The sequence below is a fragment of the Pseudomonas hamedanensis genome (assembly GCF_014268595.2).
Classification (GTDB): Bacteria; Pseudomonadota; Gammaproteobacteria; order Pseudomonadales; family Pseudomonadaceae; genus Aquipseudomonas; species Aquipseudomonas hamedanensis.
In genome coordinates this window covers 539233-769918 of sequence record NZ_CP077091.1, presented here as the reverse complement: position 1 = coordinate 769918, position 230686 = coordinate 539233, and the positions used below count along the sequence as shown (strand labels likewise).

The window sequence follows — 230686 nt, the reverse complement described above, 5'->3', positions numbered from 1 at the left end:
AGCCGTGCTGGCGAAGATGCTGCTGACCAAACCGAAGGTGCTGATTCTCGACGAGCCGACCCGTGGCGTCGACGTCGGCGCCAAGTACGAAATCTACAAGCTCATGGGCGCGCTGGCTGCCGAAGGGGTGGCGATCATCATGGTGTCGTCGGAACTGGCCGAAGTGCTCGGGGTGTCCGACCGCGTGCTGGTGATCGGCGATGGCCGCCTGCGCGGCGACTTCATCAACCAGCAATTGACCCAGGAACAGGTGCTCGCCGCCGCGCTCAGCCAACCCGATGGGCATCACCATAATGATCGGAAGTCCGCGTAGATGAATCAGGTCAAACAACTGTTCACCCGCTACAAAATGCTCGCGCTGGTCATCGCCGTGGCGCTGATCTGGCTGTTCTTCAGTTGGCAGACCGAGGGTGGTTTCCTCACCCCGCGCAACCTCTCCAACCTGCTGCGGCAAATGTCGATCACCGGGATTCTCGCCTGCGGCATGGTGCTGGTGATCATCAGCGGCGAGATCGATTTGTCGGTCGGCTCGCTGCTGGGTTTGCTCGGCGGGCTGGCGGCGATTCTGGACGTTGTCTACCACATTCCGTTGCTGGCCAACCTCAGTCTGGTCGCGCTGTGTGGCTTGATGATCGGCCTGGCCAACGGCTACATGACCGCCTATCTGCGCATCCCTTCGTTCATCGTCGGCCTGGGTGGCATGCTGGCGTTTCGCGGCATCTTGCTGGGGATTACCGGCGGCACGACCATCGCCCCGGTGTCGCCGGAACTGGTGTATGTCGGCCAGGGTTATCTGCCGCACGCGGTGGGCAGCGGATTGGGCATTGTGCTGTTCGCACTGACGCTGTTCCTGACCTGGAAGCAACGCCGCAACCGCGCGCTGCATGGATTGGCCGCGCATTCACGGGTGCGGGATGGACTGCGGGTGGTGCTGATCGGCGCGGTAATCACCGGGTTCGTCGTGACCCTCAACAGCTACGACGGGATTCCGGTGCCGGTGTTGCTGCTGTTGGTGCTGCTCGGTGTGTTCAGCTACGTCACCAGCCAGACCGTGTTCGGCCGTCGGGTGTATTCGGTGGGTAGCAATATGGAGGCGACGCGCCTGTCGGGCATCAATGTGCAGGCAGTGAAATTATGGATTTTCGGCATCATGGGGGTGATGTGTGCGTTGGCCGGGATGGTCAATACCGCGCGCCTTGCGGCGGGCTCGCCGTCGGCGGGCAGCATGGGCGAACTCGACGCCATTGCCGCGTGCTTTATCGGCGGCACCTCGATGCGCGGCGGATCGGGCACGGTGTACGGCGCCCTGCTCGGGGCACTGGTGATCACTAGCCTCGACAACGGTATGTCGATGCTCGATGTCGACAGTTACTGGCAGATGATCGTCAAGGGCAGCATCCTGGTGCTCGCCGTGTGGGTGGATGTCAGCACCCGCACCGCCCGCCGCTGAGCGTTGCCGCGCCGCCCGCTAGCGTGACTGCGCGCGCTGGCGGCAGGCCTCGCCGAAGGCATGGAAAATCACCCGGTAATCGGCATTGTCCATCACGTGCCATTCCGGGTGCCATTGCACCGCCAGGGCGAAGCCCTTGCTGCCGTCCACCGACAGCGCTTCAATCAAGCCGTCCTCGGCGATCGCCTCGATACGCAGGCCTTCGGCGACTTGCCCGATGCCTTGTCCGTGCACTGAATTGACTTTGATCACCCCGTTCAGGCCCAGCCGCGACAGCACACCGCCCGGCTGCACGGTCACGTCGTGAGTGCGAGCGTATTGTTCCTCGATTGATTCGTCGCTGGGCGGTTCGTGTTCCGGCCCCGGTTCGTCGAGTTGCTGATCAAGCGTTCCGCCGAACGCCACGTTCAGTTCCTGCAACCCCCGGCACAGGCCGAGCACCGGCAAACCGGCGTCAACGGCGGCGCGCCATAACGGCAGCGCCAATTGATCGCGCGCCGGATCGTGCTCGGTACCCGGCGGGTTCGGGCGGCCACCATAGTGATGCGGTTCGATGTTCGACGGCGCGCCGGTGAACAGCAGACCGTCGAGGCTGGCGATGATCTGCGCCGGGTCGAGCAAGTCAGGAAACATCGGCAGAATCAGCGGCAACCCCTTCGCCGCCGTGGCCACCGCCTGCGAATTCTTGTCGTCATTCATTTGCACGGCGTGCGGACCGATCTGCGAGGAACAGGCCGTGACCCCGATGATGGGCAGACGAGACATATGAACACCCCCGTTGTGCTGTTATCAGTGCTTTGTCCCTATGTGGATTGCGCTGCGAGCCGGTGCGTTCATTTAGTTTCGACCGCAGCCGATCCCACCTGCGGGAACGGGCTCGCTCGCGAAAGCGCCGGGTCAGTCAACACTTCACCAACTGCCAGATCGCCTTCGCGAGCAAGCCCGCTCCCACATGGATTTTCGCCGCACACACAACCTGCTGACACCACAAAAACACCTGTAGGAGTGAGCCTGCTCGCGAAAGCGCCGGGTCAGTCAGCACTTCTCCAACTGACAGATCGCCTTCGCGAGCAAGCCCGCTCCTACATGGATTGCCGCTGCACACACAACCTCCTGACACCACAAATACACCTGTAGGAGTGAGCCTGCTCGCGAAAGCGCCGGGTCAGTCAACACTTCACCCACTGACAGATTGCCTTCGCGAGCAAGCCCGCTCCCACATGGATTGCCGCCGTACACGCAACCTGCTGACACCACAAAAACACCTGTAGGAGTGAGCCTGCTCGCGAAAGCGCCGGGTCAGTCAGCACTTCACCAACTGCCAGATTACCTTCGCGAGCAAGCCCGCTCCCACATGGATTGCCGCCGCACACACAACCTGCACCACAAAAACACCTGTGGGAGTGAGCCTGCTCGCGAAAGCGCCGGGTCAGTCAACACTTCACCCACTGACAGATCGCCTTCGCGAGCAAGCCCGCTTCCCACATGGATTCCTGCTACACACACAACCTGCTGACACCACAAAAACACCTGTGGGAGCGGGCTTGCTCGCGAAAGCGCCGGGTCAGTCAACACTGCTCCAACTGACAGAACGCCTTCGCGAGCAAGCCCGCACCCACATGGATTGCCGCCGTACACACACCCTGCTGACACCACAAAAACACCTGTGGGAGCGGGCTTGCTCGCGAAAGCGCCGGGTCAGTCGCCACTTCTCCAACTGACAGATCGCCTTCGCGAGCAAGCTCGCTCCCACATGGATTTTCGCCGCACACACAACCTGCTGACACCACAAAAGCACCTGTAGGAGTGAGCCTGCTCGCGAAAGCGCCGGGTCTGTCAGCACTTCTCCAACTGCCAGATTGCATTCGCGAGCAAGCCCGCTCCCACATGGACTCCCGCCGCACACACAACCTCCTGACACTATAAAAAACTGTAGGAGTGAGCTTGCTCGCGAAAGCGCCGGGTCAGTCAACACTTCTCCAACTGAAAGATTGCCTTCGCGAGCAAGCTCGCTCCCACATGGTTTTTCGCTGTTCACAGGATCTGCTGACTCTCACGGAGTTTCTGGATCCAGCCACTGGCAAACGACCTCTCATCCCGTCGCGCACGAATACAGTTGAACCTCAAACGGCGGCGTTTTTTCTATCGCTAACACACCGATGGAGATTGCAACATGACTGACCATCCGCTGATAGCGACTCACTCCCGAAACGACAGCCAGCAGCGCGGGGCGATGACCGGCGCCGAGCGTGCGTTGTCGCTGACGGCCGGGGCCGCGTTGTTGACGCATGGCTGGCGCAAGGGTGGCCTGGCCGGTGCTCTGGAGATCGTGGCCGGGGCGTATGGCGTGTGGCGCGGCGTTGCCGGCCATTGCCGCTTGAAACAGGCGCTGACGCCCACGCCGTTCGAGCAGCAGTTCAGCCGCGAGCGCCACTGGCCGATCAGCGAAGCCGTCACCCGCAGCGTGACCATCATGCGACCGCTGGACGAAGTCTGGGACTTTATCGCCCGTGTCGACAATATCGGCCCGCTGCTGCGCTGGGTCGACAGCGTCGAGCAACTGACGCCCGACACCACGCGCTGGACGGTCCGCGCGCCCGCCGGGCGACGCCTGCACTGGACGCTGGTCCGTCAGCCTGCCGAAAACGAAAACTCACTGCATTGGCAGACCTCGGCCGAGTCGCGCTGGCAGCACGATATCTCGGTATCGCTCACGCCTGCGCCGGCCGGTCGCGGCACCGAAGTCAAAGCCGTGATCGCCTGCAAACCGGCGATGGGCAAACTCGGCTACGGTCTCGCCCGGGCCATCAGCCTGTTCAGCGACAAGGCCTTGCTCAACGGCCTGCAAGCGATAAAACAGCAAATGGAAACCGGCGAAGTCAGCAACAACCGACTGCGCCCCGAAGGCGACGATGATTTCTTTTATGTCCACGGCGAAAGCACGGACACCGCCGGCCAGCAATCGGTCAAGACCGGCGTGGTGATTGAAGGAGGGATTCACTGATGCGCGCACTTACCTGGCAAGCCCCCAACCGTTTGCAAGTCGACAACGTGGCCGATCCGGCGATCCTCAACCCGCGCGATGCAATCATCCGCGTGACACTGTCGTCGGTGTGCGGTTCCGATCTGCACTTGCTCGGCGGTTACGTTCCGGCGATGAAGCCGGGCGATATCATCGGTCATGAGTTCATGGGCGAGATCGTCGAAGTCGGGCCCGGCGTCAACGGCCTGCGCAAGGGTGACAAGGTCATCACCATTTCGATCATCGGCTGCGGGCATTGCGAACACTGCCAGCGCAGCGATTTTTCCTGCTGCGACAACTCCAATCCCAACCCCTCGGCCACCGACCTCGCCTACGGCCAACCGTGCTGCGGCATCATCGGCTACAGCCATGCCTTCGGCGGTTATCCGGGCAGCCATGCCACCTACGTGCGCGTGCCGTACGCCGACACCAACCTGTTCAAAGTGCCTGAAGGCGTACGCGACGAACAGGCGCTGTTCGTTTCCGACGCCGCGCCAACCGGCTATTTCGCCGCCGACAACGCCGGGATCCAGCCGGGCGACACGGTGGCGGTGTGGGGCTGCGGCGGGGTCGGGCTGATGGCGATCTGCAGCGCCTATCTGCTCGGTGCAGAACGGGTGATTGCGATCGATCGCTACCCGGACCGCCTGCGTCTGGCTGAAGAACGCGGCAAGGCGATCACCATCAACTACGAACGCACCAACGTCCACGAAGCCCTGTTGGAACTGACCGGCGGACGCGGGCCGGATCGTTGCATCGATTGCGTCGGCATGGAGGCCCACGGCACCGAGATCGATTACGCCTACGACAAAACCAAGCAGATGCTGCGCCTGCACACCGAGCGCGGCACGGTGCTGCGTCAGGCCATTCGCGCCTGTCGCAAGGGCGGCACGGTGTCGGTGGTCGGTGTGTACGGCGGCCTGCTCGACAAATTCCCGATGGGCGCGATTGTCAACAAGGCCCTGACGCTCAAGTCCGGGCAGCAGCCAGGGCAACGCTACGCGCCGACCTTGTTCGAACACATCCAGAAAGGCGAACTCGACCCCTCGTGGTTGCTTACCCACCCCATGAGCCTGGAGGATGGCGCGCAGGGCTATCAAATGTTCAAGGACAAGACCGACCAGTGCCTGCGGGCCGTATTCAAACCGTGATGAGTACAGCGCCACTGACGCCGGCAGGCGTTGCCGGCAGCAGTGGCGTTGCCAACCTAGTCGTCCGCGTGATTATGCGCATCGGCGCACGGCAACCGGCCTGACTCGCCACCGGCAATTCGCTCCGCCTGGTCGGTACCGCGCTTGAGCGCGTCTTCAACGGTCCATTCGATGCCCGGCAGTTTTTTGATTCGCTCGTGGGCGCATTCACCGGTCGCGGTGTAGACGCTGATGAACATTTCAATGTCGCCATCGTCCGCCTCCCGTGTCCGCACTTCGATGTGACAGCCGTTTTCGACTTCTTGCGTATGGCACTTTTCGTCCTTTTCCGTCGCCTTCCATTTCCTGTAGGTTTCGCCGCGTATGAACATGTCGTACTCCTGAAGTGAATCCGCTCTCTTCAAAGACCCACCCTCTCGCTGGATGATTCCCGGTTTGCCGAGAGGCATTTTCAGCATAACTCGCTAGTTCCTCTCCGCCGTTTCGCTAGTTCAACCGTTCGTCAGTTTGCGAAACATTTTGTCAAACCAATGCCTGAGCGCTTATTCAAAAATTTCGAGGCCCAGGCGAGCTCAACTACTACTCGTTAGTCAGCCCCACGGTAATAAACCGGTACAGAAACAGTGTTTTCTGTCCACGGGAAACTGTTGCCGAAAGAATAGAGCGGGCCCACTTCGCTTCGTTTACCAAACAAGCGAAGCGCTATTACCCAAGTAATAAACGCGCGTCGCCGTTACGACGTTAAAAGGATCGATACTTAGAACAGGAGCCTATATGAAGCGAACAATCAGCTATTGCCTGGTCTATCTCGCTACCAGCGTTCTGCTCGCCGGTTGCAATCTGATCGTGTTCAATCCCAAGGGCCAGGTTGCCCGGGACGAGCGCGACCTCATCATTCTCGCAACGGGCCTCATGCTGCTGGTAGTGATACCGGTGATTGTCATGATGTTCGTGTTTGCCTACCGTTACCGCGCCACCAACAAGAAGGCCAAGTACTCGCCGCGCTGGGCCAGCTCGCACAAGATCGAGGCAGTGGTCTGGGGCGTGCCGTTCCTGATCATTTGCGTGCTGGGCTGGGTGACGTGGGAAACCACCCACTCGCTGGACCCTTATCGACCGCTGGATTCGGACACGCCACCGCTCAACGTGCAGGTCGTGGCGACTGACTGGAAATGGTTGTTCATCTACCCCGACCTGGGCATCGCTTCGGTCAATGAACTGGCGCTGCCGGTCAATACACCGGTGAGTTTTACCGTGACGTCAGATGCGGCGATGACTTCGTTTTTCATCCCGGCGCTGGGTGGCCAGATCTATGCGATGGCGGGCATGCAGACCAAGTTGCATTTGATTGCCAACGAAACCGGCCAGTTTCGCGGAATTGCCGCCAACTATAACGGCCATGGTTTTTCCGACATGCACTTCAGTACGTTGTCGCTCACTGGCGCGGATTACGAAGCGTGGGTCAACAAAGTCAAAAGCGCGCCACAAAAACTTGATCACGCCAGTTATGCGCAGTTGGCCAAACCTTCCGTCGCCCACCGGATTACTTATTACTCGGCCGTTCAGGAGCGGCTGTTTCTGGACATCGTCGACAAGTATGAAGGCATGAACAAGGCACCCCGTGCCAAAGACACTCAGGTGCAACGTAACAGCGATGACACGCGCGCCGATCAACAACCGAGTCTGCTGGCCGAGGAGCGTTAATAATGTTCGGGAAACTTTCGTGGGACGCCGTTCCATTGCACGAGCCGATTGTCATGTACACCCTGGCCATCGTTGGCCTGATGGGTTTTGCCCTGATCGGCACCGTCACCTGGAAGCGCAAGTGGGGTTACCTCTGGCGTGAGTGGTTCACCTCTGTCGACCACAAAAAGATCGGCTGCATGTACATCATCGTCGCGCTGGTCATGCTGCTGCGTGGCTTCTCCGACGCGATCATGATGCGCACTCAGCAAGCGATGGCCTCCAGTGGCGGGCCGGGGTATCTGCCACCGGAACACTACGACCAGATCTTCACCGCCCACGGCGTGATCATGATTTTCTTCATGGCCATGCCGTTTGTGGTCGGCCTGATGAACATCGTCGTGCCCTTGCAGATTGGTGCGCGCGATGTGGCTTACCCGTTTCTCAACGCACTGAGTTTCTGGCTGTTCGTGGTCGGCGCGGCGTTGGTGAACATCTCCCTGGGCGTCGGCGAATTTGCCCGCACCGGCTGGGTCGCCTACCCGCCCTTGTCCGAACTGGGCTATAGCCCCGGGGTCGGCGTCGACTACTACATCTGGTCATTACAGATATCCGGGATCGGCACGCTACTGACCGGGGTCAATTTCTTTGTGACCATCCTGAAGATGCGCACCGAGGGCATGACCCTGTTCAAAATGCCGGTGTTCACCTGGAACGCGTTGTGCACCTCGGTGCTGATTCTTGCGGCGTTCCCGATCCTCACCGCAACGCTGCTGATGCTCACGCTCGACCGTTATCTGGGCATGCACTTCTTCACCAACGAGGCCGGCGGCAACCCGATGATGTACGTCAACCTCATCTGGGCCTGGGGCCATCCGGAGGTATACATCCTGATCCTGCCGGCGTTCGGGGTCTTTTCCGAGATCGCCGCGACCTTCAGCAGCAAGCGCCTGTTCGGTTACGTTTCACTGGTGTGGGCGACGATCGCGATCACGATTCTCTCGTTCGTCGTCTGGCTGCACCACTTCTTCACCATGGGCGCCGGGGCCAACGTCAACGCGTTCTTCGGGATCATGACGATGATCATCGCGGTGCCGACCGGGGTGAAAATCTTCACTTGGCTGTTCACCATGTACCGTGGCCGGGTGCGTTTTGAAACGCCGATGTTGTGGACGCTGGGGTTTATCGTCACGTTCAGCATCGGCGGCATGACCGGTGTGCTGCTGGCCGTGCCCGGTGCCGACTTCCTGCTGCATAACAGCCTGTTCCTGATCGCCCACTTCCATAACGTCATCATCGGTGGCGCGGTGTTTGGCTACATGGCCGGGCTGACGTACTGGTTCCCCAAAGCCTTCGGCTTCCGTCTCAACGACAAGCTCGGGCGCATCGCGTTCTGGTGCTGGCTGATCGGCTTTTACTTCGCTTTCATGCCCTCCTACGTTCTCGGTTTCATGGGCATGACCCGGCGCCTCAATCACTTCGACAATCCCGACTGGCAGCCTTGGCTGCTCCTGGAATTGCTGGGGGTGGGCATCATTCTCTGCGGCGTCACCGCGCAAGCGCTGCAACTGTTCGTCAGCATTCGCAACCGCGCCAAATACCGCGACCTCACCGGCGATCCGTGGGACGGGCGCACGCTGGAATGGGCCACGGCCTCGCCGCCGCCGTTCTACAACTTCGCCGAGCAACCGAAAGTCAGTGACCTCGACGCCTACTGGGGCATGAAGGAGCGCGGCGTCAGTACGCTCAATCACACTGACTACCGCGCCATACATATGCCGCGCAACACCTCGGCCGGTCTGGTGATCAGCGTGTTCGCGCTGATCTGCAGCTTCGCCCTGGTGTGGCACATCTGGTGGCTGGCGATCTTCGGGCTGGTCGCTTCGGTGGCGGCGATGATCGTGCGCAGCTACGACGAAGACATTGACTATTTCGTGCCGGCTGAAGAAGTCGCGCGGATTGAAAAAGCGCGTCTCAAAGACTTGGCGGAGGCCTGATCATGTCCAATATCGTGCTGGATAAAGACATCGCCCATAGCCATGAGCAGGGCCACGAAGATGCGGGTTCGATGCGCGTGTTCGGTTTCTGGATCTACCTGATGACCGACTGCATCCTGTTCGCCACGCTGTTCGCCGGCTATGCGGTGTTGCGCGACAGTGTGGCGGGCGGTCCCTCGACGGTGGACATTTTCGAGCTGCCGTATGTGCTGGTCGAAACCGCGCTGCTGCTGTTGAGCAGCATCACCTACGGCTACGCAATGCTGGCGATGAACCGCAATCACACCGGCCATGTGCTGCGCTGGCTGGGGGTTACGTTCGTTCTGGGTTGCGGCTTTATCGCGATGGAAATCAACGAATTCCATCACCTGATCGCCGAAGGCTACGGGCCGGACCGCAGCGGTTTCCTCACCGCGTTCTTCACTCTGGTCGGCACCCACGGGGCCCACGTGCTTAGCGGGCTGGTATGGATGGCGGTGCTAATGGCGCAGATCCGCAGCCGCGGCCTGACCAATACCAACACCACGCGCCTGAGTTGCCTGAGCCTGTTCTGGCACTTCCTCGACGTGGTGTGGATCTGCGTATTTACCGTGGTTTATCTGCTGGGGGTGGTCTGACATGTATAACCAAAGTCCGATTCATAGCAGTGCCGGCACCAGCCATGGCACCGCCCGTTCGTACCTGATCGGGTTCATCATTTCGGTAGTCCTGACCGCGATCCCGTTTGCGCTGGTGATGTATCCCACGCTGCCGCGACACCTCACCGCGTGGGTGGTCGTCGCGCTGGGTGTGGTGCAGATTTTCGTCCATCTGAAATATTTCCTGCACCTGGACACCGCCGCAGAGCAGCGCTGGAACCTGATCGCGCTGATCTTTTCAGTTGTCATCATTGTGCTGCTCGTGGGGCTCTCGTTATGGATCATGGACAGCATTCATCACAACATGCTGGCGCACTGAAGCAATGGCTGCTGCCGCTCAACGTCGGTATCGAACTGACCAAGCCCGGGATCATCTTCGGCAATCTTGCGTCGGTGTTCGGCGCGTATTGCCTGGCCGGCGCCGGGCAGCCGATTGCGCCAGGGCATCTGCTCGCGACGTTACTGGGAACGGCGCTGGTCATCGGTTGTGGCTGCGTCATCAACAATTGCGTCGACCGCGACATCGACCGGCGCATGGTACGCACCTGCCACCGTGCGCTGGCAATTCGCGCCGTCTCGGTCCCGACCGCGCTGTGCTATGCCCTGGCGCTCGGCATGATCGGTTTTGGCCTGTTGTGGACACGCACCAATGCCGTCGCGTGCGCAGCGGCGGCGGTCGGTCTGCTGATTTACGCGGGGGTTTACACGTGCCTGATGAAGCGCCGCTCGCACTGGGGCACGCTGGTCGGCAGTCTGTCCGGTGCGATGCCGCCGGTGATCGGTTATTGCGCCGTGACGGCACGCCTGGATGCGACGGCGTGGATGCTGATCGTGGTGTTCTGTTGCTGGCAAATGCCGCACTCTCACGCCATCACGTTGATGCGCCGCGACGATTTCAAGGCCGCCGGATTACCGACCTTGACGCTCGCCGAGGCGCGCAAGCAGATCCTCGGTTACATGATTGCGTTCCTTGCCGCCAGCCTCTTGCTGGGCCTGATCAGCCGACTCGGCGTGGCGTATTTTTTGCTCGTGGCGAGCCTCGGCGGCTACTGGCTCTGGCTCGCGCTGCACAGCCCCCCGGCAACCGAGCAAAAAGCCTGGGCGCGGAAGATTTTCGCAGTGTCGATCATGGTGGTGCTCGGGCTTAACCTCGCCATGACGCTGGGGTGACGCGCGGTCAGCGCATGCAACGATTCCATCCGCAGGAGAACTGAAATGGACGAAGAAACCCTCAGAAAAACCGCCTACCGCATCTGGGAAGAACAAGGCCGTCCCCACGGTCAGGATTTCGAGCACTGGTTCCAGGCACAAGCGGAACTGGATGCGTTTGATTCGGACGGCTTGCCAGGCTCTATCGCCAGCAGCGTAGCGCCGCCTGCGCCACAGAAAAAATCCAGAGACGCGCCTGCGTCAGCGGAGAAAAAGCCTCGCACCAAAACGTCTTCGGCGAAGAAATGACCCCGTTGCGCACGACCGGGCGGCGAACGGATGAAACGCGGCATTAATCTGGTTGCGGCCGCGTTCGCCCTCACCGCCCTGTCGTATGGCCTGGCGCGCTTTGCCTACGGACTGCTGCTGCCACGAATTCGTGCGGATCTGGGACTCAGCGTATCGGCCGCTGGATGGATCGGCGGCAGTGCCTTCGCCGCTTACTGTGTCGGCATCGTCGCGACGTTTTTGGGCAACAGCCGACTGAGCGCGCGTGCGCTGGCGGTGATTGCCGGCGCCATGGCGTCGCTGGGGATGGCCGTGATGGTCCAGGCCTCGAACGGTTGGATGCTGGGCTGTGGCGTCGCGCTCGCCGGCTTGAGCACCGGCCTGACGTCACCACCGCTGGCCAGCGCCGTCGCTGCGCAGTTCGCCGACGATCAGCGTCCTCGGGCCAATGGTGTTATCAACGCCGGAACGGCGGCCGGCATCGTATTCTCCGGCGTGGCGGCGATGTTGGCCGCCGGGCAATGGCGTGAACTGTATGCGCTGTTCGCGATGATCGGCGTCGCGATAACGCTCTGGCTGTGGTTCGCCGTAGCGCCAGACGCTGCGAGTGACGCTGCACCGAGCGTCTCTTGGTCCATGCTGGCACGGCCCGGTTTGCTTGCCCTCAGTGGCAGCGCTTTTCTGATGGGGCTGGCGAGCACGGCGGTCTGGACATTCGGCGCCGACATTCTGCGTCGTCAATCCGGCTTCACCGAAGCGGCGATTGCCTGGGCCTGGATAGTGCTCGGCGTGGCCGGTCTCGGTGGCGGCTTCACGGGCGTGCTGACCCGTCGATTCGGCATCGCCAGGATCCATGGACTCGCCCTGCTCGGCATTGCCCTTGGCACGCTTGCCCTGGCGGCGGCCGCAGTCGCGCCGCTGTACGGCTTCGCAGCCCTGTGCCTGTTCGGCGCGGCTTACATTGTTTCGTCTGGTGCCTACCTGATTCAGGGCATCGGTCTATTCCCGGATCGCCCGGACCTAGGCCTCGGTATTCCCTTCCTCGTTCTGGCGCTCGGCCAGACCGCCGGCACACCGCTTTTTGGCACCCTGCTGGAGGCGACCGGGGTTTTCACTGCTTTGATGGCGTGTGCAGTGGCCGCTTGCTGCGCCATTTTTTTGCGGCCGAATCAATCACGGCTCGACAGAGCCGACAGGTGACTTCCAATGAAGTGAGGGCTCGACAATGACTGTGGACATCAGCAATTTCACCATCACCACCCCCCTGCCCATTTCGCCGACCAACCCGATTGCGCTGGAACTGATCGGTTCGCGAGCACTGCTCGAGTGCCCTGAAGTCATCGCAATGCTGCCGGACGGCTCGTTGCAGATGACGGCGCCCACCCTGGGTGCCTCCAGCAAGAGCACCAAGCGCACCCGCTGTGAATGGAAAGAGCCGGGGTACTGGCTGTTGTCCAGCGCGCCTGACCACTGGTGCCGTCAGCAAATGCGCCTGGTCAAAGTCAACGCCTTGCAGAAAGTGGTCATCGGCCAGATACACGTGAAGGGTTCCCAACAGCCTCCGGTCAAGGTGTTCTGGAACAAGGGCAAGATAACCCTGGGATTCCGCGCGAGCTTTCTGCAAGCGGATCCGGTCAACACGACGGTGCTGGAAAATGTGCCGCTCGGCGCATTGTTCCAACTCAACATCCACGCCAACGCAAACGGTGCCGTGTCTGTGTCGGCCAGTTGCAACGGGGTTAAGTCCACCTCCGCCATCCTGCGCTTCGACGACACCTGGAGCACCCAGACCCTGGCTTTCCACGGCGGGGTGTACAACCAGATCGATTACTCCGCCACCACCGACCCGAACGACGGCTCGGTGTGCATTATCACCGACCTGTCTATCACCCACGCCTGACAGGGGCCGCTAGCTATCGTTACGCTCGATCATTTCGAGGTTAGATAGCTAGCGCATCAACTTGTAGATCAGCAAAAAGAAGGTACGCAGGCATAGAAAACCGATGGCCCGGTTTTCTTGTACAAGCCTGTCTCGCTGTCCTTCCTAAGGCATTAATTCCTTGGTAGGCACACCCGCTGAAGGTGAATCACGAGGTTGGATATTGCGTAGGCGTGATCGCCGACGCCGGTGACAGGAGAATCGCCCACGCCTTGGGCAAACGGTGAAGGCGACACATTTTGTTTCATTCAAAACTTGGTTGGATCCAACATTCCGATCAACGGATAAGTCCTTGTTTCTCTTTTTTAATCAATAAGATATTTGATCCGCCTGAAGACCTTTGGTTTATCGCCAGATATCAGACGCCCCCAACTGACGTGCGTTATCTATGGTTCTGGACATACCCGTGGACGTCCACCCATGCACTCTCAGGGAGAAGTAATGGACAACATCGTCATCGCCGACAAATCCAGTTCTCAGCTCACTGCCCAAAACTGGGGCAATGTTCAGCTCAATCAGCCTTCAGTTGTACAAATGCCCGTCAGCCCCGACCAGTTGGCTTCAACCAGCCGGAGCGGTCAGGATTTGATCGTCAATCTGAAAAGCGGCGAGCAGATCAGAATCTCCAATTTTTTCGTCGCCAGCCCTGACGGTGTTGCCAACGACATCGTCTTTCAAGGCGAAGACGCGACGCTCTGGCAGGCGCGCTACAACGCCGAGCCGTTCAATGGCTTTACCTTCGACGAAATCGGTTCGCTGGACGAACTGATCGCCGGCGTCGGCGTGGTCGAAGGCGCGACGCCCGCCTGGGCGATCGCCGGGCTTGGCCTGCTGGGTGCGGGCGGCGCCGCGGCGGCCGCGGGTGGAGGTGGTGGAGGTGGTGGTGGCGGCGCAAGCAGCGGTGATGCGACGCCTCCCGCGCCTGCGACCGGGTTGACCTTATCGGCCGATGGCCGAGTGCTGAGTGGTTTTGGCGAAGCCGGCAGTCTGGTGCAGATACGTGACGCGGCGGGCAATATTCTAGGCACGGGAACCGTAGGCGCCGATGGGCGCTTCCAGGTCGAACTGGGTACGCCGCAGACCAATGGCCAGCCGCTCGACGTCACGCTCACCGACGCTGCGGGCAATGTTTCCACACCCGGCTCCGTCACTGCGCCGGATGCCACCGCGCCCACGCCGCCCGCCAATCTGAGCGTAAGCGCCGATGGCACGCAACTGGGCGGGACCGCGGAAGCCGGCGCCACCATCGAGGTGCGTGCCGCCGATGGCACCCTGCTCGGCAGCGCCGTCGTGGCGGCGGATGGCACTTTCAATGTCACACTCAGCCCGGCGCAGACCGGCGGACAGCCACTGATCGTCAGTGCCACCGATGCGGCCGGCAATACATCCTCTGGTGCCACGGTCAGCGCACCGGAAATCGTCGAACCGCAAACCCCGGCCAATCTCGGTTTGAGCAGTGACGGCAGCCAACTGACCGGCACCGCCAGAGCGGGAACAACCATTGAAGTTCGCTCGGCCAACGGCGAGCTACTCGGGCGCGCGGTGGTGGGCGCCGACGGCACCTTCGTCCTGACGCTCATTCGTGCGCAGGCCAACGGCGAAGTCCTCAGTGTCCTGGCAATCAACAGCGTTGGCGCGCAATCGCCAGCGGTCACGCTCAATGCGCCGGACATCACCGGCCCAGGCGCCGCGACTGATCTGGCGATCAGCAGCGATGGTGTTTCGATCACAGGTCGTGGCGAACCGGGCAGCACCGTCAGCGTCACCAATGCTCAAGGGACGGTGCTCGGCACAGCGCTCGTCGCAGCTGATGGCTCGTTCACGGTGCAACTCAACGTTGCGCAGATCAACGGGGAAACACTCAACGTGCAGCTCACTGACGCGGCGGCCAATCCGTCGCCGGTGGTGACCCTCATAACGGTTGACCTCGACGGCCTGACTCAGCCAAGCGACCTCGTCCTGAGCGTCGATGGCGCTCAAATGAGGGGGCGCGGACAGGCCGGATCAACCGTTACGGTACGCGATGCCAACGGCAACGTACTCGGCTCGGCCGTGGTCGCAGCAGACGGCACGTTCGTCGTGCAGCTGAGCAGCCCGCAGAACAATGGCGAAACGCTGCTGGTCAGTGCCAGCGACAGTGCCGGCAACACCTCTGCCCCGTTGACTTATGTGACGCCTGATACCCAAGGTCCTGCGCCGCTCACGGGCCTCACACTCGATGCCCAGGGCCAGACGCTGACCGGCAAGGGCGAAGTGGGCGCCTCGATTACCGTCCGTGACCCGGACGGGAATATTATCGGCACTGGCACGGTGGGCGCCGATGGCAACTTCACCGTCAACCTCGCGACGGCGCAGACCGATGCGCAACAACTGCAAGTGATCCAGACCGACGCTGAGGGCAACCCGTCGGCGCCAGTCAATGTAATCGCACCGGACTTGACGATACCGGTTGCAGTCTCTGATGTGTCCATTTCGGCGAACGGCGCAATCGTCACCGGTGCGGGCCAGATCGGCGCGACCGTTACCGTGACCGACGCAGCTGGCGTCGTGTTGGGAACGGCCATCGTCGGCAGCAACGGCCGCTTCGAAATCAATCTGTCGTCGCCACAGACCAACGGCCAGAATCTGAGCGTCGTGCAGACAGACGGCTCGCCCTCCGCTGCTCCGGCGGTGCCGGTCCAGGCACCTGATATTCAGGCCCCCGCCGCCCCTGCGGATCTGGCGCTGGATGCGGCCGGTACAACACTCACCGGCCGCGGTGAGCCTGGCGCCACCGTGTCGGTCAAGGATCTGGCCGGCAATACGTTGGGCACCGCGATCGTCGACGGCAGCGGTGCATTTTCGGTAACGCTGAACAGCCCGCAGACTGATGGTCAAGCGCTGCAAGTGAGCCAATCGGATGGCGTGAACGTCTCGCCCGAGACACCGCTGACCGCGGCGGACACCACGGCGCCGCTGGCACCTGACAACGTCGTGCTTGGCAGCAATGGCGTGACATTGACCGGGACCGGGCAAGCTGGGAGCACGGTCACGGTCAGCGCGCCGGACGGCACAGTGCTGGGTACCACGGTCGTTGCGAACGACGGCAGCTTCACCGTCAACCTGAGTCCGGCACAACTTGACGGCCAGGTATTGAGTGTCATCCAGACCGATGCGAGCGCCCTGCCCTCACCGGTCACCCCGGTCACCGCGCCGGACATCACCGCCCCACCCGCGCCGACCGGTCTGATCATCGATCCGGCAGGCGCGACAGTGAGCGGCACGACGCAGCCTGGTAACACGGTGCAGGTGCTGGATGCCAACGGCAACGTCATTGGTAGCGCGACCGCTGACGGCAGTGGCGCCTTCACGGTCAATCTCGATACCGCGCAGAACAACGGCGAAGCCTTGCAGGTGGTAGCCTCCGACGGTACTAACAGCTCGCTGTCGGGCAATGTCACCGCACCGGACAGCACGCCGCCTGCGCCGGTCAGCGATCTGGCGATCAACCCGGCGGGTGATCAGGTGTCGGGGCTTGCCGAGCCCGGCACGGTCGTCACCGTCAGCATTGCCGGCGGCAGCGTGCTGGGCACCGCCACCGCTGGGGCAGACGGCCGCTTCGTGGTCCCGCTCGACCCTGCGGCAGGCACGGGCAGTAGCCTCGAAGTGATCAGCACTGACGGCGGTGGCAACGACTCGTCGGCGGTGCCGCTCGCAGGCCCTGATGGCTCGCAGGTCGCGACCCCAAGCGAACTGGCATTGAGCGCCGACGGTTTCACCCTGACGGGCGCGGGCACGCCTGGCAGCACGGTGACCGTGACCAACAGCAATGGCGATGTGCTCGGATCGGGGCTGATCAACAGCTTCGGTCGGTTCACACTGGTGCTGAATGCCAAACAGATCAACGCGCAAGTGCTGCAAGTCACCGCGACCAGCCCTGACGGTGACGTGTCGGTGCCAGGCACCGTTACGGCGGGCGATGGCACGGCGCCGGACGCTGTGTCGAATCTGCTGCTCAATGCCAATGGCAGCGCACTCACCGGCCGAGGCGAAGCCGGTGCTACGGTGACCGTGACCGACAGCAATGGCGCCGTGCTGGGCACGGCACTGGTTGCCAGCAACGGTACGTTCAGCCTGACGCTGACGCCGGCGCAGCTCAATGGCCAGACGCTCACCGCGACGCAAAGCGATGCCGCCGGCAACCCGTCGCCGCCCGCCAGCATTATCGCCCCGGATCTGCAGCCACCTGCCGCCGCGACCGGTGTCAGCATCAATGACGTCGGCACCGTGGTCAAAGGCCAGGGCGAAGCCGGCAGCACCGTGACGATTCGTGACGCCGCCGGCAATGTCCTGGCGACCGGTCTGGTCGATCAAAGCGGCAACTTCCAGGTCACCCTGCCCAACGCGCAGAACTCGGGTGAAACCTTGCAGGTCACGCTGACGGACGCGAACGGCAATACATCGACCTCAACCGGCGTCGCCACTGTCGACGGCACCGCGCCCGCCGCCGTGCAAAACCCGCTGATCAGCGCCGATGGCAGCACCCTCAGCGGGACCGGGGAAGCCGGTGCGACCGTGAACGTCAGTAACGCAAGCGGGGTCTTGCTGGGCAGCGCCGTCGTTGCCGCAGACGGTTCGTTCAGCGTGACGCTGGCGCCCGCGCCGACCAATGGCGAGGCCTTGGCGATCAGCCAGACCGACCCGACCGGCAACGTTTCGCCGTCGACCAGTGTCAACGCGCCCGACATCAGCCCACCGGCCGCCCTGACGCAAGTCGCGGTGAATGCCGATGGCGTGACGGTCACCGGTCACGGCGAACCCGGCGCCACGGTGTCGGTACGCAGCGCCGACGGCACATTGCTGGGCACGGCGCAGGTCGGCAACGGTGGCACGTTCAGCGTCACCTTGAACACGCCACAGCTCAATGCCGAAGTGCTGACGGTCACTCAGGAAGATCCGCCGGGCAACGTTTCCACTGCCATCGAAGTGGTGTCGGTGGACTTGACGGCGCCGGCCATTCCGAGCGCATTGACCCTGAACGCAGCCGGCGTGCAACTGGCCGGTAACGCCGAGGCTGGCAGCACGGTGACCGTGCGCGACAGCCAAGGCAATATCCTCGGCACCACGACCGCGGCCGCCAATGGCACGTTCCAAGTGACCCTCAATAGCCCGCAAGCCAACGGCCAGGTGCTGAACGTGACGGCCCGTGACGCGGCGGGCAATCCATCCGCCCCGGCACTGATCAATGCCGCCGACACCACGGCGCCCCTGGCGGCCAACAATCTGGCGGTCAGCGCCAACGGCGCGACGTTGACGGGTACCGGCGAAGCCGGCGCCACCGTTGAAGTTCGCAACGCCGGCGCAACCCTGTTGGGAAGCGCCACCGTCGGCAACAACGGCAGCTTCAGCCTGACGCTGTCCCCCGCCGCTGTGGCCGGTTCGACCCTTTCGGTCCTGCAGATCGATGCCACGGGCAACACCGGGCCGGCGACACCGGTAACCGCCCCGGGCAACCTGGCGGAAAGTGCGCCGACCAATCTGGCGCTCAGCGCCGACGGCTTGACCCTGACCGGCACCGCCACGGCTGGCAGTACCGTAAGCATTCGCAATGCCTCGGGGACATTGCTCGGCAGCGCGCTGGTGGCGGCCAACGGCACCTTCAGTGTCACGCTCAATGCCGCGCAGCTGAACGGCGAGCAACTGTCTGCCGTGGCGACGTCGAGCACGGGCATCAACTCGTCCCCGACCGACTACACCGCTGCTGACATCGCAGCACCGGCGCCGCTCAGTGAACTGAGTCTGGCACCCAATGGCACCGCCCTGACCGGACGCGGTGAGGCCGGCGCCACCGTGACCGTGCTCGGCACTGGTGGCGCTATTCTCGGCAGCGCAGTGGTGGCCGCCAACGGCACCTTCAGCGTCACCCTCAGCCCGGCGCAAACCTCGGGCCAGACGCTGAGCCTGAGTCAGGCCGACGCCGCCGGCAATGAATCCAACAGCGTCAGCCTGATCGCGCCCGACCTGATTGCCCCCAACCCACCGGCAGCGCTGGCGGTCAGCAATGACGGCAGCGTGTTGTCCGGTACCGGTGAGGCCGGCACCACGATCAACGTGTACAACGCCGCCGGTACACTGGTCGGCACCGGCACCGTGAGCATCGATGGCACGTTTGCGATCACCCTGACCACACCGCAAGCCAACGGCCAGGCCCTGACCGTATCGCTGACCGACGCGGCGGGCAACACCTCGGCAGCCACACCGTTCACGTCGGTCGACAGCACACCGCCAACGGCGGTTTCACAACTGAGCATCGGCGGCGACGGTGCAACCGTGACCGGTCGCGGCGAACCCGGCGCCCAGGTCAGGGTCATCGACAGTGACGGCAACGTGCTCGGCACTGCTGTCGTCAGCCCGACCGGTACGTTCACGCTGGCATTGACGCCAGCGCTGAGCAACGCCGAAGTCATCACTGTTGTCCAGGCTGACGCCGCGGGCAATGACTCCCCGGCGGTGAGCCTGACCACGCCGGACTTCACCCCGCCCGACCCGCTGGCCAATGTCGAGATCAACAGCGCGGGCGCGCTGGTCACAGGGACCGGCGAACCTGGCGCGACCGTGACGGTGCAAGATGCCAATGGCGTCTTGCTCGGCACCAGCGTGGTCCTTGCCGACGGCTCCTTCAGCGTCACCCTGAGCCCGCCGCAGATCAATGAACAAGTCCTCAGCGTTCAGCAGGCCGACCCACCCGGTAACGTCAGTGCGCCGGTAACGGTCACCGCACCGGATTTGACTCCTCCGGCGACCCCGGTTGATCTGCAGGTCAATGCCGACGGCAACTCGCTCACCGGCAGCGGCGAAGTCGGTGCCAGCGTCCGTGTCACCTTGGCCGACGGCACGGAACTGGGCACCGGCACGGTGGGCAGCGACGGTCGCTTCCAGATCACTCTGACGCCGGCACAGACCAACGGCCAGGCGGTTTTCGTGGTCCTCGCCGATGCCGCGGGCAATGCCTCGCCTGCCGGCACGCTGGCAGCGCCTGACAGCACGCCGCCTGCTGCGTTGACCGAGGTCGATATCGACGCCAGCGGCAGCCTCATCACCGGGTCCGGTGTGGCCGGTTCGCAGGTGGTGGTGACCAACGCCGTTGGCACCATCATCGGTACTGGCACCGTCGCGGCCGATGGCAATTTCAGCGTGACCCTCGATCAGCCGTTGCTCAACGGTGAAGCCTTGTCGGTGATCCAGCGCGATGCCGCGGGCAACCCTTCGCCCGTCACGCCTGTCACCGCGCCGGATATCACGCCGCCCGCCGCTCCCGCCGGCCTCGACCTCAGTCCCGATGGGCTGACGCTGACCGGCACCGGTGAAGCCGGCGCCACCGTGCGCGTGACCAGCGCCGCCGGCACCTTGCTCGGCTCTGCGACAGTGGCCGCCAATGGCACGTTCAGCGTGACCCTCAATCCGGCGCAGGTGAACGGTGAGGTGTTGAGCGTCAATCAGACCGACCTGGCCTCAAACACTTCGCCAGCCGCGCCCGTGCAAGCGGGCGACAGCACCGATCCGCTGGAAGTCGCCGACCTCAACGTCAGCCAGGACGGCCTGACCGTGACCGGTACCGGCGAGCCCGGCGCGATCGTCACCGTGCGTGACGGCGCGGTCGTGCTCGGCACGGCAACAGTCGGCGCAGACGGCAGTTTCAGCGTCACGCTCGCGGCTGCGCAACTCGATGGCCGGACACTGTCGGTAATCCAGGCGGACGCGCAAAACAACCTGTCCGAGCCAGCATTGGTCGACTCACCGGACGCCACCGCACCGGTCGCGCCAACGGTCACCTCGTTGACCGGCGCGGGCACCTTGCTCGCGGGAACTGCCGAAGCGGGCAGCACCGTAACGGTGTTGTCGTCCACCGGCACCGTGCTGGGCACGACGGTGGCCTTGGGCAATGGCACCTACACGGTCACACTCAATCCGGCCCAGGCCAACGGTGAGTTGTTGTCCGTCATCGCGACGGATGAGGCGCTTAACGCATCGCCAACGCTGCTCTACCCCGTGGATGACATTACTGCACCGGATGCCGTCACCGGCCTCACCATCAGCGGCGACTTGAGCCAACTCGCCGGTCGCGGCGAAGCCGGCGCCAGCGTCGAGGTCACCGACGCGCTCGGCAATGTCGTCGGCAGCGGCACCGTCGCGGCCAACGGTACATTCCTGATCGATCTCGATCCGGGCATCACTGCCGGCCAAGTGCTGACGGTGAACCAGACGGACGTCGCCACCAACGTGTCCGAGGACACCCTCCTTACCGTTCCGTTGGTTCCGGTACCGAATGCGCCGGATAACCTGGCCCTCTCGGCCGATGGCGTGACGCTTTCCGGCACGGCGGCGATCGGCACGACGATCAACGTTTACGGAGCTGACAACAGCCTGATAGGTACGGGGATCACCGGCCCGGATGGCACGTTCAGCGTCGTGCTGACGCCTGCGCAAACCAACGGCGAAAGTCTCGAAGTCACCGCCAACACCCCGCTGGGCGGCGCCTCGCTGCCAAGCGAAATTACCGCGGCCGACACCTCGGCACCGGCGCCGCTCAGCGATCTGGCAGTCAATGCCAGCGGCACGCTGGTCACCGGGCGCGGCGAAGTCGGCGCGTCGGTCATCATTACCGGCGCTGGCGGCGTGGTCTTGGGCAACGCGGTGGTTGGCGCCAATGGCACCTTCAGCGCACAACTCAATGCGCCACAGGTCAACGGTCAGGTACTCGATGCTGTACAGACCGATGCGGCCAACAACACCTCTTCCGGTCTTGCCGTAACGGCGCCAGACATCACCGCCCCGGCGGCACCGACGGCACTGGTGCTGAGCGGCGCCGGCCTTGTACTGGGCGGGCTCGGTGAAGCCGGGGCCACCGTCACCGTACGCGGTGCCGGTGGTGCGTTGCTGGGCACCGCGACGGTGGCTGGCAACGGCACGTTCTCGGTGACCTTGTCGTCCGCACAGCTCAATGGCCAGCAACTGAGCGTCACGCAAAGTGACGCGGCGGGAAATGTTTCACCACCCACTAACCTCAGCGTCGCCGATACCACGTTGCCGGCGCCGCTGAGCAACGTGACCCTGAACGGTACCGGGCTGGCAGTCAGCGGTACGGGTGAAGCCGGCGCCACGGTCAGCGTGACCAATGCGGCCGGCACCGTGTTGGGCACCGCCGTGGTCAATGCCGGCGGCACCTTCACCGTGCAACTGTCCAGCGCCCAGCTCAACGGCCAGCAGCTCAACGTGCAACAGGCAGACCCGGCGGGCAATCTCTCGCCGGTATTCAACCTGACGGCGAGCGATGTGCAGGCGCCGGTCGCGGCCAGCGGCCTGGCGCTTGCCGCGAACGGTCTGACCTTGAGCGGTACCGGTGAAGCCGGTGCAACGGTCAATGTCTATGGCCCGGGTGGCGCATTGATCGGCACCACTACGGTAGGCAGTGGCGGCACGTTCAGCTTCAACCTCAACAGCGCGCAACTGGATGGACAGTTGTTGACCGTGCGCCTGGTCGATCCGGCTGGCAACCTGTCGCCCAACGCCAGCCTGACGGCGCCGGACGTCACCGCGCCCGGCATCCCGACCGGCGTCACTGTCAATGGCAGCGGCACTTTGCTCACTGGCATCGGTGTGCCCGGCTCGACGATCAGCGTGCGCGGCGCTGGCGGTGTGGTGCTGGGCACCGCCACCGTCGCCGCCAACGGCAGTTTCTCCGTGGTGCTCGCCTCGGCACAAATCAACAGCCAGGTTCTCAGCGTGACCCAGGCGGATCCGAGCGGTAACGTTTCGGCGCCGGCCACCGCGACGGCGCCAGACCTGACTCCGCCCGCGGCCGCTACGGCGCTGCTGGTCGGCGCCGACGGTCTGACCGTCACGGGCACCGGTGAGGCCGGAGCGACGGTCACCATCAAGTCGGCCACCGGCACGGTCCTGGGCACCGGCACGGTGAGTAACCTCGGGGTATTTACCATCGCCCTGAACAGCGCGCAGATCAACGGCGAGAAACTCACCGTTAACCTGAGCGACGCTCGCGGCAACGTCTCGGTGGCCGCCAACGTCACGGCGCCGGACATCGACGTCAACGCGCCGGTGGTGGCCAGCGACAACCTCGCCGTTGGCACCGTCACCCTCACGCCGGCCACTGCGACGCAGACGTTCAATGACTCGTTCACCACGCTGCTGTCGGGTTTCTCGAAAACCTTTACGTTCACGGTGTCCAGCGGCACGCGCCTTGACCCCACCCTGACGCTGACCACCAGCAGCCTGATTTCGCTGATCGATGGCGTGGTCTATACGCTGCAAGTGAAAAACGCCAGCGGCGTCTGGGTCACACTCGACGCCAACGGCAGCGCTGGCCTGCTCGACCTGATTGCCCTGGCCGGCCAGGGCGTGCGGGTCGACATCGCTAACCTGTTGGCGGGCGACTACCGACTGACGGTGTCGAGCACCGGCATCGGCGTGCTGACCACGGTCAATACGCAACTGCAACTGGACGTCAGCAGCCTGACCCAGTTCAACGGCATTGCCGGGCCAGCCGTGACCGGCAACGTCATCACCAACGTCGGCGTCGATGGCACGGCGGACCAGACCGGCCCGGACAACGGCGCGCAACTGCAGATCTTCAAAAACGGCGCCTACGTCAGTGCCGGCGCCGGCACCACGGTGCAAGGGCTGTACGGCACGCTGACCATCGATGCCAGCGGCAACTACAGTTACACGCCCAACGGCAGCGTCAGCAGTGTCGGCAAGGTCGATGTGTTCAGCTATCAACTGGTGCACCCGAACGGCTTGAGCGACACCGCCAATCTGTACGTGCGTATCGACAGCCCACAAGCCACCGAAGTGTGGAATGACGCCAACCTCGGCAGCCCCGCGCTGGTGCTTGACGCCACCGCGGATGTCGCTGCAACCGACGTCACTCTGGTCAACCGTGAAGTCACCACCAACTCCAACCTCGGTACGTTCAACGTGCTGCTGGGCGGCGGCAGCGGTAACTACAACACCGTGGTGGCGGCGGACACGGTCAGCGATCTCACCGTGGTGGTCAATTCGAGCAACCTGCTGGCGCTGTTGGGTTCGATGACGGTGGGCCTGTACAAACTCAACACCGCCACTAACCAGTACGTGCTGGTCAAGAGCTACGGCGGCAATGCGCTGCTCAATCTGGGCGGCGGCAACTACGGGATCAAGTTCGACGACCAGACCGCTGGCAGTTATCAGGTGCGGGTAGCGGTGGGCGGCCTCGGCCTGCTCACCAGCGTCAACACCAGCCTGATCAACGTGGCGACCTACACCAATCAATTTGTGGTGGGCAGCTACACGCCCGTGTCGGGCAACCTGCTCACCGACACCGCGGGCGGCGGCGCCGATGTGTTGGGCTCGGTCTACACCTTGCTCAGCGTGCTGGTCGCCGGCAGTTACGTGGCGCCCGGTTACAACGGCGTCTCGCTGGTCGGCAACTACGGCACCTTGCTGGTCCAGGCTAACGGCAACTACACCTACACGCTCAAGGCCGGGCTGACCGATGCGGTCATTGGTCAGGAAGACACCTTCACCTACCAACTGACCCACCCCAACGGCAGCGTCGATACCGCCACCCTGACCATCGACCTGAACAGGGCCGGTGCTTTCGCTACCACCGCGTTCTCGGCACTGGCCAGCGATGACCTCGGTCTGGCGCACGCCACTGGCAGTGAGCTGATCCAGGGCACCGACGGCAACGACACCCTCGACGGTTCGCACGGTGGCGCCATCTCGCTGCAAGGCGGCGCCGGCGACGACACGCTGATCATCGCCGACCAACAGTTCACGTCGGTCGATGGCGGCAGCGGCACCGACACCCTGCTCTGGGCTGGCGGCGACGTGGCGATCAACCTCGGCGATTTGCAGAGCAAGATCCACAACGTTGAAATCCTCGACCTCAACCATTCCAGCGCGGTTGCGCTGACGTTGAACCTCAGCGATCTGCTGGCGATCACATCTGCTGACAACAACACGCTGCTAATCAAGGGTGACGAAAAGGACAGCGTACACATGACCGATGGCTGGACCGCAGAGGGTACGCAGCAGGCCGACGGCATCGACTATGTCCAATACACGGCACAGGAGGATCCGAGCCACCACCTATGGGTGCAGAACGGCATTCAAGTCGTCTGAAAACGCAACATTGGCAATGTCCGTCTCTCAACAGTAAGGGAAGTCTGTGGAGTCAGTTTTTCGCAAGCAATGGCCGGTGGTCGTGTTGACCATCGGCCTCTACCCCGCTTTCACCGTCGGCGTTCGCGCCGACGACAACCTCGACAGCAGCTTGCGCAGCATCAGCCCGTCGCAACTGCAACAACCAGCAGGCAACGACAGTCGTCAGCGCCCTGCCCCTGCTTCCAGGGCGTCCGCCGATGAGCAGGCGCTGGGACTGGAACAAGCGGTCAGGCTGGCCGTGGACTGGCACCCGCGTATCGGCGAGGCCATCGGCACCCTGTTCCAGCAAGGCGAAGGCGTGAATGTCGCCGAATCCGGTTATTACCCACAGGTCACCGGCGGCATCAAAGGTGGTTACACCAGCGGTTACGGCAGCGATGCCGGCAGCCAGTCGGTGAATATTTCCCTCAAGCAGATGCTGTATGACTTCGGCAAGGTGTCCAGCTCGGTCGACGCTGCCCGCGCCCGGGTGGCGCGCAGTCAGGCCGGGATTCTGCTGGCGATCGACGACATTGCCCGCGACACCGCCAAGGCCTACATCGAAGTGCAGCGTTATCAGCGTCTGCTCGACGTTGCCCGCGAGCAGATTCAGGGCATCGGCGGCATTGTCGACCTCGCCAGACAGCGTAACGACATGGGCGCCAGCACCCGTTCCGATGTGGTCCAGGCGCAGTCCCGGGCCGAAGGCGCGACGGCCACGTTGCAGGAGTTCAAAGCGCAATATGCGCGCTGGCAAGCAACCCTGACCAGCCTGCTCGGACGGCGCACGCCGCCGGCAGTGAGCGACGCCGCCGCGTCGACGCTGAGTCAGGCCTGCGATGCTTCGCAAATTTCCGATGCCCTGCCCGCCGTCCTGCAAGCCGCCGCACAACGCACCCAGGCCCAGGCCGAACTGGCGCAGGCAAAAGCCGAAGCCTACCCGACCCTGTCGTTGCAACCCTCGGTCAACCAATACCTGGATGACAATTACGACGACCAGAACTCGCGAGCCGATCGCACTCAGGTCGGGATCTTTCTCAACCTCGAAGTGCCGATTTATCAGGGCGGCGCCATCAGTGCCCGCAGCCGCGCCGCCGGCCATGCGCTGACCGCCGCGGATTCGGCGGAAGATTTCGCCCGACTGCAAGCGCGTCAGGGTCTGGCGGAAGCCCAGGCGCAGACGTCGGGCCTGAACCGCCGGCTGCGCTCGCTGGAATTTCGTCAGACCAGCATCACCGAGGCGCGCATGTTGTATGGCCGCCAATACCTGGAACTGGGCACGCGCCCGCTGCTGGATTTGCTTAACGCCGAGCAGGAAATCCACCAGTCGCGCTTCGATCTGGTCAACACCCAGGCCGATCTGCAACGCCTGCAGATCGACTGCTTCTATAACAGCGGTGCGATTCGCCGGGTCTTCGGCATCGACCACAGCGCCATCCAGAATGTCGAGATACTGCCATGACCGATGCCAGCATCACTGTTCCTGAACCCGCCGCTGCCGAGGCACGAGAAGATTATTCGCCGTGGCTGGAAGCGGTGCTCAAAGTTGCTCGGCACTATCGGCTCGACGTCTCGCCGGAAAGCGTGCGTCTGGCTTCGGTGCACAGCGAAGGCCGCGTCGAAGAAGTGGTCCGACATATGGCGCGTCAGGCCGGTTTGAGCGTGAAATTCGCGGTATTCGACAACAAGAGCCTGAGCCGCTGGCGCACGCCGCTGGTGGTGCAACTGCGCGACGGTCAGGTCGGTGTGCTCGAAAGCATCGGCGAAACCGGCGAGCTGGGGATTTGCTTCAGTGGCGATCAGGGCTTGCAGAGCCGCATGGACACGGCAGCGCTCGCTGAGCAGGCATTGCGCACGGTGATTTTGCGACCGACGCAACCGGTGGCCGACGTGCGCACCAATGACTACATCAAACCCTACGACGAACACTGGTTCCGCCGCATCGTCCTCAGCGACCTGCGGCCCTACAGCCAAGTGATGATCGCCTCGCTGGTGGCGAACCTGCTGGGCATGGCCGGGGTACTGTTTTCAATGCAGGTGTACGACCGGGTGATTCCGGCCGAATCGCTGCCAACTTTGTACGTGTTATTCGGCGGGGTGATGCTCGCCCTGCTGTTCGATTTCGTCATGCGCATTCTGCGTCTGCGCATCACCGATGTGCTGGGCAAGCGCGCCGACCTGCGCGTCTCCGATCTGGTGTTCGGCCACGCCTTGCGCCTGCGCAACTCCGCCCGGCCAAAATCCACCGGCTCGTTCATTTCGCAACTGCGCGAACTGGAGCAGATCCGCGACCTGATCACCTCCAGCACCGCAACGGCGCTGGCCGACATGCCGTTCTTTCTGTTGTTCCTGCTGGTGTTTTATTTGATCGGCGGGCCGCTGGTGCTGATTCCGCTGGTGGCACTGGTGTTCATGTTGTTGCCGGGCATCGTCGCGCAACCGCGGCTGGCCCGACTGGCCAATGCCTCGATGCGCGAAGCGGCGCTGCGCAACGCCATGCTTGTGGAAAGCATCCAGGGCCTCGACGACATCAAGGCGCTGCAAGCCGAGCAGCGTTTCCAGCAACAGTGGAACCAATACAACGCGGCCTCGGCGGACAGCAGCCTGCGTTTGCGCACCTTGACCAACAGCCTGGTGGCCTGGACGCAGAACGTGCAAGGCGGGGTGTTTGCGGTGGTGATCGTGTTCGGCGCGCCGATGGTGATTGCCGGCGATCTGACCACCGGCAGCCTGGTCGCGGCGTCGATTCTGTCGTCGCGGATGATGGGGCCGATGGCGCAACTGACCCACGTCCTCACCCGCTGGCAGCAAGCCAAGGTCGCGCTGGAGGGCTTGAACCGGATCATGCAAATGCCGGTGGATCATCCCGAAGGCAGTCAGCGCGTACACCTGCCGGCGATTCGCGGTGACTACCGCTTGCGTCAGGCCAGTTTTCGCTACAGCGAGGAATCGACGCCAGCGCTGAACGCCATCGACCTGAGCATTCGGCCCGGCGAGCGCATCGCCCTGCTCGGCCGCAACGGCGCCGGCAAGTCGACGTTACTGCAGGCGCTGGGCGGCGCAATGGATTTGAGCAGCGGTGAAACCACGCTGGATGGCATCGCCCTCGCGCATCTCGATCCGGCCGACCTGCGCCGCGATGTCGGCCTGCTGTCGCAACAGGCGCGACTGTTTCACGGCACCCTGCGCGACAACATCACCCTTGGCGCCGGTCAGGCCAGCGATCAGGAGATCATCGCCGCGCTGAGCGTAACCGGCGCCCTCGACTTCGTTCGCCAGTTGCCCAAAGGCATGGACCATCTGGTGCTTGAGGGTGGCCTGGGCCTGTCTGGCGGTCAGCGTCAGAGCCTGTTGCTGTCGCGGTTGTTGATCCGTCAGCCACAAGTGTTGTTGCTGGACGAACCGACGGCCGCGCTCGACGACGTGACCGAGCGTCTGCTGCTGGAAAAACTCGCGACCTGGACCCAGGGCCGGACACTGGTGGTCGCCACGCACCGGGTCAGTGTGCTGCAACTGGTCGAGCGGATCATCGTCCTCGACAACGGGCGCATCGTCATTGACGACCATCGCGACGCAGCACTCGCGCGGTTGCGTGCACCGGGCAAGGGAGTAGCGGTATGAAATCGACCATGACCGACGTACCGGACCCGATGTCCTACCTTGACGGCCGCGATGAGCGTGCGATTGCCGGTGGCGCAAAGGTGATTTGGGGGTGTGCGCTGATGCTCGCCTGTTTCATTGCCTGGGCGGCGTGGTTTGAGATCGTCGAGGTCTCGACCGGCACCGGCAAAGTGGTGCCGAGCTCGCGCGAACAGGTGATTCAGTCGATGGAGGGCGGCATCCTTGAGCAGCTCAACGTCAGCGAAGGCGCTTTGGTCGAGCGCGGCCAGATCCTCGCCCAGCTCGACCCGGTGAAGAACCAGTCCAACGTCGGCGAAAGCGCGGCCAAGTACCGCGCGGCACTGGCGAGCGTCAATCGCTTGCAAGCCGAGGTCAGTGAAAAGCCGCTGGCGTTCGATCCATCGTTGCAAGCGTTCCCCGAGCTGATCCGCGCCGAAACCGAGCTCTACCAGACCCGTCGCAAAGGCCTGGCGGAAACCCTCGACGGTATTCAAAGCTCATTGAAATTGGTGCGCAGCGAACTGGCAATCACCGAGAATCTGGCGAAGATCGGCGCCTCAAGTCGGGTCGAAGTGTTGCGCCTGACCCGCCAGCGTTCTGAGCTGGAACTGAAGGCCACCGAAGCGCGTTCCGATTACATGGTCCGCGCCCGTGAAGATCTGGCCAAAGCCAACGCCGAAGCGCAGATGCTCGAAGCGGTGATCCGTGGTCGCACCGATTCGCTGTCGCGCCTGACCCTGCGCTCGCCGGTGCGTGGCATCGTCAAGGACATCGAGGTCAGCACGATTGGCGGCGTGATCGCGCCCAATGGTCAAGTCATGCAGATCGTGCCGCTCGATGAACAACTGCTGATCGAGACGCGCATCTCGCCACGTGACATCGCCTTTATTCACCCCGGACAGGCGGCGAAAGTCAAAATCACCGCCTATGACTATTCGATCTACGGCAGCCTCGACGGCGAAGTAGTGACGATCTCGCCGGACACCCTCCAGGACGAAGCCAAACCGGAAATCTTCTACTACCGCGTGTTCATCCGCACCGCGTCGGACGAACTGCGCAACAAGGCCGGCAAACGCTTCGCCATCGTGCCCGGGATGATCGCCACGGTTGACATTCGCACCGGCGAAAAAACCGTACTCGACTACCTGATCAAACCGCTCAACCGCGCGCGCGAAGCGTTGCGCGAACGCTGATCAGCGGCTGGCGAACTTGGTGGCCGGCGGCACCGTCGGGGTGATGCTGGCCAAGTAGCGCGACCATTCGCGATTGATCTCCGCGTAGGGCAGAAAAATGCTTACGCGCGGCTGATCCAGCAAATCCTGGCGCTTAAGCCGGCTGACATCGTCACGGGTCAGAAACGCGACGTTGATGCCTACGACTTTGCCATCAGCGGAAAACACCGGGCCGCCAGACATGCCTTTCGCCAACGCGCCATTGTGGGTGCCGTAAAGCACGTTGCCCTCTTTGACGTCGAGGCGAACCATGGCCGGCAAAGCCTGGCCGCTGCCCTTGACCGACATGTACAACGAATTGAACCCCACCGAGGTCAGCTCTTCGCCAGGCTTGTAACCGCGCCATGCCGGCACACTGCTGGCCTTGTGGCGGAAGAACTGCACGTCCGCCTGCCCCTTGAACACCGCGCCCGACAAATAAGGAATGTGCTTCACCGTGACGGCAAAATCTTCATTCCATTGCACAGCCGAACCCATCAGCACGTAAGGCAAAGGCGCGCCGGAGTGAACGACAAAGGCTTGGTCTAAAACAGGATCCTGAACGAAAGCGACTGGCATTCCATTGCACCCGCTGAGCAGCAACGACGCTGCAACAACTGACTTGAGGGGGCGCATGTCTGGTACATCGTAAAGTGGGGAAAGGAGCTGCAATATGTCATTGCGCCATCACCTAAAGCAATAGACTAAGCCTACCGCTTGTCGACAGACGATAAAGTGAGCTAATTGGATCCAGAACACTGGACAGGTGATTGGTGGCCGTAAAGCGATGAACACTCAGCCCAGAAACGAAAAAAGGGTTTGCATCGGCTTTCGCCTGCAAACCCTTGTTTCAAAGATGGTGCCCGAAGCCGGAATCGAACCGGCACGCCCTTACGAGCGGGGGATTTTAAGTCCCATGCGTCTACCAGTTTCGCCATTCGGGCGGTAGCGCGGTACTGCTTTGCTTCACGGTCGGTAGCGATCCTGACAGGATCCTGCCGGACAGCAGTGCGGGAAATATATACATCACTCCCCGGTGAAGCAAGTTCGCAATGGCTGTATTTCAAGACAAGGTCTTGCAACGCACCGCAAATAAAAAAGCTCCGTAAATCATGGATCTACGGAGCTTGTTTAAAGTGGAGGCCGAGGTCGGAATCGAACCGGCGTAGGTGGATTTGCAATCCACTGCATAACCATTTTGCTACTCGGCCTCAAAGCATCTGCTGTCAGTAGCGCAACAACAGACACGTACAAATTGGAGCGGGAAACGAGACTCGAACTCGCGACCCCGACCTTGGCAAGGTCGTGCTCTACCAACTGAGCTATTCCCGCTTGGTGTGGCGCATTCTATAGAATTAAGAAGCCCCGTCAACCCCTTGATTCGAAAAAGTTTTATTTCTTTTCAACATCAGTCTTCAGATGCGGCCAGGCCGCGCGAAGGTATTGCACCATCGACCACAAGGTCAGGCCGGCGGACACCATCAACAGTGCGTAACCCAGAATAACCCAGAAGCTGAAATCCTTCGGATTGGCCAGCAGGATCACCAGCGCGAGCATCTGCGCGGCAGTTTTCCACTTGCCCAGGTTCGAGACGGCTACATGTGCACGGGCGCCGAGTTCGGCCATCCATTCACGCAGTGCCGACACCACAATCTCGCGACCGATGATGACTGCCGCTGGCAATGTGAGCCACAGATTGCCGTGCTCCTGCACCAGCAACACCAGTGCAACGGCGACCATCAATTTGTCGGCGACCGGATCGAGAAACGCACCAAACGGTGTGCTTTGCTCAAGACGACGGGCCAGATAACCGTCCAGCCAGTCGGTTGCCGCCGCGAAGGCAAACACCGAAGCGGAGGCCATGTAACTCCATTGGTACGGCAGGTAAAACAGCAAAATGAAGATCGGGATAAGCAGGACGCGTAGAACGGTAATCAGATTAGGGATATTCATCGGCACAACTGGCTACGAGGTGAAGGGGCATTCTACTCGCTATGCAGGTTCGCATAAATCGACTCTGCGAGCTTTTTACTGATCCCCGGGGCTTTGGCGATCTCTTCGATGCTTGCACGAGACAGCTCCTGCAATCCACCAAAATGTTTCAACAGGTCACGGCGGCGGGTTGGACCGACCCCCGCCACCCCTTCCAGCGTTGACGTGCGGCGGGTCTTGCCGCGGCGGGCGCGGTGCCCGGTAATAGCGAAGCGGTGGGCCTCGTCACGGATCTGCTGGATCAGGTGCAGGGCCGGTGAGTCGCCGCGCAGGGTGAACTCGTGCGCTGCATCATTCAGATACAACGTTTCGAAGCCGGCCTTGCGCGTTGCGCCCTTGGCCACGCCCAACAGGATCAGATCCGGCACGGCCAGTTCGTTGAGCACGTCACGGGCCATTGACAACTGGCCCTTGCCACCATCGACCAGCAGGATGTCGGGCAACTTGCCCTCGCCGTCCTTTAGCTTGCTGAAGCGCCGAGTCAGCGCCTGGTGCATGGCCGCATAATCGTCACCCGCCGTTACACCTTCGATGTTATAGCGGCGGTAATCCGACTTGATCGCGCCTTCAGGCCCGAACACCACGCAGGACGCGACGGTGGCCTCGCCGCTGGAGTGACTGATGTCATAGCATTCCAGGCGTTGCGGCGGCTCGTCCAGATTGAGTACCTCGGCCAGCGCTTCGAAACGTGCGGCGGTGTGCTGTCGGTTCGCCAGGCGCGCGCCCAGCGCCTGTTCAGCGTTGGTCACGGCCAATTGCTGCCAGCGCGCCCGCGTGCCACGCACCCGGTGACTGATGGCCAGCTCGCGCCCCCGCAACTCGTGGATCGCTTCGATCAGCGTCGGGAAATCTTCGTGCACCACATTGACAATCAATTCGCTCGGCAGATCGCGCTCGGGACTGCTGATGTAGTACTGGCCGAGGAAGGCTGCCATCACTTCAGAGACGTCTTCTTCAATCCCGACCTGCGGGAAGAAGTTCTTGCTGCCCAGCACCCGGCCACCGCGCACGCTGATCAAATGCACACAGGCGCCGCCCGGGTTGACGAACGCTGCGATGACATCGATCTCGCCCGTGCCGCCCTCCATGCTTTGTTGATCCTGTACGCGCCGCAGCAACGCGATCTGGTCGCGCAGTTCGGCTGCCCGCTCAAATTCGAGATTGACCGCAGCCTCCTCCATCGCGGTAGACAGCTCATTGGTCAGCGCATGGCTGCGTCCTTCAAGGAACATCACCGAGTGGCGCACGTCTTCGGCATAAACTTCAGGTTCGACCAGCCCCACACAAGGCGCCTTGCAGCGCTTGATCTGAAACTGCAGGCACGGGCGAGTACGGTTTTTGTAATAACTGTCTTCGCATTGGCGCACGAAAAAGGTTTTTTGCAAGAGGCTGAGACTTTCGCGAATGGCGCCGGCGCTGGGATAAGGCCCGAAGTACTTGCCCTTGGCTTTTTTGGCCCCGCGATGAATGCTCAGCCGCGGAAACTGGCCGTCGGACAGAAACACGTAGGGGTAGGACTTATCGTCGCGCAACAGAATGTTGTACGGCGGTCGCCATTCCTTGATCAGCGTCTGCTCAAGCAGCAGCGCTTCAGTCTCGTTGGCGGTGATGGTCGTTTCGACCTGGGCGATACGGCCGACCAGCGCGGCAGTTTTCGGCGCCAGCCCGGTCTTGCGGAAATAACTGGCCAGCCGCTTCTTGAGGTTTTTCGCCTTGCCCACGTACAGCAGGCGCGCCTCGCTGTCGAACATGCGGTAAACGCCAGGGCGTCCGCTGACGGTCGATAGAAAAGCGCCGGAATCGAATGCTTCAGTCATGGTCAGGCGCTGGCATCCACCATGCCGTGACGAACCGCGAGGAGTGTCAACTCGACGTCGCTGCTGATCGAGAGCTTCTCGAAAATACGATAACGGTAGGTGTTCACGGTTTTTGGCGACAGACACAACTTGTCGGAGATGATCTGCACCTTTTGGCAACCGACGATCATCAGCGCGATCTGAATCTCACGCTCGGACAAGGCGTCGAACGGTGAATCATTGGTCGGCTGAAAGGATTTGATCGCCAACTGCTGGGCGATCTGCGGGCTGATGTAGCGCTGGCCGGCGAAGACCAGGCGAATAGCCTGCACCATTTCCGGCAAACCTGCCCCTTTGGTCAGATAGCCAGCGGCCCCGGCCTGGAGCAATCGCGTGGGAAACGGGTCTTCTTCGCACACCGTCACGGCAACCACTTTGATATCCGGATGGCTGCGCAATAGCTTACGCGTGGCTTCCAGTCCGCCGATGCCGGGCATCTTGACGTCCATCAGCACCACGTCAGGCTTTAATTCTCGCGCCTTGATCAGGGACTCTTCACCTGATTCAGCCTGACCCACCACCTGCAGGCCATCGATATCGGCCAGCATTCGTGTAATGCCTGTACGAACGAGATCATGGTCATCGACCACTAGCACCCTAATCAAGCAGACACCTCGCGATATGGTCTTATTGGGTTGCCGGACACCTTAGCAAAAAGTGCCTGACAGACCTAGCATCAAGCTGCATTTAAAAAGTTTCAATTCATCATCCGGAGCTTGCCCGGCGCGGGTTTCAGCGCACAGGTGTACTTAAATCCAGCTGCATCCTCAGAAAACACTCGTCCCTGCCCTGCACCCGCAGTCCCTTGCGCCAATACAACCGTTGCGCCGGATTAGTCTCGAACACGGTGAGACGCACGGCCGGGCGTCTTGCCTGACGTGCCATGTCGATAACCTGATCAATCGCCCAGGAACCGGCACCGCGCCCTTGATAATCCTCGGCAATCTGCAACTCGCGAATGTACAGCGCCCGCGCATCCTGGCTGAGGCTGAAAAAACCGATCGGCATACCCGCCAAGAGGATCAGCCAGTTTTCGCGACCGCTCCACCCGGCATCGAACGCCGCGTCCTGCCACAACAAATCGTAGTCAATGTAATAGCGCAGCATGTTCGCGCACGTCAGGTCGCGCGCAAAACCAAGGTCATCTTCAGTGGCGCGACGTATCTGGAAGCTCATTCACCCCTCCTGCCTGGATAAACGCGGAGTGTGTCACAACCTTTGCGCGCTCGAGTGATAGGCGTTTTACTCGGCGGGCGATAGCATTTTCTGATTGCTGATGCGTACAGGCCTCTAGTAAGCTCGGCGCATTCATTGGAGACAGACCATGTTCAACGCCCCTTCACAGCTATCGATCGCCAGCGCACCGCGCTCGGTTGCGGCTGTCCGGGTGAATGACGCCTGCGCTCCCGTGAGCTTTTATTTTGGGTATTGGTTTAGCCACTGGCGCGCCTGATACCCACACGGCGCCCAAGACAACGGGTCGCCAACCAGAGATTTTCTCAACCCCCGGTCGGCCTCCCGACCGGGGGTTTTGTTTTTTTCAGAACCCGTTTTTCAGCAGCACACCAGACACCTTGAGGATCAAACCATGAACTACGCCACTTATTACCGTTACGACAGCTTTAGCGCCTGGCGATTTACCAGCCTCCGCTCGGGACAGCCTGCCGCCTCCGATCGGTCACCCACAGGTGGCAAACACGCAGTCGTGGCCAGTACGGCCAATTGTCGAACACCCCAGTAGGGTCGAGTGCGCGGGAAGCCCCCGCCACTGGCCCAGGAAGACCGAATATGAACTCGTCCGTTTCCGCTTTGCCGCTGTCCTCCCTCAATTGCGCCAACGAAGCACTGACCGTGCGGCTGCCCAGCTCGTTGCAACTCAAGCAGCAATTGCCGTTGAGCACCGCCTTGAGCCAGCAAGTCACTGCTCATCGCCAGGCCGTTCGCGCGATCCTCAACGGCGAAGATCAGCGCCTGTTGGTTGTCGTAGGCCCCTGCTCCATCCACGATCCTCAGTCCGCGCTTGAATACGCCAGCCAGCTCGCCGGCCTCGCCAATGACGTCAGCAGCGAAATGCTGTTGGTGATGCGTGCCTACATTGAAAAGCCACGCACGACCGTCGGCTGGAAGGGCCTGGCCTACGATCCGCATCTGGACGGCAGTGACGACATGGCCGCTGGCTTGAACCTGTCGCGCGAACTGATGCTGGAAATGATCCGTCTCGGCTTGCCGATCGCCACGGAACTGTTGCAACCAATGGCCGCCCACTACTTCGACGACCTGCTGAGCTGGGTTGCGATTGGCGCGCGCACGACCGAATCGCAGATACACCGAGAAATGGCCAGCGGCCTGAACCTGCCGGTGGGTTTCAAAAACGGTACCGATGGCGGCGCAGCGGTAGCCGTCGATGCAATGCGTTCTGCCGCCCATGCGCATCGGCACTTCGGCGTCGACAGCCAGGGCCACCCGGCGATTATTCAAACCCCCGGCAACCCCGACACGCATCTGGTCTTGCGCGGAGGCCATCACGGCCCCAACTACGATGAAACGAGCGTCGCCAGCATCAACGCCGAGCTGAAACGCGTGAAGATCCCCAGCCGAATGATGGTCGATTGCAGCCATGCCAACAGCGGCAAGGACCCGTTACGTCAACCGGCGGTATTCAACGATGTGCTTGAACAGCGGCTGCGCGGCGATCATTCGCTTATCGGCATGATGCTCGAATCTCATCTGTTCGAAGGTTGCCAGCCACTGAGCGCATCGCTGCGCTACGGGGTTTCGATTACCGATGGCTGCCTTGGCTTCGAGGCAACCGAGCGCTTGTTGCTTGATGCCGCCCGGCGCCTCGCTTCGCACCGCTGACGCAGCAGTCCTATCGCCCGCCGCTTTCAAATGAAACCGGCGGGCGTTGCGCCCAGGCTACGCCTCTACCCTCAGGTGTCTCACCGCCGAGCGCTGACTGACATCATCCAGACGCTCGACTGTGTAGGCAATCCGCACGGTGGTCCCCTGGTGCTCGCGCCAGAACCGGTGGGGCACGATGAATATCAGCGGCTGACCGGCCGAATCCCGGGTAATTTCCCGATCATCGCGATGATTGAAGAGATCGCCGTCGCACTTGAGATAAACCAGCTCATCTTCCTGCGCTTGCGCATTGGCGATTTCGACAGTAATGCCATCCGTCGAATCCGCTACCGAGAGCACATCGTCGACGGCTTCAAGCACCTCCGGAGCCTCCAGCTCGCCGCGCAAAAGCGGACCGATGAAGACACTGGCAGGGTCTGACAATCGAACCGCGCCGCACGCTGATTCGACACGATAATCCACGCTGACGTGATCGCCACGGTGCGCCTCGATGTACCGAGCCGGAATCCAGAACGACAACATGTCGCCGACAGCAAATGCCTCCACGGACAGCGCATCGGTGAACGCTTCTGATGACTGGGTGCCACGCCACGCCATCAGTACCCGGTCGCCCGCGGACATTCGCGCATAAGGTTGCAATGTGACCAGCACACCCTCCTCGACGCGTGAGGGATCCAGCGTTCCGCCCACCATGTTTTCAATATGCGGTGCCAACAGCCGCGTCCGGACGTCGCCGACAGACAATTGCAGGCGCCCGGATTCAAGCGGTGCTGGCAGGTCGGCGCTCAGCAGTGTCCAGAAAACCTGCAGCGACCCGCCATCGAGCGCGGCCACGTGCATGCCCTTGATAACGAACACGAGGTCCTGGCCCACCAAGGCTTCGCTGACAAACCGGACCCTCTCGTGCTGGTAGGCAAAGCCTTCGATGTCCAGGCCCTCCCAATAAAGACGCACCTGATCTCCACAAGCCATGCCGGCATAGGCGGCGACACGGACCACGACCCTGGCCAAGGCGGGATCGAGCACATCGCCTTGCAGTCCGGCAATCACCGGTGCCGGCAACGCCTCCGGCGCTGGGCGGACATTGTTCGAGTGGCATGTGTAATAGCAAAAGCCAACTTCGTGATGAGTCATTCTCGGCTCCATTCCCTGGATAACGTAGCGCCCTCATGGGCGATATCGACACTATGCATTGAACGCTTTGCACGTGGTTTTTAATGTCAGCGCGATACGTCGCGAGTCCAGCGCAAAGGCTACGAGCCGAGTAGGCAAGCAAGCCAAAATGGGTCTCATTGAGGTTTAAGACGTCCAGATATTCCGACTTGGATTTCATGGAGATCCGAAACGTCTTACGTGCCCTAGTCCAGTTTCAACATAAACATGAAGCCTCTTCGTACTTCTTCAATCCAAAGGGTGTTTTAGAGTGGCCAGCAGATTTCCCCGATGAACCACTTCGAAAAAGGTAAGAACATGCAACGGAATGCTCCGACTCGTTACCCCATCCTGCTGGTACACGGTCTGTTCGGGTTCGAACGGATAGGCCATTTCGAGCTGTTTCATGACGTCAAGGACGCCTTGAAAGCAGTCGGCAACCGAGTGTTTGTTCCGCACCTGTCCGCCACCCACAACAACGAAACGCGAGGCGAACAGCTGCTGACTCAGATCGCCTGTGTGCTGCGAGGCACAGGCGCAGAAAAAGTCAATCTCATTGGGCACAGTCAGGGCGCGTTGGCGGCTCGCTACGCTGCGGCGGTTACCCCAGACAGCGTCGCATCAGTGACGTCGGTGAGCGGCCCGAACCACGGCTCGGAGCTGGCGGATTTTCTGCGCAAGGCGCTGATTCCCGGCAAATTGCCGGAAGCGGTGGCCCAGAATGTGGCGACACAGTTCGCCGACTTCCTGTCGCTGCTCAGTGGGACCACGGCGTTGCCGCAGAGCGCGGTGGCGGCACTCAATGCGCTGACCACGGAAGGTGTCGGCGCATTTAATGACAAATACCCGCAAGGATTGCCCGACACGTGGGGAGGACATGGCCCGGCCAAGGTCAACGGTGTGCACTATTACTCCTGGAGCGGCGTGCTACCCAGCCAGCAGATGCCGACACTGGATCCGGTTCAAGGCATGTGCCAGGTACTGGCGCACTACTTCACCACCGAGCCGCAACAGAATGACGGCTTCGTCGGTCGCTTCAGCTCTCATCTGGGACAGGTGATTCGTTCCGACTATTCACTGGATCACTTGGCCAGCCTGCGTCGTCCCGACACCGCCACGGGCTCCTCGCCCGACCCGATCGAGCTGTACGTCGAGCATGCCGAGCGCTTGCGGACTGCCGGCCTGTGAACGAGACGCGGACGGAACTTTGCCAAGAATTCGTCCCCTGATTGCGGTAGGCTCCGCACTTTACTGATAAATGATTGGAGAGTTTTCCCATGGCTAAAGCCACTGCCCGCCACATCCTGGTTTCCAGCGAAGACAAGTGCAACGAACTCAAGGCCCAGATTGAAGGCGGTGCCGACTTCGCCGAAGTCGCCAAAACCAACTCCAGCTGCCCGTCCAGCCGTCAGGGCGGCGACCTGGGTTCGTTCGGTCCTGGCCAGATGGTCAAGGAGTTCGACACCGTGGTGTTCAGCGCACCGATCAATGTCGTACAAGGCCCGGTGAAAACCCAGTTCGGTTATCACCTGCTGGAAGTGACCAGCCGTCAGGACTGATGTTGAACTGATTGCGCGCAACGGCCCGCCCCTTGGTGGGCCGTTGTGTTTCAGTTACACATGCGACTGGCGACTGGCGCGCCTCTCGCGTACAACTTGCGCTTATCGATTTCCCGGTTCCAAGGCTGACGATGCGACTGGTTTTCCCGACATTGATGCTCACCGCCCTCGCACTCTTTTCGAGTGTCGCCAGCGTGAACGCTGCCCCACAACACGCGTTGACCGTATACGGCGAGCCCGCCAAATATCCTGCCGGGTTCAGCCACTTCGACTACACCAATCCGCAAGCGCCGAAAGGCGGCACGATGCGCCGCTCGGCACTGGAGATCGGCCACTTCGACCATCTGCTGCCCTATATAGACAAAGGCATCGGCGTTACCCAGATCGACGGTCTGCTGTATTCGCCACTCGCCCAGCGCTCGCTGGACGAGCCGTACACCGTCTACGGTCTGGTGGCGCAGAAGATGGAGCGTTCAGACGATGGCCTGTCGCTGCGCTTCTTCATCAACCCCAAGGCGCGTTTTGCCGACGGCAAGCCGATCACCGCCGAGGACGTGCGCTATACCTATGACCTGCTGATTACCCAGGGCAGCTTGCGTTATCGCACCCAGTTTGCCGACGTCAATGGCGTCGAAATCGAGGCGCCGCTGATTGTGCGCTTCGACTTCAAAAGCAACGAAAACCGCACCCTGCCGCTCGATATAGCAACCCTGCCGGTACTCCCGGAGCATTGGTGGAAGCACCGCGACTTCGCCGGCGGCGGAGGTTATGAACCCCCGTTGGGCAGCGGGCCATATCGGGTGGGCAAAGTCGATTCCGGGCGCAGTATCACCTTCGAGCGCAACCCCGACTGGTGGGGCAAAGACCTGCCGGTCAGTCGCGGTTTGTACAACTTCGACCACTTCAGCATCGAGTACTTCGGCGATACCGACGTCGCCCGCCAGGTTTTGCGTGGTGGCGCGTACGACTACAACCGCGAATTCTCCGCCACCGGTTACTCGATCGGCTATGACAGCCCGGCCTTGAGTGACGGTCGCTTGCAAAAGGCGCATCTGGCCACCGAGGCACCACAGTCGGCGCAGGGTTTTGTGTTCAATCTGCAAAAACCGATGTTCCAGGATCGCCGCGTGCGTCAGGCGCTGGCAATGCTGTGGGATTTCGAATGGAGCAACCGGCAGATGATGCGCAATCTGTACATTCGCCAGCAGAGCTATTTTTCCAACACCGCCCTCGCCGCCCGGGAACTGCCCGACGCAGCGGAACTGAAAATCCTCGAACCGCTGCGCGGCCAGGTGCCTGACGAAGTCTTCAGCAAGGTCTTCGAAGCCGCGAAGACCGATGGCAGCGGCATCATCCGTGACAAACAACTGCAAGCCCTCGAGCTGCTTGAGCAGGCCGGCTGGAAGCCCGACGGCGATCAACTGGTCAATGCCGACGGCGAGCCGCTGAGCTTCACTTTTCTGGTCAGCCAGAACGGCATGGACCGCCTGTTGCTACCCTACAAGCGCACGCTGAAACAGATCGGAATTGACCTCAACATCCGCCGGATCGACTCCTCGCAATACGTCAACCGACTGATGAGCCGCGATTACGACATGATCGTCACGGGCTATCCCGTGTCGACGTCACCGGGCGGCGAGTTGCTCAACTACTTCGGCTCGGTGTCGGCGAACGATCCGGGGGCCAACAACTACATGGTGCTGAAAAACCCCGCCGTCGATACCCTGATCAACGGCCTGATACGCGCATCGACCCAATCCGGCATGCTTCACTATGCCCATGCGCTGGACCGGGTCCTGCAGTGGAATTACTACTGGATTCCCAACTACTACCCGCCCGGTTCCTCGACGGTCTGGTGGAACCGCTTCGGCATCCCGTCGGTTCAGGCCAGCAATGACGAAGCCATCGAGAGCTGGTGGGAAATCAGCACCACAGCGCTGACTAACCAGCAGATGACCGCCGAGAAAATCGCTCGCGGCAGACCCGGAGGGCCGCGCTGATGTGGGCTTACATTCTGCGGCGTCTGCTGCTGATCATCCCGACACTGGTGATCATCCTGCTGGTCAATTTTGTGATTATTCAAGCCGCGCCCGGCGGCCCGGTCGAGCAGGCCATCGCCCACCTGCAAGGCATCGGCGGGGCCGGGACCAGTGTCGGCGGTGGCGCGAGCGAAACCCTCAGCGGCACGTCCCGCGCCAGTCGAGGCCTGGACCCGCAACTGATCAAGGACATTGAAAAACAGTACGGCTTCGATAAACCGGCCCACGAACGCCTGTGGCTGATGCTGAAAAACTATGCGCAACTGGACTTCGGCAAAAGCTTCTTTCGTGGTGCCACGGTGACCGATCTGATCCTGGAAAAGATGCCGGTGACGATTTCCCTCGGCCTTTGGGCGACCCTGATCACCTATCTGGTGTCGATTCCGCTGGGCATCCGCAAGGCCGTGCACCATGGCAGTCATTTCGATATCTGGAGCAGCACGGCGATCATCATCGGTTATGCGATGCCGGCTTTCCTGTTTGCGATGTTCCTGATTGTGGTGTTCGCCGGTGGCACCTCGCTGAACTGGTTTCCGGTGCGCGGCCTGGTCTCGGACAACTTCGAGTCACTGTCGACGCTGGGCAAGATCGCCGACTACTTCTGGCATCTGGTGTTGCCAGTGACGGCGTTGGTGATCGGCGGATTTGCCACGCTGACGATCCTGACGAAGAACTCGTTTCTGAATGAAATCACTCGCCAGTATGTGGTGACCGCAAGAGCCAAAGGCCTGAGCGAGCGTCGCGTTCTGTACGGGCATGTGTTTCGCAATGCAATGCTGCTGGTGATATCAGGCCTGCCCCAGGCTTTTATCAGCGTGTTCTTTGCCGGCTCATTGCTGATCGAAGTGATTTTCTCCCTCGACGGTCTCGGACGCATGAGCTACGAAGCGGCGGTGTCGCGCGATTATCCCGTGGTGTTCGGCTCACTGTTCATCTTCACCTTGTTCGGCCTTTTGATAAAACTGATCGGCGACCTCTGCTACACACTGGTGGACCCGCGTATCGACTTCGCTGCGAGGAACGCCTGATGTTCAAGCTTTCCCCGCTGGGCCGTCGACGCTTTGAGCGTTTCAAGAAAAACCGCCGCGGATGGTGGTCGCTGTGGCTGTTTATCGGACTGTTTGTCATGACGCTGGGCGGTGAGTTGATCGCCAACGACAAGCCGCTGATGGTCAGCTATCAGGGCCAGTGGTATTTCCCGGTGTTCAAACGCCACACCGAGCAGGCGTTCGGCGGGCAACTGCCGTTCCAGGCCGATTACCGCAGCGACTATGTGCAGAACCTGATCCGCAAGGACGGTGGCTGGCTGCTGTTTCCACCGATTCCGTTCAGTGACGACACCCCCAATTACGACTTGAACAAACCGGCGCCGAGTCCTCCGACATCGGTCAACTGGCTGGGGACCGACGACCAGGCGCGCGACGTGTTGGCACGGGTGATCTTCGGCGCGCGGGTTTCGATCCTGTTTGCCTTGTTGCTGACGTTGGTCAGCGCGCTGATCGGTATCGGCGCCGGGGCGCTGCAAGGCTATTACGGCGGTTGGGTCGACCTGCTCGGCCAGCGTGTGCTTGAGGTCTGGTCGGGACTGCCGGTGCTGTATCTGCTGATCATCCTCTCGGGTTTTGTCGAACCCAATTTCTGGTGGCTGCTCGGGATCATGGCGCTGTTTTCATGGTTGGCCCTGGTGGATGTGGTGCGCGCCGAATTCCTGCGCGGGCGCAACCTGGAATATGTCAAAGCGGCGCGCGCATTAGGCCTGACGGACCGCAAGGTCATTTTTCGGCACATCCTGCCCAATGCCATGAACGCGACGCTGAGCTATCTGCCGTTCATTCTGACCGGGGCGATCTCGACCCTGACTGCACTGGACTTCCTCGGCTTCGGCATGCCCGCCGGCAGCGCCTCGCTGGGTGAACTCATCGCCCAAGGCAAACAGAATCTGCAAGCGCCATGGCTCGGGCTGACTGCGTTTTTCACCCTGGCACTGATTCTTTCCCTGTTGGTTTTCATCGGCGAAGCGTTACGTGACGCTTTCGACCCTCGATCCTGAAGCGTGGCCATGACCGATAACCTGATTGAAATTCGTCATCTCACCGTCGCCTTCCATGGCCAGCCAGTGGTGCGTGACCTGTGCCTGGATATTCGTCCCGGCGAATGCCTGGCCCTGGTTGGCGAGTCGGGCTCGGGCAAATCGGTGACCGCGCACTCAATCCTGCAACTGCTTCCCGAAGCCGAGGCGCACTCCACTGGCAGCATTCGCTATCGCGATCAGGAGCTGCTTGGGGCCGACTCCAAAGTGTTGCGGGAACTGCGCGGCAATCGCATCGCGATGATTTTTCAGGAGCCGATGACCTCGCTCAATCCACTGCACACCATTGAAAAGCAGATCGGCGAAACCCTGCTGCTTCATCGTGGCCTCGGTGGCAAGCAAGCGCAGCAACGCATCCTGGAACTGCTCGGGCTGGTCGGCATTCAGAAACCTGCCGAGCGGCTCAAGGCTTACCCGCATCAACTCTCCGGCGGCCAACGCCAACGGGTGATGATCGCGATGGCCCTGGCTTGCGAACCGGAGCTGCTGATTGCCGACGAACCGACCACGGCACTGGATGTCACCGTGCAGCGCAAAATCCTGCTGCTGCTCAAATCGCTACAGAAACGGTTGGGCATGTCGCTGCTGCTGATCAGTCACGACCTTAATCTGGTACGCAGCATCGCCCAGCGGGTCTGCGTGATGAAAGCCGGCGAGATTGTCGAGCAGGCGCCGTGCGAAACCCTGTTCACTGAACCCAAACACCCCTACAGCTGCGTGCTGCTCAACGCCGAACCCGAGGGCGAGGCATTGCCTCGGGACGAACGCGAAAACGTGCTGGAAGTCGACGACCTCAAGGTCGAGTTTGTCGTCGGAGGCGGGCTGTTTCAGCGCAAGCAATACCTGCGCGCCGTGGACGGCATCAGCCTGAGCATCCAGCGCGGCAAGACCTTGGGCATTGTCGGCGAGTCCGGCTCCGGCAAGTCCACGCTGGGTCAGGCGATCCTGCGCCTGCTCGACTCCGAGGGCAGCATTCGCTTTCAGGGTGAAGCGCTCGACGGCCTCAATCAGAAACAACTGCGCCCGTGGCGCCGGCAGATGCAAGTGGTGTTTCAGGATCCGTTCGGCAGCCTCAGCCCGCGCATGTCGGTGGCGCAAATCATCAGCGAAGGCCTGGAAGTGCACTGCGCATCGAGCGCCGATGAATGCGACGCGCAAGTGATCCGCGTGCTTGAGGAGGTCGGACTTGATCCACAAAGTCGCCATCGCTATCCCCATGAGTTCTCGGGCGGGCAACGTCAGCGTATCGCCATTGCACGGGCACTGGTGCTCAAACCGGCGCTGATCCTGCTCGACGAACCTACCTCGGCGCTCGATCGCACCGTGCAGAAACAGGTGGTCGCCCTGCTCTGCCAGCTTCAGGAAAAACATGGCCTGACCTATTTGTTCATCAGTCATGATCTGGCAGTGGTGCGCGCGCTGGCGCACGACATGATCGTGATCAAGGACGGCCAGGTGGTCGAGCGCGGCGCCAGTCATGACGTGTTCGACAACCCGCAGCACCCGTATACCAAAGAGCTGTTGGCGGCGGCGCATCCGGGGTAGGCATAATCGGCGCTCGGCTTGAAACCGCGTCGCGGCCTTTGCGAGCAGGCTCGCTCCCACAGGGTAATTGGGGCAGCGAGCCTGCTCGCGAAAGGCCGGCGCTGGCAACACACAATCAGGATCAGCCTTCATGAACACCACCGAAAGCCTCAAGGACTATCAACGGGTGCGCACCCTGGCGATCCGCTCACTGTTCGAAATCATCGAGCAGTCGAGCGAAGGCACGGTGATTGTCGACCGCGACGCCAATATCGTCTGGATGAACGAGCGCTACGCCCGGCGGTTCGGCCTCGATTCGGCGGCAGGCGCGATCGGCAAAGCCTGTGAAAGCGTGATTCCTGGCAGTCTGTTGCGTGAAGTGGTGCGCACCGGGCGCCCGATTTTGCTGGACATGCAGGACACGCCGAAGGAACCGTTGGTAGTGATGCGCTTGCCGATTCACGACGACGCCGGCACGGTGATAGGCGCGATCGGTTTCGCGCTGTTCGACGAGCTGCGCACCCTGTCGCCAATGCTCAAGCGCTACCTGAGCATGCAGGAAGAACTCGCCTCGACCCGCTCCCTGCTGCGCGCTCGCCAGACCAAATACAACTTCGCCCATTTCATCGGCACCAGCGCGGCCAGCCTCGAAGTCAAACGCCGGGCGCGGCGCAGTGCCAGTGCCGACTCGCCGGTGCTGTTGCTGGGGGAAACCGGAACCGGCAAGGAACTGCTCGCGCAGGCGATCCACAGCGCTTCGCCCCGCGCCCACAAAGCCTTCGTCAGCATCAACAGTGCGGCCATTCCCGAGGCGTTGCTGGAAGCCGAATTTTTCGGCACGGCACCCGGTGCTTTCACTGGCGCCGACCGCAAGGGCCGCACCGGCAAACTGCAGATCGCTCAGGGCGGGACGTTGTTTCTCGACGAGATCGGCGACATGCCGCTACCGCTGCAAAGCAAATTGCTACGCGTATTGCAGGAGAAAGAGTTCGAACCGGTCGGTTCCAATGAGGTGATCCAGAGCGACGTTCGGGTGATCGCGGCTACTTCGACGGACCTACAGGCGGCGATCAAGCGCGGCGAATTTCGCGCCGATTTGTACTATCGCCTCAATGTCCTGCCAATTCACGTACCGCCGCTGCGCGAGCGCCTTGATGATTTGCCGGCGCTCAGCGAAGCGATCCTTGAAGAACTGCGCAGACAGCATGAATTGCACCGTGATGCGCTGGCGTTGCTCGGGGAGCATGCCTGGCCGGGGAACATCCGCGAATTGCGTAATGTGCTGGAACGGGCGGCACTGCTCAGTGATGACCTGATCCTGACGGAAAGTGATCTGCGCGCGGCCATTGGCACTTTAACGCCGGTCGAGCGTAGCGCTGCGCCGCCGGTGCCAGCGCTGACCGGGGAAACATTTGCTCAGGCGCGGGCACGATTCGAGCGGCAACTGATTGAGTCGACCGTGGCGCAATGCGCGGGGAAAGTCCCGGAGGCTGCGGTTCGGCTGGGACTTGGACGCTCGACGCTGTACAAAAAAATGGTGGCGCTGGGGCTGGCTTAGTCTCCATATCGAGATATTACATCTCCTTATGAAGACAAGAGCAAAAGCTTCGCGAGCAAGCCCGCTCCCCAGGGGAAATGCACTCCAAATGTGGGAGCGGGCTTGCTCGCGAAGGCGCCGTTCCAGACAGCACAAGTCTCAAGGAAGAGACAAAAAGCAAAAATCCAGCTTCACAAAACAAACAACGCCTTTATATTCAATAACTTAGCGATATGGCACAGTTCTCGCTAAGCCCTCTCCACACCCGTTCCACCCACAAAAATAACAATTCTGGAGAGACACACCATGAGTGTGATCATTGCCTTGGCAGCCCTGGCGCTGCTGATGCTGGCCGCCTACCGTGGCTACAGCGTTATCCTCTTCGCCCCGATTGCCGCCCTCGGCGCGGTCCTGCTCACCGACCCGTCCGCCGTGGCGCCCGCCTTCACCGGGGTGTTCATGGAAAAAATGGTCGGCTTCATCAAGCTGTACTTTCCGGTGTTCCTGCTCGGTGCGGTGTTCGGCAAGCTGATCGAACTGTCTGGCTTCTCGCGCTCGATCGTCGCCGCCGCCATTCGCGTGCTCGGCACCAGCCAAGCGATGCTGGTGATTGTGCTGGTCTGCGCCGTGCTCACCTACGGTGGCGTCTCGCTGTTTGTGGTGGTGTTTGCGGTGTACCCGTTTGCCGCCGAGATGTTCCGCCAGAGCAATATCCCCAAGCGCCTGATCCCGGCGACCATCGCCCTCGGCGCATTTTCCTTCACCATGGACGCCTTGCCCGGTACGCCGCAGATCCAGAACATCATCCCCAGCACGTTCTTCAACACCACCGCCTGGGCGGCACCGTGGCTGGGCGTGATCGGCACGATTTTCGTGTTCTGCGCCGGCATGCTGTTTCTTCAACGTCAGCGCAACAAGGCGCAACGTGCGGGCGAAGGTTACGGCACCGAGCTGCGCAACGAACCGGAAACCGCTGAAGACCTGCAACTGCCAAATCCGTGGGTCGCCCTCTCGCCGTTGCTGGCGGTGGGCATCATGAATCTGCTGTTCACCCAGTGGATTCCGCAGTGGTACGGCAAGACCCACAGCCTCGCGCTGCCGGGCATGAGCGCACCGGTGACCACGGAAATCGCCAAGCTCACCGCCATCTGGGCCGTGCAGGCCGCATTGCTGGTCGGCATCCTCATGGTGCTCGCGTTCGGCTTCAAGGCGATTCGCGCCAAACTCGCCGAGGGCAGCAAAAGTGCGGTCAGCGGCGCATTGCTGGCGGCGATGAACACCGCGTCCGAATACGGTTTCGGCGCGGTGATCGCCTCGCTTCCAGGCTTTCTGGTGTTGGCCGACTGGCTCAAGCAAATTCCCGATCCGCTGGTCAACGAGGCGATTACTGTGACGCTGCTGGCCGGCATCACCGGCTCGGCGTCGGGCGGCATGAGCATTGCGCTGGCAGCGATGTCCGAGCAGTTCATCAGCGCGGCCCACGCAGCCAATATTCCGCTGGAAGTGTTGCACCGCGTGGCCGCGATGGCCAGTGGCGGCATGGACACCCTGCCGCACAACGGCGCGGTGATTACCCTGCTGGCGGTGACCGGCCTGACACACCGCGAAGCCTATAAAGACATTTTCTGTATTACGCTGATCAAGACCCTCGCGGTTTTCGTTGTGATCGGCACCTTCTACGCCACTGGCATTGTGTGAGGTATTCATGACCCTTCTTTCGGGCAAGACCGCATTGGTTACCGGATCCACCAGCGGCATCGGCCTGGGCATCGCCCTGAGCCTGGCCAAGGCTGGCGCCAACCTGATCCTCAATGGTTTTGGCGATGCGTCGAAGGTGATCGCCGAGGTCGGCCAGTACGGCGGCAAGGTCGGTCATCATCCGGCCGATGTGAGTGATCCGGCGCAGATCGCCGACATGGTTGCCTACGCTGAACGCGAATTTGGCGGCGTCGATATTCTGGTCAACAACGCCGGCATTCAACATGTCGCGCCGGTGGAAGAGTTCCCGGTCGAGCGCTGGGATTCGATCATCGCGATCAACCTGTCTTCGGTGTTTCACAGCACCCGGCTGAGCCTGCCGGGGATGCGTGCGAAAGGCTGGGGCCGGGTCATCAACATCGCCTCCGTGCACGGTCAGGTCGGTTCGACCGGCAAAGCCGCCTACGTGGCCGCCAAACACGGAGTAATCGGCCTGACCAAAGTGGTTGGCCTGGAAACGGCGACCAGCAATGTCACCTGCAATGCCATTTGCCCGGGCTGGGTGCTGACGCCGCTGGTGCAAAAACAGATCGATGATCGCGCGGCCAAAGGGGTCGATCCGCAGCAGGCGCAGCATGATCTGCTGGCCGAGAAGCAGCCGTCGCTGGAGTTCGTCACGCCTGATCATCTGGGCGAGCTGGTGTTGTTCCTGTGCAGCGAGGCTGGCAGCCAGGTGCGCGGGGCGGCGTGGAATATTGACGGTGGGTGGCTCGCGCAGTAACCGCGCCCCCCCTGTAGGAGTGAGCCTGTTCCGGGCGGCGTTCCGACGATAGCGATTTACCAGTCAACGCATCAGTGACGGTCAGTGCGCTATCGTCGGAACGCCGCCCGGAACAGGCTCACTTCCACAAAGAGCAATGCGTAATCTGATAAAAAGAGGCAACCCATGTCCGACATCCTCTGGCAACCCGACGCCAACCGTATCGCCCGCTCGCGCATGGATGCCTTCCGGCGCGAGATCAATCAGCGTCATTCGTTGCACCTTGCCGACTACCCTGCCCTACACCAGTGGAGCATCGAGCAGCGCGAAGCGTTCTGGCAGGCGATCGTCGATTTCTTTTCTATCCGCTTTCATACGCAAGCCGACGCCGTGCTGCGCGAAGGCGCCCAGATGCCCAGCGCCGAATGGTTTCCCGGCGCAACACTGAATTTTGCCGAGCATTTGCTGCGTCGTCGCGACGATGCCGTCGCCGTGGTCGCGATCGCGGAAAACGGTCAACGCGAACAGTTGACGTGGGATGAACTGGCCCGCCAGGTCGGCGGTTTCCAGGCCAGTCTGCAAGCGGCCGGCGTCGGTCTCGGCGACCGGGTGGCGGCGTGCATGCCCAACACTTGGCAGACGCTGGTGGCAATGCTGGCGACCACCAGCCTCGGCGCGATCTGGTCGTGTTCGTCGCCGGACTTCGGTACCCAAGGGGTAATTGATCGCTTCGGCCAGATCGAGCCCAAGGTGCTGATCACCTGCGCAGGGGTTCGCTACGCCGGCAAGGACATCGACCAGACGAGCAAGCTCAATGAAATCCTCGCGCGACTGCCGTCGCTGCAACAATTGATCGTCGTGCCTTATGCGCGGCCGCAGGCCCGCAGCGACGACTATCGCACGTCGGCCAACGTCACGTTGTGGGACGATTTTTATCAGCCCGGCGCAATCCCCCACTTCGTCCCGGTGCCGTTCGCGCATCCGCTTTACGTGCTGTACTCCAGCGGCACCACGGGCGTGCCCAAATGCATCGTCCACAGTACCGGCGGCGTGTTGTTGCAGCACGTCAAGGAACACGGTTTGCACGTCGATCTCAGTGCCGGTGACCGCTTGTTCTACTACACCACCTGCGGCTGGATGATGTGGAACTGGCTGGTCTCGGCCCTCGCGGTCGGCAGCGCCGTGGTGCTGTATGACGGTTCGCCGTTTCACCCAGGGCCGGAACGTTTGCTTGAACTGCTCGAAGATGAGCGCATCAGCGTATTCGGCACCAGTCCGAAATACCTCGCGACGCTGGAAAGCAGCGGCGTCAAACCGCGACAAAGCCATGACCTGAGCAGCCTGAAAACCCTGCTCTGCACCGGCTCGGCGTTGTCGCCACAGAGCTATGACTTCGTCTATCGCGACGTCAAGGCCGACGTCTGCCTGGCCTCGATGTCCGGCGGTACCGACATCGTTTCCTGCTTCGTCAATGGCAACCCGCTGTCGCCGGTAAGGCGCGGCGCGATCATGGGCAAAAGCCTGGGAATGGCGGTTGAAGTATGGAACGACGCCGGTCAGCCGGTGATCGGCGAAAAAGGCGAGCTGGTGTGTACCCGGCATTTCCCGGCGATGCCGATCGGCCTGTGGAATGATGCTGATGGAGAAAAACTGCGCAAATCCTATTTCAGTCTGTTTCCCGGTATCTGGGCGCAAGGCGATTACGCCGAGCAATTGTCCGACGGCGCGATGATGATTCACGGCCGCTCCGACGCGGTGCTCAATCCCGGTGGCGTGCGCATCGGCACGGCGGAGATCTATCGACAGGTGGAAAAAATCAGCGAGGTGCTGGACTGTGTGGCTATCGGTCAGCAATGGCAGGATGACGTTCGGGTGGTGTTGTTTGTGCGCCTCAAGGACGGTGTGGCACTGGATGAAACGCTGCAACAGCGGATCTGCCAGATGATTCGCGCCAACACCACCCCAAGGCATGTGCCGGCGAAAATCGTCGAGGTCACGGATATACCGCGCACCCTCAGCGGCAAAATCGTCGAGCTGGCCGTGAGGAATATAGTGCATGGGGAGCCGGTAAAAAATACCGACGCCCTGGCCAATCCCGAAGCGCTCGAGCAGTTTCAGGATCGGCCGGAGTTGGCGGTTTGACCGGTCAAGGGGCAGGCGTCAACTCAACACCGGAGTCATCACACCGGTTTGTTCAGCGTGATGAGCACTGGCTCGACAATGGCCTTGCCACCACTGGCACCCAGGGCACTGGTAATGACTGCCATGTTGCGGTCAAAGCCGGCTTTGTCAGTGCAAAGCTGGCTCAGCAACGAGGTCGCCACCGCCAGGGAATCGGCATTGGCAAACGCTTTGGACGGCGCGTGACAGACCGTGCTGTCCTGCGCGACCGGCAGGCAGCCCGCGGCAATATTGAGCAGCGCAGCGACATCCAGCCGCTGCCCGGTTTCAGCATCGCTCAGCGCATCGGTGGCATAGCCGATATCATCGGTTTGCGCGCTGGCATGAAACAGCTCATGGATCAGGTCATCGGCGACCACGTCATGGTTGAAGCCCAGGCTGACAAAGTGTCTGTTAAGGTTTTTTGTATAGACTTCGACGAAGGCTATATCAGCCCCTTCGCTGGCCCGCGCGCTTTTCCAGCGCGCATAACCGTCCACGTCAAATGCTGCGATCGTGCTGTTTTCCTTGAGGGTATCGAGCACAATGTTACTCGAGGAAAAACCTGCGAAATCGAAACGGATCAAGCGTAGGTAGTTCACCAGTCGATCAATGGCGACCGATGAGGTATCGCCGAACAACGTTTTCATCAACAGATCGCAATCGCGCTTGATGTCATGCCGAGCGATGGCCTCGATCGCGTTATCGATTTTCACTCGGGCACGAGGCAGACTCTGCTCGATGAACTTGCGCGTATAGCTCTCTGGCAAGGTCTTTGGCATGTTAGGCAAACGCAGCGGAGCGTTATAGGAAAAGCCATCCAGCGGTTTGCCCCACGGGTTGCCACGACGATTCAAGGCGTACCATTTGTTGTCTCGGCGAGCGGCCAGCACAGCAACGGCGTCGCTCGCCGAGCCGCGTGGGCGCCAGCTACCGAGCCCCACTTGCGCGCCGCCGACGCTATCGATCAAATCATAGGACTGCCGGCGCCCACTGAGCGTGTGCATTTGTCTCTTCGCCTTGGCGATAATGTCGTGGGTGTTTTTATTGAACCGCAGCAGGCCCTTGTGCGCCAGTTTTGCGCCGGATTGTAGACCCGAAGGTACGCCGTCGAGCGGATTGAACAAAGAAATTGCCGACGTAAAGGCCAGTTTGGTGAATCGCGCAGCTTTCGATGTCGTGGATATGGCCTTGGCCGAAATACTCAACGCCTTCGAACTGGCCCCAGCCACCGTTCCTACCAGCCCGATACCATCCATCAGACAGCCGTAGATCCCATCGACCACCTTGTCATGCTCACCGGACGCAATGTCCTCGATGCACTTTTTGAACGGCACCACCAAGTCGATGAAATAGGTGAGCAATCGCTCGCCTTCCTCCTGAGACTCCTCAAGCGGCGTCGGGATACGGACCAGCTCACGCAGCTCCTGAGCATTGAGAAACGGTCGATAACTGACAATGAAATCGGCGATTCGGGCAACCTCCGGAGCGTTGAACCGTGCATAAAACCCTTGCTTGAGCGCCATCGCAGCAGCGGGCTCTTCCAGTGCGCCAAAATAGTCGATGATCGCCATACTGCTGGAAACCGCAGAATCCTGAGCAACCGCATGAGTATGGCACTTCACATTCAGTGGCAGCTCTTTCGGATAAGTCACTTCAAATTGAGTGGTCAGACTGGCAGCACGGCTCATTCTCGAACGTTGTTCGAGTTTGCGCTCGCGGATGATCAACTCACCCAAGGCATCGTTCTTGCGCAACTCCCCCCGGGATGTGAACAGCTCATAACAGATAAAGGCATTGTTGTGAGACGTACACATCACCAAGCCAAACCGCCCGGTGGCAGCATCCCGGCTCTGTTGTGTTTCCTTGGGCAATTGAGTAGTGACCGGGCCGCCAATGCGATGCGTGGTGGTGTAAATCGCCGACTCACGCACGGTGAAAAAGTCGATCCGGCCATTTATGAAGGCTTGTAAATCCGCTGAGGGCATTTGGGCCAGCGCGAGTTTCACCGTCGACGACATGGCACTGTTGAGATCCTTGAAATGCACCGCCAACTGCCGATCCATTTCGTCGTCACAGGATTTGAGTTTCAGTAGCGCTGGATAACGTGTGTAAAGGCTGATGCCCGACGGGTTGTAATTGATGGCCGGACTGGGTATGCCGTTGGTGACCAGGCGAACCGTGCGCCTGTCCCACTTGCCGGTGACGAGGTCACCTGATTGATGCAGGTCCACCATGGACATGACCTGCTGCCCGCCGATCTCGGACAATGCTTTTTCGTCCAGCGTATCGCAGCCTGGCGCGGCGACTTTCAACGCTGCGCGGGCGATGCCTGCACGGCTGGGCAGCGCGGTCGAAAAGGCCCGGGCGATCTGGGTGAATTTTTCGGTGTGCTGTTCGAAGACCTCAATTGCCCGTCGTGTGGTCGATTCCTCTGCCTGATCAAGCTCACCCGGGGTGACGACCTGATTAAGCAGCGCCCAATCGACAATCGGGTCAATCATTGCCAGATCGCGCAAATGCTTTTGCGTGTCACTGATCGGCTGCAGATCGGCATAAGCCATTATTTGCGAGTAGGTCAAGACGCGCGCTGCGCCGGTTTTCACCGCCTCGACCAGCACCACGGCGCGACAGAAGTTGATCCATGCGATCGATCCCATGAGAACGGACGCCGGGATGTCCCTGACGATAAACTCTGGCGCCGTGCGCGCCAGCAACAGGTGGGTGGCCAAAGGAACTAAACGGGCATCCACCTTCAGTCGGGTTCGTAGAAACGTCGTCAGGTCTTCGAGTACAACCGAAGGATGCCGGTCAACATAAGTGGCTGCATACAACTCGAACCCAGCGATCTTCCTGCGTTGACAAAAATTGTCGATGGCCGGATCCAGATCGAGCAACATTGCCGTCAACAATAGCTGTGGAAGAACCTGTTCGCCAATAGGTTCGCCCGCTTGAGCACCGAGCCAACCCAGTTCTTTCAAATACTTTTCAGCCAGTATGCAGGCAACCGGGTAGTTGACATATTCGTTGATTCGCTGGGCTGCGTTCTCATGCGATACCGGCGCATTACCCGTAACGTTATACAGCGCCGTCAGGAGACTTTTCCCCGGAAGAAGTTTGGCGGTCGCTTGGCCAATGGCTGAAAACTGTTCCTCGGACAGCGTGGCCAGCTTTTGACCGCTCGCTGCAAAATGTTCCCAATAATTGGCCGGTTCCTTGACCGCAGGATCAAACTTTAGCAACTCGAGCAAGTTGCTGATTTTTGCTTGTGTGTCAGGGATATCTATCTCGTGAAACTTGAACCACTGATCCATCGTAATGTCCAGATCAGCCCATATATACCCGCGCGCCGCCTCGGCGAAATCAGCGATCAGCTTCAGATCATCCAGCGTCGAGCGACTGTATTTAAAATGACCCGCAGCGACTAGATCAACCCAGCCGGCGGTGCCATACACTTCCATCTTGCCGTCAGCGGACACCCGCACAAGGCCGTTATGCTGACTGGCGCGCTCCTGGGAAAGTGCGCTGTTGACCGGACTGCTTTCAAGTAATTGATTGAGCAGGTGCAGGCCGGGGTTATAAATTTCGTACAGCGACGAACCTTCCTGCAACTCCAGTTCGTGGGCATACCAGTTGACGACTTCATCAGCAGAATACTGACTCACAGCCTGCTCCAACTGCGCAATCATCAGCTGCCGCTCAGCGGCATCGGCTGCAGTTCTTAGTTTAAAACTGGCAACTACGACATGGTCCGACCAGATCACTTTATTTTCTTTCTGCAAAACTCATTAAACAACCTCATCAATCGGTTACGCTGACCATTCAGCTTGATGACGTTGTACGACCGCAATACTTTATACTCCACACTTAAAATATTAAATGCTATTACTACCAGCAAACTAATGATTGATTTTCAATCCATCAAACCCCACTCCCCCACCTTCGGCTCATCGGGGTTTTTTATTTCCGTGGCGAACTTTATGCGCAACTTTAGATTATTCACCGAGTCGGCATGTTTCAACGCTTCCTCTTCACTGATGTCACCCTGCGACACCAAGGCGAACAAAGCGCCATCAAAGGTTTGCATACCAAGCTCCGCGGACTTTTCCATCATCGATTTGAGCTCTCCGAACTCACCTCGTCGAACCAGATCGGCGATGGTCGGCGTACCCAGCAGCACCTCGACCGCAGCCCTTCGCTGACCATTAACGGTGCGCACCAATCGCTGCGAAATAAAGGCTTTCAGATTGTTACCCAGCGCATGCAACAGCTGCGGACGACGCTCTTCGGGGAACAGATTGATGATCCGGTCCAGCGCCTGATTGGCGTTGTTGGCGTGCAGCGTCGATAACACCAGGTGGCCGGTTTCCGCGAAGGCCAAGGCATGTTCCATGGTTTCGCGGTCACGGATCTCGCCGATCAGGACTACGTCCGGCGCTTGGCGCAGGGTGTTTTTCAACGCGGCGTGAAAACTGCGAGTATCGACGCCGACCTCACGCTGATTGACGATCGAGAGTTGATGCCGATGGATGTACTCGATCGGATCTTCAATCGTCACAATGTGCCCGGCGCTGTGACGGTTACGGTGATCGATCAATGCCGCCAGCGAGGTCGATTTGCCCGAATCGGTGGCGCCGACGAACAGGATCAGGCCCTGCTTGAGCATGACGGTTTCACGCAGTACCGGGGGCAACTTGAGGTCTTCGAAACGTGGAATATCAAGCTTCACGTTGCGAATCACGATGGATACGTCGTTGCGTTGCTTGAACACGTTGACTCGAAAGCGGCCAATACCGGCCAGCGAAATGGCCAGGTTCATTTCCAGCTCACGGTCGAACACCTGGCGCTGCTCGGCGTCCATCAGGGCGTTGGCAATGGCGGCCACTTCACCGGGTTTGAACGGCTGCTCGCTCAACGCTGTCAATACGCCTTGAAACCGCGCACTGGGTGGCGCTCCCGTGGACAGGAACAGGTCCGAGCCATGCTGGTTGGCCAGCCGTGTTAACAGCACATCGATTTCCATGGTCAAATTCACCCACCGGCTTGAATATTCAGACATGGCCCGCTGCTGTGGCGCAGCGGTACATTGAGCGTCTACCCTCTCGAAGAATAGTAGACGCCGCCTCACCGAACGACGCTCAGGATCGACGCAATGAACGCTGTACCCGGCAACGACGACGCCCAGACTCTGATCGCGCGCACCGACTGGAGCAACACCGCACTGGGTGCCGCCAGCCAATGGCCGCAAAGCCTGCGCACCGCGGTGGACATCGTGATTCACTCGCCAATGCCGATGCTGTTGTTGTGGGGGCCGCAACTCACGCAGATCTACAACGACGGCTTCGCCATGCTGGCCGGCAGCAAGCACCCGCATGCTTTCGGACAACCGGCACACCAGATGTGGCCGGAACTCAGAGCCTTTACCGACCCGGTCTACAGCGCCGTCCTGCAAGGTCAGGTGCGTACCTACAGCGAACGCCGCTTCACCCTGCAGCGCGATGGCCAAGAATCCGACGTCTGGCTGGATCTGACCTACAGCCCGATCCGGGATGAAACCGCGCAAGTGGCGGGCATCCTCGTCACCACCATTGAAACCAATGAACGCCGACGCATTGCCCTGGAGTTGCAGCAGCGCTCCGAAGAAAGCCTCAAGGCTCAGCACGAGTCCGAAGAGCGCCTGCAACTGGCGCTGGCCGCCACCGACGCAGTCGGCACCTGGGACTGGAACATTGCTGAAGACCGGTTTATCGCCGACGCGCATTTCGCCCAGTTGCACGGTGTCGATCCGGCCCTGGCCAGCCAGTTGCCGATCAGCGATTACCTGCAAGGCGTCCATCCGGAAGACCGGGCGATGGTCGCGCGCGGCATCAAGCACTGCATCACCCACGGCACCGAATACGCCGAGGAGTATCGCCTGCTGCAACCTGATGGCGAGTTGCGCTGGGCGTTTGCCCGCGGCCGCTGCTACAAGGATCAGCATGGCCGGCCGACCCGTTTTCTCGGCGCGGCGCTGGACCTGACCGAGCGCAAACACACCGAGCAGGCCTTGCGCCAGAGCCAGACCGAGCTGCAACTGATCATCAACGCCATGCCGATCCTGATCAGTTACGTCGACCGCGAAGAACGTTTTCGCCTCAACAATGCCGCCTATCTGGACTGGTACGGTTTTACACCGCAAGAACTCTATGGCCGTACGATCCGCGAGGTGATCGGCGAAGAGGCCTACTTTCTGCGCGCGCCGTACATCGCCGAGGCCCTCGCCGGCCGGTCCTGTTCATTCAGCCTCTACACAACGCACCGTGACGGCAGCAACCGCCATGCCCTGATGAACTACCTGCCGCGCCATGGCGCCGATGGTGCGGTCAATGGGTTCTACATCTTTGTGATCGATGAAACCGAACGCAAGAAAACCGAAGAAGCCCTGCGCAACCTCAACGAAACCCTGGAAGAGCGCGTCAGCGCCCGCACCGAACAATTGGCCCAGGCCAACCAGCGTCTGCAGAACGAGATGTTCGAGCGTGAGCGCGCCGAGGACGCCTTGCGCCACGCGCAAAAAATGGAAGCGGTAGGCCAGCTCACCGGCGGCATCGCCCATGACTTCAACAACATGCTCACGGGAATCATCGGCAGCCTCGACCTGATGCAGCGCTACATTGCCGACGGTCGCGCCAATGAGATCGGACGGTTCACCGAAGCCGCCGTGTCCTCCGCCAACCGTGCCGCCGCCCTGACCCATCGTCTGCTGGCCTTTTCCCGTCGCCAGTCGCTGGATCGCAAGACCCTGGACGTCAACGAACTGATTCACTCGCTGGAAGATCTTATCCGCCGGACCAAGGGCGATCCGATCGAGCTTAAATTGCGCCTGGCCGACAGTGTATGGCCGGTCAGCACCGACGTCAGTCAACTGGAAAACGCTCTGCTGAATCTGGTGATCAACGCGCGGGATGCGATGCCCAACGGGGGCGAGCTGCTGATCGAGACCGCCAACGTCTACCTCGATGGCAACGACATCACCACGCTCGAGCCGGTCAAGGCCGGCGACTATCTGATGCTGGCGGTCAGCGACAACGGCACCGGGATGACCCCCTCCGTGCGCGCCAAGGCCTTCGACCCGTTCTTCACCACCAAGCCCATCGGCCAGGGCACCGGACTCGGGCTGTCGATGATCTACGGTTTTGCCCAGCAATCGGGCGGCCATGTCAGCCTCGACAGCTTGCCCGACCAAGGCACCTGTGTGCGCCTGTACTTGCCGCGCCTGTATCTGCAAATGCCGGAGCAGGCGCCGGTCGAGACGATCAGTGCGCCCTGCACGGCAACGTCCGGGGAAACCGTCGTGGTGGTCGAAGACGATCCGGCCGTGCGCATGTTGGTCCTGGATTTGCTCAAGCAACTGGGTTACCGGGCGTACGAAGCGGTCGACGCCACCGCTGCGCTGGCGCTGCTGGACACCGTTGCCGAAGTGGATCTGCTGGTCACCGATGTAGGTTTGCCGGGCATGAACGGCCGACAGCTGGCGGAAATCGCGCGGCAGCAGCGCCCTGGTCTGAAAGTATTGTTCATGACCGGTTATGCGCAGATCGCCGCGGAACGCCAGGGCTTTCTCGAAGAGGGCATGGACATGGTCGCCAAACCCTTTGCGCTGGAACGCCTGGCGAGCAAGATCCGCACGATGATCAACCCGACGGCGTGACTTGAGGCATAATTCCGCGCCCCGCCGACACCCCGTTATCAGGTACTGCCACGATGAAAGCTCAAGCCCGCCACATTCTGGTGAAAACCGCCGAAGAGGCCGAACAACTCAAGCAACGCATTGCCAAGGGCGAAGCGTTCGACGTGCTGGCGAAGAAGTTTTCCACCTGCCCGTCCGGCAAACGCGGCGGCGATCTGGGCGAGGTACGCCCGGGACAGATGGTGGGCGCGATCGACGCGGTGATCTTCAAAAAACCGCTGCGCACGGTGCATGGACCGATCAAGAGCAAGTTTGGTTATCACCTGGTGCAGGTGTTTTACCGCGATTGACTGGTTGGCTTTCGGGCCTCTTCGCGAGCAGGCTCGCTCCCACAATGGGTTTTGTGGGTTGCCTGGAGTCTGAGTAGACCCGAAATCTTGTGGGTTGCCGCTAATCTGAGTACCACCGGAAATCTTGTGGGAGTGGGCTTGCTCACGAAGGCGTCAGGTCAGGCAATTATCTGAATCTGACACTCCGCTTTCGCGAGCAAGCCCGCTCCCACAAGGGGGTATGTGGGTTGCTGGAATTCGTGTAGCACCGGAAATCCTGTGGGTTGCCTGGAATCTGAGTAGCACCCGGAACCCTGTGGGAGTGGGCTTGCCCGCGAACCGATTGCGCAGCAAGCGGCCATGCACTGTTTACTGGGGAATCAGCGCGCCAGGTACTTGAATCACCCGACTGGCCAGTTCATGTCCTGCTTGCGCCGCCTCCGCCGGGCTGCCGCCGAGCAAACGACTGGCCAGATACGCCGCACTGAACGAATCCCCCGCTGCCGTGGTGTCGACCACTTTGGCAACTTTTTGCGCCGGCACTTCAAACGCTTCGCCCTCACATTGAATCAAGCACGCCTCGGCGCCACGCTTGAGGACCACCTCCGGTGTGCCGATCTGCGCGTAAGCCTCGAACAGCGCCGCGCAATCGCTGAACCCGAACAGCTCCTGCTCGTCGTCCACGGTCAACAACGCAAGATCGATATGAGGCAAGACGCTGCGATAGGCCGCGCGCGCTTCTTCAGGCGAGGCCCACAAACGTGGCCGATAGTTGTTGTCGAAGACGATCCGCGCATCGCGCTGCCGGGCTTCGATCAGCACCTGGATCAGCCGCTCCCGGCCCTGGGCGCCAAGCACGGCCAAGGTAATGCCGCTGAAATACAGCACGTCGTAATCCGGCAACGCGGCCAGAATCGGTTCGGCGGCAGGCGTGGTGAAGCAATCGCGTACCGCCGCTTCATTGCGCCAATAGAGGAAGCGGCGCTCGCCGCTGGCGTCAGTCTGGATGCAGTACAGGCCGGGCAAACGACCCGGCAGGCGCTGCACTTGTTGGAGGCCGATGCCTTCCTCGACCCACTGCCGGCACATGGCGTCGCTGAAGCTGTCGTCGCCCAGCGCAGTCACGTAGTCGACCTGCGCCTTGTCGCCCATGGCGCGGGACAGGTAGACCGCCGTGTTCAAGGTGTCGCCACCGAAGCTTTGCTGCAGGCTGCCGTCGGCGCGCTGCTGCAACTCGATCATGCATTCGCCGATCAGGGCGATGCGTGGGGTGTTCGGGCCCAGGGGGCTTAAGGTGTTCATTCTTGGTGGTGTCTCTGTTGATTCAATGGTGTCAGGGCGGACGCCTTCGCGAGCAGGCTCGCTCCTACATTTGAAATGCGTTTTCTGTGGGAGCGAGCCTGCTCGCGAATAGCCGCCGCGACGCAATCTCAGGCTTTAGAAACAAGTCTCCATGCGCTCGACCACCGACAACTGCTCATCCACCAACAACCCCACCCGCCATTTGTCGAAGGTCAGGCACGGATGGGACGTCCCGAAGGAGATGATGTCACCCACGCGCAATTCCACCCCCGGCGCGATCGTCATGAACGCGTGCTGGTCCATCACTGCCGTGACCTTGCACGCACCGATGTCATCGCCCATTGCAGGTACAACACCCGCCTTGTAGCGCAGCAACGGCACCGGCAAACCGGCATCGAATGCCACGTCACGCTTGCCCAGGGCAATCACCGCAAAGCCCGGCTCCGGCAACGATTGCACGTGAGCCCAGACCTCCAGCGCCGGGCGCAAACCCTCGTGCAGATCGCTACGCCGATCCAGCACGCAGCACTGCGCTTCTTTGTAGATGCCGTGGTCGTGTGCCACGTAACTGCCCGGGCGCAACACGCTGAGGAAGCGTCCGGCGGCGTTTTGCTCCTCGAAGGACTCAGCGATCAAGTCGTACCACGCCGAGCCCGACGCGGTGATGATCGGTTTGGCGATGGCGAAAGCGCCGCTGTCCTGCAACTGCACGGCAAGACGCACCAGCGAGGCGGCAAACGCTCGGATCCCGCTGACCGCCTGATCGCCATGGATCACCCCTTCGTAACCTTCAATGCCAGTCAGGGCCAGCGCCGGTTGCACGTCGATGGCTTTTGCCAGCTCAATGACTTCCTGCTCGCTGCGGCAACCGCAACGCCCGCCGACCACGCCGTACTCGATCATCACGTTGAGCCTGACCCCACGCGTAGCGAAATAAGCGCCAAGGTCGGCGACGTTGTCCGGGTGATCGACCATGCAATAAAAATCGAAATCCGCATCGGCCAGCAGGTCGGCAATCAACGCCATGTTTGGTGTGCCGACCAGCTGATTGGCCATCAACACGCGACGCACGCCGTGGGCGTAAGCGGCGCGGGTCTGCGTGGCGCTGGCGAGGGTAATGCCCCACGCGCCGGCGTCGAGCTGACGCTTGAACAGCGCCGGCGTCATGCTGGTTTTGCCGTGGGGCGCCAGTTGCGCGCCGCTGTCACTGACAAACGTCTGCATCCAGCGAATATTGTGTTCCAGCGCATCGCGGTGCAGCACCAGCGCGGGCAAGCTGACGTCACGCGTCAACTGGGCGCCGATGGCCGCGTCACCTTTTTCTACTGCAGAGTTGATGGCAGTGGTCATGGTCGAATCCTCACAGTCGCGGCCGCAGGCAGCCGCGGTTATTCGTTGATACGCCGGGCGAGGCTATTGGCGCTGTCGATCAGCACCCGGCGATAGTCGTTGTAATTGTTCTTCGCATCGGCCCGCGGGGCGACGATGCACAGGGTACAAATGGCCACGCCCTGCGCATCTTTGACGGGCGCGGCGAAGCAATGGGTGAAGGTGTCGGCAACACTGTCGAAGGAGAAAAAGCCATCGCTGCCGGCCTGACGGATCTCCGCCAGAAAACGTTCCAGCGGCAAGCGCTCGCCGTCGGGCAGGATGTAATCGTCCTCATCGATCAGGTCGATGATCTGCTGATCGCTCAAATGCGCCAGCAGCAAACGGCCCGACGCCGTCCACGGAATCGGCGCGTTTTCGCCAATGTCGGAAGAGATGCGAAAATGCCGCTCGCCCTCCTTCATCAACGCCACCGTGTATTTGCGACCGTTGAGCAGGCACATCTGCGCGGTTTCGCGGGTCTGGCTGACGATCTCCTGCAAGGCATGATCGGCCTCACGGCTAAGGTCGAAATGACGCAAATGCGCCTGCCCCAGGAAGTACAACTGCCGGCCCAGATAGACATGGCCGTCCTTGCCCACCGGCTCGAGAATCCGCCGCTCCAGCAACGAGGCGACCAGTTCGTAGACCGTGGATTTCGGGCTGCCGATGCCGTTGGCGATGTCGTTGGGGCGCAAGGGCTGGCCGATTTCCTTGAGAAAATCGAGGATATCGAACGCCCGGTCCAGACCGCGTGCCCGGCGCTTGATGGTGTCTTCGGTCATTTCTTCAGTTCCCAATAAAAGTGCCGGGAGTTTACCGAGAGTCCCGTGTCGACAGTTAGACCGCCATCGCGAGCAGGCTCACTCCTACAGTTGAAATGCGTTCTCCTGTAGGAGTGAGCCTGCTCGCGATAGCGTCACCTCCGTTCACATCTTCTTTTTGTAGGCAATGCAGTCGATCTCAACCTTGCAATCGACCATCATGCTCGCCTGCACACAGGCCCGCGCCGGGGCGTGTTCGGGTTTGAAATACTCGGCGAACACCTTGTTGAAGCTGGAAAAATCCCGTGGATCGTCCAGCCAAACTCCGGCACGCACGACGTCTTCAAGGCCATAACCGGCCTCTTCGAGAATCGCGATCAGGTTCTTCATGGTCTGGTGGGTCTGCTCGACGATACCGCCAACGATGATCTCGCCATCCACTGCGGGCACCTGACCGGACACGTGCAGCCAGCCATCCGCTTCAACAGCGCGGGCAAATGGACGAGGCTGGCCGCCGGCGGCAGTGCTGCCGGTGCCGTAACGCGTAATGCTCATGGGTATTTCTCCTGATTGCAAAAGTGCAGATTCAAAACCGCGTGCTTTTGAGAAACTCAGCCAGACGCGGCGATTGCGGGCGTTCGAACAGTTCCTTGGGAGGCCCCTGCTCTTCGATTCGCCCCTGATTCATGAAAACGATCTTGTCCGAGACCTCGAACGCAAAACGCATCTCGTGGGTCACCAGCAACATGGTCATGCCGTCTTCAGCCAGACCCTTGATGACGTTGAGTACTTCGCCGACCAGTTCCGGGTCGAGGGCTGAGGTGACTTCGTCGAACAGCATCAGGCTCGGGTTCATCGCGATCGCCCGGGCAATCGCCACGCGCTGTTGCTGACCGCCGGACAACTGACCGGGAAAGTGATTGCGCCGTTCCAGCAGGCCGACGCGCTCCAGCCATTTTTCGGCGAGCACTACGGCCTCGTCCTTGTGCATTTTCTTCACCTTGAGCAAGCCCAGGGTGACGTTCTGCAATGCGGTCAGGTGCGGAAACAGGTTGAATTGCTGGAACGCCATGCCGGTCATCGCACGATGGCGAGCGATGACTTTTTCGCCATGGCGCACGCGTTTGCCGTTGATTTCGTCATAGCCGATGGACTCGCCGTCGAGCAGGATCTGCCCGCCCTGGAATTCTTCGAGCATGTTCACGCAGCGCAGCAGCGTGGTCTTGCCCGAACCGCTGGAGCCGATCAGCGTGACGACGTTGCCGCGCTGCATACTCAGGTCGACGCCCTTGAGCACTTCCACCGCGCCGTACTGTTTGTGCAGGCCGCGGATATCCAGCAACGCCTGATGCTGTGGGGAAACTTGAGCTTGAGTCATGGCAGGGCCACCCGCTTTTCAATGTGCCGGCCGAGTAATTCGATGCCGTAGTTGATGACGAAGAACAGAAATCCGGCGAACAGGTAGAACTCCAGGGTCATGAAGTTCCGTGCGATGACCTGTTGGCTGCTGAGCAACAACTCAGCGACACCGATCACCGAGAGCAAGGTCGAGGCCTTGACGATTTCGGTGGATGAGTTGACCCAGGTCGGCAGGATTTGCCGCAATGCCTGGGGCAACAGAACGTAGCCGAGGGACTGGTAGAAGGTCAGACCGATGGCCTGGCTCGCTTCCATCTGCCCGCGCGGCAAGGCTTGCAACGCGCCACGAACAATTTCCGCGACGTGCGAACCGCAGAACAGCGTCAAGCCCAGCGCACCGGCCTGAAATGCGCCGATCTGCCAGCCCAGCGCCGGGGCCATATAGAAGCAAGCCAGCACCAGCACAAACACCGGTGTGCCGCGAATCAGATCAACGTAAACGCGAAACGGCGCGCGCATCCAGAACTTGCCGTAAGTCAGCACCAGGCCGGCGACCACACCGAGCATCGTGCCGAGCACGATGGCCAGCGCCGAGACCTGCACACTGGTCAAAAAGCCCTGCCACAGCGGCTCGCGCGCCACCCATAATTCATGCAACCAACTGGGAGATTCGTACATCGCAGCCTCCTATCGGCGGATCGCCAGACGCTGCTCGAGAAAACGCAGCGCCATGGCAATGAGGTAACAGGCCGCGACATACAACGCCGTGGTCACCAGCCAGGTTTCGATCACCCGGTAGCTCTCGACGTTGATCTTGCGCGCGTAATAGGTCAGCTCCGGCACCGCAATCGCGGCGGCCAGCGAGGTGTCCTTGAACAGCGAGATGAAGTTGTTCGACAGCGCCGGCAGAACATTGCGCAACATCACCGGCACGGTGATGTAGGCCTTGACCTGCCATTCACCGAGTCCGATGGCCAGCCCCGCTTCGCGCTGTCCCTTGGGAATGCTCAGCAAGCCGCCACGGAACACTTCGGTCAGGTACGCCCCGGCGTATAACGACAGCGTGATGATGAACGAAGGAATCTTGTCCAGCCGGATGCCCAGACCTGGCAAGGCGAAGTAGATCAACAGAATCAACACCAGAATCGGTGTGTTACGAATCACCGTGACGTACACCGAGGCCAGCACCCGCAAGGCGCGATGCTTCGACAGCAAGGCAAACGCCATCAGCAGGCCGATCACGCAACCGATGGCGATCGACAACAGTGCCAGTTGCAGGCCCAGACCGAGCCCCGCCAGCAAGGTGTCGAAATCGCGCCACACGGCGGCAAAGTTCAACTGATAATTCATGGTCAGCAGTACCTTGAGCAGGGCGATGTGACTCGCCCCACTCTCACGGGATCATTTGAATTCGACAGGGAAACCGATGGCAGGCGACGGCAGATCGACGCCAAACCATTGCTTGAAGGACGCCGCGTAAGCCGGGAACTCAACGCCGGTCATGGCCTCATGCAGCGCGGTGTTGACGAAGTTCAGCCAATCCTGATCGCCTCGTTTGACGGCGCAGGCGTAGGTCTGCGGACTCCACGCGTAAGTCGGGCTACGGTAGCGGCCAGGGTTCTGCACCATCAGGTATTTGACCGACGACTGATCGGTGGCGGCGGCATCGGCGCGCCCAGAGTTCACGGCCTGGTACATCAGATCGACGCTGTCGTACTGATCGACCTTGGCTTTGGGCAGTGCCTGGTGCACCAGTTCTTCGGCGTATACGTTCTGCAGCACCGCAACGGTAACGTCATCGCCCGCCGCTTGCAGGTCTTCGATTTCCTTGTACTTGCTGTTGTTCGGCAACAGCAGACCAACACCTTCGCGGTAGTACGGCAGCGTGAAGGCGACTTGCTGTGCGCGGCTGGCAGTGACGGTGATGAACTGGCAACTCATGTCGACCTTGTCGGTCAGCAGATTGGGAATGCGTGCATCGGACGACTGCACCACGAACTCGACTTTGCTCGGGTCGTTGAACAACCCTTTTGCCACCATCCTGGCGATGTCGATATCAAAACCCTGCAACTTGCCGTCCGTGCCCTGAAAGTGCCACGGCGCATTGGTGCTGCCAGTGCCGACAATCAATTTGCCACGGGCCAGAACACTGTCGAGCTTGCTGTCGGCGGCCTGGGCCAGGCCCGTGACCGAGGAAGCAGCAGCAAGTACGAAAACACACGCTTTGAACAACGAAGGACGATGATGCATGGCGAGCACTCCAGGTGGTGTTTATTCCGCTATACCGGAACACGGTTTGTTACTACGGAATAGACAGCAGAAAGTGTGCCATAGGATTCGCGGGAAATCCGCAGCGATATCAAATGTTCGAGGAATCAAAGAGATACGGTCAGTCGAGATGGGCGATCACTCCCTGCGCTGAACGGATGACGCGCTACCTATCGCTACTGACGCGGGTAGCAGGTTCCCAACGAGGGTCGGGCTGTGCGGTTTCGGTGCATTCAGCCTGACGGTGAATCAAATAGAGCCTTCAGCGTTTGGGGGCGACAACTGTCAGCGCAATCTCGCGCTTTGGGCCGCGAATCGGAGATTTGTGCAGCCTACCTGTAATTTCTGACAGTAGACCGCAGCACGCTTACGCCCTTAATGTCATCAAACCTTCCGGGCATTGAAAAGGAGTCTTCAATGAGCATTTCCCCCGCTGATCCCAGCCTGGCACCGATTTATCGCAAAGCCCTGAAAACCTGGCGCCCGGTCATCTTCTATTTCGCCAACGAACACTGCCCCGCCTGCGAATGGGCCGGGCCGATCTTTCGGCAGATTGCCGAGCCTTACCGACTGCGCGCCAATATCTACATGCTCAACACCAGCCAGTCACCCAGGCACCCGCGCGTGACAGGCACTCCCACGGTGCTGTTCTACCGAAACGGCAGGTTGGTAAAAAAGCTAAAAGGCATCGGCAGCGAGGAAACCCTCGCCAAGGATTTCGCCCGGCACGTCGGCAAGACCAGGGCCCCGGCGGCGCCACGCAAACGCAGGCATGACCTGGTTTGGTTGCGTCAGACGCTTCGTGCCTTGCGCACCGTCTCGCGCTCGCGCCACCGGGTTTTGCGCTGACCTCCACGCCGCAACTCCACCGGAGCGGGATTGGACAACCCGTTATCTGACTGCTTTGCTGTTGAGCGAATACGTTGTGCTCCCGCCCTCACGTTCGGGTGGTTGCCAGGATTGGCGCAGACAGCAGGAAGAGCATGTTCGAGACCATTGAAGCGCAAGCGTTGAAGCAAACCGCCTCGACCGAGTTGAGAGCGGAGTTTCTTCAACGTGAGTTCGAGCGACTCAAACCGTTCAGCCTGTTGATTTACGCGGTCAGCATTTTCATGTGGCTGCTGTTCGACCTGATCGTGAGCTTTCTTGGCGGCCAGGGCTTCACGTGGCGCTCGGTGGTGTTTCTCGCCAGTTTTGCGCTGCTGACGGTGATTCTCGCGTTTACGCGCAAGGTCAGCCATTTCGATGTCCTGACCCTGCTGCTGGTCCTTGGCCTGACAGTCGGCGTGCGAATGGTCGTCGACGGTCTTGCGCCTGCATCGCACAGTTTATGGCTGGTGCTTGCGGCGGCCAGCATGCTGTACAGCGTGTCGGTACTGCCGCTCAGGCGCTGGGCGTTCTTTGCGGTGCAAGTTGTCATCTGGGTGATCCTTAACCCGTTCCTCGACACCACCACTCAAATCACCGAACTGCGCGGCGTTCTGACCGCCTGCTACAGCGTGTTTCTCTGTGCGCTGACCGTGTATACGTTTGTCAAATTTCGCGAGGCCAAGCTCAACAACTACCTAATGTCCAGGCTATTGCTCGATCAGGCCTACAACGACCCGCTGACGCAGATTCCCAACCGCCGCTCGTTCATGACCCACGCGCACCAGCGTTTGCAAGCGAGTCCGCGTGAGCAGGACCACTACCTGATGATGATCGACATCGACAATTTCAAGAAAGTGAACGACACCTACGGGCATGACATCGGTGACGAGGTACTCATTCGTGTCGCTGCCGATATCAAGGCTGTGATGGTGACGTTCGTCTATGCGCGCCTGGGCGGCGAAGAGTTTGCGATTTATCTGGCCGGCGTACGGCGCGAGGATGTGGAAAGGCTTGCCACCGAACTGTGCCGACTGGTGCGCGAACAGCCCGCCCGGCATCCCGTTACGATCAGCATCGGCATTGCCCGGGTGAACGATGGTGACTCGTTGAATCAGGCCTTGGTCAAGGCGGATGCAGCGCTGTATGAGTCAAAGCATACGGGGAAGGATCGGTTTACATTCCAGTAGCAAACGCAGTGTTCGAACGGATTCACCGCCTGACCTGACGCCTTCGTGAGCAAGCTCACTCCCACAGGATTCCGGGTGGCACTCAGATTCGCGACAACCCACAAAACCCAATGTAGGAGTGAGCCTGCTCGCGAAAGCGTTCTGTAAGATACAAATGAACTGCCTGACCTGACGCCTTCGTGAGCAAGCTCACTCCCACAGGATTCCGGGTGGCACTCAGATTCGCGACAGCCCACAAAACCCATTGTGGGAGCGAGCTTGCTCGCGAAAGCGGAGTGTCAGTCACCGATGAACTGCCTGATCTGACGCCTTCGTGAGCAAGCTCACTCCCACAGGATTCCGGGTGGCACTCAGATTCGCGACAGCCCACAAAACCAATGTAGGAGCGAGCCTGCTCGCGAAAGCGGAGGGTCAGTCACCGATGAACTACCTGACCTGACGCCTTCGTGAGCAGGCTCACTCCCACAGGATTCCGGGTGGCACTCAGATTCGCGACAACCCACAAAACCCAATGTAGGAGCGAGCCTGCTCGCGAAAGCGTTCTGTCAGATATAAATGAACAGCCTGACCCGCCGCCTTCGTGAGCAAGCCCACTCCCACAGGGTTTCGCGGCATGACCAGGACTCAAGGCAACCCACAAAACCCATTGTGGGAGCGAGCCTGCTCGCGAAGCGCTGGGTCATGGGACAAACCCACTCAGTCCTCAAGCAGCGTCACGCTCCAGCAATACTCGCGTCACCCGCCGTTCTTCAACCGCTTTGACGGTCAGTTGCCAGCCTTCGTACTCGAGTCTGTCGCCGGTCATGGGCAAACGATCCAGCAGACTCATCACCAACCCGGCCATGGTTTGATAGTCCTCGGTCGGCTCGGCGCCGAAGCCGGTGCGTTGGCGCACGCGGGCCAAGGGCAGCGCGCCGCTGACGAGGAACCCGCCGCGCTCTTCGACCACGTCCGGGCCTTCGATTTCGCTGGCATCGGGTAATTCGCCGGCAATCGATTCGAGGATATCGGTCATGGTCAGCACGCCGACAAAATCACCGAACTCGTTGACCACGAAAGCGATGTGCGTCGAGGCCGCGCGCATCTGCTCCAGAGCGTTGAGAATCGAGTAGCTGTCAAGCAGGTTGATGGTCTTGCGCGCCAAGTGCTCAAGGTTCGGCTCGTTACCGGCCAGGTATTCCTTGAGCAGTTCCTTCTTGTGCACAAAACCCAACGGCTCGTCCACGGCGCCGTCACGAATCAACGGCAGCCGCGAGTAGGACGAATGCATCAGTTTCGTGCGAATCGCCTCGGCATCAGCAGCCAGATCAATCGCATCGACGTCGGCGCGCACGGTCATCAGGTTGCGAATCGGCCGTTCGGCCAGTTGCAACACGCCGCTGATCATCACCCGTTCGCGGCGGTCGAACAGCTCGGCCACCGGCGCCTCACCGTTGTCGAGCAGGTCGGAGATTTCCTCGCCGACCTCCTCCACCGCCAGCTTGCGGCCACCGAGCAAGCGCATCACCGCGTGGGCGGTACGCTCACGCAGCGGACGCATGCCCTGCATCGAACGCTTGCGGCGCGCCCGGGCGATCTGGTTGAACACTTCGATCAGAATCGAAAATCCGATGGCCGCGTACAGATAGCCTTTCGGGATGTGGAAGCCCAGGCCTTCGGCCGTCAGGGCAAAACCGATCATCATCAAAAAGCCCAGGCACAGCATGATCACCGTCGGGTGCGCATTGACGAAACGGGTCAGCGGCTTGCTGGCCACGATCATCAGGCCAATGGAGACGATCACTGCGATCATCATCACCGCCAGCTCGTCGACCATGCCCACCGCGGTGATCACCGCGTCGAGCGAGAACACGGCGTCGAGCACCACGATCTGCGCCACGATCGGCCAGAACAGCGCATAAGCGGTGTTGCTCGAACGCTCGCCGACATGACCTTCAAGGCGTTCGTGCAATTCCATGGTGGCCTTGAACAACAGAAACACACCGCCGAACAGCATGATCAGGTCGCGGCCGGAGAAGCTCTTGTCGAACACCTCGAACAACGGCTGCGTGAGCGTGACCAGCCAGGAAATGCTCGCCAGCAGGCCCAGGCGCATGATCAGCGCCAGTGACAGGCCGATAATGCGCGCGCGGTCACGCTGATGCGGCGGCAGTTTGTCTGCCAGAATCGCGATAAACACCAGGTTGTCGATACCCAGCACCAGTTCCAGCACGATCAGAGTCAACAAGCCCAGCCAGGCCGTGGGATCCGCTAACCATTCCATAAAACGTCTCGATCTCTCTTCAGTGAATTCAGAATGCCAGACACGGCAAAGCGCAACGCGAAGGCTCAAGAGCCGCGTTATCAACCATAGTCGGGAGTCGGAAAACGGGGTGCTGCGAATGGATCAAGACCGCGCGAAGGCGCGCTGGAGAGTGCTGACTGGGAGGCTCCGAGAGGGTGTTCATGCAAATCCTGAATGAAAAATGGCCTTGGAGCGTACAAGCTCAAGGCACAGTTTCCCCAGCGGCAAATCATTTCAAAATCTGTATAAGCAGTGGAAGTCGAGAATGTTCAGTGAGCAGGCTCGCTCCCACGGGGTTTAAGCGGCGCGGGTTATCAGCGTAAACCCAGCTGATCGATATGCTGATATTGCGCTTGCAGCGCGGTCGCGAGATCCTGCGCCCGGCCCAGGCGAATCGGCCCACGTTCGATGTCGATCAGCAATCCCGGGCACGCCAGTACAGGCAATCCCGACAGCGCTTTCAAGCGGCCATCGGTCACGATCAGGCAACGCTGCAGTTCGGCGGGAAAGCGCTTGCGCCGCATCGCCAGCCATTGCTGCGCCTGCCCCAACGCCGCGAGCAACGGCGTGCCGCCGCCGGCGCCCAGGCCGTCGAGCCAGACGCGCAGGCCACTGGAGGCTTTCAGGCCTTGCACTTGCCATTTCGGTGTCGCACCACTGGCCGTCAACAAGGCCAGCCGCGCCCGCTGCCGATAGGCATCGTCGAACAATTGCGTGAGCACGCCTTTGGCGTCGCTCAAGGCCTGATGGCGACGGGTCGAAGCCGAGGCGTCGACAATCACCAGCCACAGCTCCTGCGCCGAACGGGTCCGCATGTGCAGCAGCAGATCGTCGCGCGTCTGCGGTCGCCCGTTGAGCAGTGTGCCCGGCCAGTTGACCCGGCCGCTCACAGCAGCGTGACGTTTACCCTGGCGGCCGTTGCTCAGCCGACCGGCGCGGGGTCTGGCATCCGCCCCCGCGTCGGATCGGGGGCGAATGCCTAGGGCTTTTTTGCCGGTGGCCAGCTCGGCACTTCGCGGCGCGCTCCGGTGGCCAGCGCGGGCGCCGGCATGTCGCCCCATAGCCCCTGCCCTTCGCTCGGCGCGGCGGGCGTTTCGGCCGGTGACGGTGCCGGTGGCTGAGGACTCGACGCCGCTTGCTCGCGACGCCGATGGCGCAGGGCGAACTCGGCGACGGCGTCGATATCGTCCGCGCCTATGCCGTCAGCCCCGCGCCATGCTGCGTGCGCGCGAGCAGCGCGCAACCACACCAGATCGGCGCGCAAGCCATCGACGCCAGCGGCGAAACAGCGCTCGGTAATCAGCGCCAATGCCGCATCGTCCAGAGGTATTTCTGTCAACCGCTTGCGAGCGGTTTCGCAGCGCGTGCGCAAGGCTTGTTGCTGGCTTTCCCACTGCGCGCAGAACGCTTGCGGATCGTGATCGAAATCCAGCCGGCGGCGGATGATCTGGCCACGCTCGGTGGGCGCCGTGTGGCCACTGAGCGCAACGTTCAAGCCGAAACGGTCCAGCAGTTGCGGGCGCAATTCACCCTCTTCCGGGTTCATCGTGCCGATCAGCATGAACTTCGCCGAATGCCGATGGGAGATGCCGTCACGCTCGATCAGGTTGGTGCCGCTGGCGGCGACGTCGAGCAGCAGGTCGACCAGGTGATCGGGCAGCAGGTTGACCTCATCAACGTACAACACGCCCCCGTCGGCCTTCGCCAGCACGCCGGGGGAAAACTGCGCTCGGCCCTCGCTCAAAGCGGCGTCGAGGTCGAGGGTGCCGACCAGGCGCTCTTCGGTTGCGCCCAGCGGCAAGGTGACGAACTGCCCGCTGGCCAGCAGATCGGCCAAGCCCCGGGCCAGCGTCGACTTGGCCATGCCACGCGGTCCCTCGATCAACACGCCGCCGATTTTTGGATCGATGGCGGTCAGGCACAGGGCGAGTTTCAGCTCATCGGCACCGACCACGGCGGACAGGGGGAAATGCGGGGTGTCGGTCATTGTCATTACTCGGTCATGGTCGGTGAATTGCTTCAACTGTAGGAGCGAGCCTGCTCGCGATGGCGGTGTGTCAGTTAACTCGTTGTAAGCTGATGTGACGCTATCGCGAGCAGGCTCACTCCTACAGGGGATCGCAGTGGGTCAGGTGTCTTCTTCTATGTCCAGCAGGAGGTTTTCCAGCGCTTCTTTGTAAGCCCCCGGCGCCTGCCACATCCCGCGTTGCTGTGCTTCGAGCATGCGCTCAGTCATATCCCGCAGCGCATGCGGATTGTGTTCACGAACAAAATCCCGGGTGGCCGGGTCGAGCAAATACGCATCCGCCAGCAACGCGTACTGATGATCGTCGATCAGTTGCGTGGTCGCATCAAATGCAAACAGGTTGTCGACAGTCGCGGCCAGTTCGAACGCGCCTTTATAGCCGTGACGCTTGACCCCGTCGATCCATTTCGGGTTCGCCGCCCGCGAGCGAATCACCCGGTTCAGTTCCTCCTTCAAGGTGCGGATTTTTGGCAGATCCGGCTGACTGTGATCGCCGTGATAACTGCTCGCCGCCTCACCGCGCAGGGTTTCCACCGCCGCGAGCATGCCACCCTGAAACTGGTAATAGTCGTTGGAATCGAGCAGGTCGTGCTCGCGATTGTCCTGATTGTGCAGCACCGCTTGTACCTGGCTCAGGCGCTGGCTGAACTGCTCGCGGGCGGCGGTGCCTTCGTCGGAGCCGCCGTAGGCGTAAGCGCCCCAGTTCAGATAGACCTCGGCAAGGTCCTCGCGGGTCTGCCACAAACGGCCGTCGATGGCGCCCTGCACGCCCGCGCCGTAGGCACCGGGTTTGGCGCCGAAAATTCGCCAGCCGGCCTGACGCCGTGCGGTGTCCTCGTCGACGCCCGATTGCAATAAGGCTTCACGTTCAGCGCGCACCCTGGCGGCCAGCGGGTTCAAGTCGTCCGGCTCATCGAGTGCGGCAACCGCTTGCACAGCGGCGTCGAACAGGCGGATCAAATTGGCAAACGCATCGCGGAAAAACCCGGAGACGCGCAGCGTGACGTCAACCCGTGGGCGATCGAGCAGGCTCAGCGGCAGAATCTCGAAATCATCCACGCGCTGACTGCCCGTGGCCCAGACCGGACGCACGCCCATCAACGCCATGGCCTGGGCGATGTCATCGCCGCCGGTACGCATGGTGGCGGTGCCCCAGACTGACAGCCCGATCTGGCGCAAGTGGTCGCCGTGGTCCTGCAAGTGCCGCTCAAGAATCAGCGTGGCGGACTGAAAACCGATGCGCCACGCGGTGGTGGTCGGCAGGTTGCGCACGTCGACCGAATAAAAATTGCGCCCGGTGGGCAGCACGTCGAGACGACCGCGACTGGGGGCGCCGCTGGGGCCGGCCGGGACGAAACGACCGCTCAGGGCGTCAAGCAGACCGCGCATTTCGGCGGGGCCGCAAGCGTCCAGGCGTGGGGCGACGATGTCACGCAGGTGGTCGAGGATTGCATTAACCTCAGCCCAACCCGGTCCCTGTAGGAGTGAGCCTGCTCGCGATAGCGGAGTGTCAGCCAATATTGAGTCAACTGATACACCGCTTTCGCGAGCAAGCCCGCTCCCACACGGGTCGTGCAGTGCCTGGGCGATAAGCTGGGTGGCGAACAATTCAAGCCGTTCGCGAGTGTCGCCGGCGCTACGCCAGACTTCATCGCTGAGGGTTTGCAACTCAATGGGGCGCGGACCGGTCCACGGATCGGCCAATGCGCAGTCGAGCGGATCAAAACCCAGTGCAAACGCCTTGGCCAGTGCCCGCAACAAACTCGACTGCGCGCCCTTGCCGTCGCCACGTGGTATGCGCAGCAGCGCGAGCAAGGTGTCGATGCGCAACCGTCCGCTCGGCGATTCGCCGAAAATGTGCAGACCATCGCGGATCTGCGATTCCTTCAAGTCGCACAAATAGGTGTCCAGACGGGGCAACCAGATCGCCGCGTCAGCGTCGCTGTCCAGTGCTGCATCCAGTTGCAGCTCACGGTCGATTTGCGTGTCACGCACCAGTTGCAGAATGTCGCGTTGCAGCTCTCGGGCGCGGCGCGGATCAAGCAACTGCGCTTCATAATATTCGTCGGCGAGCAATTCCAGATTGCGCAACGGCCCATAGGTTTCGGCGCGAGTCAGCGGCGGCATCAGGTGGTCGATGATCACCGCCTGCGTACGCCGCTTGGCCTGGGCGCCCTCGCCCGGGTCATTGACGATAAACGGATAGATGTTGGGCAACGGCCCCAGCAGCGCATCCGGCCAGCACTGTTCCGAGAGGCCGACGCCTTTGCCCGGCAGCCATTCGAGGTTGCCATGCTTGCCGACATGGATCAGCGCATGCGCGTTATAGGCGCTGCGTAACCAGAAATAGAACGCCAGATAACCGTGGGGCGGCACCAGATCCGGGTCGTGATACACGGCGCTCGGATCGACCTGATAACCGCGCGCCGGTTGAATGCCGACAAAGGTCAGGCCCAAGCGCAAACCGGCAATCATCATGCGTCCGTCACGACACATCGGATCGTCTTGCGGCGCGCCCCAGCGCTCGACCACCGCAGCGCGATTGGCCGGTGGCAGTGCGTTGAACATCGTCTGGTACGCGTCCATCGCCAGGCTTTGCTGGCACGGACGCAGGTCGAGGCTGTCGAGGTCGTTGCTGACACCACCGAGCAACTGCTGAATCAACGCGGTGCCGCTATCGGGCAATTCAGCGGTGATCGGGTAGCCCTCGTCCCGCAACGCACGCAGTATATTCAGCGCCGCCGCCGGCGTATCGAGGCCGACGCCGTTGCCGATGCGGCCGTCGCGAGTCGGGTAATTGGCGAGGATCAGCGCGACGCGTTTTTCGCCGTTCGGCACTTGTGCCAGATCGATCCAGCGCCGCGCCAGTTCGGCAACAAAATCCATGCGCTCCGGCTGCGCGCGATAGCAGACCACATCCGACTGACTGCGCTCGCTGCGCCAGGCCAGGTCCTTGAAGCTGATCGGCCGGCTGATGATGCGCCCGTCCAGTTCCGGCAAGGCAATGTGCATGGCCAGATCGCGCGGCCCCAGGCCCTGCTCGCTGTCGCGCCAGCCCGGCTCGTTGTCCTGCGCGCAGATCGCCTGAATCACCGGGATGTTGCGGCGAAACGGCCGCAGGTGCGGCGCCTCCGGGCTGGACTGGGCGAAACCGGTGGTGTTGAGGATCAGCCGCGCCTCGACGTCGTCCAGCCAGTCTTCGACCACTGCCAGGCAGCCCGGCTCTTTCAGACTGGCGACGGCGATCGGCAGCGGATTGAGCCCGGCGGCCTGCAAGCGCTGGCAGAAAACATCGATAAACGCCGTGTTGGCCGCTTGCAGGTGCGAGCGGTAGAACAGCACCGCCGCGACCGGTTTTTCAGGCAGCCATTCGGCTTGCCAGTCGCTCAGCGCGGCGGACGTTTTGTCGGGGTGGTAAATCGCCGTGCGCGGCAACGCTTGCGGTTCAGCCCAAGGGTAATCGCGGGCGAGCCAACGGCTGGCCAGACAACGGAAGAAATCCAGCGCATTACCCATGCCGCCCTGACGCAAGAACTGCCAGAGGCGATCACGATCCACTGCGTCGACGGTACTCAGGTCGCTGAACTCAGGGTCGGGCCGGTCGTCGCCCGGCACCAGGATCACCTGCACGCCCCGCTCGGACAGTTCAACCAGACGCTCGACACCATAGCGCCAATAGGCGATGCCACCGTGCAGCGAAATCACAATCACCTTGGCGTGGCGCAGCACTTCGTCGACGTACAGGTCGACCGACGCATGGTTCTGCACCTGCATCGGGTTGGCCAGGCGCAGGCTCGGGTAGTCATCGGGCAGTTGCCGGGCCGCTTCGGCGAGCAGGGCCAGGCTCGAATCGCCGCTGCACAGGATCACCAGGTCGGCGGGGGTTTGTCCAAGGTCGGCGATGTTGTCTTCCGAAACGAAACCGCCGGGCTGGGTCCTGAGCAGGTGCATGGATTAAACGCTGAGCGCGGCGCGCAGTTGCGCTTCGAGTTGCACGGCGTCGAGTTGCTGACCGATCAACACCAGACGCGTGGCCCGGGCTTCCTCGGCGCCCCACTGGCGATCGAAGTGCTTGTCGAAACGCGTCCCGACGCCTTGAATCAGCAGGCGCATCGGCTTGTTCGGGATCGCCGCAAAGCCCTTCACGCGCAGGATGCCGTGCTGCACCACCAATTGGGTCAGCGCGTCGAGCAGCAAGCTTTCGTCAGCTTGCGGCAGTTCGATGGAGATCGAGTCGAAGGCGTCGTGATCGTGGTCGTCGTGATCGTCATCGCCGTCGTGGTGGTGATCGTGATGGCTGTGGCGGCTGTCGATGTGTTCTTCGGAACCGGCGCCGAGGCCGATCAGCACGTCCAGTGGCAGACGTCCGTTGCTCGCTTCGACGATTTTTACCGCAGGCGGCAACTCTTCGGCGACTTCCAGACGTACACGCGCAAGGTCTGCCGGGCTGGTCTGGTCGGCTTTGTTGAGGATGACGAGGTCGGCGCTGGCCAGTTGATCGGCGAACAATTCGTGCAGCGGCGATTCGTGGTCCAGGTTCGGGTCAAGTTTGCGCTGGGCGTCGACCTGATCCGGGAACGCGGCGAAGGTGCCGGCGGCCACGGCCGGGCTGTCGACCACGGTAATCACCGCGTCAACGGTGCAGGCACTGCGGATTTCCGGCCACTGGAACGCTTGCACCAAGGGTTTTGGCAGGGCCAGGCCGGACGTTTCGATGAGGATGTGATCGAGGTCGCCACGGCGCGCCACCAGTTCGCGCATCACCGGGAAGAATTCTTCCTGAACGGTGCAGCACAAGCAGCCGTTGGCCAGTTCGTAGACGCGGCCGCTGGCCTCTTCTTCGGTGCAGCCGATGGTGCATTGCTTGAGGATTTCACCGTCGATGCCCAACTCGCCGAACTCATTGACGATCACCGCGATACGACGGCCCTGAGCGTTGTCGAGCATGTGCCGCAGCAAGGTGGTTTTGCCCGAACCGAGGAAGCCGGTGACGATGGTGACGGGGAGTTTGGCCAGTGTTTTCATCGATATGCCCTTTGGCAAGCGGCGGGCATACGGGACGAGAACCGGCAACGCACGCGCGCGCCTGGAGAATTCGCCACCGGATCACCCCGCCCGGTTGAAAGTCAGAAATCTGTGACGAGGCAGGTCTCCTGGCTGACGGTGTTCAGGCCTTGGGCCTGGTATTCGCTGCGCCTTCCCGCTGGCTCCTTGCAAGGAGCCGGCAGTGGCGTGGCAGCGAACAGCACCGTTCACAGTTGCGGGGGCAGCCGCGGCTTTGACCGCGTTCCCTTCTTAGCTTCGGCACGCGCCGAAGAACCTCGAAAGCGCAAGGCTACGCATGCGCGGCAGGCGGGTCAATCTTTGCAATATTATCGCTATATGGACATTAATCTTTCATATATGTATCGAGAACAGATCTCAACTAACACAAAATCTGTAAGTTATCTCTGACATATCAATCGGCCACCAACTAAGTGCAATTCGGCGGACACACTTGAAATAGAGCGCCTGAACACCTTAATTACATTTCTTTACAAAAACACAATTGATAAATTAATACAGGATATGAACCATGGGCCTCACATGGACTGCGCCCCCACAAGAAAGGAATTCTTGCATGCCTGATTACTATCAGTGTTCCATTCTGTTTATTCCTGTCCCCCAAACTTGTGTAGCAACAGCATGAGTGCCGGCCATGCGTTACGGCATTCAGGCGATGCTGTATTGAAGGAACTTGCCGAACAACTGCGTCATCGCCATTACGTGCACAGTGATCAGTATCCGGCGGCGCAGGTTGCGAGGCTGGGGCGCGGAGATTGCCGGGCATTCAATGCGACTTGGGAGCGTTTGCCTCGCGACGGATATTTGCACGCGCAAAACGGTGTCCGCGAGCGGCGCATCTGCAAGTTCGAATATCGTCATCGGGCACACCAATGGACGCCGCTGCCCGACTGCCATTTTTTTCAGGCCCAGGCCCACAACCCGCTGCTGGGCGGGGTACAGCGCACTTATACGCGCAGCGAAGCGGCATTCATCGACTCTGCGGTCCTGCGAACTTTGCTCGCCGCCGACCTGGCACTGATGGAGTTGACCGTCGGCCCGCGTGACTGGCTGGTGACCTGCCATCAATTCCGCATCCTCTGCGATGAACGCAATGCCGGCCACGCCACCCCCGAAGGCCGGCATCGCGACGGGCACGATTTTGTCTTTCAACACCTGATCCAACGCCAGCAAGTCACGGGGGGAGAAAGCCGGATATTTGCGGAAGAAGGCGACTGTGTATTCAGTGCAACTTTGACGGACTACATGGAAACCGTTGTTTTGAATGACCGAATACTTCTGCACGAAGTTTCACCGCTGCAAACATCAGGCATGCATTCGGATCGCGGCAGCCGCGACATGTTGATTATCGACTTCGACCTGGCGGACTATTAATGAATCATTCAAGCCATGCACTTTCAGTCGGCACACCCGGCGCACATGATTTTATTATTGAACAGTTCCAACAGGCCGGAGCGCGACGAACTTGTACCTTGTCGCTGACGGCCAATGAAAATATTTTGTCCGACACTGCGCGCACACTCGGCCAGAACCGGCATTACGAGCGTTACTTGTTCAACGCTCAAGCCATCGAAGGCCAACGCTATGCCGCTGAATTCAACGGCATGCAGATCGAGCACTTTCCCGAAGTCGAAACATTGAAGGCATTGGCGACCCAGGCCGTGCAGGCGATGTTCAACGCCCCTTTCGTCGAGTATCGCGTGTTGTCCGGCGTGCACTGCACACTGAGCGTGCTGGCCGCCCTGAGCGAACCGGGCGACGCCATTGTGTCGCTGGCACCCGCCAGCGGCGGACATTTTGCTACTGGCCCACTGGTGCAAAAAATCGGCAGGCACAGCGTGTTTTGCAGACTGACCGCTGGCGGGCAAATCGATCTCGAGGATTTCCAGCAACAGCTTCAAACCCTCGCGGCGCCCCCCGCTGCTGTACTGCTCGACCACGGCCTGACCACCCGGGCGATCGCCCTTCAGCCGTTGCGCGCCTTGCTCGATCGCTGCGGCCTGCAGCGCACGCTGATTATCTACGACGCCTCGCACACTCTGGGGCTGATCGCCGGTCAGGCCTTCCCCAATCCGCTGGACGACGGGGCCGACATTCTTCAGGGCAACACGCACAAATCCCTCGCCGGTCCGCACCGGGCGCTGATCGTGTCGCGGCGTGCCGACCTCGCCCGGCGGATCGAGCAGACCCTCAGCGGCGGGCTGGTGTCCTCGCCCAACCTGCCCGGCCTGCTGCAATTATTCGTCACCCTTGTGGAAACCCGCCAGTACGGCCAGGCCTACGCCCAGCGCATGTGCGCCAACACCCGCCAGTTGCACGACGCACTGGTCGGCATTCCCGGCTGGACGCTGCACCCCACCGACACGCACCTGCTGTTGCTCGAAGGTGAACAGGCCCGGCAAGCGGCGCAACGGCTCAACGAACTGGGCATTCGGGTCAACAACAAACAGGTCAACGGCCGCGACTGCCTGCGCTTCGGCCTGCAGGAAATTACCCGACTCGGTATCACCGGCGAGGACCTGGATGCCTTGGCGCACATCATCCGCAACGTCCTCAGCGGTGGCGCGAACGGCGTGGACCGCGTCCGCCTGAACCACATCTGTCAACGCCTGAACCGGATCCACTACAGCTTCGACCAGGAGACTTGCCAATGAGCGCGCCAGCCTGCCTGATCATCGGCAACATCCGCGACGGCGAATACGAAGGCTTGCTCGCCGAAGGCATTACGCCGCTGTTGATCGCCGACAGCCGCAAGACCAGCAAGATCGCCGACGCGAGCCGGATTTCGCCCGTGGCCCGGTACGATTTTTCCAAAGGGCTGAGCGCGGAACTGATCGCCCTGACGCAGCGCCTGCTCGACGAGCACCGGTTCACCAGCGTGCTGAATTTCCGCGAAGGCTATGTCGCCATCACCGCCCGACTGTGCGCGGCGCTGCCGGCCCTGGCGCATTTGCATCGGAACGTGGAAAACACCTTGGACAAGGTGCTGCAACGCCAACGCTTCCAGCAGTCGGGCAATCCCGATCTGCACGTGCTGTCGCGCGAGGTCCGCATCGACGAGCTGCTCGCGCGCCCGACGGAACTGCCCTACCCGTTCATTCTGAAACCGGCGAACCTCTACAGCAGCCTGTTTGTGCGCTGCCTCCACAATCCACAGGAACTGCTCGACTACGCCCGCCATGAATGGCCCGCGCTGCAACGTTACGTGGCGGGCAAACAGCGTGAAACCGATCAGTTGCTGCTGGAGGAATTCCTTCAGGGCTCCAATCACTCCATTGATTGCGCTATCGCGGCGGACGGCACGATTCACAGTTTTCCGATTGTCGACGTGATCGCCGGTGTCGATATCGGTCGCGCTGATTTTCACCACTTCGCCCGCTACACCCCGTCGACGCTGGCCGCCGATACCGCGTTGCAAGCGCGCTGCCAGCGCCTGGCCCATGACGCGGTGAAAGCGCTGGAACTGGCGGGTACGTTTGCCCACGTCGAATTCATTCTCACCGCCAACGGGCCGCGAGTTCTTGAGGTTGGCGCGCGCCCGGGCGGCAGCCGGATTCATGTCATTCGCCAGGCGTGGGGGTTGTCGCTGGACGTCTGTTATCACCGGGCACTCAGCGCGCAAACGCTGCCCCAGCCCCGCCAGACGCCCGCGCCGTTCGGCATCGCCACCCCCTTCGCCCGTGCAGACCGCTTCTATGACGGCCTGCACAACGCCGACCGCATCACCCGCCTGCCGGGCTTCCAGCGCTGGTACGCCTACGTCGATCCGGGCGACAGCATCGGCCCGGTCAGCCACGGTTTTCAGAACTATCTGTACATCGAGTTCAAGCAGCCCGACACCGCGAGCCTGCGTGAATCCTTGCTGGCCGTCGCTGACCTCGATGTCTACGGCGAAACCTCGACGGCGGCGAGTGGCAAGCACGTCTTGCTCATCGGCGGGCGCGATTCGGGGCTGGATTGGGACACTGCGCGGCAACTGCGTTTTACCCTCGTTCAACCACCCGGCGAGGTCTCTGAGTACCAGCGCGAGCATGCAACGCTGGTGCTGACACCAGACATCGCCGACCTCTCGGCCTATAGCGAAACGCTTGAGCGCTTGCACCGGCAGCGGCCATTCGCTGCCGTGGTGTCGTTCTCGGAGCTGGGCCTGTTGCCCGCCTCACAGCTCGGCGAACGGCTGGGCATCACGCACAACAGCCTGCGCAGCGTCGAAGTCAGCCGCGACAAGCTGCGCTTTCGCCAGTTGCTTCAGGGCAGCCGCTACGAGCTGCCGGCGGCGGCGGTGACCCGTGTCGAGGAGGTTCGCGCCTTCGTTCTGCGTCATGGTCCGGCCATCGTCAAACCCGTCAACGGCTCGGGCAGCCAGGGCGTTTATGCCATCAACCAACCGGAGGACGCCGAGCATCTACAGCTTCAAGGCGACAATCTGATCGAGGCGTTCGCCGGTGGCGATGAATACAGCGTCGAGTCGCTGAGCCTGGACGGCCGCCATCAAATCCTTGGTATCACGCGCAAGCACACCAGCGGCGCGCCGGGTTACGTCGAAACCGGGCATGACTTTCCGGCCGGGCTCGACAACGCCACGCGTGTACAAATCGAAGAAGCCGTGCTGTGGCTGCTCGAACGCATGGGCAACCGCTGGGGACCGGCGCATACCGAGGTCAAGCTCGACGGTTCACGCCTGCAGTTCATCGAAACCCAGACCCGCTTCGGCGGCGACCAGATCTGGGAAATGGTCTGGAAAACCACCGGCGTGCACCTGGCCGCCAGCACCCTCGCCGCCATGACCGGCATCGCGCTGCCGGCGCCGGAAAAGCACTACGTGAAAATGGCGATCCGCTACATCGAAGCGGACCCCGCCACTGACCCGCAACCGCTACAGGCACGTCTGCTGGAGCAACCCTTCGCCCTGCGCGCGAGCCTCAACCACGACAAGTTCGGCCGCCCGATCCGCCGCTCCGCCGACCGTCACGGCTACGTGTTGCTGGCCTGTCGCGAGGCGGACGACCCGGTGCTGTTCAACGCCGCGATTTCCCACCCACCTTTCACTACGCAAGGACAGGCGCAATGACCACACAAGAGACGCTGTACCGCATCGATGGGCCGATCAGCGCTGATTTCCCGCTGATCTCTTTTTCCACCAACGTCTACGACAATCCGGCGGACATTTTCGGTTCGATCACCGATCTGGCCCGCTACTTCAAGGCCGTGGAATTCGAAATCGGCGAAGACGCCGAAAAGGTGTTCTGGTCGCTCAGCATCGAACAACGTGCGAACCTCGCCCGACAGATCCGCAGCTTCACCGAGCAAAACGGCATCACGTTGACGGTGCATGCCGGCTGGTGGGGCCGCGAGTACAACCTGTGTTCCCCTGATCTGGCCGAACGTGGACAAGCCGTGGACTGCCTGACTGCTGCCGTGGACTTTTCCTGTCAGGCCGGCGCCACCAGCGTCACCTTCCACCCCGGCTACAAGGATCAACTGGAAAACCGCGAGCTGCTCGACAACCTGATCGCCGCCATCAATCAAGTCAAGGCACGTTGCAATACGACGGGCATCGCCCTGTGCCTGGAAAACATGGGCGGTCAGCGGCCGAAATTCCCGGTTTTCACGGTCGAGGAACACCTGCGTTTCCACCAGCAAACCGGCTGCTTCGTGACCATCGATGTGACGCACCTGTGCTCACTGCTGCCGTATGGCGACGAGCTGTTCGCCGCCATCGCCGCTCTCGCGCCGGTGACCCGCCATTTGCACATCGCCGACCTCAACGACACCCACCACCAGCACCTGCCGATCGGCGAAGGCAACCTGCGCCTGAGCGATGTGCTCAATCGCTTTGCAGTCAATGGCTATCGCGGGGTGGCGGTGGTCGAAGAATTCATTCCGCGCTTTTCCACCGAGTACTACCTGGAAAAAGCCCTGGCCTATAAAAACGGCGTGGAGAAGCTGCTCGCCGACGCGCGCCGCAGCACCCATGCCGGCTGAGTCCGCACTGGCAAAACCGGCGGCGCACAACGAGATTGCGACCGGCATTCGCGATGCGCTGCCGCTCGTCTTTTCGCTGCTGCTGACCTTCAGCCTGATCGGCATGCTCGGGCGCCGCCATGGCCTGGACTTGCCGGCCATGGTGGTGTTCAGCGGCACGGTGATGGCCTCGCCGTTGCAACTGACCCTGCTGGAAACCCCGGCGCATCTGCTCAATGCTTTCGGCGTGCTGGTGTCGGCACTGAGCATCAACCTGCGTTTTCTGGTGTTCACGCTGAGCCTGAAATCGAGCCTCGACGGCCCGATCAAAACGTTCGTCCCGGCCTTGGCGGTGATGGCTAACGCGGCCTTCACGCTGATGTCGATCCGCAAGGAACAGCAGCCGATCAGCCGCCCGTACGCCAACACCGTGTGCTTGTTGTTGTACGCCGCCGCCCTGCTCGGCACCGTGGTCGGTTACTGCTTCGCCCGCCTGGCCGACGACGCCTTGATGGACCATGCCAGCGTAGTGATTGCGATCTTTCTCAGCGCATCGCTGGGCAAAATGGCGCGCGACCGTCACAGCTTCCATGGACAATGGATTGCCGGTCTGGCCGCTGCCGCGAGTTTGCTCTGGCTGGGCGAAATCAGCCTGCTGTTGGTGTTGGCGGTCACGGTCCTGACGAGTTACGCCTATGACCGACCCTAGTACCTTCTGGCTGTACGTTGCGATCTGCGCGCTGGTGTCGGCGGTGTGCCGCTTGTTGCCGCTGGCGGTCAATGTCGAACGGCTGTCCGGCGGTGCCCGCACCTTCATCGACCGGCTTGGCAAATACACCTCGGTGGCGATGCTGGTCAGCCTGCTGGCCGGGGCGCTGTATCCGCTGGCGACACAACAGGCGGCGGCCATGCCGTGGATTGTGCCGGTGGCGCTGGCCTGGCTGCTGAGCCTGACGCGACTGAAGTCTTACTATGCGTTTCTGATTGCTTTGGCGGTGTACGTGCTGCTCGCCCTGCGCTAGTCGTCGATTGACGGCGATCCCCGCCCATGCTCTCCTACACAACTTGTTACGGGTGCCCTTCACAGGGTGAAACGGGAAACCGGTGAATCATGTGCTTTACTCTCAAGCCATGTCAGTCCGGTGCTGCCCCCGCAACGGTAAGCGAGCGAAGCGTCAGATCCACTGTGCCCCGGCATGGGAAGGTGATGCTTGCAGGTCGGCTTCAATGCCAGCCCCTCGTGAGCCCGGAGACCGGCCCGCAACACACAGTGCGCCTCGGCGTCACTGCACCAGACAAACCCGCGGTGGGCGGGCGCTGTTCGAACCTCTGCGGGCCTGACTCGCGGGGAGTCTGCATGCGCTCTGTTCACCCGCTGACACTTCAGAGGGAAGCGCCATGTCGATTATCAGCAGCACCGGCAACACCACGGACACCATCTCCAGCACCAGCACCCTGTCGCAACGCCTGATCGCCGCGCTGCTGGCGTCGATCCTCGGCGCCGGCCTCGTCTATTTCGCCGGTTTCTCGCACATCGAAGCGGTGCACAACGCCGCCCACGATACCCGCCACAGCGCCGCGTTCCCGTGCCACTGAGACCTGCCGAGATGATCAAGCGCATTGCCCAAACCGCAGGCTTCAGCGGCCTGCTGGCCGCCCTGCTGCAAAGCTTCTGGGTGTCGCCGCTGATTTTGCAGGCGGAAACCTACGAGCAAGCAGAGCCTGTGGCCGAAGCTCACGAACACGCCGCCGGGGCTGCTGCTCATAGCCATGACAGCGAAGCCTGGGAGCCGGAAAACGGCTGGCAACGTGTGGTGTCGACCACGGGCGGCAATCTGGTCGTCGCCGTCGGTTTCGCCCTGATGCTTGCCGGCCTGTACACGCTGCGTGCGCCGAAGAAAACCTCGCAGGGCCTGCTCTGGGGCCTGGCCGGTTACGCGACGTTCGTGCTGGCACCGACCCTGGGCCTGCCGCCGGAATTGCCGGGCACTGCCGCGGCGGACCTGGCTTCACGGCAGCTCTGGTGGATCGGTACGGCCGCCTCCACCGCTGTCGGCCTGGCCTTGCTTGCGTTCAGCCACAACTGGCTGATGAAGATCTTCGGCGTCGCCATCCTGCTGGTGCCCCACGTAATCGGCGCGCCGCAGCCGCAGGTGCATTCGATGCTTGCCCCACAAGCATTGGAAACTCAGTTCAAGATTGCCTCGCAGTTGACCAACGTCGCGTTCTGGCTGGCCCTGGGCCTGATCAGCGCCTGGTTGTTCCGCCGCAAAATCCGGCATGAATGACGCCAGCACGGCGCCGACCCTGGTGGTCGGCCTGGGCTGCCAGCGTGGCTGCACGGCCGCCACGCTGCGCGCGCTACTTGATCAAGCATTGCAGGCGCATCGCATCGAACTGCGAGCCGTCAAGGCGCTGGCCAGTATCGATTTGAAGCGCGACGAACCGGGTCTGCTGGAACTTGCCAGGCAACTGGAATTGCCCCTGCAATATTTCAGCAGCGCCGAACTGGCCGCTTACCAGCCGCGCCTCAGCCATCACTCTCAGATCGCCTACGAGCGAACCGGCTGTTACGGGGTCGCGGAAAGCGCCGCACTGGCGCTTGCCGAACGGCTGATTCAGGGCCCGGCGAAACTGCTGATTGCCCGGCAAAAATACGCTCAGGCCACCCTGGCGTTGGCCGGCGCTGCCTAAAACCTCGATAATCCCCGCTTTCGATCATGAGCATTGTTCATCTGCGTGCTCATCACTGCGTTTTTCACAGGATCAATCATGACCGTCTACTTCATCGGCGCCGGCCCCGGCGACCCGGAACTGATCACCGTCAAAGGCCAACGGCTGATCCGCGACTGCCCGGTGATCATTTATGCAGGTTCGCTGGTGCCGGCGGCGGTGCTTGAAGGCCATCGCGCCGAAACCGTGGTCAACAGCGCTGAACTGCACCTGGAACAAATCATCGACCTGATCAAGTCTGCCCATGACCGAGGCCAGGACGTGGCAAGGGTGCACTCCGGTGATCCGAGCCTTTATGGCGCGATCGGTGAGCAGATTCGCTGCTTGCGCGAACTTGGTATTCCCTTTGAAATTATCCCTGGTGTCACCGCCACGGCTGCGTGTGCGGCCTTGCTCGGTGCCGAACTGACCCTGCCGGACGTTTCGCAAAGCGTGATTCTGACCCGCTATGCCGACAAGACCACCATGCCGGAGGGCGAAGCACTCGGCAGCCTCGCGCAGCATGGGGCGACCATGGCGATTCATCTGGGGGTCAAGCATCTGGAGAAAATCCTCGAAGAACTGCTGCCGCATTACGGCGCAGACTGCCCGATTGCGGTGGTTCACCGGGCGACGTGGCCGGATCAGGATTGGGTGGTGGGGACGCTGGCGGATATCGCCGGAAAAGTCGAGGCCAAGGGTTTTCGACGCACGGCGCTGATTCTGGTCGGACGAGTGCTAGGCAGTGAAGTATTCAGCGAGTCATCGCTGTATCGCGCCGGGCATGCTCACCTCTATCGCCCATGAGGACCCCTTCGCGAGCAAGCTCGCTCCCACATTTGACCGCATTCCAAATGTGGGAGCGAGCTTGCTCGCGAAGGCATCATTGAAGAACGTTTGTGGCGAGGGAGCTTGCTCCCGCCTGACTGCAAGGCAGTCACAATCCGGTCGACACCTTTCCACGGTGAAAGGTTTGTCCGGTTTGGGATCGCTGCGCGATCCAGCGGGAGCAAGCTCCCTCGCCACAGGAACGCCTTACTTAGTAGTAGGCGTTTTCTTTTTGCGTGTGGTCAGTCACGTCGCGCACGCCCTTGAGTTCGGGGATACGCTCAAGCAAGGTGCGCTCGATGCCTTCCTTCAGGGTGACATCGGCCTGGCCGCAGCCCTGGCAACCGCCACCGAACTGCAGAACAGCGATGCCGTCTTCAACCACATCGATCAGGCTGACCTGACCGCCGTGGCTGGCCAGCCCCGGGTTGATTTCGGTTTGCAGGTAATAGTTGATGCGCTCGTTGACCGGGCTGTCGGCGTTGACCATCGGGACTTTGGCGTTAGGCGCCTTGATGGTCAGCTGGCCGCCCATGCGGTCGGTGGCGTAGTCGACGACGGCGTCATCGAGAAACGCTTCGCTGAACGAGTCGATGTACGCGGTGAAGCTTTTCAGCCCCAGCGCGGTGTCTTCGGGTTTCTCTTCGCCCGGCTTGCAGTAGGCAATGCAGGTTTCGGCGTACTGGGTGCCAGGCTGGGTGATGAAGACGCGGATGCCGATACCCGGGGTGTTCTGCTTGGAGAGCAGATCGGCCAGGTAATCGTGGGCGGCGTCAGTAATGGTAATAGCGGTCATGGAAACTCCTCGCAGGCTTGGGCGCAGTTTACGCCAATCATTGCGCCGGACAAAGTCCTAGTATTTTTGTCGGGAAAGATTCTCGATAGTTCACCCTGCATCCCCTGTGGGAGCGGGCTTGCTCGCGAAAGCGGTGGCGCATACAAGGATGATGCTGCCTGATAGCGCGCCTTCGCGAGCAAGCCCGCTCCCACAGGTTCTGTTCCGAATATCCCATTCAGCGGTAGCGATGACTCATAGGTTCTCGTACCGATTCATATCCAGCACGCCCTCCTCCACGGGATCGGTCTCGTGGATGTACTGGCTCAAGTCGTGGAAGTAGAACCAGAATTGCGGATGACTGCGACGAATCCCCCAACGCTCGACGATGTTCTCGAAACGGTTGGCGTCTCTGGCGTTTTCCATGGCATCGACGAAGGCCGGCACTTGCTCGGCCGGGACGTTGAACATGAAGTTCGGGTAACTGCTGAGTACGCCGGGATAGATCGTCAACGTGTCCAGTCCCGGCTGATAGCGCAATGATTCGCCGAGCAGGAACGCCACGTTGCTGTGGGCACGATTGCGCACCAGGCTGTAGACCTCGCGTTTGCCGCTGGCGGTTTCGACGCGCAGCATCGTTGCTTCCGGCATCTGGTCGATGACCCGCAAGCCAGCGGCCGGACGCGAGGCCAGACGACTCAAGGCCTGCTCGGCGTTCTGCAATGCCGGGTCGATATTCGGTCGTGAGCAATAGGCGCCGTCGCAGCGGTTGATCGGGTCCGGCCGGGCATTGAGATCGCCATAGCGCGCCAGCAACTGCCGGGCAAAATCGCGTTTCGGATTTTTATCGTCGAGTTTCAGCCCGGTCGGCTTATCGTCGTCGATGGCTTCGTAATCGAGCCACATCTTCAATTGCCCGCTGTTCTGATACCAGTCGTTGAGGTAGTCCTCACGGGAATCGGCCGGCATCAGGCGCAGAAAATTCTGCTCGGCGCCGTTGCGGATCAGGTCGAAATACAACCGCGTCTGCGCCTGATGGGAGACGTTTCCGAACACATCGAAGTTGACCGCCAACTGATAATAGGTGCGTTCCAGCAGCGGATAGTCGAACAGCCACATCGTTTGCGGCACGTCACCGATCAGGCCTTTGGTCACCGACGCACTGTCGAAGTGGCGGAAAATGCTCAGCAGCGCATTGTCGTTGCCGGCCCACAGGGTCGACCAACTCGGCGCCGGCAGGTCGGCGTAGCTGTCGCGGCGCAGGGCTTCGTATTCGTTGCGCTTGTCGCGGTAATTGCGCCACAGGCTCAAGATGCTGCCAACGTCGTCGTTCTGCCCGGGCATGGCCAGTAACGGCGTGGCCTGGCCGCGGTAGTTGGGGTCGGTGATGTACAAGTCATGTTCCGGGGCCTGGAACAGCGCCCAGAAATTGTCGCGGATCACATCGGTCGCAATCTGCCCACGACACACCGGCCCGCGAATAAAGGTACGCACAAAGTACTCGGCGTTATCGAGCATGAACTGATAGCGCGCCTGCGCCGGGATCGCCTCGAATGTGGCAAACGGATTGGCCCGGCTCTGCGGGCCATAACCCGGCAGCGCGCTGACTTGCCAGTTGCCGCTGTAGAACAGGCTTTTGATCCGCGCCATTTTCGCCGCGCTCAGCGGATAAGTGATGTGCGTCTTGTGCACGATCACCCCTTGCACCGGCCACAAGCGGTAATACACCTGAGTGCCCGGGTCGTCGTTGGGACGACGGGTGGCGATCAGGTCGATCGGCTGGCCGGTCGGCGTGCGCGAACGCACCCACTGGAAATACCGCCCGGGCGCGCCGTCCTTGAAATAGATGTGCGCCAGATACCAGTGCTCGTAGAGCCAGCGGCCCACCAGACTTTGCCGTGCGCCGGGGGCGTTGAGCAGATTTTCCCACTGCACGATCTGCATCGCCTCTTGCGCGCTCGGCGCCAGGTTTTGCTCGTCAATCGGCGCACCGGACGCCAGCCAGCGCTGCAAAGTCTGATATTGCTGATCGGTCAACCCGGTGACGGCCAGCGGCATGCCTTCCTTCGGGTGCGCACTGGCATACGCGTCAAACTCGCCGGGCATCGCGCACAGATTATTGCGGTTGAGCCCCAGAACAATGTCTTGCGGCAACTTGGCATTCGGCGTCAGCGGCGTCTTGTGACCCAGCTCCAGCATGCGCGCCATCAGTGCGGCCTGGCTGCCTTGGGCATCGAGCACCGAATAGAAGTCTTTCTGCTGCCAGGCGCGTTTGCCAAACGCGTCGTAGAACAGTCGCGTGGTCGGCGCGGCCTGGGTGCGTTCGCCGTCATACACCGGCATCTTGCTCGCGCCACGGGCGGCGCCTTCGCCACTGCCCAGGTTGAGCTGGCAGGCCGAGTCGTAGCAGGCGTGGCACGCGACGCACTTCTCGGTAAAGATCGGTTGGATATCACGGCTGTAGGAAATGGAGGACGAGGTCGCAGGATCTTGCGCCGCAGCGCCCCCGCTCAGGACCAGCAACAGAAAACTGATGACGCGGTACGGCATGCTGCTGATCCCGATTGTGAAAAAAGGCGGCGATTCTACCGTTATGACGACCGTACCAACATGAGCGATATTCATGCAAAAGCCGAACATGCTCTAAAAGCGCACAGGTTTGTTATGATCCCGTTCCTTCGTAATGGTCTTTCCGAGTAGTCCACATGTCCGATCGCAGCGTCCGCCTTCAAGCTCTCAAGCAAGCCCTCAAAGAGCGCATCCTGATTCTCGACGGCGGGATGGGCACGATGATCCAGAGCTACAAGCTCGAGGAGCAGGATTACCGCGGCAAACGCTTCGCGGACTGGCCAAGCGACGTCAAGGGTAACAACGACCTCCTGGTGATCACCCGTCCCGACGTGATCGGCGGCATCGAAAAAGCCTATCTGGACGCCGGCGCCGACATTCTCGAAACCAACACCTTCAACGCCACGCGCATTTCCATGGCCGACTACGGCATGGAAGAGCTGGCGTATGAGCTAAACGTAGAAGGCGCACGGCTGGCACGCAAGATCGCCGACGCCAAGACTGCCGAAAATCCGGCCAAGCCGCGTTTCGTCGCCGGCGTGCTTGGGCCTACCAGTCGCACCTGCTCGCTGTCGCCTGACGTCAACAACCCCGGCTACCGCAACGTGACCTTCGATGAGCTGGTGGAGAACTACACCGAAGCCACCAAAGGCCTGATCGAGGGCGGCGCCGACCTGATCCTGATCGAAACCATCTTCGACACCCTCAACGCCAAGGCCGCGATCTTCGCCGTACAAGGCGTTTTCGAAGAGCTGCACATCGAACTGCCGATCATGATTTCCGGGACCATCACCGATGCGTCGGGCCGTACCTTGTCCGGCCAGACCACCGAAGCGTTCTGGAACTCGGTGGCCCACGCCAAGCCAATTTCGGTCGGTCTGAACTGCGCCCTCGGCGCCAGCGAGTTGCGCCCGTACCTCGAAGAGTTGTCGAACAAGGCCAGCACCCACGTTTCCGCACACCCGAACGCCGGCCTGCCGAACGAGTTCGGCGAGTACGACGAACTGCCGGCGCAAACCGCCAAAGTCATCGAAGAGTTCGCCCAGAGCGGCTTCCTCAACATTGTCGGTGGCTGCTGCGGCACCACGCCGGGCCACATCGAAGCCATCGCCAACGCGGTCGCCGGTTATGCGCCGCGGCAAATTCCGGACATTCCCAAGGCCTGCCGCCTGTCGGGCCTGGAGCCGTTCACCATCGATCGCAACTCGCTGTTCGTCAACGTCGGCGAGCGCACCAACATCACCGGTTCGGCAAAATTCGCCCGTCTGATCCGTGAAGACAACTACACCGAAGCCCTGGAAGTCGCCCTGCAGCAGGTCGAGGCCGGCGCGCAGGTGATCGACATCAACATGGACGAGGGCATGCTCGATTCGAAGAAGGCCATGGTGACCTTCCTCAATCTGATTGCCGGCGAGCCGGACATCTCGCGCGTGCCGATCATGATCGACTCGTCGAAATGGGAAGTGATCGAAGCCGGCCTCAAGTGCATTCAGGGCAAAGGCATCGTCAACTCGATCAGCATGAAAGAAGGCGTCGAGCAATTCATCCATCACGCCAGACTGTGCAAGCGCTATGGCGCCGCCGTGGTGGTGATGGCGTTCGATGAAGCCGGTCAGGCCGACACCGAGGCGCGCAAAAAGGAAATCTGCAAACGCTCATACGACATTCTGGTCAACGAAGTCGGCTTCCCGCCGGAAGACATCATATTCGACCCGAACATCTTCGCCGTCGCCACCGGCATCGAAGAGCACAACAACTACGCCGTGGACTTCATTAACGCCTGCGCCTACATCCGCGATGAACTGCCGTATGCGCTGACCTCCGGCGGTGTGTCCAACGTGTCGTTCTCGTTCCGTGGCAACAACCCGGTGCGCGAGGCGATCCATTCGGTGTTCCTGCTGCACGCCATCCGCGCGGGCCTGACCATGGGCATCGTCAACGCCGGCCAGTTGGAGATCTACGATCAGATCCCGGTCGAGCTGCGCGACGCCGTTGAAGACGTGATCCTCAACCGCACGCCGGAAGGCACCGACGCCCTCCTCGCCATCGCCGACAAGTACAAGGGCGACGGCAGCGTCAAGGAAGCCGAGACTGAAGAGTGGCGCAACTGGGACGTCAACAAGCGTCTGGAGCATGCGCTGGTCAAAGGCATCACCACGCACATCGTCGAGGACACCGAAGAATCGCGCCAGTCGTTCGCCCGTCCGATCGAAGTCATCGAAGGCCCGCTGATGTCCGGCATGAACATCGTCGGTGACCTGTTCGGCGCCGGCAAAATGTTCCTGCCGCAGGTGGTCAAATCCGCCCGGGTGATGAAGCAGGCCGTGGCTCACCTGATCCCGTTCATCGAACTGGAAAAAGGCGACAAGCCGGAGGCCAAGGGCAAGATTCTCATGGCGACCGTCAAGGGTGACGTGCACGACATCGGCAAGAACATCGTCGGCGTGGTACTCGGTTGCAACGGCTACGACATCGTCGACCTTGGGGTAATGGTGCCGGCCGAGAAGATTCTGCAGGTCGCCAAAGAGGAGAAATGCGACATCATCGGCCTCTCCGGCCTGATCACGCCATCGCTGGACGAGATGGTCCACGTCGCTCGCGAGATGCAGCGCCAGGATTTCCACCTGCCGCTGATGATTGGTGGTGCAACGACTTCCAAAGCGCACACCGCCGTGAAGATCGAGCCGAAGTACAGCAACGACGCGGTGATTTACGTGACTGACGCCTCACGCGCCGTGGGTGTGGCAACGCAGTTGCTTTCCAAGGAATTGAAGGCCGGTTTCGTCGAGAAAACCCGCCTGGAATATATTGATGTTCGCGAGCGCACCTCCAACCGCAGCGCGCGCACCGAGCGCCTGAGCTACGCCGCCGCCATCGCCAAGAAACCGCAGTTCGACTGGGCCAGCTACCAGCCGGTCAAACCGAGCTTTACCGGCAGCAAAGTGCTGGACAACATCGACCTCAAGGTCCTGGCCGAATACATCGACTGGACGCCGTTCTTCATTTCCTGGGATCTGGCTGGCAAGTTCCCGCGCATCCTCGAAGACGAAGTGGTCGGTGAAGCCGCCACTGCGCTGTACAAGGACGCCCAGGAGATGCTCGCCAAGCTGATCGACGAAAAACTGATCAGCGCCCGCGCCGTGTTCGGTTTCTGGCCGGCCAACCAGGTGAACGAAGACGACATCGAGCTGTACGACGATGACGGCAAGCCAATGGCCAAACTGCATCACCTGCGTCAGCAGATCATCAAGACCGACGGCAAACCGAACTTCTGCCTCGCCGACTTCGTCGCGCCGAAGGACAGCGAAATCACCGACTACGTCGGCGGCTTTATCACCACCGCCGGCATCGGTGCCGAAGAAGTCGCCAAGGCTTATCAGGAAGCTGGCGACGACTACAACTCGATCATGGTCAAGGCCCTCGCCGACCGTTTGGCCGAGGCCTGTGCCGAATGGCTGCACCAGCAAGTGCGCAAAGAGCACTGGGGTTACGCCAAGGATGAAACGCTGGACAACGATGCACTGATCAAAGAGCAATACCGTGGCATCCGCCCCGCTCCTGGCTACCCGGCCTGCCCGGATCACACCGAGAAGGCCGCGCTGTTCACCCTGCTCGACCCGGAAGCGGCCGAGATGCGCGCGGGCCGCAGCGGCGTGTTCCTCACCGAACACTACGCGATGTTCCCTGCTGCCGCGGTCAGTGGCTGGTACTTCGCCCATCCGCAGGCGCAGTATTTTGCGGTCGGCAAGATCGACAAGGATCAGGTGCAGAGCTACACCTCGCGCAAAGGTCAGGAGCTGAGCGTGACCGAACGCTGGCTGGCGCCGAACCTGGGTTACGACAACTGAGGTGTGCCAGGCCCGGGAGCGGCGTGCTCCCGGGCGTGTTCAACGTCGCGCTCACGGGCGCCATGACGGGCCGGGTTGCGGTGACGCCGGGGTTGCCGGTGCTTGCAACTCTGCGCGGGACAACGTCATGAGCGCCTGCGTACGCGCTTCTGCTCGTTCGATCTGCAACCGCGTCAGCGCTTCCAGGTAACGGCTATTCGCCTCCTCGTTGTCGTTCCAGTCCAGATGCGCATCTTCAATTTCTCCCTGACGCCGGGTGGCATCGCGTTCAAGCTCATCGAACGTTTCGCCGTAGCGCTCCTCCAGATAGCGAATCCAGTAGTCACGGGAGATCAGGTCCTCCAGAAACAGACCCGACGCCTCGTCTGCCAGAACAGCGGCGCGGGCCGTGTCCAGTCTCGGTCCGTGAATCGGTGTGCCATACAGCATATGCTCCGGTTGCGCTGGCAATTCCAGGCCGTCCGGCCAGCCGCGAGCCAATGCGATTCGGTATTGCAGGCGAACTTCCGCGCGGTCTTTGTTTTTCGCGGCGGCTTCCGCCAGCTTGTCGACCCTGTCCAGGCGAAACAGACGTCGCGTCAGATCGACCAGGGCCCGGCCTCGCTGTTCCGGGCGATTGCGCGGAATATCGCGCAGCGCGGTGTACTCGTAAGCCCGTGTTTCCAACTCACTGAACAAGAGGATTCGTCCATCGCTGCAGGTGTGATGGGTCTGGGCGTCGATAAACAACAGCTCGCGCAACTCGGTATTTTCCGCAGCGGCCTGCATGACCTGCCACACCCGTTGAGTCAGATCGGCGCCCGCCCGCTTGAACTCGAGCGTATCCGGCAATCTCGAGAGCAAATGAAAAAATGCTTCATGGTTGGCCTCCCGGGCCAGTTGACGCCACAGCGTTTGCCGCACCATTCGCACATCGTCAGGGGCGTGGGTGAGCCAGATGTCCATCGCCGCAGTGCCAACCTCTTGCTGCGGGTTTTCGATGATCTCGCCCGCCTCGACGCCGGCATGCGGGTCAGCGCGCCTGGCGCCGCCCGCTTGGTCGCCATCGCTATCGCTGTCGAAGTCCGAGTCAGAATCGGAATCGGAGGTGCTGTCCGTTTCTTGCGATCGCTCTATTTCACGGTCCAGCTGCGTTCTCGAGTAGCCCATTACGTCACGATCTGCGTTCGCCGCGCTGTAATCCCTGAGCTGCTCCAGGCTGTTGAGCGTCAGCGGGTTTTCCGACAAGTCCGTGCCTGCAACCAGCCCTTCATGGCTGCCGCCCAACAAGCGGTCCGGGAACTGTCGGATGTCGTTGCCCGTCAGGTCCAGGGCGCGCAGATGCTGAAGCTCGAGTACGCCGTCTGGCCAGTCATTCAGACCATTGTGGTCAAGCTTCAAGGTTTCGAGCCTGCGCAACCCGCCTGCTTCGAACTCATCCAATTGATTGTGGCTCAGATCCAGCCAGCGCAGGCGCTCGGCACCTGGACTGGCGTAAACGCTTCGCGCGTCCGCAAAACTGTTGCCGCTCAGCTCCAGGCGCTCGAGCCCGGCCAGGTTATGGATGGCGTCCGGCAGCACGCGCAGGACGTTACCGTTGAGAACCAGGCGGGTCACCTCAGGAAAATCACTGCAGAACGCGTTGAAACTCTCTACGGAGAATCCGCAGCCGGTGAGATTCAAAGTGCGCACGCGGGCAAAAGCGCTCGACAACGACGGCAAATCCCCGGTGTACAGCCCCGTGAGATCCAGCGTGCGCCCCGCCTCTTGGCTGTCGCCGATCAGCCCTTCCTGCCAGCACTCGCGAATTTTCAGCGCGGCGAGCTGACGACTCTGCGCCGACACGACGGTCGCGCCCGTCACCGGAATCCGGGTAAAAATCCAGCCGTTCAACCGCCGCGTCAGTGACTCAGCGGACTGTGCCCATTGCGTTAAGCGGGCGTCGATCTGCACATCCGTCAGCCCCTCGTTGCGTAGCTGCGCCAGCCATTGCAGTGCCTGATCCCTGGCAATTACCGGATGCAGATCCAGCAGTCGATCGACGAAACTCTCGGCTCCGAGCGCCGCACCAGTCTGGCGAGGCAATGGTAATAAATGCCTGAGGAGAGACAGCGCAGTGTCCGATGGCGGGTCGTTGGCAGGCATCTGCAGCGATACGGATTCCAATTCAAAGCGTTTCAAGGCCCCCTCGGGCAAACCTTTGGTGGTTTCGATACGCTGCCGTGCCGCCGTCAGAGCCGCCTCGCCATCAGGGTTGAAGACGTTGCCGCTCAGGCTGGTCTTGAGCAGCAGCTCATCGTCGGCGAGCACCGATTCCGGCAGCGCCGCGATGCTGTTGTAACGCAGGTCAAGCGACTGCAATTGCGCCAGGCCTTCGGCGCCCGCCGGCCAGGCCATGAGGCCGTTGGAGCTTAGATTCAGAGCCTTGAGGCGGGGCATCGCCGTGACGTCGAGGGCCGTCAGTTGATTCAGGCGCGCATTGAGATATTCAAGGCCCTTCAAGCCATTGAACTGGGCCTGAACCGCAGGCGTGGCGATGATCCGGTTGAACGACAGATCCAGGCGCGTCAGTTGCGCCAGGTCACCCGCACGGATCGGAACTTCCGTCAGCCCGCTGGCGGTGATCTCCAAGTGCTGCGTGCCGCTGAATGCCTGAAGGAAATCGCGAATCTGCTCGACGGGTACTGTCAGGCGGTCCAGGCGCACGGTCTGTACCTTGGAAAAGGTGCCCGCCGGCAATCGTGGCAGCTCACTGATGGACGGCTCGCCCTGCACCCACGCGGTGTCGCGAAGTTCGAATACGGTGGGATCATCACGGTTGATGGCAGCATTCCACTCCATCGAATTGGCGGGCTGGGCAGCCGGTTCCAGGCTGTAGCGTTTGCGTACGGCCGCGCGCCAGCTTCGCTCCAGTGCACGCACCACCCTGGCGTTAGGTTGCGCCTGCCAGCGCGGTATCGGTAACGCCGTACGCAAGCCGCCGGAGGTTGTGGGTTGATAAAACTGGCGGAAAATCCCGGTATGTTCCGCACGCAAGGCGATAACCGCCTTGAGCCGGGTCGCGGGTGTGTCCCATGCACTCATGATGCTTTGCGGCAACGGGTTGATATGTCCGGACTCGCCCGTCAGAAACTCAAGCTCGCCGGCGCAATATTGGCGAACCATCAAGTCGACATCCACCAGGTGCCCCCATGAGCCCATATATCGGGTGACATACTCATAGGCCGGCCGGAACGTCTCATAGGAAAACCTCGACCAGTCCAGCGACAGGCCCGCCCAGAGTCTTTCTCGACCGATATAGAGCGCATCCGGAATCGAGGCAATCGAGGTCTGCGAAAGGTCAAGTCGTTGTAGCTCGGGAAGCGCTTGCAACGAGTCCGGCCACTGCGCCAGGCCTGGCGCGTCGATCGTGAGTTTTCGCAGGTGCGTCAATGGCGCAAGATCGAGGTTCGCCGAAGTAAGCGGACCGGTTCCCGCGTAATTGAAATGAAGCGTTTCAAGCGCAGTCAGCGCGCCTAGCCGACGGGAAAATTCATTGGCTATCGCGGGGGCAGAGGTCCTGAACTTGAGGCTTCTCAGCGCGGTCATGCGGGTCACTGTCGACGGCAGGTTCGTCAGTGCCTGTTCGTACATCATATGGGAAACAAGCAGACTCCCGCGCTCACCCAGCACCAGTCTTTCCAGATTGGGGAAACGGCTCAGAAAAGCATCGGCATTGGCATCGGTCATCCCGCCCCCGCCAACAGTCAAGTCACGTACGTGTGAAAAATCCGCGTCCAGCGCTGGCAAAGGGTCGTAACTGATAATGGAAAGCCGATCGGCGCCGGCCGTCTGCGTGGCGATCGGCGCATTGCGCCAGCAATCCTTGAGGGCTTGTGCGGTGCGCAGCTTGTGATCAGTGCCGGATCGTTCCCAAGGTGCTACAGCCGGCCCCGCCCAGGTGTCCAGTGCGGCGTTGAGTTGCACCCATTCCTGCCGGCGGACCTGCAACAGTTCGGCAATTGCTCTGCTGTCCTTGCCCGCCTGCCACTGCTCCAGAATGAAGCCGTTGGCTTGTTGTTCGCTCATGTCCGGATAGAGATCGCGCACCCGTGCGTTGAGGATCGGGTCCAGGCTCGGGCCTCGCCCGCTGGCGGGATAGCCGATCAAGGATTTATTAACCCGGGCAGGCGGCTTGAGCCATTTCGCCTGCGGTTTCAGAAGCGCCTGCGCGTCGCCACGATGCTGACCGGCGTAAGCGATGATCCGGCGTTGCAGCTCAGCCGATTGATTCACCTCTGGTACGCCCAGGCTGCGCCGTGCGCCATCGGGCAACGCGTGCATGACTGAGGCATAAAAGTTGTCGCCCGCTGTCGGCAGGCTGTTGAGCGTTTCGCCACGCTCATCGAACGCCTGAAATTGCGGGCCTTGTTTGATCAGGTATTTTTTCTCCACCGCCGTCTCGCTGCCGACGCTATCGAGCAGCGCCCCGTGGCGACTGCCCTCGCGAACTTCCAGGCGCAGGTTATTCGGCCAGCCCGGCAGGTTTTGCAGCGTTTGCAACGCCAGACGGCGGCTGTCCGCCGAGGCGATATTTTCGCTGCGCAGACCGGCGTAAGCCCGCACTTGTCGGCCTTGGTCGGTATACCAGCGCGCCTTCTCGAGCATGCGCAGCGGGACGCGCCGGGTTGAACTGAACTGTGCCAGATCATCAGGATGGGCCTGCGCCAGCACCTCATCTGCCGCCGATTCGCTGAGTCCTGGACAGGCGCTCTGTAAACGCTTGACCTCAGGAGCCATGACTTCGGTGCCCTTGTAGAGGCTGGCAAAAATCGCCGGCTGGCGGACCTGGGCGAAATCGGCAATCTGCTTGCCGAACTCGTCGGCTCGGGCGGCGCGTACGCGCGCGCCTTCTGCACCGAGCAGGCGGGTGATTTCTGGTTCGTCGAGTCCAGCCAGAATGCGCGCCGGCAGCTCGCCGTGGAGGATGTCAGCGCGCGATACCTGGATCGGCGACTTCACGCCCACGCCGCGCACGCGGCGCTCGGCGCCATAGCGGATGGACTTGCCAGACAACTGCGGCCCGTCAAACACCTCTAGCGCCCGTTTGGCCGGCCAGCGCGGCATTTCGGTGACCAGCGGCAACGCATACAACGACAGCGCGTCAACGGGCGTCGTCCCGCGCAATTGTTCGATAACGCTCGCCGTCTCCCTATCGGCCTTGAACAGCCGCATGGCCTCAGACAGTTCTGGCGGTGGCGGCGCGTGATCGACGTGCATTTTGCGCAAGGCGTCGTCACTGACGCCGCTGACCTCGCCAAGCCGGATCAGCTCGCTGTCAGAAAACGCCTCCGTGGCGTGGCCCACGCGCCGCAACAACGTCAACCGATCCCATTGCAGCGGGCGCTCCAGGTTATGCCGCCAGGCGCCGCGGCCGTTGCTGTCGAGTACCGGCTGCCAGGCGCCGGAATCGCTCGGGTGCTTGATTCGCCATTTGCCCAGCGACTCATCGAACACTTGTTCGTAGACTTTGCTGCCCTGGCGAATATAGGTTTTGCCATCGATCAGATGCTGTCCCATCTGGTTTGGACCGGCGCTGTTGGCCAATGAAACCGAGGATTCATAAGCGCTCAAGTCGGGCCGCCACAAGCGCGTCTGGCCATTGGGCAGCGTCACCGGCTCGAGCTTTTCAAGCACCGGTTCAGGCCGGGCGGCGCTGAACTTGCGCACCGCGAGACCGACGCCCGCCATCAGCGCAATCTGTGCCAGATTCTCGGCGACATCGAGCAGATGATCCTTGGCCGCCCGACGGTCGCCCTCGCCCCACTCGATCGCGCCTTCAAGGGTCTCGTACAACAACTGACCGGCCATCACCACCATCATCACTTCACCCAGCACGGGCACGAACATCGACACCATGTTCAGCCCCAGCAGGCCGATCTGAAGCAAATGCGCAAGCTTGGCTTCGCGCGCCTTCACATCGACATCAGCGCTGGGTACCGCATGGCTGCGAGCGTCGGCCAGCACCTTGGCGCGGCTCTCCTTGTAGAGGTACTCCCAGAGGTCCTGATTGCTCGCCCAGAGGCCTCGGCCCCGGTGCAGAAAAGCGTTCGGCGCAATGTAAGGGTCAGGCTCCGGTTCCAGTTTCGCCGCTGGCGGCGGTGGTAATTCCCTGATCCGGGTAAAGACCGCGCCGGGGCTCACCAGATCGATGATGGTCCGCCAGGGCGTTCGCCAGTGATCGCTCGGCGAGTCGGCGGCCTTGCGGGTGAATTGGCTGAAGAAATAGGGGCGCTGGTCGTAAGCCAGAAACTGGCTGAGGAAACGCTCATATGCGGTCGGCTCGGCGCTCTTGGCCTGCTCGCCAGTGCGTGCGGTGAGCAGCCGTTTGAACTCCTGCTGATCCTCCGAGCCGCGGTAGCACTTGAAGGGATGCTCGGGGTCATGGGGGATATAAATGATCCATTCATCGGCGTAGCGGTACTTGTCGCTGACGGCGAACACCACGCAGCCGGTCATGCGTTTATTCATCACCGACAAGTCCCTGAACCAGACCGGTTTGTTGCCGACCCGCGGGTTCAACTCGCCGTTGATGACCGACAGGATCATGGTGTAGTGCGCAGGCCCAATGTCTTTTTTCAGCAAGGCCAGCTCGGCAGCGGCACGCATCGCGGCTTTCTGACAGCCGATGAACTGTTCGCGCAACGCCGTCTCGGCCACGGCGTCGGTCGGGTGAAAGAATTTCTGCAGGTAAGTCTGGTACTGCTTGCCGATGTCGAGACTGCGACACAGCGTCAGGAACTGGCTGACCGTCAGCGCAAGCGTCACCGCCTCGTATTCGTGCGGCGCAGTGCCGGTGGCGACGAAACCGGAGGTCGTATGGTAGGCCCCGGCCTCGCATTCGTAGGCTTCAAAGTTATGCAGCGCCGCGTCCAGCATCGAGAGCTTGAGGACCTCGAAGGAAGACAACTCAATGGCAAGAATGCCCGCTTCCAGCGGGCGCTTTAGACACAGCAAGGTTTTGTCGACGTCGACTTTCAGTTGAAACTGGTCGTTCAGCGCCTCGAGCAGCAAGGGCCGGGCAAATGTTTCGATGTCCTGAAACGAGGCCATGGTTTTATCCAGCCGGTTCTGCGCGACCATGCTCGCCCGCGTACTGTCGTGCAAGGCCTGGCGCTGGGCGGTCGATGCGCTGCGATACCAGGCTGGCAGTTCCGTGTGGGTATCTTTCAGGACCTGACGCCGCGAGGTCGACGCTTGGGTCAGCCATTCAGGAATGGCTTTTTCGAGGAATGCGCCGTGCAGGCTTTTCGTTGCAATCGGCTTTACCGGGCTGGCGGGCTGAGCGGGCGACGCAGGCGGCGTCAATGGCGGGTTGGGTGGGATAGCGTCCATGATCACTCCTTTTTCAATGGAGCGACCAGCAGACCATTTCAGGACACGGCGACTGCGGTATCCGGCTATCGCATGATCGGGAGTACGTAACGCGGTGTGTGCCCGCACCGCGGCGAGGAGGAAAGCCGCCTCGCCGCAGATTCCCCTCGTGTCAGAGCTTTACGGCCGCCATGAAGGGCCCGGCTGCGGTGAATCACGACCCGGATGCTCCGCGACGAGACCCTGCAGATCGTTGACCACTCGACGGGTCAATTCTATAAGGCTCTGTACCCGCAGGGACTCAGTGGTAAAGCCCGCCTCAACCATCTGCCGGTCATATAGATCATTATCGATCTCCCCTCTTTCCAGCCGATCGTTTATCTCGCTTGAGAGCTGATGGCGCTGCTCAGCGACGGCGGCATCGATTGCGTCCATTTCCGGCTGATAGTTTTCTTGCAGATAGGTGAGCCAGTAATCGCGCGACAGCATGCTCTCCAACAGTGCATCGGTTTGCTCCGCTGCCATGATCGAAGCCCGGGTTGTCGCCTGAAGCTCGCCACTGATCGGACGGTCGTAAGCCATATGCGAGGGTTGTCCCGGCAACTCGATGCCATCCTCCCAGCCACGGGTCATCCCGATGCGATAACTCAGGCGCACTTCCGCAGGATCACTGCCCGGCTTCGCGGCTTGCGCCTCGGCCAGTGCCTCAACCCTTTCCAGGCGAAACAACTGCCGCGAGGTCCTTAACAGCGCCTGCCCTCGGCGCACGGGTTGGTTCAGCGGAATGTCGAGCAAGACGCGATAGACAGACACCCGCACTTCCATTTCACTGAACGCGAGTATCCGCCCGTCGATGCAGGTGCCATGGGTCTCGGCACCCTGGAACAGCAGCTCTCGCAGCTCGGTGTTTTCAGTCGCCGCTTGCATGACATCCCATAGTCGATGTGTGAGGTCGGCCGGTATCTGCCGGAACTCCTCGGTTAACCGCAGGAACCGGATCAACTGAAAAAAACGCTCATGGCCCGGCTCTTGCGCCAACTGCGTCCAAATCGCGCGGCGCGTCGCAATCAAGTGGGCAGGTGTGTCAGCCAGCCATGGCTCAAGTGCCCTGGGCGAGACATCGTAGACGGGTGACAAAACGTCTTCGGCAGGCAAGACGATTGCGCCAATGTCAACGTTGTCGGGTTCTGGAGAACTCTCGCCGCTGCCATAGATGCGCTCATCGACCATCGCGTCAATTTCGGTGCGAGAAACGCCCAGCGCATAGTTCACCTGATTCATTCGGGTGTGGTGCCGAAGGCGCTGCAGTGCGGTCAGTGACAAGTTGGGGTTCCCGGACAGGTCAGTACCGACAACCAGGTTCGGGTATTGGCCACGAAAGAGATTTGGGGGAATTTCCGCGATGCGATTGCCACTCAGAATCAACGTGTGCAAGCGCGGTGCTTGCAAGGCCCCCGTGGGCCATTCGCTCAAGCGGTTATCGCTTAAATCGAGGGTATCAAGGACGCCCAAGTCAGGCGCGGTAAACGCGGTTAACTGGTTATTGCCCAGATAAAGTCTGTGCAGGCGGTTGCTCAGCAGAGGATAAAGACGCGTCGCGCTGGCAAGGTTGCAGCGCTGCATGTGCAGTGCGACCAACTGATCCATCTGCAGCACCGCATCAGGTATCAGCGCCAGCTCATTGTCGCTGAGGTTCAGCACTTCAAGGTTGGCGAATGCAGCGAGAAACCCGTTGGCGCCCTGCCCGGTCATCCCCACGCCCCTCAGATTCAACGTCACGACTCTGGGTAGCGGCGTTACCAGCACGGGCAGATCGCCGATTGGCAAATTTTCCAGCTGCAACTCCACATAGGATCTGCCGGGAGGGATCGTCAGCCCGGTGAGCCAGGCTTCCCTGATGCGCTGCGCTGCAATCTGCCGACCTTGCGCCGTGACGCGGCGTGTGCCGATGCCCCTCTCACGGGTATACAGCCAGTCGTTCAACTGGCGTGTCAGCGCCTCGAAATTGTGCTGCCACTCGCTGATGTGCGCATCGATTTGTTCAATGCTCATCCCCGCCGCTCGCCACTCTCGCACATTGCGCTCAGCCAGCGCTTGCGTCACGAGCGGGTCCAGACGCTTCAAGCGCGTGACAAATCCAGCCTCGCCCACAGCGATGGGGCCTGGTTCGGGAAGCGGCAACAGCCGTTCAGCCAGGGAGGCGCCTGTTTCCCCCGGCGGAAATTGCGCCGGCAACGGTTCTGCCGCGAAACGCGCCAACGTGCCACGGCGCAGCCCCTGTGCCTGCTCGATGCGCTGCATCGCCGCTGCGAAGGCTGCCTGACCCGCTGCGTTGAAAGGGTTACCGCTGAAATGGCTCCTGAGCAGAAGATCCGGGTCACTCAGTACGTGCTGCGGTAACTCGGCAATCTGGTTGTCGCGCAGGTCGAGCCAGGCCAGCCGCGGCAGGTTCTCGGCGCCTGTGGGCCAGGTATGCAACGACGTTGCCCTCAGGCTCAGCGCTTGCAGTTCGGGCAAGCCACTCACGTCAAGCGTGTGCAGACGGTTATTGCTCAGATTCAGGTATCTGATGTGTTGCAATCGGTCGATTTGCGCTTGCACTTCCGGGCCGAGGCGATTGCGCGAGGCATCCAGCCGCGTCAACGCAGGCAGGTCATCGCCGGCAAACGGCAGCTCAGTGAAGCCGTTGCCGCTGATTTCAAGGGTTTCAGTAGCGCTGAACGCACGGATAAAACGGCGCGCCTGGGCCGCAGGAACGTCCAGCCCCCCAAGGCGCAACGTGCGCACGTGGGGAAAACTGCCGGCTGGCAGCGACGCCAGCGCCCTGATGGGTTCGACACCTGCGCCCGATGTGAGATTGATTCCCCTCTCAGGCCACTCAAACGTAGCAACATCGGCGGCCAGGCCATAACGTTGACGAACCGCGCCCAGCCAGCTGTTGTTAAGGGCACGTAACATTTCGGCGTTGCCGCCTCTGACCGCTAGCACCCGCGGCGTTGTGGTGCGCCAGCCATCTGCCTGGACGGGTGGGTAAAACGGGGCAAAAATACCCTCATGCTCCGTTCTGAGCTGTCTGATCGCCGCGAGTCGCGCTTGCGCAGATGGCCAAGCGGCATTGAGTGCTTCGGGCAATGCCGCCACCGACTCCGGCTCAAGGGCCATGGCGTCCAGTTCTGCAAGGCAATACTGGCTGACCATCTGGTCCACATCGACCAGATGCCCCAAGGGACCGGAGTAGCTGCTCACATACTCGTACGCGCGCATGAATGCTGCCGGGGAGATGTGTGACCAGTCCAGCGACAGCCCGGCCCAAAGCCGCTCATGCCCACTGTACATCGACTCCGGTATTGAACTGATTGCGGTGCGCGAGAGGTCCAGCCGTTCAAGTTGTTCGAGCTGCTCAACGTAACCTGGCCATTGCCATAAGGCATTGGGGGCGTCGATTCGCAACCGTCGCAACCCGGTCAGTGGCGTCAGGTCCAGTGACTGCAAGCGGGTTGAATCCAAGCCTGAATAGTCGATGTGCAGCTCTTCCAGCGTCGTGAGTGCGCGCAGTCTGGGTGCAAAATCCGCAGACAGTGAGGGCGCGTGGCTGGTGAAGCGCAGACGGGTGAGCCCGGATAAGCGGGTGACTGCTTCGGGCAAGGTGGTGAGCGGCGTGTGGTTGACGATCGGCTGGCCTGCGCCGTGCTCAAGATCGCCAATCGATAGATCCGTGACGCCGGGAAACTGCGTTAGAAACCCATCTGCATTGGCGTCTGTCATGCCGGAGCCGCGCACCGAGAGTTCACGCACATGGGCAAAGGACTGGGTCAGCCGCGGCAGCGGCGTATCACACACCAGCGACAGGCGTGTCGCTTCGGCGGCTTGTGCACTTTGTGCGGCCAACGGAGCATTGCGCCAGGCAGCCCTGATTTGCCGGGAAAACTGCACGCGCTGCTGTTCCGCCCGCTGCCCCATCGGCTCAGCCTGCCAGTGTTCAAGCGTGTTATTAAGCGCATGCCACTCACTGCGGCGTTCAGTCAGCACACCGAGAACGTCCCTTTCGCTGAGACCAGCTTGTTCGATAAGGAACGCCTGTGCTTGTCCAGGTCCCGGATAAAGTGCCAGTACGCGCCTGGCCAGATGAGGATTCAGCCCCGGACCACGGCCACTCGCGTAGTAGCCGGTGAGTTTCGCGTTCAGCCGCATCGGCGGCTTGAACCATTTGGCCTGCGGTGCCAGCAGTGACGCGGCGTCACGCCGATAAATCTGCGCAGCGTCGATGATGTTCCGTTGCAGTACATGGCTGGCACTGACCTCTGGCACGCCGAGGGCGGTACGCGCATCATCGGGCAGCGCGTGCATGATCGCGCTGTAGAAATTGTCGCCCTCGCCGGGGACGCTGCCGAGTGCTTGCCCGCCGTCATCGAAGACCTGAAAGACAGGCCCGTTTTTCACCAGATAGCGTTTGATCGGCGCGTTTGGTTGCCCGATATGGTCAAGCAACGCGCCATTCGGACTGCCCTCGCGCACCTCCAGACGCAACGTCGGTGGCCAGCCCGGCAAGCGCTCCAATGCATGCAGGGCCAGGCGCCGGCTGTCCGCCGAGGCCAGTTGCTCGCTGCGCAGTCCGGCAAATGCGCGCATCTGGCGCCCCTGACGCGCGTGCCAGCGAGCCTCTTCAAGTATGTTCAAGGGCGTTCGCCCCGTCGCATCCAGGCGAGCCAATTCTGCCGCTGAGGCGTGATCAAGTACCTCCTGCGCTGCCGTGTCACTGAGGCCCGGGCACTCACGCTGAACCACACGGGGGCGCGCACTCACCGCTTCGGTGCCCTTGTAAAGGCTGTCGAAAACAGCTGATTGTCGCGAGTAGGCAAAATCAGCGAGTTGCTGGCGGAAGGCCTCTGCCCTGGCGGTGCCCCTCGGTGAAACCTCATCGCCGAGCAGTTGGCGAATTTCGCTTTCCTCCAACGACTCGAGAATTCGCGCGGGCATTTCACCGTTTAGCACTTGCGCCCGACTGAGCCGGATTGCAGGCTTGGCGAGGTGTGGGGGCAGTTGCTTGTGCTCGCCGTACCGGATGGACGGTGCGGACGACTGCGCGCTTTTAAAAACCTCCAGCGCCCGCCCGGTCGGCCAGCGCGGCATCTCGGTGACCAACGGCAAGCCATACTGATAATGATGGTCAATCGGTGCGGCGCCACGTAATTGCTCGATCATTTGGCGGGCCCCGGCCTCCGCCTTGAACAGACGCAAAGCATCAAGCAACTCGGGAGGCGGCGGCGCGTGGTCCAGGTGCATCTTGCGCAGGGTGCTTTCGCTGACCCCGCTGATGTCGGCCAGCATCAACAGCTTGCTTGCGGGAACACCATCAGTGACATGCCCCATGCGCCGCAGCAGTGTCAGGCGGTCCCAGGTCATCGGGTGCTCCAGGCTCTGGCGCCAGGCGCCGCGGCCATTATGCTCGATCACAGGCCGGTAAGCGTTGGGTTCGCTGGGGTGCCTGATCCGCCACTGCCCCGTCGATTCATCAACGATCTGCTGGTAAAAATGGCCGCCCTGGCGCAGGTAAGTTTTGTCACCAATCTTGTATTGTCCCTGCTCATTTGGCCTGACCTCATCGCCGAACGAGACATCGGACTCATAGCCACTCAGGTCGGGTTTCCACAAACGTGTTTCGCCGTTGGGCAAGGTCACCGGACTTAGCCCTTCGATCACCGGTTCGGGCGCGACAGCGGTGATTTTTTTAAATCCGGCACCTGCGCCGGCCATCAGTGCTATCAGCGCGAGGTTCTCGGCGACATCCACCAGATGCGCCTTGGCGGCGTGCTTGTCACCGTCGCTCCACTCCATCACGCCCTCAACGGTTTCGGACAGCAGTTGCGCGACCATGATCCCCATCATGACTTCCCCCAGCCCCGGGACAAAGGCAGCCAGGACATTCACTCCCAGCATGCCGAGTTCCCATAGCGCCGAGAGCTTGGCATCGCGTGCCTTTATATCGACATCGCGGGTGGGAACCGCATGACTGCGGGCATCGGCCAGTGCCTTGTTCCGATGCTGATCATAGAGATAAGCCCACAGGTCGGTGTTTTCATCCCATAGGCTCTTGTCTTCACGTGGCAGGAGCGAGACAGCGGCGTAAGGTTCCGGCTCGGGCTCGTATTCCGTACGCTCAGGTGGCCGTTCATTAATCTTGAACAAAGGACCGAAAGGATTGGTGATTTCGACGAGCTTCAGCCATGGCGTAGTCAGCAACCCGGACGGAGCGTCGTCACGCGGCCGAACGAACTGGCTGAAATAGTAAGGCTGTTTTTCATAAGGCATGAACTGGCTGAAAAAGCGCTGATACGGCGTCGGATCGGCGCTCTGCGGCTGACGTGGGTCACGCGCGCTCAGCAGGCGCTTGAGCGTGTCGCTCATTTGCGTGCCGGTGTAGCGTTTCAGCGGATGTTCGGGGTCATTGGGCACATAAAGAATCGAGGCGTCGATCGGCTGGTTTTTTTCGCAGATCGTGAAAAGCACACAGCCCACCAGCCTTTCGCGCATCAGGCCCAAGTCGTGAAACCAGACCTGTTTACCGCCCACCCGAGGGTTTACTTCGCCGTTGACGACCGAAAGAATCATCGCGTGATCCTGCGGCCCGATATCGTTCTCCAGCAACGCTCGTTCGGCCGCTGCCCGTAGCGCGGTCTTTTGCGCGGCGATGAAATGCTCGCGCAGGGTCGTTTGCGCTGCGGGATCCGTGGGGTAGAAAAATCTGTTGAGATAGGTCTGGTACTTGCCGCCGATATTCAGTTTGCGACATAGCCGCATAAAATCGTGAGCTTTCAGGTTCTTTTTCACCGGCTTGTAAGCACCGGGCGTGGCTGTTTCGTGGATAAACCCGGAAGACCTGTGATAGGCGCCGGGCACGCATTCACGGGCCTCGAAATTGTGCAGCGCCGCCTGCAGCAGCGGCAGTTTCAGGACCTCGAACGAATCAATCTCGATATTGAAAATGCCCAAAGTTAACGGACGCACGAGGCATAGCAGCGTGGTGTCGACATCAGCGTGAACGTTGTGATGCTTCCTCAGCGCTCTGGTCAGTATTGGCCGGGCGAACGCGTCGATGTCCTTTAACCCGGACAGGGTTTTGTCCAGTCGCACCTGCGCCGCCATGCTGTCCTTGAAAGCAGCATCCACTGCCTTGCGGTGTTGCGGTGAGGCTCGCGTGTACCACTCTGGCGGGCTTGTCCCGGCCTGCCGGAGCGCCTGCTTTCGCTGCGCAGAAGCGTCGATGAGCCATTCTGGCACCGCCGCCTCAAGGTATGGCGCGTGAAGACTGTCTGTGGCGTGGGGGATGGCCGTGAGCGGTGGGTCGGTCGGGATGACGGAATTGAGGGACATACATCGCTCCTGTAAATGGAGCTACAGCACACCATCGCGCTGGTCCTGCGCAGCGATACATAGTTATAGGCCCGAGGGGAAGTTGTAACGATATGCCCTTGTCAGCCGGGGCAGGCATTCGCTGGCGGCTTGACTATGCTTGTCTTGCACGACTTTCGAAGAGGGATATATGGACGATCCAGTCGATAACAAACCGCCGACCTTCTGGCAGATGCTGCACAGCGTCATGGCAGCGGCATTCGGGGTGCAAAGCGGCAAGAATCGGGCGCGGGACTTTACCCACGGCAAACCCAGCCATTTTGTGCTGCTGGGTATTCTGTTCACCGCGGTGTTTGCGCTGGTGCTGTTTGCGGTGGTCAAGCTGGTGCTGCATTTCGCCGGAGTCTGACCGGGTTCAGCGCATCAGCGTTTGCAGCGAAAACGGATAGCGGTACGCCGGCGGGCGCCCCTTGGCCGACAGTGTGCGGAAACGCACGCCATAATCGGGCGTTGCGCCCTGTGCCAGCATCCGCTCTGCGTGCGCCTTGTCGATCAGTTGCAACAGAGGAACCTGTCGATCGCGCCCGCCGTACTGGTTGAGGTCGACGCCTTGATCATGGTCGTGTATCGCAACCAGTGCCCAGCCGCCCAAGGTGAAATGGCCGCCGACCAGCGCGCTGAGGCGCCCGTCGATCAGCGCCTGCAACGCCGCCGGTGAGGTGTTTACCGCACTGAACAACACATCTTTGCCGGCGACTTTGCCCTGTTCGGCAAAAGCCTGCATGGCGCCGAAGGCCATTTCGTCATTGGCCGACCAGACCAGCGAAACGTTCGGATAACGGCCCAGCAACAGTTTTGCCTGTTCATAAGCGCGCTGGCGATTCCAGCCGCTGTTGACCAATTGCCGCAGGCGCACCTGCGGGTGTTCGGCCAACGCTCGCTGCATGCCACTTTCACGCAGTTGCGCCGATGGAGTGATTTTCAGGCCGGAGAACGCCAGCAGCTCGATCTGTTCGCCGCGGGCCACGGGCGGATGTCGGCGGATCAATTCCTTCATCATCAGATAACCGCCCTCCTCGTCGTTCGGCACCAGGCTGCCGATCCGGTCCGGGTGCGAGCCCGACAGGGCTTGCTGATCCGCCGTGAGCGCGGCATTGACCATGAACAGCTTGACGCCGCTGCCATGCGCCAGGCGCAGAATCTGCGGAGCGACGTATTGTTCGTTGACGAACACCAGGTAGTCGGGACGCTGCGGCCCCTGCAAGGCGATGCGCGCCTGCGCCACGGTCAGTTCGGGCTGGCGCTGGGCATAGAGAATCTGCAGATCGATCCCCAGGTCCCGGGCAGCGGCCTGCATGAATTGCGAATAGCTGAGCCAGAAAGCTTCCGTGGTCGAACCCGGATTGAGAAACAGCACCGATTCGGCCCGCGCGCAGGTGTGCAGCAGCACGCCCGACAGCAGCAGGCAGATGTGGAGAAACTTGAACATGAAGCATCCGGGCCCCGGAAAAAATGGCCGCGCATTATAGCCATCGAACCAAGGGCTATTGACGCCTGATTCCGTTTTTGTCCGACAATCGTCGCGCGCAGACCCGGATGGGTCGTTTATTGATGGCTGACCCAGAACACCGCGGTTCCCACCACCAGAATGATCAGGAACAAAATGGCCCATGCATCAACGCTGCTATCACTTTTCCTTGCTTTGGTCGGGTTGCTCATTGCATCGCCTCTTATCGGTTTTATCGGTGATTGCACAAAGACTCGTCCACAGTTAAGACGATGATTGTCCGCACGACAAATGTGGATTAGCGAATAACCCTCCTGGTTAGGCGATTTGGTTCTTTACATATACTCAAACATCACTTTTGCGCATAACTGCAAACGGGTATATTGCCCCGGCTCCGTCAGGGAGTGCGCGGCCGTGCGCGCAGAATTGCAGAGGCACAATCGGACTCCAGCAAGCGAAAACGCAGCGTTTTCCGAGTAGCCCAAGCCTGAGAACAGGACTTATATGTACGTATACGACGAGTACGATCAGCGGATCATCGAGGACCGCGTCAAGCAGTTCCGTGATCAGACCCGACGCTATCTGGCAGGTGAACTGAGCGAAGAAGAATTCCGCCCCCTGCGCCTGCAAAATGGCCTGTACATCCAGCGCTTTGCGCCGATGCTGCGCGTGGCCGTGCCTTACGGCCAACTGACCTCGCGTCAGGTGCGCATGATGGCCAAGATTGCCCGCGACTACGACAAGGGCTACGCCCACATCAGTACGCGGCAAAACGTGCAGTTCAACTGGCCGGCGGTCGAAGACATCCCGGACATTCTGGCTGAGCTGGCGACTGTGCAGATGCACGCGATCCAGACCAGCGGCAACTGCCTGCGTAACGTCACCACCGACCAGTTCGCCGGTGTCGCCGCCGACGAAGTGATCGATCCGCGCCCATGGTGCGAGATCGTCCGCCAGTGGACGACGTTCCACCCGGAATTCGCCTACCTGCCGCGTAAATTCAAGATCGCCGTCAACGGTTCGACCGCTGACCGCGCCGCCATCGAAGTCCACGACATCGGTCTGGAACCGGTCTATAACGCCGCTGGCGAGTTGGGCTTCCGCGTGCTGGTCGGCGGTGGCCTCGGACGTACGCCGGTCGTGGGCGCGTTCATCAACGAGTTTCTGCCGTGGCAGGACCTGTTGAGCTACCTCGACGCCATTCTGCGTGTGTACAACCGCTACGGCCGTCGTGACAACAAATACAAGGCGCGGATCAAGATCCTCGTCAAAGCCCTCACGCCGGAAGTGTTCGCGCAAAAAGTCGAAGCGGAAATGGAGCACCTGCGCGGTGGCCAGACCACGCTGACCGAAGCCGAACTGCAGCGTGTCGCCAAGCACTTCGTCGACCCCGATTACAAGGTCCTCGACAACCAGACCGCGCAACTGGCCGAGCTCGACAAAGAACACCCGGGCTTCGCCCGCTGGCGTACGCGCAACACCCTGGCGCACAAGAAGCCGGGCTATGTCGCCGTGACCCTGTCGCTGAAACCGACCGGCGTTGCGCCGGGCGACATCACCGACAAACAGCTTGATGCCGTCGCCGATCTGGCCGACCGCTACAGCTTCGGGCAACTGCGCACCTCCCACGAGCAGAACATCATTCTGGCCGACGTCGAGCAGAGCCAGTTGTTCACCCTGTGGGGCGAGCTGCGCGAGCAAGGTTTTGCGACCCCGAACATCGGCCTGCTGACCGACATCATCTGCTGCCCGGGCGGTGACTTCTGCTCGCTGGCCAACGCCAAGTCGATCCCGATTGCCGAATCGATCCAGCGCCGCTTCGACGATCTGGACTACCTGTTCGACATCGGCGAGCTGGACCTGAACATTTCTGGCTGCATGAACGCCTGCGGCCACCACCATGTCGGCCACATCGGTATCCTCGGGGTGGACAAGAAAGGTGAGGAGTTCTATCAGGTGTCCCTCGGTGGCAGCGCCAGCCGCGATGCCAGCCTGGGCAAGATCCTCGGTCCGTCCTTCGCTCAGGAAGCCATGCCGGATGTCATTTCGAAGCTGATTGACGTCTACGTCGAACAACGTACCGAAGACGAGCGCTTCATTGACACCTATCAGCGTATTGGCATCGACCTCTTCAAGGAACGCGTCTATGCAGCGAATCATTAAGAACAACGAAGTCGTCGACGAAACCTGGCACCTGCTGCCAAAGGACGCGAGCTTCGACGGCATCTCCAACTGCGACGACCTGATCGTGCCGCTGTCGCTGTGGCGCGATCATGGCCATGCCCTGAAAGCCCGTGACGGCGGTCTGGGCGTGTGGTTGGATGCGGACGAGGAAGCCGAGGAAATCGGTGAAGACGTCAATTGCTTTCAAGTCATCGCTCTGAACTTCCCGGCGTTCACCGACGGTCGCAACTACTCCAACGCGCGTCTGCTGCGTGATCGTTACGGGTTCAAGGGCGAGCTGCGGGCAATCGGCGATGTGCTGCGTGATCAGTTGTTCTACATGCGCCGCTGCGGTTTCGATGCGTTTGCCGTGCGTCCCGACAAAGACCCTTACGAAGCCCTCGAAGGCCTCAAGGACTTTTCGGTGACTTATCAGGCCGCCACTGACGAGCCATTGCCGCTGTTCCGCCGCCGCTAGGCCTTCGGCTAAAGCTGCAGACATAAAAACGCCGGTCATGTGACCGGCGTTTTTTATGTCTGGAGATTTACCAGAAGCGTTGTTGAGTCAGGCGACTCCACCAGTTCAGCAGTACGCGGTCGACCGAACCGCTGGCAGCCATGCCGATACGTTCTTGCAGGCTTTTGCGCTCGGCGTAATGCAGATGGTAAACCTCGGCTTTCTTCGCCCGGTCGGCCAGATATTCATCACTGGTCTTGAGCTCGTCCACCAATTGCTTGTCGAGCGCCGCAATGCCTAGCCAGACTTCGCCCGTGGCGACTTCGTCGATCGCCAGTTGCGGACGGTAACGGGCAACGAAGTTCTTGAACAACTGATGGGTGATGTCCAGGTCTTCCTGAAACTTCTCCCGGCCTTTTTCGGTGTTTTCGCCAAACACGGTCAGGGTGCGTTTGTATTCACCGGCGGTCAGCACTTCGAAATCAATATCGTGTTTCTTCAGCAGGCGGTTGACGTTGGGCAACTGAGCAACCACGCCGATGGAACCGAGGATGGCGAACGGCGCGCTGATGATCTTCTCGCCGATGCACGCCATCATGTAGCCGCCGCTGGCTGCGACTTTGTCGATGCACACGGTCAACGGCACGCCGGCCTCGCGGATCCGCGCCAGTTGCGAGGAGGCCAGGCCATAGCTGTGCACCATTCCGCCGCCGCTTTCCAGGCGCAGGACCACTTCGTCTTTCGGCGTCGCCAGGGTCAGCAATGCGGTGATTTCGTGACGCAGGCTTTCAGTGGCCGAGGCTTTGATGTCGCCATCGAAGTCGAGCACAAAGACCCGTGGCCGGGTTTGAGGTTTGTTCTTCTGCTTCTTCTCGCTTTTCTCGGTTTTCGCTTCGCCCTTGCGCAAGGCCTTGAGCTGGTCCTTGTCGAGCAACGTCTGCTCCAGGCGCTCGCGCAAGCCTTTGTAGAAATCGTTGAGCTTGCTGACCTGCAACTGCCCCGCCGACTTGCGCCGGCCCTTGCTGCGCAACGCGGCAAAACTGGCGAGCACCACCAGGATGGCAATCACCAAGGTGACGGTCTTGGCCAGGAAACTGGCGTATTCGGTGAAAAAATCCACAGAGACTCCTCAAAGCAATGCGTGAAAGTGAAACACACGCGGGATGGTCCAAGCATACCCATGCGCTGACCGGTCGGCCAGCCGTGAAACCTCTGGCAACAGGCCTGTAACGGGCATTTCAAACAAGCGTATGTTTTTTCATTGACAGCTCACCGCCATCCTCATAACCTCGCCAAACCTTCAACGTACCGGGATGACGCGGACGTGGGCAGCATTTACTTGATTCGACATGGCCAGGCCTCCTTCGGTGCAGACGATTATGACGTCCTGTCGGCGACCGGCGTACGGCAGGCAGAAATCCTCGGCCAGCACCTTGCCGAGCTGGGGATCCGCTTCGATCGCTGCCTCGCTGGCGACCTGCGCCGTCAGCAACACACCGCCACCAGCGCTCTGGAACAGTTCAGCGCCAAAGGCCTGCCGGTGCCGGTCCTGGAAACCGACTCCGCGTTCAACGAATTCGATGCCGACGCGGTGATTCGCGCCCTGCTCCCGGCCATGCTGCCGGATGAGCCCGAAGCCCTCGACATCCTGCGCAACGCCGCCCAGAACCGTGGCGAGTTCCAGCGCATCTTCGCCTTGATCGTCGAACGCTGGCTGGCTGGCACCTACGACACGCCTGGCCTGGAGAGCTGGCTGGGGTTCGTCGAACGGGTTCAGGCCGGCCTGCACCGCATCCTCGATCTGGCGCAAAAAAACCAGACCATCGCGGTATTCACCTCTGGCGGCACCATCACCGCCCTGCTCCACCTCATTACCCAAATGCCTGCCCGACAGGCCTTTGAACTGAACTGGCAGATCGTCAACACCTCGCTCAACCAACTGAAATTTCGTGGTCGCGAGGTGGCTCTGGCTTCCTTCAACAGTCACGCACACCTGCAACTGCTGAAGGCCCCGGAACTCATCACTTTCCGCTGAGTCCGGCTTACTGTGACCCTAGCTGTATTCACCCAGCTCCTATTACCAAGAAAGGATCGAACCATGACCTCCGTAGCTGATGCCGTAAAAGCAATGCAAGCCAAGTTCAACCCAGCCGCCGCTGCCGGTCTGGATCTGGTCTTCGGTTTCAACATCACCGACGAAGACAAGCAGTACGCGCTGATCGTCAAGGATGGCACCTGCGACATCCAGGAAGGCGAAAACCCGGACGCCAACTGCACGCTGGTGCTGGATAGCCAGACCTTGAAAGACATCGTCAGCGGCGAAACCGACGGCATGCAGGCTTTCATGGGCGGCAAACTGCGCGTTGAAGGCGACATGATGCTGTCGATGAAACTGTCTGAGCTGTTCCCTTCGTAAGAAGCCGCTTGGTCAAACAAATCCCGTCAATTGGCGGGATTTGTCATTTAAGCAGCCGAAAAAGTGAAGAGTCGGCTTCACCCTCCGCTTGCTCAAGCACGCTCAGACCTCTTGCAATAACCGCGTGTCCAGTCCAAATCGTTCTTGCGAAACCATTCGGAACTGACCTTCCGCCAGGTCGCAACTCACCAGCAGATTCCAGGAGTGTCTGGTTGCCACCGAGGGCACCAGTATGAATGGGTGCTCAGCCAACAACGCGTCGGCAAACTTTCGCTGGTTGGGTGACGCTCTTATCGGGTTGAGCCAATGCGGATTGGGCACGTCTTCCGGTTGGACAATTCTGACGCTGGCTTCATGGATGATTTCAAAACAGGTCAACACATAGGGTTCCTGATCGAGCGCATCGAAACTGCCATGGGCGGCCACCTCCAAAATGGCCGTGGATGGATCGACTGACGCGTAAACGACTCTGCGTCCGGGTGTATTCCATCGGCCGCCGTCCCGTTTCGAACCCAGGCCGCTGCTCCAGGTATCGCTGTACACCTCGCGATCCAGTCGCCAGGCGTACCAGCGATCATCCCACGGCAAGGGATTCATTGATAAACCCCGTATTTGATCTGGTTCAGATACTCCTCCACCATCCTGAATCCCAATGCATGTCCAACCAGATCGAGCGGCACGTGATCATAGAAGTAGGTCGAGCGTTGTTGTAGCCAGGATTCGGCCTTCGCCTGACGTCCAAACACTTCATTGGCCAGTTCCAGAGCCGAGGCGTATTGGTAGGCGATGATGCTTTGCTGCGTGTCCAGACGCACCGGTATGGCTTCCTTGAGCAGGCGCCGCACCGTTCTGACAGACTTGCCGGTGATACGCTTGACCAGATCGCCTTGCTGATAGAGTTCGCAGGTGGCGAGCATGTTGACGACGTCGTGCAGCTCAAACCCTTCGCTCGTGCAGCGGAGAATGAGCATCGGGTCATCGCCCGTGTCCTGCCCGCGCAGTAACAACTCCAGAGGCTTGCCTTCGAGCCTCTTCAATCCCGTTAGCCGGGGCGCTTTGGCGGTGGGCATGGCGACGGCCTCCGAGGGGCATCTGGCGCGATCGTCGCGCCAGTAATGGCGTGGGGAGTAAGCAGGGGTATGGCTTTCAATCAGTGGGATTCGCATATTCCATCCTTTGTCCGGGCTCCGAGCGATCAGTACGCTCGCTGACTTCAATGTCTGGAGCTGATGCTATAGATCCAGCGTCCGACGACCAACCTGAAAGAGTCGTCAGAAATATCCCTTCATCTGATCGAAACGGTCACGCTTGCGTAGGACTTAAACGGAAATTCAGCGACTGAACTGAAGCCTTCGTCTGACACAACGTTGACCCCGGTCACCTGTGGCCATGCAATCACTGATTATTCTCCCCGCTCATCTAAGGCCAAGGACGGCTCACCGGGAGCCTGCGGCCGATCCCGTTCAAGGAAGAAAGCCTCATGCGAGCACTCAATATCATTCTGCTGTCCTCTGCGTTCAACGGCTTGACCCAGCGTGCCTGGCTGGAGCTGCGTCAGGCCGGGCACTCCCCCAGCGTCGTGGTGTTTACCGACGAAGACGCCGTGTGCGAACAGATCGAACACAGCGGCGCCGATCTGGTGATTTGCCCGTTTCTCAAGGACCGCGTGCCGCAAGCACTGTGGCGCAACCGCCAGCGGCCGGTGGTGATCATTCACCCGGGCATCGTCGGCGACCGTGGCGCCAGCGCGCTGGACTGGGCGATTACCCACGAGTTGTCGCGCTGGGGCGTTACCGCTCTGCAAGCCGTGGAAGAGATGGATGCCGGCCCGGTGTGGGCCACCTGTGAGTTCAATCTGCCGACGGGCCTGCGCAAATCCGAGCTGTACAACGGCCGGGTCAGCGACGCGGCGATGGTGTGCGTTCGCGAAGTGGTTGAAAAATTCGTCGAAGGCTATGTGCCGGTTGAACTGGACTATGCCGATCCGAACGTCCGCGGCCGTTTGCAGGCGAACATGAAACAGGCCGATCGCAGCTTCAGCTGGCACGATTGCGCGACCTTTATCAAACGCTGCATCGACGCGGCGGACGGACAGCCCGGCGTGCTGGCCAGCCTGGCGGGCGGTCAGTATTACCTGTTTGATGCGCACCTTGACGCGCGCAGCGGCGTGCCGGGCGAACTGCTCGCGTTGCGTGACGATGCGGTGCTGGTGGCGACCGGCGATCAGAGCCTGTGGATCGGCTCGCTGCGGCGCAAACCGCAACCCGGCGAAGAAACCTTCAAGCAACCGGCGCGGCATGTGCTCGCCGGGCAGTTGGCGGATGTCCCGGTGCTGGACGCGGCGTTTGCCACTCAGGCGTTCAGCACCGAAGCCTATCAACCGCTGCGGTATCGCGAGTGCGGACACGTCGGCGAGCTGACGTTCGAGTTCTATAACGGCGCCATGAGCACCGAGCAGTGCCAGCGCATGGTCGCTGCGCTGCGTTGGGCCAAGGCCCGCGACACCCAAGTGCTGCTGATCAAGGGTGGCCGTGGCAGTTTTTCCAACGGCGTGCACCTGAATGTGATTCAGGCCGCACAGGATCCGGGCGCTGAAGCCTGGGCGAACATTCAGGCCATCGACGATGTCTGCGAGGAGCTGCTCAGTGCCCGGCAACTGGTGGTCAGCGGCGTGACGGGCAATGCCGGCGCCGGTGGCGTGATGCTTGCGCTGGCCGCCGACATCGTGTTTGCCCGCGCCGGGATCGTGCTTAACCCGCACTACAAGAGCATGGGTCTGTACGGCTCGGAATTCTGGACCTACAGCCTGCCCCGTGCGGTCGGCCCGGCGATGGCCGAACAACTGACCCAGGCCTGTCTGCCGGTGAGCGCCAGCGAGGCCTGGCAATTGGGCATGGTTCAGGAAATCGGCCCGCGCTGCCCGGACGAATTTGCACTGTGGTTGCTGCAGCGGGCCAACAGCGTGCTGAGCGACCCGACGTACGCGGCGGTGCGTGAGCGCAAGTCGCAGGTTGATCACGCGCTGATCCGCCAATGCCGCGAGGCCGAGTTGCGGCAGATGCAGCAGGACATGTGCTTTAACCGCCACGGGTTCGCCGAAAAGTGCCGCCACTTCGTGTACAAGCGCAAAGCTTGCGGCACACCGGCGCGGTTGGTCGAAGCATGGGCGCAGTCGGGTGAAGTGGAAGTGACCGAGTCTCCCGTGCAGGCGTGAGCCTGCTGGCGGTTGAACGATGACGGGGCTGCCGTGGCCACTTACAATGCGCCCACTCTCCAACACCGGCCCGCCCATGGACATCGATCTCGCCCGCACTTTTCTGGAAATCGTTCGTCACGGCAGCCTCGCCGCGGCGGCGCAGAAGCTGTTCGTCACGCAAACGGCGATCACCGCCCGGGTGCAGAAACTCGAAAGCCAGTTGGGCAGCACGCTGTTCGTGCGTAACCGCGCCGGGGCCAGGCTGACGCCCAACGGCGAAGCCTTCGTGGTCTACGCCAATCAACTGGTGCAGACCTGGGAGGCCGCTCGCCGCGATCTGCCGCTGCCGGAGGGCTATCACAACGTGCTGCACATCGGCGGCGAGGTCAGCTTGTGCAATCCACTGATGCTCAGTTGGGCCGCCGAACTGCGCGAGCACATTCCCAGCCATGCCCTGCGCATGGAAATCCGCGACGGCGAGAACCTGCTGCGCCAACTGGAGCTGGGCGTGCTCGACGCCGCGCTGGTCTATCAGCCGGAGTATTGGCCGGGCCTGCAGGTCGAGCAGGTGCTGGAGGAAAAACTGATTCTGGTGCGCGCGCCCGAGCGGCCCGATCCCTATGTCTATATCGATTGGGGCCCTGATTTCCGCCGTCAGCACGATGCCGCCCTGCCAGAAAAAGCCAAGGCTGCGCTGAGTTTCAACCTCGGCCCGCTGGCCCTGCAATACATCCTCGAACACGGCGGCAGCGGCTACTTTCGTACCCGTGTGGTGCGCACTTATCTGGAAAACGGTGCGCTGGAGATCGTGACCAAGGCGCCGGAGTTCGGCTATCCGACCTATCTCGTGTACTCCCGCGATCGCGACTCGACGACCCTGCAACACGCGTTCGATCTGCTGCGCGAAGTGATTCGCACCGATGACGACTGGTCGCAGCGCTGGAACCCGTTGAGCTGAGACGGCGGCTTCACTCCAGTGCATGGCGCATGTGGCCTCAAGGTTGGCCCGGCACGCGGCCATGGATCGGCTAATCTGCCCGGTATAACAACAATACCCGCAGGTGAGCGCAGTGAGGCAAACCACCGAGGCATTCCGCAGCCGTTACCGGGCCGCCATTCATCCGCTGTATAACCCGTGGCTGCACGGTGCTTTTGTGCTGCTGTTCGGCGTGCTGGCCATCGGCGCTTTCTGGAGTACCGTGCAACAGGTCAGTTGGCAGCAATGGCTGACCGTCCCGCTGACGTTGCTGTTGTTCAATTTCGGCGTGTACATGGTTCATCGTCATCTCGGCCACCATAAAAAGCCCTTTGCCAGGATGTTCTATGCCCGGCATGCCGGCGATCATCACAGCTTTTTCACCCCCGGCCACATGGCCTACGACAGCGCCCGTGACTGGCGGGTGATCCTGTTTCCGGCGTGGCTTATCGTGCTGCATACGTTGCTCATCACGCTGCCGCTGTGGTGGTTGCTCGCACAGATCAACGCCAACGTTGCCGGGCTGTTCGGCGGCTGCATGGTGCTCGGCTATCTGACGTACGAGGTGTTTCACGCCTGTGAACACCTGCCGGCGGGCCATCCGCTGGCGCGTTTGCCGTGGATCCGCCAGATGCGCCACTTGCACGCACTGCACCACCGCCGCGAGTGCATGCAGGTGCGCAATTTCAATATTGTCCTGCCGTTGATGGACACCCTGTTCGGCACCCTTTACCGGGAGCCGGAACCCGCCCCTTTGAGCGCTTCGACAATGCCCATGACCCGCCTGCAGCACTCGATCGATATCACTGGCGAACCCGTTGCCGTACTCGCCTATGCCGCCAGCGCCAGCCGTTGGCCGCAGTGGCATCCGTCGTCGTTGAAGATCTCCGGCCCGCAGGGTCCGCTGCATGCCGGCGCATGTTTTGAAGAGGACATCCATGCCGGCGGACGTGCCGGGCATTTGCGCTGGGAAGTCACGGAATATTTGCCGGGCCGACGCTGGTGTGCGCTTGCGCAAGGCGATCAGGGGCTGTCGTTGCGGCTGACTTACGAGTGTTCGGCTGAAGGTGACGGCACGCGTTTTGTGCGCACGCTGGAGTATCGCTTTGACGGCCTCATCATGCGCATCGCCAATCGCCTGCTGCTCAAACGGCGCATCGAACGTGAGTCTGCCGCCTCGCTGCTGGCGTTGCGCGACAGGGCTGCGCAGGACATCGCGTCGGCGAGGGCCAGCGCGTGAGACTACGTCATGGGCTGTGGTTGCTGCTCGTCCTGGTCGGCGGATTTTTATTGTTGATGCCCACCCGCGTCGAACCGGTGGCCTGGACACCGCCACCGGCGCCTTCGCTGACAGCCGGGCTTTACGCCGAGAACCAGCGCCTCAAAGGTGTGGCGAAAATCGGGCCGAGCGACATCGACGGCCCCGAGGCGTTGTTGCTGGAGGACGACTATCTGATCACTGGCCTGCATGACGGCCGGCTGATCCGCAGCAGCCTCGATGGCAGCCAGCGCAAGGTGCTGGCCGACACCGGCGGCAGGCCTCTGGGGCTGGCCCGCCATCCCAGCGGTTTGCTGGTGATTGCCGACGCGGTCAAGGGCTTGCTGTCCCTCGACGCCCAGGGACGGGTGATTGCCTTGACCACCGAGGCCAATGGCTTGGCGTTCGGTTTTACCGATGATGTAGTGATCGACAAGTCAGGGCATTACGCCTACTTCAGCGACGCCTCGAGTCGCTGGGGCTATGGCCATGACGGTGAGGCGATCATCGAGCATGGCGGTGACGGACGCCTGCTGCGCTACGACTTTCAGACCGGTAAAACCAGCCTGTTGCTGGACAAACTGGAGTTCGCCAACGGCGTGACCCTCGGCCCGGACGAGGCCTACGTGCTGGTCAATGAAACCGGGGCTTACCGCATCAGCCGCTACTGGCTGAAGGGCCCCAAGGCCGGCACGCACGACTTGTTCATCGAGAACCTGCCGGGACTGCCGGATAACCTGTCGTTCAATGGCAGCGACCGGTTCTGGGTGGCCTTGTATGCGCCACGCAACGCCCTGCTCGACGGCACCGCCGGGCACCCGTTTGTGCGCAAGATGATTGTCCGGTCGCTCACGGTGCTGCCAAAACCGGTGGAGAAGCGCGGGTTTGTGCTGGGGCTGGATGTGGACGGCAAGGTGATTGCCAATCTGCAGGACGCCAGCAGCGGAAATTACTCGCCGATCACCACGGTGCGCGAGTATGGGCAGTGGTTGTATTTCGGTTCGCTGAAGGCGACACACATGGGGCGGTTGGCGCTGGACGCGGCGTTGAAGTGAGGGCTTTGTACAGAACGAACTGACGCCTTCGCGAACAGGCTCGCTCCCACAGGGAGAATGCATTTCCTTGTGGGAGTGAGCCTGCTCGCGATAGCGGTCTGTCAGTTACTGGACCTATCAAACTTGTCGGGATCATCGTCCGGTGGGAGTTCCTCGACAGGCTCTTCGGGTTGGGTGGTGGTATGCGCCGGGCTGTTCGGTTCGGGCCGGGTGGGAATCGGGTCGAAACCGCCCTGCTCTTCGCTGGGAAACCTGGGATCATTCATGAGGCACCTCGCAACGAGTCCATGATGTACAGACTCTGCACATTGGAGGTGCCGTTTGCTGTCGCCGTTCCCTCAGATGGCCGCCACGGGGCGGGCGTTTACTGGCCGTTCAGAGGCTGGCCGGCCAACCGGGCGACAATCTGCTCCTTGACGATCACGCGCTTCTCTTTGAGTTTTTTCAACGCGTCATCGCCGAGCGACTCTGCATCCTCGGCCTCGACCACTTCTTTATCTGCGTCAAAATACTTGTTGAGCAACGAATCCAGTTTCGGATCCTCGGAGCGTTTTTGCTCGATCTCTTCCTTTTTGCAGCCCAGGTCCTGATACAGATCATGTGAAACCGGCATGAAACACCTCCATCAGTTGATCGATAACCAACGCGACCGATGCGCTGGTTCTTTACCAGCATGGCCTTGGTCGGACGCATCTGTCGACTCCCTGTCAGACCAGCGGTGTCCGTTCGTCGCCCTGTCGCAAATGCGATAAAACCTTTGCCACTTGCGCTCGCTCCATTGGATACCGCTCACAAAAACCTGCGTGGAGATACCCAATGGACGGATTCAATTTGCGTCATCTCGCTCTGGCTGTTGCACTGAGTGCTGGCATGGGCTCGGCCTTTGCTGCCACTTCCAACGACTTTGTCGATAACGCTGCCGCCAGCGGCATCGCTGAAATCGAGACCAGTCGCCTGGCCCTGGAAAAAAGCCAGTCGGCCGACATCAAGGCATTCGCCAACCAGATGATCACCGATCACGGCAAGGCCAACGATGAGCTGGCGGCGATTGCCAAGGCCAACGACATCGAAGTGCCGGACACCACCACGTTGACCAAGCAGGCCAAGGCCAAGATTCTCGACATGCGCGACGAATCGTTCGATGCGGCCTACGCCAACAACCAGGTCATGGCCCACGAAGAAACCATCAAGCTGTTCAAGGAACAAGCCAATACCGTGACCGATGACAAGGCCAAAGGCGCTACGGAACTGAAAGCATTTGCGCAGAAAATGCTGCCGGCGCTGGAAAAACACCTCAGTCACGCCAAAGAACTGCAAGCTAAACACCCGAGCAAGTAACCGCCGGGCACTAAAAAGGCCGCATCCTTCGATGCGGCCTTTTTGCGTTGCGTGTCGATCAACCGCCGTCGGTATCGATATCGGCATCCGTATCCTCACCCGGTGCGGGCCGCTCCGGTTCAGGCTTGAAGCCGGGGCTGAATTCGTTGCTGTTATCGCTGTGGTGCTGCTTCTGATCCACCTCGCTGGACGCACTGTCCGCCTGGCCTTTTTCAGCGGGCGCAGGGGTATTTTGCCCGGGTGCGTTCGGGTCGATGGCCGGATCGTTGCGGTTGACCGATTCAGGGGACTGATTTTGCGTTTGCAGCACTGGCTCGTTCATATCCACCTCATTGATAGTCCTGCGTCCTTCTCTTGTGGCCAGCGGGAACACACCGGCCATGCAGATTCGAAGCCCGACGCCACGGATTCGTTCAAAATAATCCGCAGCCGGGCTATCGCGTCACGAACCCACCTATTTCTGAGCGTGGCGGGTATAACAAAGCGATCGCTCAACAGGGAGAGCTGCAATGGATCTGAAGTTCAGTCACGTGGACGTACTGGTTAATGACTTGGAAGAAGCCTGTGCTTACTACGCACAGATACTGAATGCCAGGATCTCGAAAACCCTCGTTTGGGAGCGAGGCGGTCTGCACGTGCGCTACGCCATTGCGCTGATCGGTGAGGAGCGTTTCATGTTGGTACAGCCGCTGGCGGGCAATCTGAAGACCTTGTTGGACGCCTCGGGCGAAGGGATGATTTATCGCCATTGCTACTCGACGCCGGACATCGAGAAAGCCTACGACGAACTGATCGCCGCCGGTGTTCAGCCAGAAGACGAAAACGGCAAGCCACTGGCCCGCGCAGATCTGCAATCTCCGTCTGGCACACGCATTATCTGGTTGCCCAAGCGCTTCGGGCACTTCTCGATCGAAATCCTTGAACACAAGACGCTGGAGGCGTTCGTGGCAGCGGCATTTTCCTGAAGGGGGCGGCGCGGGTCTTGGGTCGATGCGCGTTCACCCAGCGCCCCTCATCCCGGTCGCGAAATCCCGTGCTGTCGCAGTTTGCGATAGAGCGTATTGCGACTGATGCCCAGGCGCGCGGCAACGCGGGCGACATGCCAGTGTTGCGCCTCCATCAAGCGCAACAATGTCTGCCGTTCGCTGATGCCCAGCGGGTCTTCGGCCGGCTCGGCGGGCGCGGACGCCGGTAACAGCTCTTCCAGGTCGCGCAGCGTGACGCGCCCCTCCACCGCCAGCGCCACCAGGGTGCGCAAACACGTGCGCAACTGCCGGACGTTGCCCGGCCAAGGCTGGGCCAGCAAACGCGCCCTGACACCCGCCTCCAGTCGCACCTTGGCGCCTGCCGCTTCCTCACGCAGCAGCAGGTCGAGCAGACGGCCCTTGTCGGAGCGCTCACGCAATGGCGGCAGCTCAACGGTGAAACCGGCGATGCGATAAAACAGGTCTTCGCGCAAGCGCCCCTCGGCCACGCAGGCCTGCAGATCCTGGTGACTGGCACTGATCAGACGGACGTCGAGCGCACGCGCAGTGGCACTGCCGAGCGGCACCACCTGACGCTCCTCGAGCACGCGCAACAGGCGCGTCTGCAACGCCAGTGGCATATCACCGATTTCATCGAGGAACAGAATGCCGCCGTGGGCCTGCTCCAGTTTGCCGACCATGCCGTCCTTGCGTGCACCGGTGAAACTGCCACCGCGATAGCCAAACAACTCGCTTTCGATCAGCGTCTCGGGAATGGCCGCGCAGTTGATCGCAACAAACGGCTGGCCAGCTCTGGAACTGGCGCGGTGCAGCGCCGCCGCGAACGCCTCTTTGCCAGTGCCGGTTTCGCCCTGCAGAAACACCGGCACATCGCGCTCCAGCACACGCAGCGCCCGAGCGAATCCGCGTTGCAGACGCGGGTCTTCGAGACAGACGCGCTCGTCGTGGTGATTGGGGGCAGGCGCCAGGGTCAGCGGCGCCGGGCGAATCGGCTCGCGCAACTGGCCGTAGAACAGGCGCCCGTCGACCAGCCGCATCGGCCAGCAGACGTTCGGCTGCAAGCTGGCCTGACTCATGAGCTGCTCCATCGGGGTTTCCAGGAGCATCGTCAGTGACTGCCCGACCATTTGCTCCCGGGCCAGGCCCAACAGATCCAGCGCCGCCTCGTTGACCGAACAGATGCGCGCGCTTTCATCGAAACTGATAAGGCCTTCACCCAACAGCCCGACAAACCCGGCGTCCGGATGAAAACGCAGCAAATAGCGCTGCGGCTCGTGCCCGAGGAAATAGCAGCTCTCGATCAGCTTGGCCGACAGGTTGGTCAGCGCCATGGCTTTGAAGCGTTGCTCAAGGCTGTTTTCCTCGCGTACGGAAGACAGGTTGAGGACCGCGAGCAACTCACCGCTTGCGTCGAATATCGGGCTGGCCGAACAGGTCAGACCAACGTGCTTGCCGCGAAAATGCTCATCACGGCGGATGGTCACATGCTGGCGCTCGACCAGGCAGGTGCCGACACCGTTGGTGCCCTCATGCTCCTCGCTCCAGACCGAGCCCAGCCACAGCCCGGAGCGCTGGAATTCGACGCGCTCGGACTCGTTGAACACACTGTCGATCGCCACACCCCGGGCATCGGTGAGCAGCACGACATGGCCGTCGCGCCCCAGTTGCTGGTGCAGGCTGTTCATCTGCCAATGCGCCACGGCAATGATGTGTTCCAGCGGCGCGCGGTGTTCGCGCAAGCGCGCCTGTTCCAGCACATCCGGTGCGCGGGGGCTGGCGGGATCGAGCTGATATTGATCGAGGCAACGCCGCCATGAGCGGGTGATCGCCCTGTCTGCCGCCGCACTGTGACTGGCAACGCTGCCCTGCACGGCTTGCATCACCTGGCGCGCATGGGCATTGATCGAGGCCGGTTTCATTATTGTTGTACTCCGCTTCGGTGAAGACACGGGTGTGACCGCAGCTTAGATGAAAAGCCTGCCGGGAGGGAACTTTGCGCCGCGTGACACAGTGTCATGCGCCATTCCCAAATTCGTGACATGGCGCCTTTTGCGGCCTTGCCAAATAGCGCATCAGCCCGTCTGCATCGTGGCTTTCAGCGAGATGGCCCAAGCCTTGCTCTGGTGTCAGGGCTTACCCACAAAAACAAGATCGGGAGTGGCCCCATGAACATCGCTATCGATACACCTTTGCAATCGCCAACGGCGCAACTCGCCGCCTGGGTCGAACGCCTCGGCGAGCGGCTCGCGCAACGAGATGTGGACGGCACGCTAGAGTTGTTCGCCGAGGAATGTCACTGGCGTGACTTGCTGCTGTTCAGCTGGAACCTCGTCACCCTGGAAGGAAAATCCGCGATCCGCGACCTGCTCGAAACACGCCTCGAGCAGACCCGGCCCGAGCGCTGGAAACTCGGAGGTGAAGCCACGCTCACCGACGGTGTGCTCGAAGGCTGGATGAGCCTGGAAACCGACGCGGCCCGCGGCAAAGGCTACGTGCGCCTGAAGGACGGTTTGTGCTGGACGCTGCTGACGACCATGCGCGAACTCAAGGGCTTCGAAGAACCCAGCGGGCGCCGCCGGCCGATGGGCGCCAGCCACGGCCAGGCCCACGCCGACAAACGCAACTGGCTGGAACGCCGTCGCGATGAAGAGGCAGCGCTGGGCCTCACCACGCAGCCGTACTGCCTGATCGTCGGCGGCGGCCAGGGCGGCCTCGGCCTCGGTGCACGGCTCAAGCGCCTGGGCGTGCCGACGCTGATCATCGACAAGGCCGAGCGTCCCGGCGATCAGTGGCGTGGTCGCTACAAATCGCTGTGCCTGCACGATCCGGTCTGGTACGACCACATGCCTTACCTGCCCTTTCCCGACCACTGGCCGGTGTTCACACCGAAAGACCAGATCGGCGACTGGCTGGAGATGTACTGCAAAGTCATGGAACTCAATTACTGGCCGCGCACTGAATGCCTCGGTGCCCGGTTCGATGAGCAAAGCGCTCGCTGGAGGGTCGACGTGCTGCGCAATGGCGAGCGGATCACCCTGCAACCGACGCAGCTGATCCTCGCCACCGGTATGTCGGGCGTACCCAACGTGCCCGTGTATCCGGGCGCCGAAGACTTCAAGGGCCAGCAGCATCACTCCAGCCGCCATCCCGGCGGCGACGCCTGGAAAGGCAAGCGCGCGGTCGTCATCGGCGCGAACAATTCGGCCCATGACATCTGCGCCGACCTGGTGGAAAACGGCACCGAAGTCACCATGGTGCAACGCTCCAGCACGCACATCGTACGCTCGGACAGCTTGATGGAACTGGTCTTCGGCGGACTCTATTCCGAAGACGCGCTGGAGTCAGGCTTGACCACGGACAAGGCCGACCTGCTGTTCGCCTCGATTCCGTACAAGGTCATGCCGCAGTTCCATCGGCCGATCTTTGACGCTATCAAAGAGCGCGACAAGGAATTCTACGAACGCCTGAGCCGGGCTGGTTTCATGCTCGACTTTGGCGACGACGAATCGGGCCTGTTTATGAAATACGTGCGCCGTGGCTCGGGTTATTACATCGACGTCGGCGCCTCGGAACTGATCGCCAATGGCACGATCAAGCTCAAAAGCGCCCCCGGCCTGGGCGTCGAGCGTATTGAGGCAGACGCCGTGTTGCTTACCGATGGCAGCCGGTTGCCGGCTGACCTGATCGTCTATGCCACGGGTTACGGCTCAATGAACGGCTGGGCGGCGAAACTGATCTCCCAGGAAGTCGCCGACAAGGTCGGTCGCTGCTGGGGCCTGGGTTCCGGCACCACCAACGACCCGGGTCCTTACGAGGGCGAACTGCGCAATATGTGGAAGCCGACCCAACAGCAAAACCTGTGGTTCCACGGCGGCAATCTGCATCAGTCACGGCACTATTCGCTTTATCTGGCGTTGCAGTTGAAAGCCCGTCTCGAAGGGCTCGACACTGACGTTTATCGCCTTGCAGAGCGGCATCATCTGGGCTGAGCCTACAGGCGCCTGACCTCGGTTGGGCGCCTTTTTTGTGCATGACATCCGCCTCCCGCAGGGCCACCTCGCAGCGACTGCTCGACACGTCATCTGATCGTCTGAGAAAGTACCGATCCTGCCCGCTACAGCTCGCAAGGATTTATGGCCATGGATTGCATTCCCACGCTTTATACCCGCCGCTTGATACTGACGCCGCTGCAAGTGAGCGACGCAGCAGCGGTGCAACGACTGTTTCCACAATGGGAGATCGTACGTTATCTGGACAGCCGTGTCCCTTGGCCGTACCCGGACGATGGCGGGCTTGTTTACGTCCGCGATGTCGCGTTGCCCGCGATGGCTGCCGGAAAGGAATGGCACTGGATGATCCGCACGCGCGCAGAGCCTGAGAACTGCATCGGCAGTATCAGCCTGTTCGACCAGCCGGGTAACCATCGAGGCTTCTGGCTCGCCCCTCAGTTTCAGGGCAACGGCTACATGCGCGAGGCTTGCAAGGTCATCAACACCTATTGGTTCGAAACATTGGCGCGCCCGGTCATGCAGGTGCCCAAGGCCGCCGCCAACCACGCCTCGCGCAAGATTTCCGAAGATGAAGGCATGCGCCTGACCGGCACACAGGACGGACACTTTGTGTCGGGGCTGATGCCGGTGCAAGTGTGGGAAATCACTCGCAGCGAATGGCTTGCTGCACAAACAAATACGTCGATTGAACGTTAGAACCGATCTGGCGTTCAGTCCTGCGTATAGGCTGCTGTCTGCGAAAACAGAATAAATAGTCCTCAAACGTTCGAGACAGTCGAAAATGATCTCCGATCCCGGAACACCAACGCTTGATCAACTCAAAGTATTCCTGACGGTTGTGGAAGTGGGCAGTTTTGCCGCGGCGGCCAGAAAACTGCATCGCGCCACCTCGGTGGTGAGCTACTCGATTTCCAATCTGGAGATGCAGCTTGGGGTTTCGCTGTTTGATCGAAAAACAACGCGCAAACCGCAGCTGACGGAGGCAGGTCGAACCGTTCTTGCTGAAGCACGCACTATTAGCAACGGCGTAAACGGGCTTCGCGCAAAAGTCTCCGGTTTGCTGCATGGACTTGAAGCAGAAGTTCACCTCGCGCTCGATGTGATGCTCCCTGCCGAGCGAGTAGTCGATGCACTAAAAACCTTCAGGGAAGTATTCCCTACGGTCACCCTGCACTTGCATATGGAAGCCTTGGGGGCCGTGACTCAGCTGGTTATGGACAAGAAAGCGGGAGTCGGCATCAGCGGTCCGCTGGATATTAGTCTCGACGGCATTGAACGCATCAGCGTAGGCAGCGTTCAGTTGATACCGGTTGCCGCGCCTGGACATCCGCTTGCAGCCGAATGCCGCAAGTTGCCCGGCGCTGCCCGAGAGTTTGTGCAATTGGTGTTATCGGATCGCTCAACGCTTACAGGCGATAAAGACTTTGCCGTCGTCAGCACGCGCACTTGGCGGCTGGCAGATCTGGGCGCCAAACACATGCTGCTCAAAGAAGGGATCGGGTGGGGGAACATGCCCGTTCCCATGGTTCAGTCTGATCTTGCAGAAGGGCGCCTGGTGGAACTTGATATGCCCGACTGTAAAGGTGGCACCTACACCTTCGACGCGATTTATCGAACCGACTCGCCACCCGGTCCGGCTGGGCGGTGGCTGATTGAGCGCTTCGGCGAACAGCGTGTTGCAACCCGATAGAAAGCCTCTTTTGCCGGCGCGAAGGATGTTCTCTTATTTGATCTATATTTCTATTTTCTCGAACCTGATCATCGAAACTTATCGGCTATTAAGCAAAGTTGAGCAGTGACATCATCTTTCCCACCACGGCGCTTCATGGTGAAGCGCCTTGACCTTCAACGGAGAGAGAACATGAAAGGTGTCCAAGTAGCGCAATACGGCCAGGCAGAAGCGTTGGAACTCAAGGAACTTCCAGACTTGGTACCCAACGAGGATCAAGTGTTGATCAACGTTGCCGGCAGTGGGGTCAATCCCATCGACTGGAAAATCCTGTCCGGTGCCATGCAGCAATTCATTCCCCTTCCACTGCCTTACACGCCTGGCGTAGAAGTCGCAGGGACAATCGCCGCGGTCGGCAACAACGTCACAAACTTCGCGGTGGGCGACAAGGTGTTCGGCTTTATCGGCATTGTCGGCGGTTATGCGACCCAAGTCCTTTCAACGCCCGATCGACTTGCTCACACTCCGCCAACGTTATCGTTGCAAGAGGCAGGCGGCGTACCTGCTGCGGCACTGACAGCCTGGCAAGCCTTGCATGAACACGCCGCCATCCAGACCGGCCAAAAGGTCCTTATCCACGGCGGCGCAGGTGGCGTTGGCAGCTTCGCCATCCAGCTCGCCCACCTTGCCGGTGCATACGTAATCGCAACCAGCTCTGCGAAAAATCACGACTATCTTCGCTCGCTCGGCGCTGACGAGGTCATTGACTACACCTCGGTAAAATTCGAAGACAGCGTTGCGAATGTCGATGCCGTCATTGATCTGGTCGGCGGAGAAACTCAGACTCGCTCCTGGAGCGTGATTAAACGCGGGGGCGTTCTGGTTTCACCCGTCAGCGCACCCGCAGCACAAACAGCACGCGAACACGGCGTCAGCGGCAAAAATTTCGCTACCCGCTCCGATGGCAGCCAACTGGCAGAGATCGCCGCGCTCTTCTCAACCGGCAAGCTGAGACTTGAAGCTCAAGTGGTACCGCTTACGGAAGTTGTCGATGCGGTAAGACAGAGCTGGGCCGGGCACACTCGCGGAAAGATCGTGCTCGACGTCAACCGTTGATAGCTGATGGAAGGTATCCTGGCCCGTATAGGGCCAGTTGGCTGAGCAGGTACGCTCAAGGCAGACTTGCAACCAAGCAGAATCAGGCAAATCGAGGACAGTATTGGCCTAACCTCGCCACCGTCCTCACCCCTAATCTGAACCCATGCAGAACACACCACTGCAACGGGTTAACCAGATGCTGATCTGAACGACCCGGACCTCAATCAACTTTGACCGGAGTCACCGCCATGAAAACTGTAAGCCAACTGATCGCCGTCGCCACTTTCGCTCTGAGCGCCAGCGCCTTTGCCGTACCGACCAATCAGGAAGATCGCTTTTTCACCCAAGTCAGCGAACCACAGCAGACCCTCGCCGCCGATGGTTCAGAGCGCACGCCACAGGGCCAAAGCCTCGCAGAAAATGGTCGCAACCGTCTCGACGAAAACGGCTTGGCAGAGGACGGCTCCGACCGCACGCCGCAAGGGCAGGCACTGGCTGCCGACGGTTCAGATCGTACCCCGCTGGGTCAGGCGCTCGCCGCGGATGGAGCGGATCGCACACTGGGTCAACGCGCGGTATAGATTCGTGATACTGAAAGAAAAAGAGCCCTGCAGAGTTTGAATCTGCAGGGCTCTTCTGTTTGCGCACGCGGTGGTTCAGACACCACAAGGGACTTTGTGGGGCTGCCCCGAATCTGAGTCTCACCCGAAATCCTGTGGGAGCGGGCTTGCTCGCGAAGGCGTCAGGTCAGGCGATTCGCCTGTGGCTGACACACCGCTTTCGCGAGCAGGCTCACTCCTACAAGGGGTTCTGTGGGCTGCCCGGAACTTGAGTCTCACCGGAAACCCTGTGGGAGCGGGCTTGCCCGCGAAGGCGTCAGGTCAGGCGATTCACCTGTGGCTGACACACCGCTTTCGCGAGCAAGCTCACTCCTACAAGGGGTTCTGTGGGCTGCCCGGAACCTGAGTCTCACCCGAAAACCTGTGGGAGCGAGCTTGCTCGCGAAGGCGCCCGCCCAGACACCACAACCCACTGTTTAAAGCGTTTTTACTGTTTCACTAGATCCTTCGCTCTGAGGACGGATCTTGAACCAGATCGCATACATCGCCGGCAGAAACACCAGCGTAATAATGGTGCCAACAAACGTCCCGCCGATCAGCGTATACGCCAACGTCCCCCAGAACACCGAATGCGTCAGCGGGATGAACGCCAGAATCGCCGCCAGTGCAGTCAACAACACCGGGCGCGCCCGTTGCACGGTCGCTTCGACCACAGCATGAAACGGCTCCAGCCCTTCTTGCTCGTTGTGGTGAATCTGTCCGATCAGGATCAGCGTGTTGCGCATCAAAATCCCCGACAGCGCAATCAACCCGACCAGCGCATTGATGCCAAACGGCTGGTTGAAGATCAGCAGAGTCGGCACCACACCAATCAAACCCAACGGCGAGGTCAGGAAGACCATGATCATGGCCGAGATTGAGCGCACCTGCACGATGATGATGAGCAGCGTCATGGCGATCATGATCGGCAGCAACGGCAAAATCGCTTTGCCCGCCTTGCCGGATTCTTCAATGGCGCCCGCCTGTTCAATCCGGTAACCGGAAGGCAGTGCCTCAATGATCGGCTGCAACTGCTGGATGATCACGCCCGAGACGTCCGGCGGTTGCAAGCCTTCGGCAATGTCGCCACGCACGGTGATGGTGGGCGTGCGATCACGGCGGCGCAGGATCGGATCTTCCATGCGCACCTCGACCTGCCCGATCTGCGATAACGGGATTCGCTGGCCCGCCGCACCGACTAATGTGAAGCCCTCGATCTGCGCCGGGTCCAGGCGAATATTACCCGCTGCACGGCCAACAACCTGCACTGAACGAATATCCTCACGAACCGCCGTGACAGGGACGCCAGTCAGCAAGAACTGCAACTGCTGGGCTACCGCATTCGAAGTCAGCCCCACCGCCTGCAAACGGTCCTGATCCAGATTGAAATGCAACGTCGGCGTGAGCGGTCCCCAATCGGTATTGACGGTTCTCATCATCGGGCTGTCCTGCATCACGCCCCTGACCTGCTCGGCGATGTCTCGCAATTTCGCCGGATCAGGCCCCATGACCCGATACGCCACCGGGAAGGGTGAATACGGGCCGAAAACAATTTGCGTGGCCCGAACTCGCGCCTCCGGGGCAAGCCCTTCGGCCACCGCTTCGCGCAAACGAAACTTGAGGGTTTCACGGGCCTCCTGGCTTTCCGTCAGCACAACGATTTTTGCGAACGAAGGATCCGGCAGCTCGGGTGCCATCGCCAGGAAAAAACGCGGCGCACCCTGCCCGATATAGGCAGTGACTATCTTGGCCTCGTCCTGCTTTTGCAGCCAGGCCTCGACTTTGGCCGCAGTGGCGCTGGTCTGCTCGATCGAAGTTCCGTAAGGCATCTGTACTTCGATCATCACTTCGGGACGGTCGGAGGTCGGGAAGAACTGTTTCTTCACCAGCCCCATGCCTGGAATCGCCACGACGAACAGCGCGACAACCGTGCCGGCCACCAGCCATTTTCGCGTAATCACCCACGCCAGAATCCGGCGAAAACGGTTGTAGCGCGGCGTGTCGTAGATCGCCGCATGCCCGCCTTCGACTTTTTTGATGTCTGGCAACAGCTTCACGCCCAGATAAGGCGTGAAAGCCACCGCGACGACCCAAGAAGCAATCAGCGCGATGCCGACAATCCAGAACATGTTGCTGGTGTATTCGCCGGCGGTTGACTGAGCGAAACCGTTCGGCAAAAAGCCTATCGCCGTCACCAGCGTGCCGGCCAGCATCGGCGCCGCCGTGTGGCTCCAGGCATAGGCCGACGCCTTGATACGGTCGTAGCCCTCCTCCATTTTCACCACCATCATTTCGATAGCGATGATGGCGTCATCGACCAGCAGCCCGAGCGCCAAAATCAGCGAGCCCAACGTAATCCGGTCGAAATTCTTGCCGGTGGCCGCCATCACCACAAACACGATCGCCAGCGTCAACGGCACTGCCGCGGCGACCACCACGCCGACACGCCAGCCCATGCTCAGGAAACACACGAGCATCACAACCAACAGCGCGACAAAAAACTTGACCATGAACTCGCCGACAGCCGAGTCGATATTCACCGCCTGATCGGTGACTTTCGCCAGGGTCATGCCCAGGGGCATTTCTTCATTGATCCTGGCAGTCTCGGCATCCAGCGCCTTGCCCAGATCCAGACCGTTCCAGCCCTCGCGCATCACCACGCCGAGCAATAACGCTTCCTCGCCGTTGTTGCGCACCAGAAAGGTCGCCGGGTCTTCGTAGCCACGCTCGACCGTGGCCACGTCAGAGAGCTTGAGTGTCCGCCCTTGCGCAACGACCGGCGTGTCACGAATTTTCTGCAACGTGTCGAATGCACCGTCGACCCGCAGAAAAACTTCCGGTCCCTTGGTTTCGACCGATCCGGCGGGCGTCAGCACGTTCTGACTATTCAATGCGGCGAAGATGTCCTGCGGGGACAAGCCCAGCGTCGCCAATCGGTCATGGGAAAACGAGACGAATATCCGTTCGGCTTGCTCGCCGATGATGTTGACCTTTTTCACCCCTGGCACGTGCAACAGGCGCTGGCGTAACGTCTCCGCATCCCTTACCAGCCTTCGCTGCGGCTCGCCCTTGGCTTTCAAGGCGAACAGCGCGAACGTCACGTCGGAAAACTCATCGTTGACCATCGGCCCGATGACACCCGCTGGCAGCTTGATCGCTTCATCGTCGAGCTTTTTACGCGCCTGATAAAACTCTTCCTGCACTTGCGCAGGCGGTGTGCTGTCGAGCAACGAGAGCATGGTGAACGCCAGTCCCGGACGGGTGTAGGTTTCCGAGCGGTCGTACCACTTGAGTTCCTGCAGACGTTTTTCAAGGGGTTCGGCGACCTGATCCTGCATCTCCTGCGCAGTCGCTCCGGGCCACGCGGTGATGACCGTCAGTTGCTTGACCGTAAACGGCGGGTCCTCCGCGCGCCCCAATTTGAAGAACGCCAAAACACCTGCAACGGCAATCAGAAAAATCAGGAACACCGTAATCGCCCGTTGGCGAACAGCGATGGCAGAGAGGTTGAACCGGCCCTCGCTCATGGACGACCCCCGGCCATCTCAGCGTCGTCACGCGTAAGCACGCGCACTTCCTCGCCTTCGCGTAGCAGATGGGCACCCAGCGCAACAATGTGTTCGCCAACGTTGAGCTCGCCAGCGACGCGGGCCGCATCGTCGCTCAAGCCCAACACCTGGACCGGGCGCCAGGTGACTTTCGCGGGGGTCCCAGCGATGGTCCACACGCCGGGGCCTTTGCCGGGGTTGTAGACGGCAGCGATGGGCACCTGCAATGCCTGTTTTGGTGCAGAGCCTTGCGCAATCTCAACCGTGACCGTCGAGCCAATCGGTGCATTGGCCAATTTACCTTCGAGCACATAGCGCGCCTCGAAAGTACGTGTCGTGCGGTCGGCCGAGTCGGAAAGCAGGCGCAGTTTTGCGGTCACGGCCCCCGCTGTGTCGCCATACAGTTTTGCTTGGGCGGTGGAGCCTGGCGCAGGACGTAGCGTCTCCGGCAGATGGACGATGGCTTCACGCTGGCCCGCGCGCGCCAGTCGAACCACCGGTTGCCCCGGGCTGACGACTTGCCCAGGCTCAGCGAGGGTTTCCACCACCACGCCGTCAGCGTCCGCCACCAGAACCGCATAACCGGAAGCGTTACGCGCCACATCGGCTTGCGCGACGGCGGCGCTGAGTTGTGCCTTGGCGGTGTCGGCATCGGCCTTGATCTGGTCGTAGGCCGATGCCGAGATCGCGCCGGCGGCAACGAGGTCACGATTGCGCGCCTCGTCATCGGCTGTCTGTTTGGCCCGGGCGCGAGCGGCGGTGACCGCCTCTTGCTGCGCTCGCGCCTGAAGCCCGAGGTCGATCGGGTCGAGACGCATCAGTGGCTGACCGCGCTTGACCGTCTGACCGGTATCAACCAGACGTTCAAGCACCTTGCCCGAGACGCGAAAACCCAAGTCGCCTTGAACGCGCGCGGCCACGACACCGGTGAAGGCGCGTGAAGCCTCATTGGCGAGCTGCACGGCCGCCGACCTGACAACGGGCGCCTGGGTACGCGGATCTTGTGCGGTGGAAGAATCCCCACATGCCGTCAGGGCCAGGGGCAATAAACATACCGCGAGGGGGAAAGGTCGGAGCCGGCGCATGGATTTCCTTTACTAAAATAGGATGATCATCATATTCTCAATCCTGTGACCATTATCGTCAACAGTCACCAACAGCGTAATTTTCCATCCCTCGCTTGAGAGTCACGTAACCTACACAGGAATCTCCATGCACCTCCTCCGCCCCATCACCCTTTTGCTCAGCGTCGGCTTGATGGCGGGCTGCACGGTTGGCCCGGACTACCAGCGCCCGCCCGCCCCGCTGCCGGATTACTTCCAGCGGCAGTCGTCCATGGCGGGGTCTGAAGCCACGCCGAGCAGCCTTGTCGCTTGGTGGGAAAGCTTCAATGACCCGGTGTTGACCCACTTCATCACCCAGGCCCTGGCGCAGAATCTCGACCTGGCGCAGGCTTCGGCGCGAGTCACCCAGGCTCGCGCCGGACTGGGCACTGCCAATGCCGCGCTACTGCCCTCGGCGGCTGTCAGCGGACAGGCGGCGCGCGCCTACCAATCCGTCGAAACGCCACTGGGCCAAGTGTTGAATTCAACACCCGGCTACGACCGATACGGCAATACCTACGAGGCCAATCTTGAGGCCGGCTGGGAGCTGGACGTATTTGGCGGATTGCGCCGAGAGCGCGAGGCGGCCCTGGCCGAGTACCAGGCATCCGCAGCGGGATTCACCGCCACACGCTTGGCGATCGCCGCGCAAACCGCGGATATCTACGTCACCCTTCGCGGATTACAGACACGATTGGAGATTGCCAACCAACAAGTCAAAACCCAGCGCGCACTGCTGGAAAAGGTCCAGTTGCTTTACAGCAAGGGCCTGGCGGCGAGCTATCAGGTTCGGCAGATTGAAGGTGAACTGTCTCAGGTCGAGGCGACTGTGCCGGTGCTGCAAACCGGTGTGGATGCGGCCATGAATGCAATGGATGTGCTGCTCGGCACGCCGCCCGGCACCCATCGAACACAACTGGCAGGCGCGGGAAGCATTCCGGTTGCGCCGCAATTGCAAGCGCTGGGAACGCCGGCCGACTTACTGCGGCGCCGGCCGGACCTGATCGTCGCCGAGCGCCGACTGGCGGCCTCCAATGCGCGCATCGGCTCAGCCGTCGCCGAGTACTACCCGAAATTTTCGCTCGGTGCCTTGGTCGGCAGCGCGACTTCCGTCTCCAGCGGCAACCTGTTTTCCAATGGCGCCAGCCAGGCGGCGGGTGTTTTCGGCTTACGCTGGCGGCTCTTCGATTTTGCGCGGATCAACGCGCAGATCGATCAGGCCAAAGGTCAGGAAGCCGAAGCCCTGGCCGCGTACCGCCAGTCCGTATTGCGCGCAACGGAAGACGTGGAAAACGCGTTGTCCGCACAGGTCAATCGGCAAGCCCAGGCCATCACGCTTGGCAACGGTGAAGTGGCGCTGACACAGGCTCGGCAGTCAGCGTTCAGCGCCTATGAGAAAGGCTCGGCCAGCTTGATTGATGTACTGCGCGCGGATCAGACGTTGCTGCAAACCTCGGATGCCAGAGCGCAAGCGCAAACCGAAACGAGCCGCGCGGCGGTGGCGTTATTCAAGTCGCTCGGGGGTGGCTGGCAACCCGACGAGGCGCAGTCTGTAGCGGCGCGGTAAGTCGCTGCGACGACTGGAGAGCGTGAGCGGGCCGGAAATCACCCGGCCCGCTTTTTAACGCTGAATCAAAAGCGGTAACTGACAGAGGTGCCGAGTCCGCTGGCGCTGTTTTTGTATTGGGCGCTGTACGAACCTTTACCTGCCGAGGTGTGGTTGATGTCGACGCTCTCCTCCCAGAGATAGGAATACGCGACGTCGAGGGTGACGTTCTGCGCAGGCGTCCAGCCGGCGCCCAGGCTGAACACCTTGCGATCGCCGGTGGGAATACGCGGCCCACGATTGCTGTTGTTGGCAGGCGATTGATCAACCGAGAACCCGGCACGCAGGACCCATTGGTTGTTCAATTGATACGCCGCGCCGATGGCGTGAGCCCAGGTGTCATGCCAGTTCTGCTCTTCGCTGATCGTGCCCAATTGGCCGCTGAGCAATGGCGGCAAGCCGCTGTTTTCAATCGTCAGCTCTTTGAAGCGACTCCAGCGCGTCCAGGTACTGCCGGCATACAGCGTCCAGTCGTTGTTCAGTTGATGGGTGACCGAGAAGTCCACCGACTCAGGCGTGTCCACGTCCAGCGATGCATCATAGCTGCGGCCACTGACGCCCAGCACGTTGAAGATGCCATCGGTGAGTTTGGTTTTCGCATCGAGGTGGTAACTGACCTTGGAGTGATAGGTCAGGCCCAAACGCGTCTGCTCGGTGGCCTGCAGCATGATCCCGGCGTTAAAGCCCAGCGCAGTGTCGTCCCCGGTACTTTTGACTTTGCCGTCATTGCGCCCCGGACTCAGCGGATTGGCGACCATCCCCGACAGCTCACCGCTGATGCGGTTGATGGTCGGGCCGAAGCCGATCGACACTTTATCGTTGAAGGCATAGCTGATGGTCGGCTGGAACGTCAGCGTGGTGACTTCGCTTTTATTGGCGTAGTAACGGCCGGCGAAACCGCTGCCGTAGTCAGTGATCAAACCAAACGGCACATAAAAGCCGACACCGAAGGCCCAATGCTCATCGATGGGTTTGACGTAATAGCCCATCGGTACGGTGGTCGTCGGCACCATGTCACCGTCTTCTTTCCCGCCGAACGTACTGCGGGTGTGGCTGATGTCGGACTTCGCGAACAGCGTGGCCTGCCCCACGCTCACCTGCTCTGTTTTAAGCCGTGCCATGCCCGCCGGGTTGCCGAAAACGGTACTGGCGTCTTCGGCCGAAGAAGACCGACCGGCAAAACCTGATCCCATCCCGCTGACGCTTTGCTCATTGAGTGCAAAACCGCCCGCCAGGACATTCGACGAAGCAAGCACGACAGCCAGCCCAACGGGGCGCTTGAGCATTGTTTTTTTCATTGTGTGGACTCTATGGGTGTCTCTGAAAGGGAACATCGAGCACTGCAGCGGCTCATGTTATCCGAGTGACCATCTCAGTCAACAGTCACATTACGTGCAGTCGAATGCTTCCACGGTGCGGGTGCGTCGAGAACAGAAAATGGCGGGGGACGGCTGATCCGGGATCCGGATCAGCGGAGGATCAAGGCATCAAGCTGCGCAAGATGAGATTTGAGGTCAGCGTCGGTGCCACCTCGATGAAGTCCAGGTTGTGTTGCAGCAGCAGCGGGTTGACGAAGGGGCGCAGCGCCAGGTGGATCGACTCAACGGTTTCGTCCAGCGGCGTCTTGCGCTCGAACTCACCAGCCTCACGCCCTTCCCGCAGGATCTCAGTAATGAAGCGCTTGATCTGGGCATCGTAACGTTGAGCGCTGGGCCAATTCTCGCCGGCGGCAAACGCCGCGATGTCGTAGAGCTTGCGGTCGTTGAAAAACAGGTCAACACCCGTGGCGATCACGGTCTTCACCAGTCGGCGGAAACGCTCGGTGGGCGTCAGGTTTTCCTCGTTGATCGCCTGCTCGACCGCCGCGACGATTTGCGCCAGACAGTTCGCGCAGATGGCTTCGCCGATCGCCTGTTTGGAATCGAAGAATTTGTAGATGTACGCCTTGGAAAAACCGATGGCCTTGGCCAGGTCGGAAACCGTGGTTTTGGCGTAGCCGTACTGGCTGAAATGCTCGTTGGCCGCCGCGACAATCTGATCACGAATGTCGTGATCGACGGGGCCACGCGGGCCGGGAAAGGATGAGGAAGCGGAGGTCTGATTCATCTGGGCAGCTTACTCACCCGACCGCAGACTGACAACGTGTGGACTCATTTTGAATATCACCAACTGTAGGAGTGAGCCTGCTCGCGATGACGCCCGCCCAAACAACACCAATCCCCCACCAAGAACGCTTGCATTAGCCAGCCTTACCAATCGCAGACAAACTGATACGAGAGCAGCCGTGCAGCAACATCCCCACGACGATCAGCGCCCCTGCCCGCAACCAGGTCTCCCAACCCTGCTGACTGAGCAACACCAGACACGACACGATCGCGAGCACTGGAACAAAGGTCGGAACGCGAAAATGATCCTCCTCAACCCTGTCGCGGCGAAGGACGAGCACCGCCACATTGGTACTCAGAAAAACGAACAGCAACAGCAACACTACGGTTTGCGCCAGCGTTGCCAAGGTACCTGTAAGCGTCAGGGCAATAGCCACCACGGTGGTTGCGACGATTGCAGCCCATGGGGTTTTTCGTTTAGGCAGAACCGCGCCCAAACCGCCTGGCAACAGCCCCAGGTTCGCCATCCCGTAAGTCAATCGACTGGCCATGATCATGGTTAACAGCGCACCGTTGGCGACAGCTATCAGGGCAATGAAGGAGAACAGCGCTGGCGGGATTTCGAGCGTCGATGCTCGGACAACTTCGAGCAAAGGAGCTGACGTGGACACCAGTTTTTCGGTAGACAACACCGAAGAGGCTGCCACGCCCACAGCCATGTAAACCACGCCAGCGGTCAGCAGAGCCGCGAACAAGGCACGAGGGTACACCTTGCGAACGTCTTTGATTTCCTCTGCCAGATTTGCAGAAGTTTCAAAGCCTACGAAGGAATAGAAGGCAAGCAAAGCCGCACCCAGCACGGCCAGCATCGGGCTCACGCCAGGCTTGAACGTGAGTGTTCGTCCCAGATCCGCCTCGCCTGTGCGGAAATACCAGACAGCGGCCACGATAACCAGAATCAACCCTGACAGTTCAATCACGGTCATCACCAGGTTCGCCCCGAGCGACTCCTTGATGCCTCGCGCGTTGAGCAGGCCAATAGCCAAAAGGAAAACCAGCGCTGCGATCTGCGGCGATACGTCAACGAAGGCGTTGAGGTAATCACCGGCAAACGCAAGCGATAAACCCGCCGCACTGGTGACCGCAGCAGACAGCATGCAAAAACCGACGAGGAAAGAAATGAGCGGTGACCTGAAAGCCTTTTCAGCGAAGACCGAAGCAGCGCCGGCGTGGGGATATTTGGTCACCAGCTCTGCGTAGGAGCCCGCCGTCAACATGGCGAAAACAAGTGCAATCAGCAGCGGCACCCATATGGCGCCTCCCACCTCCCCGGCAATCGTTCCGGCAAGTGCGTACACGCCCGCGCCCAGAACATCGCCAAGAATAAACAGAAACAGCATCGGGAAGGTGATTGCCCGGCGCAGAGCGGTTTTATGGGTGGAAGCAGCCACGGTCATTCCTTGATTCAGGTGTAGTCGTCAGCTTCGGGGGGCGGAGCTGGGAGGTTGTCACTTCAAACAATGGAAATGGCGTGTAACGCAAAGTTCAAAATCTGTTTCGAGGCGCGACCTTCCCAATCGACGAACCACAATGTAATGTAATTCGCACTACAAATAATTTATCTGTCTCTACATGAATAATTGGCTAGCTCTGATCCTCGGCTTACCCACCGCCAATGCCACCGAACGCATGCGAGCCTGGCGCGCATTGAAAGCTTCCGGGGCCGCGGTGCTGCGAGATGGCGCGTATCTATTGCCAGACACTGGTCCCTGCCGTGAAGCCCTGACGTCAGTCGAGCGCGATATCCTCGCCATCAATGGCACGGCTCACATTCTGCCGGTCGTCGACCCCGCCGGTGAACGCTTCGTCAAGTTATTCGACCGCAGCGATGACTACGCAAAGCTCAGTGCGCAGATCGAAGAATGCCGCGGACAACTGAATGCTGAAAATGCGCTGGCAACCAGCAAACACATTCGCAAGCTGCGCAAAGCCTACGATCAACTGGTCAGCATCGATTACTTCCCAGGCAAGCCCAGGCAGCAGATTGACTCGGCATTGCAGGCGCTGGAGACGGCGCTCAGTAGAGCCCTGTCGCCGGATGAGCCACACAGCAGCGACCAGCCAATAACCGCACTTGATCTCGCCGACTATCAAGGTCGTATCTGGGCAACCCGTAAACGTCCTTGGGTCGACCGGTTGGCCTGTGCCTGGTTAATTCAGCGCTTTATCGATGCCCACGCGCGGATCCTCTGGCTGAACACGCCACAGGAGTGTCCGGTCGATGCGCTGGGTTTTGACTTCGATGATGCGGCCTTCAGTCATGTCGGTAACCGTGTCACCTTCGAAACCCTTCAAGCCAGTTTTGCACTTCAACAACCAGGCTTAAGCCGAATTGCCGCATTGGTGCATTACCTTGATGTCGGGGGTATTCAGCCGCTGGAAGCTGCCGGTGTCGAACGGGTGCTGTCCGGGCTGCGAGAAACCATTACCGACGACGATCAACTACTGGCTGCCGCGAGCGCCCTCTTCGACGGGCTGCTCGCCGGGTTTGCGAAAGAGGAGCAACACAATGGATAAGGTCTCGCCACCGGCGGCGGAAGCAGATATGTCGAGGCCTGAGCAGATCAGCCTGCGGGAGGCATTCTGGTTCTGGTTGAAGCTCGGCTTTATCAGTTTTGGCGGGCCAGCGGGCCAGATCTCGATCATGCACCAGGAGCTGGTTGAGCGGCGGCGCTGGATTTCGGAGCGCCGATTTTTGCATGCGCTGAATTACTGCATGCTGTTGCCCGGACCTGAGGCTCAGCAGCTGGCGACTTACATTGGTTGGCTGATGCATCGAACTTGGGGAGGCGTGATCGCCGGAGCGCTGTTTGTGCTGCCATCCTTGTTCATCTTGATCGCGCTTTCGTGGATGTACATCGCGTTCGGCGACGTGCCTGTGGTGGCCGGGCTGTTTTATGGCATCAAGCCTGCCGTAACGGCCATTGTTGTGCAGGCCGCGCACAGGATCGGCTCTCGGGCACTAAAAAACAATTGGCTGTGGGCGATAGCGGCGGCCTCATTTACGGCGATATTTGCCTTCAATGTCCCGTTCCCTCTGATTGTTTTGGGGGCCGCGCTGATTGGCTATGTCGGCGGGCGGCTGGCGCCTGAAAAATTCACGGCCGGGGGCCATGGCGCCTCCAAAAAATCCTTCGGCCCCGCTTTGATCGATGACGACACCCCCACCCCGGAACATGCCCGCTTCAGCGGGTTGAGACTGGCATCACTGGCCGTGATCGGCGCTGTGTTGTGGGCGTTGCCGATGGGCGTTCTGACCGCACTCTTTGGCTGGGAAGGCACCTTGACCCAGATGAGCTGGTTCTTCACCAAGGCGGCACTGCTGACTTTCGGCGGGGCTTACGCCGTGCTGCCCTATGTCTACCAAGGCGCCGTCGGTCACTATGGCTGGCTCACTCCTACGCAGATGATCGACGGGCTTGCACTGGGTGAAACCACGCCCGGGCCGCTGATCATGGTGGTGGCTTTCGTTGGTTTCGTCGGTGCGTATGTCTTGCAAGTGTTCGGCGCCGATCACGTATTTCTTGCGGGCGCTGTGGCTGCGGCCCTCGTGACGTGGTTCACCTTCTTGCCTTCGTTTCTGTTCATCCTGGCAGGCGGCCCGCTGGTGGAGTCAACTCACAATGAACTCAAGTTCACCGCACCGCTTACCGCGATCACAGCCGCTGTCGTTGGGGTGATTCTCAATCTGGCGTGCTTCTTCGGCTATCACGTGCTTTGGCCGACAGGCTTTAGCGGTAACCTCGACTGGCCCTCTGCACTGATTGCCATTGCAGCGGCGATAGCTTTGTTCCGCTTCAAGCGCGGCGTCATTCAAGTGCTGTTTGCCTGCGCGCTTGCCGGTTTGGCAGTGCATCTGCTGCGCTAGCTTTGACGCGCAGATTAAAGAACCTCCGTCGGGCATCCGACCCGTCGGAACACTGCACTGGATCCCTTAAGACTAAAGGGACCCGCTCGCACAAAAGCCCAGCCTGACGCTGGGCTTTTGCCGTTTAGTGGCAGTGGTAGTCGTTGGTTCTGAAATCCTGGCTATGCATTCAGGCCGACCCAGCCATGAAAGCCGACATACAGCCCAACGCCAATAATCAGCACGCTGGACAGGTACGGAGCGCGGCGCGCCATGGTGCCCAGCCAAGGCCAGCGACTGGAAGCCTGTTTGGCACCAATGGCGGCGGCAGCGCCGACAGTGACCAAAGTAAGCGCCAGGCCGATGCTGAAACACAAGACGAGCATGCCGCCGAGCGCGACCTCTTTGACCTGCAGACACAGCAACAGAACGGTGATGGCCGCCGGACAAGGAATCAGGCCGCCCGTCAGCCCGAACATGACGATCTGGCCTGTGGTGACTTCGCGGTTGGTAAACCGTTTACGGATATCGTTGGCATGAGCACGCTCGTGCGCATCCTGATAGCCATCACTCGACAGCTCCAGACCTTCCAGTTCGGAATGTGCATGCCCGTGATCATGCTCCTGGAACGTCAGGTCGTAATCATGGGAATGCCCGGCATGTCCAAGACTCAACCGAGCGCTGAACTCATGCGGCTCCGGAATATCGAGCGTCGACTGTAGAAAACCCTCTCGCTCGACAAAAGCGAACGATTGACTGCTACCGTCCGGCCGCGTCGTGATTACGTGCACATCCGAGGCTGCCCAGGCGTGCCCGCTCAACGTTTTCATGCGCCAGTGCGGTGGCATGCCTTCTTCGAAGATCGACAGTTCAACACGGCCGTGGCCTGTATCGATCCGGTGAGTCTCTTCGTGATGACCATGATCATGCTCACCGTGGTGGTGATCACCCTGCTCGAACTTGAACATCTGCTCACCGCGCCAGGTCCGCCACAGCATCCACAGTGCAATCATGATGATCAAGGCGGCAGACGCGAGCTGGAAGTAAGGCTCGGTGGTTTGCGCATCCAGCCCTTGGCCCAGGTACATGCCGCCAATGGCGACCAACCAGACCACCGCAGTGTGCGACAGTGTCGCGGCCAGCCCCAACAAAATAGCCTGTTTGACCGAGCCACGGATGGCCACGATGAACGCCGCCATCATGGTTTTCGAATGTCCCGGTTCCAGGCCATGCAAAGCACCCAGCAAGATAGCGCTGGGGAAATACAGCCAGGCGTTAGCCCCGCCTTGTTGCAGCAGTTGAGCGAAATCGGGCATGTCGGACCTAGAGGTACTTGGTGATTTGTTTGAATGCTTCCAGCGGTGCGCGCTCGCCATTGCCTAGCGCCGAAACGGTGTCTTCGAGGCAGTGATCAATGTGGTCCTGGATAAGCGTGCGCTTGGCTTGGCAGATCGCTTTCTCAACGGCATGCAGTTGCTGGGCGATGTCTACGCACTCGCGACCCTCTTCGATCATGGTGATGATGCCGCGCAAATGGCCATCCGCTCGCTTGAGGCGCTTGATGATCGCCTCGTGGCTTTGGTGGGTGTGGGGATGGGCGTGGCTGTGTTCGTGGTCGTGCTCACTCATGACTTGAGCCCCAGGCGTCAATGGATTACGCTGGCATCCTATCCCCCCAGGGGGGATCCGGTCAAATCACTTGAAGCCCTCTAAAAACGAGTTGAAACCCTAACGCCATGTTCAGCAAAACACTGACAACGACAGTGGTAATCGCGCTGGCACTCGCCCTGTTTGTGGCCTGGGCCGGGCATACCTATTCGTTGTCAGTGCCAAATCCCGCAAATGTCCGTGCGCAGCCGCCAGGCGTCCTTTGCCGGTGGCATTCCGAACAGGCCGGCGTAGTCTCGACTGAACTGCGAAGGACTTTCGTAACCGACCCGATAGCCAGCCTCTGCGGCATCGACCGCTTCGGTGACCATCAGCCGACGTGCTTCCTGAAGTCTCAACTGGTTACGAAACTTCAGCGGGCTCATCGAAGTGATCGCCTTGAAATGGGTGTGAAACGAGGAACGGCTCATCCCGGCGATATCGACGAGGTCCTCTATCCGGCACGCTTCGTTGTAATGGCTGCGTAGCCAGGCAATGGCCTTGGCGATCTGGTTCAAGCGGCTGTCTGTCTGCGCCAACTGCCTGATAATGCCGTTGCCGTTCTCGGTAAGAAGGCGATAAAGAATCTCGCGAATCACCAGCGGAGCGAGCGCTTCGATGTCGCGTGGCCTGTCGAGCAGACCGGCGAGGCGAACCGCTGCATCCAGCAGTTCTGGAGTCGTATCGTTGAGCGCAATGCCTGCCGGCGGCGCACTGACGCGCTCTTCTCTTAGCGGATGACGCAGCGCAAGTTCACTCAACGAAGTCGTATCAAGATCGAGCGCCAGGCACAGATAAGGAGCGGTTTCACTCGCCTCGATGACCGAGCCCATCACCGGAAGGTCTATCGATGCAATCAGGTATTTGGCTGGATCGTAAACATAAGCGGTAGTACCCAACATCGCCTGTTTTCGTCCCTGAGCGACCAGGCAGAGTGTTGGCTCGTACACCACCGGCATAGGCATCGTGGGCGTAGCCGAGCGAATCAGGCTGACACCCGCAATCGTGGTGCTGTGAATGCCGTCACTTTGGGCGTGACGTCCGATGATATCGACAAGTTCTACCAGTGAATTCAAGAACAACTCCAAATCGTTGAAATGAAGATATCGCCTCGGATGATCAAGCAAGAAATCAGGACGATCCTGTAACAGCCCTCCTCCGCTCACAGGTCACACTTCAGATGAGGTCGGCAGGTACTTGCCGGCCACTTCATGTCCCGGCGAACGTTTCTTCGCCAATGCCCCATATAGAACAACGGCGTGAGGGAACGCAACTACCGGCTCGTTCAGGTTAGCCACAACGGCCCATAAAAATGGGCCAGTTCTTCCGACAGATACAGGAGCATAGGAAGTGACTTTTGTTCGACGCATCTTCACAGCGCTAACACTGGTACTCACGACATTAATTGGCGGACTGGCACCCGCCGTGGCCAGCGAACCGACTACGGAACGCAACCGCCAATTCATTGCGCAAGCGTTCAACCAGTGGGCTCAGGGCGGCCGGACGTTCTTCACAGATGTGCTGGCGCCCGAGGTGATCTGGACCATCAAGGGGACGAGTCCTTCGGCGGGTACATATCGGGGCCGAGACGACTTCCTGAAACGGGCAGTCCAGCCCTTCGCAAAACGTCTTGCTTCACCCGTGCGCCCGACGGTGGCGGATATCTGGGCTGAAGGCGATGACGTGGTTGTGCACTGGGACGGCATCGCCACCGCAGCCGATGGCGCGCCTTATCGCAACAGCTACGTATGGATTATGCGCATGCACAATTTGCGGGCAGTGGAAGTCATTGCTTTTCTTGACCTGGTGCCTTACGACGATGTTCTCAGGCGAATTCAGCTTGAAGCAGGCGATGGTGAAAATTGAGCGCCTCCTTCCAAAATCTCAAACCCGTCATCTATGGGAGCATACCCGACAACTTTTCTGCTCTGATCAATAGAGAGACGCTTATATCGATTATCCGAGACCCCATGGATGACGTGAAAACCCTTCAGCTCGGCGTCAACGCAATTATTGAGAAGTGCGACAACATCTCTAAAACTGATGAAGGCGGCGACGTCTCTGGGACTGTGGGTTTCCCCTTGTTGAAATTTGGCTACGTTGGCAATACGGACTGCGATGGTCGTCATCTGACCATCGTTTGCATACATCGAAGCCAGGGCTTCTCCAAACGCCTTGCTGACGCCGTAAAGATTGCCTGGTTTGGGTGCCATGCATTCCTGTATCTGAACATCCGCTGGATAGCCTTCGATCACTTGGGCGCTGCTCGCAAATATGAAGCGCTTGCAGCCTTGTGCCTTCGCGGCGAAAAGCATGTTGTAAGTGCCCACGATGTTCACTGGAAGCAGTGAGGACATGAAATCCGCGTCTGGGTCAGGGTCAGCAGCAAGATGGATGACGGTATGTATACCCTCGCAAGCTCGAAGGCAACTGGCTTGATCCCTGACGTCGAGAGCGAAATGCTGCGCGGAGTCCGGAAATTGTGTGACGTCTAAATCGGCTAAACGCAAATCGGATTTATCGTCGCGCGCTTCCCAAAAAGCCTTGCCGATCTTTCCTGCTGCGCCTGTGACGAGGATTTTTCCTGAGCTCATTTCAGCATGTCCTTATAGTAAGCGTCGCGCTAGCCTCCCAGCCTTGTGATTGGTTTACAACCTCCGATAGGAGTCATCGGGAATTCAGAGAGCGCTGCTGACGACGGCTGAGCTCTCTGCAACCTGCCCTTCGGCCCGCAAAAAATCCACAAACGCCCTGAGCGGCGAAGGCTGGTGACGGCGCCCGTGATAGTAAAGAAACGGACCGTCGAAGGCCTGCCACCAGTCCTCGAGAATCGGCACCAGTCGACCCTCGGACAGCGGCTCGCGCAGAAAATCCTCGAAGGTATAGACGATGCCCAGCCCGTTGATGGCCGCGGGATTTCAGGGACAGACCATATTTGTCGGTCTGGATGCAGTGCTTTTTTAAATATGGTCTGTACCTGAAATCCCGCATACACACCACGACCAATTCGCTCGTTGGTTTCCTGGTCACAACTCCCTTGTTCCGATCAAGCATCATCTCAGAAACAGACCACATTCAGAAAGCGTGATCTGTTCTTTAACCCCGCTCTACTGGCCAGTTTCAGCGGTTCAGGCTCTTGTTCCGGTTTCATAAAAATGGTCAACGCAATAGGCTCTTCCCTTAAGTACACGTTGCTTGCAGTCCTTCGCCAGACAAGCAGAAGTATCCAGGCCGCCATGATTCTCGACCATGCGCAGCTTTATCAAAGTTTCCATTTCGGCTGATTCCCAGCCCTCGGGCGAGTCCAGTTTGCGGGCGTACAGGGTTAGATATTTATCCCACTCATCCGTTCGCCAAAGCTGCCCACACCCGGCACATTGCAATAGTTTGACCCAGTCCGCCGTTGCAAGGCAGCGCATTCCTGCGACAAACGCCGTGTACCTCTGACCAATCTCTACCAGGTCGCCCTTAGCGTTGCAGGTACATTGCATTTTCCTACTCCGAATCTTCTTGCTTCTACTCGTTTCAAGGTGAGGGTCTGCTTCTGGCCGATAGCTGCCAGTCATCCAGCAGCTTCGGCCAACGCTCATTTCCTCTGTGAAATAAATGACTTCCCTTTTGTGCCCTGACCGCTTCGAAACCGGGTGGCGGCAGGTGGTTGAACACCGCCTCCTACAAAACGCTGCGGCAACTGTTGGCGCTGCAGATCATGGGTGGGTTCCCTGTTTTGGATCGCGGTAACCGTAGCGATTTCAGGCGGGGGGATCCAGCAGGGAAATCAGGCGCGGCTCGATGCTGTCGGGTTGTATCTCGAGAATTGCCAGCGTGACCGGCAATTTGAAACGCCGAGGGCCGGCGCTACCAGGGTTCACGTATAGACGATCGCCGCGCCATTCTATGCGCGGTTTGTGGGAATGGCCGGTGATGATGAGCTTTATGTCTGGATCTAGATCGGCGGGGACGTCGGCGATGTCATGGATAAGGAGAGTGTGCCAGCCGTTGAGAGTGCAGGTCAGAACGTCGGGGAGGTCTTTGGCCCATGGGCTGCTGAGATCATTGTTGCCGCGCACGGCGTGGACGGGAGCAATTTTGGACAATTGGGCGAGGATGTCCGGGTTGCCGATGTCGCCGGCGTGGATGATCAAGTCACAGCCTTGGAGCGCGCCGATGGCTTCGGAGCGGAGGAGATTGTGAGTGTCGGATATCACGGCGGTTTTCATGGGCCAATTCTCCGTGGACGTTTCGGGTAGGAGTGACTGTTTTCGACCCAAAGCAGTCCTTTGGGGGCCCAAGTCGAACCTACTTTGAAAGCTCGTTCGTGCTGTCGTCGACCTCACACAAAATTCTCTCGAGCTCAGGCCGCGTCCACTTCTCCCAAGGAAAAACATCCCGTTCATCGTCGCTGTGCCAATACTCGCCCGCATCAAATGCCTGGTAGATAGAAAATGCCGGCTGGGGCATCTCCGCGTGCATGGACAAATCGACGATATCGCTGATTACAATGTTCATCACCTCATCGCAGTAATGAAAATCGCGGGTGCCCGTGATAAACAGTCTTGCTACTGAGATCGACAATCGATTCAAAAGGTCGCGACTGTCGATCTGCAAATGCTCACACATTGCACTTAATTCCGTGTTTGGTGCCTTTTCAATGACTGCGAGCACGTAATCAAGGTTGGCATCACTCAGACCTTTGGTCATGGAATAAAAGTACTCACCATTCAGTTCTGCCAAGGGTTCAGGACAGGCTTGTCAGAAAAATATATTGCCAGATGTGCTGCCGAACGTCCGCTTTGGCTCGATAGCATCCTTCTTTTACTGACAGCTACTGGCCGATTGCTTCCCGTCGCCATGGGCGCCCTGCTGGCAGACCATGTATTGGCCTTACGAAACGGCGCCGAAGACACCTGAACTCTCCGCAATCTGCCCTTCGGCCCGCAAAAAATCCACAAACGCCCTGAGCGGCGAAGGCATGTGACGGCGCCCGTGATAGTAAAGAAACGGACCGTCGAAGGCCTGCCACCAGTCCTCGAGAATCGGCACCAGTCGGCCATCGGACAGCGGCTCGCGCAGAAAATCCTCGAAGGTATAGACGATGCCCAGCCCGTTGATGGCCGAGCGAATTTTCAAATCGTGCGACGATGTCAGCAGTTGCCCCTGAGGCGGGATACGCACAACGCGGCCGTCTCGATGGAACTCGAACACGCCCACTTTGCCACTCTCGAATCGATGGCCAAGCAGGTCATGGCCCGGCAGTTCTTCGGGGTGGGTGGGCGTACCGCGTTCAGCCAGATAGCGCGGGGCGGCCGCCGCAACGAAGCGCTGGCGACGCGGGCCGATGGGCACGGCGATCATGTCCTTGGCCAGGCTCTCTTCATAGCGCACGCCGGCGTCATACCCGCCAGCGTTGACGTCGACAAAGGTGTTATCCATGACGACTTCGACACTGATCCCTGGATAAAGGCGGAGAAAACGCGCCAGCAGGTCGGGCAACAGAAAGCGTGCCACCGGCACTGGCACATTGAGCTTGAGCGTGCCGACCGGGCGCTGAGCGTCGTCGTCAAGATCGTTGAATGCGGCGTCGATTTCTTGCAAGGCCGGGCGCAGGCGCTCGAGCAATCGCTCGCCGGCCGCCGTCGGCGTGACGCTGCGCGTGGTTCGATTGAGCAGGCGCACGCCCAGGTCGCTTTCCAGCCGACGCATGCAGTCGCTTAGCGACGAGGCGGACAAGCCCCGCTTCTGCGCGGCCGCACGAAATCCCCCCGCCTCGACCACCGCGGCAAATATCGACACATCGGTAAGGTTTGGTTTACGCATGGATGCTTCCTCCGCAGGCGGCTGACTGTACGCCATGCCGTACGGGCCATCCACCAATGCCCGACTTATCCTCGCACATTCGTACACCGATACTGCTCGCTCGCCCCGCCAACCGGGGAACCCTATTACGCGAACGAGAATTCCCCGATGATTCATTCACCCGCTACGCCCAGCAATACCGCAACCCAACGCATCCTCAAGGCCGCCCGGACGCTGTTCGCAATTACCGCGATGGCCGGCACACTGGCTGCGCAGGCTACTACTCGAACGGAGCCGAAGCCGGACTGGTCAACCCATGACATGCCCAGCCAGGAAGGCCGCATCGTGCTGGTGACCGGAGGGACCAGCGGCATGGGCTATGAAGACGCGCTGGCGCTGACGCGAGCCGGTGCCGAGGTGATCATCGCCGCACGCAACGCCGAGCGCGGCCGCGAAGCGATCGCAAACATCAAGCAAGCCGTGCCCAAGGCGCGCGTGCAATTCGAAACGCTGGATCTTGCCAATCTGCAATCGGTGCGTGACCTCGCCAACCGTCTGCAAGGGCGCCTGCCGAGGCTGGACGTGCTGATTAACAATGCTGCAATCATGTCGCCGCCTGTTCGAGGCGTTTCGGCCGATGGCTACGAGATGCAACTGGCGACCAATTACCTGGGGCATTTCGCCCTGACCGGCCTGCTGATGCCCCTGCTACGCAAAAGCGACGATGGTCGGGTGGTCAGCCTGTCGAGCATTGCCGCAGGGCGCGCAGTACTGAACTTCGATGACCTGCAGGCTGAGCGCAATTACGACCCTTTTGCCACCTACAGCCAATCGAAACTGGCGATACTCAAGTGGAGTATCGAGCTGCAGCAGCGCAGCGATGCCGCCGGTTGGGGGATACGCAGCATCGCCGCTCACCCCGGCGTTGCCGTGACCGAGCTGATCGCCCGTGGGCCTGGCCTGGACAGTAAATTCGGCAAACAATGGGCCGTAGAGCGGGACATGTATCATTCCGCAGCGCAGGGCGCGCTGCCCACGCTGTATGCAGCGACGGCGCTGGAGGCTGTTGGCGGTGCCTACTATGGGCCCACCGGAGATGACGAGAAGCGCGGGCCGCTGGGCTTCGCCAAGATGCCTGCGGCCGCTGCCGATCGCTCGAACTCCGACGCGCTGTGGCAACTTTCTGAGCGACTGACCGGCGTCACCTACCGCTGACCCCACTGGAACGGGCAGGCTCCGTTCCATTGCCTCGCCACGCCCACAGGAGCGCACCATGGATATGTCTCTTCTCGCCCACCGCACGAGCGCCATCATCAATGCCGAGGCTCACGAGCTGCGCCCCGCGCTCAATGGCTTTCTGCTGTTCGTTTGCCTGTTCGCCGGCTACTTCATGCTCCGTCCGATCCGCGAATCGATGGGCATCACTGCCGGCGTCGAGAACCTGCAGTGGCTGTTCACCGCGACCTTCTTCATCATGCTGGCGGCCGTTCCGCTGTTCGCCTGGCTCAGCGCACGCGTGCCGCGCCTGCATTTCGTGGACTGGGTGTACGGATTTTTCTGCGCCAACCTGCTGGTGTTCGCCGCCTTGTTCCTGGGCGAGGAAAGCCCGTGGCTGGCGCGAGTGTTTTATGTGTGGATATCGGTCTACAACCTGTTTGTCGTATCGGTCGCCTGGAGCCTGATGGCCGATGTATTCGACAGTGCCCAGGCCAAACGCCTGTTCGCTTTCATCGCGGCGGGCGCCAGCGTCGGCGGCTTGAGTGGCCCTGCGCTGAGCGCCTTGCTGATCGGTCCGCTGGGCGAGTCCGGCCTGATGCTGCTGGCTGCTGTTCTGCTGGGCGCTGCGATGTTGTTCAAGCGCCAGTTGATGCACTGGCGTGAACGGGGTGGCGCAGGACGCCCCGATGCCGCGCCGAGCGAGAGCCCCCGCAGACCGTTGCCGGGCAATCCCTTCAGCGGTATGACGGCCGTTTTGAAATCACCCTATCTGCTCGGCATTTGCAGCTTTGTAGTGCTGTTAGCGACAGTCTCCACCTTCCTTTATTTCGAGCAGGCACGTGTCGTCGCCGAACACTTCCCGGACCGCGAGGCGCAGGTGCGCGTGTTCGGCATCATCGACTTTGTCGTGCAGGCGGGCGCCCTGCTCTGTCAGCTGTTCATCACTGGGCGCCTCGCCCAAAGGCTTGGCGTCGGCGTGCTGTTGGCCATGGTGCCGCTAATCATGTGCGCGGGGTTTATCGGGCTGATCTTCGCCCCCAGCTTTGGCCTTATCGCCGCGCTGATGATCGTGCGCCGCATCGGTGAGTACGCCTTCGTGCGCCCAGGCCGGGAGATGCTGTTTGCCCCGCTCGATGCCGAAAGCAAGTACAAGGCAAAGAACGTCATCGACACCGTGGTCTACCGCGCCGGCGACGCCATCAGCGCCTGGGCGAAAAGCGCGCTGGACGCCCTCGGCCAGGGTGCAGGCATGGCCGCATTGGTCGGCGCGTTGTGTGCACTGCTATGGGGTCTGCTGGGATGGCGGCTCGGCGAACGGGCGGACCGACGATCCAGTGTGTCGGCAGCGCGGCAAACCCCCGCCTGGCGCTCAAGGGGCATTGAGAGAGCGGACGAATAACTTTTGGCTCAGTCGTTCTGACGGTTGACTGCCTCACTACGGAACTGCCGGTCGCAAGCATCGTCCGAGCTTAAGCGTTTAAGCAAACTGCTCGCCACGAGGTTTCCGTTTGAAAGCTGCCATCGTCAAAAAATACCGTCTGATCATCAAAACCTTGGGCTATGTGGGCTGGGCCTTGTTCTGGCTGCTGCTCTGGGACATTGCCGTCACCGTGGACTTCATGCTGTTTCTCAACACCAAGCTGAACCTGCCGCTGATGCCGCTGACCTTGCTCGGCTCGGCGTTGATCGTGCTGATCAGCTTTCGCAACAGCAGCGCCTATAACCGCTGGTGGGAAGCGCGGACGCTGTGGGGGTCGATGATCAACAATTCGCGCAGCTTCGCCCGTCAGGTGCTGACGCTGCTGGACGATGCCGGTAGCGAGGTGAATCCGGTCAAGTCGACCCTGTTGCGCCGCCACGTCGCCTACGTGAATTGCCTCGCCGCACATCTGCAAGGCCAGCCTTGTCCCGAAGAGGTGCGCGCGTTCATTCCCGCCGAAGAGTTCGCCCGCAGTGGCACGACCAATAATTTCGCCAACGATATCCTCACCGGCTCGGCGACTTTGCTTGCTCGGGAATACAAGGCCGGACGCCTGGACAGTATTCGCCTGGCGCGGCTTGAGTCGACGCTGGTGGATCTGTCCAACAGTCAGGGCGGCATGGAGCGGATCGCGAACACGCCGCTGCCCTACCCTTACGTGTATTTTCCACGGCTGTTCATTTCGCTGTTCTGCCTGATTGTGCCGGTGGGACTGGTGGAATCCCTGGGCTGGTTCACGCCGCTGGCGTCGACCGTGGTGGGGTTTATGCTGCTGGCCATCGAGCGCATCGGCACCGATCTGCAGAGCCCGTTTCGCCACAGTGAACATCAAATTCAGATGGAAGCGCTGTGCGAAACCATCGAGAAGAACCTGCAGTCGATGCAGCGTGACTCCATGGGCGATGTGCGCAGGCTTGAAGAGCACGCTTGAGGACATCCACTTTAGTTTATTCGGAAGGCTTTCATGACATTACCCAAAATCGATGATTACCTCGCTGGCTGGGCACTGCTGGGCCTGGACGCGACTGCCCCTTGGGCGTTGGTCCAGGATTGCGAAAACCGGGTCCTGGCATTGCTTGAAACGCTCGGCGCCGGATACCGGCGTCAAGGCAATTGTGCGGTTCACGAAACCGCCATCATCGAGCAAGGTGCTGTTCTCAAGGGCGCGATGATCATCGGCGCGGGCTGTTTCGTTGCGGCGGGCGCTTACCTTCGTGGCGGTGTGTATCTTGGGAAAAACTGCATTGTCGGCCCCAGCTGTGAACTGAAAAGCACCTTCATGCTGGATGGCAGTAAGCTTGCCCACTTCAATTTCGTCGGCGATTCATTGATTGGCGAAGCGGTCAATATTGAAGCCGGCGCGATCATCGCGAACTATCGTAACGAACTGGACGGGGCTGATATAAAAATCCGCCACGAAGGCCGTGCGATAGAAACAGGCGTTAATAAATTCGGAGCGCTAGTGGGTGACGGCTGCAAGATCGGCGCTAACGCAGTGATCGCTCCGGGCGCTTTATTGCAGCGAAACACGCGTGTTCCTCGTCTCGGACTGATCGACCAGTTCGCCTACGATTAAGCGCCGGCATCTTCTGTCATTCGCTGTTCCAGGCGTTGACCATTCGATCCGGCGAATCTGCATTTGATTGAACAGCCCGAATCTCAGGGTAACTAACCCCAGACAGGCCACTTGGCGGCACCGCCCGCACAAGCGGCGCTTACCTGGCTGCGGTCGGCGGTGCGCTTCGGCGCTGGCGTCGTCGCAGGCTTCGCAAGGGGGTTTCAATGACTGAGGATTTCATAGGCTTTTTCACGGCACACATGATTTTAGGGATTTCGTTGGCTAACTGGCTTGTGGCGTTTTTCGCCGCGACGCTCAGTTACCTGCTGACCACGACGGCCATTCGTTTCGCTTTTCGCAAGGTCCAGGCCCGGGCCAGCGCCGGCAACGGTCATCTGACGTACATGGCCAGCGAAGTGTTGTCGGCGACCAGCACCACGTTGCTGTTGTTGGCGTCGATTCTGGTCGGGATCAGTTTGCTGGATTTGCCGGAGCGCTGGCTCGGGCGCGTTAGCAGTCTGTGGTTCGTGGTCGCGGCGTTGCAGGTCGGCCTTTGGACCAACCGCGCACTGGCGCTCGGGCTGCATCGTTATTTCTCGCGACATAGCGCGACCGGCACGTTTCAGGCGAGCGCCCTGGCGACCTTGAGTCTGTGGGGTGTCAGGGTGCTGTTGTGGGCGGTGGTGCTGCTGGCGATGCTGTCGAATCTGGGCGTCAACATTACCGCGTTTGTCGCCAGCCTCGGTGTCGGCGGTATCGCGGTGGCGCTGGCGGTGCAGAATATTTTGGGCGATGTGTTTGCCTCGCTGTCGATTGCCGTCGACAAGCCGTTTGAGGTGGGCGATTTCATCGTGGTCGGCACGCTGGCCGGTACGGTCGAGCACGTTGGCCTGAAGACCACGCGCATCCGCAGTCTGGGCGGCGAGCAGATCGTCATGGCCAACGCCGACATGATCGGCAGCACCATCCAGAACTACAAGCGCTTGCAGGAGCGCCGGATTGTGTTCGAATTTCGTCTGACTTACGAATGCACCAGCGAACAGATTCGGCAGCTCACGCAGCGGGTTGAAGCGATCATCAAGCAGGAAAAACAGGCTCGATTCGACCGCTGCCATTTCCGCAGTTTTGGTGAAAGCGCGCTGGAATTCGAAACCGTCTATATCGTTCTGGACGCCAGCTACAACGTTTATATGGACGTGCAGCAACGCATCAATCTGGCAATCATGGAAGCGGTGGCCGAGCTCGACGCGGCGTTTGCCTTCCCGGCGCGCACGGTGCATGTCGCCTCGTTGCCCGAGTCCGCCGCGCTGCCGGCACGTATACAGCAATCTTCGCGTGCGCAACATGCTTGAGCTGAAGAGTCCGCGAAACCGGTTTTTCTACTTGTCGCGCACAATCACAACCCCTTATAAGACTGCCATTACTTCCGATAACAAGAGGCTGTACCCATGAGCAACGCCTGGAACGAAGGTTATTTCACCGACGAAGGCTACACCTACAGCTATAGCCGGGAGATCAATCCGGTGTTCCTGCGTTACTGCCTGTTGTTGCGCGGTTTTGCCACGCTGGACAACACCGATGGCGTTCACTGCGAGCTGGGCTTTGGTCAGGGCGTGTCGGTCAACATCCACGCCACGGCCAATCCGGGTGGGTTTGTCGGCACGGATTTCCACCCGGGCATGGCCGCCCATGCCATCGACCTCGCGGCCGCTGCGAATAATGGCGCCCGTCTCTATGACGACAGCTTCGAGCAGCTATTGGCGCGTACCGATTTGCCACAGTTTGACAGCATCAGCCTGCACGGCATCTGGACCTGGGTCAGCCGCGACAACCAGAAACTGATTGTCGAATTCGCCCGCCGCCACCTCAAGCCGGGCGGCATGCTCTACGTCAGCTATAACTGCTTCCCGGGCTGGTCGCCCTCGGCGCCGCTGCGCAATCTGTTCAGCCTGCACGACCGGTTCGCCAACGCCTCGTCGCGCTCCGGTCAGCGCATCGACGCCGCGCTGCAATTTTCCGAAGCGATGCTGGCGGCCAATCCCAAATACGCCGCCGCGGCGCCGAGTCTCGGCGCGCGCTTGCAGAGCATCAAAGGTCAGGACCGTCACTACGTCGCCCACGAATATTTCAATCGCGACTGGAACTGCATGTATTTCGCCGACATGGTCGACGCGCTGGCTCCGGCCAAGCTCGATTACGCCACCACGGCCGTGCCGCTGGACTCAGTCGACCCGCTGAACCTGAGCGCCGAAGGCATGGATTTCCTGGAAACCATTGAACACCCGATCATGCGCGAACAGGCGCGTGACTATTTCGTCAATCAGCACTTCCGCCGCGATCTGTACGTGCGTGGCGCGACCCGGCTGTCCGCTGCCGAACGCCGCGCGAAGATGCTCCACACGCGTTTTGTGCTGCTGCAACCCTGGGAGACCGTAGCGGGTTCGGTCACCGGCCCTGCCGGCGAAGCGACGCTGCAACCAGAGATCTACGGCCCGGTACTCGATGCGCTGGCGGCACAGGCTTATACCGCCAAATCGATGCGCCAATTGCTCACCGAAGCGGCTCCGCTGACTTACGACGACCTCGAACAAGCACTCGCCGTACTGATCGGCATGGGCGCTGTGGCGCCGTGCCAGAGCGAGGCCGCCGAGGCGCAGGTCAGCGGACGCTGCGCCGCGCTCAATCTGCAACTGTGCAAACGCTCACTCTATGCCGCCAACATCCAGACGCTGGCCAGCCCGGTCACGGGCGGGGGCGTGACCGTGAGCCGCTTCCAGCAACTGTTTCTGATCTCGATCAAGCAAGGCAAACAGCAGCCGGCCGAGTGGGCGCAACTGGCGTGGAGTGTGATCAGCGAACAGGGTGAAGTACTCCTCAGCAACGGCCAGCCATTACTCACTGCGCAAGAAAATATCGCCGAACTGACCGCACAGGCGCAGGCGTTTGCCGAGCAATCGCTGGTGGTGCTCAAGGCGCTGAAAATCGCGTGATTGCCAGGTAACCGGCAACTTGATGTGGGAGCGAGCCTGCTCGCGAAAGCGCTGGATCAGGCGCTGAATCCGCTGACTGACGAACAGCATTCGCGAGCAAGCTCGCTCCCACAGTGGCTCTTGAGCAGAGCTGCGCCAATAGTCTTTTTTCTTGAACTTACAGCCCTCTGCCGTCCGTCCAGACCCACCCGCAATAAAGGAAATTTCTGCTTCGCCCGCACCTCACAAGCTATGCATGCGCTGACACCCGCAAGGGTTAATGCGCGATAGCCTGGTCTGAGGAAAATCTGCATGTTCATACATAACAAGCGACTTCAGTACACCGTACGCGTGGCCGAGCCCAACCCGGGCCTGGCGAATTTACTGCTTGAACAATTCGGCGGTGCCAATGGCGAATTGGCGGCAGCGGCCCGTTACTTCATACAAGCCCTGGCCGAGGAAGACCCGGGACGAAAAGATCTTCTGCTGGACATAGCCACCGAGGAGTTGAGTCACCTGGAAGTGGTCGGCTCGATCATCGTGATGCTCAACAAGGGTGCCAAAGGTCAGATCGCCGAGGGCGTTCAGGAAGAAGGCGAGCTTTACCGTGCGCTCAACGGAGCCGGTAACGACTCGCACATCACCAGTCTGCTTTACGGTGCCGGCGCACCGCTAATCAATTCTGCAGGCATGCCGTGGACAGCGGCGTACGTTGATTCAATCACTGAACCTACCGCCGACTTCCGTTCGAACATCGCAGCGGAAGCACGGGCAAAAATTCTCTACGAGCGTTTGATCAACATCACCGATGACCCGGGCGTGAAAGAGGCGCTGGGCTTTTTGATGACGCGCGAAATTGCGCATCAACAGTCGTTCGAGAAAGCGCTGCATGCGATCCAGCCCAACTTCCCGCAGGGCAAACTTGCCGGGATGCCTGAGTTCACTCACAAGTATTTCAACATGTCGGGCGAGCCAAACGTACGCGGGCCATGGAACAAGGGTGACGCTTGGGAGTATGTGGAAAATCCGGAGCCAGCGGTCGATGGCGGCGATGGGCTGGCGACTGTCAGTCTCCCTGCAGAAGACGCAGACGTCCTGGAAGCCATGAAGCTTCGCACGGCCTCTGATCCGCTTAGCGAGCCCGTTACCGGTGCCGACCTTGGGTCAGGTTATGTGCAAGGCAAAGATATTTGAATCCTGTCAGGCGGCCCCCTTTCGGGGTCGCCACCTGCTCGAGGTGATCAACATGAAAAACAGCAAAGTCTCGGCGCTGACTTCAGATTATTTTCAACACCTGATGGAGCAAGCGTCCGCCGGTTTTGAGCTTGACTGCAAACAGGCTTGTCGCGGACTGAGGGTCAGCATGGCGGTGAAAGTTTTCGGAATGGGCACTCTGTTGCCGAATAATTTTGCCGATGAGGACACCGTCAGCAAACCAACGGGAAGATTTGCTTCGATGTGAGCCTTGCGTCTGCGCCTGATAGAGATGAACCCTCACCGGACATTCAGAACAGCACGGAGGCTGCTTCTCTCATAAATATTTCAATGGTCTTTGGCCCTACCCCCTCAAACTCGGCCAGACGTTTTTCCAGCGCCCGACGGTCAGCGCTCGCAGCCACGATGTTGCTCACTTTGCCGGCATACTCGGTGTTGAGCTTGTTTGCCAACGCGAGCAATCGCGACGCCGTGCTCTCGTCGTAACGCACGTAATGCGCCTGACCCAGCATCGAGACCAAATGACGGTGCGTGCAGTGCGCAAGCTTTTGCGGCGTATCTTTCTGATGCTGCTCTACTATGACCTGATACGCCCTGGCGGCAATCGCGCCCTGAATTCTTTTACCCATCAGAAAACTGGCGAGCAGCCATTTGAAGAGGCCGGTTTCGCTGGCCCCCAGAAGGTCAATGTTCAAGTCACGTGCAGTGATGATTTCGCTCACAAGGTTTCCTTCAAGCAGACCCGATTACCCATGTTGACACGGCAAGACTACGAACGATCCGCCGGCGGATCCCCGCATGCCTCGAGCGATAAATTGAATCCCCAGTGGAAAACCGCGGTCATCATCTCAGGATGAAAGCGGACACGCATAAGGACCCTCATATGCTCGGTCGCACATCGCCCGAAAAGAAGGGGCATGACGCCGCAGAAACGGCCCCGATCAAAGCGGCAAGCGATATAGCCGCCTTTCGCCTCACGGTCATCTTCATGCTGACGGTCATTTTGGCCTTTCTGGGTGTGGAGGGATGGCGGACGTGGCGTGACTATCATGCGGCCTTCTCGTCGGCGCGCGATTCGGTCACGAACCTCGCGCGGGCCACAGCGCAGCATGCCGAGGACGCCATTCGCCAGGTGGACGTATTGACCGCCGCTTTAGGCGAGCGCGTAGAAGGCGATGGATTGCAAAACATCAATTCGCCCCGCATCCACAAGCTGCTGGTCCAGCAGGCCAAATTGATGCCGCAGTTGCATGGACTGTTTATTTACGGCCCGGACGGGCAATGGATAGTCACCGACAAGGAAATCATCCCGGATCCGGCAAACAACGCCGACCGCGATTACTTCCAGTATCACCGTACCCACACCGACCGAAATGTGCGTATTGGCGAGGTCGTCAAAAGCAAGTCCACCGACGACCTGATCATCCCGATCTCGCGCCGCTTGAATAACCCGGATGGCTCCTTCGCCGGCGTGTTGCTGGGGACCATCAAAGTCAGTTATTTCGTCGACTACTACGGTGATTTCAAGATCGACGACAAGGGCGCACTGGTTCTGGCGCTGCGCAGTGGAACAATCCTGGTACGCCGTCCCTTTATCGCCTCGGTCATCGGCCAGAGCCTCGCCGACAGTGAAGTTTTCAAGAATTACCTGCCCGTTGCCAATGAAGGCATCGCCGAAGTCAGAGCCATCGTCGACGGCACGGAGCGTTTGTATGGTTACAGAGCATTGACCACATACCCGTTGGTGGTTGAAACAGGGCTGTCGCGCGAATCCATCATTGCGCCCTGGCGCTGGGATCTGATCAAAACCGGGTTTGTGTTGTTGTCGGTGATTTCTGCGTTCAGCGTATTCGGACTGATCGTCCTGCGGCAGTTGCGCCAAAGAATGGTGATGGAAAAGGATTTGCGTCGTGCACACCAGGCCATGAAAGACATGGCATTGACCGACAGCCTCACCGGCCTGGCCAACCGGCGGCGTCTGGACACTGCTCTGGTTGACGAGATTCGTTTGGCCAGACGGCAAGGTTCGTCCATTTCGCTGATCATGATCGACGTTGATCACTTCAAGCTTTACAACGACACCTATGGGCATGCAGCGGGTGACGACTGTCTGAGCGCGGTGGGGATGGCGATCTCACAAGCGGTAAAGCGACCGGGTGATCTGGCGGTCAGGTATGGCGGGGAGGAGTTCTCCGTGTTGCTGCCCAATACCGATATTCGGGGCGCGGCGCTCGTTGCTCAGGAAATACTTGAGTCTATTCGCTCATTACGAATCGAACACACTGCCCATCCGCAAGGTCACGTCACGGCCAGCGCAGGTATCGCTGTTGGCAGGCCTGCCGAACATGACGTCACCCCCGCCAGCCTGATCGATTCCGCTGACAAGATGCTCTATGCCGCGAAGCAGAAAGGCAGGGATCGCTATTGCAGTGGCGGGGAGCGCAGCGGCCAATCCGTGACTGGCCAGCAATGCGATTGACAGTGAGAGTCAGTCCGTCCGAACAGCCACCTCAATATCCGTCAAACCGACCCGCTGAGCCTGCTCGAGAATCTGCTCCGGCGTCGAATCCGCCGTGGGCATGACCAGGCTGTTTTCCGCATCGCCCAAATGCAGTTCCAGCAGATGCATCGCTGCAGCGTGCGCGGGCAGTTGCGCATCGTTGAGTTCGAGCAGATAAGTACGGGGTTCGCCGTTGAATCGGTATTCGATGTGGTAGGTGTGCATGCTGGTATCCGCGTCAGTGAAAGTGGGCAGCTGATTATCCTGATGAGCCGGTCAGGTTTTAGTTCAAACAAACGGCGATTTTGCTTTTCCAGGCAAACTTTTTGCGCAGCGGGGCGTCCTCTTCTTAACTCTCCATTACAGCTGATCACAGCTAAGGACTGGCAATGACCTTTTTCGTTTTCCTTCTGGCCTGCGCGGCGGCGGCAACTACCGGTGTGATGTTCAAACCCGGCGCGTGGTACGAATCGCTGAACAAACCCTCCTTCACCCCGCCCAACTGGGCATTTCCCGTGGCCTGGACAATTATCTACCTGTTGCTGGCCTGGGCCGGTTATCGCTTGAGCTTGATACCCGGCAGTCAAACCGTGCTGGCCTTGTGGGCAGCGCAGATTGCGCTGAACACGTTGTGGACGCCGGTGTTTTTCGGCGCGCATCAAGTGCTGGCGGCGTTGATGATTCTGCTGGTGCTGTGGCTGGTGGTCGCGGCGATGGTGGTGTTGGCGCTGCAACTGGACGTGGTCACCGGGCTGATTCTGTTTCCTTATCTGGCGTGGCTGTGCGTCGCAGCGGCGCTGAACTTCTCGATCCTGATGAAGAATCGCACATGAGCGATTTCCCCTGGCCACACGGCGCGCGCGAATTGGCGCAAGTGCGCGCCTTCAATAAAAAACTCGCCTGGCTGCCGCGCTTCAAGATCCGCAATCGCCTCACGCCACGGTTGATTCAGGCGTTGCTGCGGGTGAGTCAGGTCGGCCGCGCAGGCCAGTTGCGTCAGCATGGACTGACGGCTGAACGCAGGACGTTTGATTCAGTCCCCGTGCGGATTATTCGCCCCAAGGGCCAGGCTAAAGGCGTGGTCGTGGATTTTCATGGCGGCGGCTGGGTGATCGGCAATGCGCAGATGAATGACAACTTCAACATCGCCATCGTCAATGCCTGCGACGTCGTGGTGGTATCAGTGGACTATCGGCTGGCCGTGTCGACGCCGATCGAAGGATTGCTGGAAGACTGTCTGCGCGCCACTCGCGGGATTTTGAGCGACGACGAATTGAGCGGATTGCCCGTCGTTGTCGTCGGCGAATCGGCGGGCGCACACTTGGCCGCAGCCACCCTGCTCGCCCTGAAAGCTTCGCCACCGCTGCTGCGACGAATCAGCGGCGCGCTGTTGTATTACGGCGTCTACGACCTGACCGGAACGCCCAGCGTGTGCACGGCGCCAGCGGACACGCTGGTGCTCGACGGCCCCGGGATGGTCGCGGCGTTGCGCCTGCTCACCCCGGACATGACGGACGAGCAGCGACGCCAGCCACCATTATCGCCGCTGTATGGCGACTTCAGCGGTCTGCCGCCAGCGCTGCTGTTTGCCGGCGAACTCGATCCGCTGCGTGATGACACCGTGCTGACTGCCGAGCGCTGGCGTCAGTCGGCGCCGGTCGAATTGCAGATGCTGCCGGAGTGTCCGCACGGGTTTATCCATTTCCCGACCGCCACTGCACAGCACGTGCTGGCTTATAGCCGGGAGTGGATTTCGGCTCGCCTCACGACTGCCTCACAGCCTGCCTATACCTTCGCATTGCCCAGTGACACCATCGTGTAATAGCTCGCCGGCGTGGCATTTGCTCTGATTGCGCGTCCTTCTCAGACACAGACGCATCAGTCATAACACCGAAAAATGCCGGGAGTCGCCCATGAACAAGTTAACGACCGCCGCTGGCGCGCCAGTGGTCGACAACAACAATACGCAAACTGCCGGCCCAGGCGGCCCGGCACTGCTGCAAGATGTCTGGCTGCTGGAAAAGCTTGCGCATTTCGATCGGGAGGTTATTCCAGAGCGGCGCATGCATGCCAAGGGCTCAGGCGCTTTTGGCACGTTTACCGTCACCCACGATATCAGCCGTTACACCAAGGCCAAGGTGTTTTCCGGCGTGGGTAAACGCACCGACATTTTTGTACGCTTCTCGACCGTCGCCGGCGAGCGTGGCGCCGCTGATGCCGAGCGCGACATTCGCGGCTTTGCCATCAAGTTCTATACCGAGCAAGGCAATTGGGATCTGGTGGGCAACAACACTCCGGTATTCTTCTTGCGCGACCCGTTGAAGTTTCCTGACCTCAATCACGCGGTCAAACGCGACCCTCGCACCAACCTGCGCAGCGCCAGGAACAACTGGGATTTCTGGACGCTACTGCCCGAGGCGCTGCATCAAGTCACGATCGTCATGAGTGATCGTGGCCTGCCGCAGTCCTACCGCCACATGCACGGGTTCGGCAGCCACACCTACAGCTTCATTTCCCCGGTCAACGAACGCTTCTGGGTCAAGTTCACCTGGAAGACTCAGCAGGGAATCGCGAACCTGACCGATCAACAAGCCGCGACCCTCGTGGGCACTGATCGCGAAAGCGCCCAGCGGGACTTGTACACCAGCATCGAGCAAGGCCAGTTTCCACAATGGAAGCTATTTATACAGGTCATGCCGGAGGCCGATGCTGCCACCTATCCAATCAATCCATTCGATTTGACCAAAGTCTGGCCGCACCAGGATTACCCGTTGCTCGAAGTCGGCCTGCTTGAACTCAACCGCAACCCGGACAATTACTTTGCCGATGTTGAACAGGCGGCGTTCAACCCGGCCAACGTCGTGCCCGGCATCAGTTTTTCGCCGGATAAAATGCTCCAGGCGCGTTTGTTTTCCTACGGTGATGCACAGCGCTATCGCGTCGGCGTCAATCACCACCAGATTGCGGTGAATGCGCCCCGCTGCCCGGTCAACAGTTTTCACCGCGACGGCCAGATGCGCACCGACGCCAACGCTGCCAGTACCCTCGGCTATGAGCCCAACAGCTATGGCGAATGGGTCGAGCAACCTGACTTTCGCGAGCCACCGCTGGCCCTGCACGGCAGCGCCGGGCATTGGAACCATCGCGAAGACACCGACTACTTTTCGCAACCGGGGGCACTGTTCCGCCTGATGAGTTCCGAGCAGCAAAACGCGCTATTCGACAACACCGCACGTGCGATCAAGGGCGCGTCGGCGCAGTCGATACAGCGCCATATCGAACACTGTACGCAGGCCGATTCGGCCTATGGCGCCGGTGTTGCCCTGGCAATTGAACGCTTGAGTTGAGCCCCCGCGTTAAGCGCAAGCAAAGCGAGAGGCGCGGCGCGGGGCCAGATTCCGAGGCCGCGGCTTTGATGGCTGACAGCGCTGATCAGGCTTGCGGGTCTGTCATGCAGACAGGTCCATTGAAATCAGCCCCGCCGCCGCATAGCTGCCGATCAATTCATCGAACAGCGCAATATCGCCTCGGCTCCGGGCGACCAACTGCGCGCCGGCCACCGCGGCGTAAATCGCCCGGGCGCGCGCCTTGCAGCGTTCTTCACTGGCCGACCCGGCCGCGGCCAGCACCTGCGTCAGCCATTCGATGTTGATTTCTGCGAACTTTTTCACCTGGTCTTTGACAGGCTCCGGCAGATCTTCGTACTCGGCGGCCATGAAGCTGACGAGGCACAGCCGATTACCGTTCTCCAGCGAGGTGCGAAAGATTGACGGGTACATCGTCAGGCAGCGTTGCGGCTCGGGATTGGCCTCTCGAATGTCGTGCAAAACCTTGGCCGCGTCCTGCCAGTAACGTTCGGCAACCGCCGCGCCGAGGTCGGCTTTGCTGCGAAAATGGTAGTAGATGCTGGCGTTCTTGATACCGACCACTGCGCCGATACTGCGAAAGTTGATGCCGTTGTAACCGTGAGTCTGCGCCGCTGTTTTCGCGGCATCGAGAATCGCTTCCCGAGCGTTCTGGCTCATGTCTTTGTCCTTGGTGATCCTCAATCAATGGGCGAAGTGTACCTTGCAAACGCAAACCTGCCAATTGACAGGCAGGGGCTTGACACGATGCGAATCCGGTCGCAATCTTCGCCTACCAAATGACAGGCAGGTGAACCGAAATGACCGCTACTGCTTCGCAAAACAGTGTTCAATCCACTTCGATGTTGAAAATCTACGATTGGTACAACGGCCCCTACCCGGCCCGCGTGCGGATCGCTCTGGCAGAAAAATCGCTGTTGCCGCGCACCGAATTCGTTTCGGTGAATCTGTGGCGGGGTGAGCACAAAAAGCCGGAATTCTTGCGCTTGAATTACTCCGGTACGCTGCCAGTGCTGGAGCTGCAGGACGGCACGCTGATTGCCGAATGCACCGCCATCACCCAATACCTGGACGCACTCGATGGCAGCCCGACCCTCACTGGCCGCACGCCCGTGGAGAAGGGTCTGATCCAGATGATGACCAAGCGTGCGGAAATTGAGTTTCTTGATGCAGTGAGTGTGTATTTCCATCACGCAACGCCAGGGCTCGGCCCAGAGGTCGAGCTGTACCAGAACGCCGAATGGGGTAATCGCATGCGCGACAAGGCTGTGCGGGGCATGCGCTATTTCGACGAGGTGTTGCGACGCCAGCCCTTCGTGGCCGGCGACAGCTTCTCGATGGCGGACATTGCCGTGTTGGGCGGGATGATTTTTTCGGCGTTGGTGGAATTACCCGTGCCTGAAGAATGCTCGGCCCTGCGCGAGTGGCATGCGCGCATGCAAGAGCGGCCGAGTGTGCAGCAATGGCGGGCGATGGTAGAGCGCGGCGAGCCGCAAAACTGAGAAACAAGAAAGGCGCCTTCATCGGCGCCTTTTTCGTGGTTAGCCCACCTTGATCACAATCTTGCCAAACGCGCCTTTGGCCAGATGCTCATAGGCTTCCCGAGCCTGCTCGAACGGATAGACCCGATCAATAACAGGACTGATGTTGTGTTCGGCAAGGAAGCGGTTCATCCGGTCGAACGAGGAGCGCGGCGCGACGGCGATGCCGCGTATCGTGGTCTGGCGGAAGATCAGCGGCATCAGGTTGAGCTCAACCGTCTGCCCGGTCAGAAAACCGATCTGCGCGATGCGTCCGGACGCTTTGGTCGCCGCCACGGACTGATTGATGCCGTTGCCCCCGGCCACATCGAGCAGCAGATCCACACCCTTGCCCTCAGTGAGTTTCAGCACCTCGTCCGCCCAGTTTGGCGTGGTCCTGTAGTTAATCCCGGCGACCGCCCCCAACTGTTTTACGGCGCGCAGATTGTCATCGCTGCTCGACGTTGCGATGACTTTTGCCCCCAGCGCCGTAGCGATCTGCACGGCAAAAATCGATACGCCGCCGGTGCCCTGAACCAGCACGGTCTGGCCCGGTTGCACCGCGCCGAAATCGACCAGCGAGTACCACGCGGTGAGCGCGGCGATCGGCAGCGTGGCCGCCTCTTCATCGCTCATGTTGGCCGGCGCGCCGACGGCGCTGTCCTCATGAATGATCATGTACTCGGCCAGGCCGCCGGGCAGTGGCGAGCCGAAGCAGTAATCCGGCTCGTTCGGCCCCGGCTCGCCATCCAGCCAGCGCGAGTACAAATGCGAATTGACGCGATCGCCGATCTTGAAACGGCTGACGCCCTCGCCGATCGCAACCACCGTGCCGGCAGCGTCGCTCACCGGAATCAGCGGTTTGGGAACCATGTGCGGTTCATAAATGCCATCGACGATGGCCTTGTCGCGAAAATTCAGCGAGACAGCGCCCACCTTCACCAGCAACTCGCCAGCCTTGGGCTGCGGGGTCGCTGCTTCTCCCAGTTGCAGATTGTCGAGTCCGAAATCTTTCAGTAACCACGCTTTCATGGCGAATCTCCAAATGCACGTCAATGGCCGCAAACCACAGCGGGTTTGCCTTGAGGCACATGGTTCGCTTTTGCAGGCTGGCAATAAATGCCGAGAAAAAGACAGGATTGTTCTATCCTGAGGCAACAAACCTGCACACCGGATCACCTCATGGAATTACTCCAGTCAATGCGCCTGTTCGCCAGGCTGGCTGAGCTGGGCAGCTTTACCAAAGCCGCCGAGTCGCTGGACATCGGCCGCCCGCAAGTCACCCGCTACATCAAGGAGCTGGAAACGTCTCTGGGCGTGCGGCTATTTCAGCGCACCACGAGGAAAGTCGCCCTCACCGCTGAAGGCGAACAGTTCTACCAACGGGTACAAGAGATTCTCGCGGACATCACGGCGGCGACGTCCATGTTCGATCGCACCGGGGCAACGCTGACGGGGCGTCTTCGCATCGATATCCCCACGGCGTTCGCCCAGATGGATTTCATCAGTAGCCTGCGAACATTTACCGACAGCTACCCGGGCGTCAGCCTGGTGTTAGGCGTGACAGACCGGACGGTTGATCTGGTCGGCGAAGGCGTCGACTGTGCGCTGCGCATCGGTGAGCTACCGGACTCGACCCTGATCGCCCGCCCGATCGCCATGGCCACCATGGTGACCTGCGCAGCGCCCGAATATCTGCGCGAGCACGGCACGCCAGAGACCCTCGATGATCTCGCCAGCCATCGCGGTGTTAATTTTCTGTCTGGCCAAAGCAACCGCACATTGCCCTGGCAGTTCTCGGTTGAGGGCCGGCAACGAACATTCGTCAGTCACACTGCAATCACTGTCACCGAGTCGAACGCCTACGTTCAGTGCGGCGTGTCGGGCTTTGGCATTATCCAGGCCCCGGGTATCGCAGTTGCCGAGCATCTGGCCAGCGGCGCCCTGGTGGAAATTCTCCAGGCCTTGCGGCCGGCACCGCGCCCGGTATCGCTGCTGTACCCCAGCCGCGCTCACTTGCCTGCGCAGGTGCAAGTGTTTATCGAATGGCTGCAGGTGCGATTTGCGCAGTTATACGCCGCGTGGGTGGTGGTTTAGATCAGGCTTTGCACCATGACCTGCACGCTTACGGCTTGACGCTGATCCCTCGAGCCGCGAAGACCTCACGGGCAGCGGCGATGCCGTTCAAGGCGCTGGGAAATCCCGCATAGACCGTCATTTGCAAGATCACATCAATCACTGCCTCGGGTTTGCACCCGACATTGAGCGCGCCGCCAATATGCACTTTCAGTTGTGGCTGTGCATTGCCCAGCGCGGTCAATGCCGCGACGGTCGCCAGCTCGCGAGTGCAGTAGTCGAGTCCGGGACGGGCGAACACATCGCCATAGGCAAAGCTCAGTATCCAGTCGGCCAGCTCGGGCGCTGTGTCCTTCAACGAGTCCACCACGGCCTGACCGGGTCCGCCGGTAATCTGCATCAACGCGGCCTCTCCGCGCGCTCGACGATCAGTTGTCTCGATGGGCGCCGCGACGCTGGTAACGCTTGCGCCAATCAGAGTGGCGGACAGAAATTGGAGGAAACGCGGAAGCTTACGGATCATGGTGGTGCCCCTTTTGCTCGAGTTGGTGGTAGATCTGAATCTTGTTATCCAAAACGTCGAGGGACTGGCTCAACTCGCGGATCTGCGCTTCGACGTCCTGGCGATGCCGTTCCAGCAGCGCTCGTCGTTGTGCCAGGGTCGCGTCGCCCAACCGGCGCAGCTCGGCGTAACAGAGCATTTGCTGGATCGGCATTCCCGTGGCTTTCAGCCGCAGCAGAAACTCGGCCCAAAGCACGTCCTTCTCGGCATAGACCCTATGGCCATTCCCTGCGCGAACAACCGCGTCGAACAGCCCGATCCGTTCGTAGTACCTGATCGTGTGCGGGCTTAAATCAAGGCGCCTGGACAATTGTGAAATGGTCAGATTTGGATTCATGGGGATCACCGTAAATGTTTGAGTGCACTCTAAGTCAAGCGAATGTGTAGAGGCTGATAACCCTTTTTCGGGTCCCCCTCTTTCGGTAGCCACGGTCACCAGTATGCGCCTGCAGCCTGGCATTAACGCGCCAAAGCAACTCGTCCAGCACAATCCGGATCGCCATCAGACAGCTTTGAAAAATCTCACTGATAGTTAATATCGACAAAACAACATTGAACGCCTACCAACTGGATGGTAGCGTTGTTTCCTGTTTTGACCCTAACCGCTACAGTGAGAACCTTATGCAAGACTGGAAACAAACCCGCAAAGATATCAATGCTCGCCTCATGGAACTTAACGGCTTGTCCCCTGACACCCTGAAAGGCATGGCCGCTCTGGGTGCCGCCGGTGTCAAGACCAACCATCTGGATGCGAAGACGCGCGAACTGATTTCCCTGGCGGTCGCAGTCACCACCCGCTGCGATGGCTGCATCGCCTTTCATGCCGCCGAAGCCAGGAAGATCGGCGTCACCAGCGAGGAAGTGGCTGAAGCCTTGGGCGTGGCGATCAACATGAATGCCGGAGCCGCACTGGTGTACAGCACCCATGTGCTGGACGCGTTCGATAAATCGTAAATCTGCTCCCCCTCCTCCAGTTCGAGATTAACCATGAACAAGCTGTTTACCCCTTACGATCTGTCCGGCATCAAGTTGAAAAATCGTGTGGTCATGGCGCCCATGACACGCACCCGCACACTGACCAACGTCGCAAACGAGTTCACCGCCGAGTACTACGCACAACGGGCTTCCGCTGGCCTTCTGATCACCGAAGGCTTGCCGGTTTCCGATGAGGCCCGTGGCTACCTTTACACCCCTGGCATTTACACTGATGAACACCTCAATGGCTGGCGTCAGGTCACCGACGCGGTGCATGCCAAAGGCGGAAAGATCTTCGCGCAGTTGTGGCACGTTGGCCGTATGTCACACGTGTCGGTGCATGGTTTGGTGCCGGTTTCTTCCGGCACGCAACCGGCTGTCGACACTACCGTTTACGCGTGGGTTTCGCCGAACGAGGCCGGCCCCGTGCAACCCAGCGTCCCTCGAGCATTGCGCACGGAAGAGATCAAACGCGTTATCGCTGACTTCGTGAAGTCCGCACGCATGGCGATGGATGCCGGATTTGACGGTATCGAGATCATGGCGGCCAACGGTTTTCTGTTTGATCAGTTCCTCAGCAGCGCTTTGAACACTCGCACCGATCAGTACGGAGGCTCTATCGCCAATCGCCAGCGTTTTCTGCTTGAAACCCTTGACGCCATCGCCGATGAAATCGGTGGCGCCCGGATCGGCGTGCGGTTCTCGCCATTTGGCCGCCTCTATGACTTTGGCGTGTATGAGGGCGAAGCAGAAACCTGGATGAGCATGGCGGCGGCGCTCAACGAGCGTGAACTGGCCTATGTTCACCTCAACTACCAACCGACCCTTCTCGCCGCTCAGACCCCACCCGGTTTTGGCGCGGCTTTGCGTGCAGCCTACAAAGGTACCCTGATGGCCGCCGGCGGTTTTACCCAGGCCCTCGCTGAAGCGGAACTGGCCAAGGGCGAACTTGACCTGATCGCCTTCGGCACGGCCTATATCGCCAACCCTGATCTGGTCGAGCGTATGCAGAACGGCTGGCCGTTGGCAGCAAGCGATCGCGCGACCTATTACGGCGTGGGTGACCGTATCGCCGAGGGCTACACCGACTATCCGGCATTCCTCGCGACCAACACCTGACGGCCCGGTAGCTCAGTTAAAAAAAACGCCCTGTTCGATAGGCATTTCAATACCGATCGAACAGGGCGTTTCGCGTTTCCAGCGGATCAATGACGACTGATGCACGCAGAATTTGCAAACAGGCCAATCAGCTTTCACGCACCTCCAGGGTCGGCACCATACGGACTGCCCGGGAGAAGTTGGCGTAATTGACCGACGTTTTGAGCACGGCGCTGTGCAGTTCTTCAACGCGCGCGCGAGGGGCGTCGGTGTGTAAGCGAATCGCCACGCTCACTTCGTCGTAACCCGGATTGACGTTCTCGTCGATGCCCAGAAAGCCGCGCAGATCGAGAGTGCCGTTGGTCTCGATTTCCAGGCTGTGAATCGTAATCCCCATCATCGCGGCATTGGCGGCGTAACCGACGGACATGCATGCATTAAGCGCAGCCATCAGCAGTTCTTGAGGGTTTGGCGCAGAGTTCTCGCCCAGCAATTCATTTGGCTCATCGGCGGCAATTTCAAAATCACGCGAGTACGTTTCACCGGCCAGGCTGTACCGATTGACTTTCGCCACTGTGCGAGTCTGACCTTGCCACTCGGTCCTGACATTAAAACTGGCGTGGCGCTTGGTCGAATCCTCGGCAATACCTTGCGCGAACTGCTGGAGCGCGGCGACGTCGATACCGTTCAGGTTGTTGTTCACTTGCGGGTTCCTCTTAGGATGGACCGGACGCTTCCGGAAAGAGAAACAACTCTACCAAGTAGTAGGTAGCTGTTCAACGAATAAGTTTTCCTTTCAATCAAGAGGTTTCTGACGCAAAAAAAAACGCCTCGTCAATACGAGGCGTTCAATGAAGTAGAGTGCGTTGTAGCGTGGCAAGTCCTAGTGACGCTGGGGCACCACACGCAGTCCATCCAGAAGGAGATCGAACCCGGACGACTGCGCATAAGCATCGCTCAGCGCCCAGGAAACGAAGCTGTTCCCTTCCAGCGTATTGAGAATCAGCCGGGCGATAAGTAACGCGCTGTGTTCGGCCTTGAGTTCGCCGAGGGATTGACCTAAGGCGATATTGGCCTGCAGCCACTCGAGGTGAATCTGGAAAAAGTCTCGGGTCAGTGCCTGCAGACTGTCGGGTAATGCCAGCAACTCGGCGGCCAAGGCTCCGCACAACGGCAGCATGCCGCTGGTGCTGCTCTGGGCGAACATGTGCGCAAACGCCTTCAGACGTTCAATCACGCCGGCATTGTCGGCATTGATCTGCTCCAGTTGATTTCTGAAACGGAACAAATAGCTCTCGACGATGGCAATTGCCATGCCTTCCTTGGTAGGAAAGTGGTGATGAATACTCGCCTTCTTGATGCCGATTTCCGTCGCGAGGTCAGCATAGCTGAACGCTGCATAACCTTTGGTACGCAGCAGGATTTCCGCGCTGGAGAGAAGGTCGGAACGTGTACTCATGAAACAGCATCCAGAGGTTGGCAGGCCGCAATCATAAAGGAGTCATACCGCAGAAGACAGCCTACGCCCGACGGCTCCGCTCTCGCGCACTCGGTTTGCTGCCCCAGAAAGTCAACGTTTGCGTGTGCATACGCCATCCGGTCAATTTTGGCTTCCCGGAGGCAGTCATACGATCTCTAGCTTTAAACCCAGGTATGAATAACTGCCCCTGAAGCCCAGCTAACGCATGCGCCTCTGCGAGCGCTCTTGCCCGATGTAACCGTATACGGTACAAAACGACCTAGTTGTACGATGACATAATAAAAATTCCTGCGCCGCCAGAACGGCGTAGCACTGTTCGAGACCTGCCATGTCCAGCCCTGCCCCTGCTCACACCCTAGCGCCGCCCTTCCCCCGCCATCTCGCCGTGATCATTCTGTTGTGCATGGGCTGTGCGTTCGCCGGCAACCATGTGGCGGCCCGGGTCGCTTTCGATGATGGCGCCGGCGTGTTGCTGGCGATTCTGATGCGCTCTGGCGGAACGTTGCTGGTGCTCGCCGGCCTGGTGCTGTGGCAAAGACAAAGTCTGCGTCTGCCTGCCGGAGCCTGGCGCTGGCAGCTACTGCTGGGCCTGTTGATTACCGCGCAGAGCCTGTGCCTGTACTCGGCCGTCGCACGGGTCCCCGTGGCGCTGGCGCTGCTGGTTGCCAATGTGTTTCCTATCCTGCTGGCATTGCTGACCTGGGCGCTGGGTGGACCGCGGCCGACCGCACGCACCGCCATGTTGATGGGGCTGATTCTGGTCGGGCTGGTGTTTGTGCTCGATGTCCCCGGGCGCCTTGCGACCACAACCCACGTCGGCCCGCAGTGGTGGCTGGGCGTCGCACTTGCCTTCTGCGCCGCCAGCGTGTTCGCTTGCGCGCTGTGGATCACCGATCACAAGTTGTCTCAGGTGCGCGGCTCGGCGCGCAGTCTGCTGACGATTTTTATCGTCTTCACCAGCGTCAATCTGGCGGGACTGACCGGCGCCCTCCCCGGCGGACTGAACCTGCCTGCCACCTCAACCGGATGGCTGGCCCTCGCCACGCTGGTGGTGCTGTACGGCACCGGTTTTATCGTGCTGTTCATTTCAGTGCCGCGACTGGACATGCCCCGCAACGCACCGGTCATGAACATCGAGCCGCTGGCGACGTTGGTGATGGGCTGGATCGTGCTGGATCAAATGCTTGGCACGGTGCAGATTCTCGGCGGGCTGATTGTGGTTACCGGGATAGTTTTGCTGACGTATCGCAAATCGGCGATCAAGGCTGATGATCTCGCTCAGCAACGAAAAAACTAGTCCGGCAACCTACCGCGCTGCCCACAACGATTGAGTGCCGTGCAGTGCCGGTGACGATTTCGGCACCACCTGTAGCTCGATCGGCGGACCGAGAAACGCCTGACAACGCGAACGCAACCAGCGCTGGCCGGCATCGTTGTGTGCCGTCCCGCGCCAGGCCATGGACAGGTTCTGCGTCGGCAGCGGCAAGGGGACGGCCTCGGCCCGGATGCCCTGGGCCAACGCCATCGCTCTGGCAACATAGTCGGGAACGATGGCGAGCATTTCGCTCTGCGCCAAGAGCCTCGGCAGCGCGCTGAACTGCGGTACCGCCAACACCACTTTGCGCCGCCGCCCCAACAGACTTAACGCCTGATCGGTATCGTCAGCGGCATTGCCCATCGGGGACACAACGATATGCGGACGTGTACAGAACTCCTCCAACGTTACCGAGCCGGCGCAATTATCGGCACGCAAAAGCATCGGCCGGACGACACGCAGACTCTTGCGCCGCGCACTCGCCGGCAGGTCGAGCATATGACTGATGCCGAGGGAAATTTCCCCATTGAACAGGCGTTGCGACATTTGCTGCTGATCGACGCGCAGCACCACCAGTGAGATGTTCGGCGCCTCTTCCCGCAGGTGCCGGAGCAAGCGCGGCAACAACGCGTATTCGACATCATCAGACAGCCCCACCTGAAACGTCGCCTCGCTGGCGCCCGGTTCAAATGATTGGCAACGGCTCACTGCCGCGGCAATGCCGTCCAGCGCCGGGGTCAGATTGATGAATATTTCCTCCGCCCGCGCCGTCGGCTCCATGACTCTGCCGGCACGAATGAACAACGGATCATCGAACAACTGGCGCAAGCGTCCCAGCGCGGCGCTGATCGCCGGTTGGCCAAGGAACAGCTTTTCGCCGACGCGGCCAACATGACGCTCGTGCATCATCGTTTCAAATACCACCAGCAGATGAATGTCGACGCGACGCAGATCATTTCTGTTCATGGACTTCACCACCCGGCACGCAGCCTTTGAGTTCAACAGACAGCAGCACCTAGATTACGGCCCCGGTTGCCAAGCGTCTTTGGTACATCGGGACAGGGCGATCATGCGTTAGGTGAAGGCTTCTATACGTGAGTATGAAGTCGAAAAAAACGCGTGTGGACCCGCTAGCGAACTCGTTCATGCGTTGTATCGGCATGCGTCAATGGCGGTTTTTCCGGGTTTTTTGTCCTAGCCGATGACCTCGTCGGGCAACTAGGATGCTGAACCGATTATTGGCTCCCGAACGAACAACACCCATCCGCCCGCATGATTGCACCCCGACGATCGCTTGCTCTGCCCTGCCCGTTCGCTGGCGGTCGACAGGGCGCGCGCCAGCGCCTTTGGTCAGGCGCCAACTGGCCCGTTGCGGGATCAGCGCTAGAATCGAGCTGGCGATTTTTGCTGTCGATTCGGTATTGCCAGGCCCGGTCAGTCAAAACCTTGGGAACAACAGCAATGAACAATCATCCCGTGCATAACAGCAATCCAGGCGAGCCCGTGGTTTTCATTGTCGACGACGATGCCGGGCTGCGCGAATCCCTTGGCAGCCTGTTGCGCTCGATCGGCCTGCGGGTCGAGCTCTTCGCTTCAGTCGCTGAATTCATGAATCACCCGCGCCCCGATACCGTCAGTTGCCTGGTGCTCGATGTGCGCCTGCAAGGCAGCAGTGGCCTGGATTTCCAGAGTGAGCTGGCGGCCGCCGGCATCAATGTACCGATTGTGTTCATCACCGGACATGGCGATATAGCCATGACGGTGCGCGCGATGAAGGCCGGTGCCGTGGACTTTCTGACCAAACCGTTTCGCGAGCAAGATCTGATCGACGCCGTGTGCGCCGCGCATACCCGGGACAAGCAACGGCGCGAGTCCGGGCGACATGCCGAGGAGCTACGTGCGCGCCATGCCACGTTGACGCCCCGCGAGCAGACGGTCATGGCGCTGGCGGCTTCGGGCTTGATGAACAAGCAGATCGCCGGGGAGATCGGCCTCAGTGAGATCACGGTGAAAATCCACCGCGGCCAGGCCATGCGCAAGATGGGCGCGCGCTCCTTTGCCGATCTGGTGCGCATGGCGGAGGCCATCGCCGCGCAGTCGGCCAATCGCTGACCGCGCCGGCCCGGGCGGTGTGGCGAGGTCGCACCGCCCGCGGCTAATACCTGGGTATAGCCCCGTTATACCTAGTCATACGCGCGTTGACCCAATGTAGCGGTGCCCGACTTCAAGGCGTTGCCCTACCATCATTACCCATAACAAAAGCGGCCCAGGTGGGGCTTATGCATCATTACGCAAGTGGCAATACAGCCGCCTCCCGAGAGCAGCGCTACACATTTACTTCTGCGTCATTCTGCCCGTCACCCAAGTTTGCCCGGCATCCGCCACAGGTTGCGCGATGCCGTCCGATAGCAAAAAACCGGAATAACAAATGTCTATCTTCAAACGTCGCGCACAGTTTTTTTGTTCAGACGCCGTTGCCTGGCTGGCGGCCATTGCCGTGGGCAGCATGATTTTCACCACCAACTCATACCTCGACCTCGATGTCGCGCCGACGCTGTTCTACATCACCCTGGTCTTCATGTCGGCGAATTTCTTTCCGGTGCCGTTGTTTATCGCTGTGGCCGTAGGGTGCGTCATCATTCTGACCGCCAGTTTCATTGCTGACGCAGGCTACCGCGACCACCGCTTGATCGCCGCTTTTGTCCGGTGCCTGATCGCCCTGACCACCATTAGTCTGCTGGCGCTGCGCAGCAAACGGGCCACTGAAACGCTACGCCGCAAAGAGGCATTTTTCATGGGTGCACAGAAGCTCAGTCATACCGGCAGCGTGGTTTTCACCGTCGGCGCCGAGCGCAAATTCAACGTGTCGTGGTCGGACGAATCGTCTCGCATCTTCGAATACCCGCCCCTGCTTACGCCCACGCTTGCGTTGATCAAGGCCAGGACTCACCCCGATGACCTGGCGCTCATCGACGGTGTCCTGCGGCAGGCGGCGGAACACCGGGAGCTGATCGAGCTCGAGCATCGACTGGTGATGCCCGACGGCCGGATCAAGCACGTACAAATGATTGCCAGTCCGTTGATCAAACAGGGTGGCCGTAGCGAATACGTCGGCGCCTTGATGGATGTCACGGCCGCCAGGCAAGCCGAAGAAGCGCTGTTCCATTCCCAGGCAACCCTGGCCCATGTCACACGGTTGAGTTCCATGGGCGAGTTGGCCGCCTCGATCGCTCATGAAATCAATCAGCCGCTGGCCGCCGTGATCACCAGCGGCGAGTCGTGCAAACGCTGGATCAACCGGCCCGAGCCTAACCTGGAAGAAGCGCGGCGCTCGCTGGACCGGGTCATCCAGAACTCTGCGCGCGTGTCCGACGTGATCACTTGCATCCGCGCCTTGTCGCGGCACAGCGAAGTACAACGCAATGTCGAACGCTTCGACGACATCGTCAAAGACTCGTTGACGCTCATGCAGCATGACATCGCCCTGCACGAGGTGCGCCCACACGCACAACTCGAAGCACCCGGCGCATTGATAAAAGGCGATCGGGTACAGCTGCAACAAGTGATCATCAATCTGATCATCAATGCCTGCCAGGCCATGGCCAATGTGCACGACCGACCGCGTATGTTGCGCATCAGCACCTCGCTGCAACACAACGAAACCGTGCTCGAAATTGCCGACTCCGGCAGCGGCATCGCCGAAGATATTCTTCCTTCGTTGTTCGACCCCTTCTTCACCACCAAACCCAAGGGCCTGGGCATGGGCTTGTCGATCTGTCGTTCAATCATCGAGTTCCACGGTGGGCGTATCTGGGTGGAGAGCACCGAAGGGGTCGGCACGCAGTTTCGCTTCGCGATACCCACGCATGGCCTGCGACACGAGCAATGAATATTTCTACTTCGCCAGGCGAATACGAGGGCTTCGAGCTGTGACTACCTCATACAACCCATCACAGGCAGTACCGGGCAAACCGCGCAGCGTCATTTTTGTCGCCTATGCGCAGATGGGCCTGCTTGACCTGACCGGCGCCCAGACCGTTTTCTGGGCCGCAACCCGCAGCCTGGCTGACCTCGGCCTGCCCGGTTACACCTTGCATACCGCCAGCCTGCAAGGGGGGCCGGTACGCACCGCGGAAGGTCTGGTGGTGCAAACGGTGCGCCTGGATGATCTGGCGCGGGGGCCGATGCATACGCTGATCGTTCCTGGCTCGCCGCACATTCGCCAGGCATTGGTCGACAGTTCGCCGCTGGTGGAATGGCTGCGCAAGGCTTCTTCTCTCGCCAGTCGCACCACCTCCGTCTGCAGCGGTGCGTTTTTCCTTGCCCGGGCCGGTTTGCTGGACGGCCTGCGCGCAGCGACTCACTGGGCCATGGCAGATCAGTTCGAGCGCCTGTTCCCGCGCGTCGAGCTGGATCGCGAAGCCATCTTCGTCGAGCAGGACCCGCTATGGACTTCGGCTGGCGTCAGCGCGGGAATCGATCTGTCCCTGGCCTTGGTCGAGGCGGACAACGGCCGCGAGGTGGCCATGCAGGTGGCGCGGCGCATGGTGGTGTACTACCGACGCCCGGACAATCAGGAGCAATGGAGCCCGTTGTTGCAATCGCAGTATGGGACACAATAACTGCGCGCCCATACTCGGGTATGACGGGCCTGACCCCATGTGCTACCCCACCGTCTTCAGGTACGAATGTCATCGACGGTGCCTCGACTTAAGCTGGTCATCTCTTACGAAGCCACGTATCGCGCCTGCGCGCCAGCCTGAGACGGTTGCCATGAACGCTACTCAAACGCTCTATAAAGTCAGTCATCCGTTACGCATCAGCCGCTACGGTGCGCATACCTCCTTATCCACTGTCGAGCGCATTGAGGCCATTGATGCGCTCATGCAAATGCTCGGTACGACGCTGAGCATCCAGGCGCAGCTCGATTACCTGGAGCAAACACTTCGCAACGTCAGTTTCCTGCCAATACGGCAGCTGTTTCGCCGGCTGGCCCGCACCACGGCTGACTACGCGGGGTTCCTCGCCACCGGCATCGCTGACTTGGGCGGCTACGCTGAACCCGCAAGCCTCTACCGCCTCAACGATGTCGCACAGAGCCTGGGGTTTGCCGATTGCCTGATTGGCATTCATGACGGCATGCGTCGGCTACGGACAGCCGATGCCGTTTTACGTGAATATCAAGAAAGTGCGGACGCCAACAAAGACTCTGCCAGTAAACGGTTCTTTGAAGAGTGCTTGCGGCGCAATGCGCAACTGCTCTGGCAGATCAACAATAACTTGCCCCATGAATAATCAGGGTAAAAACGCCAGGTTTCCCATGTTTGATTCGGCCATTATTTCTGTCGTTGATGACGACGAGCTTATTCTTGTATCACTGAAAAGCTTATTGCGTTCTTGTGGTTATACGGTGGAAACCTATAACAGCGCGCTGGCGTTTTTGCGGTCCGATGATCCGCAGAACAGCGATTTCCTGGTATCGGATATTCAAATGCCCGGCATGTGCGGAGTGGAGTTATACGAGGCACTGGCGGCCAGGAATATCCATATCCCTACGCTGTTCATCACGGGCAAACCCGGGCTGCCACCACAGTTCAGTGTCAAGGTCAGAAAGCCGGAAGGGTATTTTTCCAAACCGTTCGATACCCAGGCACTTCTGACGTGTATCGAACGAGCGTTGCAGCGTCGGCGCTGACCGCGCAGACCCGTTCTTTGCCCGACAGCTGCGACACACTGCATGCATTTGACTTGCCTTGAGCAACGATCAAAATTTTGCAGTGTGCCGCAGCCGCTACAGCATGTGCAGGGGCAAATCAGTAATCCCAGAACGCCGCGATCCAGCGGAACGCCTCGCCATCGACGGCCACGCGGCCCACCGAGGGGAACGGCAGGTGGGTGGCGACAAACCATTCGCCGCTGGCGGCCGCCTCGCGCATCAGGCGCATGCGGACACGGACCGATTCCTCAGGATCATGCTCAAAGCCGTTGTGCCAGTCGGGATGTTCGAAGGCCACTGGAAACAGCGCATCGCCGGCGAAGGTCAAACGCTCGCCACCAGAGTTCACGTAGACCACACTATGCCCGGGTGTATGGCCACCGGTGAGTTTCACCACCACGCCCGGTGCCACCTGATACTCGTCGTCAAATGTGCGCACCTTGCTGCGGTAGGTATCGATGAACTGCCTGGCGGTGGCGCGCAATACGTCAGGCACGGGCGATGGCATGACTGTCTGGGTGAAATCCGGCGTCTCCCAAAACGCCACTTCAGTGGCTGAAACGTGAATGCGCACGTCTGCACGCAGGCGGTTTTTTACTTCATCGACGAGCAATCCGCCGACATGATCCATGTGCATGTGAGTGACCACCACGTCCGTCACCGATCCAAGATCAATGCCGGCCGCTTCCAGGCGCTTGGGCAATTGCCCGGCCCGGGGAAAGCCTGGGAACTGCCCGCCCAGACCGGCGTCGACGAGGATGATCTGCTCGCCACTGCGCACCACCAGGACATTCAGGGCCCAGTCGAATGCGTCGGGGCCCAGGTACATATCCTTGAACCAGGCGGCGCGGGCCGCCGGGTCGGCGTTGGTGGACATGGTCGACGTGGGCAGCGGCAGCACGCCGTCGCTGATCACCACCACGTCGATGTCGCCCACCCGCAGTGCATAGCGTGAAGGCACCAGTTCCTGCACACCGCCGAAGGTAGATGCCGTTGGCTGGCGAGACGCGGCCTGTTGCTCACTGCCTTGCTGATAGGCAACGGAATGGTTCAGATACGTTGACATGGTCGCACTCCTTTGTACTGATACGGAAAACCATCGGGCCAATGCCTGTCTGGAGAGAGCGTTTATCAACGCTCCTTGCCGAAGAGTGTGCGCCGCGACCACACCAGCAAAAATCATACGCGGGTATAAGAATAAAGCCTGTTTAGTGGATTGAACCGATATCGAGGCGGCGGCGAACCATACCAATGTATAAGTGCCACCCCCTGCACTCACCGCAGTGAGGAACCTGGCCGCTACATCAGACCGTTACTGTGACTTTATACTTGAGCATAGGTCCTTAACACCTATGAACGCCCTGCCCACCCCATTGCATAAGCGCCTGAAGTTGTCAGCACTATAAAATTGCAAGTGCTGTTGAACATCACCATTTCACAGGATGGGTAAATCAATGAAACTTGCAAACTTACTGTTCAGTTGCGCCTTAATGACCGCCATCGGTGCTCAGCCATCGTTCACCTACGCCGCCGAAGTGCGCAGCGGCGGTCGCGCAGAAGGCGACCGAGACGCGTCGGCGCCATTGCTTCAAAACACGCTTCACAAGGCCCGAGAACAGAGCATCGCCGCCGACGGGTCTGATCGAACCCCGCAGAACCGGGTCGCCGAAGGGGGTGCCGATCGCCTGCACGAACGCCAACTGGCCGCCGACGGTGCGGATCATCTCAAGCAGAACCGGATTGCTGAAGGGGGCTCGGATCGCTTGCTGGAAAGACGTGTAGCGGACAACGGCAACAGCACTGCCTATCGGGCCGTGCCTGGTTTCTGCATGGCCTGTCGTTGAAGGCCCGCCCTCTCCCTGACGCTCGCTGCGTATTTGCATCGTCAGGATGAGGGCGCTCTTACCGCCGCGGCTGCGGCTGGCGCACAGGGAACTTATGACTTATAACCGTCAATCCGGCAAACCCACGCACCCGTGCCCTTGTTCGCCAGCCGTGACGACAACAGAGCCCTGACGCCGCCATGAATTCGATGCTGCCCGACACTCCCTCGCTCAACGCTCTGCGCACGCAACCGCGCACCTTGTTGTTTCTGGCGTATCCGCGAATGGGTCTGCTGGACCTGACCGGTGCACAGACTGTGTTCTGGTCTGCCTCCAAAGCCCTGGCGCTGCGCGGTCTGCCGGGATACAGCATGCACACGGCCAGTGTGCAGGGCGGATTGATCGCCACCGCCGAAGGCCTGTCGGTCCAGACCACCTCATTGAGCCAGCTCAACGATGTGAGCATTGATACGTTGCTCGTGCCCGGCGCGCCGGATATTCGTCAGGCGTTGATAGACAATCGCGCGCTGGTTGGCTGGTTGCGTCAGGCAGCGCCCAAGGCCAAGCGCGTCGCCTCGGTTTGCAGCGGTACGTTTCTGCTGGCTGAGGCCGGCTTGCTCAACGGTTTGCGGGCGACCACACACTGGGCAATGTGCGACACGCTCAAGAGCGGTTTCCCGACGGTCAATGTCGACCTCGACGCGATCTTCATCCAGCAAGGCACGCTGTGGACATCGGCAGGCGTGACCACCGGCATCGACATGGCACTGGCGCTGGTCGAAGCCGATTGCGGCCGCGACATTGCCCTGGAAGTTGCGCGTGAGCTGGTGGTATTTCTCAAACGGCCCGGCGGTCAGGCGCAATTCAGCCAGTTGCTGCAATCGCAGACCGACGACCGTGGCGGCTTCGACGACTTGCACCTGTGGCTGAGCGACAACCTCGGCGACAGCCGCCTGACAGTCGAAGCGATGGCCCGCCAGGCGCAAATGAGCACCCGCAACTTCGCCCGCGTCTACAAGCACAAGGTCGGTCGGACACCCGCGAAAGCCCTGGAACTGTTTCGCCTTGAAGCGGCGCGACGCTTGCTCGAAGACTCGCAGCGCAACATCGATCAGATCGCGCAGCTGTGCGGCTTCGGGGATGAAGACCGCATGCGCTATGCCTTCCAGCGTCACCTCTCGATCACGCCGCGCGAATACCGCAGTCGATTCTCACGCTGACGACTTGCCGCCCGCCACGGGTAATTGGTTAAAGCTCAAACGAATTTCTATACACACGTATAAGTACGCCGCCCGCGTGAGCGGCGTATCTTGCCGACATGGCGGGCGTCCTTGCTGGGCTACCCGCAAGAGCCCAGGGAAAGAAATGGCCCACACTGCTGTTGTTTCGGTTGTCGATGACGACGAGTCCGTGCGCCTGGCACTAGACAGTCTGCTGCGGTCCAACGGCTACACCGTGCAACTGTTCGCCACAGCCGAAGCGTTTCTGGCGTGCCCCGCCGCGCACAACACCCGCTGCCTGATCTCGGACATCCAGATGCCGGGTCTGTCCGGGATAGAAATGCATGACCTGCTCTGCGCTCAAGGAGCGCGCATTCCGATCATATTCATTACCGGCTACCAAGGATCTCCTCCCCAGGTCAGCGCGCAATCAACTGCACCGGTGGCCTACTTTCCCAAGCCCTTCCCCTGCGGCGAACTGCTGAAGTGCATCGACGCCATCGTCAACCGGCCCGACTGACTCGCGCCAAGGGTTGCGCCTATACCCACGTATACCCGCCTCACACTTAGGCATGTCGCCGCTGACCCTATGTAGAAGTGTCGCTCGCGTCCTTCCCCGATAGCATCATCTGCAGCGAATCGAACCGCCATGGTTGATTGCAGCCAGGACATCACACGGGGCCGCACGACGGTCCGGCGCGAACCGACAGCCCCCATAAACGATTCATTTTTTGTTCAGGAGTCATCCGATGAAACAGCACATTCTGGTTATTGGCGCAGGGTTTGGTGGCGTCTGGAGCGCCCTGGGCGCCGCCCGTCTGTTGGACCAGCATGACCGTAACGACGTGCAGATCAGCGTCCTCGCCCCCCAGGCAGAACTGCGCATCCGTCCGCGTTTCTACGAGCCGGATGTGCACACCATGACGGCGCCGCTGGGTGATCTGTTCGAGGCAGTCGGGGTGAAATTCGTCAAAGGCGTTGCGGACAGCATCGACACCGAGAACAAGCGCGTCACCTACAGCGACACCTTCGGTTCGCAGGGTACGCTGAATTACGACCGTCTGGTGCTGGCTGCCGGCAGCCGCGTTATCCGGCCAGCGCTGGAAGGCGTGATCGAACACGCTTTCGATGTCGATCAGATTGAAGAAGCCGCGCGACTGGAAGCCCATATCAAGTCGTTGAAGAATGTGCCACCGAGTGCAGCGCGCAACACCGTCGTGGTCGCCGGCGGCGGGTTTACCGGGATCGAAACCGCGACTGAAATGCCGGCCCGCTTGCGCGCTGCATTGGGCGCCGACGCCGATATTCGGGTGATCGTGGTGGATCGCGCACCGCAGATCGCTGCATCCCTGGGCGATGGCATCCGCCCTGCTATTGTCGAAGCGTCGAAAGCACTGGGCGTGGAATGGATCGTCAACGCATCGGTCGCGTCGGTCGATGCCGGTGGCGTGACCCTCGCCGATGGTCAGCGCATCGAGGCCAGCACAGTGATCTGGACCGTCGGTTTCCGTGCCAGCCCGCTCACTGAACAAGTGGCCGGAACGCGCGACCTGCAAGGCCGGCTGCATGTTGACGGCAACCTGAGAGTGCGGGGACATGACCATGTCTTCGCAGCGGGCGATACCGCCTACGCCGCGACCGACACCCTCGGCAATTACGCGGCGATGTCCTGTCAGCACGCGATCAGCCTGGGCCGTTATGCCGGCAACAACGTCGCGGCCGACTTGCTGGGTGTCGAACCGATGACCTACAGCCAACCCAAGTACGTGACCTGCCTTGACTTGGGGGCATGGGGCGCTGTGTACACCGAGGGTTGGGATCGCCAGTTGAAACTGATCGGGCCAGAAGCGAAGGAGCTCAAGACCCAGATCAATACGGTGTGGATCTACCCGCCCGCCGCTGATCGCGCTGCCGCGCTGGCTGCCGCCGACCCATCGATTCCCGTGGCATGAGCCGTTGGCAATGATCGACGTGTACGGCTTTTTCGACAATGCGCAGCGGGTGTTGAAGCTGTCGCATGTGTTGTTGATCGGCGGGCTGGTCATGCTGATCGTCGGGATTGTCTTCGCCTATTGGCTCGACGCGCATCTGCGCCTTGCGCAATTGGTGGGCGCGCATGCACTGACGATCCTCGGGCCGACGGCAATCAAAATCGGCTACGTCATGCGCTTGTTGAGCTGTAATCGGCTGCGCCTGGCAACCGGCTCCGCTGCCTGATCCGAAAGTTTCGTCCCTGACCGGTACAGCGCTCTCCTTGTTGTGCCGGCACTTCCCAGACGCCCGCCATTGATGTTTTTGGCGGGCGTTTTTTTTGCCTGTCAGAGTGGCTCTTCAGCGGGCAGCACGAACTGCACCACGGCGCCGCAAGGCCGGTTAGCGCAAGCCCAGAGCTGGCCGCCATGCACCTCGATGGTCGAACGGCAAATCGCCAGGCCCATGCCCAGCCCACTGGGTTTGGTGGTGTAGAACGGCGTAAACAGGTGCTCGCTGGACTGTGAGCCGAAACCCGGTCCGGAGTCGCTGACACTCACCCACACCTGCCCCGCCTCGTCGCGTTGCGTGCAGATGAGTAACTCGCGAGGGCCGCCCACCGTAGCGCTCATGGCTTCCAGTGCGTTCATTATGAGGTTGAGCACGACTTGCTGCAGTTCGACCCGGTCGCCATTGACCGCCGGCAGTTCGGCTAACATGTCGACGCGGATCGCGACCGCGGCCTTTTCGGCCTGACCGCGAATGATTTCGATGACTTCACCAATCACTTCATTGAGGTTCACCGACTCCCTGGGCTGTGGCGCCTTGCGAATGAGTCCGCGGATGCGCGCCAGCACTTCGCTGCCTCGATTGGCATCTTTGACGATGCGCTCCAGACACAGGCGTACCTCCTCGACATTCGCCGGCTGCGCCGTCAACCAGCGCACGGCCGCCTGTGCACTGGCCAACGTCGAGGCCAGCGGCTGGCTGACTTCATGGGCGATCGACGCGGCGAGCTGACCCATTGTGGCTACGCGACAGGCATGCGCCAGTTCTGCCTGAATCTCGCGATAACGCTGCTCGCTGTCGTGGTGTTGTGCTTCAGCCTGCTTGCGCTCGGTCAGGTCGAGGACGAACGCCACGCCTTTTAGTTGATCGCTTTCAAGCAAAGCAAGGCCGACAAGCACCGGCAAGCGACTGCCATCCTTACGCAAATATTGCTTTTCGAACGGCGCCGCGCGGCCCGTGGCAAACGCTTGCGCGAGCGCGCGCTCACTGACAGGCAAAAATTCCGGCGGGGTCATATCCCGCCAGCGCACCCGACCGCACAGCAAATCCTCGCGCTCGTAGCCAACCATGCGCAGAAACGCATCATTGGCTTCCACCACCTCACCCTGAGCCGACCAGAACAGAATACCGATGATATCGGCGTCGACGAGCCGACGGATCTTGGCCTCACGCAGCTGGACATCGCGGTACAGACGCGCGTTGACCAACGAAATCGCAGCCTGGGAAGCGACCAGCTTGAGCGCGGCGATTCGCGAGGTGCTGAACACCCGCGTGCTCAGGTTGTTTTCCAGGTACAGCGCCCCCATCAACTGCGCCTGATGCAGCAACGGCAGGCACAGCACCGACCGTGCGCGATGTTCGCGAACGTAAGGGTCGTCGGCGAACGGCGGTTCGCTCAAAGCATCATCGAGGAACAGGTTTTCCCGGGTCCGCAGCACATGAAAGAGGATTGACTGAGGCACCATGGCGGCGCTGACCGGCCCCTTGCGCAGGGACACTTGTGTAGTGTCATCATGGACCATTGCCTCGGCCGTGATACGTTGCTCGCCTGCCTCCAGCAGAATCAGTAAACCGCGCTCCGCGCCGGCCTGTTCGAGCGCGGTGCGCATGACCATTTCGATCAATTTCTCCAGCACGATTTCACTGGACGCCGCTTGCGATACCTTCAGCACCGTGGCCAGATCAAGACGTTCGACGGGTGTGGCAATCGTACTGGTAGGACCGGGCAACGTTTTTTCCGCACGCAGAAACGCATGGCTGGCCTCCAACTGCTCAACCTTGCCGTCGGCGCCCCAGCGCTGATAGGCATAACGAGCGTCTTGCAGGTACATCCGGGCGATCCTGGTCAGGCCACGCTCCGTATAAAAGCGTGACGCCAGTTCGTTGGCCAACGCTTCGATGTGCACAAAACCGCTGGCCTGCGCCAGATGGATGGCCTGTTCATAATGCTGTTCGGCCTCCAGCGCGCGCCCTTCGAGGCGAGCCATTTCTCCCTCCAGGAGTGTGGCGTGGCTGGCGTAGTTCTGCTCGCACAGATCGGCCCATGTTCGCAGTTGCCGATAATGAGCCGCCACCCGTTCAAGTTCGGCTCTCGGCTCGCCGGCAGGCGCGCTGTTGCACTGAGCGGCCAGGGTCAGGGCGCTGTAGAACGCGTATTCAGCCTCTTCCATAAACAGGTGCGAGGCATGCAACAGTTGCTGCGCGGCTTGCCCTGCCCGCGCCGCGGCTTCGTAGTCGCCAGCAAGATAACGCGCCTGCAACGTGCGAATCGAGCGCCAGCAGGCCGAGACCAGCGACGTCGCGGTGCGGCGATGCCGTTTGCTGGGCGCCGTCGATCGTCCAGGTTCCAGGCTGCCGAAAAGTCGCGTCTGGCCACGCAGCATCTGAATAAACGCCAACTGCGTTTCGATGAAGTCGACACCTACGGCGAAGCCGATTTTGCGGGCGTAAACCAAGGCCTTTTCGGCCTCTGCCTGCACATCGGCCAAGGGCTCGCCAGTGGCCAGCATATTGGATACCAGACTGTTGCCGGCAAAGGCGCCTACCGGTAGATCACCGGTCCGGGTGGCAACCTCGAACACCTGACGTAGCGGCTCAACACAGGTACGCACCGGCTGCATCCAGCGCTGGGCAAACAACAGGAAAGCCAGTTGAGTGCGCGCCTGATAGCGCTCGAGTCCGCGCCGCTCCACCAGTCGACAACCCAGCTCGGCAAATGCCTGCCCGGCCGGATAGTCGGCAAAACGTCGACCGGCAATTCGTGACACGTTGGCATAGGCCACACACGACGCATCACTATTACCGAACTCGATGCTCAGGTTGATCGCCCTGCACATCGCCAACCCCGGCAGGTTGCCGTCCATATGCAACGCCGCCACGATCAGTTTGGTCAAGGCTTCCAGCGCCGCCAGGGCAATGGCGTCCTGCATGGGTGGCAGGTCGATCAAAGATTCGATGCTGCGGCTACCCAGTTGTCGGCTTATTCGCAGGAATTCGTCGCGCACCTCCTCGTCCGAGGGATGGGGCGACCATTCGATGCCCAGATGGCGCAGAAACGCCAGACACACCGTCACCGCGTTCTGGCTCTGATCCATAATCAGGTAGAGATCGACTTGCAGGCATGCCACCTGTGTTCGTTCCTCCACTGTCACGACGCGTTCGCACAGACGCTGCAGACGGGCTTCGGCGGCCAGCAGTTGCCGGGTCAGGAATTCGCACCAGGCCCGACCAAACTCAAGGGCGAAGATCAGCCCCCGATGCCGGCCCCAACAGGTTTCGTCGAGCAGATCAGCACCCTGGGTAAAGTACCTGAGCGCCGAGGCATACGCCGTCGAGGCTCTGGCGCGCTGGCCCGCCAGCAGGTTCAATTGCGCCAGTTGCTCGCGCTCCGACTGGCGAGCCATCAGCGGCGCACCGCGATTGAGCTGCCCGACAATCTCGAAAATCGTGTCGATGCATTCATCCTTTGGCGCCTGATCAAGGAGTAAACGGCCGATCCGCAAATGCTTTTGCGCTCGCGCGTCCGGCGCGATCAACAGATAAGCCGCCTCCTGGATACGGTCGTGGGCAAAACCGTAGGAGTGATCCTGGCGCGTGATCAATTCGTCACGGATAGCGGGCCAAAGTACCAGGTGAACCTGCGGCGCAGGCATCGCAAGCACGCACGACAAGGTGTCGACGTCCGCAGCGTCGCCCAGACATGCCAATTGCTGCAACGCTTGCTGCGTGCGCAGTGGCAGTTGCACCAACTTGCCCACCATCAGGTCGACAATGTTGTCGGTGTAGCCTTGAGCGTGAATAAGATCGGCATCCCAGCGCCAGCGTCTGCTCTCCTGGTCGAACGTGAGCAGACTTTCATCAACGAGGGTCTTGAGAAAGCGGATGACGAAAAACGGATTGCCGGCGGTTCTGTCCAGAATCAGCTGTGCAAGTGCCGAGACATACGCCCGGTCCGCTTGCATCGCATCGACGAGCAACGTCTCGACGTGTGCAATGGCCAGCGGTGCCAGACAAATTTCATGCACTGTGCCGCCCGCGGATTTGATCGACTGCAGCCTGGATATCAAGGGGTGCGAGGCGTCGACTTCATTGCTGCGATAGGCACCGATCAGCAAAAGATGATTCATCTTCGAACGAATCAACATTTCCTCGAGCAGATTGAGCGTTGCGGCATCCAGCCACTGCAGATCGTCGAGAAACAGTGCCAGCGGATGTTCCGCTCGGGCAAACACACCGATAAATCTGCTGAACACTTTCAGAAACCGTCGTTGCGCCAGGGCGGGCTCCAGATCGGCCAGCGCCGGGGGCTCACCAATGATCAATTTCAACTCCGGAATCAGGTCCGACATCAGCCGCGCATCGGCACCGAGCGCCGCCCGCAAAGCATCGCGCCAACCCACCATTTGCGCATCGCTCTTGCTCAGCAAGGTGCGCACCAGGCTCTGGAAGGCTTGTACCAATGTTGCGTAAGGCACGTCGCGTTTGTACTGATCGAACTTGCCGCTGGCAAACAGCCCCCTTGCCGGCACCAGCGCGCGATGCAATTCGTTGACCACAGAGGATTTGCCGATCCCTGAATATCCGCAGACCAACGCCAGTTCGGGCCGTCCATTGCCGGCCATGCGTGCGAACGCATTGACGAGACTCTCGACCTCTGACTCGCGTCCGTAGAGTTTCTCGGGAATCAACAAACGGCCGAATGTGCCTCGTTCATCCAGGGGAAATGCTTCGATGTGCTGTTGCCGTTGCCAGTGCGTCAAGCAGCGGCGCAGATCCTGTTCGACCCCCATCGCGGACTGGTAACGTTCTTCCGCGGTCTTGGCCAGCAACTTCATCACGATCTGCGAAAGCACTTGCGGCACGGTGGCGACCCGCGCGCTCGGCGACAGGGGTGTCCGGGCGATATGGCAATGCACCCATTCCATGGGATCAGCGGCGCTGAACGGCAGGGATCCGGTGAGCATTTGGTAGAGCGTGACCCCAAAGGCATAGAGGTCACTGCGCGAATCGACCGAGCGATTCATCCGCCCCGTCTGCTCCGGCGCCATGTACGCCAGAGTCCCGGCCAGGGTTTCAGGCGATTGCGCGACCTGCCGTTCGCGTGGCAAGCGCGAGGCCAGGCCGAAGCCGGTCAGACGCGCGTGGCCATCGACGCAATCGACGAGAATATGCGCAGGTTTGATGTCTTTGTGGATCAGGCCGCAGCCGTGCATCCTGGCCAGCGCCTCGGCAATGCTGATCGAGGCGCGCAGAAACGTCTCGACATCCATCGGGGCGCTGAGCAATTCGGCGAGCAACACGCCGCCGGGATCTTCGAACACCAGATGCACCCGGCCATTGTCGTGCAGCAATTCCACAGGACGGATCGCCCATTGACTATCGAGTTCATCTTTCAATGAATACTCATGAGCCAGACGGTCCAGGCTTGAGCGACCAGGCTGTTCTGCCGCGGTTGACGCCACGAGAACCGCAACAGAACCATTCCCCGCCGCACGTCTGCCACGGCAGAGTACCCGCTCGGCGTCGTCCCATAGAATCTGCATGCCTTCGTTCATAGCGTTCGCAGCCATTGGTAAACGTTTGATCATCAGGCCCCGACAAGTGCCTGCCACTCGCCGACATTGCTAAACGTAGTCGAGAGAAACACAAAGAAGAAAATCGACTGAGAATCCTTGCAGTAAAACCGATGCGCGGCAATCAACCATAGGTGTTAGCGCAGGCACGCAATGCAAAGCGTAGAGGCATTTTGATCAGTGAGCCGTTATCGCATGGAGTCGTGGCAATCTATGGAACGTGGGACATGATTCAAATCCGCCACCCTGAACGCGCCGCTTCGAACAGTGAAAAGGCTCGACTCAAAAAACCGTTGAAGCGCGCAGCATCACGCCGCAGCCCTGTCTGTTGACCCCCAATCAGGCACAGATGAGCCATCTGCCCGACCAATTCTGCTTCACCTGGCAGATGGACGAAGCAACGGCACGTCTGAATGGCGAAGTCCAATCGCCTTGCGTCGACGCGCTGCTGAAACTCGCTGACCAACGGATCGTGCAGCGACCAGGCGCGGATGGAAATTTCCCGCCCGGGTTGTTTCTCGGCGGCGATACTCAAGTAGCGTTTCAGGGTCTCGCCCGCGCTACGGCCGTGGGCCGCATAAGTGAGCATGCGCTGCGTGTAGTCTTCTTCCCAGGCGGTCAGCAAACTGCGGACAAAGTCTTCGCGATTGCGGAAATGGTGATAGAACGACCCGCGGGTGACACTCAATCGGCGCGCCAGACTTTCGGCAGAAACGCCCATGTGCCCTGCGTGGTCGAGGGCCTCGAAACCCGCCGCGATCCAATGACTGCGCGTCAGTTTTTCCATCAGTCAGTGCGCTCCATGTTTAGCGCCATACAGGCTGTGTATGGCGGACAACCGATTGATACGCTGCGAACACCTACAGAAATGGCCGTTGCGTTGTGCACGCCAGCACGTTTCATGGAGTTCGCCTTGAAGAACATCGTTCTGGTTGCTTTCGACCAATTCACCGATATCGACCTGTTCCTGATGTGGGACATCTTAGGCCGCAACACGCAAGACTGGCACGTGCGGATATTAGCGGCCAGCGCGACCGTGCGATCGGCGCACGGCCTGCAGGTTTCAGTGCACGGTCCGCTTTGCGAGGCCAACAGTGCCGATGCGGTGTTGTTCGTCAGCGGCAAGGAAGGCATACCCGCGGCCCTGGTCGCCGCAGATTTCCTCCCCGCCTTTGCGCTTGACCCCAGCCGCCAGCGCATCGGCGCCGTCTGCGCCGGAGCTTTCATTCTCGAGCGGCTTGGGCTGCTCAGCGGACAAGCGACGACTCACCCGCAGGCACGATCGGGTTTGCAAGCGCTGGGACTTGAGTGTCTGGATCAGCCGCTTGTCTCTCAGGGGAACGTTGCGACCGCCGGCGGCTGTCTTGCGGCACTCTATCTGGTGGGATGGCTGGTGCAATCCTGGTTCGGTGTCGACAAGCGCCGCGCAACATTGCTTCCTGTTCTGCCAGCCGGGCAGCAAGAGCTCTATGATGCACTGATCGGGCTCAGTATCCGCCAGGCAGAAATTGGTGTTTCGGCAGCCTCCAGCTGATCCCTCCCCGCTCAGCGAGGCTATGGACCTCATCGATGCGTGGGCATTCATATGCGCACGACCGCCACATCGCATGCCTTTTCATTAGCCGGTAGAAACTCAGGAGAGATACCCGATGCCCCAGGAATTTGAGCCCGTTATGGCTGTGCCAGTCCCCTCGGGGTCCAGCATCGCCCACTTTTACACGTCAATGAATCTGGCGGACGCTTTCGCGATTCGGCTCCCTGCGGGCACCTGCGACGATGCGGATTTACTGGCCCGATTCATTCTTTCCAACCAGCCATCCTGGGTCGGATGGCTCATGCAAGTGCGAGACACCCTCGTGCGCTGTTTCGGTCTCAAGACAGCCAGGCAATTGGCAGCGCTGGCTGATCGGGTGGCTATCTTCAAGGTATACAGCACCAACCAGACTGAGATCGTATTGGGAGAGGACGACAAGCACCTCGATTTCCGGATATCCATCCTGTGTTCTGCAGAGGCAGAGCCTGACGGCAGTCGCCGACTGGTTTTTTCAACGGTGGTCCAGTGCCACAACCGTCTGGGCCGGGCCTACATTTTCGTTATTGCCCCGTTTCACCGCTTGGTTGTCAGGGCCAGCCTGCGTCGTGCCGCGCGCCTCGGCTGGCCTCTGGCGACTTCTGCTTAAGTGCCCAGTCGCCGTCCCCGCCAGCCCTTGCGATCACGCCGTCATTTGCCGATTGGTGGCGACAATCTGCTCATGGGTGAACTCGCTGCCGGGCGCCATGAAACGAGTCATCAACGCATCGCGGTTCAGCGGCGATCGAGCCTTGTCCGCCGCATCGAGCGCCAGCTTCAGGGTCGGCAACGTCAGCTCGGTGCAGTACGCCGGGGTGCCGGGTTGCTGACGCCACGAGTCGTGGAGAGTCCCCGCAACCAACGCGGTAAAGCCCGTATCCGCCACAAGACTCTGCACGAGGGCCAGAGCACCGGGATCATCCCCGGCGACCGGTAAGGCAATACGCACCGCAGCGCCGTCAGGTTGGCCCTTTTCAGCCAGCGTGGCGGCGAGCACGGCGTTCCAGGCCTTGATGACCGGGCGGCCGATCTGCTCGCTGACCCAGACGCTCTCGGGCTTGCCGTCATCGACATCCTTGATCGCCCCGTCACGCTGCGGATAGTAATTGGAGGTGTCGATGACAACGACCGATGCAGGCACCTGACTCAGTGTCTGCTTGAGATCCGGGTATTTTGCGAAGGGGATCGAGAGAATGATGACGTCCACCCCGATCACCGCCTGCTCTTTGCTCACCGCGTGTGCGCCGATGGCGTCAGCAAGATCCTGAATACTGTGCGGGTCTTTCGAATTCGCCAGTTTGATGTGATGGCCGCACGCAGCCAGCTTGCGCGCCAGCGTCGCGCCGATGTTGCCAGCGCCGATAATGCCGATGTTCATTTCAATAGTCTCCTGCATCAATTCGAAGCCTGTGCTGACTTCAACCAGTTCATTGCCCACTCGCGGTAATCGTCCGAGCGCGTATATCTCTCGAGCAGCTCGGGCAGGGAAAGTTCGCGCCCCTGCACACCACTTTGCTCGCGCAGCGTCGCATATGTCGCTTCGATCGCCGACAGATAAGGCGCATGGCCGTTTACCACGATCCGCACATTGGCGGCGCTGAGCCGCTCGATATCGCGCAGTGCAGGGTTGGCGTAGTTGATCAGCATGATGGGCACCGACAGATGCGCCGTCAGCGCGTGCAGGTGCTCGAAGTCCTCTACGCCGACAAGGCCGATCGCATCGGCGCCTGCCTGTTCATAAGCGCGGGTGCGCGCGACGGAGTCTTCAATGCTGGTCACGGCTGCGTTCGTGCGGGCAATGATGCTGAGCGCCTGATCCGAACGGGCGAAGCGCGCAGCGTAAATCTTGCTGGCGGCCTCTTGCGTCGCGATCAGACCCTGCGCCGGCGCGCCGTAAGGCGCCGGCAGGTGGGTATCCTCCAGCGTCAGTGCGGCGACTCCGGCTTTCTGCAACTCTGTCACGGTACGCATCACATTCAGTGCATTGCCATAGCCGTGATCGGCATCGGCAATCACCGGAATCTGGCTGACCCGCCCTACCCGGCCAACCTGTTCGACATACTCATCCAGAGTGAGCAAAGCAATGTCCGGCGCGCCGAGCACTTGCAGCGACGCAACGGAGCCGCCCTGTATGGCAACCTCAAACCCCAGGTCGGCGGCCATTCGCGCCGAAATGGGATCGAACACCGAAGCGGCAAACTTGCAGACGGAGCCGTGAAGCAACTCGGCGAACGCCTTGCGCAAGTCATGGTGGGATCGCTCAATCATTTTTCGTTCCCCCTGCATTCGCCGATTACTTCTGCGCCAACAGGGCTTTTCTCGCCGCCTTGTCATGCTTCATCGCCGCAATCTCACGTTCGCACGCCTCGACGTCAAACGAGTTGTCCCACTTGGCAATGGCGATGGTGCCGATGCCGTTGCCGATCAGGTTGGTCACCGCTCGCGCCTCGTTGAGGAAGCGGTCGATGCCCAGCAACAACACCAGTCCGACCAGGGGAATCGAATGGATGGTGGTCAGTGTTGCCGCCAGCGTCACAAACCCCGCCCCCGCTACACCGGCCGAGCCTTTGGACGTCAACAGGAACACGCCGAGCAGAATCATCTGATCCATGAACGTCAGAGGCGTGTTGGTCGCCTGGGCGATAAAGATCGCGGCCATGGTCAGATAGATGCAGGTGCCGTCCGCATTGAACGTGTAGCCGGTGGGCAAGACCATGCCGACCACGGATTTCTTGCAGCCGAGCTTTTCCAGTTTGATCATCATTCGCGGCAGCACCGCTTCGGTCGAACAGGTGCCCAGGGTGATGAGGATTTCATCCTTGAAGTAACGCAAGAACTGCATCAGCGGCATGCCCGACCATCGCGCCACCGCGCCCAGCACCACGACAATGAAAATCAGCGTCGTGATGTACAGCGCCACCAGTAACTGCCCCAGCGACAGCAAGGTGCCGATGCCATATTTGCCAATGGTGAACGCCATGCCGGCACCGGCACCCAGCGGCGCCAGACGCATGACCATCGCGACGATCTTGAACAGGCCTTGCAGGAACAGGTCGATGGTGTTGATCAGCGGCTTGCTGGTTTCGCCCATTTGCACCAGAGCAACCCCCATCAACACAGACAGCAGAATCACCTGCAGCATGACGCCATTGGAGAACGCACCGAGAAAGGTATGCGGAATGATATTGAGGAAGAACTCGACGAGACCGCCCTGCTCGCTCGCCGCCTGACTGTATTTGTTGACAGCACTGCCATCGAGGGTGCCGGCGTTGATGTTCATGCCGGCGCCGGGCTTGACCACGTTCACCACAATCAGGCCGACCACCAGGGCGATGGTGGAAAGAATCTCGAAGTAAATCAGCGCTTTCACACCGATCCGACCGACCTCCTTGATGCTGCCCATCTTCGCGATACCGACTACCACCGTGCCGAAAATAATCGGCGCCAGAAGCATTTTGATCAGCTTGATGAAACCGTCGGCAAACGGCTGCAGCTTGGCACCGATATCCGGTACGAAGTAACCGATGGCGGCACCGATCACGATACCGATCAGCACCTGCACATAGAGCTGGCTGTACCAGCGCGATTTTGAAGTTTCCACGAGAGCACCTCATTTTATTGTTGTGATGGGCGTGTGGCGTTGGCGTCGAGGATGACACCTGAAGTGGCGGCCTCACTCATCGAGGCCGCAGATGAAACGGAATCAGCCCTCGCCCAGTTCACGCATGACGGCGTACAGCGCGGACTTGGCTTCGAAGCCGACCCCCGGGATATCCGGCAGGCCGACATAGCCGTTTTCGACACGGATGCCGTCGGCGAAGCCGCCGAAAGGCTGGAACACGTCCGGGTACGATTCGTTGCCGCCCAGGTGCAGGCCGGCGGCGATGTTCAGCGACATCTGGTGGCCGCCATGGGGCACAACGCGGCGCGAAGACCAGCCCATTTCTTCCATCACTTTCAGGGTGCGCATGTATTCGACGAGGCCGTAGGACAGCGCGCAATCGAACTGCAAATAGTCGCGATCAGGGCGCATGCCGCCGTGGCGCAACAGGTTGCGCGCGTCCTGATGGGAGAACAGGTTTTCGCCGGTGGCCATCGGCAGTTCGTAGTGATTGGCCAGTTCGGCCTGAAGCGCATAATCCAGCGGATCGCCGACTTCTTCGTACCAGAACAGGTTGTACTTCTTGATCGCTTCGGCGTACGCGATACCGGTCTGCAGATCGAAGCGGCCGTTGGCGTCGACCGCCAGGCGTTGGCCGTCACCGACCACTTCCAGCACCGCTTCGATGCGACGGATGTCTTCGTCCAGCGGCACCGCGCCAATCTTCATCTTGACCACGTCGTAGCCACGATCCAGGTAGCTCTGCATTTCCGCCTTGAGCTTGGTCTGATCCTTGCCCGGGTAGTAATAACCACCCGCCGCGTAGACCCAGACTTTGTCATCGGCCACGCCGTTGCGGTAACGGTCGGCGAGCAGGCGGTACAGCGGTTTGCCTTCGATTTTCGCGACCGCATCCCACACCGCCATATCGAGGGTGCCGACCGCCACCGAGCGTTCGCCGTGGCCACCCGGCTTTTCGTTAGTCATCAGGGCTTTCCAGATGGCGAACGGATCGAGGTTATTGTTCTCGTGATCGATCAGCGTTTCCGGATCGGCTTCTGTGACCCGCGCCAGAAAGCGATCGCGCATCAACGCGCCCTGCCCGTAGCGACCGTTGGAGTTGAAGCCGTAACCGATGACCGGTTTACCGTCGCGAATCACGTCCGTGACAACCGCGACGACCGAGCAGGTCATCTTCGAAAAATCGATGTAGGCATTGGCGATGGGCGACGCAATAGAGACGGTTTTTTCACGGATATCGACGATACGCATGACGGGTTCCTCTTGTTGTGGTGGCCCCACGTTATGCTTTGCGATGACACCCGCCCAATGCTATTAATGCCGCGCCCTATGCACAGGAGGCATTGCCCTTGGAACTGGTTTGGCTTGAGGATTTTTCCGCGCTGGCCGAGTACGGCAGCTTTGTCCGGGCCGCTGAAGCGCGGCACGTTACGCAGCCGGCGTTCAGTCGCCGCGTGCGTTCGCTGGAGAATTGGATGGGCGTCGACCTGTTTGTGCGCACCCCGCAGGGCGCGACGTTGACTGAGGCCGGCAGACAGATTTTGCCCAGCGCCCAGGAAGCGGCCCGGCGTCTATATCGACTGCGCTCTGAGGCGCAGGAAGTCGCCGGCATGGCGGCCAAGCAGCTGCAATTTGCGGCCACTCACTCGCTGTCGTTCACGTTCTTTCCGCGCTGGTTGCGAAGTGCAGAGAATGGCGCGCCGATCGATGCGGTACAGCTGCATTCCGACAGCATGGCCGTGTGCGAGCAGATGCTGATTCATGGCCAGGTGCAGTTTCTGTTGTGCCATCGTCACCCCGACGTTCCGCCGTTGCTGGCACCTGATCAGTTCATTGGAAAAAAGGTCGGCGAAGATGTACTCGTGCCGCTGGCAAGTCCTTCCGCGCAGTGTGGAACCGCCCCTGAAACCCTGCCCTATCTGGCTTATACCCACGAATCCGGTCTGGGCCGAATCGTTGCGCACAGGCTTCACGGCAAGGCCGATTATCTGCACCTCAAGCCGCTGTTCAGCAGCCACCTGGCCGCGGTGCTGATGTCCATGGCACTGGAAAGCAAGGGTGTGGCGTGGCTACCGAAAAGCCTGACGGAACAGGAAATGGCTGACGGTCGTCTGGTCAGGGCACTTGATGAAAGCTGGGACATTCCCCTGGAGATTCACCTGACGCGCCCGACCGCGCCGATCAGTCCTTCAGCCGAAGAGTTCTGGGCGAAACTGGGCGAGTGATGTGCCAATCGTCCGCGTAAGCCCGGGCGCGTCGGCGACACGCCCGGGCAGAGGTGAATCAATCAGAACTGCTGCGACGTACCGTCCGCCGGGATGTCCACGCGGCTCTCAATGCCGTGCTTTTGCACATAGCTGCGCAATTCGTCGCGGGTCAGGGACATGTGGTTGATCGCGTCCATGTGCACGGCAACGATTTTCGCGTCTTTCGCTACCTGCGTCGCTCGCAGGACGTCTTCCTCGCCCATGATGATCGAGCCTTCGTAACCGCTCATTTTCGCTTTGCCAGCGTTGAGAACGATCACTTGCGGGTGAAACTTCTCAATGGCCTGATCGACTTCCTTGCGCCAGACGGTATCGCCGGCGAGGTAAAGCGTTTTATAACCCGGGGCCTGGAACACCACGCCCATGGCCTCCCCCAACGGTTTGGCCAGGGCCGGCACGGCGTACATTTCGTCGGTGCCGTGCTGTCCGCCGGTCTTGGTGATTTTAACGCCACCGAACTCGGCCTCATTGGTCAGCACATGTACATTCTTGAAGCCTTGCGAACGAATCAACTGCGCATCTTCTTCATGCTGGGCGAACAGAGGGATGTCTTTTGGCAGCACTTTTTGCGCGGCGTCATCCCAATGATCAAGGTGCGTGTGCGTAACGATGACGGCATCGACGCCGGCAATCACTTGCTCAGGGGACTCGGTCAGGTCAACCAGCGGGTTACGCAGGTTGCTGCGGTAGGTGTTTTCGAACCCTGGATACGTGCCCTTTTTGGCGAGCATGGGATCGATCAGAAAAGTCGTGTCGCCGTAGGTGATTTTCACCGTGGCGTTACGTACTTGTTGCAGATTCAGCTTGTGTGCGGCTTCAGGCTTCGACCGCGTTTCGGTCTCTGCGAACGCTGGTGCAGTCACCGTGGCGCAAGCAATGCTCAGGGCAATTGGAAGCGTTTTGAGTGTCATGAAAATCATCCTGTTCGTTAATGAATGCGTCCATTTTTGCTGAAATCTGCCGTAGCCAACAGTGGCCTGGATGACATTTATCGATATAATCGGGCCAACTCGACACAGTGAAACCGAGACTTCCTTATGCCCTCCATCCGTGTTGCCGTACTGGCGTTCGACGGCGTCAGCCTTTTCCACCTGTCGGTGCCGGGCATTGTCCTGGCGACGGCCAATCCGGCGTCCACCGAGCCCCGTTACGAGATCAGCTACTGCGCGGAAGTCCCGGGCATGATCAGCAGTGACCAAGGCATTGGCCTGGCGATCGGTCATGGGCTGGAATTGATGGCGGTGTCCGACGTCATCATCATTCCGGCATGGGGCGATCAATCGATGACGCCTTCGGCAGCGCTCGTGCAGGCCCTGCAACTGGCCCATGCCGAAGGCAAGTTGATCGTCGGTTTATGCCTCGGCGCCTTCGTGCTGGGCGATGCTGGCTTGCTCGATGGCAAGGAGGCGACAACACACTGGGCGGCACGCGACGAGTTCGCGCAACGTTTCCCCAAGGTTCGGTTTCGCCCCGAGGTGCTGTATGTCACCGACGACAACCTGATGACCTCGGCGGGTACCGTGGCGGCCATCGACTGCTGTTTGCACCTGATACGCCAGCGCTTCGGTGCGGATGTAGCCAATCACACGGCGAAAATGCTGGTCACGCCACCGCACCGCCAAGGCGGCCAGGCGCAATATGTCGAGCACCCGGTGCCACAGCTGTCGAGCGAAACGCATTTTTCTGAAGTTCTGGCCTGGGCCCGCATGAACTTGGGGGAGAACCTGTCGCTGGACCTGTTGGCGGAAAAAGCCAGGATGAGTCGACGCACCTTCACCCGTCGATTCAAGGAAACCACCGGCACGACGGTGTCCAAATGGCTCAACGCTGAGCGCGTGATCAGAGCGCAGGCGTTACTGGAAACCACCGATTTGCCGGTTGAATGCATTGCAGAAGAAGCCGGGTTTGGCACACCTTTGTCGTTACGGCAGCAGTTTGCGGCTCACTTGGGGACGTCGCCGTCGGACTACCGAAAGATGTTTTGTCTAGGGGTGAAGCGGGACAGCGGTGCACAAACGTGATGAGCCGGGCGGCTTGTTTTGTCCGGGTTCGAATTGATTACAGCGGCGCGGCAGCCTCTCACTGTCGAACCTGCGCCTGTTGATCGAGGTTATCATCGTGACGACTGCTGCCAAGGACATCCGCCCATGCTCTCCACGAAAACCCGCCCCACCCCCGCACCGCTGCTGCAGCCCGGCGAAACCGTGGTGTTGTTTGATGGCGTGTGCAAACTGTGCAACGGCTGGGCACGGTTTCTGATTCGGCATGATCGCCAGCGCCGTGTGCGCCTGGCAGCAGTGCAGTCGCCCGAGGGCCAAGCGTTGCTGGCGTGGGCCGGTTTGCCGTTGGATGAGTTCGACACGATGGCAGTGATTCGTGACCGGCAGTACTGGGAGCGTTCGGATGCGTTTCTGGAAGTGGTCGGGCAACTGCCTGGACGCTGGCAGCCGCTGAAGCTGCTGCGCGTTTTTCCGCGTCGCCTGCGCGACTGGGCGTACGACCGCATTGCGCTGAATCGCTACCGGCTGTTCGGCAAATACGACACTTGCCTGCTGCCAACAGCAGATCATGAAAAGCGTTTTCTAAAGGCCCAGGGTTAAGCCGATCAGTTGCAGCGGCGTTATCTTCGTCACCATCATCAACACGATGGCAAACATCCCGGCGAACCCGCAAACGCCCATCCAGAACCACCATCGATACACGCTGGCGTAGCGACTCTCCAAGGGCTGGCCGCTCGCCTCGGCGCCCACAGCCATTGCATGCAGGCGTTTTTGCAACAACAGCACCGGCAGCCACAGTGCGCCCACGCAAACGAAGATGACCAGCGAGGTCAGCAGCCAACCGGTACTCATGGGCAATCCTGAAAGGCGCATCAGCAGATAGCCAGTGATGATCTGCACGAAGCCTGCGGGCGTGGTGATCCATGCATCAAAGCGCACGACCATCCGCGCCACATGCGCAATCACTTGCGGGTTGCCCGTGCGGCTGGCGGCGATCAGGTAAAGATACGAGCCCATGCCGAATCCGAACAGGAAAACTGCGGCAATCACATGCAGATATTTGATGCACAGATACAACATCTCAACGCTGCCCTTGCGAGAACTGCACCGACAGGCTCAGATTGGCCGGATCGTTGATTGCCGCCAGGTATTCGGCAACGCTGATTTCACCCACGCAAGGCCGTGCGCCGGATTGCGGCACATAGCCCGAGGCCATTTTCACGGCCAGAGCCACGGCCGCGCAGCTGGGAATTTCCGGGCCTTTGTCATTCAGCGCGGTGAGTTGAGCGGTCATGGTCAGCGGCTTGCCATCAATGCCAATGCCACGGACATCGATGTACATCGCGCTCTTGCCATCGCCGAAACGTTCGAACCGCATGCCCAGACGATGCAGCCTTGCTGCCCAGCGGGCATGATCACGCACCAGGCCGAACCGCAGGGCTTGCGCCAGCAACGCGTTGGCCACGCCGCCGAGCTTCAGGCCGGCGCCCGCCTTGAAACTCAGGGTCTGCGCGCCGTAGCGACGGGCGAAAATATCCATATCCGGCACATCGACATTGGCGAGTAGTCGCGTGCCCAACTGCGGCATCTTGCGCAGGGAAAGGTCGAGCCAGCCCAGCACTTCATGCACCTGGCCATGCCTGAGTTGCCTGATCGGTTTGCCGGCGTAGGCCAGCACGCCTTCCACCGTGGACAGCCCCGGCATCTTCGCCGAGGAAGAAATGCCATGCTCGATCGAATCGATGCATGAGAAACGATGGCGCTGCTCGTCGATGATGGCTGACGACAGCGTCGGCACCGAACTGCAACCGCTGAGGATCGCCACGCCCGCCTGTCTGGCGCTGGCATCGAGCGCACCGATGCCGTTGACGAAGGTGCGGCAATCGGACAGGTCGCAGTAGTTCACGCCGGCACCGATGCAACTTTCGGCGACCGCGTAGGACTGCCCTTGAAACGGCCCGCCGGTATGCACCACCAGTTGAATGTTTAGTGTACTCAACGCGGCTTGAAATCCAGCGCCCATCGCATCACCGCACCAGCCTTCGCAGGCACGGCCCGACCGCGCGTGCAGCTCATCAATCTTGAGTTGCAACTTGCGCGCATCGCGCCCCGACAGCACCAGCTCAACCTGCGGCATCACCGCCAGATGCCGACAAACGATGCTGCCGAAATTACCGTAACCACCGACGACCATGACCCTGAACGCCATCTCACTGTCCCTGTTCTATCTATCGTGGTTTGGAGGATATAGGGCACAGCGGCGATCAGAAATGAAATTTGAAACCGGATATGGCAACAGCCGCTGCCGTCCAAAAAGAATGAACCCGACGCCGCTTGCACCACCTAACCCATAGACCATCAGGAGGTAGCCTATGCAAATCGAAACCGTGTGGATCGTATTGGCGGTCATTCTCGTGCTGATCGAGCTTTGGGCCATCAACCGGGTGCGTAAAAGCGAGGGGAAATCGAGTAACAAGGGCGTGTGGATTGTGTTGATCGTGTTCGTGCCGTTGTTCGGCTTGATCGCCTGGGCGTTGGCGGGGCCCAAGCATGTCGGCCACGTTTCGTCTTCCCAAGCGAACCGATGAGGCAGCGGGTGCATGCCCGGTCCATTCGTTGCAACAAAACCAGCCCGGCACTCGCCGGGCTTGTTATCTGCAATGCCTGATCGGGGGCATTCATGCAGGCTGCACGAAAGCGCAAGAGCTTAACCGCGCCAAAGCCTTGTAATACCGGGGTTGGCGCTAAACGAAACGTTGGCACGACTCCTGCGAAAGCTTCAGGGAATACACAGCAGCGCCAATCAGACGCTGTGTTCTATCCGTGAAAAGCAGAGGCCTAAAATAATGAATGCCATCGACCTTCTCAAAGCCGACCATGAAAAAGTAAAAGCCATTCTCAGCCAGTTGAGCGAGTCAACCGACCGGGCGCTGAAAAAGCGCGTCGAGTTGCTGGGCAAACTGGAAATGGAAATCACCATCCATACCCGCCTTGAAGAAGAAATTCTTTATCCCGCCTTCAAAGAGGCCGGCAGCAAGGAGGAGGACGTCATGTACTACGAAGCCAAGGAAGAACACCGCACCGTGGATTCGCTGGTGCTGCCTGACCTGAAATTGACCGATCCGGGCACGCCGGAATTTGCCGGTCGCGTGAAGGTGGTCAAGGAGCTGCTGGAGCACCACATCGAGGAGGAAGAAAAAGAAATGTTTCCTCAGGCGAAAAAACTGTTGGGCAAGGCGAAGCTCGACGAACTGGGTGCGCAGATGGAGGCCATGAAGGCGAGCTACAAGAAGGAAATGGCGGCAGGCAACCTGGCCGCGTGAAAGTACTGGAACACCGAGGCCCGGCAGCGTTGCCGGGCCTTTTTTTGTGTGGATTTTGTGGGTTGCCTTGAATGGCGAGTACATCCTGAAACCCTGTGAGAGTGGGCTTGCTCACGAAGGCGTCGGGTCAGGCGATTCATTTGTATCTGGAGGACCGCTTTCGCGGGCAAGCCCGCTTGTGTCTTTGGTTGTCAGCAGACTTTTCGGCACCAACAAATACCCATGTGGGAGCGAGCTTGCTCGCGAAGGCAATCTGTCAGCCAGAGCAGTGTTGACTGACCCGGCGCTTTCGCGGGCAAGCCCGCTCCCACAGTGTCTTTGGTTGTCAGCAGACTTTGCGGCCCTGCAAATAACCATGTGGGAGCGAGCCTGCTCGCGAAGGCAATCTGTCAGCCAGAACAGTGTTGGCTGATCCGGCGCTTTCGCGAGCAAGCTCGCTCCCACAGGTTTGTTTGGGTGTCAGCAGACTTTTCGGCACCAACAAATATCCATGTGGGAGCGAGCTTGCTCGCGAAGGCAATCTGTCAGCCAGAACAGTGTTGGCTGATCCGGCGCTTTCGCGAGCAGGCTCGCTCCCACAGGGAATCGGGTTATCAGTTTGTCGCGATCAAACCGCCCACGGTGGCGCGGGGTCAAACTTCGCTTCGATCCACTGTTTGAAGGCCACCACCGCCGCTGCCGGAAACCTCGCCGAGGGCCGGACCAGGTAGACGCCGCCGGCCGTATCCAGTTGCCAGTCCGGCAGCACCTGAGTCAGCGTTCCGGCGGCAAGGTCGCGGCTCATCAGCCAGTCGCCGGCACCGAGAATACCGGCTCCGGCGCGGGCGGCGGCGAGCAGCGATTCGCTGTCGCTGGCGGTCAGGTTGCCCTTGGGCGTGAGGGTTTGCAGCTCGTCGCCGCGATGCAGTCGCCACAACGGGAATGACGCCAGCCCGCTGAAGCGCAGGCAATTGTGCTGGAGCAAATCCTGCGGTGTTTGCGGTGTTCCGTGAGCATCGAGGTACGCCGGCGATGCGCACAAAATCCGTCGATGATCGCTGAGTTTTTTCGCGGTCAGGCGGTTGTCGTCCAGCTCGCCGATACGGATCGCCGCATCAAAACCCTGCTCGATGATGTCGACCAGGCCCTCGCTGTAGTCGGCAACAATCGAGACCTGCGGATAAGCCTTGAGAAACTCCGGCAACAGCGGCCCGAGCCACAACCGGCCCATCGCGGCCGGCAAGGCGAGGCGCAAGGTGCCGCGCACTTCGTTGGCACCCTGCACCGCTTGCTGCTGCGCCTCGTTCATCAGCGCAACGGCTGCACGCAGGCGCCGTTCCAGTTGAGCACCGGCCTCGGTGATACGCACCTGGCGCGTCGAGCGCTCCACCAGGCGAACCCCCAGGCGTTTTTCCATCGCCGCCAAGCGTTTCGAAACGATCGTGGGATGACGCTGCAACAAGCGACCGGCCGCGACAAACGACCCTTGCGCGGCGACGGCCAGAAAGGCAGCGATCTCATCGCTGTGTTGATTGCTCAGAACATCAAGATTCATGGTTTTAGAATGATCGCTCCCGATGATCGACCCGACTCCAGCTCGGCGTGCGCGGCTGCGGCGTCGGCCAGTGGATAGCGCGCCCAGATCCGTGGCGTGATGATACCGGCGGCGACGGCGGCCAGCACATCTTGTGCACGCTCCTGATACTCAGCAGCGCTTGCAGTGTGTGCCGCCAGTGACGGACGCGTGAGAAACAGCGAACCCTTGGCATTGAGTGTCGCCAGTTCCACCGCTGACGGCGCACCGCTCTGCGCGCCGAACGAGACCATCAAACCGCGGGGACGCAAGCTGTCCAGCGAAGCCTGGAAAGACACCCGGCCAATCGGGTCGTACACCACGTCAACCTTGCGCCCGTCGGTGATTCGCGCCACCTCGGCGGCCAGGGTTTCAGCATCAAATACCAGCACCTCATCGCAGCCGATCGACCGCGCCTTGTCGACACTGGCCGGTTTCGATACCACGCCAATCACCGTGGCGCCCAAGTGTCTGGCCCACGGCACCATGATTTCCCCCAGACCACCCGCGACGCCATAGAGCAGCATCGTCGTCCCCGGCCCCACCGGATACGTCGACTTCAACAGATACTGCGCAGTAATGCCTTTGAACAGCACTGCCGCAGCCTCATCGAAGGACAGTTCATCAGGAATCTTCACCAATCGATCCGCCGGAAACAACCGCGCCGACGCATAACCGCCCAAAGGCCCGGTGGCGTAGGCAACGCGATCCCCGACGCGCACGTGGCTGACACCGTCACCGACCGCGGCGACACGGCCCGCGCCTTCCAGGCCAAGGCCCGAAGGCAACGCCACCGGCACCGCGCCTTTGCGCTGGCTGACGTCGAGAAAGTTGACGCCCACCGCCTCTTGTTCAAGCCAGACTTCACCCTGCCCTGGCGTTTGCACGCTCACGGTGTGCAGGTGCAGGACCTCGGGGTTGCCCGTTTCGGTAAAGCGGATTGCGCTCGCCATGCTTATCTCCGTTCAGTCATTAACCGTTGAACCCAGTGTGAAAGCTCAAGCCTGGACGAACAAGCCACGCTATTTGCAGTTCATTGCTGCACCAGTTGCAGCTATAGCGACGCAGCACCGCCAGTGCAAACAATCAGAGTGAAAGGGAAAATGGCTGACTGGGCGGCAGACAAAACGGCTGCCGCCTCATGAGGCAGGTTTAATCAAAAGCGCCGTTGAGCACTTCGTAGATCAACCCGGTGGCCAGCGCGACGAGGATCAGGTCCGTGCCCACTTGCTGCCATTCATAGCCGTCATAGTGCGGCAAGTGGCCGAGCAAACGCCCGTCGAGTTTTTTCGCGATACCCGGTGGCAGCGGTTTGCCGCGCGCCAGATTCTTTTGAATGCCCGGCGGCAAGGGCTTTCCGGGATTCCAGTATTCGCCGCGATAGCCGCCGATGACGCCGAGGATGTTGCCACGATCGACACTCGGTCCGCCGCCGTGGTTACCGGAGGATTTTTGCCCTTTGTTGCCAGACCCTTGATTGCCGTAGTCCTGCATGTTCTGCGGCTTGCCCTTGCCATTACCCTGGCCGCCCTGATTGCCCTGCCCGCCCTGGCCTTTTCCGTTACCAGGGTCCGCCAGCGCCGTGACACTGCCAACTACCAGCGCAAGGCAGGACAGCGCTGTAACCAGTCTGCGAGCTTTTCTCATGTGCGGCTCCTTCAGTTCGGGGGTGCTTTAAAGCATAGGCGTTTGTGTCCAGCCTGACGCATTTTTTCTTGCTGGGGACATCGGCTTGCGTCAGGATTCGCCCCCTTCCCCACCCCGGTTGAAACGGCCATGAATCGTCAGAAAAAGCTGCAGCAGTTGTTCAAGGAAAAAGCCAAAAAGGCCAACGCCAAACTCGCGCCGAAAAAGCCCAAGTACATTTGCAAGGCGGATCGCTTGAAACTGGAAGCCGAAGCCGCCGTGCAAGCGACTGCCAACAATACGGATAGCTGAGCGAGCGAGCTGCGTCATCAGGCTGTCTGCCGTGACGTCAGCCCCCTCAAATCGCTGTGGAGTGAGCTTGCTCGTGAAGGGGTCGGGCCAAGAGTTCATCCAAGTTGAATACCGCTTTCGCGAGCAGGCTCGCTCCCACAGGGATTAGCGTTGGGCACTCAATTTGCGGACCGCCACAAAACAGTGTGGGAGCGGGCTTGCTCGCGAAGGCGTCAGGTCAGGCACATCACCTTGACTGGCACACCGCTTTCGCGAGCAGCCTCGCTCCCACAGGGATTAGCGTTGGGCACTCAATTTGCCGACCGCCACAAAACAGTGTGGGAGTGAGCTTGCTCACGAAGGGGCCGTGTCAGGTATACCCAGGTCGAATGACACACCACTTTCGCGAGCAAGCCCTTTTTACAGGTCCGCCCTTTTCACTCAGCTCAGGAGGTACCCAAGCCTTCGGAAAGGTCCGAAGACGAGTTTTTCGGCGGTTCCGCTGGCGTTGCCGGCTCCTTGTGTTCAGTGGTTCGCGTCACCGTATCGCGCACCGCGTCGTAACCCTCCTGGGCCTTCTGTTTTGCTTTGTCGACCATCCCGGCGCTGGCCCGGCCCATGTAGCGCTGTTCGGTCGAAGTCGTCGGCAAGGCCGCGCCGAGCAAGGCACCCAAGGCGACACCCGCGGCAGCGACCATTAGCGGTTGCTCCTTGAGCATTTGATTGAACTGTTGCCCCAAGGCCTGAGAACTGTGCGAAAGCCGATCGCTGGCACCATGCATCGCATGGCTAAGATGTTCCTTGGCAGCGCCGACGTTTTCCCCCAAGTGCCCGGCTTTGCCTCTGAACGACTGGTAGCCCTGCTTCAGAGAATCGCCGGTGTGATGCAAGTGCTCGCGGGCGCTGTCGATACCGTCCGCCAGACCATCCGCCCACTCGCCGGCCTGGTCCTGATCCGGCCCGGTGCGGTACGTCGGTTGCGGGGCCGGAGGGCGATTCTGGCTCATCATCAGCCAGAGCAGGCCCACCGATGTCAGCACCGCAGGCACTGGATTGTTGCGTACGCTGGTGCCCAGGTTGGTAAAGAACATCGACCCGTTGTTCTGCATCATGCCCCACGCCTGATCGATCATCTGGCCGGGGGTGAATTTGCTTTCCAGTTGATCGACGATGTTGCCGATGCTCGCGCGTTGAGCATCGATTTCCCGCTCGATCTGCTCAGGGCGCTTTTGCGCTTCGGTATCCAGTTCGCTTTTCATGAGGCTTTCCTCCGCAACGCTTCTTGATCTTTGTTCAACGCATCCAGGGTGCGATCAGGTTTGAAATGGGACGGCTCGAATTGTTTTTTCCCCGACTGCAACATGGCGAAGCCGATGATCATCACCACCACGCCGACGATCAGCGCGGCCAGCCAGGGCGCCATGAACAGGCTCAAGCCATAGACCGCCGCCAACAGCAGGATGATGAAGCCGGCCAGAAAAACGATCGCGCCACCGGCGACCGCGGCCATCCCGGCCTTGAGGGTGGTGAGGCTGGCCTGCAGTTCGGCTTTGGCCAGCGCGAGTTCCTTGGTGAACAATGCCGGCACTTCCCGGGACAGTTGCCGTAACAGGCCTACCACCGATGCATCGTCCGGTTGGCCAGTGGAGCGTGCTCCGGTCAGATCGGATTCGTCTCTGTTCATCACAGTTCTCCTTTGCGGTCGGTTGCAGGCGCCACGAAAGCGCCCGCGGCGTCAGACGGATGATCGTGTTCGTTGGGAGAGGTCGGCGTGATGCCGGTGGCGAGTCCCGGGCCGGGATCGGTCGCAGACGCCATGGAGGACTCATAAGGTCGCTGGGCGCCAAAGCCGCCGGCCGGTGGCGTCGAGGTGCCGGCCGCTGGATCTTGCTCGGCACTGACCGTGGCCGCCGCCGCGGTGCCCGCCTTGAGAAACCGCGACAGACCGAAACCGATGGCGACGCTGCCGGCAATGAACAGCGCGGGATTGCTGCGGGCCAGACTGGCCGCATCGTGCAACAGCTGCTCGGCACTCTTGCCGCGCAGGTTATCGGCCAGCCCGGTCATCGACTCGGCCATGTCGTTGAGGTAATCGGACATGCCCAGCGTGTCGCTGTCCGGCAGCTCGGAGACGAAACTTTTCGCACCCTGCGCCAGCGCTTCGATTTGCTCGGCGGCGGTGTCGCGATACTGACCGAATTGCGCATCGGCCTGCTGCCGCGCCCCGCCCAGCGCTTCGCTGACGTCATCCTTCAAATGCTGAAAACCCTGCTCAGGCTGGCCCTTCGGATCGCCTGATTCAAACCCTGACCTGCTGTCTGAAGTATTCATGTGGTCCCTCGCCTTCTCATTGAAAACGGGACTACACGGCAACGTTGCCCTGAGCCCCCACATAAAAAGGGACGAGGCTGGGTGCTGGAGAGTTCAAAGAGGTTGATGAGCGAGCAGCGTCAGCAAAAGCTCGGCGACGAACGGTTTCAACTTGATTGCCGGTCACCGACACACCCTGACGTGCGTCGGCGCCGCGCATCGGCTACGAATCGGCAGGAGCGATCGGCAGCCGCACGAGAAAAATCGTCCCGCCCGCCAGATCAGAGCTGACATCGATCGAGCCGGCGTGTGAGGCGACAATTTCCGACGCGATGAACAGGCCCAGCCCCAGTCCCTCGACCGGCCCGTGATCAATCGCCGAACGCTGCGAAAACCGCCCCATCGGATTGAAAATAAACGGCAGGACGTCCTCAGGTATCGGCTCACCGCCGTTGTGCACCTTGAACACCGCGCAGTGCTCGGACAGGTCCAGCTCGACGGTGACCGGGATTCGATTGTCGCCGTGCGTCACCGCATTGCTGACGATGTTGGAAAACACCTGTTCCATCCTGGCGCCATCAAACTCGCCCGCCACCGCAGCCTTCGCTTCAAACACCACGTTGGCTTGAGGATGAAAGGCGCGGATTTCCTCGACAACGCGCTCGCACAGCGGCGTGAGATCGATACGTGTCTTTTTCACCGGAATGCCAGGGCCCATCTGGCAGCGCGTCAAGTCCAGCAGATCGCCGACGATCTGGCTCGCTCGCTGCACGCTGGAATATATCTGGTTGGCAACCTTGCTCGACCGGGCGTCGCCGGTCTTGGAACGCCTCAGCAGATCGGCACCCAACAGGATCGCGCCCAGCGGTGTGCGCAGGTCATGCCCCAGGATGCCCAAAAACACGTTGCGGGAGGCTTCAACCGCTCGGGAATAACTGGCAATCGACTCCGCCAGCGCCTGATCGATGGCTTCATGGAAGCGAGTCATGTCGTCGATATCGATCGACTTGCCTTGCTTGACTTGACTCATCCACTGATTCAGCACACTGGTGCGCAAGGCGCGGTATTCCGAGACCATCTGATCGATGGTGAAACCGGCCATCAGGCGCGTCACCGCATGGGTCTCGGCGGCGGTCTCGCGTTCGTCTCGCGGTGCCAGCCCCTGGGCTTTGGCCACTTGTTCGCGCACCGTCTGCCGGGTCCGCAGATCCAGGGCAATGGCCTGCAACATCTGCTCGGCATGATCGCGTAATGCCGCACTGTCGAGCTCCGCCCCCGGCGTCTCGATGGTTCTGGCGAAGTCTTCCCAGGCCTGCAGAATCGGCTCAAGGTTCTCAAGAATGAAATCTGGCAGGCGCATATCGGGTGATCCTGAAGGGGGCTGTGTAGACGCCAGCAGGGCCGGCGCCTCGCAGCCTACCACCAAAGCACCCGTCACAAGCGGCCGGCGACTCAACTGCTCGAGCCATGGCCTGCCCGATCCAACGCCGTATGCGTATCGGCTGCAGGGTTGATCACGCTCAGAAGCCAGGAAAAGCACCACCCTCAACGTGGTAGACGTTCGGTGCCGCTGAAAAATAGGCCTCCAGCCCCTGCATGAACCGCTGATGGTCGTCACTCTGCTCGAACCCCGGCGAGTGGTCCTTCAGTGATCGCCATCGCACGATCAGGTTGAATTGTTCGGGGCTTTCAATGCCTTGCGCCAGTAAGTGGCCGCCATACCCCTCGGCGCGGGTGAGCAACGGCTCGACCTGGCTAAATGCGCGTTTGAAGGCTTCGGTGCGTTCCAGGTGCACGGGCAGCACAGCGATTTCATAAACCATGACGTTTCTCCAAATGACTGTGAATGCAGAGCGCATTCAAGCGATGAGCGAAGGCTCGACGGCAATGGCGATTTTGCCCAGCAAACCGTTGTTGGGGCTCTCCAGGCGGGCGTGGGCGAGTGGGATGTCGGCCAGCGAATAGACGGCGCCAACGTGTGGCCGAAGCTGGCCGCGATCGACCAGTGCACTCAATTCATCGAGCTTGCCGCGGTTCTGGCGAGTGAACACGAAGTGATAGCTGGCATTCTTGCCCCAGGCTTGAACGAGGTTTTGTGGCTGCGTGATGTCTACGATGGAAACGATGCGGCCCAACTGAGCGAGCGCGTCGGGGCTGCGCGTCAGGGTATCGCCGCCGATGGTGTCGAATACCACATCAACGCCATGGCCAGCGGTCTCACGCATGATTGCTTCGACGTAATCCTCTTGGGTGTAGTCGATGACCACGTCGGCGCCCATGCTTCGCGCGAAGTCGGCGTTGGCCTCGCGCACGGTCGTGAACACTCTGGCGCCGATGGCTTTCGCCAACTGGATCGCCACATGACCGACACCGCCCGCACCGCCGTGGATCAGAATGCTTTCGCCTACTCGCAGCGCCGCGCGCACGGTCAAAGCCTCCCAGACCGTGCCACCCACCAGGCTCAGACTCGCCGCCTCAAGGTGGCTCAGTGAGGCAGGCTTGCGAGCGATGATGCTTTCAGCCGCCACGTGGTATTGGGCATAACTGCCCTGCCCGTCGAATATCTGCGGGGTGTACCAGACCTCGTCGCCCGGCGTGAAAGCTGTGACACCCGGCCCGACAGCTTCGACAACGCCGGAGACATCGTGGCCGGTGATGGCAGGCAGTGGCACCAGCTCGGGATAGTCACCACGCCGCACTTGATAATCCAGCGGATTAATGGAGGTGGCGTGCACCCGGACGAGGACTTGCCCCGCTTGCGGCACTGGCTTGGGCACGTCGCTGAGTTCAAAAGATTCAGGACCGCCGAATGCTTTGAGAATCATCGCTTTCATGGCAAAACCTCGTATCGATAAAGAGGGATATCGAGATATTTCGATATCCTGTAGTAAAAAAATCTACAGCTCTTTCCCTATGATCTCTGCAAGCGCGCTGATGGCTGCCTCATTGCGTTTGTAGTAGGTCCATTGACCGATGCGCCGCACTTCAACCAGCCCTACGCGTTGCAACGTGGCGAGATAACTCGACACCGTAGACTGTGACAGGCCGATACCTTCCTGAATGCTGCTGACGCAGACGCCCTCGATGAAAACATCGCCCTCGTCCTGCGGGGGGAAATTTTTCACGGGATCCTTCAAGCCTTCGAGAATCTTCAGGCGTGTCGGGTTCGAGAGGGCTTTGAATATTTCGATCAGTTCCATGCGCCGAGGATATCGAGATTCTTAGATATGTCAATACGCCACGTTTCAGAATCCGGACCGCGACCGACACTGATTTATCGATGCGCCAGCAAGGGCCCTCAATGGGTTATAAGGAAACGACCGCCATGGATAGACTTCGAAAAACAACATCCACAGCCGTTTCAAGCCAGGAATGGCCCCACGTTCGGGTACGCGTTGCCCACTAAAAAAGGAGATGCACATGAAGCTGTACTTCGCCCCCATGACCTGCTCGCTGTCGCCGCACATCGTGCTGCGCGAACTCGGTCTGCCTTTCGAATTGATCCGGGTCAACAACAAGACCAAAGCCACGGCAGACAACCGGGACTTTCGCGACATCAACCCCAAGGGCTACGTCGCCGCACTGGTGCTGGACAACGGCCAGGTACTGACCGAAGGGCCGGCCATCGTTCAATACCTCGCCGATCAGGTACCGGGCAACTCACTGGCCCCGGCAAACGGCACCTGGGAACGTGCGCGGCTGCAGGAATTGCTCAACTTCATCACCTCGGAAATCCACGGTGGCAGCGCACCGCTGTTTAATCCGGACATCCCTGAGCCGGTAAAAGAAATCTTCCGCCAGAAACTGTTCAAGCGCCTGGATTACCTGAACGATCTGGTGCACCAAGACTATCTGCTGGGCACCTTCGGCCTGGCCGACGCTTACCTGTTCACTGTCCTGAAGTGGTTGCCGTTCTTCAACATCGATATCAAGAACTGGCCAGCGCTGGACGCAATCATGGCGCGCGTAGAAGCGCGTCCAAGCGTGCAGGCCGCGATTGCCGCTGAGGAGGCGACGCAGCCGGTTTGATCGCGAGTGATAGAAGCGGGTCAATGCCAGCTTCTATCACCCTTCAGCACGGATGGGATTGCTAAGCAGCCCACTGGCCCGCCGCGCCGTTTTCGATGATCAGCCTTGCGCTGTAACCTCACGAACAAAATCTTCATACCGGCGCAGCGGCTGCCCGATCAAGGTCTCGAGTTGCGCAACCAATCCCTCGGTCGCGCGCATGCCGAACGTCTGGATGCCCGCCATCATCAAGCGCATGTCATACGCGAGCCAGGCTGGAGCGTACGCCGCCAACTGGCCCTCGAATGCCGCGACATCGTCCCCCCCGTAAGCAATGTCACGATTCAGCGCAGCGCTCCAGATTGTCGACACGGCGTCACCGGTCAATACCTGTGGCCCGACCAATTCAAGGGTTATACGCGGTAGCTTGCCAGGTGCCCGGTCGCGGCGCAGCAACTCGGCAACCGCCACGTCCGCGATGTCCCGCGCATCGATCATCGAAACACCTGCCGAGCCGATCGGCATTGGATAGACCCCGTAATCCTCAATCGTTTTCCGGACCATAAGTTCGTTCTGCATGAAGTACGCCGGGCGCAGGATGGTTGCCGGCAAATCGAGGCTTTCGACCATGCGTTCTACCGTGTATTTGCCAGTGAAGTGCGGAACGTTGGTGAAGAGGTCGGCATGGATTACCGACAGGTAGACGATGCGTTCAATTCCCGCCTCTCGTGCCAGGTTCAGCGTGATCAGCGCTTGCGTGACTTCGTCGGGCGTAACGGCATTGAGCAGAAACAGCGTGCGCACCGACGCCAGCGCCTGGCGCATGGACGGGACGTCGCCGAGGTCAGCGACCACTTCGGTGACGCCGACCGGGAAACCGCGTTTGCCGGTTTGGCGTACGAGGGCTTTGACCTCGGCGCCCGCCTTGGCGAGGCCTTGGGTGACGAGTGAACCGACGGTGCCAGTAGCGCCGATGACGAGAATGCTCATGGTGAATCTCCTGCAGTCGTGGGACCTCGCAATGAGGCCCGTTGAAGCGAAGATAGGTTGTTGCAGAGATAAAGCAGAGACACCAGAATACAGACACTTCGTTTCAAATCCGGAACAGCCATGAACGTCAATGCTCTGCTCGATTTCACCCTCGTCGCTACCCATGAGGGGCTAGGCAAAGCCAGTCGCGCCAGTGGTATTTCCAAAGCCACACTGTCGCGGCGGATCGCCGACCTGGAGGAACAGCTGGGCGTGCGACTGATTGAGCGTAGCGCGCGCGGTTTAAAGCTCACCGAGGCGGGCGAGTTGCTGATGTCGCGAACAGAGGGGCCGTTGAGTGAAGTCGCCGAAGCGATGACGGCGGCGCGTGAAGGTCTGACGACGCCATGTGGACGCCTGCGTATCGCCGCCCCCGTTTTGTTTTCGCAGTTGGCAATGGGCCGCATTGGTGCCGAGTTCTGCGCGGTCCACCCGCAAATCGAGATCGAGGTCGTCGCCGAAGATCGCCTTGTCGACCTCATCGAAGAACAATTCGACGTCGCCATCCGGATCAACCCGAACCCGGACAGCAGCCTGGTGGGCCGCTGCTTCGCCAGGGACCGGCTAGTGGTCGTCGCTGCGCCGGGCGTGGCGAGACCGGTGCCGGGCGCGATCAGTCCGGTACCGGCCATCGTCATGCCGAGTTTCGAGCCGACCCACTGGCGTCTCGATGAAGGGCAACTGATTCTTGAGCCGATCCCCAAGCTGCGGTTTTCTTCGTTCCTGATGATTCGCGACGCGGCAATCGCCAGTGCCGGTGCGGCGCTGCTGCCGCTTTCGATCGCACGCGATTCGCTGGCTCGAGGTGAACTGGTGCAGTGGGGCACGGTGTCGGGTGTGGAACCGCAGCTTTGGGTACTGCACACGTCTCGGCGCCTCGCTGCGCCCAAAGTACGCGCGTTCGTCGAGTTCATCTGCGCTCGCTATCCGGACCGGTCCCTGATCCTGAATGACCAGCGCAATTGATATTGCCGGGCATGTTTATGCTTGCAGAGGACGCACAATCATAGATTATTGCTTTAGAACTGTTATCAACATTTAAATTCTTCCTTTAGCAAATCGGCAAACTTGTCTTTTGCACGATGAAACTCTACTTGTTTGTTCCATATAAAATAATTCTGTACTGGCGTTAAATCTTTAAAAAAATAGCCTTGGATTCCGCCGACCTGCCTGAATTGCTCAAATATACCTCTCGGGACCAACGACACCCCTGCGCCCGAACTTACGCACCCAAGGATGGTTCCATAACTGGCTATGCTTGTTATCGGGCTGGATATTTCGTGCCGCTCCAGCCAGTTTACTAAAGCCTTCCTGTACGGGCATCCCTCGGGCCACATGAATAAATCCACGCCCTGCAGATCCTCAGGCTGGTTTATTGGCCCTGCAGACGGCGAGGCAATCAACACCAGATCCTCTTGGTAGATTTCCATACTTTCAATATCTGCATGTTCCGGGCTGACCGCGATGATTGCCCCATCCAGCTTGTGGCTGACGACATCAGCAGATAATTGCGACCAGTCACCGGTACTGAACTGCATTTGTACCGCAGGATAAAGTTGATGATACCTGGATAATACTTTGGGTAATCTGCCTGTCGCGGACGATTCTATAGCGCCGATCCTGAAATCCCCCGATGGCGCTGACAGCGGATCAAGCGCTCTCTGTGACTCTTCGCACAAAGACAGGATCTTGTTGACGTAGCCGAGAAATAGTCTTCCGGAGGGGCTGATCACCAACCCTCTGCCTTTCCTTATAAATAACAGGACTCCAAGTTCTTGCTCCAGCAATTTGATCCGATTGGTAATGTTGGACGGCACGCAGTGCAACCGTTCAGAGGCACGAACAATACTGCCTTGATCAGCCACCGCCTTAAACATGACCAGTTGCGATAACTCCATGTCAATGCTCATTAAAAATGAATGATCTGATCAGTATAAGTCACTTGTCGCATGTCGACAACTCGAGTTAGTTTCCACGTTGTGACTGGAACAAGTGCTTAAAACCAAACATTTCATCGGTCTTTAGGGAGAAGGACACACCATGAACTCAGCATCGCCGCAGGGTCGTTTGGATACGTTAGAACATCAATCCATGCAAGCATTTGGCGAAACATTTATTCAGGCTCTGCCCAAACACATACGTAATCTGAAAATACCCGGACGCGCAATTGAAGAAAATCAGCGCCGGCAGCCCGTCCTGGCCTATATAGGAAATATCACTGAGCTTCAGGACGCCATGCTTGAGGTACTTCATCATCCGATCACGCAAGAGGCGCAACTTTCCACTGAAAGTACATTCATGGCATTCCTGAAAAAAAAGAGTATAGATTCGTCCGTTCTGAGCTTTTTCAATGGCTGGAATGAAACCCATAAAACCACCAGCCTGGTCTCGGCTAAAATCATCATGCGGCTATCAGCGGATGCGATATCGGTTCCCGCCGAAAAGCGTGAGGGTTATCACAACGTCATGGCACATATGCATGAAGTGGCGAAAGATGATTTCGGTCTTGGACATCAAGGCCATGACGGCATGTACAACTACATGACCGCAGCTTTTGGTGCGACAGCCTGGGTTGAAGATCAATACAAAATTGCTCAATGTAATGAATTTTCGGATTTCCTGTACAACACCGGAATAGCGAAACATAAAACGGCCTTGAATTCCCTGGAACATAAATCTTCGATTATGGATGCGATGATGGTGTCTATCGCATCAGAACTCTGGAATGGGCGAGAATATAATTTCGTCGCTCAATACATAGAAGCAAAGCTACTCGCAACCAATCCATTCTTGAGAACAAATACGCAAAACATGCGTAATGCGAAGGGCTATGTAATGGGGCATTCCGGCGAAGTGGAAAACAAGCACGGTTTGCATGCCGTGGCGGCGGCGCAAGCGTACGGTCAAACGGTAGCGATAGAATTCAAGCCTGCGCGACTGAAGGGCATAATGCTCAATTACAACGAGAGAGTAGGCAATGCATTCTCCGCCATGCACCGGGCTCTGACGGCCTGACATCGCTAGAATAACGGGACACGCCGATCAGACATTCACGCATACGCGATAGAACGATCGGCATATTCTGCCAACATTTAACCCAATCCATGAGCCTGCCATGACCCACCTTGGAAAATTGAAGCCCCGCACGGCCCCACTGCATGGATGTTGAGCACGCCGTTGTTGCATTAGGCTTTTTCGCATTTTGCGGCGGTTTGATAGATGCGGCGGTCGGCGGCGGCGGTCTGGTACAAGTGCCAGCGCTTCTCCACGCCCTGCCCCAGCACAGCCTCGCCGCTGTTTTCGGAACCAATAAACTCGCGGTTCTGGCGGGCAACCTTTCCTCCATATCGGGTTATCTGAAGCGAATAAAAATTCATTGGAAGCTAATACTTCCCACCCTGCTCGCTGCGTTTGTATTTTCGTTTTTGGGCGCCCTCTCAGTCTCGGTTGTCCCGAAGAGACTGATGGAAGTCGTAGTGTTCTTCGTACTGATAGCCATGGCCATCTATACCTTTATCGAGAAAAACCTGGGGCTGGCGGGACGAGACAGACACTTCGGGACGAAAGATATTGCCTTGGGGGTGTTCTTTGGTGGCGTCATCGGTTTTTACGACGGTGTGTTCGGTCCGGGCAGTGGCAGCCTGCTGTTGTTCATTTTTGTTAAGGTCTTTGGCTTTGATTTCTTAAATGCCTCAGCTTCGGCCAAATTGGTCAATCTGGGGACGTTCAGCGCTGCGCTTTTGTTCTTTATTCCCTCAGGTAATGTCTTGTGGGCGATTGGCGGTGTGGTTGCGTTGTGCAACATGGCCGGTTCGCTGACGGGAGTTTTTTTGGCATTACGTTATGGCAGTGGTTTTATCAGAATTTTTTTCCTGGTCCTGCTGGTGTTTCTGATAGGCAGAATGGGGATGAATATCTTTTTCTAGAGAACAAGCTTGAAACGCCTGAGCAGTGACCGGCCACCGGTTGCTGTGTAAGACTCATGCACTGAGAAAATCTGTGCAGAGGACAGAACGTTGGCGTATCTGGATTGGGTGCAATGGCCGGCGATGCTGGTCACCGTACTGGCCGCCTGGCTGATCGGTTCGCAGCAACCGCAACGGCGCATGAGCGGCTTCGTGTGTTTCAGTTTGAGCAATCTGCTGTGGGTGATCTGGGGGGCTTATTCCGGCGCCTATGCGTTGATCGTTTTGCAGATTTGCCTGTTCCTGATGAACCTTCGCGGTTTCAGAAAAAATCAGCGTTTGCGGCGCTGATCGGTCCTGGCGCAAAAGCTTTGAATTTTTTTTGTCGGACAAACTCCTTTGCGTATGAGCGTAAGGAGGAACTCATGCGTAACACTGATCTTTTTGTCATCGAGTACAAACTGCACGACCAGCCCAAATCATTCGTTATTCGCGCCAAGAGCATGCGCAACGCCGATGCCTGGCATTGGGCAAGCTGCGATGCGGGGATTGCGCCCATTCCGAAGCCGGGTAAACCGCCGTTGAAAGTGGTCTCGAAACCCCAGGCCGAGCGCTACGGCATCACGGGCGTGAAGTGGCGCGAGACGGCGGCGCTTGAGTGGACGGATGCTTAGTCAGGGATGGAGCATTGCGCAGATTGTTCCCACGCGAGCGCGCGGGAACAATCAAGCCGTATGGCGGCGGGTCACTGCTTCAACTCAGGCCGCCGAGTGGGTGTGATAAATCTTGCTGACAATGGTCCATTGGCCAGCCACTTTCAGCAGGTGGAAGAAGTCGGTGAAGCAGAACCCGGACACGTCGTCGGTATCGACCCGGGCACTGGCGGCGGTACCGACGATGTCGATACGCCCGATCACTGCGCTGGCTTCAGGAGATGGGCGGAAGTCCTTGTCGATCACCTCAAACAAATTCTCAATCGAGCCACCCGCCAGCGCGTCGCCGTTAACGCCAAACATCGTGGCCTGCTCGTGGAAAGCAGGTTTCATCAACGCGCTGTTCGCCTGTGTACAACCTTTGATGTAGTGATTGAGCACGCCAACGATGGCGCTGTATTCCTGAACGTAAGTAGGTGAAGTCATGAGTTTTCCTGAATGGAGCAAATGACCCGCCGCAGATCGGCGGGCATGGGGGATTGGGTTATTTGGCAAACAGCTGGCTCATGTCCTTGAACGCTTTGAACTCCAGCGCATTGCCACAGGGGTCCAAGAGAAACATCGTGGCTTGTTCGCCCACCTGCCCTTTGAATCGAATGTAAGGTTCGATCACAAACGGCGTAGCGAAGGACTTCAAACGCTCGGCCAGTGCTTCCCATTGTTCCCATTGCAGAACGATCCCGAAGTGCGGGACCGGGACGTCGTGACCGTCGACGGGGTTGCTGTGAACACTTTCTTGAGCTGCCGTCTGCGGCTGTTGGTGAATCACCAACTGGTGGCCATAAAAGTTGAAGTCGACCCATTGCGCGCAGGAACGACCTTCTTCCAGACCGAACACTTCGCCGTAGAAGCGACGGCAGGACGCGAGGTCGTAAACCGGGATAGCGAGGTGGAAAGGCGAAAGGCTCATCAGCGACTCCATGGCTTTGTCTTCAAGAAAACGGCTGCGGCGCAAGGCTGCTGGCCGGGGACAGAAGACATCCTAGGCGGAATCACCGAACAGAAAAATCAATATATATTTCTTAGAAACACAACTAATCTTTGTGAATGATCAAAGAACTGAAAACCCTTATCGCCGTGGCCCGGGAAGGCACTTTCGCTGCCGCGGGACATAAAATCGGCCTGACTCAGGCCGCTGTCAGCGCACAGATTCAGCGCCTGGAAGCGGAGCTGGGACTTGAAATATTCGACCGCAAGGGCCGCACGGCACACCTGAACAAAATGGGTCAGCAGGTCCTGATGCAAGCGCACGACCTGCTGCGGCTTTACGACAATCTGGGCTCAACCACCACAGGAACCCCGGCGAACGTTCGAGTGACCCTTGGCGCCATCGCCTCGGTACAACGTTCCTATCTGCCCGATGCCCTGGCCAGATTCCATCAGCAATGCCCGCACTGCAGGACGCGGGTGGTTCCCGGTTTGTCGATGGAAATGGTCAATCTGGTGGACGCTGGCGAGATCGATATGGCGGTGATCATCCGCCCGCCCTTCTCGCTGCAAAGTGATCTGCGCTGGACGACCCTGGCGCTTGAGCCTTATCGGCTGATCGTGCCGCGCGACACGCAAGGCGACGACTGGGCGGGATTGCTTTCCAGCCAGCCGTTCATCCGCTATGACCGCTCTTCGTTCGGCGGTCGACAAGTCGATCGGTTTCTACGGCAGATGCATTTCACCCCGCGCGAGGTGTGCGAGCTGGACGAACTGGAAGCCATCATCAAACTGGTCGAAAAAAACGTCGGCGTGGCGCTGGTGCCGCAAACCGCGCGAGAACCGCAATGGCCGGCCGGAGTGCGGGCAGTCGACCTCGGCGATCACACCTTTCACCGCGACATCGGTCTGGTGCACCGCTCGCGGCAGTCATTGTCCGAGCCGGTACGGATGCTTGCGGACTTGATCAGTGCTGAGGTGAAAAGCGCTTTCAATGGCTGACGCCGAGCTGACACGGCGCAACCTTATGTGGGTCAGCGGCTGTGATCGTCTTGCCTGGCATCGCGCGCCTGCCAATGACTGATCGCCCTACCGCGTAACAACCCGGCGGTGACAATCCGCCGGGCTCAGCAACTCGCCACCACGCGAGCGCACAGCGAGGGTTTCGACGGGTTCGGAGCGTTCGTTGTCGAGCAATATCGAGCACTGCTCGCCGCTGTCAAACAGATAGCGCTCGCCCCACTGGCGCAGGCTGACAATGATGGGGAACAGTGCACGGCCCCGCTCGGTCAGCGCGTATTCCTTGTAGGCACTGCCGTCGGACGCTGGCTGAATCTCAAACACTCCCAACTCGACGAGCATTTTCAATTTGACCGTGAGGATGTTCCTGGCGAGGCCAAGACGCTTCTGGAACTCACTGAAGCGGCGCACGTCGTCGAACGCATCACGAATGATCATCAACGCCCAACGATCGCCGATGGCCTCCAGTGCGCGGGCCACCGGGCATTCGCTTTGGGCCAGTAGTTTCTGCTTGGCCATGTCGCTCCAGGTGCAGATCAATGAAAAGAACGCCGAACGATCGGCAGGAAAATCCGGTTGCATTTAACAACCTGAGTGGATAAAAATCAACGCATCGGTTTCTTTTCAAAACCAATATAGCCAAGGATGGAACGATGCCTTATCCGCCTCATCACCCGGTAAAACAGGACGCCGACGCTGAACAGGCGAGCGCTGGCTATTCGCGCGCTCCTCAAGGTTCAGCCGCGTCGGCCCTGAGCCGTTATCAGACTTTCCTCTTCGCTATTACCTGTGCCATGGCGGTGGCCAACGTCTATTTCGCCCAGCCGTTGCTAGAGTCGATGGCGGCCAGCCTCGGGGTTTCGTCCGGCACGATTGGTGTGGTCGTCACCGCGACCCAGGCCGGCTATGCGCTGGGCTTGCTGCTGATTGTTCCGCTGGGGGATTTGCTCAATCGCAAAACACTCATCCTCAGCCAGTTGTTTCTGTCGGCTGCGGCGTTGTGCGCTGTGGCCACGGCGCAGGATTGGGTCACGCTGCTCGGCGCGATGGCACTGGTGGGGCTGATGGCGGTTCTGGTGCAAGTGGTAGTCGCCTATGCCGCGGCGCTGGCGAGTCCCGAGCAGCGCGGCGCAACCGTGGGCACGGTGACCAGTGGCGTGGTGCTGGGCATTCTTCTGGCGCGTTTCGTGTCGGGCGTTGTGGCGGACCTGGCGGGGTGGCGCGGTGTTTACTTTGTCTCGGCGGCCTTGATGGTCGGCATGGCGCTGGTGCTATGGCGCACCCTGCCCGCCTCCGCCAGACCGCCCGCCCACGGCAGTTATTGGCAGTTGCTGCGATCGGTGCTGCAGTTGTTTCTGAGTGAGCGCATCTTGCGGGTCCGAGGTATTTTCGCGCTGCTGATTTTTGCCGCATTCAGCGTGTTGTGGACCTCAATGGTGTTGCCGCTCAGTGCGCCGCCATTGTCACTGTCGCACACCCAGATCGGTCTGTTCGGACTCGCCGGCGTCGCCGGTGCGCTGGCTGCCGCACGGGCCGGGCGTCTGGCTGATCGTGGGCATGGCAATCGCACCACGGGCATGGCGCTGACACTGTTGACGCTGTCCTGGCTGCCCATCGCCTGGGTCGAGCATTCGTTGCTGGCGATGATCATCGGCGTGATCCTGCTCGATTTCGCCGTGCAGGCGGTGCATGTCACCAATCAGAGCCTGATCTTCGCCGCCCGGCCGGATGCGCAAAGCCGTCTCGTCGGCGCCTACATGTGCTTTTATTCGGTGGGCAGCGGCCTCGGAGCCGTCGCGGCGACGTACACCTACGCACATTTCGGCTGGTCAGCCGTCTGCGTGCTGGGTGCGGCCATCAGCGCCGTCGCCCTGTTGTATTGGCTGATGCAGGCGCTGACGGGCGACTGACACGGGCCGAACGGCCGGTTTGCTTATTGGCTTTCCGCTGCCTTGTCCTTCTGGATTTGCAGCGAGGCCTTGCTCTTGTCGCCCTCTTGGTTGGGGGCGTCGTTGGAGTCAAAACAGCCCTGCAGCAAAAACATCGAGCAGAGCCCCAGGCATACACAGAATCGTTTCATGACGGTCTCCTGACTAACGTTGTGTCGACACACGGTGATCCACAGAACCTGCTAAATGGAGAGGCGTGAGCGCCGCAAGGTTTCATGGGAAACGCCCGCGACGGACCAACGGTCGGTGCCCAATGAGCTATTGCGCACATTGCTCAGCCGTTTTCATCGTCTCGCGGTATCACCGATATCTTGCCGTTGCGCTCGATGATCGCAAACTTGATCTGCTCGATCCGCTCGATGCCCTGGCTGGAACGCGCAGCCTCCATGACATCGGCCTCCACCAACCGTGCGTGGCGCAGGCGGCGGTGCAGCAGCTTGCCGTTTTCGACGATGATCGTCGGTTCGCCGTCGATCAAACGCGAGACCCAGCGCGAACGTTGCTTGAGCAGAGAAAAGCCGACGTCGATGGCAATCAGCGTGACGATCACCAGAATCGAATTGGTCAGGGAAAAATCATCGCCCAGCAGTGCCTGTTGCGTGGCTTCACCGATTATCATCAGCAAGACGAAGTCAAACGTCGTCAGCTCCGCCAGCGACCGCCGTCCGGCGATTTTGAACAGCACCATCAGTGCCAGATACATCGCGACTGCACGCAAGACCGAGTCCATGGGGCACCTATGGAAAAATGAATTGAGTGAGGGTGACCGACTCCGCGCCAGCCGCTTTGACCGTGCTGCGATACAGACCCAGGCCGTCGCCGCGCAACGTCAGGTAAAGCGTGGCCTGGCCCTGCGTATCGGCTTGCAGCCAGAGGTGCAGACCTTGCGCCGCACTGCGCGCGCGCAAGGGTGGCGGCTGCATCGTTTCGACGCTGAAGCCCTCCAGCAACTCGCCGTTCAACTCCACTTCCACCGTGGCTTCGGGCGCGCCGCGCACGCTGACTTTCATCGGGTTGGTCGAGCCGTTGCGGTGAAACCTGTCGTACTCCACGCGGACCGCGCCGTCAGCGCTGCGCACATCCTGCGAACTGATCGGCCCGCGGGAAAACAACCCCAGCAGCCCGAGCACCATGCACAGCACCAGCGCATACCAACCGCAGCGCTCGAAGCGCCAGACCTTGCGCTGATAAGCCATGTCCTCGCGTATCGGGATCTGCCGGCTGTGCAGGTCCGGATGATCGGCGTCGCGGCTCATCGGCTCCAGCCTCCTTCACCGCGCAAGGCACGCCGGTGAAACTGCGCCAGTTGCTGCAAGGCAAACTCCGAAGCATGGAGCTGAACCTCGCTGCGCGCCCCGGGGAACCACTGCTGACGGGTAAACACGAAGTGCTGCCCATCGAATTGAAACGCCCAGGCGAAGCACACCGTGCCGGCCTTGATGCCGTCCATGTCGTCAGGGCCAAGGATGCCCGTGGTCGCCACCGCCACGTTGGCGGTGCTGTCACGCAAGGCCCCAAGTGCCATGTCACGGGCGACCTCGACACTGGTCAGATTGAAGGTTTCAAGCGTATACGGGCTGACCCGCAGCAAGCGCTGTTTGGCCTGCGGTGAATAGACCACGTAGCCGCATTCAATGCGTTCACCGCTGCCGGGCACCTGCGACAAGAGCATGACGATCTGCCCGGCGGTGCAGGATTCGGCGGTAGTGATGATCAGGGAGTGCTGACGCAGGTATTCAACAGTATCTTCGGCTACGGACATGGCGTGATCTCGTGACGTTATTGCCGGTTGACCGCTCGGAGCGCTGATCATTCCGCCGGATTTTTCCAAGCCTGTTGCCACATCGGTTTTTGCGACCGCTGTCTTGGGAACAGCGCCAAAACCTGTGGGAGCTGGCTTGCCAGCTAAGGCGTCGGGTCAGTCAGCTCAGCGGTGGCTGACAGGCCGCTTTCGCGAGCAAGCCCGCTCCCACAGTGGACTTGTGTGGGGCCGCTATCTCAAGGGCAGCATCAAAACCTGTGGGAGCTGGCTTGCCAGCGAAGGCGTCGGGTCAGTCAGTGCAGTTGTGGCTGATAGTCCGCTTTCGCGAGCAGGCTCGCTCCTACAGTGAATTTGTGTTCGGCCCGCAATTGCCCATGCACCGCCAAACCCTGTGGGAGCTGGCTTGCCAGCGAAGGCGTCGGGTCAGTCAGTGCAGTTGTGGCTGACAGGCCGCTTTCGCGAGCAAGCTCGCTCCCACAGTGGACTTGTGTGGGGCCGCTATCTCGGGGACGCATCAAAACCTGTGGGAGCTGGCTTGCCAGCGAAGGCGTCGGGTCAGTCAGCTCGGCTGTGGCTGACAGTCCGCTTTCGCGAGCAAGCTCGCTCCCACAATGGGTTGTGTATGTGTGGTCGCCGCCTCGCCTGTCATCGGCTCAAGGCGCGTGCCAAAAACGGCGCCGTCTTGCTGTGCTTTTTCGCCGCGACTGTCTGCGGTGTGCCGGCCACGACTATCCTGCCACCCTGATCGCCCGCCCCCGGGCCGATATCGATGACCCAGTCACTTTGCGCCACCACGCGCATTTCATGCTCGACGACGATCACCGTATGCCCCGCCGTCACCAAGGTATCCAGTTGCTCCAGCAAACGATCGACATCGCGCGGGTGCAGGCCCGTCGTCGGTTCATCCAGCACGTACAAGGTTGCACCCCGCTGGTTGCGCTGCAGTTCGGTGGCGAGTTTGATGCGCTGCGCTTCGCCGCCGGACAACTCCGTGGCGGGTTGTCCCAGCCGCAGGTAGCCGAGGCCGATGTCGCGCAGCACCTCCAGCGCGCGGCGGATCGCCGGTTGCTCGGCGAACACCGGCAACGCTTGATCGACGGTCAGTTGCAGCACTTGGGCGATGCTCAGGCCATTCCACATGATCGCCAGTGTCGGCGGGTTATACCGCGCACCATGGCAAGTCGGGCATGGTGCATACACGCTGGGCATGAACAGCAGCTCGACACTGACGAAACCTTCGCCCTCGCAGGTGGCGCAACGGCCCTTGGCGACATTGAAGGAAAACTGCCCAGCATCGTAGCCGGCAGCTCGCGCCTGCTCGGTGGCGGCGAACAGCTTGCGTACGTTGTCGAACAACCCGGTGTAGGTCGCCAGGTTGGAGCGCGGTGTACGGCCGATGGGTTTCTGATCGACCTGTACCAGGCGTTTGATCGACTCCAGCCCGGACGTGACCTGCCCCGTGCTGACCTTCGGTGCTTCGTCTTCAAGGCTGAGTTCGTCAGGCTCGGCCTCCACCGTCGGCCGCCCCAGTTGTGCGCCGACCAGCTCCAGCAAGGCCTGACTGACCAGACTCGATTTGCCGGACCCGGACACGCCGGTCACTGAAGTAAAGCAGCCCAGGGGAAACTCGGCGCTGAGGTTGTCCAGGTTGTTGCGGGTAATGCCCTCCAGCTTCAGCCAGGCCGTCGGTTTGCGCACCGTGCGGGCCTGGCGCGGCGATTCGGCAAACAGATACGCCCGCGTCTGCGACAGCTCAATCTCGGCCAGGCCGGCGGGCGGACCGCTGTACAACACCTGCCCGCCCTGCTCGCCCGCCGCCGGACCGACATCGATCAGCCAGTCGGCGCGGCGCATGGTTTCCACGTCATGCTCGACCACAAACAGTGTGTTGCCGTCAGCCTTCAAGCGTTGCAGCGCCTCGAACAGCGCTTCGCCATCGGCCGGATGCAGCCCGGCGGACGGCTCATCGAGCACATAGATCACGCCGAACAGTTGCGAACCCAATTGCGTCGCCAGGCGCAAGCGCTGCAACTCGCCCGAAGACAGGGTCGGCGTGCTGCGCTCCAGCGCCAGATACCCCAGGCCCAGATCGGTGAGGGTACTGACACGCTCGAGCAAATCCTCGGCGATACGCTGCGCCGCCAGGCGTTTTTCCAGCGACAGGTTTGGCGTGTGACGCACATCCGGTGCATTGGCGTGGGCGCTGGCGCCATGGGCTGCGCGTTGCTGGCGGGCTTCGCGCGTCTGCGCCGGGCTCAGGGTTTGCGTAGGTTCTTCGGCCAGTTCCAGGTAACTCGCCGTGGCGACGGGCCTCAATACTTCGGCCACTTGCAGCAACGGCATCCGCGACAACTCACCGATGTCGTAGCCGGCGAAGGTCACTGACAGCGCCTCGCGTTTCAGGCGCTTGCCGTCACACAGCGGACAAGGACTGCCGAGCATGAACTGCGAAACACGCTTTTTCATCAGCGCACTTTGCGAGTGGGTGAAGGTATGCAGGATGTAGCGTCGGGCGCCGGTAAAGGTGCCCTGATAGCTGGGTTCCAGCTTGCGCTTGAGCGCCACGCGGGTTTCTTCCGGGGTCAGCCCGGCGTACACCGGCACCGTCGGCGTTTCTTCGGTGAAGAGAATCCAGTCGCGCTGTTTTTTCGGCAGCTTCTTCCAGGGAATGTCGACATCGATGCCCAGGGTCACGAGGATGTCGCGCAGGTTCTGGCCCTGCCACGCCAGCGGCCAGGAAGCCACGGCGCGTTGCCGGATGGTCAGGTTCGGATCCGGCACCATCAGCGCCTCGGTCACCTCATAGACGCGTCCAAGCCCGTGACATTCAGGGCACGCGCCCTGCGGCGTGTTTGGCGAAAAATCCTCGGCGTACAGCATCGGCTGCCCCGGCGGATAACTGCCGGCACGTGAATAGAGCATGCGGATCAGACTCGACAACGTGGTCACGCTGCCCACCGACGAACGCGTACTCGGCGTGCCGCGCTGTTGTTGCAGGGCGACGGCAGGCGGCAAACCTTCGATGGAGTCGACATCCGGCACGCCGACCTGATCGATCAGACGCCGGGCATAGGGCGCCACGGACTCGAAGTAGCGGCGCTGGGCTTCGGCATACAGGGTGGAAAACGCCAGGGATGATTTGCCCGAACCGGACACTCCGGTGAACACCACCAGCGCATCGCGGGGAATGTCGACGTCGACGTTTTTCAGATTATGCTCACGGGCACCGCGCACTCGAACCATGCCGCTGGGTGCTGTGGAATTACGCTTGGAAGTCATGGGCCGGCCTTGATCGGAAAAAAGGGATCACGCGCGAAACCGGTGGCGATGAGCTCGCCACCGCCAAGGGCCATGCATCAGGCACTGAGGACCGCGCGGATCATCTGCAACATCGCTTGCGGGCTATACGGTTTGCCGAGCAGGTGCGTGTCGGGACTCAACTGGTGATTGCGCGAGATGATGTCGCGGGTGTGGCCGGAAGTGAACAGCACCGGCACCGGTGGCGCCTGGACCTTGGCCCAGCCGGCCAGGTCGGAACTTTTGATCAGCCCCGGCATGACCACGTCGGTGAAAATCAAGTCCACTTCGACACCTTCCAGCAACATCTGCATCGCCGCGTCGCCGTTGGCGGCAGTCAGTACGCGATACCCCTCTTCGCGCAGCAGTTCGACCGCCGAAGCCCGCACCGCGTCGTTGTCCTCGACCACCAGCAGCGTCTCGTGACCGCCGCTCTGCTGGCGTTGCAGGTTGGGCGCGTCATCGAGGATCGGGCGCAAGCTGCGCGGGAAGTACAGTTGCACCCGTGTGCCCTCGCCCACCGCGCTGTCGATCTCGACGTGACCGCCGCTCTGTTTGACGAAACCGAACACCATGCTCAACCCCAGGCCGGTGCCCTGGCCATCGGCCTTGGTGGTGAAAAACGGTTCGAACACTTGCTCAAGCATCTGCGGCGCGATGCCGACGCCGGTGTCACTGACCGCGACCCGCACGAAGTCGCCGGCGGCGATACCTTTACCGTGACAGAACTGGTGGTCGAGGCGAACGTTGGCAGCGCTCAGGCCAATGGTGCCCTCACCTTTCATGGCGTCGCGGGCGTTGATCGCCAGATTGAGGATGGCGTTTTCCAGTTGGTTGCGGTCGACGTAGACGTGCCACGGCTGCGAAGGCAGTTGCACGTCGATCTGAATGGTTTCGCCCAGTGCGCGTTGCAGCAGCTCACCGACACCTTCGAAGATTTGCCGCGGATTGCACACCGCCGGTGACAATGGTTGTCGGCGGGCAAACGCGAGCAGCTGCGAGGACAACTTGGCGCCTCGCTCGACCGCCGCCAGCGACGCACCGACCCGGCGTTGCACGTTGGCGTTATCCGGTTCATGCCGGGCCAGCAAGTGCAGGTTGCCGGCGATCACTTGCAGCAGATTGTTGAAGTCGTGAGCGACGCCGCCAGTCAGGCCGCCGATGGCTTCGAGCTTCTGCGACTGGCGCAACTGCTCTTCCGCCGCCAGCCGCGCGTCGACCTCTTCAGCGACACGCTGTTCAAGGTTGCGGGTGAACTTGAGCAGGGATTCTTCGGCGTTTTTGCGCTCATGGATGTCGAGCAACACCCCGGGGAAACGCAACGGCTCGCCGTGTTCGTCAAACTCGCACGCACCGCTGGCAAGTACCCACAGATAACTGCCATCACTGCGCAGCACGCGGTATTCGGCGTTATAGGGCTCGCCGGTCTGCACAGCCCTGGCAATACGTTCCTTCACCCAGGCGCGGTCATCGGCATGGATGCGCGACTCGGCAACGTCCTGCGCCAGGTTGCTCAGGTCCTGATCCGGCGGGTAGGAGAAGGTACGGGCAAAGCGTTCATCGGCCGACAGCGTGTCGTGCTTGATGTCCCAGACAAAGGAGCCAAGCAAGGCCCCGGCATTCAGCGCCAGCCGCACCCGTTCGTTATCGGCCCGGTAAGCGTTTTCCGCTTCCTGGCGCAGGCGTTCGGAGAGTACGAACTCGGTGGTTTCCACCACCATCGCCA

The 230686-nt window shown here is 60.4% G+C and carries 193 protein-coding genes, 3 tRNA genes, 1 pseudogene and 2 riboswitches (2 of these 199 running past the window's edge); of the genes and pseudogenes, 105 read left to right on the top strand and 92 right to left on the bottom strand.

Features of this window, described 5'->3' with window-relative positions; all coding sequences use genetic code 11:
• Both xylG and HU739_RS03365 read left to right on the top strand, forming a co-directional pair.
• On the top strand, nt 1–313 hold the end of the coding sequence (xylG, locus tag HU739_RS03370; RefSeq protein ID WP_186546378.1) for a D-xylose ABC transporter ATP-binding protein. Its footprint begins 1244 nt before the window's first position; the window shows 313 of its 1557 coding nt (coding positions 1245–1557); the start codon falls outside the window, past its left edge; the stop codon is at nt 311–313.
• Nucleotides 314–1450, top strand: a complete 1137-nt coding sequence (locus tag HU739_RS03365; protein WP_186546379.1) for a sugar ABC transporter permease — start codon at nt 314–316, stop codon at nt 1448–1450. It begins immediately after the preceding gene.
• An 18-nt stretch (nt 1451–1468) separates the two neighbouring features.
• Here the strand turns inward: HU739_RS03365 and HU739_RS03360 are convergent, their stop codons facing one another.
• The gene (locus HU739_RS03360) at nt 1469–2215 is read right to left on the bottom strand and encodes a gamma-glutamyl-gamma-aminobutyrate hydrolase family protein (RefSeq protein WP_186546380.1); all 747 of its coding nucleotides are present in this window, start codon (nt 2213–2215) and stop codon (nt 1469–1471) included.
• A 1408-nt stretch (nt 2216–3623) separates the two neighbouring features.
• On the opposite strand from HU739_RS03360, the gene HU739_RS03355 reads away from it, so the two are divergent.
• Both HU739_RS03355 and HU739_RS03350 read left to right on the top strand, forming a co-directional pair.
• Complete coding sequence (locus HU739_RS03355) at nt 3624–4454, top strand: SRPBCC family protein (RefSeq protein ID WP_186546381.1); 831 nt, start codon at nt 3624–3626, stop codon at nt 4452–4454.
• On the top strand, nt 4454–5623 hold the full coding sequence (locus HU739_RS03350) for a zinc-dependent alcohol dehydrogenase (protein WP_186546382.1): 1170 nt from the start codon (nt 4454–4456) through the stop codon (nt 5621–5623). Before HU739_RS03355 ends, HU739_RS03350 begins: the two co-directional genes overlap by 1 nt.
• 56 nt (nt 5624–5679) lie before the next feature.
• Here HU739_RS03350 and HU739_RS03345 read toward each other — a convergent pair whose 3' ends face one another.
• A complete protein-coding gene (locus HU739_RS03345; protein ID WP_225922799.1) occupies nt 5680–6081 on the bottom strand; it encodes a hypothetical protein in 402 nt (133 codons plus the stop codon).
• Between the two features lie 316 nt (nt 6082–6397).
• Here HU739_RS03345 and cyoA point away from each other — a divergent pair, with 316 nt between their 5' ends.
• From cyoA to HU739_RS03285, 12 genes are all read left to right on the top strand, one after another.
• A complete protein-coding gene (gene cyoA, locus HU739_RS03340) occupies nt 6398–7327 on the top strand; it encodes a ubiquinol oxidase subunit II (RefSeq protein ID WP_186546383.1) in 930 nt (309 codons plus the stop codon).
• Nucleotides 7328–7329: 2 nt separating this feature from the next.
• Nucleotides 7330–9303 (top strand): cytochrome o ubiquinol oxidase subunit I, encoded by a 1974-nt coding sequence (cyoB, locus tag HU739_RS03335; protein ID WP_186546384.1) that lies wholly within the window; start codon nt 7330–7332, stop codon nt 9301–9303.
• A 2-nt stretch (nt 9304–9305) separates the two neighbouring features.
• Entirely contained in the window at nt 9306–9920 is a 615-nt protein-coding gene (cyoC, locus tag HU739_RS03330) for a cytochrome o ubiquinol oxidase subunit III (RefSeq protein ID WP_186546385.1), read from the top strand.
• A 1-nt stretch (nt 9921) separates the two neighbouring features.
• A complete protein-coding gene (gene cyoD / locus HU739_RS03325; protein WP_186546386.1) occupies nt 9922–10260 on the top strand; it encodes a cytochrome o ubiquinol oxidase subunit IV in 339 nt (112 codons plus the stop codon).
• Nucleotides 10218–11111: a heme o synthase gene (gene cyoE / locus HU739_RS03320; protein WP_186546387.1), complete on the top strand. Its 894-nt coding sequence runs from the start codon at nt 10218–10220 to the stop codon at nt 11109–11111. Before cyoD ends, cyoE begins: the two co-directional genes overlap by 43 nt.
• Nucleotides 11112–11156: 45 nt before the next feature.
• Nucleotides 11157–11399: a DUF2934 domain-containing protein gene (locus HU739_RS03315; protein ID WP_186546388.1), complete on the top strand. Its 243-nt coding sequence runs from the start codon at nt 11157–11159 to the stop codon at nt 11397–11399.
• A 30-nt stretch (nt 11400–11429) separates the two neighbouring features.
• The gene (locus tag HU739_RS03310) at nt 11430–12578 is read left to right on the top strand and encodes an MFS transporter (protein ID WP_186546389.1); all 1149 of its coding nucleotides are present in this window, start codon (nt 11430–11432) and stop codon (nt 12576–12578) included.
• A 25-nt stretch (nt 12579–12603) separates the two neighbouring features.
• Nucleotides 12604–13278 (top strand): polysaccharide lyase family 7 protein, encoded by a 675-nt coding sequence (locus HU739_RS03305; protein WP_186546390.1) that lies wholly within the window; start codon nt 12604–12606, stop codon nt 13276–13278.
• A 480-nt stretch (nt 13279–13758) separates the two neighbouring features.
• A complete protein-coding gene (locus HU739_RS03300; RefSeq protein WP_186546391.1) occupies nt 13759–25479 on the top strand; it encodes a BapA/Bap/LapF family large adhesin in 11721 nt (3906 codons plus the stop codon).
• 46 nt (nt 25480–25525) lie between these two features.
• Nucleotides 25526–26962, top strand: coding sequence for a TolC family outer membrane protein (locus HU739_RS03295; protein WP_186546392.1), 1437 nt, complete (start codon nt 25526–25528; stop codon nt 26960–26962).
• Nucleotides 26959–29121 (top strand): type I secretion system permease/ATPase, encoded by a 2163-nt coding sequence (locus tag HU739_RS03290; protein ID WP_186546393.1) that lies wholly within the window; start codon nt 26959–26961, stop codon nt 29119–29121. The genes HU739_RS03295 and HU739_RS03290 overlap by 4 nt, the downstream gene beginning before the upstream one ends.
• Nucleotides 29118–30314, top strand: coding sequence for an HlyD family type I secretion periplasmic adaptor subunit (locus HU739_RS03285; RefSeq protein ID WP_407681943.1), 1197 nt, complete (start codon nt 29118–29120; stop codon nt 30312–30314). The genes HU739_RS03290 and HU739_RS03285 overlap by 4 nt, the downstream gene beginning before the upstream one ends.
• Here HU739_RS03285 and HU739_RS03280 read toward each other — a convergent pair whose 3' ends face one another.
• From HU739_RS03280 to HU739_RS03245, 8 genes are all read right to left on the bottom strand, one after another.
• Complete coding sequence (locus tag HU739_RS03280; RefSeq protein ID WP_186546394.1) at nt 30315–30911, bottom strand: trypsin-like peptidase domain-containing protein; 597 nt, start codon at nt 30909–30911, stop codon at nt 30315–30317.
• A 278-nt stretch (nt 30912–31189) separates the two neighbouring features.
• A tRNA-Leu gene (locus tag HU739_RS03275) sits at nt 31190–31276 on the bottom strand.
• 193 nt (nt 31277–31469) lie between these two features.
• Nucleotides 31470–31543 (bottom strand) — tRNA-Cys (locus HU739_RS03270).
• A 45-nt stretch (nt 31544–31588) separates the two neighbouring features.
• Nucleotides 31589–31664 (bottom strand) — tRNA-Gly (locus HU739_RS03265).
• Between the two features lie 60 nt (nt 31665–31724).
• Nucleotides 31725–32285 (bottom strand): CDP-diacylglycerol--glycerol-3-phosphate 3-phosphatidyltransferase, encoded by a 561-nt coding sequence (pgsA, locus tag HU739_RS03260; RefSeq protein WP_007950102.1) that lies wholly within the window; start codon nt 32283–32285, stop codon nt 31725–31727.
• A 32-nt stretch (nt 32286–32317) separates the two neighbouring features.
• On the bottom strand, nt 32318–34141 hold the full coding sequence (uvrC, locus tag HU739_RS03255) for an excinuclease ABC subunit UvrC (RefSeq protein WP_186546395.1): 1824 nt from the start codon (nt 34139–34141) through the stop codon (nt 32318–32320).
• A 2-nt stretch (nt 34142–34143) separates the two neighbouring features.
• The gene (gacA, locus tag HU739_RS03250; RefSeq protein ID WP_024012761.1) at nt 34144–34785 is read right to left on the bottom strand and encodes a response regulator transcription factor GacA; all 642 of its coding nucleotides are present in this window, start codon (nt 34783–34785) and stop codon (nt 34144–34146) included.
• A 127-nt stretch (nt 34786–34912) separates the two neighbouring features.
• Nucleotides 34913–35356, bottom strand: a complete 444-nt coding sequence (locus tag HU739_RS03245; protein ID WP_186546396.1) for a GNAT family N-acetyltransferase — start codon at nt 35354–35356, stop codon at nt 34913–34915.
• Nucleotides 35357–35968: 612 nt separating this feature from the next.
• Here HU739_RS03245 and HU739_RS03240 point away from each other — a divergent pair.
• Complete coding sequence (locus HU739_RS03240) at nt 35969–37039, top strand: 3-deoxy-7-phosphoheptulonate synthase (RefSeq protein WP_186546397.1); 1071 nt, start codon at nt 35969–35971, stop codon at nt 37037–37039.
• 57 nt (nt 37040–37096) lie between these two features.
• Here the strand turns inward: HU739_RS03240 and HU739_RS03235 are convergent, their stop codons facing one another.
• A complete protein-coding gene (locus HU739_RS03235; RefSeq protein ID WP_186546398.1) occupies nt 37097–38176 on the bottom strand; it encodes a hypothetical protein in 1080 nt (359 codons plus the stop codon).
• A 336-nt stretch (nt 38177–38512) separates the two neighbouring features.
• Between HU739_RS03235 and HU739_RS03230 the strand changes: the two genes are divergently transcribed.
• The 10 genes from HU739_RS03230 to HU739_RS03185 all read left to right on the top strand — a co-directional run bounded on the left by HU739_RS03230 (nt 38513) and on the right by HU739_RS03185 (nt 51542).
• The gene (locus HU739_RS03230) at nt 38513–39382 is read left to right on the top strand and encodes an esterase/lipase family protein (RefSeq protein WP_186546399.1); all 870 of its coding nucleotides are present in this window, start codon (nt 38513–38515) and stop codon (nt 39380–39382) included.
• An 89-nt stretch (nt 39383–39471) separates the two neighbouring features.
• The gene (locus HU739_RS03225; RefSeq protein ID WP_186546400.1) at nt 39472–39753 is read left to right on the top strand and encodes a peptidylprolyl isomerase; all 282 of its coding nucleotides are present in this window, start codon (nt 39472–39474) and stop codon (nt 39751–39753) included.
• Between the two features lie 131 nt (nt 39754–39884).
• On the top strand, nt 39885–41753 hold the full coding sequence (locus HU739_RS03220) for an extracellular solute-binding protein (protein WP_186546401.1): 1869 nt from the start codon (nt 39885–39887) through the stop codon (nt 41751–41753).
• Nucleotides 41753–42820 (top strand): microcin C ABC transporter permease YejB, encoded by a 1068-nt coding sequence (locus HU739_RS03215; RefSeq protein WP_186546402.1) that lies wholly within the window; start codon nt 41753–41755, stop codon nt 42818–42820. The genes HU739_RS03220 and HU739_RS03215 overlap by 1 nt, the downstream gene beginning before the upstream one ends.
• The gene (locus HU739_RS03210; protein ID WP_186546403.1) at nt 42820–43842 is read left to right on the top strand and encodes an ABC transporter permease; all 1023 of its coding nucleotides are present in this window, start codon (nt 42820–42822) and stop codon (nt 43840–43842) included. The genes HU739_RS03215 and HU739_RS03210 overlap by 1 nt, the downstream gene beginning before the upstream one ends.
• 9 nt (nt 43843–43851) lie before the next feature.
• A complete protein-coding gene (locus HU739_RS03205; protein WP_186546404.1) occupies nt 43852–45426 on the top strand; it encodes an ABC transporter ATP-binding protein in 1575 nt (524 codons plus the stop codon).
• 130 nt (nt 45427–45556) lie between these two features.
• Nucleotides 45557–46963: a sigma-54 interaction domain-containing protein gene (locus HU739_RS03200; protein WP_186546405.1), complete on the top strand. Its 1407-nt coding sequence runs from the start codon at nt 45557–45559 to the stop codon at nt 46961–46963.
• A gap of 285 nt (nt 46964–47248) precedes the next feature.
• Nucleotides 47249–48640: a GntP family permease gene (locus tag HU739_RS03195; RefSeq protein ID WP_186546406.1), complete on the top strand. Its 1392-nt coding sequence runs from the start codon at nt 47249–47251 to the stop codon at nt 48638–48640.
• A 7-nt stretch (nt 48641–48647) separates the two neighbouring features.
• On the top strand, nt 48648–49421 hold the full coding sequence (gene hbdH / locus HU739_RS03190; RefSeq protein WP_186546407.1) for a 3-hydroxybutyrate dehydrogenase: 774 nt from the start codon (nt 48648–48650) through the stop codon (nt 49419–49421).
• 165 nt (nt 49422–49586) lie between these two features.
• Nucleotides 49587–51542, top strand: coding sequence for an acetoacetate--CoA ligase (locus tag HU739_RS03185; protein ID WP_186546408.1), 1956 nt, complete (start codon nt 49587–49589; stop codon nt 51540–51542).
• Between the two features lie 38 nt (nt 51543–51580).
• Here the strand turns inward: HU739_RS03185 and HU739_RS03180 are convergent, their stop codons facing one another.
• Together HU739_RS03180 and HU739_RS03175 are read right to left on the bottom strand one after the other, a co-directional pair.
• The gene (locus HU739_RS03180) at nt 51581–55342 is read right to left on the bottom strand and encodes a hypothetical protein (RefSeq protein WP_186546409.1); all 3762 of its coding nucleotides are present in this window, start codon (nt 55340–55342) and stop codon (nt 51581–51583) included.
• 131 nt (nt 55343–55473) lie between these two features.
• On the bottom strand, nt 55474–56583 hold the full coding sequence (locus HU739_RS03175; protein WP_186546695.1) for a PilT/PilU family type 4a pilus ATPase: 1110 nt from the start codon (nt 56581–56583) through the stop codon (nt 55474–55476).
• A 129-nt stretch (nt 56584–56712) separates the two neighbouring features.
• Here HU739_RS03175 and HU739_RS03170 point away from each other — a divergent pair, with 129 nt between their 5' ends.
• Both HU739_RS03170 and HU739_RS03165 read left to right on the top strand, forming a co-directional pair.
• Entirely contained in the window at nt 56713–59250 is a 2538-nt protein-coding gene (locus tag HU739_RS03170) for a PAS domain S-box protein (RefSeq protein ID WP_186546410.1), read from the top strand.
• Between the two features lie 53 nt (nt 59251–59303).
• The gene (locus HU739_RS03165) at nt 59304–59579 is read left to right on the top strand and encodes a peptidylprolyl isomerase (protein ID WP_007912322.1); all 276 of its coding nucleotides are present in this window, start codon (nt 59304–59306) and stop codon (nt 59577–59579) included.
• A 348-nt stretch (nt 59580–59927) separates the two neighbouring features.
• On the opposite strand, the gene HU739_RS03160 is transcribed toward HU739_RS03165, so the two are convergent.
• The 8 genes from HU739_RS03160 to HU739_RS03125 form a co-directional block, all read right to left on the bottom strand.
• On the bottom strand, nt 59928–60860 hold the full coding sequence (locus tag HU739_RS03160; RefSeq protein WP_186546411.1) for a sugar kinase: 933 nt from the start codon (nt 60858–60860) through the stop codon (nt 59928–59930).
• A gap of 135 nt (nt 60861–60995) precedes the next feature.
• Nucleotides 60996–62210, bottom strand: a complete 1215-nt coding sequence (locus HU739_RS03155; RefSeq protein ID WP_186546412.1) for an amino acid deaminase — start codon at nt 62208–62210, stop codon at nt 60996–60998.
• Nucleotides 62211–62248: 38 nt separating this feature from the next.
• Nucleotides 62249–63013: an IclR family transcriptional regulator gene (locus tag HU739_RS03150; RefSeq protein ID WP_186546413.1), complete on the bottom strand. Its 765-nt coding sequence runs from the start codon at nt 63011–63013 to the stop codon at nt 62249–62251.
• Between the two features lie 144 nt (nt 63014–63157).
• Nucleotides 63158–63547 carry a RidA family protein gene (locus HU739_RS03145; RefSeq protein WP_186546414.1) on the bottom strand — a complete coding sequence of 130 codons (390 nt, stop codon included), beginning with the start codon at nt 63545–63547 and terminating at the stop codon, nt 63158–63160.
• Nucleotides 63548–63578: 31 nt separating this feature from the next.
• Entirely contained in the window at nt 63579–64370 is a 792-nt protein-coding gene (locus tag HU739_RS03140) for an amino acid ABC transporter ATP-binding protein (protein ID WP_186546415.1), read from the bottom strand.
• On the bottom strand, nt 64367–65029 hold the full coding sequence (locus HU739_RS03135) for an amino acid ABC transporter permease (RefSeq protein ID WP_186546416.1): 663 nt from the start codon (nt 65027–65029) through the stop codon (nt 64367–64369). The genes HU739_RS03140 and HU739_RS03135 overlap by 4 nt, the downstream gene beginning before the upstream one ends.
• 9 nt (nt 65030–65038) lie before the next feature.
• Nucleotides 65039–65701 (bottom strand): amino acid ABC transporter permease, encoded by a 663-nt coding sequence (locus tag HU739_RS03130; protein WP_186546417.1) that lies wholly within the window; start codon nt 65699–65701, stop codon nt 65039–65041.
• A gap of 51 nt (nt 65702–65752) precedes the next feature.
• Entirely contained in the window at nt 65753–66601 is an 849-nt protein-coding gene (locus tag HU739_RS03125; RefSeq protein WP_186546418.1) for a transporter substrate-binding domain-containing protein, read from the bottom strand.
• Nucleotides 66602–67036: 435 nt separating this feature from the next.
• On the opposite strand from HU739_RS03125, the gene HU739_RS03120 reads away from it, so the two are divergent.
• Together HU739_RS03120 and HU739_RS03115 are read left to right on the top strand one after the other, a co-directional pair.
• A complete protein-coding gene (locus HU739_RS03120; RefSeq protein ID WP_186546419.1) occupies nt 67037–67468 on the top strand; it encodes a thioredoxin family protein in 432 nt (143 codons plus the stop codon).
• Between the two features lie 134 nt (nt 67469–67602).
• Nucleotides 67603–68676 (top strand): GGDEF domain-containing protein, encoded by a 1074-nt coding sequence (locus HU739_RS03115; protein WP_186546420.1) that lies wholly within the window; start codon nt 67603–67605, stop codon nt 68674–68676.
• Between the two features lie 703 nt (nt 68677–69379).
• Here the strand turns inward: HU739_RS03115 and HU739_RS03110 are convergent.
• The 5 genes from HU739_RS03110 to cobW form a co-directional block, all read right to left on the bottom strand.
• Nucleotides 69380–70939, bottom strand: a complete 1560-nt coding sequence (locus HU739_RS03110; RefSeq protein WP_186546421.1) for a TerC family protein — start codon at nt 70937–70939, stop codon at nt 69380–69382.
• Between the two features lie 335 nt (nt 70940–71274).
• Entirely contained in the window at nt 71275–72021 is a 747-nt protein-coding gene (locus tag HU739_RS03105) for a vWA domain-containing protein (protein ID WP_186546422.1), read from the bottom strand.
• The gene (locus tag HU739_RS03100) at nt 71940–72947 is read right to left on the bottom strand and encodes an ATP-binding protein (RefSeq protein WP_186546423.1); all 1008 of its coding nucleotides are present in this window, start codon (nt 72945–72947) and stop codon (nt 71940–71942) included. The genes HU739_RS03105 and HU739_RS03100 overlap by 82 nt, the downstream gene beginning before the upstream one ends.
• A gap of 141 nt (nt 72948–73088) precedes the next feature.
• Nucleotides 73089–76937: a cobaltochelatase subunit CobN gene (cobN, locus tag HU739_RS03095; protein WP_186546424.1), complete on the bottom strand. Its 3849-nt coding sequence runs from the start codon at nt 76935–76937 to the stop codon at nt 73089–73091.
• A gap of 3 nt (nt 76938–76940) precedes the next feature.
• Nucleotides 76941–78011, bottom strand: a complete 1071-nt coding sequence (gene cobW / locus HU739_RS03090; protein ID WP_225922797.1) for a cobalamin biosynthesis protein CobW — start codon at nt 78009–78011, stop codon at nt 76941–76943.
• A gap of 101 nt (nt 78012–78112) precedes the next feature.
• Nucleotides 78113–78325, bottom strand: a riboswitch (cobalamin riboswitch).
• 346 nt (nt 78326–78671) lie between these two features.
• Between cobW and HU739_RS03085 the strand changes: the two genes are divergently transcribed.
• The 10 genes from HU739_RS03085 to cobM all read left to right on the top strand — a co-directional run bounded on the left by HU739_RS03085 (nt 78672) and on the right by cobM (nt 87533).
• Nucleotides 78672–79424, top strand: coding sequence for a 2OG-Fe dioxygenase family protein (locus tag HU739_RS03085; protein ID WP_186546426.1), 753 nt, complete (start codon nt 78672–78674; stop codon nt 79422–79424).
• A complete protein-coding gene (locus HU739_RS03080; protein WP_186546427.1) occupies nt 79424–80704 on the top strand; it encodes a hypothetical protein in 1281 nt (426 codons plus the stop codon). The genes HU739_RS03085 and HU739_RS03080 overlap by 1 nt, the downstream gene beginning before the upstream one ends.
• Nucleotides 80701–83121, top strand: coding sequence for an ATP-grasp domain-containing protein (locus HU739_RS03075; protein WP_186546428.1), 2421 nt, complete (start codon nt 80701–80703; stop codon nt 83119–83121). The genes HU739_RS03080 and HU739_RS03075 overlap by 4 nt, the downstream gene beginning before the upstream one ends.
• Complete coding sequence (locus HU739_RS03070; RefSeq protein ID WP_186546429.1) at nt 83118–84035, top strand: sugar phosphate isomerase/epimerase family protein; 918 nt, start codon at nt 83118–83120, stop codon at nt 84033–84035. The genes HU739_RS03075 and HU739_RS03070 overlap by 4 nt, the downstream gene beginning before the upstream one ends.
• Complete coding sequence (locus HU739_RS03065; RefSeq protein ID WP_186546430.1) at nt 84025–84723, top strand: AzlC family ABC transporter permease; 699 nt, start codon at nt 84025–84027, stop codon at nt 84721–84723. Before HU739_RS03070 ends, HU739_RS03065 begins: the two co-directional genes overlap by 11 nt.
• Nucleotides 84710–85036, top strand: coding sequence for a hypothetical protein (locus HU739_RS03060; protein WP_186546431.1), 327 nt, complete (start codon nt 84710–84712; stop codon nt 85034–85036). Before HU739_RS03065 ends, HU739_RS03060 begins: the two co-directional genes overlap by 14 nt.
• 33 nt (nt 85037–85069) lie before the next feature.
• Nucleotides 85070–85290, top strand: a riboswitch (cobalamin riboswitch).
• 122 nt (nt 85291–85412) lie between these two features.
• Nucleotides 85413–85610, top strand: a complete 198-nt coding sequence (locus tag HU739_RS03055) for a CbtB domain-containing protein (protein WP_186546432.1) — start codon at nt 85413–85415, stop codon at nt 85608–85610.
• 11 nt (nt 85611–85621) lie between these two features.
• Nucleotides 85622–86302, top strand: coding sequence for a CbtA family protein (locus HU739_RS03050; RefSeq protein WP_186546696.1), 681 nt, complete (start codon nt 85622–85624; stop codon nt 86300–86302).
• A complete protein-coding gene (locus tag HU739_RS03045) occupies nt 86295–86708 on the top strand; it encodes a cobalamin biosynthesis protein (protein WP_186546433.1) in 414 nt (137 codons plus the stop codon). Before HU739_RS03050 ends, HU739_RS03045 begins: the two co-directional genes overlap by 8 nt.
• 78 nt (nt 86709–86786) lie before the next feature.
• Nucleotides 86787–87533 (top strand): precorrin-4 C(11)-methyltransferase, encoded by a 747-nt coding sequence (cobM, locus tag HU739_RS03040; RefSeq protein WP_186546434.1) that lies wholly within the window; start codon nt 86787–86789, stop codon nt 87531–87533.
• 232 nt (nt 87534–87765) lie between these two features.
• Here the strand turns inward: cobM and nfuA are convergent, their stop codons facing one another.
• Complete coding sequence (gene nfuA, locus HU739_RS03035) at nt 87766–88350, bottom strand: Fe-S biogenesis protein NfuA (protein ID WP_003225494.1); 585 nt, start codon at nt 88348–88350, stop codon at nt 87766–87768.
• Nucleotides 88351–88584: 234 nt separating this feature from the next.
• Entirely contained in the window at nt 88585–90879 is a 2295-nt protein-coding gene (locus HU739_RS03030) for a fatty acid cis/trans isomerase (RefSeq protein ID WP_186546435.1), read from the bottom strand.
• Nucleotides 90880–91034: 155 nt separating this feature from the next.
• Here HU739_RS03030 and metH point away from each other — a divergent pair, with 155 nt between their 5' ends.
• Nucleotides 91035–94745 (top strand): methionine synthase, encoded by a 3711-nt coding sequence (metH, locus tag HU739_RS03025; protein WP_186546436.1) that lies wholly within the window; start codon nt 91035–91037, stop codon nt 94743–94745.
• 51 nt (nt 94746–94796) lie between these two features.
• Here the strand turns inward: metH and HU739_RS03020 are convergent, their stop codons facing one another.
• Nucleotides 94797–102098, bottom strand: a complete 7302-nt coding sequence (locus tag HU739_RS03020) for an NEL-type E3 ubiquitin ligase domain-containing protein (RefSeq protein ID WP_186546437.1) — start codon at nt 102096–102098, stop codon at nt 94797–94799.
• Nucleotides 102099–102257: 159 nt separating this feature from the next.
• Nucleotides 102258–109448 (bottom strand): NEL-type E3 ubiquitin ligase domain-containing protein, encoded by a 7191-nt coding sequence (locus HU739_RS03015; RefSeq protein ID WP_186546438.1) that lies wholly within the window; start codon nt 109446–109448, stop codon nt 102258–102260.
• Between the two features lie 169 nt (nt 109449–109617).
• Between HU739_RS03015 and HU739_RS03010 the strand changes: the two genes are divergently transcribed.
• The gene (locus tag HU739_RS03010) at nt 109618–109836 is read left to right on the top strand and encodes a DUF2970 domain-containing protein (RefSeq protein ID WP_186546439.1); all 219 of its coding nucleotides are present in this window, start codon (nt 109618–109620) and stop codon (nt 109834–109836) included.
• A gap of 6 nt (nt 109837–109842) precedes the next feature.
• On the opposite strand, the gene HU739_RS03005 is transcribed toward HU739_RS03010, so the two are convergent.
• Entirely contained in the window at nt 109843–110916 is a 1074-nt protein-coding gene (locus HU739_RS03005; RefSeq protein WP_186546440.1) for an ABC transporter substrate-binding protein, read from the bottom strand.
• Between the two features lie 522 nt (nt 110917–111438).
• On the opposite strand from HU739_RS03005, the gene HU739_RS03000 reads away from it, so the two are divergent.
• Nucleotides 111439–113097 carry a nitrite/sulfite reductase gene (locus tag HU739_RS03000; protein WP_186546441.1) on the top strand — a complete coding sequence of 553 codons (1659 nt, stop codon included), beginning with the start codon at nt 111439–111441 and terminating at the stop codon, nt 113095–113097.
• Nucleotides 113081–113575, top strand: a complete 495-nt coding sequence (locus HU739_RS02995) for a DUF934 domain-containing protein (protein WP_186546442.1) — start codon at nt 113081–113083, stop codon at nt 113573–113575. Before HU739_RS03000 ends, HU739_RS02995 begins: the two co-directional genes overlap by 17 nt.
• A gap of 67 nt (nt 113576–113642) precedes the next feature.
• On the opposite strand, the gene sohB is transcribed toward HU739_RS02995, so the two are convergent.
• Nucleotides 113643–114674, bottom strand: a complete 1032-nt coding sequence (gene sohB / locus HU739_RS02990; protein ID WP_186546443.1) for a protease SohB — start codon at nt 114672–114674, stop codon at nt 113643–113645.
• A 204-nt stretch (nt 114675–114878) separates the two neighbouring features.
• Between sohB and HU739_RS02985 the strand changes: the two genes are divergently transcribed.
• Both HU739_RS02985 and HU739_RS02980 read left to right on the top strand, forming a co-directional pair.
• Complete coding sequence (locus HU739_RS02985) at nt 114879–115589, top strand: histidine phosphatase family protein (protein WP_186546444.1); 711 nt, start codon at nt 114879–114881, stop codon at nt 115587–115589.
• Between the two features lie 63 nt (nt 115590–115652).
• On the top strand, nt 115653–115970 hold the full coding sequence (locus tag HU739_RS02980) for an SCP2 sterol-binding domain-containing protein (protein ID WP_016774477.1): 318 nt from the start codon (nt 115653–115655) through the stop codon (nt 115968–115970).
• 102 nt (nt 115971–116072) lie between these two features.
• Here the strand turns inward: HU739_RS02980 and HU739_RS02975 are convergent, their stop codons facing one another.
• Nucleotides 116073–116567 carry an RES family NAD+ phosphorylase gene (locus HU739_RS02975; RefSeq protein ID WP_186546445.1) on the bottom strand — a complete coding sequence of 165 codons (495 nt, stop codon included), beginning with the start codon at nt 116565–116567 and terminating at the stop codon, nt 116073–116075.
• Nucleotides 116564–117040 carry an MbcA/ParS/Xre antitoxin family protein gene (locus tag HU739_RS02970; protein WP_186546446.1) on the bottom strand — a complete coding sequence of 159 codons (477 nt, stop codon included), beginning with the start codon at nt 117038–117040 and terminating at the stop codon, nt 116564–116566. Before HU739_RS02970 ends, HU739_RS02975 begins: the two co-directional genes overlap by 4 nt.
• 410 nt (nt 117041–117450) lie before the next feature.
• Here HU739_RS02970 and HU739_RS02965 point away from each other — a divergent pair, with 410 nt between their 5' ends.
• The 4 genes from HU739_RS02965 (at nt 117451) to HU739_RS02950 (ending at nt 122455) form a co-directional block, all read left to right on the top strand.
• Nucleotides 117451–119184 carry an enoyl-CoA hydratase-related protein gene (locus HU739_RS02965; RefSeq protein WP_186546447.1) on the top strand — a complete coding sequence of 578 codons (1734 nt, stop codon included), beginning with the start codon at nt 117451–117453 and terminating at the stop codon, nt 119182–119184.
• Nucleotides 119185–119260: 76 nt separating this feature from the next.
• Complete coding sequence (locus HU739_RS02960; RefSeq protein WP_186546697.1) at nt 119261–120124, top strand: LysR family transcriptional regulator; 864 nt, start codon at nt 119261–119263, stop codon at nt 120122–120124.
• Nucleotides 120125–120236: 112 nt separating this feature from the next.
• Nucleotides 120237–121382: a sterol desaturase/SRPBCC family protein gene (locus HU739_RS02955; RefSeq protein WP_186546448.1), complete on the top strand. Its 1146-nt coding sequence runs from the start codon at nt 120237–120239 to the stop codon at nt 121380–121382.
• Nucleotides 121379–122455, top strand: coding sequence for an SMP-30/gluconolactonase/LRE family protein (locus HU739_RS02950; protein WP_186546449.1), 1077 nt, complete (start codon nt 121379–121381; stop codon nt 122453–122455). Before HU739_RS02955 ends, HU739_RS02950 begins: the two co-directional genes overlap by 4 nt.
• Before the next feature lie 101 nt (nt 122456–122556).
• Here HU739_RS02950 and HU739_RS02945 read toward each other — a convergent pair whose 3' ends face one another.
• Nucleotides 122557–122721: a hypothetical protein gene (locus HU739_RS02945; protein ID WP_186546450.1), complete on the bottom strand. Its 165-nt coding sequence runs from the start codon at nt 122719–122721 to the stop codon at nt 122557–122559.
• A 98-nt stretch (nt 122722–122819) separates the two neighbouring features.
• Nucleotides 122820–123068: a hypothetical protein gene (locus HU739_RS02940; protein ID WP_186546451.1), complete on the bottom strand. Its 249-nt coding sequence runs from the start codon at nt 123066–123068 to the stop codon at nt 122820–122822.
• A 203-nt stretch (nt 123069–123271) separates the two neighbouring features.
• Here HU739_RS02940 and HU739_RS02935 point away from each other — a divergent pair, with 203 nt between their 5' ends.
• A complete protein-coding gene (locus HU739_RS02935; RefSeq protein WP_186546452.1) occupies nt 123272–123793 on the top strand; it encodes a DUF4142 domain-containing protein in 522 nt (173 codons plus the stop codon).
• 58 nt (nt 123794–123851) lie between these two features.
• On the opposite strand, the gene HU739_RS02930 is transcribed toward HU739_RS02935, so the two are convergent.
• Nucleotides 123852–124115 carry a hypothetical protein gene (locus tag HU739_RS02930; protein ID WP_186546698.1) on the bottom strand — a complete coding sequence of 88 codons (264 nt, stop codon included), beginning with the start codon at nt 124113–124115 and terminating at the stop codon, nt 123852–123854.
• A 187-nt stretch (nt 124116–124302) separates the two neighbouring features.
• Between HU739_RS02930 and HU739_RS02925 the strand changes: the two genes are divergently transcribed.
• Complete coding sequence (locus tag HU739_RS02925; protein WP_186546453.1) at nt 124303–124758, top strand: VOC family protein; 456 nt, start codon at nt 124303–124305, stop codon at nt 124756–124758.
• A gap of 47 nt (nt 124759–124805) precedes the next feature.
• On the opposite strand, the gene HU739_RS02920 is transcribed toward HU739_RS02925, so the two are convergent.
• Nucleotides 124806–126698 carry a sigma-54-dependent Fis family transcriptional regulator gene (locus HU739_RS02920; RefSeq protein ID WP_186546454.1) on the bottom strand — a complete coding sequence of 631 codons (1893 nt, stop codon included), beginning with the start codon at nt 126696–126698 and terminating at the stop codon, nt 124806–124808.
• A 246-nt stretch (nt 126699–126944) separates the two neighbouring features.
• Here HU739_RS02920 and HU739_RS02915 point away from each other — a divergent pair, with 246 nt between their 5' ends.
• From HU739_RS02915 to HU739_RS02895, 5 genes are all read left to right on the top strand, one after another.
• Nucleotides 126945–128768 (top strand): NAD(P)/FAD-dependent oxidoreductase, encoded by a 1824-nt coding sequence (locus HU739_RS02915; protein ID WP_186546455.1) that lies wholly within the window; start codon nt 126945–126947, stop codon nt 128766–128768.
• 150 nt (nt 128769–128918) lie between these two features.
• Nucleotides 128919–129485, top strand: a complete 567-nt coding sequence (locus HU739_RS02910; protein ID WP_186546456.1) for a GNAT family N-acetyltransferase — start codon at nt 128919–128921, stop codon at nt 129483–129485.
• Nucleotides 129486–129570: 85 nt separating this feature from the next.
• On the top strand, nt 129571–130479 hold the full coding sequence (locus HU739_RS02905; RefSeq protein WP_186546457.1) for a LysR family transcriptional regulator: 909 nt from the start codon (nt 129571–129573) through the stop codon (nt 130477–130479).
• Nucleotides 130480–130650: 171 nt separating this feature from the next.
• Nucleotides 130651–131574: an NADP-dependent oxidoreductase gene (locus tag HU739_RS02900; RefSeq protein ID WP_186546458.1), complete on the top strand. Its 924-nt coding sequence runs from the start codon at nt 130651–130653 to the stop codon at nt 131572–131574.
• A gap of 230 nt (nt 131575–131804) precedes the next feature.
• Complete coding sequence (locus HU739_RS02895; RefSeq protein WP_186546459.1) at nt 131805–132137, top strand: hypothetical protein; 333 nt, start codon at nt 131805–131807, stop codon at nt 132135–132137.
• A gap of 455 nt (nt 132138–132592) precedes the next feature.
• On the opposite strand, the gene HU739_RS02890 is transcribed toward HU739_RS02895, so the two are convergent.
• Nucleotides 132593–135682 carry an efflux RND transporter permease subunit gene (locus tag HU739_RS02890; protein ID WP_186546460.1) on the bottom strand — a complete coding sequence of 1030 codons (3090 nt, stop codon included), beginning with the start codon at nt 135680–135682 and terminating at the stop codon, nt 132593–132595.
• Complete coding sequence (locus tag HU739_RS02885; protein ID WP_186546461.1) at nt 135679–136788, bottom strand: efflux RND transporter periplasmic adaptor subunit; 1110 nt, start codon at nt 136786–136788, stop codon at nt 135679–135681. The genes HU739_RS02890 and HU739_RS02885 overlap by 4 nt, the downstream gene beginning before the upstream one ends.
• A gap of 127 nt (nt 136789–136915) precedes the next feature.
• Between HU739_RS02885 and HU739_RS02880 the strand changes: the two genes are divergently transcribed.
• A complete protein-coding gene (locus HU739_RS02880) occupies nt 136916–138373 on the top strand; it encodes an efflux transporter outer membrane subunit (protein ID WP_186546462.1) in 1458 nt (485 codons plus the stop codon).
• A 65-nt stretch (nt 138374–138438) separates the two neighbouring features.
• Here HU739_RS02880 and HU739_RS02875 read toward each other — a convergent pair whose 3' ends face one another.
• The 3 genes from HU739_RS02875 to HU739_RS02865 all read right to left on the bottom strand — a co-directional run bounded on the left by HU739_RS02875 (nt 138439) and on the right by HU739_RS02865 (nt 141974).
• A complete protein-coding gene (locus tag HU739_RS02875) occupies nt 138439–139710 on the bottom strand; it encodes an OmpP1/FadL family transporter (RefSeq protein ID WP_186546463.1) in 1272 nt (423 codons plus the stop codon).
• 181 nt (nt 139711–139891) lie between these two features.
• A complete protein-coding gene (locus tag HU739_RS02870; RefSeq protein WP_186546464.1) occupies nt 139892–140518 on the bottom strand; it encodes a TetR/AcrR family transcriptional regulator in 627 nt (208 codons plus the stop codon).
• 133 nt (nt 140519–140651) lie between these two features.
• Complete coding sequence (locus HU739_RS02865; RefSeq protein WP_186546465.1) at nt 140652–141974, bottom strand: APC family permease; 1323 nt, start codon at nt 141972–141974, stop codon at nt 140652–140654.
• Between the two features lie 175 nt (nt 141975–142149).
• Here HU739_RS02865 and HU739_RS02860 point away from each other — a divergent pair, with 175 nt between their 5' ends.
• Both HU739_RS02860 and chrA read left to right on the top strand, forming a co-directional pair.
• Nucleotides 142150–143094, top strand: coding sequence for a chromate resistance protein ChrB domain-containing protein (locus tag HU739_RS02860; protein ID WP_186546466.1), 945 nt, complete (start codon nt 142150–142152; stop codon nt 143092–143094).
• Entirely contained in the window at nt 143087–144445 is a 1359-nt protein-coding gene (gene chrA / locus HU739_RS02855) for a chromate efflux transporter (protein WP_186546467.1), read from the top strand. The genes HU739_RS02860 and chrA overlap by 8 nt, the downstream gene beginning before the upstream one ends.
• 161 nt (nt 144446–144606) lie before the next feature.
• On the opposite strand, the gene HU739_RS02850 is transcribed toward chrA, so the two are convergent.
• From HU739_RS02850 to HU739_RS02840, 3 genes are all read right to left on the bottom strand, one after another.
• Nucleotides 144607–145740: a nickel/cobalt efflux protein RcnA gene (locus HU739_RS02850; protein WP_186546468.1), complete on the bottom strand. Its 1134-nt coding sequence runs from the start codon at nt 145738–145740 to the stop codon at nt 144607–144609.
• A gap of 7 nt (nt 145741–145747) precedes the next feature.
• Nucleotides 145748–146053 carry a metal-sensing transcriptional repressor gene (locus HU739_RS02845; protein WP_186546469.1) on the bottom strand — a complete coding sequence of 102 codons (306 nt, stop codon included), beginning with the start codon at nt 146051–146053 and terminating at the stop codon, nt 145748–145750.
• A 194-nt stretch (nt 146054–146247) separates the two neighbouring features.
• A complete protein-coding gene (locus HU739_RS02840) occupies nt 146248–147147 on the bottom strand; it encodes an AraC family transcriptional regulator (RefSeq protein ID WP_186546470.1) in 900 nt (299 codons plus the stop codon).
• 274 nt (nt 147148–147421) lie between these two features.
• Between HU739_RS02840 and HU739_RS02835 the strand changes: the two genes are divergently transcribed.
• Nucleotides 147422–147937, top strand: a complete 516-nt coding sequence (locus tag HU739_RS02835) for a nuclear transport factor 2 family protein (protein ID WP_186546471.1) — start codon at nt 147422–147424, stop codon at nt 147935–147937.
• On the opposite strand, the gene HU739_RS02830 is transcribed toward HU739_RS02835, so the two are convergent.
• From HU739_RS02830 to HU739_RS02810, 6 genes and pseudogenes are all read right to left on the bottom strand, one after another.
• Nucleotides 147907–148665, bottom strand: a complete 759-nt coding sequence (locus HU739_RS02830) for an NAD-dependent epimerase/dehydratase family protein (RefSeq protein ID WP_186546472.1) — start codon at nt 148663–148665, stop codon at nt 147907–147909. The two genes, HU739_RS02835 and HU739_RS02830, sit on opposite strands and share 31 nt — an antisense overlap.
• A gap of 84 nt (nt 148666–148749) precedes the next feature.
• Nucleotides 148750–148983, bottom strand: a pseudogene (locus HU739_RS26665) (LysR family transcriptional regulator); the annotation flags it as partial.
• A gap of 216 nt (nt 148984–149199) precedes the next feature.
• Nucleotides 149200–149562 (bottom strand): metal-binding protein, encoded by a 363-nt coding sequence (locus tag HU739_RS02825; RefSeq protein WP_186546473.1) that lies wholly within the window; start codon nt 149560–149562, stop codon nt 149200–149202.
• Between the two features lie 261 nt (nt 149563–149823).
• Nucleotides 149824–150291, bottom strand: a complete 468-nt coding sequence (locus HU739_RS02820) for a metallophosphoesterase family protein (RefSeq protein ID WP_186546474.1) — start codon at nt 150289–150291, stop codon at nt 149824–149826.
• Between the two features lie 79 nt (nt 150292–150370).
• Nucleotides 150371–150772, bottom strand: coding sequence for a hypothetical protein (locus HU739_RS02815; RefSeq protein ID WP_186546475.1), 402 nt, complete (start codon nt 150770–150772; stop codon nt 150371–150373).
• 183 nt (nt 150773–150955) lie between these two features.
• Entirely contained in the window at nt 150956–151888 is a 933-nt protein-coding gene (locus HU739_RS02810) for a LysR family transcriptional regulator (protein WP_186546476.1), read from the bottom strand.
• A gap of 147 nt (nt 151889–152035) precedes the next feature.
• Between HU739_RS02810 and HU739_RS02805 the strand changes: the two genes are divergently transcribed.
• The 8 genes from HU739_RS02805 (at nt 152036) to HU739_RS02770 (ending at nt 160554) form a co-directional block, all read left to right on the top strand.
• The gene (locus HU739_RS02805; protein ID WP_186546477.1) at nt 152036–153082 is read left to right on the top strand and encodes an oxidoreductase; all 1047 of its coding nucleotides are present in this window, start codon (nt 152036–152038) and stop codon (nt 153080–153082) included.
• A gap of 58 nt (nt 153083–153140) precedes the next feature.
• Nucleotides 153141–154484, top strand: a complete 1344-nt coding sequence (locus HU739_RS02800; RefSeq protein WP_186546478.1) for an NTP/NDP exchange transporter — start codon at nt 153141–153143, stop codon at nt 154482–154484.
• 109 nt (nt 154485–154593) lie between these two features.
• A complete protein-coding gene (locus HU739_RS02795; RefSeq protein ID WP_186546479.1) occupies nt 154594–155496 on the top strand; it encodes a bestrophin family protein in 903 nt (300 codons plus the stop codon).
• Nucleotides 155497–155529: 33 nt separating this feature from the next.
• Nucleotides 155530–156141 (top strand): LbetaH domain-containing protein, encoded by a 612-nt coding sequence (locus HU739_RS02790; protein ID WP_186546480.1) that lies wholly within the window; start codon nt 155530–155532, stop codon nt 156139–156141.
• Nucleotides 156142–156347: 206 nt separating this feature from the next.
• Nucleotides 156348–157475 carry a mechanosensitive ion channel family protein gene (locus HU739_RS02785; RefSeq protein ID WP_186546481.1) on the top strand — a complete coding sequence of 376 codons (1128 nt, stop codon included), beginning with the start codon at nt 156348–156350 and terminating at the stop codon, nt 157473–157475.
• Between the two features lie 96 nt (nt 157476–157571).
• A complete protein-coding gene (locus tag HU739_RS02780) occupies nt 157572–159113 on the top strand; it encodes a class I SAM-dependent methyltransferase (RefSeq protein ID WP_186546482.1) in 1542 nt (513 codons plus the stop codon).
• 291 nt (nt 159114–159404) lie between these two features.
• The gene (locus HU739_RS02775; RefSeq protein ID WP_186546483.1) at nt 159405–160286 is read left to right on the top strand and encodes a manganese catalase family protein; all 882 of its coding nucleotides are present in this window, start codon (nt 159405–159407) and stop codon (nt 160284–160286) included.
• A gap of 52 nt (nt 160287–160338) precedes the next feature.
• Nucleotides 160339–160554, top strand: a complete 216-nt coding sequence (locus tag HU739_RS02770) for a hypothetical protein (protein WP_186546485.1) — start codon at nt 160339–160341, stop codon at nt 160552–160554.
• A 43-nt stretch (nt 160555–160597) separates the two neighbouring features.
• Here the strand turns inward: HU739_RS02770 and HU739_RS02765 are convergent, their stop codons facing one another.
• Complete coding sequence (locus HU739_RS02765; protein ID WP_186546487.1) at nt 160598–161029, bottom strand: HhH-GDP family DNA glycosylase; 432 nt, start codon at nt 161027–161029, stop codon at nt 160598–160600.
• A gap of 161 nt (nt 161030–161190) precedes the next feature.
• Between HU739_RS02765 and HU739_RS02760 the strand changes: the two genes are divergently transcribed.
• Nucleotides 161191–162786, top strand: coding sequence for a sensor domain-containing diguanylate cyclase (locus HU739_RS02760; protein WP_186546489.1), 1596 nt, complete (start codon nt 161191–161193; stop codon nt 162784–162786).
• Nucleotides 162787–162795: 9 nt separating this feature from the next.
• Here the strand turns inward: HU739_RS02760 and HU739_RS02755 are convergent, their stop codons facing one another.
• Nucleotides 162796–163032, bottom strand: a complete 237-nt coding sequence (locus HU739_RS02755) for a hypothetical protein (RefSeq protein ID WP_186546491.1) — start codon at nt 163030–163032, stop codon at nt 162796–162798.
• Nucleotides 163033–163196: 164 nt separating this feature from the next.
• Between HU739_RS02755 and tspO the strand changes: the two genes are divergently transcribed.
• The 3 genes from tspO (at nt 163197) to HU739_RS02740 (ending at nt 166154) form a co-directional block, all read left to right on the top strand.
• Complete coding sequence (gene tspO, locus HU739_RS02750) at nt 163197–163640, top strand: tryptophan-rich sensory protein TspO (RefSeq protein WP_186546492.1); 444 nt, start codon at nt 163197–163199, stop codon at nt 163638–163640.
• A complete protein-coding gene (locus tag HU739_RS02745; RefSeq protein WP_186546494.1) occupies nt 163637–164629 on the top strand; it encodes an alpha/beta hydrolase fold domain-containing protein in 993 nt (330 codons plus the stop codon). Before tspO ends, HU739_RS02745 begins: the two co-directional genes overlap by 4 nt.
• A gap of 91 nt (nt 164630–164720) precedes the next feature.
• Entirely contained in the window at nt 164721–166154 is a 1434-nt protein-coding gene (locus HU739_RS02740) for a catalase (RefSeq protein WP_186546497.1), read from the top strand.
• Nucleotides 166155–166256: 102 nt separating this feature from the next.
• Here the strand turns inward: HU739_RS02740 and HU739_RS02735 are convergent, their stop codons facing one another.
• Nucleotides 166257–166832: a TetR/AcrR family transcriptional regulator gene (locus HU739_RS02735; RefSeq protein WP_186546498.1), complete on the bottom strand. Its 576-nt coding sequence runs from the start codon at nt 166830–166832 to the stop codon at nt 166257–166259.
• 140 nt (nt 166833–166972) lie between these two features.
• On the opposite strand from HU739_RS02735, the gene HU739_RS02730 reads away from it, so the two are divergent.
• A complete protein-coding gene (locus HU739_RS02730) occupies nt 166973–167674 on the top strand; it encodes a glutathione S-transferase (protein WP_186546500.1) in 702 nt (233 codons plus the stop codon).
• A gap of 39 nt (nt 167675–167713) precedes the next feature.
• Here the strand turns inward: HU739_RS02730 and HU739_RS02725 are convergent, their stop codons facing one another.
• Nucleotides 167714–168724: a zinc-dependent alcohol dehydrogenase family protein gene (locus HU739_RS02725; protein ID WP_186546502.1), complete on the bottom strand. Its 1011-nt coding sequence runs from the start codon at nt 168722–168724 to the stop codon at nt 167714–167716.
• A gap of 150 nt (nt 168725–168874) precedes the next feature.
• Here HU739_RS02725 and HU739_RS02720 point away from each other — a divergent pair, with 150 nt between their 5' ends.
• Entirely contained in the window at nt 168875–169789 is a 915-nt protein-coding gene (locus tag HU739_RS02720; protein ID WP_186546504.1) for a LysR family transcriptional regulator, read from the top strand.
• A 28-nt stretch (nt 169790–169817) separates the two neighbouring features.
• On the opposite strand, the gene HU739_RS02715 is transcribed toward HU739_RS02720, so the two are convergent.
• Together HU739_RS02715 and HU739_RS02710 are read right to left on the bottom strand one after the other, a co-directional pair.
• Nucleotides 169818–170210 (bottom strand): carboxymuconolactone decarboxylase family protein, encoded by a 393-nt coding sequence (locus tag HU739_RS02715; protein WP_407681952.1) that lies wholly within the window; start codon nt 170208–170210, stop codon nt 169818–169820.
• Nucleotides 170211–170280: 70 nt separating this feature from the next.
• Nucleotides 170281–170667 carry a MerR family transcriptional regulator gene (locus tag HU739_RS02710; RefSeq protein WP_186546508.1) on the bottom strand — a complete coding sequence of 129 codons (387 nt, stop codon included), beginning with the start codon at nt 170665–170667 and terminating at the stop codon, nt 170281–170283.
• Nucleotides 170668–170951: 284 nt separating this feature from the next.
• Here HU739_RS02710 and HU739_RS02705 point away from each other — a divergent pair, with 284 nt between their 5' ends.
• Nucleotides 170952–171284, top strand: a complete 333-nt coding sequence (locus HU739_RS02705) for a carboxymuconolactone decarboxylase family protein (RefSeq protein ID WP_186546509.1) — start codon at nt 170952–170954, stop codon at nt 171282–171284.
• Between the two features lie 33 nt (nt 171285–171317).
• Nucleotides 171318–172424 (top strand): alkene reductase, encoded by a 1107-nt coding sequence (locus HU739_RS02700; RefSeq protein WP_186546510.1) that lies wholly within the window; start codon nt 171318–171320, stop codon nt 172422–172424.
• Nucleotides 172425–172551: 127 nt separating this feature from the next.
• On the opposite strand, the gene HU739_RS02695 is transcribed toward HU739_RS02700, so the two are convergent.
• Entirely contained in the window at nt 172552–173106 is a 555-nt protein-coding gene (locus tag HU739_RS02695) for an OsmC family protein (protein ID WP_186546512.1), read from the bottom strand.
• A 180-nt stretch (nt 173107–173286) separates the two neighbouring features.
• Entirely contained in the window at nt 173287–173862 is a 576-nt protein-coding gene (locus HU739_RS02690; protein WP_186546514.1) for a TetR/AcrR family transcriptional regulator, read from the bottom strand.
• A 349-nt stretch (nt 173863–174211) separates the two neighbouring features.
• Here HU739_RS02690 and HU739_RS02685 point away from each other — a divergent pair, with 349 nt between their 5' ends.
• Nucleotides 174212–175180, top strand: coding sequence for an EamA family transporter (locus HU739_RS02685; protein WP_186546516.1), 969 nt, complete (start codon nt 174212–174214; stop codon nt 175178–175180).
• A gap of 9 nt (nt 175181–175189) precedes the next feature.
• Here HU739_RS02685 and HU739_RS02680 read toward each other — a convergent pair whose 3' ends face one another.
• The gene (locus HU739_RS02680; protein ID WP_186546518.1) at nt 175190–176164 is read right to left on the bottom strand and encodes a LysR family transcriptional regulator; all 975 of its coding nucleotides are present in this window, start codon (nt 176162–176164) and stop codon (nt 175190–175192) included.
• Between the two features lie 495 nt (nt 176165–176659).
• Here HU739_RS02680 and HU739_RS02675 point away from each other — a divergent pair, with 495 nt between their 5' ends.
• The 5 genes from HU739_RS02675 to HU739_RS02655 all read left to right on the top strand — a co-directional run bounded on the left by HU739_RS02675 (nt 176660) and on the right by HU739_RS02655 (nt 180893).
• Nucleotides 176660–177310 carry a response regulator transcription factor gene (locus HU739_RS02675; protein ID WP_186546519.1) on the top strand — a complete coding sequence of 217 codons (651 nt, stop codon included), beginning with the start codon at nt 176660–176662 and terminating at the stop codon, nt 177308–177310.
• 316 nt (nt 177311–177626) lie between these two features.
• The gene (locus HU739_RS02670; protein ID WP_186546521.1) at nt 177627–179087 is read left to right on the top strand and encodes a sensor histidine kinase; all 1461 of its coding nucleotides are present in this window, start codon (nt 177627–177629) and stop codon (nt 179085–179087) included.
• 40 nt (nt 179088–179127) lie between these two features.
• On the top strand, nt 179128–179820 hold the full coding sequence (locus tag HU739_RS02665; RefSeq protein WP_323790885.1) for an AraC family transcriptional regulator: 693 nt from the start codon (nt 179128–179130) through the stop codon (nt 179818–179820).
• A gap of 151 nt (nt 179821–179971) precedes the next feature.
• A complete protein-coding gene (locus HU739_RS02660; protein WP_186546524.1) occupies nt 179972–180493 on the top strand; it encodes a hypothetical protein in 522 nt (173 codons plus the stop codon).
• 25 nt (nt 180494–180518) lie between these two features.
• Entirely contained in the window at nt 180519–180893 is a 375-nt protein-coding gene (locus HU739_RS02655; RefSeq protein WP_186546526.1) for a response regulator transcription factor, read from the top strand.
• A 118-nt stretch (nt 180894–181011) separates the two neighbouring features.
• Here HU739_RS02655 and HU739_RS02650 read toward each other — a convergent pair whose 3' ends face one another.
• Entirely contained in the window at nt 181012–181980 is a 969-nt protein-coding gene (locus tag HU739_RS02650; protein ID WP_186546528.1) for an MBL fold metallo-hydrolase, read from the bottom strand.
• A gap of 388 nt (nt 181981–182368) precedes the next feature.
• Here HU739_RS02650 and HU739_RS02645 point away from each other — a divergent pair, with 388 nt between their 5' ends.
• The 5 genes from HU739_RS02645 to HU739_RS02625 all read left to right on the top strand — a co-directional run bounded on the left by HU739_RS02645 (nt 182369) and on the right by HU739_RS02625 (nt 186174).
• Nucleotides 182369–182758 carry a hypothetical protein gene (locus HU739_RS02645; RefSeq protein ID WP_186546530.1) on the top strand — a complete coding sequence of 130 codons (390 nt, stop codon included), beginning with the start codon at nt 182369–182371 and terminating at the stop codon, nt 182756–182758.
• Between the two features lie 179 nt (nt 182759–182937).
• Complete coding sequence (locus HU739_RS02640) at nt 182938–183957, top strand: GlxA family transcriptional regulator (protein WP_186546532.1); 1020 nt, start codon at nt 182938–182940, stop codon at nt 183955–183957.
• A 145-nt stretch (nt 183958–184102) separates the two neighbouring features.
• A complete protein-coding gene (locus HU739_RS02635; RefSeq protein ID WP_186546533.1) occupies nt 184103–184477 on the top strand; it encodes a response regulator transcription factor in 375 nt (124 codons plus the stop codon).
• A gap of 229 nt (nt 184478–184706) precedes the next feature.
• On the top strand, nt 184707–185909 hold the full coding sequence (locus HU739_RS02630; RefSeq protein ID WP_186546535.1) for an NAD(P)/FAD-dependent oxidoreductase: 1203 nt from the start codon (nt 184707–184709) through the stop codon (nt 185907–185909).
• Between the two features lie 19 nt (nt 185910–185928).
• Nucleotides 185929–186174, top strand: coding sequence for a transmembrane sensor/regulator PpyR (locus tag HU739_RS02625; protein WP_186546700.1), 246 nt, complete (start codon nt 185929–185931; stop codon nt 186172–186174).
• A gap of 101 nt (nt 186175–186275) precedes the next feature.
• Here HU739_RS02625 and HU739_RS02620 read toward each other — a convergent pair whose 3' ends face one another.
• Together HU739_RS02620 and HU739_RS02615 are read right to left on the bottom strand one after the other, a co-directional pair.
• Nucleotides 186276–191759, bottom strand: coding sequence for a trifunctional serine/threonine-protein kinase/ATP-binding protein/sensor histidine kinase (locus HU739_RS02620; RefSeq protein WP_186546701.1), 5484 nt, complete (start codon nt 191757–191759; stop codon nt 186276–186278).
• Between the two features lie 262 nt (nt 191760–192021).
• Entirely contained in the window at nt 192022–192576 is a 555-nt protein-coding gene (locus tag HU739_RS02615; protein WP_186546537.1) for a TetR/AcrR family transcriptional regulator, read from the bottom strand.
• Between the two features lie 126 nt (nt 192577–192702).
• Here HU739_RS02615 and HU739_RS02610 point away from each other — a divergent pair, with 126 nt between their 5' ends.
• Entirely contained in the window at nt 192703–193323 is a 621-nt protein-coding gene (locus tag HU739_RS02610; protein ID WP_225922795.1) for a DJ-1/PfpI family protein, read from the top strand.
• A 115-nt stretch (nt 193324–193438) separates the two neighbouring features.
• The gene (locus HU739_RS02605; RefSeq protein WP_186546541.1) at nt 193439–193969 is read left to right on the top strand and encodes a DUF2867 domain-containing protein; all 531 of its coding nucleotides are present in this window, start codon (nt 193439–193441) and stop codon (nt 193967–193969) included.
• Between the two features lie 33 nt (nt 193970–194002).
• On the opposite strand, the gene HU739_RS02600 is transcribed toward HU739_RS02605, so the two are convergent.
• The 4 genes from HU739_RS02600 to HU739_RS02585 form a co-directional block, all read right to left on the bottom strand.
• Nucleotides 194003–194737, bottom strand: a complete 735-nt coding sequence (locus HU739_RS02600) for an NADPH-dependent F420 reductase (protein WP_264082134.1) — start codon at nt 194735–194737, stop codon at nt 194003–194005.
• 17 nt (nt 194738–194754) lie between these two features.
• The gene (locus tag HU739_RS02595; protein WP_186546544.1) at nt 194755–195627 is read right to left on the bottom strand and encodes an isocitrate lyase/PEP mutase family protein; all 873 of its coding nucleotides are present in this window, start codon (nt 195625–195627) and stop codon (nt 194755–194757) included.
• 25 nt (nt 195628–195652) lie between these two features.
• Complete coding sequence (dctA, locus tag HU739_RS02590; RefSeq protein WP_186546545.1) at nt 195653–196960, bottom strand: C4-dicarboxylate transporter DctA; 1308 nt, start codon at nt 196958–196960, stop codon at nt 195653–195655.
• 102 nt (nt 196961–197062) lie between these two features.
• Nucleotides 197063–198232 carry a mandelate racemase/muconate lactonizing enzyme family protein gene (locus HU739_RS02585; RefSeq protein ID WP_186546547.1) on the bottom strand — a complete coding sequence of 390 codons (1170 nt, stop codon included), beginning with the start codon at nt 198230–198232 and terminating at the stop codon, nt 197063–197065.
• A 98-nt stretch (nt 198233–198330) separates the two neighbouring features.
• Here HU739_RS02585 and HU739_RS02580 point away from each other — a divergent pair, with 98 nt between their 5' ends.
• Complete coding sequence (locus HU739_RS02580; protein ID WP_186546549.1) at nt 198331–199206, top strand: LysR family transcriptional regulator; 876 nt, start codon at nt 198331–198333, stop codon at nt 199204–199206.
• 62 nt (nt 199207–199268) lie between these two features.
• Here HU739_RS02580 and HU739_RS02575 read toward each other — a convergent pair whose 3' ends face one another.
• The gene (locus tag HU739_RS02575; RefSeq protein ID WP_186546551.1) at nt 199269–200159 is read right to left on the bottom strand and encodes an MBL fold metallo-hydrolase; all 891 of its coding nucleotides are present in this window, start codon (nt 200157–200159) and stop codon (nt 199269–199271) included.
• Between the two features lie 126 nt (nt 200160–200285).
• On the opposite strand from HU739_RS02575, the gene HU739_RS02570 reads away from it, so the two are divergent.
• Together HU739_RS02570 and HU739_RS02565 are read left to right on the top strand one after the other, a co-directional pair.
• Entirely contained in the window at nt 200286–201269 is a 984-nt protein-coding gene (locus HU739_RS02570; protein ID WP_186546552.1) for a GlxA family transcriptional regulator, read from the top strand.
• A gap of 126 nt (nt 201270–201395) precedes the next feature.
• Nucleotides 201396–201848, top strand: a complete 453-nt coding sequence (locus tag HU739_RS02565) for a thiol-disulfide oxidoreductase DCC family protein (protein WP_186546554.1) — start codon at nt 201396–201398, stop codon at nt 201846–201848.
• Here HU739_RS02565 and HU739_RS02560 read toward each other — a convergent pair.
• The gene (locus tag HU739_RS02560) at nt 201831–202328 is read right to left on the bottom strand and encodes a DUF2269 family protein (protein WP_186546556.1); all 498 of its coding nucleotides are present in this window, start codon (nt 202326–202328) and stop codon (nt 201831–201833) included. The two genes, HU739_RS02565 and HU739_RS02560, sit on opposite strands and share 18 nt — an antisense overlap.
• A 1-nt stretch (nt 202329) precedes the next feature.
• Entirely contained in the window at nt 202330–203457 is a 1128-nt protein-coding gene (locus tag HU739_RS02555) for a saccharopine dehydrogenase family protein (RefSeq protein WP_186546558.1), read from the bottom strand.
• Nucleotides 203458–203620: 163 nt separating this feature from the next.
• Here HU739_RS02555 and HU739_RS02550 point away from each other — a divergent pair, with 163 nt between their 5' ends.
• A complete protein-coding gene (locus HU739_RS02550) occupies nt 203621–203836 on the top strand; it encodes a PLD nuclease N-terminal domain-containing protein (RefSeq protein ID WP_186546560.1) in 216 nt (71 codons plus the stop codon).
• 258 nt (nt 203837–204094) lie between these two features.
• Nucleotides 204095–204571 (top strand): hemerythrin domain-containing protein, encoded by a 477-nt coding sequence (locus HU739_RS02545; protein WP_186546702.1) that lies wholly within the window; start codon nt 204095–204097, stop codon nt 204569–204571.
• A 607-nt stretch (nt 204572–205178) separates the two neighbouring features.
• Here the strand turns inward: HU739_RS02545 and HU739_RS02540 are convergent.
• From HU739_RS02540 to HU739_RS02530, 3 genes are all read right to left on the bottom strand, one after another.
• Complete coding sequence (locus HU739_RS02540) at nt 205179–206105, bottom strand: LysR family transcriptional regulator (RefSeq protein WP_186546562.1); 927 nt, start codon at nt 206103–206105, stop codon at nt 205179–205181.
• A complete protein-coding gene (locus tag HU739_RS02535) occupies nt 206102–207076 on the bottom strand; it encodes a quinone oxidoreductase family protein (protein WP_186546564.1) in 975 nt (324 codons plus the stop codon). The genes HU739_RS02540 and HU739_RS02535 overlap by 4 nt, the downstream gene beginning before the upstream one ends.
• 199 nt (nt 207077–207275) lie before the next feature.
• Nucleotides 207276–207770, bottom strand: a complete 495-nt coding sequence (locus tag HU739_RS02530) for an anti-virulence regulator CigR family protein (protein WP_186546566.1) — start codon at nt 207768–207770, stop codon at nt 207276–207278.
• 129 nt (nt 207771–207899) lie between these two features.
• Here HU739_RS02530 and HU739_RS02525 point away from each other — a divergent pair, with 129 nt between their 5' ends.
• Entirely contained in the window at nt 207900–208061 is a 162-nt protein-coding gene (locus tag HU739_RS02525; protein WP_186546568.1) for a DUF2986 domain-containing protein, read from the top strand.
• Between the two features lie 425 nt (nt 208062–208486).
• On the opposite strand, the gene HU739_RS02520 is transcribed toward HU739_RS02525, so the two are convergent.
• The 7 genes from HU739_RS02520 to HU739_RS02490 all read right to left on the bottom strand — a co-directional run bounded on the left by HU739_RS02520 (nt 208487) and on the right by HU739_RS02490 (nt 213550).
• The gene (locus HU739_RS02520; protein ID WP_186546570.1) at nt 208487–209299 is read right to left on the bottom strand and encodes a DUF3618 domain-containing protein; all 813 of its coding nucleotides are present in this window, start codon (nt 209297–209299) and stop codon (nt 208487–208489) included.
• On the bottom strand, nt 209296–209724 hold the full coding sequence (locus tag HU739_RS02515) for a phage holin family protein (RefSeq protein ID WP_186546572.1): 429 nt from the start codon (nt 209722–209724) through the stop codon (nt 209296–209298). Before HU739_RS02515 ends, HU739_RS02520 begins: the two co-directional genes overlap by 4 nt.
• A complete protein-coding gene (locus tag HU739_RS02510) occupies nt 209724–210371 on the bottom strand; it encodes a hypothetical protein (RefSeq protein WP_186546574.1) in 648 nt (215 codons plus the stop codon). The genes HU739_RS02515 and HU739_RS02510 overlap by 1 nt, the downstream gene beginning before the upstream one ends.
• Nucleotides 210372–210573: 202 nt before the next feature.
• Nucleotides 210574–211710, bottom strand: coding sequence for a sensor histidine kinase (locus tag HU739_RS02505; protein WP_186546576.1), 1137 nt, complete (start codon nt 211708–211710; stop codon nt 210574–210576).
• 160 nt (nt 211711–211870) lie between these two features.
• Entirely contained in the window at nt 211871–212173 is a 303-nt protein-coding gene (locus HU739_RS02500) for an antibiotic biosynthesis monooxygenase family protein (RefSeq protein WP_186546578.1), read from the bottom strand.
• 36 nt (nt 212174–212209) lie between these two features.
• Nucleotides 212210–213184, bottom strand: a complete 975-nt coding sequence (locus HU739_RS02495) for a zinc-dependent alcohol dehydrogenase family protein (protein WP_186546580.1) — start codon at nt 213182–213184, stop codon at nt 212210–212212.
• 63 nt (nt 213185–213247) lie between these two features.
• The gene (locus HU739_RS02490) at nt 213248–213550 is read right to left on the bottom strand and encodes an ArsR/SmtB family transcription factor (RefSeq protein WP_186546582.1); all 303 of its coding nucleotides are present in this window, start codon (nt 213548–213550) and stop codon (nt 213248–213250) included.
• Nucleotides 213551–213770: 220 nt separating this feature from the next.
• Here HU739_RS02490 and gstA point away from each other — a divergent pair, with 220 nt between their 5' ends.
• Nucleotides 213771–214379: a glutathione transferase GstA gene (gene gstA, locus HU739_RS02485; protein ID WP_186546584.1), complete on the top strand. Its 609-nt coding sequence runs from the start codon at nt 213771–213773 to the stop codon at nt 214377–214379.
• Between the two features lie 99 nt (nt 214380–214478).
• On the opposite strand, the gene HU739_RS02480 is transcribed toward gstA, so the two are convergent.
• A complete protein-coding gene (locus tag HU739_RS02480) occupies nt 214479–215348 on the bottom strand; it encodes an NmrA/HSCARG family protein (RefSeq protein ID WP_186546586.1) in 870 nt (289 codons plus the stop codon).
• Nucleotides 215349–215468: 120 nt separating this feature from the next.
• On the opposite strand from HU739_RS02480, the gene HU739_RS02475 reads away from it, so the two are divergent.
• A complete protein-coding gene (locus tag HU739_RS02475; RefSeq protein WP_186546587.1) occupies nt 215469–216353 on the top strand; it encodes a LysR family transcriptional regulator in 885 nt (294 codons plus the stop codon).
• 65 nt (nt 216354–216418) lie between these two features.
• On the opposite strand, the gene HU739_RS02470 is transcribed toward HU739_RS02475, so the two are convergent.
• A complete protein-coding gene (locus tag HU739_RS02470; RefSeq protein WP_186546589.1) occupies nt 216419–217285 on the bottom strand; it encodes a LysR family transcriptional regulator in 867 nt (288 codons plus the stop codon).
• 142 nt (nt 217286–217427) lie between these two features.
• Here HU739_RS02470 and HU739_RS02465 point away from each other — a divergent pair, with 142 nt between their 5' ends.
• The 4 genes from HU739_RS02465 (at nt 217428) to HU739_RS02450 (ending at nt 219966) form a co-directional block, all read left to right on the top strand.
• A complete protein-coding gene (locus HU739_RS02465; RefSeq protein WP_186546591.1) occupies nt 217428–218402 on the top strand; it encodes a hypothetical protein in 975 nt (324 codons plus the stop codon).
• 143 nt (nt 218403–218545) lie between these two features.
• Nucleotides 218546–219313 carry a sulfite exporter TauE/SafE family protein gene (locus HU739_RS02460; RefSeq protein WP_186546593.1) on the top strand — a complete coding sequence of 256 codons (768 nt, stop codon included), beginning with the start codon at nt 218546–218548 and terminating at the stop codon, nt 219311–219313.
• Between the two features lie 90 nt (nt 219314–219403).
• Nucleotides 219404–219643, top strand: coding sequence for a hypothetical protein (locus HU739_RS02455; RefSeq protein ID WP_186546596.1), 240 nt, complete (start codon nt 219404–219406; stop codon nt 219641–219643).
• Between the two features lie 74 nt (nt 219644–219717).
• A complete protein-coding gene (locus tag HU739_RS02450; protein ID WP_186546597.1) occupies nt 219718–219966 on the top strand; it encodes a DUF6555 family protein in 249 nt (82 codons plus the stop codon).
• A gap of 84 nt (nt 219967–220050) precedes the next feature.
• Here HU739_RS02450 and HU739_RS02445 read toward each other — a convergent pair whose 3' ends face one another.
• Nucleotides 220051–220431, bottom strand: a complete 381-nt coding sequence (locus tag HU739_RS02445; protein WP_186546599.1) for a nuclear transport factor 2 family protein — start codon at nt 220429–220431, stop codon at nt 220051–220053.
• Nucleotides 220432–220489: 58 nt separating this feature from the next.
• Nucleotides 220490–220915, bottom strand: a complete 426-nt coding sequence (locus HU739_RS02440; protein ID WP_186546601.1) for a VOC family protein — start codon at nt 220913–220915, stop codon at nt 220490–220492.
• Nucleotides 220916–221052: 137 nt separating this feature from the next.
• Between HU739_RS02440 and HU739_RS02435 the strand changes: the two genes are divergently transcribed.
• Complete coding sequence (locus HU739_RS02435) at nt 221053–221934, top strand: LysR substrate-binding domain-containing protein (RefSeq protein WP_186546603.1); 882 nt, start codon at nt 221053–221055, stop codon at nt 221932–221934.
• An 87-nt stretch (nt 221935–222021) separates the two neighbouring features.
• On the opposite strand, the gene HU739_RS02430 is transcribed toward HU739_RS02435, so the two are convergent.
• A complete protein-coding gene (locus HU739_RS02430) occupies nt 222022–222471 on the bottom strand; it encodes a winged helix-turn-helix transcriptional regulator (RefSeq protein ID WP_186546703.1) in 450 nt (149 codons plus the stop codon).
• Nucleotides 222472–222605: 134 nt separating this feature from the next.
• Between HU739_RS02430 and HU739_RS02425 the strand changes: the two genes are divergently transcribed.
• Complete coding sequence (locus HU739_RS02425) at nt 222606–223862, top strand: MFS transporter (protein WP_186546605.1); 1257 nt, start codon at nt 222606–222608, stop codon at nt 223860–223862.
• 23 nt (nt 223863–223885) lie between these two features.
• Here HU739_RS02425 and HU739_RS02420 read toward each other — a convergent pair whose 3' ends face one another.
• The 6 genes from HU739_RS02420 to HU739_RS02395 all read right to left on the bottom strand — a co-directional run.
• Nucleotides 223886–224032: a hypothetical protein gene (locus HU739_RS02420; RefSeq protein WP_186546607.1), complete on the bottom strand. Its 147-nt coding sequence runs from the start codon at nt 224030–224032 to the stop codon at nt 223886–223888.
• Between the two features lie 143 nt (nt 224033–224175).
• The gene (locus tag HU739_RS02415) at nt 224176–224631 is read right to left on the bottom strand and encodes a DUF421 domain-containing protein (RefSeq protein ID WP_186546609.1); all 456 of its coding nucleotides are present in this window, start codon (nt 224629–224631) and stop codon (nt 224176–224178) included.
• Between the two features lie 7 nt (nt 224632–224638).
• On the bottom strand, nt 224639–225157 hold the full coding sequence (locus tag HU739_RS02410) for a hypothetical protein (RefSeq protein WP_186546611.1): 519 nt from the start codon (nt 225155–225157) through the stop codon (nt 224639–224641).
• Nucleotides 225154–225663 carry a CinA family protein gene (locus HU739_RS02405; RefSeq protein ID WP_186546612.1) on the bottom strand — a complete coding sequence of 170 codons (510 nt, stop codon included), beginning with the start codon at nt 225661–225663 and terminating at the stop codon, nt 225154–225156. The genes HU739_RS02410 and HU739_RS02405 overlap by 4 nt, the downstream gene beginning before the upstream one ends.
• Before the next feature lie 645 nt (nt 225664–226308).
• Entirely contained in the window at nt 226309–228942 is a 2634-nt protein-coding gene (locus tag HU739_RS02400) for an excinuclease ABC subunit UvrA (protein ID WP_186546614.1), read from the bottom strand.
• 77 nt (nt 228943–229019) lie between these two features.
• Nucleotides 229020–230686: the 3' portion of a hybrid sensor histidine kinase/response regulator gene (locus HU739_RS02395; RefSeq protein WP_186546616.1), read on the bottom strand. The gene runs 445 nt beyond the window's last position; 1667 of the gene's 2112 nt are visible here — the last part of the coding sequence; the start codon falls outside the window, past its right edge; its stop codon occupies nt 229020–229022.

What these genes read in the sequence shown, in the direction of transcription:
- HU739_RS03045 (WP_186546433.1), top strand. Translation starts at nt 86,295, where the DNA reads ATGAATGACGCCAGCACGGCGCCGACCCTGGTGGTCGGCCTGGGCTGC.
- HU739_RS02615 (WP_186546537.1), bottom strand. Translation starts at nt 192,576, where the DNA reads ATGGAAAAACTGACGCGCAGTCATTGGATCGCGGCGGGTTTCGAGGCC.
- HU739_RS02815 (WP_186546475.1), bottom strand. Translation starts at nt 150,772, where the DNA reads ATGACCAAAGGTCTGAGTGATGCCAACCTTGATTACGTGCTCGCAGTC.
- HU739_RS03245 (WP_186546396.1), bottom strand. Translation starts at nt 35,356, where the DNA reads ATGAGCTTCCAGATACGTCGCGCCACTGAAGATGACCTTGGTTTTGCG.
- HU739_RS03220 (WP_186546401.1), top strand. Translation starts at nt 39,885, where the DNA reads ATGCGACTGGTTTTCCCGACATTGATGCTCACCGCCCTCGCACTCTTT.
- HU739_RS03185 (WP_186546408.1), top strand. Translation starts at nt 49,587, where the DNA reads ATGTCCGACATCCTCTGGCAACCCGACGCCAACCGTATCGCCCGCTCG.
- HU739_RS03215 (WP_186546402.1), top strand. Translation starts at nt 41,753, where the DNA reads ATGTGGGCTTACATTCTGCGGCGTCTGCTGCTGATCATCCCGACACTG.
- uvrC (WP_186546395.1), bottom strand. Translation starts at nt 34,141, where the DNA reads ATGACTGAAGCATTCGATTCCGGCGCTTTTCTATCGACCGTCAGCGGA.
- HU739_RS03055 (WP_186546432.1), top strand. Translation starts at nt 85,413, where the DNA reads ATGTCGATTATCAGCAGCACCGGCAACACCACGGACACCATCTCCAGC.
- HU739_RS02940 (WP_186546451.1), bottom strand. Translation starts at nt 123,068, where the DNA reads ATGCCGGTTTCACATGATCTGTATCAGGACCTGGGCTGCAAAAAGGAA.
- HU739_RS02420 (WP_186546607.1), bottom strand. Translation starts at nt 224,032, where the DNA reads ATGAAACGATTCTGTGTATGCCTGGGGCTCTGCTCGATGTTTTTGCTG.
- HU739_RS02915 (WP_186546455.1), top strand. Translation starts at nt 126,945, where the DNA reads ATGAACATCGCTATCGATACACCTTTGCAATCGCCAACGGCGCAACTC.
- HU739_RS02675 (WP_186546519.1), top strand. Translation starts at nt 176,660, where the DNA reads ATGAACAATCATCCCGTGCATAACAGCAATCCAGGCGAGCCCGTGGTT.
- HU739_RS03080 (WP_186546427.1), top strand. Translation starts at nt 79,424, where the DNA reads ATGAATCATTCAAGCCATGCACTTTCAGTCGGCACACCCGGCGCACAT.
- HU739_RS02650 (WP_186546528.1), bottom strand. Translation starts at nt 181,980, where the DNA reads ATGTCAACGTATCTGAACCATTCCGTTGCCTATCAGCAAGGCAGTGAG.
- HU739_RS02655 (WP_186546526.1), top strand. Translation starts at nt 180,519, where the DNA reads ATGTTTGATTCGGCCATTATTTCTGTCGTTGATGACGACGAGCTTATT.
- HU739_RS02785 (WP_186546481.1), top strand. Translation starts at nt 156,348, where the DNA reads ATGACTGAGGATTTCATAGGCTTTTTCACGGCACACATGATTTTAGGG.
- HU739_RS02970 (WP_186546446.1), bottom strand. Translation starts at nt 117,040, where the DNA reads ATGCCCACCGCCAAAGCGCCCCGGCTAACGGGATTGAAGAGGCTCGAA.
- HU739_RS02830 (WP_186546472.1), bottom strand. Translation starts at nt 148,665, where the DNA reads ATGAGCTCAGGAAAAATCCTCGTCACAGGCGCAGCAGGAAAGATCGGC.
- HU739_RS03225 (WP_186546400.1), top strand. Translation starts at nt 39,472, where the DNA reads ATGGCTAAAGCCACTGCCCGCCACATCCTGGTTTCCAGCGAAGACAAG.
- cyoA (WP_186546383.1), top strand. Translation starts at nt 6,398, where the DNA reads ATGAAGCGAACAATCAGCTATTGCCTGGTCTATCTCGCTACCAGCGTT.
- HU739_RS02980 (WP_016774477.1), top strand. Translation starts at nt 115,653, where the DNA reads ATGACCTCCGTAGCTGATGCCGTAAAAGCAATGCAAGCCAAGTTCAAC.
- cyoD (WP_186546386.1), top strand. Translation starts at nt 9,922, where the DNA reads ATGTATAACCAAAGTCCGATTCATAGCAGTGCCGGCACCAGCCATGGC.
- HU739_RS03280 (WP_186546394.1), bottom strand. Translation starts at nt 30,911, where the DNA reads ATGCCAGTCGCTTTCGTTCAGGATCCTGTTTTAGACCAAGCCTTTGTC.
- HU739_RS02720 (WP_186546504.1), top strand. Translation starts at nt 168,875, where the DNA reads ATGGAATTACTCCAGTCAATGCGCCTGTTCGCCAGGCTGGCTGAGCTG.
- HU739_RS03290 (WP_186546393.1), top strand. Translation starts at nt 26,959, where the DNA reads ATGACCGATGCCAGCATCACTGTTCCTGAACCCGCCGCTGCCGAGGCA.
- HU739_RS03360 (WP_186546380.1), bottom strand. Translation starts at nt 2,215, where the DNA reads ATGTCTCGTCTGCCCATCATCGGGGTCACGGCCTGTTCCTCGCAGATC.
- HU739_RS02535 (WP_186546564.1), bottom strand. Translation starts at nt 207,076, where the DNA reads ATGGCGAGCGCAATCCGCTTTACCGAAACGGGCAACCCCGAGGTCCTG.
- HU739_RS02800 (WP_186546478.1), top strand. Translation starts at nt 153,141, where the DNA reads ATGGATATGTCTCTTCTCGCCCACCGCACGAGCGCCATCATCAATGCC.
- HU739_RS02480 (WP_186546586.1), bottom strand. Translation starts at nt 215,348, where the DNA reads ATGAGCATTCTCGTCATCGGCGCTACTGGCACCGTCGGTTCACTCGTC.
- cobW (WP_225922797.1), bottom strand. Translation starts at nt 78,011, where the DNA reads ATGAAAACACTGGCCAAACTCCCCGTCACCATCGTCACCGGCTTCCTC.
- HU739_RS02760 (WP_186546489.1), top strand. Translation starts at nt 161,191, where the DNA reads ATGCTCGGTCGCACATCGCCCGAAAAGAAGGGGCATGACGCCGCAGAA.
- HU739_RS02450 (WP_186546597.1), top strand. Translation starts at nt 219,718, where the DNA reads ATGCGTAACACTGATCTTTTTGTCATCGAGTACAAACTGCACGACCAG.
- HU739_RS02735 (WP_186546498.1), bottom strand. Translation starts at nt 166,832, where the DNA reads ATGAGCCAGAACGCTCGGGAAGCGATTCTCGATGCCGCGAAAACAGCG.
- HU739_RS02670 (WP_186546521.1), top strand. Translation starts at nt 177,627, where the DNA reads ATGTCTATCTTCAAACGTCGCGCACAGTTTTTTTGTTCAGACGCCGTT.
- HU739_RS02820 (WP_186546474.1), bottom strand. Translation starts at nt 150,291, where the DNA reads ATGAAAACCGCCGTGATATCCGACACTCACAATCTCCTCCGCTCCGAA.
- HU739_RS02430 (WP_186546703.1), bottom strand. Translation starts at nt 222,471, where the DNA reads ATGGCCAAGCAGAAACTACTGGCCCAAAGCGAATGCCCGGTGGCCCGC.
- HU739_RS03285 (WP_407681943.1), top strand. Translation starts at nt 29,118, where the DNA reads ATGAAATCGACCATGACCGACGTACCGGACCCGATGTCCTACCTTGAC.
- HU739_RS02595 (WP_186546544.1), bottom strand. Translation starts at nt 195,627, where the DNA reads ATGATTGAGCGATCCCACCATGACTTGCGCAAGGCGTTCGCCGAGTTG.
- HU739_RS02790 (WP_186546480.1), top strand. Translation starts at nt 155,530, where the DNA reads ATGACATTACCCAAAATCGATGATTACCTCGCTGGCTGGGCACTGCTG.
- HU739_RS03170 (WP_186546410.1), top strand. Translation starts at nt 56,713, where the DNA reads ATGAACGCTGTACCCGGCAACGACGACGCCCAGACTCTGATCGCGCGC.
- HU739_RS02560 (WP_186546556.1), bottom strand. Translation starts at nt 202,328, where the DNA reads ATGTTGTATCTGTGCATCAAATATCTGCATGTGATTGCCGCAGTTTTC.
- HU739_RS02700 (WP_186546510.1), top strand. Translation starts at nt 171,318, where the DNA reads ATGAACAAGCTGTTTACCCCTTACGATCTGTCCGGCATCAAGTTGAAA.
- HU739_RS02960 (WP_186546697.1), top strand. Translation starts at nt 119,261, where the DNA reads ATGGACATCGATCTCGCCCGCACTTTTCTGGAAATCGTTCGTCACGGC.
- HU739_RS02755 (WP_186546491.1), bottom strand. Translation starts at nt 163,032, where the DNA reads ATGCACACCTACCACATCGAATACCGATTCAACGGCGAACCCCGTACT.
- HU739_RS02545 (WP_186546702.1), top strand. Translation starts at nt 204,095, where the DNA reads ATGAATGCCATCGACCTTCTCAAAGCCGACCATGAAAAAGTAAAAGCC.
- HU739_RS03205 (WP_186546404.1), top strand. Translation starts at nt 43,852, where the DNA reads ATGACCGATAACCTGATTGAAATTCGTCATCTCACCGTCGCCTTCCAT.
- HU739_RS02925 (WP_186546453.1), top strand. Translation starts at nt 124,303, where the DNA reads ATGGATCTGAAGTTCAGTCACGTGGACGTACTGGTTAATGACTTGGAA.
- HU739_RS02400 (WP_186546614.1), bottom strand. Translation starts at nt 228,942, where the DNA reads ATGACTTCCAAGCGTAATTCCACAGCACCCAGCGGCATGGTTCGAGTG.
- HU739_RS02550 (WP_186546560.1), top strand. Translation starts at nt 203,621, where the DNA reads ATGCAAATCGAAACCGTGTGGATCGTATTGGCGGTCATTCTCGTGCTG.
- HU739_RS03120 (WP_186546419.1), top strand. Translation starts at nt 67,037, where the DNA reads ATGAGCATTTCCCCCGCTGATCCCAGCCTGGCACCGATTTATCGCAAA.
- HU739_RS03200 (WP_186546405.1), top strand. Translation starts at nt 45,557, where the DNA reads ATGAACACCACCGAAAGCCTCAAGGACTATCAACGGGTGCGCACCCTG.
- HU739_RS02605 (WP_186546541.1), top strand. Translation starts at nt 193,439, where the DNA reads ATGCCCCAGGAATTTGAGCCCGTTATGGCTGTGCCAGTCCCCTCGGGG.
- HU739_RS03050 (WP_186546696.1), top strand. Translation starts at nt 85,622, where the DNA reads ATGATCAAGCGCATTGCCCAAACCGCAGGCTTCAGCGGCCTGCTGGCC.
- HU739_RS02520 (WP_186546570.1), bottom strand. Translation starts at nt 209,299, where the DNA reads ATGAAAAGCGAACTGGATACCGAAGCGCAAAAGCGCCCTGAGCAGATC.
- HU739_RS03160 (WP_186546411.1), bottom strand. Translation starts at nt 60,860, where the DNA reads ATGAACACCTTAAGCCCCCTGGGCCCGAACACCCCACGCATCGCCCTG.
- HU739_RS03310 (WP_186546389.1), top strand. Translation starts at nt 11,430, where the DNA reads ATGAAACGCGGCATTAATCTGGTTGCGGCCGCGTTCGCCCTCACCGCC.
- HU739_RS02900 (WP_186546458.1), top strand. Translation starts at nt 130,651, where the DNA reads ATGAAAGGTGTCCAAGTAGCGCAATACGGCCAGGCAGAAGCGTTGGAA.
- HU739_RS03165 (WP_007912322.1), top strand. Translation starts at nt 59,304, where the DNA reads ATGAAAGCTCAAGCCCGCCACATTCTGGTGAAAACCGCCGAAGAGGCC.
- HU739_RS02780 (WP_186546482.1), top strand. Translation starts at nt 157,572, where the DNA reads ATGAGCAACGCCTGGAACGAAGGTTATTTCACCGACGAAGGCTACACC.
- HU739_RS03195 (WP_186546406.1), top strand. Translation starts at nt 47,249, where the DNA reads ATGAGTGTGATCATTGCCTTGGCAGCCCTGGCGCTGCTGATGCTGGCC.
- HU739_RS02745 (WP_186546494.1), top strand. Translation starts at nt 163,637, where the DNA reads ATGAGCGATTTCCCCTGGCCACACGGCGCGCGCGAATTGGCGCAAGTG.
- HU739_RS03230 (WP_186546399.1), top strand. Translation starts at nt 38,513, where the DNA reads ATGCAACGGAATGCTCCGACTCGTTACCCCATCCTGCTGGTACACGGT.
- HU739_RS03365 (WP_186546379.1), top strand. Translation starts at nt 314, where the DNA reads ATGAATCAGGTCAAACAACTGTTCACCCGCTACAAAATGCTCGCGCTG.
- HU739_RS03070 (WP_186546429.1), top strand. Translation starts at nt 83,118, where the DNA reads ATGACCACACAAGAGACGCTGTACCGCATCGATGGGCCGATCAGCGCT.
- nfuA (WP_003225494.1), bottom strand. Translation starts at nt 88,350, where the DNA reads ATGACCGCTATTACCATTACTGACGCCGCCCACGATTACCTGGCCGAT.
- HU739_RS03350 (WP_186546382.1), top strand. Translation starts at nt 4,454, where the DNA reads ATGCGCGCACTTACCTGGCAAGCCCCCAACCGTTTGCAAGTCGACAAC.
- HU739_RS02445 (WP_186546599.1), bottom strand. Translation starts at nt 220,431, where the DNA reads ATGACTTCACCTACTTACGTTCAGGAATACAGCGCCATCGTTGGCGTG.
- HU739_RS02865 (WP_186546465.1), bottom strand. Translation starts at nt 141,974, where the DNA reads ATGACCGTGGCTGCTTCCACCCATAAAACCGCTCTGCGCCGGGCAATC.
- HU739_RS03150 (WP_186546413.1), bottom strand. Translation starts at nt 63,013, where the DNA reads ATGACCGAAGACACCATCAAGCGCCGGGCACGCGGTCTGGACCGGGCG.
- HU739_RS03300 (WP_186546391.1), top strand. Translation starts at nt 13,759, where the DNA reads ATGGACAACATCGTCATCGCCGACAAATCCAGTTCTCAGCTCACTGCC.
- HU739_RS03125 (WP_186546418.1), bottom strand. Translation starts at nt 66,601, where the DNA reads ATGCATCATCGTCCTTCGTTGTTCAAAGCGTGTGTTTTCGTACTTGCT.
- HU739_RS02810 (WP_186546476.1), bottom strand. Translation starts at nt 151,888, where the DNA reads ATGCGTAAACCAAACCTTACCGATGTGTCGATATTTGCCGCGGTGGTC.
- HU739_RS02710 (WP_186546508.1), bottom strand. Translation starts at nt 170,667, where the DNA reads ATGAATCCAAATCTGACCATTTCACAATTGTCCAGGCGCCTTGATTTA.
- HU739_RS02975 (WP_186546445.1), bottom strand. Translation starts at nt 116,567, where the DNA reads ATGAATCCCTTGCCGTGGGATGATCGCTGGTACGCCTGGCGACTGGAT.
- HU739_RS02525 (WP_186546568.1), top strand. Translation starts at nt 207,900, where the DNA reads ATGAATCGTCAGAAAAAGCTGCAGCAGTTGTTCAAGGAAAAAGCCAAA.
- HU739_RS02495 (WP_186546580.1), bottom strand. Translation starts at nt 213,184, where the DNA reads ATGAAAGCGATGATTCTCAAAGCATTCGGCGGTCCTGAATCTTTTGAA.
- metH (WP_186546436.1), top strand. Translation starts at nt 91,035, where the DNA reads ATGTCCGATCGCAGCGTCCGCCTTCAAGCTCTCAAGCAAGCCCTCAAA.
- HU739_RS03315 (WP_186546388.1), top strand. Translation starts at nt 11,157, where the DNA reads ATGGACGAAGAAACCCTCAGAAAAACCGCCTACCGCATCTGGGAAGAA.
- HU739_RS02410 (WP_186546611.1), bottom strand. Translation starts at nt 225,157, where the DNA reads ATGAGCCGCGACGCCGATCATCCGGACCTGCACAGCCGGCAGATCCCG.
- HU739_RS02500 (WP_186546578.1), bottom strand. Translation starts at nt 212,173, where the DNA reads ATGGTTTATGAAATCGCTGTGCTGCCCGTGCACCTGGAACGCACCGAA.
- HU739_RS03115 (WP_186546420.1), top strand. Translation starts at nt 67,603, where the DNA reads ATGTTCGAGACCATTGAAGCGCAAGCGTTGAAGCAAACCGCCTCGACC.
- HU739_RS02930 (WP_186546698.1), bottom strand. Translation starts at nt 124,115, where the DNA reads ATGAACGAGCCAGTGCTGCAAACGCAAAATCAGTCCCCTGAATCGGTC.
- HU739_RS02920 (WP_186546454.1), bottom strand. Translation starts at nt 126,698, where the DNA reads ATGAAACCGGCCTCGATCAATGCCCATGCGCGCCAGGTGATGCAAGCC.
- HU739_RS02995 (WP_186546442.1), top strand. Translation starts at nt 113,081, where the DNA reads ATGCAGCGAATCATTAAGAACAACGAAGTCGTCGACGAAACCTGGCAC.
- HU739_RS03105 (WP_186546422.1), bottom strand. Translation starts at nt 72,021, where the DNA reads ATGGGGCGACATGCCGGCGCCCGCGCTGGCCACCGGAGCGCGCCGCGA.
- HU739_RS02890 (WP_186546460.1), bottom strand. Translation starts at nt 135,682, where the DNA reads ATGAGCGAGGGCCGGTTCAACCTCTCTGCCATCGCTGTTCGCCAACGG.
- cobN (WP_186546424.1), bottom strand. Translation starts at nt 76,937, where the DNA reads ATGCACCTGCTCAGGACCCAGCCCGGCGGTTTCGTTTCGGAAGACAAC.
- HU739_RS02705 (WP_186546509.1), top strand. Translation starts at nt 170,952, where the DNA reads ATGCAAGACTGGAAACAAACCCGCAAAGATATCAATGCTCGCCTCATG.
- HU739_RS02935 (WP_186546452.1), top strand. Translation starts at nt 123,272, where the DNA reads ATGGACGGATTCAATTTGCGTCATCTCGCTCTGGCTGTTGCACTGAGT.
- HU739_RS03135 (WP_186546416.1), bottom strand. Translation starts at nt 65,029, where the DNA reads ATGTACGAATCTCCCAGTTGGTTGCATGAATTATGGGTGGCGCGCGAG.
- HU739_RS02440 (WP_186546601.1), bottom strand. Translation starts at nt 220,915, where the DNA reads ATGAGCCTTTCGCCTTTCCACCTCGCTATCCCGGTTTACGACCTCGCG.
- HU739_RS02640 (WP_186546532.1), top strand. Translation starts at nt 182,938, where the DNA reads ATGAATTCGATGCTGCCCGACACTCCCTCGCTCAACGCTCTGCGCACG.
- HU739_RS02510 (WP_186546574.1), bottom strand. Translation starts at nt 210,371, where the DNA reads ATGAATACTTCAGACAGCAGGTCAGGGTTTGAATCAGGCGATCCGAAG.
- HU739_RS02680 (WP_186546518.1), bottom strand. Translation starts at nt 176,164, where the DNA reads ATGAACAGAAATGATCTGCGTCGCGTCGACATTCATCTGCTGGTGGTA.
- HU739_RS02630 (WP_186546535.1), top strand. Translation starts at nt 184,707, where the DNA reads ATGAAACAGCACATTCTGGTTATTGGCGCAGGGTTTGGTGGCGTCTGG.
- HU739_RS02405 (WP_186546612.1), bottom strand. Translation starts at nt 225,663, where the DNA reads ATGTCCGTAGCCGAAGATACTGTTGAATACCTGCGTCAGCACTCCCTG.
- HU739_RS02805 (WP_186546477.1), top strand. Translation starts at nt 152,036, where the DNA reads ATGATTCATTCACCCGCTACGCCCAGCAATACCGCAACCCAACGCATC.
- HU739_RS02565 (WP_186546554.1), top strand. Translation starts at nt 201,396, where the DNA reads ATGCTCTCCACGAAAACCCGCCCCACCCCCGCACCGCTGCTGCAGCCC.
- HU739_RS03100 (WP_186546423.1), bottom strand. Translation starts at nt 72,947, where the DNA reads ATGACCGACACCCCGCATTTCCCCCTGTCCGCCGTGGTCGGTGCCGAT.
- HU739_RS02585 (WP_186546547.1), bottom strand. Translation starts at nt 198,232, where the DNA reads ATGCGTATCGTCGATATCCGTGAAAAAACCGTCTCTATTGCGTCGCCC.
- cyoC (WP_186546385.1), top strand. Translation starts at nt 9,306, where the DNA reads ATGTCCAATATCGTGCTGGATAAAGACATCGCCCATAGCCATGAGCAG.
- HU739_RS02505 (WP_186546576.1), bottom strand. Translation starts at nt 211,710, where the DNA reads ATGCGCCTGCCAGATTTCATTCTTGAGAACCTTGAGCCGATTCTGCAG.
- HU739_RS02905 (WP_186546457.1), top strand. Translation starts at nt 129,571, where the DNA reads ATGATCTCCGATCCCGGAACACCAACGCTTGATCAACTCAAAGTATTC.
- HU739_RS02660 (WP_186546524.1), top strand. Translation starts at nt 179,972, where the DNA reads ATGAACGCTACTCAAACGCTCTATAAAGTCAGTCATCCGTTACGCATC.
- HU739_RS02775 (WP_186546483.1), top strand. Translation starts at nt 159,405, where the DNA reads ATGTTCATACATAACAAGCGACTTCAGTACACCGTACGCGTGGCCGAG.
- HU739_RS02885 (WP_186546461.1), bottom strand. Translation starts at nt 136,788, where the DNA reads ATGCGCCGGCTCCGACCTTTCCCCCTCGCGGTATGTTTATTGCCCCTG.
- tspO (WP_186546492.1), top strand. Translation starts at nt 163,197, where the DNA reads ATGACCTTTTTCGTTTTCCTTCTGGCCTGCGCGGCGGCGGCAACTACC.
- HU739_RS03240 (WP_186546397.1), top strand. Translation starts at nt 35,969, where the DNA reads ATGAACTCGTCCGTTTCCGCTTTGCCGCTGTCCTCCCTCAATTGCGCC.
- HU739_RS02895 (WP_186546459.1), top strand. Translation starts at nt 131,805, where the DNA reads ATGAAAACTGTAAGCCAACTGATCGCCGTCGCCACTTTCGCTCTGAGC.
- HU739_RS02945 (WP_186546450.1), bottom strand. Translation starts at nt 122,721, where the DNA reads ATGAATGATCCCAGGTTTCCCAGCGAAGAGCAGGGCGGTTTCGACCCG.
- HU739_RS03305 (WP_186546390.1), top strand. Translation starts at nt 12,604, where the DNA reads ATGACTGTGGACATCAGCAATTTCACCATCACCACCCCCCTGCCCATT.
- HU739_RS02425 (WP_186546605.1), top strand. Translation starts at nt 222,606, where the DNA reads ATGCCTTATCCGCCTCATCACCCGGTAAAACAGGACGCCGACGCTGAA.
- HU739_RS02860 (WP_186546466.1), top strand. Translation starts at nt 142,150, where the DNA reads ATGAATAATTGGCTAGCTCTGATCCTCGGCTTACCCACCGCCAATGCC.
- HU739_RS03005 (WP_186546440.1), bottom strand. Translation starts at nt 110,916, where the DNA reads ATGTTCAAGTTTCTCCACATCTGCCTGCTGCTGTCGGGCGTGCTGCTG.
- HU739_RS03175 (WP_186546695.1), bottom strand. Translation starts at nt 56,583, where the DNA reads ATGGAAATCGATGTGCTGTTAACACGGCTGGCCAACCAGCATGGCTCG.
- HU739_RS02470 (WP_186546589.1), bottom strand. Translation starts at nt 217,285, where the DNA reads ATGGAGTTATCGCAACTGGTCATGTTTAAGGCGGTGGCTGATCAAGGC.
- chrA (WP_186546467.1), top strand. Translation starts at nt 143,087, where the DNA reads ATGGATAAGGTCTCGCCACCGGCGGCGGAAGCAGATATGTCGAGGCCT.
- HU739_RS03060 (WP_186546431.1), top strand. Translation starts at nt 84,710, where the DNA reads ATGACCGACCCTAGTACCTTCTGGCTGTACGTTGCGATCTGCGCGCTG.
- HU739_RS02600 (WP_264082134.1), bottom strand. Translation starts at nt 194,737, where the DNA reads ATGAACATCGGCATTATCGGCGCTGGCAACATCGGCGCGACGCTGGCG.
- HU739_RS02460 (WP_186546593.1), top strand. Translation starts at nt 218,546, where the DNA reads ATGGATGTTGAGCACGCCGTTGTTGCATTAGGCTTTTTCGCATTTTGC.
- HU739_RS02435 (WP_186546603.1), top strand. Translation starts at nt 221,053, where the DNA reads ATGATCAAAGAACTGAAAACCCTTATCGCCGTGGCCCGGGAAGGCACT.
- HU739_RS02475 (WP_186546587.1), top strand. Translation starts at nt 215,469, where the DNA reads ATGAACGTCAATGCTCTGCTCGATTTCACCCTCGTCGCTACCCATGAG.
- HU739_RS02850 (WP_186546468.1), bottom strand. Translation starts at nt 145,740, where the DNA reads ATGCCCGATTTCGCTCAACTGCTGCAACAAGGCGGGGCTAACGCCTGG.
- HU739_RS02870 (WP_186546464.1), bottom strand. Translation starts at nt 140,518, where the DNA reads ATGAATCAGACCTCCGCTTCCTCATCCTTTCCCGGCCCGCGTGGCCCC.
- HU739_RS03075 (WP_186546428.1), top strand. Translation starts at nt 80,701, where the DNA reads ATGAGCGCGCCAGCCTGCCTGATCATCGGCAACATCCGCGACGGCGAA.
- HU739_RS02570 (WP_186546552.1), top strand. Translation starts at nt 200,286, where the DNA reads ATGCCCTCCATCCGTGTTGCCGTACTGGCGTTCGACGGCGTCAGCCTT.
- HU739_RS02575 (WP_186546551.1), bottom strand. Translation starts at nt 200,159, where the DNA reads ATGACACTCAAAACGCTTCCAATTGCCCTGAGCATTGCTTGCGCCACG.
- HU739_RS03130 (WP_186546417.1), bottom strand. Translation starts at nt 65,701, where the DNA reads ATGAATTATCAGTTGAACTTTGCCGCCGTGTGGCGCGATTTCGACACC.
- HU739_RS02490 (WP_186546582.1), bottom strand. Translation starts at nt 213,550, where the DNA reads ATGGAACTGATCGAAATATTCAAAGCCCTCTCGAACCCGACACGCCTG.
- HU739_RS02880 (WP_186546462.1), top strand. Translation starts at nt 136,916, where the DNA reads ATGCACCTCCTCCGCCCCATCACCCTTTTGCTCAGCGTCGGCTTGATG.
- HU739_RS03010 (WP_186546439.1), top strand. Translation starts at nt 109,618, where the DNA reads ATGGACGATCCAGTCGATAACAAACCGCCGACCTTCTGGCAGATGCTG.
- hbdH (WP_186546407.1), top strand. Translation starts at nt 48,648, where the DNA reads ATGACCCTTCTTTCGGGCAAGACCGCATTGGTTACCGGATCCACCAGC.
- HU739_RS03030 (WP_186546435.1), bottom strand. Translation starts at nt 90,879, where the DNA reads ATGCCGTACCGCGTCATCAGTTTTCTGTTGCTGGTCCTGAGCGGGGGC.
- HU739_RS02730 (WP_186546500.1), top strand. Translation starts at nt 166,973, where the DNA reads ATGACCGCTACTGCTTCGCAAAACAGTGTTCAATCCACTTCGATGTTG.
- HU739_RS02540 (WP_186546562.1), bottom strand. Translation starts at nt 206,105, where the DNA reads ATGAATCTTGATGTTCTGAGCAATCAACACAGCGATGAGATCGCTGCC.
- HU739_RS03110 (WP_186546421.1), bottom strand. Translation starts at nt 70,939, where the DNA reads ATGGAATGGTTAGCGGATCCCACGGCCTGGCTGGGCTTGTTGACTCTG.
- HU739_RS02965 (WP_186546447.1), top strand. Translation starts at nt 117,451, where the DNA reads ATGCGAGCACTCAATATCATTCTGCTGTCCTCTGCGTTCAACGGCTTG.
- HU739_RS03085 (WP_186546426.1), top strand. Translation starts at nt 78,672, where the DNA reads ATGAGTGCCGGCCATGCGTTACGGCATTCAGGCGATGCTGTATTGAAG.
- HU739_RS02415 (WP_186546609.1), bottom strand. Translation starts at nt 224,631, where the DNA reads ATGGACTCGGTCTTGCGTGCAGTCGCGATGTATCTGGCACTGATGGTG.
- cobM (WP_186546434.1), top strand. Translation starts at nt 86,787, where the DNA reads ATGACCGTCTACTTCATCGGCGCCGGCCCCGGCGACCCGGAACTGATC.
- HU739_RS03065 (WP_186546430.1), top strand. Translation starts at nt 84,025, where the DNA reads ATGCCGGCTGAGTCCGCACTGGCAAAACCGGCGGCGCACAACGAGATT.
- gstA (WP_186546584.1), top strand. Translation starts at nt 213,771, where the DNA reads ATGAAGCTGTACTTCGCCCCCATGACCTGCTCGCTGTCGCCGCACATC.
- HU739_RS02685 (WP_186546516.1), top strand. Translation starts at nt 174,212, where the DNA reads ATGTCCAGCCCTGCCCCTGCTCACACCCTAGCGCCGCCCTTCCCCCGC.
- HU739_RS02875 (WP_186546463.1), bottom strand. Translation starts at nt 139,710, where the DNA reads ATGAAAAAAACAATGCTCAAGCGCCCCGTTGGGCTGGCTGTCGTGCTT.
- HU739_RS02725 (WP_186546502.1), bottom strand. Translation starts at nt 168,724, where the DNA reads ATGAAAGCGTGGTTACTGAAAGATTTCGGACTCGACAATCTGCAACTG.
- HU739_RS02845 (WP_186546469.1), bottom strand. Translation starts at nt 146,053, where the DNA reads ATGAGTGAGCACGACCACGAACACAGCCACGCCCATCCCCACACCCAC.
- HU739_RS02645 (WP_186546530.1), top strand. Translation starts at nt 182,369, where the DNA reads ATGAAACTTGCAAACTTACTGTTCAGTTGCGCCTTAATGACCGCCATC.
- HU739_RS03000 (WP_186546441.1), top strand. Translation starts at nt 111,439, where the DNA reads ATGTACGTATACGACGAGTACGATCAGCGGATCATCGAGGACCGCGTC.
- HU739_RS02530 (WP_186546566.1), bottom strand. Translation starts at nt 207,770, where the DNA reads ATGAGAAAAGCTCGCAGACTGGTTACAGCGCTGTCCTGCCTTGCGCTG.
- HU739_RS02515 (WP_186546572.1), bottom strand. Translation starts at nt 209,724, where the DNA reads ATGAACAGAGACGAATCCGATCTGACCGGAGCACGCTCCACTGGCCAA.
- HU739_RS03145 (WP_186546414.1), bottom strand. Translation starts at nt 63,547, where the DNA reads ATGAGCATTACGCGTTACGGCACCGGCAGCACTGCCGCCGGCGGCCAG.
- HU739_RS03140 (WP_186546415.1), bottom strand. Translation starts at nt 64,370, where the DNA reads ATGACTCAAGCTCAAGTTTCCCCACAGCATCAGGCGTTGCTGGATATC.
- HU739_RS02555 (WP_186546558.1), bottom strand. Translation starts at nt 203,457, where the DNA reads ATGGCGTTCAGGGTCATGGTCGTCGGTGGTTACGGTAATTTCGGCAGC.
- HU739_RS03015 (WP_186546438.1), bottom strand. Translation starts at nt 109,448, where the DNA reads ATGTCCCTCAATTCCGTCATCCCGACCGACCCACCGCTCACGGCCATC.
- cyoE (WP_186546387.1), top strand. Translation starts at nt 10,218, where the DNA reads ATGGATCATGGACAGCATTCATCACAACATGCTGGCGCACTGAAGCAA.
- HU739_RS02910 (WP_186546456.1), top strand. Translation starts at nt 128,919, where the DNA reads ATGGATTGCATTCCCACGCTTTATACCCGCCGCTTGATACTGACGCCG.
- HU739_RS03355 (WP_186546381.1), top strand. Translation starts at nt 3,624, where the DNA reads ATGACTGACCATCCGCTGATAGCGACTCACTCCCGAAACGACAGCCAG.
- HU739_RS03020 (WP_186546437.1), bottom strand. Translation starts at nt 102,098, where the DNA reads ATGGACGCTATCCCACCCAACCCGCCATTGACGCCGCCTGCGTCGCCC.
- HU739_RS02770 (WP_186546485.1), top strand. Translation starts at nt 160,339, where the DNA reads ATGAAAAACAGCAAAGTCTCGGCGCTGACTTCAGATTATTTTCAACAC.
- pgsA (WP_007950102.1), bottom strand. Translation starts at nt 32,285, where the DNA reads ATGAATATCCCTAATCTGATTACCGTTCTACGCGTCCTGCTTATCCCG.
- HU739_RS02690 (WP_186546514.1), bottom strand. Translation starts at nt 173,862, where the DNA reads ATGAGTACACGTTCCGACCTTCTCTCCAGCGCGGAAATCCTGCTGCGT.
- HU739_RS03155 (WP_186546412.1), bottom strand. Translation starts at nt 62,210, where the DNA reads ATGACCACTGCCATCAACTCTGCAGTAGAAAAAGGTGACGCGGCCATC.
- HU739_RS03235 (WP_186546398.1), bottom strand. Translation starts at nt 38,176, where the DNA reads ATGACTCATCACGAAGTTGGCTTTTGCTATTACACATGCCACTCGAAC.
- HU739_RS02620 (WP_186546701.1), bottom strand. Translation starts at nt 191,759, where the DNA reads ATGCAGATTCTATGGGACGACGCCGAGCGGGTACTCTGCCGTGGCAGA.
- HU739_RS03345 (WP_225922799.1), bottom strand. Translation starts at nt 6,081, where the DNA reads ATGCTGAAAATGCCTCTCGGCAAACCGGGAATCATCCAGCGAGAGGGT.
- HU739_RS02635 (WP_186546533.1), top strand. Translation starts at nt 184,103, where the DNA reads ATGGCCCACACTGCTGTTGTTTCGGTTGTCGATGACGACGAGTCCGTG.
- HU739_RS02825 (WP_186546473.1), bottom strand. Translation starts at nt 149,562, where the DNA reads ATGCAATGTACCTGCAACGCTAAGGGCGACCTGGTAGAGATTGGTCAG.
- HU739_RS02465 (WP_186546591.1), top strand. Translation starts at nt 217,428, where the DNA reads ATGAACTCAGCATCGCCGCAGGGTCGTTTGGATACGTTAGAACATCAA.
- HU739_RS03210 (WP_186546403.1), top strand. Translation starts at nt 42,820, where the DNA reads ATGTTCAAGCTTTCCCCGCTGGGCCGTCGACGCTTTGAGCGTTTCAAG.
- HU739_RS02740 (WP_186546497.1), top strand. Translation starts at nt 164,721, where the DNA reads ATGAACAAGTTAACGACCGCCGCTGGCGCGCCAGTGGTCGACAACAAC.
- cyoB (WP_186546384.1), top strand. Translation starts at nt 7,330, where the DNA reads ATGTTCGGGAAACTTTCGTGGGACGCCGTTCCATTGCACGAGCCGATT.